Origin of the sequence: Flavobacterium sp. SH_e (genome assembly GCF_025717045.1) — a bacterium.
Lineage (GTDB): Bacteria > Bacteroidota > Bacteroidia > Flavobacteriales > Flavobacteriaceae > Flavobacterium.
This window is the reverse complement of the sequence record NZ_JAOVZN010000006.1, coordinates 749728-947371: the sequence shown is the minus strand read 5'-3', so window position 1 is coordinate 947371 and position 197644 is coordinate 749728. Positions and strand designations below refer to the sequence as shown.

At 33.5% G+C, this 197644-nt stretch carries 159 protein-coding genes and 3 riboswitches (1 of these 162 cut by a window edge); of the genes, 68 read left to right on the top strand and 91 right to left on the bottom strand.

Annotated features, from left to right (window positions below):
* Positions 1-259: 259 nt before the first annotated feature.
* Together OD917_RS14960 and OD917_RS14955 are read left to right on the top strand one after the other, a co-directional pair.
* On the top strand, positions 260-3541 hold the full coding sequence (locus OD917_RS14960) for a DUF2723 domain-containing protein (protein ID WP_263524233.1): 3282 nt from the start codon (positions 260-262) through the stop codon (positions 3539-3541).
* Positions 3542-3639: 98 nt separating this feature from the next.
* Positions 3640-4281 carry a polysaccharide deacetylase family protein gene (locus tag OD917_RS14955; RefSeq protein WP_263524232.1) on the top strand — a complete coding sequence of 214 codons (642 nt, stop codon included), beginning with the start codon at positions 3640-3642 and terminating at the stop codon, positions 4279-4281.
* Between the two features lie 25 nt (positions 4282-4306).
* Here OD917_RS14955 and OD917_RS14950 read toward each other — a convergent pair whose 3' ends face one another.
* From OD917_RS14950 to OD917_RS14925, 6 genes are all read right to left on the bottom strand, one after another.
* Positions 4307-4609, bottom strand: a complete 303-nt coding sequence (locus tag OD917_RS14950) for a thioredoxin family protein (RefSeq protein WP_008466807.1) — start codon at positions 4607-4609, stop codon at positions 4307-4309.
* Between the two features lie 73 nt (positions 4610-4682).
* Positions 4683-5918: a metallophosphoesterase gene (locus OD917_RS14945; RefSeq protein ID WP_263524231.1), complete on the bottom strand. Its 1236-nt coding sequence runs from the start codon at positions 5916-5918 to the stop codon at positions 4683-4685.
* Between the two features lie 167 nt (positions 5919-6085).
* Positions 6086-6277 carry a hypothetical protein gene (locus OD917_RS14940; protein WP_263524230.1) on the bottom strand — a complete coding sequence of 64 codons (192 nt, stop codon included), beginning with the start codon at positions 6275-6277 and terminating at the stop codon, positions 6086-6088.
* Between the two features lie 104 nt (positions 6278-6381).
* A complete protein-coding gene (locus tag OD917_RS14935) occupies positions 6382-7710 on the bottom strand; it encodes a sensor histidine kinase (RefSeq protein WP_263524229.1) in 1329 nt (442 codons plus the stop codon).
* A gap of 10 nt (positions 7711-7720) precedes the next feature.
* On the bottom strand, positions 7721-8395 hold the full coding sequence (locus OD917_RS14930; protein ID WP_263524228.1) for a response regulator transcription factor: 675 nt from the start codon (positions 8393-8395) through the stop codon (positions 7721-7723).
* 181 nt (positions 8396-8576) lie between these two features.
* Complete coding sequence (locus tag OD917_RS14925; protein ID WP_263524227.1) at positions 8577-8777, bottom strand: hypothetical protein; 201 nt, start codon at positions 8775-8777, stop codon at positions 8577-8579.
* 190 nt (positions 8778-8967) lie between these two features.
* Here OD917_RS14925 and polA point away from each other — a divergent pair, with 190 nt between their 5' ends.
* Entirely contained in the window at positions 8968-11820 is a 2853-nt protein-coding gene (polA, locus tag OD917_RS14920; RefSeq protein WP_263524226.1) for a DNA polymerase I, read from the top strand.
* Positions 11821-12052: 232 nt separating this feature from the next.
* Here the strand turns inward: polA and OD917_RS14915 are convergent, their stop codons facing one another.
* A complete protein-coding gene (locus OD917_RS14915; protein ID WP_263524225.1) occupies positions 12053-13078 on the bottom strand; it encodes a LacI family DNA-binding transcriptional regulator in 1026 nt (341 codons plus the stop codon).
* Between the two features lie 209 nt (positions 13079-13287).
* On the opposite strand from OD917_RS14915, the gene OD917_RS14910 reads away from it, so the two are divergent.
* The 6 genes from OD917_RS14910 to tsf all read left to right on the top strand — a co-directional run bounded on the left by OD917_RS14910 (position 13288) and on the right by tsf (position 17952).
* Entirely contained in the window at positions 13288-14034 is a 747-nt protein-coding gene (locus tag OD917_RS14910) for a ferritin-like domain-containing protein (protein ID WP_263524224.1), read from the top strand.
* A 26-nt stretch (positions 14035-14060) separates the two neighbouring features.
* Positions 14061-14873 carry a ferritin-like domain-containing protein gene (locus tag OD917_RS14905; RefSeq protein ID WP_263524223.1) on the top strand — a complete coding sequence of 271 codons (813 nt, stop codon included), beginning with the start codon at positions 14061-14063 and terminating at the stop codon, positions 14871-14873.
* Positions 14874-15066: 193 nt separating this feature from the next.
* Positions 15067-15522, top strand: a complete 456-nt coding sequence (gene rplM, locus OD917_RS14900; RefSeq protein ID WP_095927953.1) for a 50S ribosomal protein L13 — start codon at positions 15067-15069, stop codon at positions 15520-15522.
* The gene (rpsI, locus tag OD917_RS14895) at positions 15522-15908 is read left to right on the top strand and encodes a 30S ribosomal protein S9 (protein WP_008466792.1); all 387 of its coding nucleotides are present in this window, start codon (positions 15522-15524) and stop codon (positions 15906-15908) included. Before rplM ends, rpsI begins: the two co-directional genes overlap by 1 nt.
* Before the next feature lie 176 nt (positions 15909-16084).
* A complete protein-coding gene (gene rpsB, locus OD917_RS14890; protein ID WP_095927954.1) occupies positions 16085-16849 on the top strand; it encodes a 30S ribosomal protein S2 in 765 nt (254 codons plus the stop codon).
* A 140-nt stretch (positions 16850-16989) separates the two neighbouring features.
* Positions 16990-17952, top strand: coding sequence for a translation elongation factor Ts (gene tsf, locus OD917_RS14885; RefSeq protein ID WP_263524222.1), 963 nt, complete (start codon positions 16990-16992; stop codon positions 17950-17952).
* 70 nt (positions 17953-18022) lie between these two features.
* On the opposite strand, the gene OD917_RS14880 is transcribed toward tsf, so the two are convergent.
* Entirely contained in the window at positions 18023-20086 is a 2064-nt protein-coding gene (locus OD917_RS14880; RefSeq protein ID WP_263524221.1) for a M3 family metallopeptidase, read from the bottom strand.
* Positions 20087-20256: 170 nt separating this feature from the next.
* Here OD917_RS14880 and OD917_RS14875 point away from each other — a divergent pair, with 170 nt between their 5' ends.
* The 12 genes from OD917_RS14875 to OD917_RS14820 all read left to right on the top strand — a co-directional run bounded on the left by OD917_RS14875 (position 20257) and on the right by OD917_RS14820 (position 30050).
* Complete coding sequence (locus OD917_RS14875) at positions 20257-20919, top strand: queuosine precursor transporter (protein WP_111288033.1); 663 nt, start codon at positions 20257-20259, stop codon at positions 20917-20919.
* A gap of 14 nt (positions 20920-20933) precedes the next feature.
* A complete protein-coding gene (locus OD917_RS14870; RefSeq protein ID WP_263524220.1) occupies positions 20934-21611 on the top strand; it encodes a hypothetical protein in 678 nt (225 codons plus the stop codon).
* 164 nt (positions 21612-21775) lie between these two features.
* A complete protein-coding gene (locus OD917_RS14865; protein ID WP_263524219.1) occupies positions 21776-22210 on the top strand; it encodes a lipocalin family protein in 435 nt (144 codons plus the stop codon).
* A 74-nt stretch (positions 22211-22284) separates the two neighbouring features.
* Complete coding sequence (locus OD917_RS14860; protein ID WP_263524218.1) at positions 22285-22848, top strand: DNA-3-methyladenine glycosylase I; 564 nt, start codon at positions 22285-22287, stop codon at positions 22846-22848.
* 85 nt (positions 22849-22933) lie between these two features.
* Positions 22934-23031: riboswitch (TPP riboswitch) on the top strand.
* A gap of 65 nt (positions 23032-23096) precedes the next feature.
* A complete protein-coding gene (thiS, locus tag OD917_RS14855) occupies positions 23097-23303 on the top strand; it encodes a sulfur carrier protein ThiS (protein ID WP_263524217.1) in 207 nt (68 codons plus the stop codon).
* Between the two features lie 93 nt (positions 23304-23396).
* A complete protein-coding gene (gene thiC, locus OD917_RS14850; protein ID WP_263524216.1) occupies positions 23397-25220 on the top strand; it encodes a phosphomethylpyrimidine synthase ThiC in 1824 nt (607 codons plus the stop codon).
* Positions 25221-25251: 31 nt separating this feature from the next.
* A complete protein-coding gene (locus OD917_RS14845; RefSeq protein ID WP_263524215.1) occupies positions 25252-25860 on the top strand; it encodes a thiamine phosphate synthase in 609 nt (202 codons plus the stop codon).
* The gene (locus OD917_RS14840; RefSeq protein WP_263524214.1) at positions 25818-26564 is read left to right on the top strand and encodes a hydroxymethylpyrimidine/phosphomethylpyrimidine kinase; all 747 of its coding nucleotides are present in this window, start codon (positions 25818-25820) and stop codon (positions 26562-26564) included. The genes OD917_RS14845 and OD917_RS14840 overlap by 43 nt, the downstream gene beginning before the upstream one ends.
* A complete protein-coding gene (locus tag OD917_RS14835) occupies positions 26557-27195 on the top strand; it encodes a thiamine phosphate synthase (RefSeq protein ID WP_263524213.1) in 639 nt (212 codons plus the stop codon). The genes OD917_RS14840 and OD917_RS14835 overlap by 8 nt, the downstream gene beginning before the upstream one ends.
* Complete coding sequence (locus OD917_RS14830) at positions 27176-27952, top strand: thiazole synthase (protein ID WP_318013903.1); 777 nt, start codon at positions 27176-27178, stop codon at positions 27950-27952. The genes OD917_RS14835 and OD917_RS14830 overlap by 20 nt, the downstream gene beginning before the upstream one ends.
* Positions 27953-28100: 148 nt before the next feature.
* Positions 28101-29213 carry a 2-iminoacetate synthase ThiH gene (gene thiH, locus OD917_RS14825; protein WP_263524212.1) on the top strand — a complete coding sequence of 371 codons (1113 nt, stop codon included), beginning with the start codon at positions 28101-28103 and terminating at the stop codon, positions 29211-29213.
* A 126-nt stretch (positions 29214-29339) separates the two neighbouring features.
* On the top strand, positions 29340-30050 hold the full coding sequence (locus OD917_RS14820; RefSeq protein WP_263524211.1) for a HesA/MoeB/ThiF family protein: 711 nt from the start codon (positions 29340-29342) through the stop codon (positions 30048-30050).
* Here OD917_RS14820 and OD917_RS14815 read toward each other — a convergent pair.
* From OD917_RS14815 to OD917_RS14800, 4 genes are all read right to left on the bottom strand, one after another.
* Positions 30047-30841 carry an MOSC domain-containing protein gene (locus tag OD917_RS14815; protein ID WP_263524210.1) on the bottom strand — a complete coding sequence of 265 codons (795 nt, stop codon included), beginning with the start codon at positions 30839-30841 and terminating at the stop codon, positions 30047-30049. The genes OD917_RS14820 and OD917_RS14815 overlap by 4 nt on opposite strands.
* 2 nt (positions 30842-30843) lie before the next feature.
* Positions 30844-31482 (bottom strand): leucyl/phenylalanyl-tRNA--protein transferase, encoded by a 639-nt coding sequence (gene aat / locus OD917_RS14810; protein ID WP_263524209.1) that lies wholly within the window; start codon positions 31480-31482, stop codon positions 30844-30846.
* Between the two features lie 124 nt (positions 31483-31606).
* Positions 31607-31978 (bottom strand): DUF3127 domain-containing protein, encoded by a 372-nt coding sequence (locus OD917_RS14805; RefSeq protein WP_111288061.1) that lies wholly within the window; start codon positions 31976-31978, stop codon positions 31607-31609.
* Between the two features lie 33 nt (positions 31979-32011).
* The gene (locus OD917_RS14800; RefSeq protein WP_263524208.1) at positions 32012-32887 is read right to left on the bottom strand and encodes a flavin reductase family protein; all 876 of its coding nucleotides are present in this window, start codon (positions 32885-32887) and stop codon (positions 32012-32014) included.
* Between the two features lie 158 nt (positions 32888-33045).
* On the opposite strand from OD917_RS14800, the gene OD917_RS14795 reads away from it, so the two are divergent.
* Positions 33046-34197: a sensor histidine kinase gene (locus OD917_RS14795; RefSeq protein WP_263524207.1), complete on the top strand. Its 1152-nt coding sequence runs from the start codon at positions 33046-33048 to the stop codon at positions 34195-34197.
* A 56-nt stretch (positions 34198-34253) separates the two neighbouring features.
* Here OD917_RS14795 and OD917_RS14790 read toward each other — a convergent pair whose 3' ends face one another.
* Together OD917_RS14790 and greA are read right to left on the bottom strand one after the other, a co-directional pair.
* Complete coding sequence (locus OD917_RS14790; protein WP_129748510.1) at positions 34254-34643, bottom strand: HIT family protein; 390 nt, start codon at positions 34641-34643, stop codon at positions 34254-34256.
* A 71-nt stretch (positions 34644-34714) separates the two neighbouring features.
* Positions 34715-35191 (bottom strand): transcription elongation factor GreA, encoded by a 477-nt coding sequence (gene greA, locus OD917_RS14785; RefSeq protein ID WP_111288069.1) that lies wholly within the window; start codon positions 35189-35191, stop codon positions 34715-34717.
* 156 nt (positions 35192-35347) lie between these two features.
* On the opposite strand from greA, the gene OD917_RS14780 reads away from it, so the two are divergent.
* Positions 35348-35764 (top strand): Rieske (2Fe-2S) protein, encoded by a 417-nt coding sequence (locus OD917_RS14780; RefSeq protein WP_111288071.1) that lies wholly within the window; start codon positions 35348-35350, stop codon positions 35762-35764.
* Between the two features lie 51 nt (positions 35765-35815).
* Here the strand turns inward: OD917_RS14780 and OD917_RS14775 are convergent, their stop codons facing one another.
* From OD917_RS14775 to OD917_RS14755, 5 genes are all read right to left on the bottom strand, one after another.
* The gene (locus tag OD917_RS14775) at positions 35816-37978 is read right to left on the bottom strand and encodes a TonB-dependent receptor (RefSeq protein ID WP_263524206.1); all 2163 of its coding nucleotides are present in this window, start codon (positions 37976-37978) and stop codon (positions 35816-35818) included.
* A 268-nt stretch (positions 37979-38246) separates the two neighbouring features.
* Positions 38247-38648: an alternative ribosome rescue aminoacyl-tRNA hydrolase ArfB gene (gene arfB, locus OD917_RS14770; RefSeq protein WP_263524205.1), complete on the bottom strand. Its 402-nt coding sequence runs from the start codon at positions 38646-38648 to the stop codon at positions 38247-38249.
* A 1-nt stretch (position 38649) separates the two neighbouring features.
* Positions 38650-40764 carry a DUF4301 family protein gene (locus OD917_RS14765; protein ID WP_263524204.1) on the bottom strand — a complete coding sequence of 705 codons (2115 nt, stop codon included), beginning with the start codon at positions 40762-40764 and terminating at the stop codon, positions 38650-38652.
* Positions 40725-41348, bottom strand: a complete 624-nt coding sequence (gene pnuC / locus OD917_RS14760) for a nicotinamide riboside transporter PnuC (RefSeq protein WP_263524203.1) — start codon at positions 41346-41348, stop codon at positions 40725-40727. The genes OD917_RS14765 and pnuC overlap by 40 nt, the downstream gene beginning before the upstream one ends.
* A gap of 25 nt (positions 41349-41373) precedes the next feature.
* A complete protein-coding gene (locus OD917_RS14755) occupies positions 41374-42102 on the bottom strand; it encodes a geranylgeranylglyceryl/heptaprenylglyceryl phosphate synthase (protein ID WP_263524202.1) in 729 nt (242 codons plus the stop codon).
* 94 nt (positions 42103-42196) lie between these two features.
* Between OD917_RS14755 and OD917_RS14750 the strand changes: the two genes are divergently transcribed.
* The 3 genes from OD917_RS14750 to OD917_RS14740 all read left to right on the top strand — a co-directional run bounded on the left by OD917_RS14750 (position 42197) and on the right by OD917_RS14740 (position 43557).
* Positions 42197-42793 (top strand): Crp/Fnr family transcriptional regulator, encoded by a 597-nt coding sequence (locus tag OD917_RS14750; protein WP_263524201.1) that lies wholly within the window; start codon positions 42197-42199, stop codon positions 42791-42793.
* A gap of 81 nt (positions 42794-42874) precedes the next feature.
* Positions 42875-43162: a hypothetical protein gene (locus OD917_RS14745; protein WP_263524200.1), complete on the top strand. Its 288-nt coding sequence runs from the start codon at positions 42875-42877 to the stop codon at positions 43160-43162.
* On the top strand, positions 43159-43557 hold the full coding sequence (locus tag OD917_RS14740) for a group III truncated hemoglobin (protein ID WP_263524199.1): 399 nt from the start codon (positions 43159-43161) through the stop codon (positions 43555-43557). Before OD917_RS14745 ends, OD917_RS14740 begins: the two co-directional genes overlap by 4 nt.
* Before the next feature lie 47 nt (positions 43558-43604).
* Here the strand turns inward: OD917_RS14740 and OD917_RS14735 are convergent, their stop codons facing one another.
* The gene (locus OD917_RS14735) at positions 43605-44255 is read right to left on the bottom strand and encodes a 4'-phosphopantetheinyl transferase family protein (RefSeq protein ID WP_263524198.1); all 651 of its coding nucleotides are present in this window, start codon (positions 44253-44255) and stop codon (positions 43605-43607) included.
* A 317-nt stretch (positions 44256-44572) separates the two neighbouring features.
* Here OD917_RS14735 and ahcY point away from each other — a divergent pair, with 317 nt between their 5' ends.
* From ahcY to OD917_RS14690, 9 genes are all read left to right on the top strand, one after another.
* The gene (gene ahcY, locus OD917_RS14730) at positions 44573-45889 is read left to right on the top strand and encodes an adenosylhomocysteinase (RefSeq protein WP_091493592.1); all 1317 of its coding nucleotides are present in this window, start codon (positions 44573-44575) and stop codon (positions 45887-45889) included.
* 215 nt (positions 45890-46104) lie between these two features.
* Positions 46105-48423 carry a patatin-like phospholipase family protein gene (locus OD917_RS14725; RefSeq protein ID WP_263524197.1) on the top strand — a complete coding sequence of 773 codons (2319 nt, stop codon included), beginning with the start codon at positions 46105-46107 and terminating at the stop codon, positions 48421-48423.
* 232 nt (positions 48424-48655) lie between these two features.
* Positions 48656-48940: a hypothetical protein gene (locus OD917_RS14720; protein WP_263524196.1), complete on the top strand. Its 285-nt coding sequence runs from the start codon at positions 48656-48658 to the stop codon at positions 48938-48940.
* Between the two features lie 11 nt (positions 48941-48951).
* A complete protein-coding gene (locus tag OD917_RS14715; RefSeq protein WP_263524195.1) occupies positions 48952-50034 on the top strand; it encodes a WG repeat-containing protein in 1083 nt (360 codons plus the stop codon).
* 41 nt (positions 50035-50075) lie between these two features.
* Entirely contained in the window at positions 50076-50408 is a 333-nt protein-coding gene (locus OD917_RS14710) for a DMT family transporter (protein WP_111288101.1), read from the top strand.
* 149 nt (positions 50409-50557) lie between these two features.
* Complete coding sequence (locus OD917_RS14705; RefSeq protein WP_263524194.1) at positions 50558-51400, top strand: bifunctional helix-turn-helix domain-containing protein/methylated-DNA--[protein]-cysteine S-methyltransferase; 843 nt, start codon at positions 50558-50560, stop codon at positions 51398-51400.
* Positions 51401-51479: 79 nt separating this feature from the next.
* Positions 51480-52193 (top strand): 2OG-Fe(II) oxygenase, encoded by a 714-nt coding sequence (locus tag OD917_RS14700; RefSeq protein WP_263524193.1) that lies wholly within the window; start codon positions 51480-51482, stop codon positions 52191-52193.
* 101 nt (positions 52194-52294) lie between these two features.
* On the top strand, positions 52295-52540 hold the full coding sequence (locus OD917_RS14695; RefSeq protein WP_263524192.1) for an Ada metal-binding domain-containing protein: 246 nt from the start codon (positions 52295-52297) through the stop codon (positions 52538-52540).
* The gene (locus tag OD917_RS14690) at positions 52527-53135 is read left to right on the top strand and encodes an alpha-ketoglutarate-dependent dioxygenase AlkB family protein (protein WP_263524191.1); all 609 of its coding nucleotides are present in this window, start codon (positions 52527-52529) and stop codon (positions 53133-53135) included. Before OD917_RS14695 ends, OD917_RS14690 begins: the two co-directional genes overlap by 14 nt.
* 5 nt (positions 53136-53140) lie before the next feature.
* Here OD917_RS14690 and OD917_RS14685 read toward each other — a convergent pair whose 3' ends face one another.
* Positions 53141-53461 (bottom strand): MmcQ/YjbR family DNA-binding protein, encoded by a 321-nt coding sequence (locus tag OD917_RS14685; protein ID WP_263524190.1) that lies wholly within the window; start codon positions 53459-53461, stop codon positions 53141-53143.
* Between the two features lie 25 nt (positions 53462-53486).
* A complete protein-coding gene (locus OD917_RS14680) occupies positions 53487-54242 on the bottom strand; it encodes an NUDIX hydrolase (RefSeq protein WP_263524189.1) in 756 nt (251 codons plus the stop codon).
* 288 nt (positions 54243-54530) lie between these two features.
* Here OD917_RS14680 and OD917_RS14675 point away from each other — a divergent pair, with 288 nt between their 5' ends.
* Together OD917_RS14675 and OD917_RS14670 are read left to right on the top strand one after the other, a co-directional pair.
* A complete protein-coding gene (locus OD917_RS14675; protein WP_111288115.1) occupies positions 54531-54788 on the top strand; it encodes a hypothetical protein in 258 nt (85 codons plus the stop codon).
* A gap of 151 nt (positions 54789-54939) precedes the next feature.
* Positions 54940-56961, top strand: a complete 2022-nt coding sequence (locus OD917_RS14670; RefSeq protein ID WP_263524188.1) for a hypothetical protein — start codon at positions 54940-54942, stop codon at positions 56959-56961.
* Between the two features lie 45 nt (positions 56962-57006).
* Here OD917_RS14670 and OD917_RS14665 read toward each other — a convergent pair whose 3' ends face one another.
* The 13 genes from OD917_RS14665 to OD917_RS14605 form a co-directional block, all read right to left on the bottom strand.
* Positions 57007-59235 carry a glycoside hydrolase family 3 N-terminal domain-containing protein gene (locus OD917_RS14665; RefSeq protein WP_263524187.1) on the bottom strand — a complete coding sequence of 743 codons (2229 nt, stop codon included), beginning with the start codon at positions 59233-59235 and terminating at the stop codon, positions 57007-57009.
* Positions 59236-59247: 12 nt separating this feature from the next.
* The gene (locus tag OD917_RS14660) at positions 59248-60672 is read right to left on the bottom strand and encodes a glycoside hydrolase family 30 protein (RefSeq protein WP_263524186.1); all 1425 of its coding nucleotides are present in this window, start codon (positions 60670-60672) and stop codon (positions 59248-59250) included.
* A 1-nt stretch (position 60673) separates the two neighbouring features.
* A complete protein-coding gene (locus OD917_RS14655) occupies positions 60674-61513 on the bottom strand; it encodes an endonuclease/exonuclease/phosphatase family protein (protein ID WP_263524185.1) in 840 nt (279 codons plus the stop codon).
* A gap of 71 nt (positions 61514-61584) precedes the next feature.
* Positions 61585-62661: a glycoside hydrolase family 16 protein gene (locus tag OD917_RS14650; protein ID WP_263524184.1), complete on the bottom strand. Its 1077-nt coding sequence runs from the start codon at positions 62659-62661 to the stop codon at positions 61585-61587.
* 151 nt (positions 62662-62812) lie between these two features.
* The gene (locus OD917_RS14645; RefSeq protein WP_263524183.1) at positions 62813-64285 is read right to left on the bottom strand and encodes a glycoside hydrolase family 30 protein; all 1473 of its coding nucleotides are present in this window, start codon (positions 64283-64285) and stop codon (positions 62813-62815) included.
* A 26-nt stretch (positions 64286-64311) separates the two neighbouring features.
* Complete coding sequence (locus OD917_RS14640; RefSeq protein ID WP_263524182.1) at positions 64312-65781, bottom strand: glycoside hydrolase family 30 protein; 1470 nt, start codon at positions 65779-65781, stop codon at positions 64312-64314.
* Between the two features lie 92 nt (positions 65782-65873).
* Positions 65874-67328 carry a glycoside hydrolase family 30 protein gene (locus OD917_RS14635; protein ID WP_263524181.1) on the bottom strand — a complete coding sequence of 485 codons (1455 nt, stop codon included), beginning with the start codon at positions 67326-67328 and terminating at the stop codon, positions 65874-65876.
* A 156-nt stretch (positions 67329-67484) separates the two neighbouring features.
* Positions 67485-68369, bottom strand: coding sequence for a hypothetical protein (locus OD917_RS14630; protein WP_263524180.1), 885 nt, complete (start codon positions 68367-68369; stop codon positions 67485-67487).
* Between the two features lie 19 nt (positions 68370-68388).
* On the bottom strand, positions 68389-69897 hold the full coding sequence (locus OD917_RS14625; protein WP_263524179.1) for a RagB/SusD family nutrient uptake outer membrane protein: 1509 nt from the start codon (positions 69895-69897) through the stop codon (positions 68389-68391).
* Positions 69898-69908: 11 nt separating this feature from the next.
* Entirely contained in the window at positions 69909-73031 is a 3123-nt protein-coding gene (locus OD917_RS14620) for a SusC/RagA family TonB-linked outer membrane protein (protein WP_263524178.1), read from the bottom strand.
* A gap of 1163 nt (positions 73032-74194) precedes the next feature.
* The gene (locus OD917_RS14615; protein WP_263524177.1) at positions 74195-74986 is read right to left on the bottom strand and encodes a hypothetical protein; all 792 of its coding nucleotides are present in this window, start codon (positions 74984-74986) and stop codon (positions 74195-74197) included.
* A gap of 27 nt (positions 74987-75013) precedes the next feature.
* Positions 75014-76720 (bottom strand): RagB/SusD family nutrient uptake outer membrane protein, encoded by a 1707-nt coding sequence (locus OD917_RS14610; protein ID WP_263524176.1) that lies wholly within the window; start codon positions 76718-76720, stop codon positions 75014-75016.
* Positions 76721-76736: 16 nt separating this feature from the next.
* Positions 76737-79961: a SusC/RagA family TonB-linked outer membrane protein gene (locus tag OD917_RS14605; protein WP_263524175.1), complete on the bottom strand. Its 3225-nt coding sequence runs from the start codon at positions 79959-79961 to the stop codon at positions 76737-76739.
* 344 nt (positions 79962-80305) lie between these two features.
* Between OD917_RS14605 and OD917_RS14600 the strand changes: the two genes are divergently transcribed.
* The gene (locus OD917_RS14600; protein ID WP_263524174.1) at positions 80306-83185 is read left to right on the top strand and encodes a triple tyrosine motif-containing protein; all 2880 of its coding nucleotides are present in this window, start codon (positions 80306-80308) and stop codon (positions 83183-83185) included.
* A gap of 37 nt (positions 83186-83222) precedes the next feature.
* Here OD917_RS14600 and OD917_RS14595 read toward each other — a convergent pair whose 3' ends face one another.
* Positions 83223-84509: a UDP-N-acetylmuramoyl-tripeptide--D-alanyl-D-alanine ligase gene (locus tag OD917_RS14595; protein WP_263524173.1), complete on the bottom strand. Its 1287-nt coding sequence runs from the start codon at positions 84507-84509 to the stop codon at positions 83223-83225.
* Between the two features lie 117 nt (positions 84510-84626).
* Entirely contained in the window at positions 84627-86312 is a 1686-nt protein-coding gene (gldJ, locus tag OD917_RS14590) for a gliding motility lipoprotein GldJ (RefSeq protein ID WP_263524579.1), read from the bottom strand.
* Positions 86313-86524: 212 nt separating this feature from the next.
* Here gldJ and porU point away from each other — a divergent pair, with 212 nt between their 5' ends.
* From porU to OD917_RS14550, 8 genes are all read left to right on the top strand, one after another.
* Complete coding sequence (gene porU / locus OD917_RS14585) at positions 86525-90361, top strand: type IX secretion system sortase PorU (RefSeq protein ID WP_263524172.1); 3837 nt, start codon at positions 86525-86527, stop codon at positions 90359-90361.
* Between the two features lie 41 nt (positions 90362-90402).
* Complete coding sequence (porV, locus tag OD917_RS14580) at positions 90403-91608, top strand: type IX secretion system outer membrane channel protein PorV (RefSeq protein ID WP_111288151.1); 1206 nt, start codon at positions 90403-90405, stop codon at positions 91606-91608.
* 82 nt (positions 91609-91690) lie between these two features.
* Positions 91691-92173, top strand: coding sequence for a cytidine deaminase (gene cdd, locus OD917_RS14575; protein ID WP_263524171.1), 483 nt, complete (start codon positions 91691-91693; stop codon positions 92171-92173).
* Positions 92174-92332: 159 nt separating this feature from the next.
* Positions 92333-93331 carry a pyruvate dehydrogenase (acetyl-transferring) E1 component subunit alpha gene (gene pdhA / locus OD917_RS14570; RefSeq protein WP_012023629.1) on the top strand — a complete coding sequence of 333 codons (999 nt, stop codon included), beginning with the start codon at positions 92333-92335 and terminating at the stop codon, positions 93329-93331.
* A 4-nt stretch (positions 93332-93335) separates the two neighbouring features.
* Positions 93336-94976, top strand: a complete 1641-nt coding sequence (locus OD917_RS14565) for a pyruvate dehydrogenase complex dihydrolipoamide acetyltransferase (RefSeq protein ID WP_263524170.1) — start codon at positions 93336-93338, stop codon at positions 94974-94976.
* 92 nt (positions 94977-95068) lie between these two features.
* A complete protein-coding gene (locus OD917_RS14560) occupies positions 95069-96916 on the top strand; it encodes a hydrolase/aminopeptidase (RefSeq protein WP_263524169.1) in 1848 nt (615 codons plus the stop codon).
* A 468-nt stretch (positions 96917-97384) separates the two neighbouring features.
* Positions 97385-97915, top strand: a complete 531-nt coding sequence (locus tag OD917_RS14555) for a carboxymuconolactone decarboxylase family protein (protein ID WP_263524168.1) — start codon at positions 97385-97387, stop codon at positions 97913-97915.
* 96 nt (positions 97916-98011) lie between these two features.
* Positions 98012-98890 (top strand): helix-turn-helix domain-containing protein, encoded by an 879-nt coding sequence (locus OD917_RS14550; RefSeq protein ID WP_263524167.1) that lies wholly within the window; start codon positions 98012-98014, stop codon positions 98888-98890.
* On the opposite strand, the gene OD917_RS14545 is transcribed toward OD917_RS14550, so the two are convergent.
* On the bottom strand, positions 98887-100131 hold the full coding sequence (locus OD917_RS14545; RefSeq protein ID WP_263524166.1) for a glycosyltransferase: 1245 nt from the start codon (positions 100129-100131) through the stop codon (positions 98887-98889). The genes OD917_RS14550 and OD917_RS14545 overlap by 4 nt on opposite strands.
* A gap of 113 nt (positions 100132-100244) precedes the next feature.
* Between OD917_RS14545 and OD917_RS14540 the strand changes: the two genes are divergently transcribed.
* A complete protein-coding gene (locus tag OD917_RS14540) occupies positions 100245-100826 on the top strand; it encodes a tRNA-(ms[2]io[6]A)-hydroxylase (protein ID WP_263524165.1) in 582 nt (193 codons plus the stop codon).
* 48 nt (positions 100827-100874) lie between these two features.
* On the top strand, positions 100875-103637 hold the full coding sequence (locus tag OD917_RS14535; RefSeq protein WP_263524164.1) for an AsmA-like C-terminal region-containing protein: 2763 nt from the start codon (positions 100875-100877) through the stop codon (positions 103635-103637).
* Between the two features lie 329 nt (positions 103638-103966).
* Here the strand turns inward: OD917_RS14535 and rpmA are convergent, their stop codons facing one another.
* Both rpmA and rplU read right to left on the bottom strand, forming a co-directional pair.
* A complete protein-coding gene (gene rpmA, locus OD917_RS14530; protein WP_012023622.1) occupies positions 103967-104227 on the bottom strand; it encodes a 50S ribosomal protein L27 in 261 nt (86 codons plus the stop codon).
* 24 nt (positions 104228-104251) lie between these two features.
* Entirely contained in the window at positions 104252-104689 is a 438-nt protein-coding gene (gene rplU / locus OD917_RS14525; RefSeq protein WP_115888224.1) for a 50S ribosomal protein L21, read from the bottom strand.
* Positions 104690-104962: 273 nt separating this feature from the next.
* Between rplU and OD917_RS14520 the strand changes: the two genes are divergently transcribed.
* Together OD917_RS14520 and OD917_RS14515 are read left to right on the top strand one after the other, a co-directional pair.
* Entirely contained in the window at positions 104963-106285 is a 1323-nt protein-coding gene (locus OD917_RS14520) for a M16 family metallopeptidase (RefSeq protein ID WP_263524163.1), read from the top strand.
* Positions 106286-106297: 12 nt separating this feature from the next.
* A complete protein-coding gene (locus tag OD917_RS14515; RefSeq protein ID WP_263524162.1) occupies positions 106298-108346 on the top strand; it encodes a M16 family metallopeptidase in 2049 nt (682 codons plus the stop codon).
* 282 nt (positions 108347-108628) lie between these two features.
* Here OD917_RS14515 and OD917_RS14510 read toward each other — a convergent pair whose 3' ends face one another.
* The gene (locus tag OD917_RS14510) at positions 108629-109495 is read right to left on the bottom strand and encodes a DMT family transporter (protein WP_263524161.1); all 867 of its coding nucleotides are present in this window, start codon (positions 109493-109495) and stop codon (positions 108629-108631) included.
* Positions 109496-109597: 102 nt separating this feature from the next.
* Between OD917_RS14510 and OD917_RS14505 the strand changes: the two genes are divergently transcribed.
* Complete coding sequence (locus OD917_RS14505; protein WP_263524160.1) at positions 109598-109975, top strand: heavy-metal-associated domain-containing protein; 378 nt, start codon at positions 109598-109600, stop codon at positions 109973-109975.
* Positions 109976-110022: 47 nt separating this feature from the next.
* Here the strand turns inward: OD917_RS14505 and gldD are convergent, their stop codons facing one another.
* The 4 genes from gldD to mutY are packed head-to-tail and all read right to left on the bottom strand — an operon-like array spanning position 110023 to position 113429.
* Positions 110023-110583, bottom strand: coding sequence for a gliding motility lipoprotein GldD (gene gldD / locus OD917_RS14500; protein WP_066032864.1), 561 nt, complete (start codon positions 110581-110583; stop codon positions 110023-110025).
* Position 110584: 1 nt separating this feature from the next.
* Positions 110585-111880 (bottom strand): gliding motility-associated protein GldE, encoded by a 1296-nt coding sequence (locus OD917_RS14495; protein WP_263524159.1) that lies wholly within the window; start codon positions 111878-111880, stop codon positions 110585-110587.
* Between the two features lie 25 nt (positions 111881-111905).
* Positions 111906-112346 carry a single-stranded DNA-binding protein gene (locus OD917_RS14490; protein WP_111288178.1) on the bottom strand — a complete coding sequence of 147 codons (441 nt, stop codon included), beginning with the start codon at positions 112344-112346 and terminating at the stop codon, positions 111906-111908.
* A 36-nt stretch (positions 112347-112382) separates the two neighbouring features.
* Positions 112383-113429 carry an A/G-specific adenine glycosylase gene (mutY, locus tag OD917_RS14485; RefSeq protein WP_263524158.1) on the bottom strand — a complete coding sequence of 349 codons (1047 nt, stop codon included), beginning with the start codon at positions 113427-113429 and terminating at the stop codon, positions 112383-112385.
* A 140-nt stretch (positions 113430-113569) separates the two neighbouring features.
* Here mutY and OD917_RS14480 point away from each other — a divergent pair, with 140 nt between their 5' ends.
* Together OD917_RS14480 and OD917_RS14475 are read left to right on the top strand one after the other, a co-directional pair.
* Entirely contained in the window at positions 113570-113860 is a 291-nt protein-coding gene (locus OD917_RS14480) for an HU family DNA-binding protein (protein WP_007805026.1), read from the top strand.
* A 385-nt stretch (positions 113861-114245) separates the two neighbouring features.
* On the top strand, positions 114246-115790 hold the full coding sequence (locus OD917_RS14475; RefSeq protein WP_035645529.1) for a ribonuclease E/G: 1545 nt from the start codon (positions 114246-114248) through the stop codon (positions 115788-115790).
* Between the two features lie 149 nt (positions 115791-115939).
* Here OD917_RS14475 and pbpC read toward each other — a convergent pair whose 3' ends face one another.
* From pbpC to OD917_RS14455, 4 genes are all read right to left on the bottom strand, one after another.
* On the bottom strand, positions 115940-118315 hold the full coding sequence (gene pbpC / locus OD917_RS14470) for a penicillin-binding protein 1C (RefSeq protein WP_263524157.1): 2376 nt from the start codon (positions 118313-118315) through the stop codon (positions 115940-115942).
* A 154-nt stretch (positions 118316-118469) separates the two neighbouring features.
* A complete protein-coding gene (locus OD917_RS14465) occupies positions 118470-124157 on the bottom strand; it encodes an alpha-2-macroglobulin family protein (RefSeq protein WP_263524156.1) in 5688 nt (1895 codons plus the stop codon).
* Between the two features lie 174 nt (positions 124158-124331).
* Complete coding sequence (locus OD917_RS14460; RefSeq protein ID WP_263524155.1) at positions 124332-124964, bottom strand: hypothetical protein; 633 nt, start codon at positions 124962-124964, stop codon at positions 124332-124334.
* A 12-nt stretch (positions 124965-124976) separates the two neighbouring features.
* Entirely contained in the window at positions 124977-125420 is a 444-nt protein-coding gene (locus tag OD917_RS14455; RefSeq protein ID WP_263524154.1) for a nucleoside deaminase, read from the bottom strand.
* Positions 125421-125481: 61 nt separating this feature from the next.
* Between OD917_RS14455 and OD917_RS14450 the strand changes: the two genes are divergently transcribed.
* The 5 genes from OD917_RS14450 (at position 125482) to OD917_RS14430 (ending at position 130657) form a co-directional block, all read left to right on the top strand.
* Positions 125482-126294, top strand: a complete 813-nt coding sequence (locus tag OD917_RS14450; protein WP_263524153.1) for an energy transducer TonB — start codon at positions 125482-125484, stop codon at positions 126292-126294.
* Positions 126294-126935, top strand: a complete 642-nt coding sequence (locus OD917_RS14445; RefSeq protein WP_263524152.1) for a hypothetical protein — start codon at positions 126294-126296, stop codon at positions 126933-126935. Before OD917_RS14450 ends, OD917_RS14445 begins: the two co-directional genes overlap by 1 nt.
* A gap of 93 nt (positions 126936-127028) precedes the next feature.
* A complete protein-coding gene (locus tag OD917_RS14440; protein WP_263524151.1) occupies positions 127029-127799 on the top strand; it encodes a hypothetical protein in 771 nt (256 codons plus the stop codon).
* Between the two features lie 37 nt (positions 127800-127836).
* The gene (locus OD917_RS14435; RefSeq protein WP_263524150.1) at positions 127837-129624 is read left to right on the top strand and encodes a 1-deoxy-D-xylulose-5-phosphate synthase; all 1788 of its coding nucleotides are present in this window, start codon (positions 127837-127839) and stop codon (positions 129622-129624) included.
* A gap of 31 nt (positions 129625-129655) precedes the next feature.
* Positions 129656-130657 carry a DUF3078 domain-containing protein gene (locus tag OD917_RS14430; RefSeq protein ID WP_111288198.1) on the top strand — a complete coding sequence of 334 codons (1002 nt, stop codon included), beginning with the start codon at positions 129656-129658 and terminating at the stop codon, positions 130655-130657.
* 66 nt (positions 130658-130723) lie between these two features.
* Here the strand turns inward: OD917_RS14430 and OD917_RS14425 are convergent, their stop codons facing one another.
* From OD917_RS14425 to OD917_RS14415, 3 genes are all read right to left on the bottom strand, one after another.
* A complete protein-coding gene (locus OD917_RS14425; protein WP_263524149.1) occupies positions 130724-132070 on the bottom strand; it encodes a deoxyguanosinetriphosphate triphosphohydrolase in 1347 nt (448 codons plus the stop codon).
* 97 nt (positions 132071-132167) lie between these two features.
* Positions 132168-132443, bottom strand: coding sequence for an Lrp/AsnC ligand binding domain-containing protein (locus tag OD917_RS14420; RefSeq protein WP_263524148.1), 276 nt, complete (start codon positions 132441-132443; stop codon positions 132168-132170).
* A 70-nt stretch (positions 132444-132513) separates the two neighbouring features.
* Complete coding sequence (locus OD917_RS14415) at positions 132514-133095, bottom strand: porin family protein (protein ID WP_263524147.1); 582 nt, start codon at positions 133093-133095, stop codon at positions 132514-132516.
* 148 nt (positions 133096-133243) lie between these two features.
* Here OD917_RS14415 and gldA point away from each other — a divergent pair, with 148 nt between their 5' ends.
* Both gldA and OD917_RS14405 read left to right on the top strand, forming a co-directional pair.
* Positions 133244-134140, top strand: a complete 897-nt coding sequence (gene gldA / locus OD917_RS14410) for a gliding motility-associated ABC transporter ATP-binding subunit GldA (RefSeq protein ID WP_263524146.1) — start codon at positions 133244-133246, stop codon at positions 134138-134140.
* Positions 134141-134523: 383 nt separating this feature from the next.
* Positions 134524-136644, top strand: coding sequence for a TonB-dependent receptor domain-containing protein (locus OD917_RS14405; protein ID WP_263524145.1), 2121 nt, complete (start codon positions 134524-134526; stop codon positions 136642-136644).
* A 216-nt stretch (positions 136645-136860) separates the two neighbouring features.
* On the opposite strand, the gene OD917_RS14400 is transcribed toward OD917_RS14405, so the two are convergent.
* The 22 genes from OD917_RS14400 to OD917_RS14295 all read right to left on the bottom strand — a co-directional run bounded on the left by OD917_RS14400 (position 136861) and on the right by OD917_RS14295 (position 164870).
* Positions 136861-138015 carry a PepSY-associated TM helix domain-containing protein gene (locus OD917_RS14400; protein ID WP_263524144.1) on the bottom strand — a complete coding sequence of 385 codons (1155 nt, stop codon included), beginning with the start codon at positions 138013-138015 and terminating at the stop codon, positions 136861-136863.
* Between the two features lie 104 nt (positions 138016-138119).
* Positions 138120-139346 carry a DUF4374 domain-containing protein gene (locus OD917_RS14395; protein ID WP_263524143.1) on the bottom strand — a complete coding sequence of 409 codons (1227 nt, stop codon included), beginning with the start codon at positions 139344-139346 and terminating at the stop codon, positions 138120-138122.
* Positions 139347-139372: 26 nt separating this feature from the next.
* The gene (locus OD917_RS14390) at positions 139373-141739 is read right to left on the bottom strand and encodes a TonB-dependent receptor (RefSeq protein WP_263524142.1); all 2367 of its coding nucleotides are present in this window, start codon (positions 141737-141739) and stop codon (positions 139373-139375) included.
* Positions 141740-142036: 297 nt separating this feature from the next.
* Positions 142037-143440 (bottom strand): pyridoxal phosphate-dependent decarboxylase family protein, encoded by a 1404-nt coding sequence (locus OD917_RS14385; RefSeq protein ID WP_263524141.1) that lies wholly within the window; start codon positions 143438-143440, stop codon positions 142037-142039.
* Between the two features lie 75 nt (positions 143441-143515).
* Positions 143516-146584 (bottom strand): T9SS type B sorting domain-containing protein, encoded by a 3069-nt coding sequence (locus OD917_RS14380; protein ID WP_263524140.1) that lies wholly within the window; start codon positions 146582-146584, stop codon positions 143516-143518.
* 133 nt (positions 146585-146717) lie between these two features.
* Positions 146718-147941, bottom strand: a complete 1224-nt coding sequence (locus OD917_RS14375) for a dicarboxylate/amino acid:cation symporter (RefSeq protein WP_263524139.1) — start codon at positions 147939-147941, stop codon at positions 146718-146720.
* Between the two features lie 78 nt (positions 147942-148019).
* Positions 148020-148733, bottom strand: coding sequence for a class I SAM-dependent methyltransferase (locus OD917_RS14370; RefSeq protein ID WP_263524138.1), 714 nt, complete (start codon positions 148731-148733; stop codon positions 148020-148022).
* Positions 148734-148864: 131 nt separating this feature from the next.
* Positions 148865-149821, bottom strand: coding sequence for a methylenetetrahydrofolate reductase [NAD(P)H] (gene metF, locus OD917_RS14365; RefSeq protein ID WP_263524137.1), 957 nt, complete (start codon positions 149819-149821; stop codon positions 148865-148867).
* 68 nt (positions 149822-149889) lie between these two features.
* A complete protein-coding gene (locus OD917_RS14360) occupies positions 149890-150246 on the bottom strand; it encodes a four helix bundle protein (protein WP_263524136.1) in 357 nt (118 codons plus the stop codon).
* 82 nt (positions 150247-150328) lie between these two features.
* The gene (gene metH, locus OD917_RS14355) at positions 150329-153004 is read right to left on the bottom strand and encodes a methionine synthase (RefSeq protein ID WP_263524135.1); all 2676 of its coding nucleotides are present in this window, start codon (positions 153002-153004) and stop codon (positions 150329-150331) included.
* Between the two features lie 236 nt (positions 153005-153240).
* Positions 153241-153669 carry a hypothetical protein gene (locus OD917_RS14350; RefSeq protein WP_263524134.1) on the bottom strand — a complete coding sequence of 143 codons (429 nt, stop codon included), beginning with the start codon at positions 153667-153669 and terminating at the stop codon, positions 153241-153243.
* A 41-nt stretch (positions 153670-153710) separates the two neighbouring features.
* Positions 153711-154715 carry a homocysteine S-methyltransferase family protein gene (locus OD917_RS14345; protein ID WP_263524133.1) on the bottom strand — a complete coding sequence of 335 codons (1005 nt, stop codon included), beginning with the start codon at positions 154713-154715 and terminating at the stop codon, positions 153711-153713.
* Positions 154716-155047: 332 nt separating this feature from the next.
* Positions 155048-155163: riboswitch (SAM riboswitch) on the bottom strand.
* Positions 155164-155269: 106 nt separating this feature from the next.
* Entirely contained in the window at positions 155270-155563 is a 294-nt protein-coding gene (locus OD917_RS14340) for a type II toxin-antitoxin system RelE/ParE family toxin (RefSeq protein ID WP_263524132.1), read from the bottom strand.
* A complete protein-coding gene (locus OD917_RS14335; protein ID WP_263524131.1) occupies positions 155554-155781 on the bottom strand; it encodes a hypothetical protein in 228 nt (75 codons plus the stop codon). The genes OD917_RS14340 and OD917_RS14335 overlap by 10 nt, the downstream gene beginning before the upstream one ends.
* 151 nt (positions 155782-155932) lie before the next feature.
* On the bottom strand, positions 155933-156985 hold the full coding sequence (locus tag OD917_RS14330; protein ID WP_201998789.1) for an NAD(P)/FAD-dependent oxidoreductase: 1053 nt from the start codon (positions 156983-156985) through the stop codon (positions 155933-155935).
* 97 nt (positions 156986-157082) lie between these two features.
* Positions 157083-157664 (bottom strand): bifunctional precorrin-2 dehydrogenase/sirohydrochlorin ferrochelatase, encoded by a 582-nt coding sequence (locus tag OD917_RS14325; protein WP_263524130.1) that lies wholly within the window; start codon positions 157662-157664, stop codon positions 157083-157085.
* A 183-nt stretch (positions 157665-157847) separates the two neighbouring features.
* Entirely contained in the window at positions 157848-158621 is a 774-nt protein-coding gene (gene cobA, locus OD917_RS14320; protein ID WP_263524129.1) for a uroporphyrinogen-III C-methyltransferase, read from the bottom strand.
* A complete protein-coding gene (locus OD917_RS14315; protein ID WP_263524128.1) occupies positions 158614-160704 on the bottom strand; it encodes a HEPN domain-containing protein in 2091 nt (696 codons plus the stop codon). Before OD917_RS14315 ends, cobA begins: the two co-directional genes overlap by 8 nt.
* Positions 160705-160787: 83 nt before the next feature.
* Positions 160788-162032 carry a sulfate adenylyltransferase subunit 1 gene (locus OD917_RS14310; protein WP_263524127.1) on the bottom strand — a complete coding sequence of 415 codons (1245 nt, stop codon included), beginning with the start codon at positions 162030-162032 and terminating at the stop codon, positions 160788-160790.
* Positions 162033-162181: 149 nt separating this feature from the next.
* Positions 162182-163081 carry a sulfate adenylyltransferase subunit CysD gene (cysD, locus tag OD917_RS14305; protein WP_008466601.1) on the bottom strand — a complete coding sequence of 300 codons (900 nt, stop codon included), beginning with the start codon at positions 163079-163081 and terminating at the stop codon, positions 162182-162184.
* Positions 163082-163230: 149 nt separating this feature from the next.
* On the bottom strand, positions 163231-163941 hold the full coding sequence (locus OD917_RS14300; RefSeq protein WP_263524126.1) for a phosphoadenylyl-sulfate reductase: 711 nt from the start codon (positions 163939-163941) through the stop codon (positions 163231-163233).
* A gap of 26 nt (positions 163942-163967) precedes the next feature.
* Positions 163968-164870, bottom strand: coding sequence for a sulfite exporter TauE/SafE family protein (locus OD917_RS14295; protein WP_129746172.1), 903 nt, complete (start codon positions 164868-164870; stop codon positions 163968-163970).
* 311 nt (positions 164871-165181) lie between these two features.
* Here OD917_RS14295 and OD917_RS14290 point away from each other — a divergent pair, with 311 nt between their 5' ends.
* A complete protein-coding gene (locus OD917_RS14290) occupies positions 165182-165964 on the top strand; it encodes a sulfite exporter TauE/SafE family protein (RefSeq protein WP_263524125.1) in 783 nt (260 codons plus the stop codon).
* A gap of 78 nt (positions 165965-166042) precedes the next feature.
* On the opposite strand, the gene OD917_RS14285 is transcribed toward OD917_RS14290, so the two are convergent.
* The 9 genes from OD917_RS14285 to OD917_RS14245 form a co-directional block, all read right to left on the bottom strand.
* The gene (locus OD917_RS14285) at positions 166043-166453 is read right to left on the bottom strand and encodes an RrF2 family transcriptional regulator (protein WP_008466594.1); all 411 of its coding nucleotides are present in this window, start codon (positions 166451-166453) and stop codon (positions 166043-166045) included.
* Positions 166454-166712: 259 nt separating this feature from the next.
* Entirely contained in the window at positions 166713-167885 is a 1173-nt protein-coding gene (locus OD917_RS14280; protein WP_263524124.1) for a trans-sulfuration enzyme family protein, read from the bottom strand.
* Between the two features lie 112 nt (positions 167886-167997).
* Positions 167998-168423, bottom strand: coding sequence for an OsmC family protein (locus OD917_RS14275; RefSeq protein ID WP_129746168.1), 426 nt, complete (start codon positions 168421-168423; stop codon positions 167998-168000).
* A 199-nt stretch (positions 168424-168622) separates the two neighbouring features.
* Complete coding sequence (thrA, locus tag OD917_RS14270) at positions 168623-171037, bottom strand: bifunctional aspartate kinase/homoserine dehydrogenase I (RefSeq protein WP_263524123.1); 2415 nt, start codon at positions 171035-171037, stop codon at positions 168623-168625.
* 2 nt (positions 171038-171039) lie between these two features.
* Positions 171040-172023 (bottom strand): alpha/beta fold hydrolase, encoded by a 984-nt coding sequence (locus OD917_RS14265; protein WP_263524122.1) that lies wholly within the window; start codon positions 172021-172023, stop codon positions 171040-171042.
* 78 nt (positions 172024-172101) lie between these two features.
* A riboswitch (SAM riboswitch) is annotated at positions 172102-172209 on the bottom strand.
* A gap of 190 nt (positions 172210-172399) precedes the next feature.
* Positions 172400-172603 (bottom strand): hypothetical protein, encoded by a 204-nt coding sequence (locus OD917_RS14260; protein ID WP_111288260.1) that lies wholly within the window; start codon positions 172601-172603, stop codon positions 172400-172402.
* Between the two features lie 641 nt (positions 172604-173244).
* Positions 173245-174333 carry an aspartate kinase gene (locus tag OD917_RS14255; RefSeq protein WP_263524121.1) on the bottom strand — a complete coding sequence of 363 codons (1089 nt, stop codon included), beginning with the start codon at positions 174331-174333 and terminating at the stop codon, positions 173245-173247.
* A 145-nt stretch (positions 174334-174478) separates the two neighbouring features.
* Positions 174479-175783 (bottom strand): O-acetylhomoserine aminocarboxypropyltransferase/cysteine synthase family protein, encoded by a 1305-nt coding sequence (locus OD917_RS14250; RefSeq protein WP_263524120.1) that lies wholly within the window; start codon positions 175781-175783, stop codon positions 174479-174481.
* A gap of 76 nt (positions 175784-175859) precedes the next feature.
* Positions 175860-176045 (bottom strand): hypothetical protein, encoded by a 186-nt coding sequence (locus OD917_RS14245; protein ID WP_263524119.1) that lies wholly within the window; start codon positions 176043-176045, stop codon positions 175860-175862.
* Positions 176046-176824: 779 nt separating this feature from the next.
* Here OD917_RS14245 and metK point away from each other — a divergent pair.
* Positions 176825-178075 (top strand): methionine adenosyltransferase, encoded by a 1251-nt coding sequence (gene metK / locus OD917_RS14240; RefSeq protein ID WP_263524118.1) that lies wholly within the window; start codon positions 176825-176827, stop codon positions 178073-178075.
* Positions 178076-178193: 118 nt separating this feature from the next.
* Here the strand turns inward: metK and OD917_RS14235 are convergent, their stop codons facing one another.
* The 3 genes from OD917_RS14235 to OD917_RS14225 form a co-directional block, all read right to left on the bottom strand.
* Positions 178194-180446 carry a hypothetical protein gene (locus tag OD917_RS14235; RefSeq protein ID WP_263524116.1) on the bottom strand — a complete coding sequence of 751 codons (2253 nt, stop codon included), beginning with the start codon at positions 180444-180446 and terminating at the stop codon, positions 178194-178196.
* A gap of 92 nt (positions 180447-180538) precedes the next feature.
* Positions 180539-183226 carry a carboxypeptidase-like regulatory domain-containing protein gene (locus OD917_RS14230; protein WP_263524115.1) on the bottom strand — a complete coding sequence of 896 codons (2688 nt, stop codon included), beginning with the start codon at positions 183224-183226 and terminating at the stop codon, positions 180539-180541.
* A gap of 36 nt (positions 183227-183262) precedes the next feature.
* Positions 183263-184168 carry a GLPGLI family protein gene (locus OD917_RS14225; protein ID WP_263524114.1) on the bottom strand — a complete coding sequence of 302 codons (906 nt, stop codon included), beginning with the start codon at positions 184166-184168 and terminating at the stop codon, positions 183263-183265.
* Between the two features lie 225 nt (positions 184169-184393).
* Between OD917_RS14225 and OD917_RS14220 the strand changes: the two genes are divergently transcribed.
* Together OD917_RS14220 and OD917_RS14215 are read left to right on the top strand one after the other, a co-directional pair.
* Complete coding sequence (locus OD917_RS14220) at positions 184394-185197, top strand: hypothetical protein (RefSeq protein ID WP_318013902.1); 804 nt, start codon at positions 184394-184396, stop codon at positions 185195-185197.
* Entirely contained in the window at positions 185197-185811 is a 615-nt protein-coding gene (locus OD917_RS14215) for a deoxynucleoside kinase (RefSeq protein ID WP_129746158.1), read from the top strand. Before OD917_RS14220 ends, OD917_RS14215 begins: the two co-directional genes overlap by 1 nt.
* A 184-nt stretch (positions 185812-185995) precedes the next feature.
* On the opposite strand, the gene OD917_RS14210 is transcribed toward OD917_RS14215, so the two are convergent.
* From OD917_RS14210 to OD917_RS14190, 5 genes are all read right to left on the bottom strand, one after another.
* Positions 185996-188515, bottom strand: a complete 2520-nt coding sequence (locus OD917_RS14210; RefSeq protein WP_263524111.1) for a sodium-translocating pyrophosphatase — start codon at positions 188513-188515, stop codon at positions 185996-185998.
* 112 nt (positions 188516-188627) lie between these two features.
* Entirely contained in the window at positions 188628-189158 is a 531-nt protein-coding gene (locus tag OD917_RS14205) for an inorganic diphosphatase (RefSeq protein ID WP_111288276.1), read from the bottom strand.
* A 111-nt stretch (positions 189159-189269) separates the two neighbouring features.
* Positions 189270-189869 (bottom strand): DNA-3-methyladenine glycosylase family protein, encoded by a 600-nt coding sequence (locus tag OD917_RS14200; RefSeq protein WP_263524110.1) that lies wholly within the window; start codon positions 189867-189869, stop codon positions 189270-189272.
* Positions 189870-190084: 215 nt separating this feature from the next.
* Positions 190085-192586 carry a DUF5686 and carboxypeptidase-like regulatory domain-containing protein gene (locus OD917_RS14195; RefSeq protein WP_263524109.1) on the bottom strand — a complete coding sequence of 834 codons (2502 nt, stop codon included), beginning with the start codon at positions 192584-192586 and terminating at the stop codon, positions 190085-190087.
* 70 nt (positions 192587-192656) lie between these two features.
* Complete coding sequence (locus tag OD917_RS14190) at positions 192657-193634, bottom strand: pyruvate dehydrogenase complex E1 component subunit beta (protein ID WP_008466560.1); 978 nt, start codon at positions 193632-193634, stop codon at positions 192657-192659.
* 503 nt (positions 193635-194137) lie between these two features.
* Between OD917_RS14190 and OD917_RS14185 the strand changes: the two genes are divergently transcribed.
* The 4 genes from OD917_RS14185 to OD917_RS14170 form a co-directional block, all read left to right on the top strand.
* Positions 194138-194884 (top strand): electron transfer flavoprotein subunit beta/FixA family protein, encoded by a 747-nt coding sequence (locus OD917_RS14185; protein ID WP_263524108.1) that lies wholly within the window; start codon positions 194138-194140, stop codon positions 194882-194884.
* Positions 194885-195012: 128 nt separating this feature from the next.
* Complete coding sequence (locus tag OD917_RS14180; protein ID WP_263524107.1) at positions 195013-195981, top strand: electron transfer flavoprotein subunit alpha/FixB family protein; 969 nt, start codon at positions 195013-195015, stop codon at positions 195979-195981.
* Positions 195982-196145: 164 nt separating this feature from the next.
* Entirely contained in the window at positions 196146-196769 is a 624-nt protein-coding gene (locus OD917_RS14175; protein WP_008466556.1) for a bifunctional nuclease family protein, read from the top strand.
* 78 nt (positions 196770-196847) lie between these two features.
* A protein-coding gene (locus tag OD917_RS14170) for a thymidylate synthase (RefSeq protein WP_263524106.1) crosses the window boundary here: on the top strand, positions 196848-197644 show its 5' portion. 55 nt of this gene lie beyond the right edge of the window; the window shows 797 of its 852 coding nt (coding positions 1-797); its start codon is at positions 196848-196850; its stop codon lies beyond the right edge, outside the window.

Genomic DNA, 197644 nt, shown 5'->3' with positions numbered 1-197644 from the left:
TACACCATAGACCAGCAGTGCTATTAGCGAGTGCAAATTTAAGTCTTTATTTAGTTTATCCAAACTTTTTGAGCAAAAAAATTCATTTTTTTTGGTTTTTCTCTGTTTAAAACCTGCATCAACAATAGAAGTTCCTCATAAACAATACATTGCTATTTCCTGATAGTTTTATAGAATTTTTTGTTAATGCTCGTTTCTTTACATAAAAAAACATTTTCTTTGTAGGATAGAAAAACATTCAAATTTTTAACACCTAAATATGGCACAATTCAATTTCAATAAATGGAATACAATTATTGGTTGGTTTGCATTTGCAATCGCTTTAATAACTTACACTTTAACTGTTGAACCTACAATGAGCTTTTGGGATTGCGGAGAATATATTGCTACCGCAGCCAAACTTGAAGTAGGTCACCCGCCGGGAGCTCCGCTTTTCCAAATGATGGGTGCATTTTTTGCCATGTTTGCAATAGACGCACAACATGTAGCTGTAATGGTTAACATGATGTCTGTTTTCTCTAGCGCATTTACTATATTATTTCTGTTCTGGTCTTCGTCTATGATTTTAAAAAAGATTGTAGCTCGTTTTGCTGAAATTGACCAAAACAATTCAATTGTTATTTTAGGAAGCTCTTTTGTTGGGGCTTTAGCTTATACATTTTCTGATAGTTTTTGGTTTAATGCTGTTGAAGCAGAGGTTTATGCAATGGCTTCTTTATTAATTGCATTACTTTTTTGGCTTGGTTTGCGTTGGGAACAAGATATGGACAAACCAAAAGGAAATAAATGGCTTTTAATCATTTCGTTGGTTGTTGGTCTTTCGTTTGGAGTTCACTTTATGGCTCTTTTAACTATTCCATCTATTGGATTTTTATACTATTTCAAACACTACGAAAAAGTTACAATCAAAAATTTCCTTATTGCTAATGTAGTTGTTATTGGAATCCTTTTATTTATTTTCAAATTACTTCTTCCATTAACTATGGCATTTTTCGGAAAAACCGAAATCTTCATGGTAAACAGCATGGGGCTTCCTTTTAACTCAGGAACTATTTTTGTCGCATTATTATTTATTGCTTTTTTCTATTTTGGATTAAAATACACTAAACAAAAAGGATTGATATTTTACAACACTATAATATTATGTATTTTATTCATTCTAATTGGTTTCTCTACTTGGTTAATGCTTCCTGTACGTGCAAATGCAAATACAGTTATTAACGAAAACAAACCTTCTGATGCTACTGAGGTTTTAGCGTACTATAATCGTGAACAATATGGTGTGAATCCTTTATTTTATGGCCCTCAATACACAGAACTTTTCTCTGGTCTTGATGCTAAAACACCTTATTTAGACAAAAAACCAAACTACGAAAGAGATTATAAAACAGGTAAATATATCATTACCAATAATTACAAAAATGCAGAACAAAATTCTGACGACAATCAGAAAGCAGTTCTACCAAGAATGTGGAGTACAGAAACAGCTCACATTCAAAACTACATCAATTTTACAAATCCTCCGAAATTCAGAATCAATCCTAATTATGATTATGATGAAGATTTGGCAAAATACGGAATCGACGCCAGCCAATTAAGCGAAGACGAATACAATAAAGCTACAGCTCAGTTGCGTAATGAAGTTGAAAAAACAGTTTCTGAATTTAGAAAAGCTTATGCGCAAAAACAAATTGACAATGAAGGCTATATTAAATTCTTAAGAAGCTATGGTGACTACTTAATTATCGAAAAACCAACTACAGTAGACAATTTCAGTTTTATGTTTGAGTATCAATTTGGATACATGTACTGGAGATATTTAATGTGGAATTTTGTTGGACGCCAAAATGATGTTCAAGGTAAATACGATAATTTAGATGGAAACTGGATCAGTGGTATTAAACCTTTAGATTCAATTCATTTAGGTTCTCAAGACAATTTACCATCAGATGTATTAAATAATAAGGGAAGAAATGTTTATTATTTCCTTCCATTTATTTTAGGTTTAATTGGTATCATGTACCATGCAAACAAAGATTTAAAAAGTTTTTATGTTCTTTTGGCTTTATTCTTATTTACAGGAATCGCATTAAAAATATACTTAAACGAAAGACCTTTCGAACCTCGTGAAAGAGATTATGCACTTGTAGGATCGTTCTATGTCTTTGCTATCTGGATAGGATTTGGGGTTTATTCACTTTATGAAAGTTTCCAGAAATATCTGGCACCTAAAATTGCTGGACCAGTTATCATTGCAGGGAGTTTATTAGCCGCTCCAATTTTAATGGCTTCACAAAACTGGGATGATCACGATAGATCTGGAAGATATACTGCAGTTGCAATGGCAAAAGCATATTTAAGTTCTTGTGACAAAGATGCTATTTTATTTACCATTGGAGATAATGATACTTTCCCACTTTGGTATGCACAGGAAATTGAACACTTTAGAACCGATGTTAAAATCGTGAATACAAGTTTATTTATGACAGACTGGTACATCGATCAAATGAAAGCTAAGTCTTATGAATCTAATCCGTTGCCTATTTCTTTTGTACATAGCCAATATGTAGGAGACAACTTGGATTACACTGCTTACATTCAGAAAATTGACACTCGCTGGAACATTAAAGATTTTATCGATTTCATCAAAAACCCTAAATCAACTGTTGGTTTACAAAATGGACAAACTATTCATTTCTACCCAACAAACAAGATTAGAGTGAATGTAGACAAAAACACTATTATCCAGAATAAAGTAGTTAATCCGAAATATTACGATTCTATTGTTCCTTACTTAGATATTGACATTAAAGGAAGCGCATTATACAAAAACCGTTTAATGATGCTTGATATCTTAGCAAATAACAATTGGAAAAGACCAATTTACTTTAGTGGTGGTGCTTTTGATGATGAAGATTATTTATGGTTAAAAGATTATCTGCAACTAGACGGAATGGTATACAAATTAGTTCCAGTAAAAAATACTCCTTCTAAAGATGGCGGACCATTAGACATGGGACAAATTGATGCAGATAAAATGTATGATATTGTAATGAAATGGGATTGGGGTAACAGCGAAAGCGAAAAAATTTATCATGATCCAGAAACAAGAAGAAACAGTATTACATACCGCACTAATCTTTCTAGATTAATGAACCAACTTATTGAAGAAGGTAAAATTGACAAAGCTAAAAACGTAATTAATTTAGCAATGACAAAAATGCCTTTAGACAAATTTGGATATTATTCTTTAGTTGAAGCTTTTGCTGATGGTTATTACAAAGTTGGAGAAACTGCTAAAGCGCAAGATCTTCTAAACAAACTAGTTCAAAAATATAAAGAGAACTTAAACTATTACAGCACATTGACTCCATCTGACCAAACTGATTTAGCAGTAGATATTATTACAGATATTGAACGTTATAGAAGTTTATTACACGTAATGGATGCAAATAAAGACACTGCTTTTTACAATAAACACAAGACAACATTCAACACTTATGTAAATGTTTTTGAGCGTTTTGGACGTGAAAAAGAATAGATAATATACAAAAATCTTAACAATTAAAAAAATGCAGCGCTGTTTGATAAATAGCGCTGCATTTTTTAATTTTATACTATAATACAATTACATTCAAGATGAGTTTCTATTGGGTAAAAACTAATTCATTTATTAAAAAGGTATTCTCTAAATATTGCTGGGACATTCCCAACAATGAAAAGAAAATATACTTGACTTTTGATGACGGCCCTACTCCAGAAATAACAGATTGGGTTTTATCTGAATTGAAAAAATTTGATGCAAAAGCCACTTTCTTCTGCATTGGAAAAAACATTAAAGCCAACTTGACTCTTTTCGAAAAATTAATTACCGAAGGTCATTCAATTGGAAACCACACCATGAATCATGTAAATGGATGGAAAAGCCACACGAATGAATATATTGAAAATGTAAAAAACTGCGCAGATATTTTAGACGAGCAGGAAAAAGCTCCACATCATTTATTATTTCGTCCTCCTTATGGAAAAATCAAAAAAGCACAATCTAAAATTCTTAGAAAATTAGGCTATAAAATTGTAATGTGGGATGTTTTAAGTGCAGATTTTGACCAAAGTATAACTCCTGAAAAATGTCTTGAAAACGTAACAAAAAATGTTAAATCAGGAAGTGTAATTGTTTTTCATGACAGTATTAAAGCTTCTCCAAATTTAAGATTTGCTTTGCCTAGAACACTGCATTTTTTAAAAGAAAATGGATATAAATTTGACATTATTCACTAAATAACATCAACAAAAGAGAAGTTATTTAGACGTTAAATTGTTCTTGAACAATTCCTATTATAGTATTCGCATCAAGCTCTCCAGATTGTCTCCAGATCATTTGTCCTTCTTTATAAATCATTAAAGTTGGTAATCCTTTTATGCGAAGTGCTTCTGCCAGTTCCTGATTTTTATCTACATCTATTTTGATTACCTTAGCTTTATCACCAAGCGCAGCAGCTACATCCTTAATAACAGGATGCATAGAAACTGAAGATTCATTCCAATCTGTGTAAAAGTCAATTAACACTGGAACTTGAGCATTTATTAATTCTCCAAATTTTGACATAAAACCAAAAATTTAAGTTTTTTAAATCTCTTAAAAGAAATAAATATTATACAAATGTAGCATTTTTAACGAATTAAGCGACATTACCGCCCTTTTTTAGTTCAATTACTGTTATTTCAGGCATAATTCCAACTCGTCCCGGATAAGCATGAAAACCAAATCCACGGTTAACATAAACGTATCTTCCGACGTTTTCGTACAATCCAGCCCATTGTTTATAAATATATTGTGCTAAACTCCATTTAAAATATCCCGGAATTTCGATTCCGAACTGCATACCGTGCGTATGTCCTGCAAATGTCAAATGAAAGTTCTTTGGATGATCTTTAATTTCTGCTTCCCAATGACTTGGATCGTGGCTCATTAAAACTTTAAAATCGTCTTGATGAACATTTTCAGAAGCTTTATTTAAATCTCCTGCTTTTTTAAAATTCACTCCCCAGTTTTCTACACCAATCAAAGCAATTTTATCATCGCCTTTTTGAATATAAGTATGTTCATTCAGCATTAATTTAAAACCAATTTGGCCATACAAATTTTTAATTGCCTTAAAATTTTCGTCTTTTTCTTTCTCAGAAGGCCAAGTCACATATTCGCCATAATCATGATTTCCTAAAACTGCAAACTTCCCATATTTATAATCTTTAATACGACTAAAAGTTTCCAGCCAAGGATGCATTTCTTTAGCATGTGTATTTACAATATCTCCCGTAAACAAAATCAAATCTGCTTCTTGCGCATTGATTAAATCAATAGCATAATTGATTTTCTCTGGATTATCAAAACTTCCGCTATGAACATCCGAAATTTGTGTGATTTTAAAACCATCAAAAGCATCTGGAAGGTCTGGAAAAAATATGGTTTGTTTGATTACTTTAAAATTATATTTTCCTTCAAAAATTCCATAAATAATAGAAAGAAACGGGATTGCAGCCAAACCTAATGCTAACTGACTTACAAACTTTCGTCTATCGGGCATCATTTCCTTTCGAGGAGTATTATAAATAAAATAATTTAAGATACTTGCTCCTATTCTAAAAATATCTTCGCCAAACATTATTAGCGTAAGCACAATTTTAGGCACATACACCGTCAGCATCAAACCTGTAGTAAACATAAATTGCCTAGTCTGACCAACAGAACGGTCTACCTGAGAAAAAGAATATATAATAAAGATTAAAACCAGTAAGCTTATAACTTGATAACCAATCAAAACCCAACGTGTTTTGATTAAAGTTCGAAAAGCTTGATAGGAATAGAACTCAATAAATAATAAAAGAGCACAAAGAATTATAAAGCGAAAGATCATTTAATTTGTAGTTTTAAACAAAGTAACAAAGAATGAGAATTCTATTTCTTTTTATTATAAAAAATTTAACTCTAAAAAATAAAAAAGCTGAAAGAATGGCTTCTTCCAGCTTTAACCTACCAACCTTTAAAACTATTTAATCTTACGACTTAAAAGTGTCGCTTATATTATTTTGCTTTTTCAGCTTCTGGTTTTGCAGTTTCTGCTTTTTTCTCACCTTTAGCTTTTTTGTTTGTTTTTTTATCATGTTTAGGAGCTTTCGCTTCTTTTGTTTGAGTTGTTTGCGCTGGAGTTGTTTGCGCGTTTACCATTGAGAACGTTCCTAAAACTGCTACTGCTAAAATTGCTAATTTTTTCATGACTTTTAAATTTTTATGATTGTTATTTCATTATTTATAAATCAAAGATATAATCGCTAAATGAAGACAAAATGAAGATAAAGTCCTACAAGAAATTTTAACTTTTAATTAGCTTTTTCAAACAATAAGGTAAAAGTGGTTCCTTCATTTAAAACTGATTTTACTTTTATTTGAATGTGATGAAAAGAAGCTATGCTTTGTGCAATGGCGAGTCCTAATCCCTGCCCTTCCTGATCTGAACTGATTCTGGCAAAACGGCTAAATATTTTTTCAGTCTGTGATTCATCCATTCCTATTCCTGAATCTTTTACTGAAATAAAATAATGCTCATTAACAGAACCGTCTTCTACTATAATATTTCCGCCAGATTTATTGTACTTGATGGCGTTTGTAGCTAAATTATATAAGAGAATATGAATTAAAGTTTTATTCCCAGTAAAGGCAAAGCCGTTTTGCATTTTATTTTCGAAGTGAATTTCTTTATCGTCAATTCGATCTTGAAGATCTTCATACAAATCTGAAATTATTTCGCGAAGATCAATTTCTTCATTCGCTTCATATTGATTATTATCAATTCTAGAAATTAAGAGAAGATTATTGATGATTTTTTTTAGCATATCTAATGTCTTTAGCGAACCTGCAATTTTATCAACCGCATTGTCATCTAAAGATTCATTCTGCAATAAGTTTTCAAGTTTGTTTTTGAGCAATGCAATTGGCGTAAGAAGTTCGTGCGAAACATTCGAAATAAACTGTTTTTCTTTTTTAAAAACTTCAGCAATTCGATCCATCATTTGATTCAGAACAAAATCCAGTTCTCTAAAATCTCTCGAAGCTGCTTTTATCGGAGTATGATCAAATGTTTCTGGTTCGTTTACACGCCGTATTTTGGTATCAATAATTTTGTAAAACGGCTTTAAAAGATATTCTATATAAAACGTATCGGCCAGAAAAGTAATAAATAGAATGATCACAAAAACTATTATAATAAAGAGTTTAATTACAAAAGTCAAATCGTTAACCTCGCTCAAACTACTACCAATTTCAAGCTGATAGTCTTGACCTTCGTACACAAAATGATGCTGTAAAATTCGATATTCGTTTTCTTCTCCTTCTATTTTACGGTATTCATTACTGAAAGTTGTTTTCTTCTGATGTAATTGCATCGGAACGCGAGAAAGTACTAAAAACTCACTGTGAAGAGTTGAAAACTCCGAAAAAGTTTCTGTTGAATCATCGGGATTTTCTATGAAATCATTTATTTCTTCCTGATTTAAATGCTCTATAAATTTCTTCTTTTTCTCTAAAAGACTGTTATTAATATGATGATAGACTACATTTTCTACCAAAATAGGGAGCATTAGCCATAAAACCAAAATGACCAACAATCTTGTCATGGCATTAAAAATGGCTAATTGATGTTTTATTTTCACAAGAATCGATTTATTCGTTTATACGATAACCAACATTTCGAACAGTTTCAAACCAATCTATTGCTGCATGTTTATCTAATTTCTTTCTGAGATTTCGAACATGAACATCAATAAAATTAGAATCTGAATTTACCTCTAAAATATCTCCCCAAATATGTTCAGTTAACTGAAGACGAGTAATAACACGATTTTTATTCAGAACCAGATATTGAAAAATATCGAATTCCTTTTTGGTAAGACTAATTGGCTGATCATTAAAACTCACTTTATAATCCTGAAGTTGTAAAACAAAATCATGAATCGTAAGATTATTTAAAGTAAAACCGTGTATTCTTCGAATTACAGCAAACAATCTCGCACTTAGTTCTGTCAAAGCAAAAGGTTTAGTCAAATAATCGTCGGCGCCAAGATGAAGTCCGTTGATTCTATCATCCAGTTCTCCTCTAGCCGTTAAAACAATAACCGCCATTTTTGATTTTGTTTTTCTAACAGTCTGCAACACTTCAAAACCATCTCCATCTGGAAGTCCCAGATCCAACAGCATGGCATCATAATCATTACTATTAAACTCTTCTAAAGCATCGCTGCAAGTATGCGTAATCTTGCAGATATACCCTGCATTACACAAAAAATCATAAACTTCTACGGCAAGTTCCCGATTATCTTCTACAATCAAAACATTCATAAACAAGGTGTTTAAGCACAATTAAAATTAATCATTTAAAAAGAAGAAAAAACAGCATTGTCAAAACATTAACGAAAAAAGCTGACAAATTTCTTTATCAGCTTTTACCACCGGCATTCTTCATAATTATCCTTCCTGTTTTGTTTCCTTACAAACTTTTGAAAACAAAACAAAAACAATATTATTTTTTCACTTCTGCTTTTGGGGTTTCTGTTTTTGCAGTTTCACTTTTTGCTGCTTTTTTCTCAGATTTGTGTTTTTTAGGATGTTTTGTTGCTTTTACTTCTTTAGCTGGAGCTTCTTTTCCTGTTTTTGCTGGAAAAGCTTGAACCATTGCACTTGTTCCTAAAACTGCTACTAGTACCATTAATAAATTTCTCATGATTTCTAAGATTTAATAATTAATAACCTTTTAATTTATACCTCAAAATTATCCTCACAACATGAAGAAAAAATGAAGAAATCGTGCATAATGAATATTTTAACGAGACATTAACTATTCGGATAATTTTCGAGAAGCAAATCGTTTTTTAAAACCCAATTGTTTATTTTTACAGACTAATATTTTTTATATGTCAACTCAAAAACGCCTTTTTCTTCTAGATGCTTACGCACTAATTTTTCGTGGTTATTATGCTTTTATAAAAAACCCGAGAATCAACTCAAAAGGAATGGACACATCTGCAATTATGGGTTTTATGAACTCACTTTTGGATGTTATTAAAAGAGAAAAACCAGATCATTTAGCCGTTGCTTTTGACAAAGGAGGAAGTCACGTAAGAACCGAAATGTTCGTAGAATATAAAGCCAATCGTGATGCAACGCCCGAGGCTATTAAAATTGCCGTTCCTTATATTCAGGAATTATTGCGAGCAATGCATATTCCTATTATTGAAATCGAAGGCTGTGAAGCCGATGATTTAATTGGAACAATTGCCAAACAAGCAGAAAAACAAAATTATCAGGTTTTTATGGTAACGCCAGATAAAGATTTCGCGCAATTGGTTTCTGAAAATATATTTATGTATAAACCTGCTCGAATGGGTAACGGAATAGAAATTTGGGGAATTCCTGAAGTTTTGGCAAAATTTGAAATTGAAAGACCAGACCAAGTAATTGATTTTCTTGGAATGATGGGTGACGCTGTGGATAATATTCCTGGATTGCCTGGAGTTGGTGAAGTGACTGCGAAAAAATTCCTGAAAGAATTTGGTACAATGGAAAACCTTTTAGAAAACACACATTTACTGAAAGGAAAAATGAAGGAAAACATCGAAGCTAATAAAGAGAAAGGTATTTTATCTAAAAAACTGGCAACGATTATTTGCGATTGTGATGTTGTTTTTAATGAAGACGACTACGAACTTTCGCGTCCTGATATCGAAAAAACAGATGCTATTTTTCAAGAATTGGAATTTAGAAGAATGGCAGAACAGTTTGATAACTTATTTAAAGTTGGAGGCGGGAATGAATTAGCAAATACTGCTCCGGCTGCTGATCCTAAATTATATAAAAAACCACAACCTAAAAACGAAGACCAATTTGATCTTTTTGGAGGCGGAGGAACTACTCTTGATGATAGTGCCGAAGCTGCAAGAAATTCATTTTATAATACTTTAGAAAATACTGAGCATTCTTATCAAACCATTCAAGGTGATTTAGGAATTAAATTGCTTTTGCAGAATTTAGAAAAGCAAACTGCGGTTTGTTTTGACACAGAAACGACTGGAATTGATGCTTTGCATGCAGAATTGGTCGGAATGTCTTTTGCTTACGAAAAAGGAAAAGCGTTCTATGTTCCGTTTCCAGAAAGCAGAGAAGAGGCTCAAACTTTAGTCAATAAATTTGTTCCGTTTTTTGAAAATGAAAACATTGAGAAAATTGGACAAAACTTAAAATACGATTTAAAAATCCTTTCTAATTATGGTGTAACTGTAAAAGGAAAACTTTTTGACACCATGATTGCACATTATCTGATCAATCCAGATATGCGTCATAATATGGATATTTTAGCAGAAACGTATTTAAAATATTCGCCAAAATCTATTGAAACTTTAATTGGTAAAAAAGGGAAAAACCAGCTTAATATGCGTGATGTTCCTTTGGAAGATATTAAAGAATACGCTGCTGAAGATGCCGATATTACTTTACAATTAAAAGAAATCTTCACTACTGAATTAGATAAAACAGAAACTAAAAAGCTATTTGATGAAATTGAAATTCCATTAGTAAGCGTTTTGGCCGACATGGAAACAGAAGGTATTCGTTTAGATGTTGATTTCTTAAAAGGAATGTCTTCTGAAATGGATGTCGAAATCAAATCTTTGGAACAAAAAATTTACGAAACGGCTGGCGAAAAATTCAATTTAGCTTCGCCAAAACAATTAGGAGATATTTTATTTGACAAACTTAAAATTGGCGGAGCAAAACAAAAGAAGACTAAAACAGGTCAATATGCTACTGGCGAAGAAGTTTTGACTTATTTGGCAAATGACAATCCGATTGTAAAAGATATTTTAGATTGGCGTCAAATGGTAAAACTACAAAGTACTTATATTTTGGCTTTACCAGAACAAGTTGACAAAAAGACTTTACGTGTTCATACTGATTATATGCAGACTGTTGCTGCAACGGGACGTTTAAGTTCTAATAATCCGAACTTACAGAACATTCCAATTCGTACTGAAAGAGGACGTCAGATTCGTAAAGCATTTGTTGCTCGCGATGAAAACTACACTCTAATCTCTGCCGATTACTCGCAAATTGAGTTACGAATTATTGCGGCGTTAAGCGGTGAAGAAAATATGATTGCAGCATTCCAAAATGGAGAAGACATTCACAGAGCTACTGCAGCAAAAGTTTTTAATGTTTCTTTAGAGGAGGTTTCTCGCGAGCAAAGAAGCAACGCTAAAACAGTAAATTTTGGAATTATATACGGTGTTTCTGCTTTTGGATTGAGCAATCAGACTTCGTTATCAAGAAGCGAAAGTGCCGCTTTGATTGATGCTTATTATAAAACATATCCACGTCTTAAATCTTATATTTCAGAACAAGTTGAATTTGCTCGTGAAAAAGGTTATGTACAAACTATTTTAGGGCGTCGTCGTTATTTAAAAGATATTAATTCTGCAAATGCTGTTGTAAGAAGCGCTGCCGAACGAAATGCTGTAAATGCTCCAATTCAAGGAAGCGCCGCCGATGTGATTAAAATCGCGATGATCAATATTCATAAAAAACTTCGTGACGAAAACTGGAAATCTAAAATGTTGCTGCAAGTACATGATGAGCTTGTGTTCGATGTTCACAATGATGAACTCGAAAAAATCCAGCCAATGATTAAACACGAAATGGAAAATGCGTTTAAAATGTCGGTTCCTTTAGAAGTTGAATTAGGAATGGGTAAAGATTGGTTAGAAGCGCATTAATTTTATTTTAGATTGCAGATTGTTGATTTTAGATTTCTAAATAAAAAGTCAACAATCAACTCAATCTTGTCATTTCGACAAAGGAGAAATCACACTAGAAAGTCCACAATCAAAATCGCCAATGTTTGTCGAATCCCGACTGTGATTTCTCCTTCGTCGAAATGATATAAATTACGTATAATAAAAAAGGACTGTTCTTTGGAACAGTCCTTTTTTAATTTCATCTTTAGTTTTATTTTTTTCGAGTTGATTCTCTTTCTTTCAATTTTGTTTTGATGACGATTGTTTCGTATTCAGAAATTGTTCCTTCTGGCTCTTCCAATCTTTCGATTAATCTTTTTGCAGCAACTTCTCCAATTTCAACCCCATGCTGACTTACAGTAGTCAGACTTGGCGATAAACGTCTTGAAGCTAAAATTCCGTCAGCAAAACCAATAATCGAAATATCCTCTGGAACTCTGTAACCTTTTTTCAAACTTACTCTTAATGCCGCAACTGAATCATTTTCATCCAAAGCAAAAATTCCGTCAATTTTGTGGTCAAAAATCCCTTCGATTTTAGCTTTCATGTCTTCTTCAGAATCGGTACGAAGAATAATTTTTTCGTTAACTGGAATCTTATTGTCTTTTAAAGCTTTCAAATATCCTTCTGTTCTTAATCTTCCAACACTTATATTATCTACAGAAGAAATCAACGCAATATTTTTACATCCTAAATCAATTAAATGTTGTGTAGAGTTTAAAGCTGAATCAAAATCATCAACAACAACTTTATCACAATCTACTTCATCAGCAATACGATCGAACATTACAATTGGAGTTCCATCGTTTATAATTTCTGAAAAGTGATTGTAATCCTGAAGTTTTTGTGCCTCCTGAGAAACAGAAAGAATAAATCCATCAATTGTTCCGTTGCTCAACATTTCTAATGTATGAACTTCTTTCTCTAAAGATTCATTCGAAATACATGTAATTACATTATATCCTTTTTTATCGGCAACTTTCTCGATACCGCTAAAAACCTTAGCAAAAAAAGAGTTTAATATATTAGGTATAATTACACCTATCGTTTTTGTCTTACGATTCTTTAAATTCAGACCAATAACATTCGGCTTATAATTTTTGAGTTTTGCATACTCTTTAATCTTCACCTTCGTTTGCTCACTAATTTCCGGACTGTCATTCAGAGCTTTAGATACTGTTGACACCGAAACTCCTAGTTCTTTCGCAATTTGTTTTAGAGTTGCTTTAGCTTTCATCTATAAAAGTTTATGTAATTAATACAAATATAGTAGAATTACCGAAAATACAACAAAAAACAACTAGCTGTCTTTCAAATTATACCATTTATTCGAAATAATATCAAAAAAGCAGATTTTTCTGAAACCGCATCTCCTAAAATTTCGTTAATAATTAAATACCAAACAACTAATGGCCAATGTTGTTAACCTATTAAAAAAACTTGATTATGAAAAACGAAGTTAAAATTCATGAAGTTGACCCTTCACTGAATAGCAGAAGGAGCTTTCTTAAGCTCAGTGGACTAACATTAGTGACCACAGGTTTGGTTCTAGCTGGCTGCAGCGACAATGATAACGATGATAATATGCAAGACACTTCTCTGCCGGGAATTAAAAATGGTGTCTTCGATTTAGGTTCTGGAGATTTTGGAGTATTAACGTATGCCTATGCCCTGGAACAACTAGAAGCCGATTTTTATACAAAAGTCGTTAATGCCAGTAGCTTTACTACTGCATTTAGCAGTCTTGAACAAGAAGTTTTAACCGATTTGTACCATCACGAAGTGGTACATAGAGATTTTTTTAAAGCTGCTTTAAATGGAGCACTGCCCGATCCGAGTTCACAACTGCTTCCTACTTTAGCCTTTAATTATGGTTCCCTAAACTTTAACAGCCGTACTGAAGTTTTAGCTACTGCAAAAGCATTAGAAGATACTGGAGTCGCTGCTTATAATGGAGCAGGTAAATTAATTAAAACAGCGGACTACCTGTTATTAGCTGGAAAAATTGTTTCTGTTGAAGCCAGACATGCCTCTGCAATAAGAAGCTTAATTAATCCGAATTCTAAAGATTTTGCTGGAGATGATATTGTAAATATGTCAACAGGTTTAGATGATGCAAAAGACCCATCTAAAATACTGCCAATTGCTGCCAATTTTATTACTACAAAATTCACAGCTAAATACTTGCCTTAATCTTTAACCGCTAAAACTTAGAAATTATGAACATTTTAAAATTTATAGAATCCTTTACTGATGATAATTTGATGAATAGTACTGGTTCTCGAAGAGACAGTTTTTCAAAGTTTGGGAATATTGGAAAAAATTTAGCTTTCGCTTCCATCCCTTTTGGATTATCTGCACTTGCTAACAAAGCTTTCGCACAAGACATTACAGCAACACCTGCAACTCCAATTGGAGCTTTACAATTTGCTTTGACCTTAGAATATCTTGAAAATGAGTTTTACGCGATGGCATTAGATTCTGGCGTAATTCCAGCTTCTGAAAATGGTGGTCGTGATTTAAAGGTATTTCAACAGATTGCGGCACATGAATCTGATCATGTAAAATTTTTAATTGCAGGCTTAGGCGGTACAGCAAGTGCTAACTTTGTTCCTAAACCCACTTTTGACTTTACTGTTGGCGGTGCTTTTGATCCTTTTGGAGATTACCCGACCTTTTTAGCACTAGCACAAGCTTTCGAGGATACGGGAGTTAGAGCCTATAAAGGACAGGCCGCCAATTTAATTACTACACCAGATTTATTGACCGCAGCACTACAGATTCATTCTGTTGAAGCTCGTCATGCATCTGAAGTTAGAAGACTGCGAGGTTTAAAAGGATGGATTTCTAATTCCGAAAGAGGTGCAGGAATGCCAGCAGCAACACAAGCTGTTTACGATGGCGAAGGTGTAACAATACAGGCAGGATTTAATACTGCAACTGCTTTTGGTGCAGCGGCAGGCTCCGAAGCTTATGATGAGCCACTTACAACACAGCAAGTGGTCGATATCGCTAATATATTTATCGTATAGTCACTTTTTTTCTAAATATTTAACCGTCTTCACTTTATTGTGGAGACGGTTTTTTTATTCATCAATTAATTAAAAAACATAACCCCTGATTTTCAGCAGATAAAATATTCTTTCAGGTATTTGGTTTTAAAATAATTAATTGTACTTTTGCATCCCCTTTATTGGGGATGGAATGTTTAATTAAAATAATATTATGGACGCATTAAGCTACAAAACAGTTTCAGCTAGCAAAGCCACTGTAACTAAAGAGTGGATTGTTGTTGACGCTGAAGGTCATAACTTAGGACGTCTTGCTTCTAAAGTTGCAATGATCTTAAGAGGTAAGTACAAGCCAAGTTACACACCGCACGTTGACTGTGGAGATAACGTAATTGTTATCAACTCAGAGAAAATTAACCTTACAGGTACAAAATTGAATGACAAAATTTACATGCGTCATACAGGTTACCCAGGAGGACAAAGAACTTTAACTGCTAAAGTATTGCAAGCTAAAAACCCTGCATTATTAGTAGAAAAAGCTGTAAAAGGTATGTTACCTAAAAACAAATTAGGAGCTGAACTTTTTAGAAATCTAAATGTTGTTGTAGGATCTGAGCACACTCACGGAGCTCAAAAACCTAGAACTGTTAACCTAAATGATCTTAAGTAATGGGAGTTATTCACAAAATCGGTAGAAGAAAAACCGCTGTTGCACGTGTATACGTTTCTGAAGGAACTGGAAACATCACTGTAAACAAAAAAGAATTCGCAACTTACTTTCCAACTGCAACTTTACAATACAAAGTTTTACAACCGCTTTCTATGACAGAAAACGCTAGTAACTTTGACGTAAAAGTAAACGTTTACGGAGGTGGTACAACTGGTCAGGCAGAAGCTGTAAGAATGGCATTAGCACGCGTAATGTGTGAAGTTAACGCTGAAAACAGAGCTATCCTTAAACCAGAAGGTTTATTAACAAGAGACCCAAGAATGGTTGAACGTAAGAAATTCGGTCAGAAGAAAGCTCGTAAGAGATTCCAATTCTCTAAACGTTAATATTACCTGTCTTGTTCAGATGGGACAAGACATTATCAATTATTTATTGAAATTAAAAAACACAGTTATTGTTGCTCTCCTATCGAGGTAGGATATAGTTTAGCATCTAAATGTATAAAGCCAGAGAAATCGCCATTTATACATTGCTAATCAACAGAACGTAAACTAGTACAAAAATGGCAAACAAAATAGAAGTAAAAGAATTACTAGAAGCAGGTGTTCACTTCGGACACATGACTAGAAAATGGGATCCAAACATGGCTCCTTACATTTATATGGAGCGTAATGGTATTCACATTATCAATCTATATAAAACTGCAGCTAAAATTGAAGAGGCTAACGAAGCTTTGAAAAAAATCGCTGCATCAGGTAGAAAAATCTTATTCGTAGCTACCAAAAAACAAGCAAAAGACATCGTTGCTGATAAAGCAAAAGCAGCAAACATGCCTTACATCACTGAAAGATGGCCAGGTGGTATGTTGACTAACTTCGTAACTATCAGAAAGGCAGTTAAAAAAATGTCTTCTATCGATAAAATGAAGAAAGATGGTACTTTCAACACACTTTCTAAAAAAGAACGTTTACAAGTTGATCGTCTACGTGCTAAATTAGAGAAAAACTTAGGTTCAATTGCTGATATGTCTAGACTACCTGCAGCATTGTTCGTAGTAGATATCAAAGCTGAACACATCGCAATAAAAGAAGCTCAAAAATTAAACATTCCAGTTTTCGCAATGGTTGATACGAATTCTGACCCAAGAGAGGTTGATTACGTGATTCCTGCAAATGATGACGCTTCTAAATCAATTGACAAAATTTTATCTTTAGTAACTACTGCAGTAATCGAAGGTCTTTCTGACAGAGGTGCTGAAAAAGAAGTTGAAGCTGCTGAAGAAGCTCCTGCTGTTGAAGCTGAAGCTGCTCCTGCAACTGAAGAATAAATCAAAATTTAAATTCCAAATTTTAAATTCCAAAATCCAACCAGAATTAAAAACGTTATGTTGATAATTTATTAAAATTGGAGTTTGGGATTTAAAAGCTGGAATTTTTTACTTTTAAACACATTAAAACTTAAAATATTATGGCAACAATTACTGCTGCAGACGTAAATAAATTAAGACAATCTACAGGTGCCGGAATGATGGACTGTAAAAAAGCTTTAGTTGAAGCTGAAGGGGATTTCGATAAAGCGATCCAAATTCTTAGAGAAAAAGGACAAAAAGTTGCTGCTAACCGTTCTGACCGTGAGTCTTCTGAAGGAGCTGCTGTTTCTTTTATCAATGCAGACAACACTAAAGGAGCTATCATCACTTTAAACTGCGAAACTGACTTCGTAGGTAAAAATGAAGCTTTCGTAACTTTAGCTAAAGATTTAGTTGAAAGAGCTATCAACTTCTCTACTAAAGAAGAATTATTAGCTTCTGATTTCAACGGAATTACTGTTGCTGAAAAATTAATCGAGCAAACTGGTGTTATCGGTGAAAAAATCGAAATCGGTGGTTTCGAAATTTTAGAAGGTGCTTTCGTTGGATCTTATGTTCACGTTAACAAAATTGCTGCTTTAACAGCAATTTCTGCTCCAGTTGCTAACGCTGAAGCTTTAACAAAAGACATCTCTATGCAAGTTGCTTCTATGGGAGCTGATACTTTATCTTACAAAGATTTTGATCCTGCTTTCGTTGAATCTGAACTTGCTGCTCGTATTGCTGTAATTGAAAAAGACAATGAAGAAGCAAAACGTTTAGGAAAAACTTTAAAAAATGTTCCTAAATACATCTCTTTCTCTCAATTAACTCCTGAAGTTATCAAACAAGCAGAAGAAGATGCTAAAGCTGAATTAAAAGCTGAAGGTAAACCAGAGCAAATCTGGGACAAAATTCTTCCAGGAAAAGTTCAACGTTTCATTTCTGACAACACTACTTTAGATCAAGAAAAAGCTTTACTTGATCAAAACTTCATTAAAGATGATAGTAAAAAAGTTGGTGATTACGTAAAAGGATTCAATGTTGAAATTACAGGTTTCAAAAGAGTTACTTTAGGTTAATATATTATTTTTTCAATATTAAAAAGCCCGAATATTTATGTATTCGGGCTTTTTTTATTTTCATATAAAACTAACTTTCAACTGGAAAATTTCTTGCTCGCATCAATGCATCTGATTTTGGAGCTTGCCCTCTGAAATTCTCGTACATTTCTTCATTATCAATCGTATTTCCAACGCTTAAAACTGCTTTGTAAAGACGTTCAGAAACTTTCTTGTCAAAAGGTCCGTTTCCTTCTAGAAAAGCTTCGTAAGCATCTGCATTAATGACATCTGCCCATAAATAACTGTAATAACCTGCCGCATATCCATCACTTGAAAAAATATGGGCGAATTGCGGAATTCTATGCCTCATTACAATTTCAGCAGGCATATTAATTTCATTTAAAATTTTATCTTCAAATGCATCTGGATCAACTGTTTCTGTTGTTAAATGTAATTTCATATCAACAAAAGAACTTGAAATCGTTTCTACTGTTGCAAAACCTTCATTAAAATTAGCCGCCTTCCCTATTCTTTCAACTAAAGACTGAGATAAAGGTTCATTCGTTTTATAATGAAGCGCAAATTTATTTAGAACTTCTGGAACAGCCAGCCAATGTTCTAAAAGCTGAGATGGAAATTCAACATAATCTCTTGCAACTGAAGTCCCAGAAAGACTTGGATATGTCACATTTGAACATAATCCATGAAGTGCATGACCGAATTCATGAAACAAAGTAGTTGCATCATCCCATGAAATTAAAACTGGCTCCTTACTATTTCCTTTAATAAAATTACAGTTATTCGATACAATTGGAAGCGTTTTTCCATTTATTTTCTGCTGATCCCTGTGTGAATTCATCCACGCACCTGAACGTTTACCAACACGCGCATATGGATCGAAATACCACAATCCTATTGGTTCTCCAGTAGTTCTGTTATTTACTTCCCAAACACGAACATCGGCATGATAAACCGGAACATCAAATAGTTGTTTAAATCCTAAATCAAACAATTCTCCAGCTGTCCAGAACATTCCTTCGCGCAAATTCTCTAATTGCAGATATTGTTTTATTTCATTTTGATCTAAATCATATTGTGCTTTTCTGACTTTTTCTGCATAAAATCGGTAATCCCAAGGCTGGATTTTAAAGTTTCCACCTTCTCGATCAACCATTTCCTGCATTGCCGAAACATCATTTTTTACTTTTTCAACCGCAGGCTTCCAAACAGACTCCATTAACTCTAATGTTTTCTGAGGATCTTTTGCCATTTTATTTGACAAACTCCATTGAGCAAAATTATCAAAGCCTAATATTTTTGCCTTTTCCGCTCTCAATTTTAGAATGGATACCAATGTTTCATTTGTATCATTTTCATTCTTATTATCGCCTCTTTTTACAAAAATTTCAAAAGCTTTTTCTCTTAAATTTCTTCTGTTTGAGAAAGTCAAAAATGGCTCTATTGAAGATCTCGTATTTCCAATACATCCTAAAATATTGAGATTTCTTTCTTTTGCTTCAGCAATAGCTGCATTCTTAAATTCTTCCGGAAGACCATCAAAATCAGCTTCTGTTTCTAATTTTATGTACTGATCGTTTTCTTCAGCCAACAATTTTTGACTAAATGATGTAAAAAGCGTTGCCAGTTCTTGATTAATCTTCGCAACTTTCTCTTTTTCCTGTTCGTTTAATTCCGCTCCTTCTCTAACAAAATCAGTATAATAAAGCCAAAGCAAACGCTGTTGTTCTTTGTCTAAATCCTTCTTTCCCTCTGATTTATACAAAGATTCAATTCTCGAAAACAACCTTCCGTTTTGATATAATTTATCGTTTATCTCAGCCAATTTTGGCGACATTTCTGTATCAACTACATTAAATTCGGGAGTACTGAGATTCGATCTATAAATACCGTAAATAGCATGAATTCGATCCAATTTCTCCCCAGAAAGTTCCAAAGCCTTAATTGTATTATCGAAAGTAGGTGCTTCAGGATTATTTGCAATTGCGTCTATTTCATCTAATTTTTCCTTAATAGCAAATTCTATTGCTAGCTTAAAATCTGAAACTTTATATGAGTTAAAATCTGGAACTCCACCATAAGGTCCTGACCAATCTTTTAACAATGGATTATCTAAATTTGATTCTGTTTTCATAATAAATGCATTAATTATTTCTGTTCAATTATTCCAAAAAATAACGTCAGAATCCCAAAATTAACCAATCAAGAGCAAACTTCAAATTCGGCTCTATTATAAAAACAGATCAGCTTCAAAAATTTAAAAAGAAATAGCTTATTTTTGAAATATCAATATCCAAAATAAAAATGTTTAAGACTCGAAAAGAAATTGTTTTTGTAATTTTAGCAGGAATATTTATAACCAATGCCGTTGTTGCTGAGTTAATTGGAGGAAAGCTAATTCAAATTGGGCCCTTTGTAATGAGTATAGGAATTTTACCTTGGCCAATTGTGTTTCTAACTACCGATTTGATTAATGATCATTTTGGTGAAAAAGGGGTAAAAAAACTTTCTTTTATAACAGCCTGTTTAATTGCATATGCCTTTTTAATTTTATTTATGGCAATGACAATTCCTGCAGCAAAAGGAATTAGTCCTGTAAATGATCAACAGTTTCAAGCAGTTTTTGGACAGAGTATGTGGATTATTTTTGGAAGCCTTATTGCCTTTATGGCTTCGCAACTCATTGATGTTTGGATATTCTGGTTTTTTAAAAACAGAACAGGCGAAAAGAAAATATGGCTAAGAGCAACAGGTTCTACAGTAATTTCACAATTATTTGATTCATTTATTGTATTAGGAATTGCTTTTTGGCTTCCTGGAAAAATTGATTTTGACACCTTTATATCTTCTGGATTAATAGGATATACATTTAAACTGGCAATTGCAATCTTATTAACGCCTGCAATTTATTTAGGGCATCATTTGATTAAAAAATATTTAGACGAAGATCATTCTAAAAAAGAATAAAAATATTTGGGATCATGAAAAAACTTAGCTTAATTATTTTATTATCAATTACCTATTTGTTTTTCAGTTGTGGCAATGAAGAAAAAAAACAGCCTAAAAAAGAAATTCAGTCAATGAATAAACTTAAGCCTGCTGCTGTAAAAATAAACCCCAAAATCTCATCAAAAAATATTACTGCTCCAAAAGAAATTAAGAGTAAAAAACGGATTGATAAAAGAGAAATTTTTGCAGTTAAAAATGATCTCGAAATCAAAACTCCGATTCAACATACTGCACCTAAAACTGTAAATCCTTCAAACGTAAAAAAAGAAGTTAACGACAAACTAATGAGTTTTGTTAATCTTCGAAAAATATTAGAGAAATGCAAAATGGGTCAAACCATGACTCAAAAACAGCTTACAGAAAACTTTGAAATTCCAGAAGAAGCCGTTAAACTAGTAAAAAGTGTAACAAAAACAGCAGAAAATGAATTGGCCGTGAAATGGCAATCAACATGGTTTGTTGAAAAAGTATCCGACGCAGAACTTGAAGACGGCAAAATGAAAGTAGTCTTTAAGGCCAATAAAATGTATACTTCTGGAAATGCTATTGGCATTAAATACAATAGAAAAGTCTATAATAACTTAGTAATAATTGGTCGTTCAGCTTATATTCCAAGTGTAAAAGGTTACAGTTGGCAAATTGGAAGGTAATGAAAGAAAAGCTGTACCAAATTAAATTTGAAATGCCTGCCTGATAATCAGTAAATTATAAATTAATGTTAAAAAATTACGAAAAAACTTATTTTAACCGTTAGTTTTTCTCAAAAAAGATTCTATTTTTGTTAACGACATTTAACAAATAAAATCCACCAAAAATGAAAAAACTAAGTATTCTTTTCGTGTCAGTATTGACATTAGGTTTAACAGCTGTATCTTGTAGTAGTGATGACGATAACAAGAACGCATCAATTGAAGGAAAATGGGAAGTTACTCACCAAGGAGTAATTATTAACGGTCAAGAAGTTTTACAGCCTTATGATAATGAAGGAGGTTGCGAAATCCCATCAATGACCTTTACTAGCGATGCAAAATTCGTAGACGTTACGTCAGAATTTTGGGATTCAGAATGTAGCACTTATACTGAAGACGGTACTTGGAAAAAAGATGGAAACACTTTAACTCTTAAATATAGCGATGAAGAGGTTAAAGTTGATATCTTAGAATTAAGCGGTAGCACATTAAAAGTAAAATCTACATACACAGAAGAAGGCGTAACATTAAGTGCTGTTTCTGTATTTAAGAAAAAATAATTAAGTAAATTTGAAATTTACCCAAAACCTCAAACTAATAGTTTGAGGTTTTTTTATACATTTAAAATAAAAAAATGGAACCAATAAGATGTGGCTGGTGTAATTCCAGTGATTTATACAAAAAATATCATGATGAAGAATGGGGCGTTCCAGTTTATGACGACCCTACATTATTCGAGTTTTTAATTTTGGAAACTTTTCAGGCTGGTTTAAGCTGGATTACAATTTTAAATAAAAGAGAAAACTTCAGAGCTGCTTTTGATTATTTCGATTATAAAAAAATTGCTAATTATTCTGAAGATAAAATCGAAGAGTTAATGCAGAACACTGGAATTATTCGAAACAAATTAAAAATTAAAGCTGCTGTTTCTAATGCTCAAGCTTTTATGAAAGTTCAAGAAGAATTTGGAACTTTCTCTGATTATATTTGGAAATATACCGATAGAAAACCGATTGTAAACAATCTAAAAAATTCAAAAGATGCTCCTGCTACTACTCCACTTTCAGATGAAATCAGCAAAGATTTAAAAAAAAGAGGATTTAAATTTGTCGGTTCCACAGTTATTTACGCACATATGCAGGCCACCGGAATGGTCAATGATCATGTGGAAGATTGCTTTACGCGAAGGGAAAAATAGTCTCAGTTTTCAGTCAAAGTTCTCAGTTTTTTTGAATCTGAAACTTGAAACATAAAACTTTTAAACAAAAATTACATATATTTGCTTCACACTTTAGGGGTGTCTACAAACTTGTAGGCTGAGATTTTACCCTCTGAACCTGATCTAGTTCATACTAGCGTAGGGAAAAGTAAGATGACTTCTGCGCGCATTTTTATGCGTTCTTGTAGCCATTCCTAAGGTGTATCTATACACTAAACTAAAAAGGAATGGAACTTAAAATCAATCAACAAACCAAAATTTTCAATGCTGAAACGCTAAGCGTTCAATCATTGCTCGATCTCGAAATTCCGCACAAACAAAACGGAATCGCCGTTGCTGTTAACAATACTGTTGTTCCAAAAAACAAATGGAACGAATTCTTCGTACAAGAAACTGACGATATTTTAATTATTTCTGCTACACAAGGAGGATAGAACTTAAATTCCAAATTACCATTCATTTGTAGACGCACTGCAGTAAGTCTCTACAGTATAATTCATAACTTATAACTCATAACTTCTTTTCCTATGACAAACGAAGAACAAATATCCAGAACCCCGTTTCCAAATTCTAAGAAAGTATATATCGATGGAGAAATTCATCCGATAAAAGTTGCAATGCGCGAAATTGCTTTGAGCGATACCAAACTTTCTAATGGCGGAATTGAAAAAAATCCACCTGTAACCGTTTACGATACTTCTGGGCCTTACACAGATCCAAATGTAGAAATTGATATTAGAAAAGGATTACCACGCTTACGCGAAAACTGGATTCTTGACCGAAATGATGTTGAAATTCTAGAAGAAATCACATCAGATTATGGACAAAGCCGCTTAAAAGATGAAAGTCTGAATCATCTTCGATTTGAATATTTACATCAGCCAAAACGTGCTAAGAAAGGCGCGAATGTAACACAACTATATTATGCCAAACAAGGAATCATTACTCCAGAAATGGAATATATTGCGATTCGTGAAAACCAACGTATCGAACTTTTAAACGAACAAACTAAAGCAATGCAATGTCAGCACGGCGGAAATAGCTTTGGAGCAAATACTCCAAAAAGCAAAATTACACCTGAATTTGTTCGTTCTGAAGTTGCCTGCGGAAGAGCTATTATTCCAAACAACATCAATCACCCAGAAAGCGAACCAATGATTGTTGGACGTAATTTTTTAGTAAAAATCAATGCCAATATTGGAAATAGCGCTGTGACTTCAAGCATTGAAGAAGAAGTTGAAAAAGCCGTTTGGGCTTGCCGTTGGGGAGCTGATACGATTATGGATTTATCCACAGGAAAAAACATTCACGAAACAAGAGAATGGATTATTCGAAATTCACCTGTTCCAATTGGGACTGTTCCAATTTATCAAGCTCTTGAAAAAGTAAAAGGAATTGCTGAAGATTTAACTTGGGAAGTTTTCCGCGATACCTTGATTGAGCAAGCTGAACAAGGGGTTTCGTATTTTACGATTCACGCTGGAGTTTTGCTTCGTTATATTCATTTAACTGCCAATCGCGTTACTGGAATTGTTTCGCGAGGCGGGTCTATCATGGCAAAATGGTGTTTATTTCATCATAAAGAAAACTTCTTATACACTCATTTTGAGGAAATCTGCGAAATCATGAAACAATATGATGTGGCTTTTTCTCTTGGAGATGGTTTGCGTCCAGGTTCGATTGCAGATGCGAATGATGCTGCGCAGTTTGCCGAATTAGAAACTTTGGGCGAATTGACAAAAATTGCATGGAAACATGATGTTCAGGTTTTCATTGAGGGCCCAGGACACGTACCAATGCATATGATTAAAGAAAACATGGACAAACAATTGGAACATTGCCATGAAGCTCCATTTTATACTTTAGGACCTTTAACTACTGATATTGCGCCAGGTTACGATCATATCACTTCGGCAATAGGCGCAGCTATGATTGGCTGGTATGGATGCGCGATGTTATGCTATGTTACGCCAAAAGAGCACTTAGGTTTGCCAAATAAAAAAGACGTCAAAGACGGCGTAATCACCTATAAGATTTCTGCTCACGCTGCCGACTTGGCAAAAGGTCATCCAGGGGCGCAGTATCGCGATAACGCGTTGAGTAAAGCAAGATTTGAATTCCGTTGGGAAGATCAGTTTAATTTGGCTTTAGACCCAGATACAGCAAGAGAATTCCATGATGAAACACTTCCTGCTGATGGCGCGAAAGTAGCACATTTCTGTTCAATGTGCGGACCAAAATTCTGTTCTATGAAAATATCTCAAGAAATTAGAGATGTCGCTGCCGCTGAAAAAGGAATGCAGGAGAAATCAGAGGAATTTATTGAACAAGGGAAAGAGATTTATATTTAGAATTTTAGAAAATAGAATACAGAGAAAAGATATGATAGTAATCTCTAACTCTTTTGTTGTTGACAATGAAATCAAGATACTTCATTCTCTATTTGATGAAGGATTGTCTTTGCTTCATATTCGCAAACCTGATTTTTCTGAATTGGAAATGGCGCAATTTATTCATCAGATCAAATTGGAATTTCATGATAATTTGGTTTTGCATAGTCATCATCATTTAGCAAAAGATTTTGGCATTAACAGATTGCATTTTTCTGAAAAAGAAAGAAAAAGACTGAATGATTTTCCTGAAAGGTTTTTAAAACCTTGTAGGTCTAAATCAACGTCAACACATTCAATTGAAGATTTTAATTCTCTTGAAAATTTTGATTATGCATTTTTAAGTCCAGTCTTCAAAAGTATTTCTAAAGAAAATTATTATCCTGAAAAAGATCTTTTTGAAAAAATAAAATCACGAAAAAATCAACAGACAAAAATGGTTGCTTTGGGCGGAATTGATTCTGAAAACATTCAAAAAATCTTAGAAAAAGGTTTTGATGATACTGCACTTTTGGGAACTATTTGGAAAAATAAAAATCCATTAAAACAATTTAAATTATGTCAAAAGATCGCCCTTATGTACTCACAATCGCAGGTTTAGATCCTTCTGGAGGTGCAGGAATTTTGGCTGATATCAAAACATTTGAACAGCACAAAGTTTGTGGTTTTGCAATTTCGACAGCAAATACCATTCAGACTGAAAATCAGTTTCATGAAATTCAGTGGACTGATTTGGGGTTTGTAATTCGTTCGATCGAAACTTTGTTTTTAAATTATAAAATCAGCGTTGTGAAAATTGGAATTGCATCTTCTTTACATGATTTAAACCGAATTGTTTCGACGATAAAGTTGCTTTCTCCTTTAACCAAAATTGTTTGGGATCCTGTTTTGAAATCGACTACAAAATTTGAATTTATGAATATTGAAGATCATTTACATATAGATTTAAATAAAATATTGTCGAAAATCGATTTGATAACACCAAATTCTCATGAAGCCGAAATTCTATTTCCTGATTTTGCTTCTAATGAAAATAAATTTTCAACGAGCATTTTATTAAAAGGTGGCCATAACGAAAAAGCCTTGGGAAAAGATCTTTTATTTCTAAAAAATGAAGTCTTAGAATTGCTTCCATCAGAAAAAAACTGTTTTAAGAAACATGGCTCAGGCTGTGTGCTTTCTTCTGCAATTGCTTCGAATTTAGCTTTAAATCAGACACTAAAAGAAGCCTGTAAAAATGCTAAAATTTATATCGAAAATTACTTGAGTTCAACACCAACTTTAATCGGATATCATTATGTATAGCAAACTTCAATATATCTCGCAGGGCGAAACTATCGAAAAACAATTGTATAATATTCATCAGGCGCTTGACGCAGGATGCAATTGGATACAAATGCGTTTTAAAAACCAAGCACAAAAAGATGCTTTCACTTTAGCGGAAGCGGTAAAACCTTTATGTGAAAAGTACGCAGCCAATTTTATTGTAAACGACAATTTGCAACTTACTAAAGAAATAGATGCTGACGGCGTTCACCTAGGTTTAACCGATACTAAAATCGATGAAGCTAGAGCTTTTTTAGGCGCTTCAAAAGTAATCGGAGGAACTGCTAATACTTTTGAAGACATTCAAAATCACGTTAAAAATGGATGTAATTATATCGGATTAGGTCCTTTTCGCTTTACTGCCACAAAAGAAAAATTAAGTCCGATTTTGGGATTATCGGGCTATTTTGACATACTTCAAAAACTGAAAAAAAATAAAATCGAAATTCCAGTTTATGCTATAGGAGGCATCACTTTAAGAGATGTAAGTCCGTTAATGGAAACTGGAATTTTCGGAATTGCCGTTTCTGGAATCATTACTGAAAGTGATGAAAAGGAAAAATTAATTCAACAACTAAACGAAAAATTATATGCAAACATCATTGTTTAATATAGGAGACAAAACCTTTAATTCCCGTTTGTTTCTTGGAACAGGAAAGTTTGGTTCAAATGAAGAAATGGAAAGCGCCATTTTAGCTTCAGAAAGCGAATTGGTTACTGTAGCACTAAAACGCATTGATCTGGAAACCGATACTGATGCTATTTTATCGCATTTAAAACATCCAAATATCAATTTATTACCGAATACATCTGGAGCAAGAAATGCTAAAGAAGCTGTATTTGCAGCACAATTAGCTCGCGAAGCTTTAGATACAAACTGGGTAAAATTAGAAATTCATCCCGATCCGAAATATTTAATGCCAGATCCAATTGAAACTTTAAAAGCAACTGAGGAATTGGCAAAACTTGGTTTCATTGTGCTTCCGTACATTCACGCTGATCCTGTTTTATGCAAACATTTGGAGAGTGCTGGAACTTCGGCTGTTATGCCTTTGGGTTCGCCAATTGGAAGCAATAAAGGTCTAAAAACAATCGATTTTTTAGAAATTATTATCGAACAAAGTACTGTTCCTGTAATTGTTGATGCGGGAATTGGAGCGCCTTCTGATGCTGCAAAAGCAATGGAAATTGGTGCGGATGCCGTTTTAGTGAATACCGCGATAGCTGTAGCAGGAAATCCGAAATTAATGGCCGAAGCTTTTAAGGAAGCGGTAATTGCGGGAAGAAAAGCTTTTGAAGCTAGAATTGGTTCTCAGCAAAATTATGCTGTCGCTTCTAGCCCATTGACTTCTTTTTTGTATGATTAATTTTAAACGCAAAGTTCGCAAGGTTTTTTCGCAAAGCACGCTAAGCTTGGCAAACTTTTAAAGCAAAAAAAGAACTCAAAGCTTAGCGAACTTTGTGCATCCTTAGCGCGCTTTGCGTTAAAAACTTTTGCAGTAAAACTAAACTCACATGAATACTTTCAAATCTATTTTCGAGCAATATAATTGGGATGAAATCCAGTCCAGAATATATAAAACCACATCAAAAGATGTCGAAAGAACATTGGCTAAAACCAAATACAATCTCGATGATTTTTTGATTTTGATTTCTCCAATCGCTCAGAATTATTTAGAACAAATGGCACAAAAATGCAATGAAATTACCAAAAAACGTTTCGGAAAAACGATTCAAATGTATGCGCCACTCTATTTGAGCAACGAATGCCAAAACATTTGCACCTATTGCGGATTTAGTTTAGACAATAAAATCAAAAGAAAAACCCTTTCTGATGCTGAAATAAAACTCGAAGTTGAAGCTTTAAAAAAAACAGGTTTTGATCATGTTTTATTGGTTACAGGTGAAGCAAATTATACTGTAAATATTAATTATTTTCTAAATGCTATTAATTTAATCAAAGAAGATTTTTCGATTATTTCTGTTGAAGTTCAGCCACTATCTACAGAAGATTATGAGCGTTTGCACGAAGCTGGTGTTTATTCTGTTTTGGTTTATCAGGAAACGTATCATCAGGAAGTTTACAAAAAATACCATACAAAAGGTAAGAAATCAAATTTTGATTATCGATTGGAAACTCCAGATCGAATTGGAACTGCGGGAATTCATAAAATTGGTTTAGGGGTTTTATTAGGTTTGGAAGATTGGCGAACTGATAGTTTCTTCAATGCTCTGCATTTAGATTATCTTCAAAAGAAATACTGGCAGACAAAATATTCGGTTTCCTTTCCCCGCCTGCGTCCAGCCGAAGGAATTATTGAACCGAATTTCATTATGGATGATAAAGATTTGACTCAATTAATCTGCGCTTACAGATTGTGGAATGAAGATTTGGAAATTTCGATTTCAACTCGCGAAAATGAAAAATTTAGAAACAACATTATTCCAATTGGCGTTACGAGTATGAGCGCAGGTTCGAAGACAAATCCTGGCGGTTATATTGTTGATCCGCAATCCTTGGAACAATTTGAAATCAGCGACGAACGTTCCGCGGAAGAAATTTCTAAAATCATAAAAAATGCAGGCTATGAACCTGTTTGGAAAGACTGGGACAAAGCTTATAGTTGAAATATTTCAAGTTTCAGGTTTCAGGTTTCAAGTTTTAGGTTTGAATACTTTACATTTTACAATTTACAATTCACAATTTACAATTCACAATTTACAATTCACAATTTACAATTCACAATTAAAAAAATGAGCATTATACAAGAATTTCTGCGTTATAACAGACAGACCATTCTTCCTGAAATTGGCGATGAAGGCCAGGAAAAATTAAAAAAAGCAAAAGTTTTAGTAATTGGAGCTGGCGGTTTAGGTTGTCCAATTTTACAATATATCGCAACGGCTGGAGTTGGTTTTATCGGAATTATGGACTTTGATACGATTGAAATTCACAATCTTCACAGACAGATTTTATACACTGAAAATAAAATTGGTCAGCAAAAAGCTATTGTGGCAAAAGAAGTGGTTTCTAAACTAAATCCGTTAATTGAAACTGTTGCGATTAATGAAAAATTAACCACTGCAAATGCATCAAAAATCATTCAGCAATATGATCTTGTCGTGGATGGTTCTGATAATTTTTCTACTCGTTATTTGGTGAATGATACTTGCGTTGAATTGAAAAAGCCTCTGGTTTATGGAAGCATTTTAAAATTTGAAGGACAAATTGCCGTTTTCAATCATAACGGAAGTAAAAACCTTCGCGATTTGTTTCCAGAAATGCCAAATCCAAAGGATGTTCCGAATTGTAATTTGAACGGAGTTCTAGGGACTTTACCTGGAATCATTGGAAATATGATGGCACATGAAACATTAAAATTGATTCTCGAATTACCAACTTTAAATAATGAATTAATAATCTTTAATACTTTGAACTGGAACTTTACAAAGTTGAATTTCTAAAAAACAACCTCATCACCAACGCTAATAATACCAGAATTTAGACTCACAATATTGGTTCCGAATAAAACCGAATTGTCTACATTTCTGTATTTACTTAACGTTTTTAGAGGTTCTTTTTTCAAACGCCCATTTTCCGGATCATTGTTCACCATAACACACCTTCCGCATGGTTTTATGTTTTTAAACTGAACATCACCTATTGCAAAAGTCTTAAAATCGTCTTCTTCATGAGGGCTTTCTGTACTTACTACAAGGTTTGGACGAAATCTTTTTATGGTGATTTTTTCATCCAATTTATCATTCAAAAAGTCTAAACTTTTGGATCCAATTAATAAATACGGATAACCATCTGCCAGACTCACATTGAAGGTTTCTTTCAATCTGGAGCTTTCGTGTTTACGAGCTCCATTTTTTAGTATTTTGACCAATTTACATTCAAATCCCAAATGTTTACTAAACCATTTTGAAGTTTCTTGGTTTACCTCAACAACTTCGCTCTTATCATCCCAAACATTTACTTTAATTGTATTTTCTAAAGACTCATCAATAGAAAATTCATGTTTTTGATCTTGAAAAGTAATACCAATTTTTCCATCTAAAATCTGTGGATAAAATTGACTCATGATTCGATGTTCTCTTTGCGTAAGCATTTGATTTTCTGCATCAATCAGCATCCAACGACGATCGTTTTCAAACCCCATTTCTTCCGCTTTTGCAGATTGAAGACTGATTCCTGCCAAGCTTTTAATTGGATAGATATAAATTTCTGTTACGCTATAAACTGCACTCATTTTTACTTAGTTTTTAAAATGGACATAAATTCTTCACGATCGATTTCCCGACATCCTAAACTTTCTAAATGCGGATTATAAACCTGACAATCTAACAACTTATAATTTTCTTTCTTCAAATATAAGGCTAAAGCAATAAAAGCTGTTTTTGAGGCATTTGAAACTTTAGAAAACATACTTTCTCCGCAAAAAACATCTCCCAAATCAATTCCATATAAACCTCCTACGAGCACATCATCCTGCCAAACCTCAACCGATTTTGCGACTCCCTCTTCATTTAATTTACAATACGCCTCGATCATTTCATCTGAAATCCAAGTTCCGTTTTGCCCTTCACGTTTTATCTGCTGGCAGTTCGAAATTACTTCTCTGAAATTTTTATTATAGGTTACTTTAAAGATTTTCTTATTGAGAATCTTTTTCATGCTTTTGGATATCACCAATTCATCAAAAAATAAAACCATTCGAGGATCTGGCGCCCACCAAAGAATTGGCTCCCCTTCATTAAACCAAGGAAAAATACCACTTTTGTAAGCCAACAGTAAACGCTCTGTACTCAGATCGCCTCCAATTGCCAAAACGCCTTCTTCATCGGCTTCTGTAACAGGCGGAAAAAATAAATCTTTGAATAAATAATACATTCTTAAAAATAATCAATTTTTAAATTCCAATGAAATTGAAATCTCAATACAAAAAATTCCAAACTCCAAATTCATGCGAATGAATTGGAATTTGGAATTTAAAATTTTAGAATTTAAACCTTTTTTAGAACGGTAAATCGTCTGGTTCGTCTTCGTTTACGTTTGTTGCTGGAGCAAAAGTTTCCGCTGTTGGCATTGGTGGTGCTTGTGTAGAACCTTCTGCAGCTAATCTTTCGATTCTCCAACCTTGAATACTATTGAAATATCTAGTTTCTCCTTGCGGATTAACCCATTCTCTTCCTCTTAAATTGATAGAAACTTTTACTGCATCTCCTTGTTTATAGCTACTCAATAAATCGCATTTATCTTGTGTAAATTCGATTAAAATATGTTGTGGATACTGCTCCTCAGTAGTAACAACTAACTCTCTTTTTTTGAATGAGGCACTAACTTGCTGCTCTGGGTTAACCACTTTTACTTTTCCTGTAACTTCCATCTTCGTCTATATTAATTATTGTTTCTATTTCTTTTATTTCTTAGCTAAAAGCACTTTCCAAGCCGATTCTACATCGCCGTTATCCAAATATTTTTTGGCCTCTAAGTGTACTTTTTTCTGATCGTCGGAGCTTAAAACTCCTTTGACTGCGAAATTTTCTTTCACAAATATAATAACTTCTTCAATTGTAGGCAAGGCTTCTACATTTCCTAATTTGCCTAAATCATTTCCATCAAAAACATCGCTTTCTTTTACAAAATTTGGTATTGCATCTACTCCTACTCCCAGTGTTGTTAAGGGTTTTGCAACTTCAAAAAGACCTTGATTTGATCTTGAATACCAGTTATTTCCAAGTCTTGAAACCAAATCAATTTTATGCTGATCGATCGCTCCGTTTTCATCTAAAATAGATTCGTGAATATGAATTTTCACCACTTCGCACAAAATCAAATTTCCAGCTCCGCCTTCTGTTCCTAACGGAATAATCTGCGTAATCTTGCATTCAAATTGAACTGGAGATTCTTTTACACGATATGGTTTTACTAAATCTGACGGAATTTGAGTTAATCCTGCTTTGATGAATTCGTTTACGCCATCTCCATATTCTGTGCTTGCCAATGAAGTCTGCTGAACTAAATCATAATTTACAACATTAATTACGACTTCCTTAGTTGCCTCAGCATTTATTAAAGTATGTTTGATAGTATTATCTCGAACACGTCTTGATGGTGAAAAAACCAAAATAGGCGGATTGGCACTGAACACATTAAAGAAACTAAACGGAGATAAATTCGGAACCCCTTTTTCGCTTATTGTACTTGCAAACGCAATAGGTCTTGGACCAATTGAACTCTGCAAATAGCCTTGCAATTTAGCCGTCGGAATCTCTTTTGGATTAATGCTGATCATACTTTTATATTTAAACAAATCTCACTTTTGCTGTTACAAAAGTATTGAAATCGTTTAATTAGAAGAAATAGTTTTATAGATAAAACGAAAAATCTTTCCGCATTCGCAAAATATAAAATGTGTATATTTCGTTATCTTTATACCACAAAATAATTGATATGTCTTTTTCTGAAAGAACAAACACAACCCGCTGGATTATTATATCGGTTTGCTTTATAATCATTTCGCTAATCCTTTGGAACACTTATACTTTCTTCCAAATATTTAAAAACGAGGAACGTTTAAAAATGAACCTCTTTGTAAATGCTCAAATTACACTAGTTAATGCAAACGAAAATACTGATGTAGAACTACCTCTTCAGATTTTCAGTAACAATACTTCAATTCCTGGAATTATAATGCTTTATGACAAAGTAGTGAGCGCCGTAAATGTTCCTGATGAAGTTCTTAATGACAAGAAAAAAAGAATCGATTTTTTAAATAAATTAAAAAGTGAAAACGAACCTATTACTTTTGAATATGCTCCAGGAAAATATCAAACCTTATATTACGGTAATTCAGCGTTATTAAATAAACTTAAATATTACCCAATTGCCTTACTTCTCATTATCTTTTTATGTATTGCTTTAATCTATAACTTTTACAAAAGCACTAAAATGGCAACCCAAAATAAGCTTTGGGCAGGAATGGCAAAAGAAACGGCACATCAAATAGGAACGCCATTGTCTTCTTTAATTGGCTGGGTTGAGATACTTAAAACAGAAAATATTGATCAATCTATTAGTACTGAAATTGAAAAAGACATAGAACGTCTGCAAACTATTACGGATCGTTTTTCTAAAATTGGTTCAATTCCTGTTTTAGAACTTCATGATATTGTTGAAGAAACAAAAACCGCATACGAATACTTGCAATCACGATTTTCTAAACAAGTTGCTTTTTCGTTTAAAGCTCCAAACGAACCTATTTTAGGCATGATCAATCCTATTTTACATAGCTGGACTATCGAAAATCTAGTCAAAAATGCAATTGATGCCATGAAAGGAAAAGGAACTTTAGACCTTAAGATTGAACAAGATAGTCATAACGTAAAGATAAATGTAAAAGATTCGGGAACAGGAATTTCTAAAAAACAATTTAAAACTATTTTCGAACCTGGGTTTACGACTAAAAAACGCGGTTGGGGACTTGGACTTTCTTTAACTAAAAGAATTGTTGAAGAATATCACAACGGAAAAATTAAAGTTTTACATTCTGAAATTGGAAAAGGAACTACTTTTCAAATTTCATTAAATAAAAAAGTGCAGTAAAATTTATTACTGCACTTTTGTTATCTGTTTTGTCTGACCTAGCGAAGTCGAAGTCTTTACAAATTCGATTGAATATCTTTTGCTAAAGCTTCAAATTCTTCTTTTGAAAGAGAAACTTTATCAATAAAACGCATTTCGTCCATATGGTTTAACGGAATCAAATGCACGTGTGCATGAGGCACCTCAAGCCCAACAACTGCAATTCCGATTCTTTTGCATGGAACTGTCTTTTCTAAAGCTGCAGCTACTTTTTTAGAAAACTTCATTAAGCCTAAATACAGTTCTTCATCCATATCAAAAATCTTATCGATTTCTTGTTTAGGAATACAAAGTGTGTGTCCTTTTGCATTTGGATTTACATCTAAAAATGCCAAATAGTTTTCGTCTTCAGCAATTTTATAAGCTGGAATTTCTCCGTTTACTATTTTAGTGAATATTGATGCCATTGTTTTTTTGGGTTAATCGTGTAACTGTTTATTTGTTTAACCGATTTAACGATTAAACGGTTAAACTAAAATTAGTCTCTTGAAATTTCAAGAATTTCGAATTTTAAAACTCCGTTTGGAACTGTAATTTCAGCTACTTCTCCAACAGATTTCCCTAGCAAACCTTTTCCAATAGGAGAAGTTACAGAGATTTTTCCTGTTTTTAAATCTGCTTCACTTTCAGCAACAAGCGTATATTTCATCTCCATTCCGTTGCTTTGGTTTTTAATTTTTACATTCGATAAAACTAAAACTTTAGAAACATCTAGTTGAGATTCGTCAATTAATCTTGCGTTTGCGTATACTTCTTCTAGTTTAGAAATTCTCATTTCTAATAAACCCTGTGCTTCTTTTGCTGCATCATATTCTGCATTTTCAGACAAATCGCCTTTATCTCTCGCGTCTGCAATATCTTGAGATGCCTTTGGACGCATTACACTTTTAAGGTGCTCCAACTCATCTTTTAATTTTTTTAATCCTTCAGCTGTATAATAAGATACTTTACTCATAACTTCATCGTTTATATAAATACAAAAAATCCCATCGCGACGGGATTTTCTTACCACAAATATACTATAATTTTTAATAGTACATAATTATATGTTAATCATATAGATTTCAAATCTAAATAATTATTTTTGTTTTAACTAATTCCTATTAAAATAATGAAAAAAATCTGGTTCTTTATCGCATTTACCGCTGTTTTGTTCTCTTGCAGTGAAAACAACAGAAGCAATAATAATCCTTATATTCCTAATTATCCCGTAAACGCATATCTTGATGCCAATTTGCCAACATATAACAAATTGCTGTATCCTAGTAATCCCGTTTATGTTGCCAATTATGGCGCAAAAGGAATTATAGTAATGAAAACTGGTGAAGGAACTTTTACTGCTTTTGATGCAGCTTGCCCAAATCAAGCGCTTACATCTTGTACGGCCATGACAATTGACGGAATTTACGCTGTTTGTCCTTGCGATAAAACTCAATACAACTTATTTACAGGACTTGGAGGAAAAGAATATCCGATGAAACAATATCGCGTCGAAGCTTCTGGAACTGTAGTTCACGTTTATAATTAAATAAAAAAGCCTGAAAGTAAATTTTCAGGCTTTTTTTATAATCCAACTTAATTAGAATTTCAAATTCAAACCAACTAAGAAATTTGTCCCAGCTTGCGGGTAATAGTAAGGATAAATATCCCACATGTATCCATTTGAAACATATTTTTTATCGAAGATATTATTAACCATTCCAGTTATGGTAATCGATTTAAAAATTGATTTTGTTTTTATTTCGTAAGAAGCATTAAAATCATTTACAAAATAATCTGCCAATTTTGCTGATGGAAGTTCGATATTGTTCATGAACTGTTCTCCAACGTATTTTTGCAATAATGAAAGATATAATCCTTCAATTGGCTTAAATACAATAACGTTTCCTGCAATAACTTCTGGAGAATAAGCAATTTTAGTTGTTCCGTAATATTCTCCATCTACAGCTAAATCAACATTTTTGTTGCTGCTTAAAGTAAAGTTCGGTCTTAAAGTGAATTTATCAGAAAGTGCAATTGTTGCATCAACTTCTAAGCCTAAACGGTAGCTTTTCTCCGTATTTGCACGAATCGGATTTCCAACATCATCCAATCTTCCAGTTAAAATCAATTGGTCTTTGTATGCCATGTAATATACATTCGAATTCAATTGAAATTTTTCAGAATTGAATCTCCATCCTAATTCAAAATCATTCAATTTCTCTGGTTTTACATTTCCTCCTTCATAATCAGTTCTGTTAGGTTCACGATTTGCTCGTGCATAAGAAAAATACAAAGTGCTTTTTTGACTGATTTCGTAATTCAAACCCGCTTTCGGATTAAAGAAGTTGAAATTATCATCAACTAAACCTGTTTCTGCACTATTAGCTTTATATTTTACATTTCTGTATTGCAAATCGCCATATAAACTTAACTTTTCTGTTAATTGATAATTTGCTTTCGCGAAAATGTTCCCATCTGTTTTTGTAGAAAAATCATCGTAATAATGATCTCCAAGTTCAGATTGAGAAGCATATCTTGCCCAGATTACTTTTCCGAAATGATCACCTTCATATTTGTTCCAGCCTCCGCCCAAAATAACGTTTAGCTTTTCTGTGACATATTTAGCAGAGAAAGTAGTTCCGTAAAAGTCATTATCTAACCATTTTTGGCGTACTAAATCTGTCGTTGTTACACTTCCAACTGGATCCAGATTATATTCAGCCATATCTGCATCTTCCTTGTAATTTTCGTAATAACCTTTTCCTTTTGTATAATGAAGTGCAAAGTTTGTGCTCCATTTATCAGAAATAGATTCGCTCCAATGTAATTGATAATGATCTTGTTTGTAATTATCGGTTTCATTATCATAAAAACGAACATTTCCTGCTTCATCTGTATACATACCTGCCGAATTGAAAGTACGATTTGTGCTTAAAGTTTCACCATCAATTCCGTTCCAGGATTGATACGTTTTTTCGGTTCCGCCAAAAACTAAAGCTTTAATCAAAGTTGTTTTGCCAACATAAGTTCCCTGCAAGAAATATGATTTTAAATCTGAACTTGCGCGATCAATATATCCTTGTGATTTTATTGCCGATAAACGTCCTGCAATTTCAAAATGATCATTCAACAAACCTGTGCTGAATTTTACCGTATTTTTTATTGTATTGAATGATCCAGCAGAGCTTGAAATTTCGCCAGTTGCTTTATTAGCATAACTGTCAGTTAGCATATTTAAGCTCGCACCAAAAGCACCTGCGCCATTTGTAGATGTTCCAACTCCGCGTTGCAATTGAAGACTTTCTACAGAAGAAGCAAAATCGGGCATATTAACCCAAAATGTTCCCTGACTTTCTGCATCATTGTACGGAATTCCATTTATCGTTACGTTTACACGTGTAGCATCACTTCCACGAACTCGAATTCCAGTGTAACCAACACCGTTACCAGCATCTGAAGTCGTTACAACCGAAGGAAGATAGTTCATTAGAACAGGAATATCCTGACCTAAATTTCTATACTTAATTTCTTTTTTATCCATATTACTAAAACTCACCGGAGTCTTAGAAGTAACACGAACTGCAGAAACCAAAACCTCATCTAGAGAATTTACTTTTGTAGAATCTTGCTGTTGTGCAAAAGAGAATAGAGAATAGAATAAAGAAAATAGAATAAAGAAAATAGATTTGGTTCTCTTAAGATTTTCAACCTCTGAACCTTTGTACCTCTGTGCCTTAGCACCTAAAAAAAAAGTTTTCATTCGTAAAGAATTACGAATAAAAGGGGGAATTATTCTTTTGTTAAATTAATAAATGTGTTTCACGACAAGATAAAGTGTGCACGCTCGATATTGTCGTTTTTTCCCTTAGCAACATTACTCGCTCAGGTTCTTTGGGTATGATCTCAGCTCGTTATTTAGAGCACCCCTTTGAGACAATGCAAATATAAAAAAGTATTAAGATAAATGTATTAAGTATTAAGATTTTTCATTTTTGGATTTATTAATACTTAATTCTGCAGTCTTAATGCTAAAAATCGGGTCTTCTTCTTGATTGCTTCAAATCAGAAATATTCTTTTTGTCTTTAATTCTCTTTTTAATTACCGCTTTTGGAACTTTTGTCGCTTTTCTAACTTTCGGAACGTACAAACCTTTTTTAATAATTTCAAGAAATCGTTTTGTTACAATTTCTTTATTTTTAAGCTGGCTCCTATCTTCATCGCAATTTAAAATCAAGATATTTTCAGAAGTTAATCTTGCTGCTATATTTTGTTGCAAAAGGAATTTTTCTTCATCAGATAAAGCTTGAGAAGTATTCAAATCAAAATTCAGAACTACTTTTGACGAAACTTTATTTACGTTTTGCCCACCCGAACCACTGCTTCGAACAGCTTTAAAATTTAATTCTGATATGATTTTTTCTATATCCATTTTATTGTGGCTGATGCGCTGCTTTTAGCAAATCGTTTACTGTTTTTACGGGATTAAAAGTAATCAGAGGAACAGCAACAAAAACCGTTAGCCAATTTGCCATTGAACCATTCCATAAACCTGGTAATTCATAATTTTTAACCGCTTTTCCATCAACACTTTTCTCTACAATGAAACCTGTATTTTGATCTACAAATTGAAGTAAATTAAATTTTTCGTTTTTGTAGTTTTTTATACCGCAAACCAAATCTACCGGATTAAAATGTGTTGATTCGGCTAAAATGGTCTGTTGTTTTTTATTAGTTAAATCTACTTGAGAAGTTTCAACAATTTGAAGAGAGATTACGCCTTTATCATTCATGACCCAAAACGGACCGCCGCCAGGCTCTCCTTCATTTTTCACCATTCCGCAAACACGGATTGGTCTATTTAAAATCTCTTTGATCTTGTATATCTTATTTTCAAAAGTAAATTTATTGAAATCATTACCCATCTCAATGTTTAATTTTTCTTTTAAAAATAAAACAATTTCTTCTACATGATTTTCTTTAATTTCATTCTGATCGATTGCTTTCAAATAAGAAAAAACTTTTTGCTGCATTTCTACCAAAACGCCTGCCAAAGCTTTTTTATACAATGTAGTTTGTTCAATATGATTCTGAATTACATTATCAATGTTTTTTATAAAAATTACATCGGCATCAAGATTATTTAAATTTTCAATTAAAGCTCCATGTCCGCCTGGTCTAAAAATTAAATTATCATTTTTATCTTTTACCAATTTGTTGTTCTCATCAATAGTAATAGAGTCAGTGCTTTTACTTTGATACGAATACCCAATATTAATTTTTACGCCAGACGGTTCTTCAATTTTTTCTATAACCTCATCAACTCCTTTATAAAATAAGTTTTGGTGAATTTCTGATACAGTAAAATGCAAATTAGAAACCTTTTCTGAAGTAGCATAATGAATACATTCATTTAAATGTTCTTCAATTGGATTGGCAATATGCGTTTTATATTGGTGAAAAGGCAAAACAGCCTTAGGTTTATTTGCCGAATTATAATAATCTGGCGACAGCAATAATTTTATAAAATAATAATTTTTATAATCTCTATCTAAAGACTCAAAATCAGGATAAATTTCTCTTAATTTTTTATCGACTGCTGTGAAAAAAGGAAACTTCTCCATACCAACAATAAAAATGGCAAGTTCTTTATCATTTATTCTATTAATATACGCATTTATTGTTTCTTTTTTAATATCAAAATCATTCAAAAAAGCTGTTAAGAATTTGTACATTCTTGTCGCAGCACCAGAAGCTGGAACAAACTTTTTAATCTTTAATTTTTCTTTTTGATTATCAAAAAAAGAAGCTTTTTCTTGGAAATCGGCTTCAGATAAACTTAAAATTCCATTTCCAATTGTTGCAGGACTTACAAGATTACTCTTTGCTATTCCGTTATCAAAAATTTCAAGCTGTTTTAAAATATTTTCAAAAGGAATTCCTCTTTCATAGATTTGAATAAAATCGGAAGACGAAAAACCTTTTTCTTTCGCAATAGTCAAATTATTAACAATAGTAATTGCTTTTTCCAAACGTGTCTCCTTATCTCCTGATAATGTTATGAAGGGCTTTTTGGTGTCGATTAAAGTTTGTTTGAAAACAGAAAATACAGTTTCTCTTCCGTTTGGAGTATCACGAATATCATCTTTCTCCCAAGGAACATCAATATCTGTTAAAAAGACCAAATCATATTCGTGATTCAATGCCGCTTCGTTTAAAAGCGGATCGCAAAAACCATAATATATTTCAGAAAATACTTTTGTTACCATTAGATTAGTATCACAAAACAGATATTTTTTTGCCTTTTTTAATCTTTCATTTTCTAATGCAGTCTGACCGTAAGCAATAGGCATCATGTCATCAGCTACACAAATATGCTTATTTTCCTCCCATTTTTCTTGCAGATAATCGCGTGCAAATTCAGGAACCCATTCGGTTTCATAGTAATCTGCAAGTTGTTTTGCTAAGGTTGTTTTACCTGTACTTTCAGGTCCAAACAAAGCAATTTTTATGATGGTTGTTTTTTGCTGTCTAAGATCTTTCTCCATTCTAAATAAGCTGAAATAGCCAAAATTGTAAAAATTATATACTGAAGTGACAACATCCCTAAACCACGATAAGCGTAGAGAGGCACAACAATAATATCACCAATAATCCAAAGTGTCCAGTTTTCTATTTTTTTTCTGGCCATGTACCACATTCCTGCGAAAAATATTCCAGACGAAATCATGTCAACATAATTGTCGTGATGAATTTCATAACCAAAATATTTATAAATGCCGAAAACTACAAAAACCGTGACAATAAACAGTAAGATTCCGATTATTTTTTCATTAAAGGTTGTACGAGTTATCGGCAGATTGTCTTCAGTCGTTCCTCCTTTTGCCCAAACATACCAACCATAAATACTCATAATTGAAAAATAGGCATTGATAATCATGTCTCCCATATAACCTGCTACGTAAAGCAAATAAACCGATATTGCCGTAGCAATTAATCCTGTTGGGTAAACCCAAATATTTTCTTTTTTAGCAAACCATACACTCAAAATTCCACAAACAAAGACTAAAAACTCCAAAGCGATATGCCATAATGGAGCATTCTTATAACTTTCTAGAAAAAAATCTATCATGGAAATGTTTTTTGATTAGTGGCATTTATGATTCAAAAAAATGACTGTTGTTTTCAAAAGCTGTTCCAATAACAACTAAATCTGCTCCAGCATTATAAGCTTTTTGAATTCCTTGCAAATCTACAATTCCTCCACCAACAATAATAGGAATTTCAATATTCTGCGCAATTAACTCAATCATTTCTGTTGGAACGGGTTGTTTTGCACCACTTCCCGCTTCTAAATAAATCAATTGATTTCCTAACATTTCTCCTGCGAGCGCAGTTGCTAAAACCAAATCAAGATTTTCACGGCTTAATGGCTTTGTTTTGCTAACACGAGCAACAGCCGTTTCGTTACCGCTTTCTATTAAAATATATCCTGTAGAAATTACTTCGAGATTGGTTTTCTTAAGAATTGGAGCTGCTTGAACTTGATATTCAATCAGATAATCTGGATTTCTTCCTGATAATAAAGAAAGAAACAAAATACCGTCAGCTTTTGAAGAAATTTGCGAAGGATCTCCTGGAAACAAAATAACGGGCAAATTTGTTTTTTGTTTTAACTCCAATATTAATTCTTCTAAAATATTGTTTTGAACAATACTTCCTCCAACAAAAATATGAGTAGCAGGCGACTGATTAATTTTTTCGATTAAATGATCTAAATTTTCCATTACAATTTTATCTGGATCCAAAAGTACTGCCAGCAGTTTCTGACCATTACTTTTAGCCTCTAAAATTTGTTGTCGAATAGTGAGTATTTGTTCTTGCATCTTGGGTGTAAAAGTAAAAGTTTTTTAATGGAGAAGAACTATTTTGAATGAATTATATTTGCCTAATGTCTTTTGATAACGCAAATAATACATTATGATTACAATTGAATTACTACAGAAATACGGCGTAACCAAAAAATCTTTTGATCGAAACGATATTATTTTTGAAGAAGGGAATCTTCCTTTAAACTATTATCAGATCATTTCTGGTGAAATCAAAATGAGTAATTATAATGACGACGGACGCGAATTTATTCAAGGTATATTTTATAAAGGACAATCTTTTGGTGAACCTCCTCTATTTTTAAATCAAAAATATCCTGCGAATGCCATTGCTGTTGAAAATGCTGAAATCTTCATTCTTCCAAAAGAAAACTTCATGAAGCTTTTAGAAGAAAATCCAAAAGTGAGTATTCAAATAATTGAAAATCTAGCGCAGAGATTGTATTATAAATCAGTTATGGCTGCCGAAATTTCGACACACGAACCCGAACATCGCGTTTTAAAACTCATCGATCACGGAATTGCTTATTTTAATTTTCAAAAAGACGAAAACGGTTATCTTATTAATTTTACAAGACAGCAAATTGGAGATTTGACTGGTTTACGTGTAGAAACGGTCATTAGAGCTATAAAAGCATTGGAGAAAAAAGGCGAATTGAAGATTATTAATCGAAAAGTATACAGATAAAAAAGTTCTCGTTTTATGATTTTAATCATAAAATGTAGTTGTATTGTGGGCGTATCTTTGTCATATAAAAATCTGAATATCATGACACTATACCAAACAACATTCGACATTTTCAATAGAAATTATATGGGTTCTGCTGCAATGGCAGTAATTGGACAAAGCTGTTTAGGAGGCGCTGCGGCTATGTATGTCTTAGCTAACGGAACTTCTATCCCACAAATGATTCAACTAGCAATTATAGTTTTGGCTTGTGTTTTCGCAAATACTTCTATATTGGCACAAATGAAACACAAAGTAGTTTTCAATCTTATTATGCTAAGCGCAACTTTAAGTTTGTTTTTTATACTTTTAAATAGTTTGATTCTATGAAAAAACAAATAGAAAATAGAACTGATGTTTCTTTTTTAGTACATCAATTTTATACTAAAATAAGAGCCGATCGAGAAATCGGCTTTTATTTTAATGAAATGATAACCGACTGGGATTTGCACCTCGAAAAACTAACTGATTTTTGGGAGACAAATCTATTTGGCGTTCGTAAATATAAAGGCAATCCACATGCGGTACACAATGAAGTTGACGCACATTTTGACGAAAAAATCACTATAACCGAATTCGGAATCTGGCTTAATCATTGGTTCCAAACTATTGACGAACATTTTGAAGGAGAAAACGCCGAAACATTAAAAAGACGTGCCAGAAAAATGAGTACTTTTTTGTATATGAGTATGTTCCAACACAGACAAAAAGAAAGTGAAGTTTAAATATCTAAATCTTGGAATTTGGAATTTGGAATTTTTAAATTGAAATTTTATTTCTCAAAAGCATAAACCAAAGTAAACTTACCCTCAAAATTATCTGATTCAATTTCCTGATAATGTACATTAAAGTCCTTTATCAGATCATCAAAATGAAGACTTGCCTGCGTTTGGGTTTCATCTAAAGAAAAGTTGCTCACATTGATATGATCTTTAAAACTTATACCTTTTTCATTTCTAATTTTAAAGATTGCTTCTTTGGCTCCCCAGATAACGGTAAGTTTTTTTATATATTCTTCTGTAGTTGATGGATCTAAATAATCGCACTCATAATCTGTGAATTTATCAGCAATTCTCTGAATTTTTTCACGTTGCAATTCCATATCAATTCCTACTTTTTCGTGGCTTATAATTATTGCTGCAAAATGATAAGAATGCGTAATTGAAATATGATTATGACAATCAAAATACGGTTTCCCAAATTCGTCATAATGTAAATCTTTATCCGTAAATCCCATTTCCTGAATTAGCATACGAACGCTCAAAAAAGCGCGCTGATGCATCTGCGATTTCATTCCGTCCAATCTCTTCTGCGTTTTTTCTTTCAACACGACTTTGCTCAATAATTCTTCGAGAGATTCTGTAATTTCCCAAATTAAGATTTTAGTCGTTTCATCAAATTGTATGGTCTGAAATAGAGGCATTTCTTTTTAATTATAAATTGTAAATGGTTAATTATAAATTATTGGTGGTAAATTTTAAACCATATAAGTCATTTAAGAAAATATAACTGTTGGCTTAAAGAATGCATTAGTAAATATAAGCATTTCGCGACAAAGGTAATAGTTTCAGAATCTTTTTTAAATGAACTTACATCACTTATGTGGTTAAAAACAATTTTTAAAGTAACATTCTAAAGATTAAGAAATTAAAGATTTCACAAATCTCACAGAAATTAGTAAAAATAAAAAGGTATTCCGTAAATTTGCAAAAAATTTACAATTATACAAATATAATATAAATGAGTACTACAACTACGCCTTATGTGGCTTATAAAGTAAAAGACATTTCTCTAGCGGCTTGGGGAAGAAAAGAAATTGAACTAGCTGAAGCTGAAATGCCAGGTTTAATGGCACTTCGCGCTGAATATAAAGACGAACAACCATTAAAAGGTGCTCGTATTGCTGGATGTTTGCACATGACGATTCAAACTGCTGTTTTAATCGAAACTTTAATTGCTCTTGGTGCAGAAGTTACTTGGTCTTCTTGTAACATTTTCTCTACTCAAGATCAGGCTGCTGCTGCTATTGCTGCTGCTGGAATCTCTGTTTATGCTTGGAAAGGTCTTGACGAAGAGTCATTTGACTGGTGTATTGAGCAAACTTTATTCTTTGGTGAAGACAGAAAACCATTGAACATGATTCTTGATGACGGTGGAGATTTAACTAACATGGTTATTGACCGTTACCCAGAATTAGTTCCTGGAATTAAAGGTCTTTCTGAAGAAACTACAACTGGTGTTCACAGACTTTACGAAAGAGTAAAAGCTGGAACTTTGCCAATGCCTGCAATCAACATTAACGACTCTGTTACTAAATCTAAATTTGATAACAAATACGGATGTAAAGAATCTGCTGTTGATGCTGTACGTCGTGCAACTGACTTAATGTTGGCTGGAAAAAGAGTTGTAGTTTGCGGATATGGTGACGTCGGAAAAGGAACTGCTGCTTCTTTCAGAGGTGCTGGTTCTATTGTAACTGTTACTGAAATCGATCCAATTTGTGCTTTACAAGCTGCAATGGACGGTTATGAAGTTAAAAAATTAAACACTGTAATTGCTAATGCTGATATCATCATTACAACTACAGGAAACAAAGATATCGTTCTTGGAGAGCACTTCGAGCAAATGAAAGACAAAACTGTTGTTTGTAACATTGGTCACTTCGATAACGAAATTGATATGGCTTGGTTAAACAAAAACCACGGTGCATCTAAAATCGAAATCAAACCTCAGGTTGACAAATACAACATCAACGGAAAAGATATCATTATCTTGGCTGAAGGTCGTTTAGTAAACCTTGGTTGTGCTACAGGTCACCCAAGTTTTGTAATGAGTAACTCATTTACAAACCAGACTTTAGCTCAAATCGAATTGTGGAACAACAGCGCAGCTTACAAAAATGAAGTTTACATGTTACCAAAACATTTAGATGAAAAAGTTGCTGCTTTACACCTAGCTAAATTAGGTGTTGAACTTGAAGTTCTTAGAGAAGATCAAGCTGCTTATATTGGTGTTGAAGTTCAAGGTCCATTTAAACCAGAATACTACAGATACTAAATAAATTTAGATTGAAGATTTCTGTCCCGAAGCCTCGGGATTAGATTTCTTCTATTACATATTCAAACCCGACAGATTTTTAAAACCTGTCGGGTTTTCTGTTTTTATGTTTCAAGCGAAACATTTTTATCAAAAAATTGTACGTTTATAAATATCTGCTTACTTTTAATAACTAGAATAAGAACCTATTTCTCAAATACTTAAACAGTACGCACTTGAAAAAAACATCTTATTTACTCGTCTTCTTTTTTTTATTGTGTCTTCCACAGCTTATTTTTTCTCAGGAAAAAAAGCCTAAAGTCGTATTGGTCTTAAGCGGTGGTGGCGCAAAAGGAATTGCGCATATTCCTCTTTTACAGAAACTAGATTCTTTGCATATTGTTCCAGACCTTATTGTTGGAAACAGTATGGGAAGCATTATTGGCGGTTTGTATGCAATGGGATATTCTGGTGATAGTATAGAAAAAATCACTAAAGATATTTATTGGGATAAACTCTTAGGCGGAGGCCAATCATTACGAGCTGTAAGTGCCGAAGAAAAAAGAGAATTTCAAAGATATCTAGTCGGAATTGGTATTAAAGACGGAAAACTTAATAGTATTGGTTCTCTCTTAAACGATCAAAATCTAAGAGAATACCTTTCTGAATTAACCTTTCCTGTATATAATGTTAAAGATTTTGACAGTCTTCCGATACCTTTTAGAGCAATGGCCACTGATCTCGCTGAAGGTAAAGAAGTCATTTTAAGCAAAGGTAGTTTGGCTTACGCCATGAGAGCCAGCATGTCTTTGCCTGCCATTTTCAAACCAATGCCTTATGAAAAATCAGTATTGGTAGATGGCGGGGTATTAAATAATTTCCCCACCGATGTTGCCAAACAAATGGGCGCTGACATTATTATTGGCAGTGACGTGGGTGGCGGAATGGAGCCAGTTGATAAGCTGAATAATATTATGACCGTATTAATGCAAACCAGCATGTTTCCGAGTAATATTAAGAATCCTGCAAACCGCGATTTATGCACCATATTAGTTGATCACCTGCCCAATCTCCGTTTCTCAACAGCCGATTTTGCAGATAGTAACGAAATCTACAAAGATGGAAAAATAGCAACAAATCAAAATCTTCCAGCTTTAATTGCGCTATCCGAAAAACTAAAAGCATTTCCGCAACGAACACACAAATTGCCCGATATGCCCAAAGAATTTGTTCTTGACACTATCGTTTATAAAAAAATAAGCCCTGAGAATATGCCATTGGTCGTTGGAAGAGCCAATCTTAAAACCCATGTAACATATACCACCAAAGATTTAATAGCTGGAATTAATCGAGCAATGGGGACGAATCTTTTTGAAGAGATTACATATAGTTATTTTATTAAAGATAAGGACAAACTCGGAATTACATTATTTGGATTTGAACGCGCTAAAAACCAACTCAATACCTCGATTCATTATGATACTTATAGAGGGGTTGGAATTATTTTTAATTACACTGGAAGAAACGTCTTGGCAGATGCTTCCCGCCTTTTAATAACTGCTGATATTGCTGAACAGCCAAAAGCAAGAATCAATTACCAGAAAAATTTTGGAGGCCATAGAGAATGGTGGTGGGCATCTGAAGCTTATGGTGCTTTGCTGAGACAGGAAATTTATATTAACGGTAAAGCTTCAGATAATATACTTTATAATACTCTAGAAATCAACAATGAGATAAACAGGAATCTGAATTCTCTGAAAAGCTATTTAGGTTTTGGACTAAACTATCATTACACTAATTTAAAACCAAAATATGATAGAGAATACAATCCGAACTCAATTTCATTAACCAATTACAACTTTAATAACATCGAATTCAACATGCATTATTCTTATAATGATATGGATAAAGTTTTCTTTGCTACAAACGGAACAATCATAAAATCAAATATAGCTAGATCATTTCTTACCAATATTAATTCCTCATATTCTGACCCAGATATAACAAGCATCTCTGGCTCAACAAATGGCTACACAAAATTTGGTTTTAGTTTTGAAAAGAGGCTCTCCCTAAAAAAGAAAATTACAGGAATAGTAGGATTCGATTCTTATTTTATTTTTCAAGACAAACTCAAACATAATGATATTCCGTTTTCAGATTTTGGTTACGCATCAAAATATTTCATAGGTGGCATCATACCAAGCTCAGGCAGTTATCGTTTTTCTTTTGCTGGACTGCATGAAGACGAACTCAATGTTACGCAATATATGGGCCTTAAAATTGGGTCTCAAGTAAATATTACCGGAAAAATTTATGTGACACCTCATTTCAATATCGCAACCGTTGGTTTTAATACTTTTAACGATTATATAGATCATGCCTTTAGCCCAAAAGGAAACTGGGATGATAATTTTGAACCTAGTCTAGTAATCTCTGGAGGCGCAGCAATTTCCTATCAGTCCATTCTAGGCCCGATTCATTTTGACACTTCTTGGATAAATAACATAGACAAAGTAAGATTATTTTTCAGCGTAGGACTATCACTCAATCCGTGAGAGAAACAATTAAATCTAAAATCTCAATTCAGAAATCTAAAATAATCTGGGCGTGCCATAATTTAAGAAAAGGCCTTTTCTTAAATTATGTCGGGCTATCCGCGCTACTTCGGTAGCCAGCTCCTATCCCTCACGCTCACGTAAATCAAGAACGATTTAAATTAACAAGACATTTACAGTTTTTTTAGTTTATAGCTTTAAATTTGGACTTAAAGCTATTTAAATTCAAAAAATGATCGAAAAAATTTCCTGTGACATTCACGGCTCAAAAGAAATGTCTTTTACCTGCATTCATATCGCAACTGCAATAGATTCAAAAAATCAAGTTGGATTTTTCTATTCAGAAGCCGAGGAAGATCTTCCACAAATTGCTTGGTGTGGTTCCTGCGAGCAATATCTTTTGGACAATGGAGAAGAATGGACAGAAACTTTTCAATCTCTCGCCGATTTCAAAATGCTATGTTCCGATTGTTTTGAAGAATCAAAAAACAACGAAGCTGAAGTTCATCTTAGATAAATTCATTTCGCATGAAAAAGATTATTGCATTTTTTATATTCGCCCTTTTTACTTGCTCGGTATTCGCCCAAAGCAATGACATTTGGACTTCATTCTCAAATAAAGACAGCACACTTACGGGATTTAAAGACAAAAACGGAGTAGTCAAAATAGAACCAAAATTTACTGGCTTTACAATCGCACAAAAATTCGAAAACATAATGGCTGTTTCTGAAGAAGAAAACGGAAAATGGAAAAGTTATTATTTAACCAAAAAAGGAAAAATAGTCGGTCGAGACAGTTTATACAGTTTTGATAATAGCCCCGATTGCGAAAATGAAGGCTTTATAAGATTTAGAGATTCTAAAACAGATAAAATGGGAGTATTTAATGCCGAAGGAAAAATTGCAATTCCAGCAGAGTACAGCTCCATCACCAAAGTAAGAAACGGAATGACTATTGTTTTAAAAGATGCAATAAGAACAAAAATTGACGATGAACATTTTACTTGGACTGGCGGAAAAGAATTCCTAATTGACATCAATAACAAAATCCTTGTTGAAAATTTCGCTTATAGCGACGATTTAAATTTTTATTCTATAGAAAAATCGAAAGAACCAAGTAAAGACAAAACAAGAGATAGTTTTCTTGGCGTCGATGGACAATATTACTCGTTCATTAATTATAACAAAGAATTTAAGTATTGGCTAGAAATCAATTTACTTAAAGACTTGTCTAAAACAAATTTAGAAAAGCATGCTTTCGAAAAAATCATCTATTGGAAAGAACCAGACGGTTGGATCAACTCGCCTAAAACTAAATTTATCAGTCAGAATTATACTTATATAAAACTAAAACTTCAAGAACTTAAAAATCCCAAAACAGATTATTTTATTTCTTCTGACGGATTAAACCAATTTATTTTTGAAACAGGCGAATACGATGTTTACTTCAACAATTGCAGAGAATCTAAAGATTGGATGTACCCAACAATGGATGTTATAATCAATCCAAAAAACAACACCGATCGCGGGCAAGATCACTTTGAGTTTCTACGAACAGAAAACGGATATCAATTGATTAGTGTTTCTTCGAGAAAAGATAATCTTAAATAATTCTTTCCGCTTTAAAGTCTAACTTTGTAAAAAAGTGAATTATGAAGAATTTTCTATTTTTATTTCTCGCTATAATATTCGAAATCATTGCAACCTCAGCATTAAAAAAATCTGAAGAATTCACCAAATTGCTTCCAAGTATTATTACCATTATTGGCTATTGTGGTGCTTTTTATTGTTTGAGTTTTGCTATTAGAACCATTCCGGTTGGTTTTGCTTATGCAATTTGGTCTGGTGTAGGCATTGTTTTAATCACTATTATTGGCGCTATTTTCTTCAAAGAAATTCCAGATTTACCAGCAATTATTGGTCTTGCCTTAATTGTAATTGGCGTTATTGTAATTAATGTTTTTTCTAAGACTGTGGCACATTAGAATTGAAGTTTCAGGTTTCAGGTTTCAAGTTATGCTGTAACGTGAAACCTGAAACTTGAAACTAAAACAACAAAAAAGCATTTCCGCAAGTTTCGGATTTTATAACTTTAGAAACCAATCGATATTTGTATTATAAAAATGGAAAGAAGATGAACACACAGGAAACCATAAATTATAATCGTATCGCTGAAGCTATAGATTATATCAAAGCTAATTTTAAAGAGCAACCCAATCTGGATGAAGTTGCAGAAAAAGTACATTTGAGTCCGTTTCACTTTCAACGACTTTTTAGCGAATGGGCGGGAACGAGTCCGAAGAAGTTTTTACAATACACAAGTATCGAACACGCCAAAAAGTTACTTAAAGAAAATCAAGCAACAATTTCTGAGACCGCTTTTGAAACTGGACTTTCAGGAACCAGCCGACTTCATGATTTATTTGTAAATATCGAAGGAATGACACCTGCCGAATATAAAAACGGAGGAAAAAATCTTGAGATCAATTACAGTTTTGCCGAAAGTCCATTTGGAAATATTATTGTTGCGTCTACTCAAAAAGGCGTTTGTTTTATGGCTTTCGCCGAAGATGAAATCACTGGATTTATTGCTTTGAAAGATAAATTCCCGAATGCTCAATTTTCGAAAAAACTGGATTTATCTCAGCAAAATGCACTATTTATTTTCCAAAATGACTGGAGCAAATTATCTGAAATTAAACTTCATTTAAAAGGAACCGATTTTCAATTGAAAGTTTGGGAAACTTTACTGAAAATCCCAATGGGACAGCTTTCTACTTACGGAACAATTGCAAATCAAATTCAAAAACCAAATGCTTCTCGCGCCGTCGGAACTGCAATTGGAAGTAATCCTGTTGCGTTTCTTATTCCTTGTCATCGCGTAATTCAGTCTTCAGGAGTTTTTGGCGGTTACATGTGGGGAAATACTAGAAAAACAGCCATTATTGGTTGGGAAGGTGCGCAAGTAAATCCATAAAGAGTTAAAATCCCAATTTAAAAATTCCAAATTCCAATGATTCTTCATCAATGGAAACTTTAGTACATCTCAAATTCTTATGCAAAATATACAATCAAAAATTGCTTCTCAAGACTGGGAAAGCATCACCGAATCTATGCACGAAAATGGATTCGCCATTATTCCAAAAGTGCTTAATAATGAACAATGCGAAGATTTAAAATTCGATTATGATAATCCATCTACATACCGAAAAACAGTTGTTATGGAACGTTATCGATTTGGTTTAGGCGAATACAAATATTTCAATTATCCGCTTCCCGATTTAATTCAAAATATTCGAACTTCAATTTATCCGAAACTCGCTCCGATTGCCAATTCTTGGATGAAAGCTCTCAATATTAATACTGTTTTTCCAAAAACGCATTCAGAATTATTAAAACAATGCCACGACAATAATCAGTTGAAAGCAACGGTTTTGATTTTAAAATATGGAAAAAGCGGATTCAATACTTTGCATCAAGACTTATATGGAGATATATATTTTCCTATTCAAATTGTGCTTTTTCTAAATGAACCAGATGAGGATTTTACTGGAGGTGAATTTGTGTTGACTCAACAAACTCCAAGAGCACAATCTAAAGCGATTGTTTTGAAACCCAGAAAAGGAGATATTCTAGTTTTTACAACCCATTTTAAACCCGTAAAAGGTACAAAAGGATATTATCGTGTGAATATGAAACACGGTGTTAGTGAAGTTCATTCTGGTGAACGTTTTACATTGGGAATTATTTTTCACGATGCCCTTTCATGAATATTTTTCCGCCACAAATTCACGAATTATTTTTAAAATCTGTGCGTGTAAAATTAGTTTAATTCGTGAATTCGTGGCGGAAAAATTAACGTAAAACGAATATGATCAAACACAATAAAATTTCAGATTCAGATCTTCGTAGTAAAATTAAAAATGCGGAAATTTGTTTCGGTGGCAACCAAAAATTAAAAATCTACGGAACGCTTAAATGTTCTTCGGGAAAAAGAATGAAAAAAGAAAATCGGGTTTTCTTTTTATCTGAAAATGATGCTAAACAAAATGGTTTCAGACCTTGCGGACATTGTATGAGATCGGAATATCAAAAATGGAAAAATGGACTTATTTAATCCTCAAAAAGACGAAAATACAAATCTGCTTCCGAAAGATGGAACGGTAAATTATTATGGAAAATGCTTCTCCAGACAAGAAGCCGATTTCTATCGCGATATTTTATTAAATACAATTGAATGGAAAAATGACGAAGCTGTGATCTTCGGAAAATTAATTTTAACCAAACGAAAAGTAGCTTGGTACGGCGATCAAGAATTTGAATATACGTATTCGAATACAACCAAAAAAGCGTTGCCTTGGACTCCTGAACTTTTAAAATTAAAGAAAATCATTGAAGAAAAAACGGGAGAAACTTTCAATTCTTGTCTTTTGAATTTATATCATACGGGCGAAGAAGGAATGGCGTGGCATAGCGATGCAGAAAAGGATTTGAAGAAAAATGGAGCAATTGGATCGGTAAGTTTTGGTGCCGAACGTAAATTCGCCTTCAAACATAAAGAAACGAAAGAAACCGTTTCCATGATTTTGGAACATGGAAGTTTATTGGTTATGAAAGATGAAACACAAACGCATTGGCTGCATCGATTACCTCCAACAAAAACAACTCAAAAACCTCGAGTAAATTTGACTTTTAGAACTATTGTGAGATAATAATTTTACTTCTTTTTGGGAGCGACATTTTCATACGAACGTATTAAAGCGTCTTCAAACATTTCGGGTCTTGCTCTTGAAAGTTCGACAATTGTCCAGCCTTGTTTTCCCCATTTATTTGGAACTTCATAGAAAATTTTTTCGCTTGACGAACAAAAAACCGATTGATCTATTTCGTTTAACTTCAAAACGGCACGATTATTTTTTTCGTCAAAAGTTGCAAAAATCTTCTTTTTTATTCGAAAGGAAGTTTTCTCAAAATGAGGTTCTTCGGCTGCATCTGGAAATGACATTGCTAATTTTCTAAATTCTTCAATTGAAACCATAATCGTCATTTTTAAAGATTACTTTTTACCAACCTTGATTCAGTCCATTTTTGAGCACCTCATCGTATTTTTCTTTATCAAAAGAATACAAATTTGGAGCTTTGTGCGCTACGTTGCTTTTCTTTTCGTCAAGTTTGGTAAGAATTCCGATATTAGTGATTTTACGTAAAAAATTTCTACGGTCTAATTTTTTGTCCAAAATTGTTTCGTATAATTTCTGCAATTCCGGAATTGTAAATTTCTCTGGTAATAAATTGTAACCTATTGGCATTAAATTCAATTCGGTTCGTAAAGTATCCAATGCTTTATCCAAAATTTCTCTGTGATCTAAAATAAGTTCTGGCACTTCTTTATGATCAATCCATTCTACTATTTCATATCTACCTATTGGATTTGGAAGAATTTTTGAAAAATCTACCAAAGCATAATATCCAATCGTTACAAAACGGCGCATAAGCCATTTCCCTTTTGCTTCTTCAATTTGTAGGTATTCCAATATTTTTTTATCAAAATGCTGTTTGTTACGATCTACTTTTCCAAAGGTGGCAAATTGTCTTAAAAAAACTCCATCAACACCAGTTCTGCTATTCAATACCGTAATCGCGGCTGTATCTATATCTTGATCCACAGGAATAAAACCACCGGGCAAGGACCATTTATTGGCACGTTCTACTTTGATTAATAAAACTTTGAGCTGATTATCATGAAAGCCAAAAATGACGCAATCTATAGAAAGTCCAGGCTGGTAATTTTCGTTATTATCTATAATGTCTTTTAACATTGAATACGGTATAAATACTTTCTTTTAATAACTCTGCAATTTACTTCATTTTTACAAATCTGAAGCATTTTTGAAAAAATAGGGATCAAATTTTCATTCAAAACAAAAGTGTGTAAATCACAATTTTAACTTAAATTTAAAGTTCAAATTTAAAAAAAATAATTACATTGCGTCATAATAACACATTAACGATTCGGATTGTTAAATTCTAATCGAAATCCAGAAGAAACACTGCTATAAATCTTGTTTTTTCTTCAAAATAAATATTGAAAGTTAAACGTAGAAGTTATGAATGCCAATCCGTTAAAAAGTATCAACAAAAAAATTAGAACCAAAATCTGGTCTTCATTCGGGTTTGTTTCTAAAACATATCTTTTAGAAGCTTCTTTAAAATATAGCGAAGAACAGGAAAGGATTTTCAATGAAATGATTGTTGATACCGATGTAAAAAATAAAAAGGCAAAACAAGAAGCTTTTGAAAAAGCATTGTATGCTTCATACAAAGGAATTGGTGCTATGGATTTTGTAAATACTGTTTTAAAATAAATACCTTACACATTTTTAGTAATTTATAATGCCTGCCTCACTTCGGTGAGGTTTTTTTATTATAAATTTTACACTTGCATGAAAGAAAATGATTATTTATTAGTTATTTTAGCCATTCCAAAAGTAAGAATATACACCTATAGAAAGAATCATGGAAAATATCATTGAATCAGAAAGTTACAAAATTCAGAAACCAGAAAACTGGGCCCCTACAATTAATGATGATCAGCTTATTGAATACATAAAAGAGTCGGATTTTTCAAATAAGCAGGTTGATGAAGGACGCGATTTCTGTTACTTTTTAGATAAAATCTACTACACAAGCGATACTGAAAATAGCGAATATGCTTGTGTCGCTTATACTCTAAACGAACCTGCAAATCTTGAAAGCGCCTCAGTAAGAGATGTTGTTGTAGAAGAAAACGAGACTTATGTTATACATAGAATCAGTGTTTTGAGAGACGGCGTTTTGATTGATAAAATTCCAGATACTAAAATAAAGGTTTTAGATAGCGAAAATCAAAGTGAAGGTGGTATTTTAAGCAGCAATAAAAAAGTAAATATTACCATTAAGGATTTACGTCTTTATGATGTTTTAATTACAGAAGATTCACGAACAAAGGTTTTTACTGATCGTGATTTTATGCGAAAAGAGTTTCTTAAGTATGTATACGTAACGCCAAGCACTTACTGGGCTTATGGAAGTTACAAGTTTTCTTTTATCAACGATAGAAAGGAAGCGATTGTATACAAAAAGACATTTTTTAGAGATGAAGAAGGAAATGTTTTAGAACCAGAATTGAATTTCTTGAGAAAAGGTGAACAATTTGTAATTGAAAAAGAAAATTACATTAACTCTTTTGATATAAACAGAGAAATTGCTCCTTTCATTGATTTTGCAACAGATCGTAACTGGATTGATTTATCTAATTACATTTCTCCTCTTTACGAAGAAATATACAGTAAATCATCTTTAACCGAATTTGCTCCAAAACTTGTAGAAAAGTTGGATGCAATTGCAGATCAAGACGAAAAATTACAATTTGCAATTGATTACGTGCAGAACCATGTTTACTATATATATAATGCAGATGAAATGAACGGCCACAAGCCACAAGAGCCATCCGTAACTTATGAAAATAAACAGGGAGACTGTAAAGCAAAATCGGTTTTACTAAAAGTTGTTTTAGATTATATTAATGTTGATTCTTCTGTAGTTTTGGTTAACTTCAATTCGGATCATTATATTAAATATTACCTTCCATCGTTATTGACTTTTAATCACGTTATTGTAAAAATCAATTACAAAGATGAAACCTATTTTGTTGATGCTACTTCAAGAGATGAATTTGGGTTATTAGAAAACCGTGGTTACATTTATTTTATGCATTATCTGGAAGTAAAACCAAATCAGGAATTGCAGATTAAAAAGCCTTATAAATTTCCTTACTACGGAATAAATGAAAAAGTAGATTTTAGCGCTCAAAATAATTTAGGTCAGCTAAAATTGGTTACTACTTACAAAGGAAATCGTGCCAATTATATGCGTAAGTATTTTAAAAACACGAATAAAAGAGAAATCATTGACAGCTGGAATAATTTCTTGTTTTATACCTCAAATTATTCAAATGATAGAAATGGAACCGATATTAGAACTATTTTCAAAGATGCGTCGATTGAAATTGTAAGCGATGATAAAAAGCTGAATGAGTTTACGATTATGTACAACACTTCAATTGAAAATCCATATTTTACTGATGCTGAGAAAAACCGTTTTTTAATGTATTTTGATCGAAATGTAGTCAAAAATGCTGCACGCGATTTTATGCATAATGACCTTTCTTTCTGGCATAATTTTGATAACGAAAAATATGAAATCAACTTATCGACAGATCAAAAAATAGATACTCAGGAGAAATATACTATTCAGGAAAGTACTATTACGAATCCTTATTTTGATTATACAAGCCGCAAAAAAGTAACCAAAAATGGCGCTTCTATATATGTCGATTATAAACCGTTGATCAATTTAGAAATTCCAAGTGAAGATTTTGAAGATTTTAGAAATGCACACCACGAAGTTGCCGATAGTAATTTTGGAATTGGAATTGACATTATAGAAGAAGGTTTACTGAATATGCTGAAATACAGTTTCAAGAAACGTCTTAAATAAATTTGACATAAAAAAAAGCGGGATTTTAAAATCCCGCTTTTTTATTCAATTTACTAATTCAAAATCAGATCTTAATTTGATATCTGCTGATGAAGTTCCAATCATTACTTCGAAATCTCCTGGTTCAGTACCCCATTCTAATTTATTATTGTAGAAAGAAAGTTTCTCTTTGTCAATTGTAAATTCGATTGTTTTTGATTCTCCTGCATTTAATTTCACTTTTTGGAAATCTTTCAATTCTAAAACTGGTCTTACAACAGATCCAAATTTATCTTTCAAGTACAACTGAACTACTTCATCTCCAGCTATTTTTCCAGTGTTTTTTAATTGGAAAGAAACTTTAATTGTTTCGTTGCTTTTTATTTTTGTTGAAGATAATTTCAAACCTGAATAATCAAATGTTGTATAACTTAATCCGTATCCAAAAGGAAATTTTGGAGAGTTTTTCAAGTCGATATAAGCTGAAACATAGTTTGTTGCGTTTTCATCTTTAGCCGGTCTTCCTGTGCTGAAGTGATTGTAATAAATTGGAATTTGTCCTACTTCTCTTGGGAAAGTCATTGGTAATTTTCCAGACGGATTGTAATCTCCAAATAATACGTTTGCAATTGCATTTCCTGCTTCTGTTCCTAACCACCAAGTGTATAAAATTGCTGGAACATTGTCTGCTGTCCAATTGAAAACCAAAGGTCTTCCTGCATTAATTAAAACTACAACTGGTTTTCCTGTTGCTTGAATTGCTTTTACTAAGTCTTCCTGAACACCTGGCAAATGAAGATCACTACGGCTTTTTGCTTCACCACTCATATCGCGTCTTTCACCAATACTCAAAATAACAACGTCTGCTTGTTTTGCTGTTGCAACTGCTTCTGCAAAACCATCTTTATTTGTTCCTTCTATTTCACATCCTTTTGCGTACAATAATTTAGTGTTTTTACCCACTTTATTTTGTAAACCGTCCCATTGTGAAACAATCCATTTATTGTAATCAACTTCTGGAAGTTCTACAGACCAGAATCCCATGTTTTCTTTGTATTCTTTTACCATTGGACCAATAAAAGCAATCGTTTTTACGCTTTTTGAAATCGGTAAAGTCTTGTTTTCATTCTTTAATAAAACGATACTTTTTTGCGCTACTTCAAGAGCTGCTTTTCTATGCTCTGGATTGCTTAATGCTTTTTCAGCACGTTTTTCATCCGAATATCTGTAAGGATCATCAAATAAACCTAATTCAAATTTCTTGCGAAGAATACGTCTAACTGCATCATCAACTAAATCTATAGAAACTCTGCCTTCTTTTACTAACTCTGCTAAATTCTTACGGTATGCATTACTTTCCATATCCATATCGCTTCCTGCAGTAATTGCTGAATATGCCGCTTCTTTAAGATCTTTAGAATAACCGTGTGCTACCATTTCCCCAATTGATCCCCAGTCTGAAACTACAAAACCTTGAAAGTTCCATTTTCCTTTTAAGATATCTCTTTGTAAATGTGCATTTCCTGTTGCTGGAATTCCGTTAATATCATTGAATGAATTCATGAATGTTGCTGCACCAGCATCTAAAGCGGCTTTAAATGGAGGCAGATACGTTTCCAAAAGCATTCTTTCGCTCATATCTACTGAGTTATAATCTCTTCCGCCAACTCCTGCTCCATAAGCTGCAAAGTGTTTTACGCAGGCCATAACTGAGTTTAAATCTCCCAATTTATTTCCTTGAAAACCTTTTACTCTTGCATAAGCAATTTTAGAACCTAAATAAGTATCTTCTCCAGCGCCTTCCATTACACGTCCCCAACGTGGATCACGACCAATATCAACCATTGGCGCAAATGTCCAGTGAATACCACTTGCCGAAGCTTCAGTAGCTGCAACTCTCGCTGCTAATTCGATTGCTTCTAAATCCCAGCTCGCTGCTTCTGCTAACGGAAGCGGAAAAGTCGTTTTGTAACCATGAATAACATCTTGGCCAAATAGCAATGGTATTTTAAGTCTTGACTGCATCGCCAATTCTTGGTATCCTCTTGTATATTTTGTTCCAATAACATTAAGCATCGAACCAATTAAACCTGCTTTTATTTCAGCTTGTTTATTTGGGTTTATAGTAATTGGACCAGTTGCTTGATTATCGCCAGTATATTGATTTAACTGACCGATTTTTTCTTCAATTGTCATTTTTTTCAACAGATCATCGACTTTCTGATCTATTGTCTGCTGTTGCGCCGACGCAAAAAGCGATAGCATAAACAGCGTAATTGTGGTTACTTTTTTCATAAGTTTAAATTTTTACCAAACGTAAGTTGCAACTGCACCTGCGTTTAGTGAGGTTGAAGTTTGTTTTTGGTTGTATTTAATATTAAAAGTTTCTGTTGAAGTTCCATCATTTTCTACAATTAGAACAATTTGTCCTAACGGAGTTTTGAAAGAAACATTGTATAGATTTCCTACAATATTGCTTCCGATTCTTACAGAGCCTTCTGGAACAAATTTAGAAGCGTGTCCGATAATATAATATCCTACTTCTCGTTTGATGTTTTGATTTTGATCAATCATCAAGGCTCCTTTACAAGTTGAACATCCTCCTGGTGTGAAAGGTTTGTAAAACTCATCATTTGCTAATCCCCAAGAAAGTGCATTTTTACTCCAGTTACGCATTGAACCAATTACTACATTTTTCACACTCCATTTCAAGTCAGTTTCAAAATTAGTTCCTGTTCCTGTGTATTGTTCGGTAAAATACAAATCTTTATTTGGAAAAGCATTATGAACTGTTGATAACGCACTAATATCTCCTTCATATAAGTGAAAAGCTGATCCAGTAACAAATGGATTTGCTTTTGGATCCCTTAAAATCGTCAAAGGATATTCAGGTTTGTTACAGTTATGATCGTAAACAATAATTTTGGTTTTGATTCCTGCTTTCGCGAAAGCGGGACCTAAATGATTTCCGATAAAATCTGCTTGCTGTTCTGCCAACATTAACAAACTAGGATTGTTTCCTGGATGTAAAGGTTCGTTTTGCGGCGTAATTGCATCAATTACAATTCCGTGCGATTTCATTGCTTGAATGTATTTCACAAAATATTCAGCATAAACTTGGTAATATTTTGGCTGTAAACTTCCGCCTTTTGAACTTCCGTTGTCTTTCATCCAAACTGGAGGCGACCATGGAGAACCCATTATTTTAATTTTAGGATTTATAGCTAAAATCTCTTTTAAAACCGGAATTACATCGTCTAAATCTGGTCCAAGATTGAAATGTTCCAATTTTAAATCGGTTTGTCCTTCTGGCATATCATCATACGAAAAAACTTTTTCATTCAAATCAGATGCTCCAATACTTATTCTTAAATAACTTAAACCAATTGCATCATTTTTTCTAGAAAACAATTCCTGAAGTAAAGCTTCTCTTTTTAGTTTATCTAGTTTTTTAATGGCTTGAGCACTTCCTCCTGTTAATGAAAATCCGAAACCTTCAATAGTTTGGAATTTTTCTGAAGGATTTACTTCAATAGTTTGATTTGAATTTGTTTCTGAAGTAAAAACTAACTCAGGCTGTTGTTTAAGTTTAGAAGTTTCATCTGTTGTGGTAATCCAAGATGCTACTTTTCCTGTATTTTTTGAAGCATTTGTTGAAGATCCGCAGTTGAATTGCATTGCAATAAGAGGCAATAAAACTAGGATTTGAAGTTTTTTGTTGATGTTTTTCATTTTAATCTATTTCTATTAAAACAGGCAAATGATCTGATGGATATTTTAAATCTTTAGAATCACTTAACACTGCATGTTTTTGTATGTTCAGTCCACTATTTTTTGATATAAAAATGTAGTCTAATAATAATGTTACGGGTTCATTGTGTTTGAAATCGTTGAAAGTTCCTGAAGGTCCAAAAGGTTTTTCTTTTGAAACATCTTTGGTATCATCCATTACTTTTTTGATTTCAGCAATTTGAGCTGTATTTGGTTCTGAGTTAAAATCACCCATTAAAAAAGCAGGATAATTTTTAGTGTTTAATTCTTTCATTTTAGAAAGAGCAAGCTGAACACCTTTCATTCTTGCTTCTTCACCCATGTGATCCAAATGCAAGTTGAAAACCCAAAATGATTTTTTAGTTTTTAAATCTTTAAAAAGTCCGTATGTACAAACTCTGTTGCAAGCCGCATCCCAACCTCTTGAAACTACATTTGGTGTTTCTGAAAGCCAAAAAGTATTGGATTGTTCTACTTTAAAACGATCTTTTTTATAATAAATCGTACAAGCCTCGCCAGTTCCATTTTCTTCTCTTCCAATTCCAAATCTATTATAATTGGTTTGCGCCGCTGCAATATCTAAAACTTGATTTGGCGTTGCTTCCTGCACACCGAAAATATCTGGACTATAAAATTGTATTTGAGAATTAAAATAATCCTTTCGGTTTGGCCAAGCATTTTCTCCATCTGAAGCAACATCCAGACGGATATTGTAAGTCATGATTTTTAAATTCTGACCAAAAAATGAGTTTGAAGCCAAAAGCAGCATTACTGCTAAAACAAGTTTGTTTATCTTTTTCATGTTTAAAAATTTTAATCTGTAAAGCTAGTATTTCCGTGGCTTTACAGATTAAAAACTATTTAAAACTTATGTTAATTATACACTCTTACGTAGTCCACTTCGTAAGTTGCTCTTGTAAAGTTTGGATCGACTGCTCCTCCAAAATTTCCTCCCATTGCAAAATTCAGAATAACGAAGAATTTTTCATTGAAGGGAGTTGTACTTGAGTTTTTATAAGTATAGAATAAGTTATCATCTACATAAAATTTGATGTTTTCTGCACTCCACTCGGCTGCATAAATATGAAACTCTGTTGCCGAATTTGTAGCTACTGTTGTCTTCGTATCTGGCGTGTTTCCTGAACGTCCTGGAGAATGCAATGAAGAATGAATTACATCTGGGTTGTTTCCAACAGATTCTAAAATATCTATTTCTCCACATGCTGGCCAGCCCACAGTATCAATATTATCGCCCAAAAGCCAGAAAGCAGGCCATGTTCCGCCACCAACAGGTAATTTTGCACGAACTTCTGCTCTTCCATATTTGAATGAGAATTTGCCTTTTGTCAGCATTCTTGTAGAAGTGTATTTACTTCCCATATAGTCTTCTTTGATTGCCGTAATTTTCAAAAGACCACCTTCAATTTTTACATTTTCAGAACGTGTTGTGTAATATTCTAGTTCGTTGTTTCCCCAGCCGTCGCCAGTTCCTGTATTGTATCCCCATTTTGAAGTATCTGGTGCTCCATCAACATTAAACTCGTCTGACCAGATTAACTTTCTTGCTACAAAAATATTTACAGAAGTTGATTTGCTTACATATTTTAGTCCGTTATAAGCCGAAACAATGATAGGATATGTTGCAGTTCCAGATGCTGTAAATTCATAAGTTAAATTTCCATCTGTAAGTTCCTTAAGCTCATTATTAATCAACACTTTATATGATGTCGCGTTAGTGGCACTGATTGTTAATTTTACTTTCCCACTTCCGTCTCCATTTGGATTTTCTGCTGTTTTACCTACAACATCAACTAGAACAGAAAGATTTGTTGGCGCAGTAATTACTGGCGTGTCATCTCCTGAGTCGCTATTGCTGCTGCAAGATTGAAATGCAAACAGTAAGATTAGTGTAAAAATACCCGCTCTATTTATAAGATTAATCATTTTCATGGTTATTAAAATTTAAGTGGTTTCAGTTAATAAATTGAGTATCAATATAGATATTTTTTATTTTACTTTTTGCTTTTGTTAATAACAAAGTCAAGAATCAATGAATTCATCAAATCGAATAAAATATCTTTTTAATGTCAATTTTATGCAATTATTTCCAAGTATAAGTTCCAACTGACCCCGCTTCTAACGAAGTTGTAGCCCATTTTCCGTTGAATTTAATATTGAAAGTTTCTGTCGCAGATCCATCATTTTCAACAATCAAAACTTTAGATCCCGAAGGCGTTACAAAAGCTACATTTTGCAAATTCCCTCCAGAATTGCTATCAATTCTCACCGAACCAGCAGGAACAAATTTTGAAGCGTGAGCAATAATATAATACGCAACATTACGCTGATAACTATCACTAGATGTAATTGTTATAGCTCCTTTACACATTGTACAACCTCCATCTGTGTGAGGTCCAAAATTCGCATTGTTTGCTACATTCCATTCTAATGCATTTTTACTGTAGTTTCGCATTGATCCAATGATAACATTTCGAAGATGCCATTTTAAATCGCCATCAAAACTACCTTCTGAAGAAGTCCATTGTTCTGTAAAATATACATTTTTAGCTGGATAAGAATTATACACATTCGTTAAAGCACTAATGTCTCCTGCATACAAATGAAAAGCTGATCCGTCAACAAATGGAAATGCATCTGCGTCTGCTAAAATTGCTTTTGGATAATTTGGATTATCGCAATTGTGATCGTAAGCAATAATTTTTACGCTTAGATTTGCCGTTTTAAATGCAGGCCCTAAACTATTTTTAATAAAACTTGCCTGATCTACTGCAGACATATACATACTTGGATTATTGCCGTCATGCAAAGGTTCGTTTTGAGGCGTTATGGCATCAATTGTAATTCCTTCGGCTTTCATTTGCTGAATGTATTTTACAAAATATTTAGCGTAAACATCATAATATTCTGTTTTAAGTTTTCCTCCTTTAAAACTAGCAACATCTTTCATCCAAACTGGAGCTGACCAAGGAGTTGCCAAGATTAAAATCTTAGGATTAATTGCTAAAATTTCTTTTAGCATGGTAATTAGATTTCTATCTTTCTCTAAACTAAATTTAGCCAGATTCAAATCGGTTTCACCTGCTGCAAGATCATCATATGTAAAAGGTTCAGCATTTAAATCTGATGCTCCAATACTGATTCTGATGTAACTTACTCCTATTGAATTTTCACCAGTACCAAATAATTCTTGTAAAAGAGCACTTCTTCTTGTAGTATTTAATTGATTTATTACATCAACACTTCCACCTGTTAAAGTATATCCGAAACCATCAATTGTCTGATATTTTTGAGATGCATTCACTTCAATATTAGCATAAGCATTTGCTGTTGTGCCAAAGCCCAATGTTCCTCCTTGTTTTACCAATAAAACACTCTGATTGCCTTTTGTTAGCCAGAAATCGACATCGTTTGTAACTACCACAGGTGGGTTTACAACAGGTGGATCTACCGGAGGGTTTTCTACTGGATCATTTGAAGAAGAGCATTTTACTTGAGCCAACACGGCTGCCATAAAGAAAAATGCTTTTATAGTATTTTTTAAATTAAATTTCATTTTTGTGGTTTTTAGTTAGTTGACAATTAGTATACAATAGTTTGTATAGCGTGTGCTGGAATTGTAATAGTTGTTTTTGCCGTTTGATTTTCTAAAGAATAGACAATCTCTTTTTCTGATTGATTCATTACGATAGTAATCAATTGTCCGTCAGAGTTTTTAAAAGAAGTACTTAATAACGATTTGTCACTTATTGTTTCCAGTACTCTTTTGGCATTTGGTCTAATGAATTTTGAGAAATGTCCAATATAATAATACATTGGAGTGTAAATTAATTCATCTTTAGTTGTATCAGCATGGATTGGTGCAAAGCAGAAATTACCAACATGGTTTGGCCCTCCATTTTGATCTAAAAGAATATTCCAGTCTGTCCAACCTACAGTTCCATTATTAAAATCATGAATCATATTGGTTCCATAACGTTCTGCATTTCCCCAGAATTGATATTTTGAAGCATCAAATTTTTCAATACACCCTTCTGTAAAAAGCAGATTTTTATTTGGAAATGCTTCATGAACTTTAGCTACAGATTCGAATTGTGGCGGACCTCCATTCCAGGTTTCATACCAGTGAAATCCAATTCCCCATGCATATTTAGAAACTTCTGGATCTGAAAAAACAAGATTTGCTCTTGTAGTCAGCATATCACCACGATTGTGATCCCAAATAATTACATTTTTAGATCCTAATCCTTCTTTTTCTAAAGTTGGTCCTAGATGATTCTTAAGAAAATCTCTTTCAGCCTCAGGCGTATAAATACAAGATTCCCAGCTTTGTCTTGCCATTGGCTCGTTCTGCACTGTTAATCCCCAAATAGGAATTCCTTCTTTTTCGTAGGCTTTTATGAATTTGGCGTAATACAATGCCCAAGATGGAGCAAATTCAGGCAATAAAACGCCGCCGTGCAAAATATCGTTGTTGTCTTTCATGAAAGCTGGGGGACTCCACGGACTAACAAACAACGTCAGTTTTCCGCCGGCTGTTTTAATTGCTTTTTTGATTAAAGGAATTCTATATTTTCGATCGTGATCAATGTTAAAAGTCTTTAAGTCTTTGTCTCCTTCTACAATATAAGTATAACTATCACTGCTGAAATCACAACTGTGAATGTTTGTTCTAGCTAAAGTATAACCAATACCTTTGTTTTTATCGTAATAAGCATTTAAGAATTCATGCTGTTTTTTAGGAGATAATTTTGCAAAAACTTCAGCGCTAGCATCTGTAATTGCGCCTCCGATTCCAAGAAAAGTTTGGTCCGTTTTATCAGTATTTACAATGATTGATACTGTTGATATCTTTTGTCGTGTAGTGTTGTTTGAAATTAAATCATTTGATAATGATAATTTCCAATTTGTATTTTCGGCAGTAGTAAAAACCTTTATTTTATTATTTTTTTGCGAAGAGGCATTGCTTTTTTGAGCTGTTATTTTTGAGGTAAAACAGCTTAATTGCATTAGTATAAAGGCTGATAGAATTATTTGAGTCGTAACTTTCATGTTGTTTTAAAAAATAGTTTTTAAATTAAAAAATAAGAGAAGACTAATATGGATGATTCAAATTAGTCCTCTTCTTATCTTACTACAAAATATTAATAAACAAGCGTTTGTATAGCTCTCGGTGGAATTTTCACTTCCGCTTTTTCAGCTCCAATAATCAAATTATAGGTAAGTTCATTTCCTGATTGATTCATAACAATAGTTGCCATAGTTCCATCAGCATTTAGGAAAGAAGTACTTAATAAAGCGCTTCTGCTTACCGCAGTGCTCACTCTTACTGCATTTAAATGAATAAATTTAGAAAAGTGTCCAATGTAATAATATGAAGGTGTATAAATTAGCTCACCTGTTGTCGTGTCTGCATGAATTGGCGCAAAGCAGAAATTTCCAACATGGTTTGGCCCTCCATTTTGATCCAATAGAATATTCCAATCTGTCCAAGCAACCGTTCCGTTATTGAAATCGTGTATCATATTGATTCCGTAGCGTTCTGCATTACCCCAAAATTGATATTTTGATGCATCAAATTTTTCGATACAGCCTTCTGTGAACATCAGTTTTTTGTCTGGATAAGCTTCATTAACTTTCGCTACGTTATCAAACATTGGCGCACCTCCTGACCAAGTTTCGTACCAGTGAAATCCCATTCCCCAAACATATTTTGATGCTTCTGGATCTGAGTAAATTACATTTGCACGGTAGTTCATTAAATCACGATTGTGATCCCAAACGACGATTTTTTTGTCTCCCAGTTTTTCTTTTTTCAAAGTTGGCCCTAGATAATTTTTAATGAAATCTCTTTCGGCTTCAGCTGTATAGACACAAGATTCCCAAGTTTGTATCGCCATTGGTTCATTTTGAGTTGAAGTTCCCCAAATTGGAATTCCTTCTTTTTCATAGGCTTTAATAAACTTCACGTAGAAATTTGCCCAAGTCTGATAGTATTCAGGAAGTAAAGTTCCTCCCTTCAAAACATTTTTATTACTTTTCATGAAAGCATTTGGAGACCAAGGCGCAACATAAGTTGTAAGCTTTCCTCCAGCTTTCTGAATGGCTTGCTTTATTAAAGGAATACGATATTGTCTATCATGATCAATAGAAAAAGTCTTCAGATCTTTGTCGCCTTCTTCGATATAAGAATAACTTCCACTGCTAAAATCAGAACTTTGAATTGTTGTTCTTAGCAAAGAATAGCCAATACCTTTTTGTTGATCGTAGTAAGCATTTAAAAACTCTGCCTGTTTTTCTTTTGAAAGTTTAGCAAATATTTCGGCGCTCGCATCTGTAATAGCTCCGCCAATTCCCATAAAAGTTTGAAACTTTTTTGAAGGTTCTACAAAAACAGAAGTTTCTGTTTCTAATGGCTGTTTTGCCGCAGAAAAAGTCAAATTATCTGTAGTTGTTAATCTTAACTTCGTATTTTCTGCAGTAGTATAAACGGTGATTTTTTTACCGCTGGTTGTAAATTCTTTTTTTGTTTTTGGCTGTTGTGCAAAAGCTGCAGCGGAAAACAAAAGGCATAAAATTTTTAGACTATTTTTTTTCATTTGCTTCCAATTATTATCGTTTTTTTAATTGAAGTTTTGGAGAAATCTAAAACTGATTTTTTCTATTATCTTTTAAAGAATTTAAAAAATAGCCCATACTCATATTGATTATGGGCTATTTACAACCAAACTTAAACTTAAACTTAACTTAACTTTTTATTTTCCTCGGAACTCAACTTTTGTAACTGTGATTCCATCTTTTGTAAAATTGTTACCACCAGAACGGATAAGTAGATAGATTTTTCCTGTTTCTGTGAATTTAACCACATTTGAAACTGTTCCTGTTTTGTCGTTTTTAACACATCCAACTACAGAAAGCATTCCTGAGAATCCTGATTTCGCACAACCATCCCAAGTACTTAATCCCATAACTTTATTGTCTTTGTATTCAACTCCAGATTGTGGAACTGATTTACCAGCGTAAACTTCAAACCAAGTTTCATCAGAACCACTAGTAGAAGAAACTTTCATATCTATTGTATATTCTTTGTCTTTTACAACATCAATTGCTTGATAGATTCCTTCTTGTGCCCATCCTCCTGGAGAGTGGATAGTTGCACTATTATTAGCAAATGACCAAAATGCCGCTCCTGTAGCACTAAGATTTAACACTGTCCATTTTGCTTGATCTTCGGCAGTTGCAAAAGTACCACCTTGCACTAAATTTCCTTTTAATGGATCTGATGTAGCAACTACAACATCTTGTGATGCAGTAGCCGTAGCACCTCCTGTCCCAATTGCTGTATGTACAATTGTGTAAGTTCCTGCATCCGGTAAAGAAATTTCTTCTTCCATTTTACCTGCATAAGTACCAGCTCCTGTATCCCATAATGATTTTGAAACTCCTTTTGGTTGAGCCACTAACTTATAGGTATTTACTTTTCCTTCAACAGGTGTAACTGTAAAAGAAGCATCGACATTATCATCAGTTAATCCATTATTAACAAAGGAATCTTCAGGCTGACAGCTAGTTAAACTTAATACTGCTGCCATAAAAAACAATGCTAAAAAACCTTGTCTTTTTATTAAATTTATTTTCATATGATATTGTATTAACTAATTAGTAATTAGGATTTTGAACTAACTGAGTATTCTCTAAGTCTTTTTGTGGAATTGGCCAAACTTCATTTTTACCAGCAACAAATCCGCTACTAGCAAGAACAGTTGCAGCTTTTCCAGTTCTAACTAAGTCGAACCAACGGTGTCCTTCACCAGCCAATTCTAATCTTCTTTCATTAGCAATTGCATCTAATGAAACTGGCACAGAAGCCAATCCTACTCTAGCTCTTACTGCATCTAATAAAGCTTGCGCCCTAGCTCCAGTTCCTCCTAATGCTTCTGCTTCCATTAAATAAGTATCTGCTAGACGAATTGCATAAGTATCTTGTTTGTAATTTAAAGCTGTTGCTCCTCCGCCATCAGATGTATCTGAGTTTAAAGGCATAAATTTCTTTAAGAAATATCCTGTATCCTGATCACCTGGTGCATACTTTGCTTTATCTGCTGCAACCAGAGCACGCAGATCAAAAATTGTAGATTCGAAACGCGGATCTCCTTTTAAGGCATCATATAAACTTTGAGTTACCGGATTAAAACTCCATCCTGAGATATAATCTGCTAATGTTAAATCTTTTCTTTCATATCCTCTTGGACCAACCATGATATTTACAGAGTTTCCTTCGTCAGCTCCACCGCCCCAGAATCCCCAATCGGCATTACTTTTATCTGTATGCATGATTTCGATAATAGCTTCTGAGTTAAATTTGTTACTTATTACCCATAAATCTGAGAATTTAGTCAACAACTTGTAACCATACATGCTAGTTCCTCCAGGCGTACCATTTACATCTGCAAATTCAGCAGCTGCTAATGAGTTTTTACCTTCGTACAAATAAACTTTACCTAATAGTGCTTGCACTGCTCCTTTTGAAAGACGACCACCTTCTGTTGGAACATCAACTTTACTAGGAAGTACTGCTTTTGCTTCTATTAAGTCTTTTTCTATCTGTGCATAAATTTCTTCTGGAGCAACTTGAGTAACTTTATACCCTTCCGCTGGCGAAATTGGAGTCAGAATTAAAGGTAAGTTTTTAAATGTTCTTACTAATTCGAAATAGAAATATCCCCTCAAAGCTTTTGCTTCCGCTGCAAAACGTGCTTTTTTAGCATCAGACATATCTACATCTGGTAATTTTACCAATAGAATGTTTGCTCTAGCAATTCCTTGAAAAAAATCACCCCAATAACTTCTTGGCATATTTATTTTGTCCAATTTATAGTTATCAAAAGCGTGTATACCAGCACCATCACCAGGTCCACCACCTCCAGCGTAGAAATCATCTGAACCAGCATTTAGCATAGTAATCATGTTTTCAAAACCTTTAGATTGTTTACCCATAATATCATAAACAGCAACCAGCGCAGAAAAAGCTTCTGATTCATCTTTATAATAATTATCTACTAACGGAAGCCCTTTTGGCTCAACTGTTAAAAAATCTTCACCACAAGAAGAGCCTAGAAGTAACAATCCAGCGGCGATGAATGAATATCTTATATTTTTAATTTTCATGATTCTTAATTTTAAAATTGTAAATTAACCCCTACCATTACAGTTCTAGCTTGTGGATAATATCCTTTATCGATACCAAAAACTCCTCCTCCAATCTCAGGATCATATCCAGAGTATTTTGTAAATGTTAATAAATTTTCTCCAGTCAAATAAAGTCTTGTTTTTGAAAGACCTGCTTTTGAAACAACATCACTTGGAAGGTTATAACCAATTTGAATTGTTTTGATTCTCCAGTAATCACCATCTTCTAAATAGAAATCTGATGGGTTTGAGAAGTTTTTATTGTCATCAACAGTTGATAAAATTGGGTATGAATTAGTTGATCCTTCACCTGTCCAACGACCTAAAGCAGAAGTTTGGTAGTTAGCATCTGTAATATCTAGACGACGTAATCCTTGGAAAATTTTGTTTCCAATTGCTCCTTGAGTAAAGATTAACAAATCAAAGTTTTTATAATCTAAATTAACTGTGAAACCGTATGTGTATTTTGGAAGTGGGCTTCCGATGAAAGTTTTATCATCATCTGAAATTTTTCCATCTCCATTAAGATCTTGCCATCTGAAATCTCCAGGTCTTGCTCCTGGTTGGATTAAACCGCCTGAAGCATTTGTGTAAGCATTAATTTCTGCTTGATTTTGAAAAATTCCTTGTGTTTTATATCCATAAAAAGAGTTGTAAGATTGTCCTACTTGAGTTCTTGTTACTGCGCCCATATTTTGGAAAGAAGCATCTCCAGAAATGAACTGGATATCTTTTCCTAAATTAGTTACTTCATTTTCTAGATAAGAAATATTTCCGCTTAAGCTTAGACCAACTTTACCAATTTTTTTACGGTAAGAAAGTTCTAGATCAACCCCTTTGTTTTGCATATCAGCAATGTTTGCAGAAGGTCTACCAGTACTACCAACGTGACCAGGCAAGTCAATATCCTGTAAAATACCTGTAGATTTTTTAATATAAAAATCTGTCGTTAATGATAAGTCATTGAAGAAAGTAATATCAAAAGCAACGTTTGCTTGGCTAGTTTCTTCCCATTTCAAATCTGGATTCGCAGGTGCATTTGGACTATTACCAACAACTACTGAACCTTGATTGCCAATAGTATAATTTCTTCCTGAACCAATAGTTGCTAAGTATTTGAAATCTCCAATAGCATCACTACCTGTAATTCCATATCCACCTCTAAACTTTAATTGCGTTACTACCTTATTTTCTGGCCAGAAGTTTTCTTTAGTTGGTACCCATCCTAATGAGAATGAAGGGAAAGTTCCATATTTGTAATTTTGACCAAAACGAGAAGAACCATCACGACGTACAATACCTGTAAATAAATATTTCTCTTTGTAATCATAATTCGCTCTTGCAAATAATGAAGTTACTTTATGCTCATAACCATTGTAAGCTGAAGCAGTAATATCGTCCTGTGGATGATCGTTCGGGAAAGTTGCATCATCAAAATTAGTGTACGGAATATTAAAATAAGTTACTGTAGATCCAGATGTGATATTATCTACATAAGCTCCTTGTCCTACTAAAACTGAAAAGTTATGATCGGCAATTTGCTTTGCATATGAAACCGTATTTTCAATGTTCCATCCAAAACCTTTATTATTATTTCTACTCAAATTATTTTTTGCATTAATAGTAGAAGAGTTAAAATAATATTGTGGAGTAAAACTTTCTGAGCCCCAATATGACAATTTACCCCCTAATGTAGTTCTAAATTTTAAACCTTTAATTGCTTCTATTTCTAAGTAAGCATTACCTACAAAATTATCTGACCAACCATAATTACCTAATCTAGTTTGAATGTATGCTAAAGGGTTACTCATTTCCTGAACTACCTTTTGAGAAATTCCATAAGGATTTCCATTTGGATCTCTTAAAACATAATCCAGAGTATATGGCGATTGATTTGCAACAGCTGGATCAGTAACAATAGCCGGTGTAATTGGATCTAAATTGATTGCTGAGCTTAAAGGCCCACCATATTCGTTGTTGGTATTTCCGATTCCAACATTTTTCTCGTGAGAATATCCTAAAGTCTGTCCAAAAGTTAAACCTTTTACAATTTTGTGTGTTGAGTTTAAACGGATGTTTTTTCTATTGTAGTTAGAAATTGGAGTAGCTACAATACCTTCTTGATCCAATAAACCAAAAGAAACATAGAACGTAGAAACATCATTCCCTCCAGATAAACTTAACTCATGACCTGTTCTTTGGGCATTATTGTTAAAAATCTCTTTTTGCCAATCTGTTCCCGCTCCATAAGAAGAAACATTTTTGTATGGAAGATCGTAAGGTTTAGTAGTATCTGTATAACCATTTGCATATCTTTCATTCATTATAGTTGCGTACTCAGTAGCATTTAACAAATCAAGTTTTCTTGCTGCTGCAGAAAATCCAGTGTACCCATTATAGTTTACACTCATTTTTCCAGATTTACCTTTTTTAGTTGTGATAAGGATAACCCCAGCTGCTGCTCTAGCACCATAGATCGCTTGAGACGCTGCATCTTTTAAAACCTCCATAGAAGCAATATCTGACTGATTCAAATAACCAATTCCTCCTGAGTCAACAATTACACCGTCAACAACCCATAAAGGCTCATTGTTACCAAAAGAAGTAATACCCCTTACTCGTATTGTAGAAGAAGATCCAGGTTGTCCTGCATTTGCTGCGATAGTAACCCCAGAAACTCTACCTTGAAGAGATTGTTCTACTCTTGTTATTGGTAGATCTTCTAAATCTGATGCTTTTACACTAGAAATTGCTCCAGTTACAACAGATTTCTTTTGAGTACCGTATCCAACAACTACAACCTCATTTAAAGATTGTGATTCTGGTTTTAATTGAATTGAGATTTTTGTTCTGCCATTTACAGCTTCAGTTACTGTAGTATAACCAATGAATGTAACTGTTAAAGTTCCATTTGATGGCACTTGTATTTGAAATTTCCCGTCAAAGTCTGACGCTGTCGATTTCGTAGTACCTTTTAATAAAACAGTTGCGCCTGGAACAGGCATTCCACTTTCATCATTTATTATTCCATTTACTGTGACATCCTGAGCCACAGCTATAACCGAGAATAACAGAGATGAAATACAAAAAACAAGTAATTTTGTTAATTTCATTTTTCTAAAAATTTTGGTTAATTAATTAGTAATTTGATGCAATACTAAAACTAAATTTTCATTTTTGGTAGTTATAAATCATTACAAAAACACATCAAATTAAAATTTTTAATATTATAAAAACACATCAAATTTTACATAAATAATTGATTTTTAAATAAATAAAAAAACAAATAGTAGTACTAAAGAAAAGTTAATTTTAAAAATAAACACTACATTAAATAAAACAGAGTCTGTCTTGTTAAATAATTTTCAAACTACAACGTGGTAGTAACTAAAAATGCTCATAAATACTTATTTTTTAAACAATTACAACAAAGAGACTCTAAAGATTTGTAAGAATAGAAAAATAAAGAATATGATATTTTTCCGTTACTTTTTTTACATTATCAATAATTTTTTTATATAAATAAAAACTTACATTTTAGGATTGTGTAAGTTTTAACCTATAAAAAACAAAAAAATCAAAGAGATTGAATTGATAAAAACAGAGAAAAAGCTGAATTTTGCGCAAAAAATGCCTAAAAATTGGCAAGGAGTTTAAAAATGATTTTTTTATGTCTAAAAAGAAGTTTAATTAATCATTATCATGCAGTTATTTTTTTATTGCACTGATTAAATAGATGAGCTATCAAATAATAAATCTTAGAGCTGATCTGCTTGCTAGAGGTCGCAAAAAATAAGGATAGTCATTTAATCTAATTTATTATAAGAGTAAGCTCTTTCTAATACTTCGATAAAAAAAAACAAAATAGCTTTTTCTTGAAATATAGGCTAGAATTTAGCTTTTATAAAGCCTTAAAGCAATAAATAAACTTGGTCAATGTTAATATCATAGCGCCTTTAATAATTGATTTAAAGACTCATACAAGCCTTGAAATACATCAATTACCACAATTAAATCTTATTTGATTAAAAGAAACCCAAAGAGTTAAAATATCATTTGCGCATGAAAACAGTCTAATACCGAGAAAAGTCACTATTTAAGCAAAAAAAATAGCCCGTAATCGAAATTACGGGCTACCCAGGCAATAAACTTAACTTAAACTAACCATAGTTTAAATCTTCTATACAATTCATTCATTAATGAACTATATAATGTTTGAAAATTCGAAAAAGGAATTTTTTAATCTTCCTTTTTCGAAAATAACTAACATGAAATATTATTCTTCAGGTTTGAAAACAAATGTCCAACCTGTTCCATATGTTTCACTATTACTTAAATAAAGAATCATTTTGTCTTCTTCAAGACTTACGATAGTATAAACACCATCAGCATTTCCTGCAGCTGAACCTAACATTTTTGAATTTATGATAGTCAACTGTTTATTTTTGATATCCAGTTTAAAGCTTCCTTTTGTCGGTGTAGCACTTGCTGTTTCATAATGGTTGTAATTTGCTGCTCCATCTAGATCAAAATGCATTTTTCCAAGTGCATCACTTGGAGCACAACAATCTCCAGCATTCCACCAAGCTGTCATAGCACTTTCAGCACTTCCATTTGGAGACATAAACCACCAGAATCTTCCAGAACCTTGCGTACCATCAAAAACCCACGTTTTACCAGCTGCCGTATTAGTTCCAACTAAATCATACCAGTCTTGCTCTAAAGGAGTATCTAACTGATCAATTTGAACATCAATCGTCTTAGTAAAAAATTCAGCACCTAGAGTTCCGACAAAAGTAAATGTCGCTTTCCCTGGAATAGGATAAACAAACGTTACTTCATTTGTTAGCGCTTTATCTAAACCATAATCCCAATATCCAGTCACGCCTGGAGTTGTCATATTAAGAGTGATCTTATTTCCACCTGGCGTACTTTGAGTAGCTACTAATTCAACTCCAGCAACGTCAGTAGAATTCGTTAAATGCTGTTCATCTACTATTGGGTCACATGCTGAAAAAGTCAACGTAAAAAGAGCCAAAAGAAGATATAATATTTTATTGATTTTCATATTTATCTATATTAATATTGTTAAATTTTACCACCCTGGATTTTGTGTATAAACTCCATTTGATAGTCTAAGTTCTGTTTCAGGCATAGAAACCAAACCTTTAGTCTCTGGTCTATATTTTACGCTGTAATTTGCTGCAGTACCTGAATTTCTAACTGGAATCGTACTATTGTATGCATTATCAACGTCTCCCCAACGAATTAAATCAAACCAGTGCAATCCTTCGAAAGCAAATTCATGCAAACGCTCTGCTTTAATGTTTTCAAGTGAATATCCAACTGGGTCCAGTTTTGCTCTTGCTCTAACTGCATTTAATCCTGCTGCTGTTTTAGTAATCTCAGAATGCATCAATAATACATCTGCGTAACGCATAAAGATAAAATCTTGCGCATGCATTAATTGCATATCAGTATTAGACCAGTTGTACAATTGAACAAACATTCCGACAGTAGTTCCACCTGCATTAGGGTATTGTAGAGAAATATATTTTTTATTGAAATATCCTGTCTCATGATCTCCTTTATCTTGGGCGTAACCAGCTGTTCCTTGATCTGCTTTACCTACTTCAAGTATAGAACCTCTTTTTCTTGGGTCACGTTCTTCCCAATTACTGTATAAACTTGGATTTACTGTACACCAGCCCCATCCTTCTCCAAATGGCACTAATGAATTACCACGTAATGCAGAGAACAGACATAATCTATTAGTATAAATATTACCATTTGTCCAAGACCAATCTCCAAAAGAGAATCTTTGAACGAACATTGTCTCGAAATTTCCAGTTCCAAATGTTGGGTTAATACCATCTTGTCCAACCCATGATAAACCTTCAGTTGCAGCCCATGGTAAAACATTATTTCCAGAAGCTTTATTAACATAAGAGTAAGGCCAAAGGTTTCTAAAATCAGGTACAAGAGCATGACCACTATTAGTCATACAGTCAGTTAAATAACTTGCTACTTGTGTTGCATTCAAAGACCCTCCTTCTGCCAAAGGCAATTCCTCAGTAGCTTGTTTTTCCATATTTGTCATATAACCTGTGTAAAACAAAAATACACGTCCTAAATAAGCTTCTGCTACCCATTTATTAGCATGACCGTATCTAGATGTTGGAATACTTGTAAAAGGAGTTGCTGGCATTGTCTCGATCGCCTTTTTTAAATCTGAAGCAATCTGTGCAAATGTTTCAGTGTAAGTATTTCTTGGGCCATCTTTTTTCCCATCAATAGTTATGATTAATGGAACTCCTCCAAAAAACTTAGCTAATCTGAAGTAGAAAAATGCTCTCATAAAATAAGCCTCTCCAATTGCTTGTTGCTTAAATTGATCAGCTTCAGCAGGAGTATTAAAATAAGTGCTAAAATCTGCAAGAGGCGTTTTCTCTATAATTGCATTTGTTCTCGCAATACCTCTATAAGATTGAACCCACATATCTAAATAGGTATCATCTACAGGATCTTCAAAATTATCAACCCATTTAGCTGTTTTATCATCAGGACCTCCTCCTCCTAACATCATATTATCCATAAGATTGGCTGCAATCTGTTCCTCACTATGCACATTATTTGTATAAATAGCATTGTAAACTCCAGCAGTTGCTTCTTCAATATCTTGAGGTGTCTTGTAAAAATTCTCTAAACTCTTCTCTGTCAAATTATCAGTATCAAGATAATCATCACAGCTCGCTACAATAAATACAGCCGAAATCGCTACTAAATATTTTATTTTTTTCATTGTAATTGTATTTATATTAAAAATCAGCACTTAAACCAAACATCACCGTTCTAGCTTGTGGATACAAACCTAAATCAATTCCTGAAGCCCATGGAGCATTTGTATTATCTCCTGACCAACGAACTTCTGGATCCATACCATCATATTTAGTAAATGTATATAGGTTATTTACTGCAACATAAAATTTAAGATTTGAGATGAACTTGAAATCTTTAAATATTTCGTTGAAATTATAACCTAACGTTAAGTTGTTTATTCTCAAATAATCTGCATTTTGCATATAAATATCTGATACGTAATTGCTGTTTCTGTTTGAAGTGGCACTTAATCTAGGCATTTTAGTAGATGTACCTTCTCCATGCCAACGATCAAAAACATCAGAAGTATAATTTTGAGCAGGACTATCTGCAAAAGATCTATATGACTGCATAACTTGCATACCAAATTTACCAGCCATAGTAGTGTTCAAGTAAACATTTTTGTATTCAAAATTTAACTGAATACCTAATTCAAAATCTGGATTTGGATTTCCTAAGTAAACTTTATCGCTTTCGTCGATAACACCGTCATTATTTTGGTCAACAAAACGAACATCTCCAGGACGTTGATCGCTAAAATAAGGTTGCCCGTTTGGACCAACATATTCATTAACTTCTTGTTGATTTTGTAAAATTCCTGCCGTTTTAAAGCCGTAGAAATAACCTAATGGGAAACCTACCTGACCTCTTGAAATTTCTCCAGTTCCTTGAGACAATACGTTAGAAGGACCATGTAATATTCCGTCAGCATTTGCAATTCTAGTAACTTTATTTTTATTGAATGCACCGCTTACAGTAGCTCCATATTTAAAGCCTCCAATTTTATCATTCCAATTTACAGAAAACTCAAAACCTTTGTTTTCGATATCTCCACCATTAAAATAAGGAGGTGCGGCACCGTCTGTTCCTCTTCCTGCTGCTAGAACTAACCAGTCTTTAGTGGTTTTATTATACCAATCTAAAGTCACATTTAATCTTGAATCAAAGAAACTTGCATCAAGACCGAAATCTAATTGCTCTGATGTTTCCCAAGTTAAATCTGGGTTGGTAACTCTAGCTGGATAAGCTGTAGTTCCAGAAACTGGTTTTGTATCTCCAAAAAAGTATCCTGGAAAAACATACGCAATATTTGAAGAGTAATAAAAGTTAGGAATATCTTGGTTACCATTTTGCCCCCAGCTTCCTCTCAATTTTAATGAATTGAGCCATTTTGAAGAGCTATCCATAAAATCTTCTTTTGTAACTACCCAACCAGCAGAAACAGAAGGGAAATAACCCCATCTTTTTCCTTCAGCGAAGTTAGAAGAACCATCGGCACGTATTGTACCTGAAAGAAGATATTTTTCTTTATAATCGTATTGTGCTCTAGCAAAATAAGACATAATACCACCTCCACCAGCTGAAGTGTCCATTCCATTAGTTCCAATATCATTAATTGTTTTTGGAGCTGTGTTGTTTAAGTAAGCATATTGTGGATCTTCACCAAATGTTAAGTTGTTTCTAGAACCACTAACATTGTTGTTCACCAAATATTGAATTAACTCAGTTCCTGCAACAGCAGAAATGTTATGATTCCCAAATTGTTTTTTATAAGAAACTGTATTTGTCCAAGTTGAATTAGCTCCAATATAAGAATACTGAGACGCACCATTGATATAATCTTGATAAAGAACACCCAAATTATATGTTGGGTTCATAGATCTACCATATCCAAACCAAGAATCAATACCATAAACTGTTCTAAATTTCAAATCTTTAACTGGTTCAATTTCTAAGAAAGCATTTCCTGTAATTCTATTATCTTTTGGATAGTTATAATTACTTCTATAAAACATTACTGCTAAAGGATTTGTTTGTCCTGTAGAAATACCATCTAAAGTTGGAGTAAAACCAAATTTATCAATATTTCTGTCAATTGAAGTCTGCCAATAAGCTGGCTGTAAAGGATTTGCAGTTAATGCATTATGCAAATCATTTCCATAAATATTACCATTAGAAACTCCTCTATTTTGAGAATTAGTGTAAGTAACATTTTCTCCGACAGTAATGATGCTATGGCTATCGTTCTTTTTAAGAACCATTTGAGTATTTAATCTGGCTGTAAGTCTTTTAAAACCTGCATCTACTAAATCTCCACCAATAATACCATCTTGCTCAAAGTAAGAAACTCCAAAAGCGTAAGTTATATCTTCGCTACCTCCAGTAATGTTAAGAGAGTGATTCATGATTGGAGCATCTTTTTTACTCATTTCATTAATCCAATTTGTCCCCGTCCATCCATTTTGTAATTTCTGCCAAATTTCATTTCCTAATTGAGTACCAGCGCCAGGAAATTGAGTGTTTAACCATGAATTATTAGTCAAAAGTTTTTGCCAATCTTGACGAGGCAATCCATCATTTACTCTTCCCTCATCAATAATGTACATATACTCTTGCGCATTCAAAGGATCTAAGTTTTTATAGATATTTTGAATACCAAAATAACTGTCATAACTAATTCTTGCAGCTCTTCCTTTTTTACCTTTTACTGTCGTAACCAATACAACTCCATTAGCCGCTCTCGATCCATAAATAGCTGCAGAAGCCGCATCTTTCAATATGTCAATAGATTCAATATCTGAAGGGCTCAAATAATCAATATTACCAACAGAAATACCATCAACAATGTACAACGGATTTGAGTTACCATTCGTACCCAATCCACGAATAGTTACCTTAGTACCAGCCCCAGGCGAACCATTTGTTCTTGTAATACTAATACCGGGAGCAATACCTTGAAGTGCCTCCATAGCAGATCCTGTATTTAACTCCTTAATCGTTTCTCCTTTAAGATTTGTTGAAGCACCAGTAATGAGACCTTTTTTCTGAGTACCATAACCTACTACAACAACTTCATTCAAGTTTTGAGATGTTGCAGTAAGAAGCACATTCATCTTTGTCCTTCCATTAATAGCCTCATTTAGTGTGTTAAAACCAACGAAACTAATAACTAAGACCCCATTTGAAGGAGCACTAATCTGAAATTTCCCATCAAAGTCAGATGCAGTAGCTTTATTCGTTCCTTTTACTAAAACCGTCGCTCCTGGGACGGGTAATCCACTTTCATCATTTATGGTTCCATTTACTGTCACATCCTGAGCAAATGCAACAGCTGAAAACAGCAAAGACGAAACACAAAAAATAAGTAATTTTGTCAATTTCATTTTTCTAAAAATTTTGGTTAATTAATTAGTAATTTAATGCAATTATAATGTTAAATTTTAATAATGTGAGATTAAAATTCCCTACAAAAACACTTCAAACTAAAACTTAACACACTACAAAAACACAACATTTTTTTTTTAATTAATTAATTTACTGTATTTTAGCTTTGATAATATTTTGTTATAAAAATGTTAATTAAAAAAAACGTATATTACATTAGATTAACAACAACTATTACGTTGTAAATTAAAAATAATTTAAAAAATAAGATTTATTCCGATTGATAAATCAACAATTTAAACTCAATTTAAAGCATTTCTAATAAAAATACATTTAAAATTTTATGAAATTCATAGTTAGAGCTTTTGCATTTATTTTACTATTTTTCATACAAAATGCAAGTTTTTCGCAGGTAAAAAACATTGGAATTCCAGATATTAAAAACTATAAAAGATCAGAATATAAAGGTGGAACTCAAAACTGGAGTATTGATCAAGATAAAAACGGAAATATATACTTTGCAAACAATAGTGGTTTGATCCAATTTGATGGTTCAAACTGGCATAAATACTCTTTACCGAACAAATCAGAGATTAGAAGTTTAAAAATTGATGCTTTAGGAAGGATATTTGTCGGTGGAAATAACGAATTCGGGTATTTTAAAAATGATGAAAAAGGAATATTAAAATACCATTCTTTATATAATTTATTGAGTCCAATAGACAAAGAAAACATAAATCTAATCTGGAGAATCCATATTTTTAAAGGAGAAGTAATCTTTCAATCTTTTAGCAAAGTATTTTTTCTAAAAAATGAAAAAGTTACTACACTAACAGCTCCACACAAGTTTCAATTTTCGTTTTTAGTAAACAATCGTCTTTATTTTCAAGACAAAACCCTAGGTGTTCTAGAATATAAAAACAGAAAACTAACTGCTATACCAGAAACTACTTTTTTCAATGATAAAGAAATATGGTCTCTTTTTCCTCTATCAAACAATCGAGTTTTGTATGCAACTCTGGAAAAAGGGTTGTTTGTCGCAGAAAATGGCATTATTAAGCCGTGGGCGACAGAAGCCAATGAGTTTATCAAGAAAAACACTTCTTTAGGAGGTTCGATTATTAAAAACAAATTCATAATCCTTAACTCCGTATTAGATGGAGCTATTATCTGTGATTTAAACGGAAAAATTATCCAACATTTAAACAGACAAAAAGGTATTCAGAATAATACAATATTAGCCTCATTTGTAGACAATAAAAATAATATATGGCTGGGACTTGACAATGGAATTACTTTCATAAACGAAAATTCGCCTTTTTCTTATTTTGATTATAGCTATAATATAGGAACAGTTTACGCTTCAACAACCCACAATGGAAATCTTTATGTAGCCACAAACCAAGGATTATTTTATCATCCTTGGGGAGCATCATTTAAAGATAGTCCGTTTATGAGAGTAGAAGGAACAATCTCTCAAGTTTGGAATATTCAAGTTTTAAATAATGTATTAATATGTGCTAGCAATAGTGGAGCATTGATTATAGAAAACAATAGGGTTTCTAAAATATTAGATACAAGAGGATATTTCGGATTTAAAAAAATACCAGATCATGAAAACTATATAATAGGTGAAAGCTATAATGGATTTTCAGTTTTCAAAAAATCTGCTTCTGGATATGATTATTTGCATCAAGTAAAAGGATTTGATGAAACTACCAATAATTTTTCTGTAGAAATAGATGAAAATTATTTATGGTTAAAGAAAAATCCGTTTTTATATCAGGTAAAACTGTCTGAAGATTTACAGCGCTTTGATTTTATTAAAAAACACATCAACATATCAGACAAATATAAAGGCATTAACAGCTTGCAAAACATCAATGGTAAAGTGTATATTCAAGCACAAAATCACTTTTTCAGATATTCAGTTGAACAGGAAGCTTTTTTTGAAGATAAAAAAATAACAAAACTGTTTAATGGAATTCCAACCATTAATACATTAATTGAAGATCCTTCAGGAAACTTGTGGTATGTTTTTAATGAGTCTTTAGGAGTATTAGTAAAAAACAGAAACGGAAGTTACACAAAAAAACAGTCAATATTTTCTAATTTAACTGGAAATTTGGTAAACAACTATATTTCTGTAAATACAATTGACCCTCAAAATATTTTTATTGGATTAACAGATCGTTTAGCACACTACAACTCAACAATACCAAACACTTTTATGACGAAACCAAAAGCTTTTATTGAAAGCTTTTCGTATCCAGAAGACACTATCTTGACAGGCAATTTAGCTCACAAACTAGAGTCTTATAGCATACCATACAAATACAATCGTGTGAAATTTACTTTCGCATCTCCAACATACGAAAACCAGGAAAATGTAATGTATTCTTATAAGCTAGAACCTTTTGAAGAAAATTGGCGCGGATGGTCATCGACAGCAATGAAGGAATACACCAACCTGAGGGAAGGAAATTATGTGATGAAACTAAAAGTAAGAAACAGTTATGGCATAGAGTCAGATATCAGTGAAGTTGAATTTACGGTCTCTCCACCGTGGTACAGACACTTCTTAGCTTATTTATTCTACATTATACTTATTCTCCTTGGTGCCTATCTAATTTCTGTTAGAGTCAAGCTTAAAATTAGAAAAAACAGATATTATGAAACCATTGAGCAAAGAAGGTTGTATCTTGAAAAGGAATCAAAAATCAGACACGAACAACACGATTTAGAGAAAGAAATTGAAAAGCTAAAAAATGACAAGCTTCAAATCAAGATCTTAGCAAAAGATAAAGAACTAGTAAACAATTCATTACAGGTTGTAAAAAAGAATAAAGTTTTAAATGGAATCATCCATAAACTGAAAGATATTGACACCAATATTTTAGACGAAACTACTAAATCTGAATTTAGCAAATTGCACAAAAGCATTGTTAAGGAAGTAAATACAGACAAGAGCTGGAAGGATTTGGAGAAACACATTAAAAACGTTCACTTTGAATTCTTAAAACGTTTAAAAGGACAATATCCTACTATTTCTCCTAGAGAATTAGATTTGTCAACTTATTTATTAATGAATATGTCGACAAAAGAAATAGCCGAAATCATGAATATTTCGACTGGAGGAGTTGAATTAGCACGTTACCGTCTTAGAAAGAAATTAGGGTTAAATAAAAAGGAAAACCTAATCGGATTTTTAATGAGTATTTAAAAAAGAAAGCCATTCAGTATTTGAATGGCTTTCTTTTTTATGATATATATTCTAAAGTTCGCTCTAAGGCCATGCCCCGTGAACCTTTTATCAGAATAGTATTTGAATCAAAATTATATGTTTTTAAGAATTCTGCAAAAGCATCAAACGTCTCGAAAAACTTTATATTTTCACCTGAAACAGAGTTAGCATAAAACGATTTCCCGATTAAGTAACAAATAGATTGACTTTGATTAACTAATGAATCAACTATTACTTTATGCTCATACAAACTTTCATCTCCTAATTCGAACATATCGCCAAGAATCATAATTTTATTCTTCTTATCCAATTGTAGGAAATTAGTAATCGCCACAGCCATACTACTCGGATTAGCATTATAAGCATCTAAAATGATCTCATTAGAACCTTTTTGCATCATCTGAGATCTATTGTTCGCTGGAATATAATTCTCAATAGCAGCTTTTATATCACTTTCTTTTACCTCAAAATACTTTCCAATCGCAGTTGCCGCATTAATATTATTAGCATTGTAAAGCCCAATTAAATGAGATTCAATTGTAAAATTATTATAATCAATAGCTACAAATGGATTTGCAGTAATAGTCTGAATATTTAAGTCCGCGTTTTCTTTTTTTACACCAAAAGTGAATCCTTTAATCCCCTTTGATTTCTCAATCTGAATTGGATCTTCAAGATTTACAAAAACTGTTTTCTTTTTTGCAGCAAGATATTGGTACATTTCACTTTTCCCTGCAATAACTCCCTCAACACCGCCAAAACCTTCTAAATGAGCTTTTCCAAAGTTGGTAATATATCCAAAATCTGGTTGCGCAATCTCACACAAAAATTGGATTTCCTTTTGATGATTTGCTCCCATTTCTACAATTCCAATTTCTGTTTCCTTGCTAAAAGAAAGTAGCGTTAATGGAACGCCAATATGATTGTTTAAGTTACCAATTGTCGCTTTTGTTTTAAACTTTTTAGACAATACAACATTAATCAATTCTTTTGTTGTCGTTTTTCCATTACTTCCCGTTAAGGCAACTATTGGAAGCCCTAAATAAGCCCTGTGAAACTTTGCTAACTCCTGAAGCGTTTGCAAGCTGTTTTCTACTAAAACAGTTCTTTCATCAATAAAATAAGATTCATTGTCTATAACAACAAATAAAGCTCCTAAATCTAAAGCTTCTTTAGCAAATGTGTTTGCATCAAAATTCTCTCCTTTAATAGCAAAAAACATTGAATTCTTCTCAATTTTTCTTGTATCAATAGAAAGAGAAGTGCACTGTAAAAACAAGTTATGAATGTCTTGAATATTCATTTATAATTTTTTTAATAGATCATAAAAGTAGAAAAAAAACAATAAAAAAATTCCAAATTCCAGACTGAATATTCAGCTTTTGGAATTTGGAATTTTTGATATTAGAATTCCTAAATTTTAGTTTCTAGGAGATTTTCTCTTTTCAGATTTTGAACCTACTCTAGACATTGCACATCTGAAACCAATGTAATCAGTTGCCATATCTTGAGGGAAGTATCTTCTTTGAGCTGGGTCTAGCCAATAAGCTCTATCTCTCCAAGAACCTCCTTTGTAAACTCTTACTTTATCATCAATTAAAGTCGTACGTTTACTTGAGTTATCATATTTTCTGATCATTTTTCCTAAACTATCAGTAGTGATATTGTGTTTAGGAGAGTTATACATTGCCTGATCTGCTTTAGGTCCAGACTCTGAATCACCAAAATCAAAATATCTTGAAGATTGTTTGTCACCATCTCTATAGTTGATGTTGTCACTTGTACTGAAATTTGTTCTCAAGTATGTTTCCTGCTCATCAACTGGAACTTGAGCAATTTCACCTGGAAGATTTCTTGCGATAACTTTACCATTACTTAAAGTATCATACTTAATAGTAGCAGTTGTAACAATTTCGATTTTACCGTCTTTACCAATTTTGTTTTTAGCATATTGGTTTCCTCTATAGTAGTTGAAATCATTTGCTTCATTATCAATAATTGGTCTGTAAACGTCAGCTACCCATTCTGCAACGTTTCCTGCCATATCATAAAGACCGAAATCGTTTGGAGCATAACTTTTAACTTCATTTGTAATATCAGCTCCGTCATCAGACCAACCTGCAATTCCACCGTAATCACCGTTTCCTTGTTTAAAGTTAGCCAATTGATCACCTCTATTTTTACGTTTGTTAGAACGTGTATAATCTCCAGACCAAGGATATTTCTTTTGACCTTTGTAGATGTTATATTCTCTTTGCCCAACGTCAGCTGCTGCTGCATATTCCCATTCTGCTTCAGTAGGAAGTCTATACTCAGGCAAAATAACTCCAGAAGAACGTTGTGCATATACGTTTTTTTCTTCAGGAACTACACCATCTTTTCCAGCTTTTGGTCGCTTTCCACCTGGATTTTTCTTTAATACAATCTCTTCGCTTCCACCACGTGAAGTACTTGGAGACATTAAATATCCTTCTGTATTAAATGCATTCTCAGCATTAACGTCGTTTGTTTTAGCACCTTTTTGAAGATATCCGTTTTTCTCTAAAACAGCCTCGTTTACACGGTCTGTTCTCCATTTACTAAATTCAACTGCTTGAATCCAGTTAACACCAACTACAGGATAGTTAGCATAAGACGGATGTCTTAAATAGTTATTAGTCATCGTTTCGTTGTATCCTAAACGATTTCTCCAAACAAGAGTATCTGGCGATGCTCCTTCGTAAATATTTTTGTAATTTTCTTCTGTTGGCGGGAAAACCTTTTTCAACCACTCTAGGTATTCTAGGTACATACCATTCGTAACTTCGGTTTCATCCATATAGAATGATTGAACGTGCTGTTGAGTTGGTGTGTTATTCCAATCGTGCATAACATCATCCTGTACTTTACCCATAGTAAACGTACCTCCTTCAACAAAAACTAAACCAGGACCAGCCTGTTGTTTTTTACCTGCATTTCTAGCAGCAGTTCCATTCTGACTATCTACATCCCAACCAGTTGCTCGTGAAGCATGGCTCGAACTCGATTTTTTGCTACAACTAGCCGTGCCCAACATCAATACCATTGACATCATTAACTGCAAGACTACAATTTTGTTTACTTTCATACTCATTCTTAGGTGATAAATTTAGGTGCTGCAATATAATAATTAACATTTAATTAGCAACATCTGTTCTAATAATTTTATTTCACTGTTTTTTACCAGAAAATAACCTTTAGTTACGAACGCAAAAATATACTTTTTATTATTTACTGTAACATGAAATAATATATTTTTACTTAGAAAATATTTTTAAATTAAAACCCTATTTTTAAGTGATGAAACAAGTCCTATTTACATACCTTTTTTTGCTCCCAATTATCTCATTCTCCCAGATAAATGGGAGCTTTACGATCAATTGGCAAGAAAAAAAAGAGATGAATTATGGAGACCAAAAATTCATCATTCCGTATTTTTCTGGCAACGGTTTTCGCTTTGATGCTTCGAAAAAGAGCATCAACTTGATGATAAATCTCAATCAAAATGTCTCTGGAAACTCCAATTCAATACAAATTTCGAACGTACAGTATGAGCAAATTTCAGTAGCCGATCTTGGCGATTTAAGTCAAAACAACATCCCCAACAAGCCCAACGAAGCTCTCAAAACAGCATCTTCAAGAGGAAATCAGCAAACTTTTTTACTGCTTTCGCCTATCATAAAGGAAGGAAACAGCTTTAAAAGGATAAAATCTTTTACCTATTCATCAAATAATTCAACAGCTAAAAGCAGCAGTTCTTCTGTCTATCAAAAAACTAAAGTTATATCAAATTCAGTTTTATCTTCTGGTGATTGGTATCGTTTTTATGTTGAAAAGTCAGGTGTTTATAAAATTTCGAAGTCATTTTTGCAAAGTCTTGGATTTGACCCTTCTAAAGTCGATCCGAGAAGAATAAAGATATACGGAAATGGCGGAAGAATGCTTCCTTTAGCTAATAACGTTTATTATCCTGAAGATTTAACAGAAAATGCAATTTTAATTTCTGGCGAAAGCGACGGCGTATTTAATAATGATGATTATATTCTTTTTTATGCCGAAGGAGTGGAGAATTGGAATAGTGAAAGCCAAACCAATATAAATCTTTATGCTACAAAGTCATATTATTATGTAACAACCACTGGAGGCGACGGAAAGCGTATTTCTAACTTAAATCAGCCAACAGGAACAACAACTTTAGAGCTCAACACGTTTGATGACTATCAATCACACGAAACTGATCTCACAAACATTGCTCATTTAGGAAGACAATGGCTTGGAGAATCTTTTGATATTAATCAAGAACAGGAATTTTCATTTAGCTTTCCAAACCTAGACGCTTCAGTTCCAGTTAAAATCGAAGTAAATGCCGCATCTGCAGCTTATACGCCTACCTCTTTTACTGTTTCTGCAAACGGACAAAATGTTGGCGCTATTAATTTTAATGCCTTAACAACAACTTCTGACACTAAATATTACAACGGAAAACTGCCTTCAAACACTACTTTTGCAGGAACTGACAATATCAAAATAAAACTTACCTATAATAATAACGGTGTTCCTGGCTCAAAAGGCTACTTAGATTATATTAATTTAACAGCCAAGCGAAAACTTCTAGGAACAGGAAAACAATTTGCATTTCAATATAACGATGCTGGATCTGTGGCGGGAATCGCAAATTACACCATCGGAAATGCATCTGCAATTACGCAAATTTGGGATATTACAGACCTATATAATATATATAATGTAGAAAATGCAAATCAAGCAAGTTTTAGCTTTAAAGCTACTTTAGGAGAAATCAGAAAATATATAGCAATCGATCCTTCAGATTACTACACTCCTTCGAAAGAAAGCCAGTCCAAAATTGCTAATCAGAATTTAAAAGGAACACTTTTAAAAAACAGTCAAAACAGCTTTCAGGATGTCGATTATGCCATAATAACTCCTAAATCTTTATATTCTCAGGCCGAAAAACTTGCAGCTTTTCACCGCACAAATTCTAGTTTAAACGTTAAAGTAATTACACTCGAAAATATCTACGAAGAATTTTCTTCTGGAAAACAAGATATCGCCGCAATTCGAAATTGCGTTAAATACATTTACGACAATGCTTCTTCTTCTGATAAAAGAATCAAATATGTTAATTTATTCGGAGATGCTTCCTTCGATTATAAAGATCGAATTTCCAACAATACTAATATCGTTCCTGTTTATCATTCCTTAAACAGTAATACCGTTGGAGAATCTTCTTTTGCATCTGATGATTTTTTCGGTTTAATGGATGCTGATGAAGGAAATATAATTTCGTTTTTTGGCGGAATTGACATTGCTGTTGGCCGAATGTTAGTTTCAGACAATGCGCAAGCAAGCGAAATGGTAAATAAGGTTTTAGAATATCATGATGCTAAATCGTATGGGAACTGGCGTAATAATTTTGTTTTAATAAGCGATGACGCTGATCAAGCTTCTGACGTAACGTTACAATCGCGCCAAAATACTTTAGCAGATCTTATTGCTGTTGAAAAACCGTTTTTTAATATTGACAAAATATTTTTAGATGCTTATACGCAAGAAGCATCAGCGGGAGGGTCTCGATATCCTAAAGCCAGAACAGATATTTTTGAAGCTTTTGAAAAAGGCGCTTTAGTCTTTAATTATTTAGGCCATGGAGGTGAAGATGGTTTAGCCAGCGAAAGAATTTGGGAGAAATCGGATGGACAAAATTTAAACAACCAATATAAATATCCTTTATTCATTACCATAACCTGCGAGTTTTCAAGATTTGATGATCCAACAAGACCTACCGCTGGAGAATATACTTTTTGGAATCCAACAGGAGGCGCAATTTCAATGCTTACAACCATTCGCGCTATCGGGCAATTTAATGCTGAAAATTTTAATGACAGTCTTAGCAAAAACTTATTATCCTATGGTTCGAATCAATATAATACGATTGCCGAAACACTTAGAATTTCAAAAAATGAAAACCCAAGTTCTTCAAGCAACGTAATTTTTTACATTGGAGACCCAGCTTTGATGTTAGCGATTCCAAAACCGCGAATTAATTTAACGAAAGTAAACGATATTGTGATTTCGGAAGCAATTCCAGATTTAAAATCTCTTTCGAAAATTAAAATATCTGGAGAAATCACAGACGAAAATAATACTCTTTTAAGCAATTATAATGGAGAATTAGCCACTGCTATTTTCGACAAAATGATTACATCTTCTACCTTAAATAATGATGGATATAGTCCTGCAATGCAATTTAAAACTCTTGGAGAAACGATTTTTAGAGGAAATGCATCAGTTACCAACGGACAATTTGAATTTAGTTTTGTAGTTCCTAGAGACATTAGAGTTCCTGTTGACAATGGAAGAATAAGCTTTTATTCGAAAAAAAGTGACGCTTTGGAAAACCAAACAGGCTACAATAATATCATAAAAATTGGAGGAATTAACGAAAATGCACCCGAGGACAATATAAGTCCGAAAGTTAAGTTATATATGAACGATGAAACTTTTGTATCTGGAGGGATTACAAACGAATCTCCATTTCTTTTAGCCTTCTTAGAAGACGAAAACGGAATTAATACAGCAAGTGGAATCGGGCATGATATTGTAGCTATTCTAGATGGCGATGTAAGTAATCCTTATATATTGAACGATTATTATCAGACAAAATTAGATGATTACACCAATGGAAATTTACGCTTCCCGTTTAGAAATTTAGCCCCGGGGCTGCATACGATAAGTTTTACCGCTTGGGATGTTTACAACAATCCGGTAACAAGCGAGATTCAATTTACTGTTGTAGGAGACGATTCATTAACATTATCACACGTTCTTAATTATCCAAATCCTTTTTCTACTTATACTCAGTTTTGGTTTTCGCACAATAAGCCTTACGAACCATTAGATGTACAAGTACAAGTAATGACAATTACAGGAAAAGTAGTTTGGACAAAGAATCAGACGATTACAACAGAAGGTTTTTTATCTAGAGATATAACATGGGATGGAAAAGATGATTTTGGAGACAGAATCGGAAAAGGAGTATATATTTACAAACTCACGGTAAAATCAAATTTAACAAATAAAAAAGCAGAAAAATACGAAAAGCTTGTCATCCTATAATATTATCTATATTTGCACCACCAAAAACATTAGTCCCATAAATGAAAAAACTATCACTTTTATTAATTTGCATTTTTAGCGTCTACAGTTCAAGGGCTCAGGAATCAAGGCCAATTGTTACTGGAGTACCTTTTTTACTAGTAGCAGCAGATGCTAGAGCAGCAGGTTTAGCAGACCAAGGAGTCGCAACCTCTGCCGACGTTTTCTCACAACAATGGAATCCTGCAAAATATGCATTTTCTGAAGATGCACAAGGGCTTTCTATTAGTTACACACCTTATTTAACAGATCTTGCCAATGACATTTCTTTAGGGCAATTGACCTATTACAACAAAATCAACGAGCGAAGTGCTTTTGCCGGAAGTTTCCGTTATTTTGGTTTTGGAGGAATTGAGTTGAGATACACTGGAGACCCAAATGAGGCAGTAAGAGAAGTAAACCCGAATGAATTTGCTTTAGACGGATCATATTCACTTAAACTAAGTGAAGAGTTTTCTATGGCAGTTGCCGCACGTTTCATTAACTCTAATTTAAAAGTCGCTTCTGAAGAAGTGGATGCAACATCTGCACATTCTTTTGCAGTTGATGTTGCTGCTTTTTATCAATCTGAAGAAATCGCTTACCAAGATTTCAATGGTCGATGGAGAGCGGGTGTTAACTTCCAGAACATGGGACCAAAAATTAGTTATGACAACGATGATTTAAGTTCAAACTTCCTTCCTGCCAACTTAAGATTAGGAGGAGGATTTGATTTTATTTTTGATGATTACAACAAACTTACTTTAAGCGCTGAGCTTACTAAACTTTTAGTTCCTACTCCGCCAGGTGTTGGAACGCCTGTAGATGCAAATGGTGACGGAGATTATGATGATCCAGAAGACATCACTCAAACTGAAGCTACACAAGCGGGCTATAACAAGTACAATGATATTGGCTGGTTTGAAGGAATGTTTAAATCATTTGGCGATGCACCAGGCGGATTTAAAGAAGAAATGAAAGAAGTAACCTATAGTGTTGCCGCAGAATATATGTATCAAGATGCATTTGCGATGCGTTTAGGTTATTATCACGAGAGTCCAGAAAAAGGTGCCAAACAGTTTTTCTCTTTAGGAGCAGGATTTAAATACAACATCATGAAAATAGATGTTTCATATTTATTCTCAGCATCTAAAATAAAAAACCCTTTAGAAAATACACTTCGTTTCTCTTTAACGTTTAACTTTGGAGACAAATACGAAACTTACTAAAGAGAAAAAATTAAAATAAAAACAATTCAATCCAAATTCCTGCATTTTTTAGGAATTTGGATTTTTTTTCCCTTAAAAACAGATGAAAGAAATCAATATAACAACATCATTTACAATATTTGATACTATAAATGAACTTCCGAGTGAAATTCAAGACTTAATGAATCAAGCTATAGAAGTTAGAAAAAAAGCTTATGCACCATATTCTAAGTTTAAAGTTGGAGCCGCTTTGCTTTTAGATAACGGAAAAATCATTTTGGGTTCAAACCAAGAAAATGCCGCTTATCCGTCTGGACTTTGTGCCGAACGAACTGCAATTTTTTATGCAGGAAGTGCCTATCCGGAAGCTAAAATTTTAAAAATGGCAATTACGGCAGCTTCAGACACAAATCAGACTACAGCTCCTATTCCGCCTTGCGGATCTTGCCGACAATCAATAGCAGAATATGAGATAAAACAAGACACTCCGATAGAAATCTATTTTATGGGCGAAATAGGTGAGGTTTACAAATCATCATCCTTAAAAAATTTGCTTCCATTGATGTTTGATAAAAAGTTCTTGTAAAAAAAAGCCAAAAAGTATCGTTTTAATTTTAGTTCTTAAATGTAATGTCTTATTTTTGCATCCCGACCTTTCGGGCGCAAATTTGTGGGAGGAAACTATTTTGCGTTACAGGCACAATAATCGATAACACAAACAACTTTAGCAAAAGAAAGAATTCAGATGAAAGAAGTTACAAAAGAGGTATATTTAAAGTGGTATGAAGACATGCTACTTTGGAGAAAGTTTGAAGACAAACTTGCAGCGTTATACATCCAACAAAAAGTTAGAGGTTTTCTACACTTATATAATGGTCAAGAAGCTGTATTAGCAGGTGCATTGCACGCTATGGATTTGACCAAAGATAAAATGATTACTGCTTACAGAAATCACGTTCAACCAATTGGTATGGGAGTTGATCCTAGAAACGTAATGGCAGAACTTTTAGGAAAAGCAACAGGAACTTCTAAAGGTATGGGAGGTTCTATGCACATTTTCTCTAAAGAACACGGTTTTTACGGAGGACACGGAATCGTAGGTGCTCAAATTCCTGTGGGAGCTGGTATTGCTTTCGCAGATAAATATTTTAACACTGGTGGTGTTACCATGACTTACTTTGGTGACGGTGCTGCTAGACAAGGTTCTCTTCACGAAGCTTTCAACATGGCTATGTTATGGAAACTTCCAGTTGTATTTATCGTTGAAAACAATGGTTATGCAATGGGAACTTCTGTAGAAAGAACTGCAAACCACACTGACATCTGGAAATTAGGTTTAGGTTACGAAATGCCTTGCGGACCTGTTGACGGAATGAACCCTGTAAAAGTTGCTGAAGCAATGCACGAAGCTATTGAAAGAGCGCGTCGCGGAGACGGACCAACTTTCCTTGAAATGAAAACGTACCGTTACAGAGGACACTCTATGTCTGATGCACAATTATACCGTTCTAAAGAAGAGGTTGAAGAGTACAAAAAAATCGACCCAATTACACAAGTTCTTGATGTAATCTTGGATCAAAAATATGCTACAGCTGAAGAAATTGAAGTAATTGACCAAAGAGTTAAAGACTTAGTTGAAGAGTGTGCGAAATTCGCTGAAGAATCTCCATACCCAGACTTACAACAATTATACGATGTAGTATACGCACAAGAAGACTATCCATTTACACCTCATAAATTATAATATCATGGCGATTAAAGTAACAATGCCTCGTTTGAGCGATACTATGACTGAAGGAACGGTAGCAACTTGGCTTAAAAAAGTAGGCGACAAAGTAAGCGAAGGTGATATCTTAGCTGAAATTGAAACAGACAAAGCAACAATGGAGTTCGAATCTTTTAACGAAGGAACTCTTTTACATATCGGAATTCAAGCTGGAGAAACTGCTCCTGTTGACAGCTTATTAGCCATCATTGGTAAAGAAGGAGAAGATATTTCTGCTCTTTTAGCTGGTGGTGATGCTCCTGCTGCCGAAGCTCCAAAAGCGGATGCTCCTGCTGCTGAAGCAAAAACTGAAACTGCTGCTCCTGCAAAAGCTGCAGCTGAATTACCAAAAGGTGTTATAGTAGTAACTATGCCACGTTTAAGTGATACAATGACTGAAGGTACAGTAGCAACTTGGTTGAAAAAAGTTGGCGATACAGTAGCTGAAGGAGATATTTTAGCAGAAATTGAAACAGACAAAGCGACTATGGAGTTTGAGTCTTTCAATGCTGGAACATTATTATACATCGGAATTCAAGAAGGAAACACTGCACCTGTTGACAGCTTATTAGCTATCATCGGACCTGCAGGAACTGACATTTCTGGAGTTGCAGATAACTTTACTGCTGGAGGCGCTGCACCCGCAAGTGCTCCTGCTGCAGAAGAAAAAGCTGCTCCTACTGCTGAAAAAGCACCAGAAGCTGCTGCTGAAACTTCAAATGGAGGAAGAATTTTAGCCTCTCCATTGGCTAAAAAAATCGCTTCTGACAAAGGAATTCAATTAAGCCAAGTTAAAGGATCTGGAGAAAATGGACGTATCGTGAAAAGCGATATCGAAAACTTTACTCCATCTGCTCAGGCACAAACTGCTGCTTCAGCACCTGTTGCTAAACAAGAAGCGTCTGCTCCTACTGCACCAAAAGTATTCGTTCCTGCTGGTGAAGTTTACACAGAAGAGATCAAAAATTCTCAAATGCGTAAAATCATTGCAAAACGTCTTTCTGAGTCTTTATTCACTGCGCCTCACTACAACTTAGTGATCGAAGTAAGCATGGACGAAGCTATGCAAGCTAGAGCTGCTATCAATAGCGTTCCAGATACAAAAGTATCTTTCAACGATATGGTAATCAAAGCTTGTGCTTTAGCATTGAAAAAACACCCAAAAATCAACTCTACTTGGAAAGAAGATGCTATCATCATCAACCACCACGTAAACATTGGTGTTGCTGTAGCTGTTGAAGACGGATTAGTTGTTCCTGTATTGAAATTTACTGACGCTATGAGTTTATCTCAAATTGGCGGTTCAGTAAGAGATCTTGCTGGAAGAGCTAAAAACAAAAAATTAGGACCACAAGAAATGGAAGGAAGTACTTTCACAGTATCTAACCTTGGTATGTTTGGTATCACTGAATTCAATTCAATTATCAACCAGCCAAACTCTGCAATCCTTTCTGTAGGTGCAATTGTTGAGAAACCAGTAGTTAAAAACGGTCAAATTGTAGTTGGAAACACAATGATGCTATCATTAGCTTGCGACCACAGAACAATTGACGGTGCAACTGGAGCTCAGTTCTTACAAACATTAAAACAATACATCGAAAGCCCAGTTACAATGTTGGCGTAATTAGTTGTTAATTTTATAATTAAATCCCGTTTTGTTTATTCAAAGCGGGATTTTTTGTTTAATTTTCATCCTCAAATTCAAAACCACATAAAATGAAGAAACTAATTCTTGTCGCTTTATTTCTTACCGCAATTGCCTGTCAGAAAAAAGAGCAAACAGAAAAAACAGCAGCCGTTACAGACGAACACAGTTATTCCAAACCAGAACTTGCTGTTGCAAAACATCTTGACCTTGATATTAAAGTTGATTTTGACACACAGACTATTTCAGGAAAGGCTTCTTGGTTAATTGACAATATCAGTAAAGGAAATGAAATTATTTTCGACGAAAACACTTTAAATATTACAAAAGTAACTTTAGGTGATGACGAAAAAGAAACCATTTTTGAACTTGGGAAAGACACGGAATTTCACGGAAAACCGCTTCATATAACAATTGAACCAAACACAACTAAGGTAAACATTTACTACAGCACAACCAAAGATGCTGTTGCTTTACAATGGCTAAAACCAGAACAAACAGCAGACAAAAAGAAACCTTTCTTGTTCTCTCAAGGAGAAAGCGTTTGGTCTCGCACTTGGATTCCTTGTCAAGATTCTCCTGGAATTCGTTTTACTTATAATGCAAAAGTTACGGTTCCTAAAGATTTATTAGCAGTTATGAGCGCTGTAAACCCACAAAAGAAAAATGATACTGGGGTTTATACTTTTAAGCAAGACAAAGCGATTCCTTCTTATTTAATGGCAATTGCAGTTGGAGATATTGAATTTCAAGCAATTGATAACAGAACTGGAGTTTATGCAGAACCATCAATGCTGAAAAGATCAGCTTATGAATTTGCTGAATTAGGCAAAATGGTAAATGCTGCCGAAAAATTATACGGCCCATACCGTTGGGGACGTTATGATGTTTTGGTTTTACCTCCAAGTTTTCCTTACGGAGGAATGGAAAACCCAAACCTAACTTTCTTAACTCCAGGCGTAATTGCTGGAGATCGTTCTTTAACTAGTTTATTGGCACACGAATTAGGCCACAGTTGGAGTGGAAACTTAGTTACCAATGCAACTTGGGATGATATTTGGTTAAATGAAGGCTTTACCACTTATGTTGAACACAGAATTGGAGAAGCAATCTTTGGCAAAAAAGAATTTGAAATGCAAAACGTTATCACAAACAAAGAATTAACTGATAATGTTGCAGAATATGGCGATACAAATCCAGACACAAGATTAAAAGTTAGTTTGACTGGAAGAAATCCTGACGACGGAATCAGCCAAATTCCTTATGTGAAAGGATATGCCTTTTTAAGAGTAATTGAAAATGCGGTTGGACGCGATAAGTTCGATCCGTTTATTAAGAATTATTTCGATTCGCATGCTTTTAAATCAATCACAACAGAAGATTTCGTTAAATATTTGAATGAGAATTTAATTAAAGGCGATAAAGCTTTAGCAGACAAAATCCAATTAGACAACTGGATTTACAAACCTGGAATTCCATCAAACATTCTTCCGGTTAGTTCAGCGGAATTTGATGCCATTGATGCGATTCAAAAAAGCTGGAGAGAAACTGGCGTTGTAGGTTTAAGCAAAAAAATTATTACTACTGCTGAAAAACAGCATTTTATTGATCATTTGCCAGCTGATATTACAGCGAAAGAAATGGAAGCGATAGATAAAGAATTTAACTTTACAAAAGGCGGAAACTTCATTATCAAGCGTCAATGGTTTGTTCAGGCAATTCGTCATCAATATAAAGTGGCAGATCCTGCAATTGAGCAGTTTTTAATTGGAATCAGCAGAACGGGATCTGTAATGATGCTTTATAAAGAAATGGTTAAAACTCCAGAAGGAAAAGTTTGGGCGAAGCAGATTTTTGATAAAGCAAAATCTGGTTATCATGCTACAACGATTCAAGCTGTTGAAGGGGTTTTGAAATAGGCTTTTTCAAGAATATAAGTTTAAAAGAGTCTGTTCCTTAGGAACAGACTCTTTTTTTTACGCCTTGTTTGTCATTTCGACGAAGGAGAAATCTTCACGAGAAGCTCGACAAAGATTGGATTTTCGTTACGGAGTTACTTGCGAAGATTTCTCCTTCGTCGAAATGACAAGATTGCGTGAATTGTTTGCAGAATTTCTAGTGCGATTTCTCGTTCCTCGAAATGACAAACTATACGAAAAACAATCTTATAAAAACGAGTGCCCTAGCCCCGATAGAAGTGGAAATCCTTTTGTGCCGGGGTTCGGCACAAAAGATTGGAACGGATAGCGGGAAATAGCTCCTAAAAAAACATCAGGGAAAATTATCCATCACATAGCGTACATTCTCCATGTTCTAAAATCTGCAATCGTTGCAACTTTGTAATGTCAAAAGACAACAACAAATAACAACTTTAAAAATTAAATAAGATGGCACGATTAACAGCTTTAAACCCAGAAGAAGTAACAGGAAAAACTAAAGATTTATTCAACGCAGTTCAGGCAAAATTAGGCGTTGTACCAAACATGATGAGAACAATGGGAAATTCTCCTGCAGTTCTTGAAGGATATTTGAATTTAAGCGGTGCTTTGAGCCACGGAAAATTAAGTGCGAAAACTGGTGAATTAATTGCTTTGACAGTTTCTGAGAGCAATTCTTGTGATTACTGTTTGGCAGCACACACTTTTATTGGAGAAAAATTAGTTAAAGCAGATCCAGCAGTTTTAAAAGCAGCAAGAACAGGAAATTCTGATGACGCAAAAACAGAAGCGATTTTACAATTGGCTAAAACATTAATCAGCAAAGCTGGTTTAGTAAACGACGAAGATGTAAACAAAGCTAAAAATGCAGGCGTTTCTGATGCTGAAATTGCAGAAACTATTGGTCACGTAGCTTTAAACGTTTTAACAAACTACTTTAACAATGTAGCAAATACTGAGATTGATTTTCCAGCGGTTTAATCAAAAAACACTCTTTTACTATAACAAAAAACAATTTATAAAGATAGCTTCGGATTTATTTCATGGCTATCTTTATTTTTTCAAAAACAGCACTTTATGAGTTCTCAAAATATTTCCACTTTGATAAATCCGCAAACTGGTAATTTGGCTTTCAAAATCCTTTCGTTTGAGGACAATATTCATTTTGATCATTTACAGCGCAATAATTATTACTCTTTAATTTGGGTAACAAAAGGAAAAGGCAAAGTAAAAGCTGATTTTGCAGAACATCAATTTGAAGAAAACTCACTTCTCGCCTTTTCTCCGTATCAGCCTTTTATGCTTTGTGTAAATAAGCCAATTGAAGGAATCGCGATTCATTTTCATCCTGATTTTTATTGCATTCATATGCATCAAAAAGAGGTTTCGTGCAATGGCGTTTTATTCAATAATATTTATCAGCCACCATATGTTCAGGTTACCGAACAAGCTTCACAGACTTTCAAGATGGTAATTGAACAAATGAAAGCTGAAATTCAAAATGCAGAATTGGCACAATATGAATTGCTTATTTCGTACTTAAAAATCTTTTTAATTACGGCTTCAAGATTAAAAACAGATCAATTGGAAGAAATGAAATCGGTTCCAGATTCAAAAGAACCTATTATTCTTCAAAACTTAAAAGATGCGATTGAACTGAATTTCAAAACCAAACATTCTGCAGGAAATTATGCTGATTTATTGAATATTTCACCAAAAGCATTAGCCAAAATATCTAAGAATTATTTCAACAAAACCTTAACTGATTTAATCTCGGAAAGAATCATTATTGAAGCCAAAAGAGAGCTTTATTTAACAAACAAAACGGTAAAAGAAATTGCGTACGAATTAGGATATGACGACGAACATTATTTTAGCCGTTTCTTTAAAACTAATGCTGATGTTTCGCCTCAAATTTATCGCGAAACTGTGGGATTTGGAAAAATGTCAAACTAATTTTTATTCTTCGCTTCAATCCATTTTGACATGTACATTGTGCTTTTGTATGAATGATGCTGAAGCAGATTTCCCATAAAATTATGTAATCGATGATTTTCAGAATCAGCTAAAAGTGAATTTACCAATGAAATCAATTTATCTGAATAATTTTTTTTTTGATAACATTTATTAATAATTGCAATTCCATTTTTTTGAGATTCTTTCCAAAGATTTTCGTCTTGATAAAGCGCAATTGCTTTCTTGGCAAACTCTTTTGGATTATCTTCAATAAAACCATTCCAAGGTAAATTTTCATGCATTGCTTCAGAACCTATTGAAGTTGTTACGCTTGGTGTTCCACATTGCATTGCTTCTAATAACTTTCCTTTTAAACCAGCTCCAAAACGAATTGGCCCTAGAACGATTCTCGCTCTTTTCACAATTTCATTTGCATCTTCTGCCCTTCCCATAATATAAAATCCATTTTTAGGCTGATGCAATTGCAATACTTTTTGCGAAGGATATGCACCATAAACTTCTAAAATAGCTTCTGGAAAATCTTTTTTTATAGAAGGCCAAATCGCTTCTTTTAAATATTGAACGGTATTCCAATTTGGTTCATGAAGAAAATTTCCGATAAAAACAAAATGCTGTCTTTCCTCAAAAGAAGGTAATTTTAGAAGTTCTTCTTCTTTCATTTCATCAACCAAAAACGGAAGATAAAAAAGTAGATCTTCATTAACTCTGAAAACGTCTTTTAAGATATTCATCTCAAAATCAGAAATAATCAGTGACAAATCACATCTTAAAATACTGGCAATTTCTCTTTTCGCAACTTCTTCAGATAATAAATCTTCTATTTCAAAAGCCCGGTTTTCTTTAAAAGCTCTTTGCCTGGCCGTTCTCAAACAATGCAAATCTTCTGTATCCAAAACTCTAATTGCGTTTGGGCATTTTTCAATTACACGCCATCCAAACTGTTCTTCAATCATAAAACGGTCAAACAAAACAACGTCAGGATTCAATTCTAAAACAAAATCATCAAAACTAGAAGAATTAAGTTCGATGCTTTTTTTTGTAACTCCAAATTCAGGCAAATCAACCATAAAATCACTGTCTTGAGCGGCACTAGCAAAAGTAATTTCGAATCCGTTTGCGGCAAAAATCGAAATTAATTGCATCATTCTTCCACCAGCCGCAGAAGAATTTGGTTCTGGCCAGACAAACCCAATAATTAAAAGTTTTTTAATCTGATTCATTGTATTTTTTTTGAACATACAAAATAATGATTTTTTCCGCTTAATCCCTCGATATTTATGGATTTTTGGTCATAAAAAAACACTAATTTTGCAAAACTAAATTCTGGAAAATTATGTTGGGATTAAAATTAGCAACAGACCCTCGTTGGGTAAATATTGTTGAATCGAATATCGAAGAAATTTTAACTGATCACGCATGGTGTGAACAAAAAGCAGCTTCAAATGCTATTAGCATCGTGACGTATAATTCTGAATTAGAGGAATTAGTAACCGACATGCTTGTAATCGCTCGAGAAGAATTGGAGCATTTGCAAATGGTTCATGATGTAATTAAAAAACGTGGACTTACTTTAGGTCGCGAAAGAAAAGATCATTACGTAAATGAACTTTTTAAATTTATGAAAAAAGACGGCAGTCGCAGAGACGCTCTTTGCGACAGATTATTGTTTTCTGCAATGATCGAAGCAAGAAGCTGTGAGCGTTTTAAAGTGCTTTCAGAAAATATTAAAGACGAAGAATTAGCAAAATTCTACCGTGATTTAATGATTTCTGAAGCTGGTCATTATACTACATTTTTAGGATTTGCCAGAAAGTACCAAGACAACATTGACATCGACAAGCGTTGGAAGGAATGGATTGATTATGAAGCTTCTATAATTACCAATTATGGTAAAAAAGAAACCGTTCACGGGTAAATTACGTTCTTTTTTTCTCTATTTTTATATCTAAATCCACCATTCACTATGCAGAAAAGTAAATCCAGATCAATCGTATTTAAAATTGCGAAGTATTTCGGAATAACTTTCGCGGTTATTATAGGGTTATTATTTTTAACACCTATCATCTTTGAAGATCAAATTAAAGAACAAATCAAGAAAACAGCCAATGAAAGATTGAGTGCAGAATTGAATTATTCTGACGTTTCGGTTTCGTTTTTCCGTCATTTCCCGTCGCTTACTTTGACCTTAGACGATTTAAGTCTAAACGGTTCAGCTCCATACAAAAACGAGAAGTTCATCACTGCTAAAGAGGTTTCTTTCGGAATAAATGTCGCGAGTTTGATTTTCAGTAAATCAGTAAAAATTGATCAGATTTATTTATCAGATTCTTTCATAAATGTAAAAGTGAATCCAGAAGGAGAAGCAAATTACAACATTTACAAATCGCAAAAACAAGCGGCTAAATCAAATGACAGCTCTGATACTGCTTTAAAATTAGAACGAATTGAGATTTTAAATAGTAAAATTATTTACGATGATAAATCAACAAAAGTTCATTTTGACGCTTTTGGATTTAATTATTTAGGAAAAGGAGATTTAAATAAAGCCGTTTTTGATTTATACTCAAAAGCTAAAATCGAAAAACTCAATATTGTTTACGAAGACGAACCTTATTTAATGAATAAAAAGGTTGATGCTGACTTAATTACTAAAGTAAACATTAACTCGCTATCATTCTTTTTCCAGCAAAACAACCTTAAAATCAATCAGCTTTTAGTCGATTTTAAAGGAAAGTTTGATATTTTGAAAGATGGTTACAACATGGATTTTGTTATTAAATCTGACAATAGCGACCTATATGATGTATTTACCGCATTTCCACCAAAATATATTACTTGGCTTTCTCAAACTGAATTAAAAGGAAAAACCGACCTTCTTTTTACTTTGAAAGGAAAATATATTACGTCACAAAATATTGCGCCAGACTTGAATCTGGATGTAAAAATAACTGACGGATTTGTGAATTATAACAAAAGTGCATTTCCTGTTTCTAATCTGAATTTAGATATAAAAACAACAGTTCCTTCTCTAAATCCAGATTTAGTTATTATTGATGCTAAAAACCTGTCTTTAAACATTAATCAGGATTATTTAAAATCGAAGTTCTTCATTAAAGGAATAAATACACCAGATATTAATGCTGATTTTAAAGCGAAAATCGATCTTGAAAAATTAACCAAAGCGCTCGGAATTCCTGATATCGAATTAAAAGGAGCTTTGGCAGGAGATTTAAAAGCAAACGGAATATTTGACCAGAAAAACAAGCGTTTTCCTGTTACAAATGGTACCGTTAATTTAGAAAATGGATATTTAAAAACACAATATTACCCAAATCCAATTACTAACATTACGATTAAATCGAAAATTCAAAACCAAAAAGGAACATTCGAAGATTTAAAAGTAAGTTTAAAACCAACACAATTTACCTTTGAAGGAAAACCTGTTTTTGTACAAGCTGATTTAAGCAATTTTGACGATTTAAATTATGATGTAAAAGCAAAAGGAGAACTAGACGTTAATAAAATCTATAAAGTTTTCTCTCAAAAAGGTCTTGATTTAGATGGCTTTATAAAAGCAGATCTGTCTTTAAAAGGAAAACAAAGCGATGCTGAAAAAGGAAATTACAGCAAACTAAATAATAAAGGAACTCTTGAATTGAGAAATATTGGAATTGCTTCTGAATATCTTCCGAAAAAATTCATCATTAAAGAAGGTATTTTCAAAATTAATCAGGACAAAATGTCGTTCAATAATTTCTTGGCCGCTTATGGGCAGTCTGATTTTAAAATGAATGGCTATCTGCGAAATGTGTTCAATTACGTCACAACAAATACAGGCGTTTTAAGAGGTTCTTTTAAAGTTACTTCGCGATATATTAATGTTGATGAATTTATGTCAACCGTAGATCCAAATACATCTGTAACACAGAGTTCTACTTCGAAAACAGAAGTAAAACAATCAGAAAACACACAGACAGGCGTTATTATAATTCCAAGCAATTTAGATTTACAATTATTGGCAAATGCGCAAAAAGTGAATTTTGACAAATTGAATCTGGAAAATGCAACTGGAAATTTAGCTATGAAAAAGGGTAAATTAACAATGCAGAATACTGGCTTCAATTTAATTGGCTGCAATGTTTCTATGAATGCTAATTATCAAGCTGTGACACCACAAAAAGCTAATTTTGATTATGCTATAAAAGCAACAGATTTTGATATTAAACGTGCATATAACGAGATCGAAGTGTTCAGAAAAATGGCAAGCGCCGCAGAAAAAGCACAAGGAATCGTTTCTTTGGATTATCAATTAAAAGGTCGCTTGAACGGAAACATGGAACCTGTTTACCCTTCACTTGTTGGAGGCGGAACTCTTTCTGTAAAAGATGTAAAAGTTCGCGGTTTAAAAATGTTTAATGCTGTAAGCAAACAGACCAATTCTGAAAGCATGAAAAACCCAGACGTTTCTAAAGTTGATATCAAAACTACTATTAAGAACAATATCATGACTGTAGAACGCTTTAAATTTAAGTTTGCAGGCTTTAGACCAAGAATTGAGGGAACAACAAGCTTGGACGGAAAAATGAATTTAAAAATGCGTTTAGGATTGCCACCTTTGGGTATTTTCGGAATTCCGCTTACAGTTACAGGAACTCAGGATAATCCGAAAGTAAAAGTAGGAAGAAAAACAGAAGATTTAGAAGAAACTAAGGATACTGAAGATTAAAATTTAATTCCAAATTTTAGAAATTCCAAATTCTAAACTAGATCTCAACATATCAACCTTTGTCAAAGTTTTAAACTTTGACAAAGGTTTTTTTTTGCGATTCAGTTTTCACAATCTTTAGTCATTCCAAGGAACAATCGTACTAACAAAAGATCACTAATTTGATTTAGCGAGTGAGGTTGCTTCATTCCTCGCAAAGACCAATGTCAAAATATTAGTGCAATTTCTCCTTACTTCTAAATGACAATAGCAGCTTACTTTAAAACTAACAAAAACAAAAAACCCGTTCATTTCTGAACGGGTTTTTTATAAAAAGTAATCTTAGATTATTAAGCCTCGAAAGGGATAATAGATACATAAGATTTGTTATCTCTTTTCTTTTGGAACTTAACAACTCCAGCTACTCTTGCGTGTAGTGTGTGATCTTTACTAATGTAAACATTTTCACCTGGATTGTGTTTTGAACCTCTTTGTCTAACGATGATGTTCCCAGCAATAGCAGCTTGTCCACCATAAATCTTAACGCCTAGACGTTTTGATTCTGATTCTCTACCATTCTTCGAACTACCGACACCTTTCTTGTGAGCCATGACGTATGAGTTTAAATATTGTTATTATTCTTTAGTAGCTTCTTTTTTAGCTTTTGGAGCTGCTTTTTTAGCTTTTGGAGCTTCTACTTCTTCAGTAGCCACTTCTTCTGCTACAACCGCTTTTTTAGCTGCTGCTTTTTTAGTTCCTCCTGCTGCAGTAATACCTTCAATTACAATTTGTGTAAGATATTGTCTGTGACCATTTCTTTTTTTGTATCCTTTTCTTCTTTTCTTTTTGAAAACGATAACTTTATCACCTTTTAAGTGTTGTAACACTTTAGCTTCTACTGAAGCACCTTCTATAGCTGGGGCGCCTAAAGTTACATTTCCGTTGTCATCTAATAAAAGAACTTTGTCAAAAGAAACTTTTGAACCTTCTTCGTTAGCTAAACGGTGAACATAAACCTTTAAGTCTTTGCTTACTTTAAATTGTTGCCCTGCTATCTCTACGATTGCATACATATCAAATTGATTTATTGAATTTTAAGGTTGCAAATATACAACTAATAATTTACTATGCAACCTATGGAAGCAAAAATATTTTTGCACAAAAAAACCTTGTTTTTCAAGCAGTTCCACGCAAGAAACGGAATTAATTTAAAGTAAAAGATTGTTAAAATAGCAGTTATTTAAAAACAAATCTGCAATTCCTAACTAAAAAAAACTATTTTTGATGTAACTAAAATCAATTCTTGTTTACCTACTCTTGTTTGGTATATAAAATTATTAATCTTTATGAAAAAATCAATAATGATGTTAAGTGCTGCATTAATGCTCGGCGGAGTGGCTCATGCTCAAAAAGTAGCTTTTGAAGAATACAATTTAGATAATGGCCTACACGTCATTTTACACAATGATTCTTCTGCTCCAGTTGTTATCACTTCTGTAATGTATCATGTAGGATCTAAAGACGAGCGTCCAGACAGAACTGGATTTGCACACTTTTTTGAGCATTTATTATTTGAAGGAACGCAAAACATTAAACGTGGCGAATGGATGAAAATCGTTACTGCAAATGGTGGAGTTAACAACGCAAATACATCTGATGACCGAACTTATTATTATGAAGTTTTTCCTTCTAATAGTTTAGAGCTTGGTTTATGGATGGAATCTGAGAGATTAATGCATCCTATTATCAATAAAATTGGTGTTGATACTCAAAATGAAGTGGTAAAAGAAGAAAAGAGAATGCGTTATGATAATCAGCCATACGGAAATATTCTTCCAGAGGTTAAAAAGAACATGTTCAAAAACCATCCTTACAGATGGACTACTATTGGTTCTATGAAAGATTTGGATGCTGCAACTCTTGAGGAATTCCAAGCTTTTAATAAAAAATTCTACACTCCTAACAATGCTGTTTTGGTTGTTGCAGGAGATTTTGATAAAGCTAAAACAAAAGAATGGATTCAGAAATATTTTGGACCGATTCCACGAGGCGAAGAAGTTAAGAAACAAACTTATGTAGAAGATCCAATTACACAGCCAATTAAAGCAACATACGAGGATCCAAACATTCAAATTCCAATGATTGTGGCTTCTTACAGAACACCTTCAATGAAAACAAGAGATGCAAGAGTTTTAGATTTAATTTCTTCTTATTTAAGTGACGGAAAAAGCTCTAAACTTTACAAAAAAATAGTTGATGACAAAAAAATGGCGTTGCAAATTGGCGCAGTAGGATTTAGTCAGGAAGATTACGGAATGTACATTCTGTATGGTTTGCCAATGGCTCCAAACACAACAGCAGACATCTTAAAAGAAATGGATGAAGAGATTGTAAAAATCCAAACTGATCTTATTTCTGAAAAAGATTATGAAAAATTACAAAACAAATTCGATAATAATTACGTGAATGCAAATGCAAGTGTAGAAGGAATTGCAGAAAATCTAGCTTCATATTATCTTCTTTATGGCGATGTGAATTTAATTAATACCGAAATTGACATTTACCATTCTATTACAAGAGAAGAAATTAGAGAAGTTGCCAAGAAGTATTTAAACCCAAATCAGCGTTTAATTTTAGATTATATTCCTACCGCTAAATCTCAAAACTAAGAATATCGAATCATGAAAAACATATATACTTTTTTAATCCTTATTTTCCTAACTGGAATTATGCAAGCACAAGATCGTCCACAACCCAAACCAGGAAATGCCCCAGTAGTCAACATCAAAAAACCGCAGACTTTCGTTTTATCAAACGGAATGAAGGTTTTAGTTGTTGAAAACCACAAATTGCCTAGAGTGAGTTTTACGCTTACTTTAGACAATGCGCCGTTTACTGAAGGTAACAAAAAAGGTATTGACGAGTTAACCAGCAGCTTAATTGGAAACGGAACTAAAAAAACGACTAAAGAAGCCTTTAACGAAGAAATTGATTTCTACGGAGCTAATATCAACTTTACTTCTCAAGGTGCATACGCAAGTGCTTTGACTAAATATTCTGGTCGTGTTTTAGAACTTTTGGCAGAAGGTGCTTTACAGCCAAATTTCACTCAAACTGAATTTGATAAAGAAAAAGCAAAACTTTTAGAAGGGCTTAAAGCCGATGAAAAAAGCGTTCCTGCTATTTCTAACCGAGTTGTTGATGTTTTAGCTTTTGGAAAAAATCATCCTAATGGCGAATATCTTTCTGAAGAAACTGTAAAAAATGTTACGCTTGCAGATGTTCAAAACAATTACAACACTTATTTCGTTCCAGAAAATGCTTATTTAGTTGTTATTGGAGATATTAAATTTAAAGAGACAAAAACTGCTGTAGAGAAATTATTTAGCGGATGGAAAAAACAAGCCGCACCAAAAAGCAATTACCCGGATCCGGTAAATGTTTCTAATTTACAAATTGATTTTGTAGATGTTCCAAATGCAGTTCAGTCTGAAATCTCATTAGTCAATACTGTTAATTTAAGAATGAGCGATCCAGATTTCTTTCCTGCGGTTATTGCAAATCAAATTTTAGGAGGCGATTTCAACAGTTACTTGAATATGAATCTGCGCGAACAGCATGCTTGGACTTATGGCGCGAATTCAAGCATTGGAAGCGGAAAATATGTAACCAAATTTAAAGCATCTTCTGCCGTAAGAAATACAGTCACAGACAGTGCGGTGGTTCAGTTTGTAAAAGAAATTAAACGAATTCGTACAGAAAGAGTTGATCCTGAAGTTTTAAGAAATGTAAAAGCAGGATATATTGGGAGATTTGTAATGCAGGTTGAAAAACCACAAGCTGTTGCACGTTATGCTTTAAACATCGAAACAGAGAAACTTCCTGCTGATTTCTACGAAAAATACATTCAAACCATTAATAATGTTACTGCTGATGATATTTATCGTGTAGCTAACAAGTATTTCTTATTGGACAATATGCGTATTGTAATTGTTGGAAAAGGAACTGATGTAATTTCAAGTTTAGAAAAATTACAAATTCCGATTTCATATTTTGATAAATACGGAAATCCTGTTGAAAAACCTTCAACTAAAAAAGAAGCACCAAAAGATATTACTGCTAAAACAGTTTTCGAAAATTACATTAAAGCAATTGGAGGAGAAAAAGCCGTTACAGCAGTAAAAACGCTTTATATGAATGGTTCTACAACTATTCCTCAAGCTCCTACTCCATTGACGTTTACTTCAAAATTAGATTCGAAAGGAAAAATGATGGTTTCACTTTCTATGGGAACCATGAATTTAATGAAACAAGTAGTTAACGAAAAAGGCGCTTACGTTGAACAGCAAGGACAAAGAAAAAATCTTGAAGGAGAAGATCTTGCCGAAATGAAAGCAAACGCAGCTCCTTTTGAAGAATTACAGCTTGTAAAAAGAACCGACTTAAAAGTAGAAGGAATTGAACCTATAAACGGAAATGATGCTTACGTAATTAAAGACGGTAAAACCAAATATTTCTACGACGTGAAATCAGGCTTAAAAACTGCCGAATCTAAAGTTCGAGAACAAGGCGGAAAATCAGTAGAACAAATCACTAATTTTAATGACTATAAAGAAGTAAAAGGTGTAAAAGTCCCTTTTAATTTAGTTCAAAATGTTGGTTTCGAATTGGACATTAAAATGTCTGATGTCAAAATAAATGAAGGAGTTACTGAGAAAGATTTTCTGTAAAAGGCGCAAAGTTGCAAAGGCGCAAAGAGACAAAGGTCTTTGTTTGAGTCTTTAAAAATAAAATTCTTGAGAGCTTTGTCAAAGTTTAAAACTTTGACAAAGCTTTTTTTATTCGCAATTGTTTGTCTGCTCAAAGATCCAAAACTTTTTAAAAGTTTTTTTTGTCAGGCTGAGCGAAGTCGAAGCCCCGTTCCAATTGGCGCATCCCTTCGACTCCTCTCAGGGTGACAAATGTATCAAATTACATTTTTACCTCTTACAAGCAACATTTCACAATTAAAATCACTTTTTCGCCGACAAATAAACGCCTATCAAAATAATAAACGCCCCGACAGATTGAATTGGCGTCAGAAATTCATTATCTAATAATCCCCAAAAAAAAGCAACAATCGGAATTAAATACGTTACTGACGTTGCAAATACTGGCGATGACATCTGAATCAGTTTAAAGAAAAGAATATTAGCAATTCCAGTTCCTAAAACTCCTAGAATAACCACAAAAAGTATCGAATGCTGTGTTTCTACAAAATGTATTTTTTGGGTAATATCGGTTGTACTTAAGATAATTAACGCTGGTAAAAATAAAACTGCAAAATTTCCTGTTGTAATACTAACCGAATTTAAATCATGCAAATATTTCTTAATCAAATTCACATTGATTGCATAACTAAGCGTTGCAATTACAACCAACAAAACATACAGATAATTCTGCGTTCCGTTAGAAGAATCTCCGCTTAAAACCAAAAGCAAACAGCCTACAAGTCCAACAAAAACACCTAAAACTTGTCGTTTTTGAAACTGAATTCCAAAAGCTACAATTCCTAAAACTAAAGTATTTAAAGGCGTTAGCGAATTTAAAATCGCCACAATCGAACTATTTACCTGAGTTTCGGCAATGGCAAAAAGATACGCTGGCATAAAAGTCCCAAAAAGCGAAGTTATTGCAACATATTTCCATTGGCGTTTGGAAATTTTTTTCAAACTATTAAAACCAAAAATCAACAGAAAAAGCGCAGCAAAAATAATTCGAAAAGAACCTACTTGAATAGCTGTCAAACCAATTAATCCCTTTTTTATTAAAATAAAAGAACTTCCCCAAATAAGAGAGAGAATAGTTAAGTAAACCCACTTTAGCTGTTTTGTTTCCATAAATTGTATTTTAATGCAAATTTGTAATTATTTTACGAACTAAGCATTCTCTTTTTATTAATTTTGCAAGAATTTAATTCGCAATTTTTAAATTTATATATAATGAAAATTTCAAAAATCTTAATCGCCGCAACAATCGCTAGTTTAGCATTTGTTGGCTGTAAAAAAGCAGAAGACAAAAGTCTTGAAGTTGTAAATGCAGAAAAAAGTGCTCCAAAAGAACACAAACCAATCGCTACTGAAAACCTTCAGACTGCAAGTTTTACGATTGACGGTATGACTTGCGCTGTTGGTTGCGCAAAAACTATCGAAGAAGAATTAGCAAACCTTGACGGAGTTGACAAAGCAACGGTTGATTTTGATAAAAAAACGGCAACAGTAAGCTTTGATAAAACAATCCAAAACTCAGAATCTCTAACAAAAGTAGTCCAAGAAACTGGCGACGGAAAAACATATAAAGTTTCGAATTTTAAGTCTTAAATTCGAAATATAAAACTAAAAAGGCGTTCAAATTTGAACGCCTTTTTTTATTTCCATTTTAATGTTTCCATCAAACGCTGCATATCATTTTTAACATAACTCGCCGCTGGCATAATTGAGTCAAAGTTTGGTTTTGCATAAAAGTACATCGAACCAATTAAAAAGTGTTTTGTGCTATCAGTAACGTAAAACTGAGAATTTGTCGCTGCGTTTCCGTCTACTTGATAAAACATTCCATAAACCTTTTTCTGCGGATTTAAATACGGCTGTTCCAGAATATCATCGGCCTTAATAACGTGCTCATAAGTGAGTTTTTGAGCGTCACGTAGTAATTTATCAATATTGCCGTTTACTGGCTTGTACGTCAAATAAATGGTCGCTTTCATCTTTGGATAGGTAATGGCGAAACCGCATTCTTTTTCGCCTTTTATAATCGCATCCTCATTCATTTGAAAAGTGAACGGACAAGTGTTTTCAAAATTCACATATTTTGCTTCTGGATAATCTAATCGCAGGAAACTAGCTGGTTTTGGCAGAACATCATTTTTACAGCTTATAACCGTTAGCGCAAGCAAAATTGCTGTTATTGAAAGTATTTTATTAAGCATTTTAATTTATGGTTACTTTTATTTGTTTTACACGTTTTTTGTCTACTGTTTCTACAGTGAAAATACAGTTTTCAAAAGGCACTTTTTGATCTTTTTTCGGAAAATTACCCAAAATTTCCAGAATAAATCCCGCCAATGTTTCGGCTTCTCCTTTATGGACTTCAAAAACATCTTCGTCAACATCTACAATTCTGTAGAAATCTTTCAGATTTATTTTTCCTTCAAAAAGAAAATTATTTTCATCAATTTGCGAGAAGTTCAGATTTTCATCATCAAATTCATCACTAATATCCCCTACAATTTCCTCGATAACATCTTCTAAAGAAACCAATCCAGAAGTTCCGCCATATTCATCAACGACGATTGCAAGGTGGCTTTTTAAACTCTGAAAATCCTTCAATAGATTATCTAGTTTTTTATTCTCTGGAACAAAGAACGCTTCTCTAATCAAAGAAGTCCAGTCAAATTCTTCTTTGTCAATATGAGGCAATAAATCTTTTACAAAAAGCACGCCTTCAATCTGGTCAATATTATCGCGGTAAATCGGAATTCTTGAAAATCCTGTTTCAATTATCTTAGGATAAATTTCTGCGAATGTCTCTGATATTTCCAATGCAAAAATATCAATTCTCGGACTCATTACCTGCTTTGTATCGGTATTTCCAAAAGATACAATTCCTTCTAGAATTTTTTGTTCTTCGGTCGAAGTCCCTTCCGAATCTGTAAGCTCCAATGCCTGAGAAAGTTGATTAACCGAAAAATTACTTTTTTGCTTTCCTAATTTGTTTTGAAAATATATGGTAACGGCACGCATTGGCAAACTGATCGGAGTAAGTACTTTATCTAAAAATGCTAGCGGATAAGCGACATGTTTGGCAAATCGAACGCTATTTCTGCTTGCATAAATCTTAGGAAGCACTTCGCCAAATAATAAAATGAGAAAAGTAACCAGAATTACTTCGAGTGTAAATTTAAAAGCAGGCGAACCTACATTTGCAAAAATATTCTGCCCTATATAAGCAAATAGAATTACTACTCCTATATTAAAGAAATTATTTGCAACCAATAAAGTTGCTAAAAGCTTTTTAGGCTTATCTAATAAATTTGAAATAATTTTCCCTTTTGCGGGATTATCGTTTAAAGAATTGTCGATATCCTGCTGTGATAAAGAAAAAAGAGCAACTTCAGCACCAGAAACGATTGCTGAAAGAAATAACAAAATAAATATTCCGACGAAACCAATAATTAAATTAGCGTCAAGATTGGTAGAAAAAAGTAAACTGGGCTCTGGGTCCAAATTGTATAAAATTAGTTAAACATCTTTAGAAAGGCAGATCATTAATCGGAAGCCCTTCATTAGCAGCATCAAAGTTAGTGTTTTTTGCTGACTCTGTATCCTGATTTTGTCTCGTATGCGCAGTTTCTTTTTTGGTAGTTAAAAAAGTAAATTCAGTAACCTGAATTTCGGTAGTATATTTTGTCGTTCCATCTTCTGCCTGCCACTGGCGCGATTTGATTCTTCCTTCTACATAAATTTTATCTCCTTTAGAAAGATATTTTTCACAAATTTCTGCGGCTTTATTACGCACAACCAAATTATGCCATTCTGTAGAAGTAATTTTTTCATTGGTCGTTTTATTGATATACACTTCGTTGGTTGCCAGCTGAAAACGTCCGATGCAGTTCCCTCCATCAAAATAATGCATCTTCACATCATCGCCCAAATGGCCAATAAGCATCACTTTATTTAATGTTCCGTTCATAGTTTTTGGTAGTATTTCTCCCAAAGATACATTTTTTTAGCAATTTATTTCCTGCTTTTCTATAAAATTATAAATCACAATTGGAAATGGAAAAGTTTTTAATTTTTCAGTATCTACTCCATTTTCAATTTTCTCTTTCACTTTAATTTTCCAAAATTGTATATGCAGATGCTGATGTGAAAGTTTGTGCACAACAGTGCATTCGGCACAATCTTCTATACCTATAATAGTATAGGAGGGAAAAATTTCTTCATTTGCTTTTTTCGAAACTACATCAAAATCTACAATTGATTGCGTTTCTAAAAGTGGAAATTCATATAAATTATGCCAAATTCCCTTTTCGCTTCTTTTTCGAATTAGAGTATTTCCTTCAACATCTTCCAAAATAAGATAATTAAAATAACGATTGGTTATTTTTACTTTTTTAGATTTCACAGGAAGCTGATTGACCTTTCCTTTTTGCAATGCTAAACAACTGCTATTAAAGTCACAATTAGAACAATTGGGGCTTTTAGGAACGCATTGCAACGCCCCAAATTCCATAATAGCCTGATTAAAAATTGCAGGATTGTCTTTAGGCATTAATTCTTGTGCCAATGCAGCAAACTCTTTTTTTGTCGCAGGAAGCCCAATATCCGATTCAATATCAAAATAACGAGACAATACCCGAAACACATTTCCGTCTACCACAGGAACTGATTCATTATACGAAAAAGACGCAATTGCTGCCGCTGTGTATTCGCCAACACCTTTTAGTTTTAAAAGTTCTTTATAAGAATCAGGAAAAACACCATTTAAATCGTTACTTATATATTGAGCCGTTTTATGAAGATTTCGGGCGCGTGAATAATATCCCAAACCCTGCCAAAGTTTCAAAACCTTCTCTTCAGGAGCATCTGCCAAATCTTTTACTGTAGGAAATTCTTTAGTAAATGAAAAAAAATATGGCATTCCTTGTGCAACTCGAGTCTGCTGAAGCATAATTTCTGAGAGCCAAATTTGGTACGGATTGACCGTTTTTCGCCACGGTAAGTCACGCTTGTTCTGTAAATACCATTTTATCAATATGTTATGAAAATCCATTGCAAAATACTTAGATTGCAAAAGTAAATGTTTATGTAATTAAAATTTAACGAATTAGCTTGATTAATTATTTTTTTAATTCCTATATTTGCAAACTCAAAAAAATAGTACACCATTTATAAAATAAAATAGGAAAGAAAATGACGAAAGCAGATATCGTAGCGAAGATTTCAGAGAAACTAGGTCTTGAAAAAGGAGACGTTCAAGCAACAGTAGAAACTTTTATGGAAGAAGTTAAGACTTCTTTAGAAACTGGAGACAATGTATACCTTAGAGGTTTTGGTAGTTTTATCGTTAAAACTAGAGCTGAAAAAACTGGAAGAAACATTTCTAAAAACACTACTATTAAAATTCCAGCACACAACATTCCTGCGTTTAAACCTGCAAAAGTTTTTGTAGAAGGAGTTAAAACAAACAACGAAGCAAAATAATATTAATTAACATAAATCTGACACGATATGCCAAGTGGTAAAAAAAGAAAGAGACATAAGGTAGCTACTCACAAACGTAAGAAAAGAGCGAGAGCTAACCGCCACAAAAAGAAAAAGTAGTTTTAAACTACTTTTTTCTTTTTAAACGTTCATTGAAATTGAAAATTAGTATTCAGTCATCAGTTTTTAGTGTTCAGTCCACTGATTACTTAGAACTGCAAACTGCCAGCTAGTTTTCTCCGGGTTAATACCTGTTAAAAATATTGTTTAATCCATCTGTAGATAAGATTTTAGATTTTAGATTTCAGATTTTAGATTTTCTTTTAAATCTATATCTCTTATTTCTAATTTCTATTTTCTGAAAAAACAGATAAAAATTTACAGTGTGAATAAAGAATTAATCATTAGATCTAGTTCTGAAGCCGTAGATTTTGCCTTATTAAAAGATGGAAAACTAATTGAATTACACAAAGAAGAAGAAAAAAGCAACTTTCAGGTTGGCGATATTTTTATTGCCAAAATCAGAAAACCAGTTGCTGGACTTAATGCTGCTTTTGTGAATGTAGGCTTTGAAAAAGACGCCTTTTTACATTATCACGATTTGGGTCCAAATCTAGCTTCTCAGCTGAAATTCATAAAACTTGTAAGCGCAGGTAAAATAAAAGATTTCTCCCTAAAAACCTTTCAGTTTGAAAAAGAGATTGACAAAGATGGCATCATTACTGATATTTTAAGTGCCAATCAATCTGTCTTAGTTCAAGTAGTTAAAGAACCTATATCGACCAAAGGTCCAAGAATAAGTGCTGAGCTTTCTCTTGCTGGAAGATTTATCGTTCTAGTTCCTTTTTCTGATCGTGTTTCTATTTCTCAAAAAATAGAAGACAAAAAAGAAAAGGATCGTCTAAAAAAACTTGTTCTATCGATCAAACCTAAAGGATTTGGTGTTATTGTTCGTACAGTAGCCGAAGGCAAAAACGTAGCCGAATTAGAAAAAGATTTGCAGAACCTGCTTGGCAGATGGTCTGCAATGTGTAAAAAATTACCAACTGCTCATCATCCATCAAAAGTATTAGGAGAGCTTAATAGAGCTTCTTCAATATTAAGAGATGTATTCAATGATACCTTCAGCGGTATTCAAATAGATGATGAAGAGTTGTACCATCAAACGAAGGAATATCTGCAAGAAATTGCACCTTCGAAACAATCAATTGTCAAGTTTTATCAATCAAATGATACTCCGATTTTTGAGAAATATAATATAGAGAGACAAATCAAAACTTCTTTTGGCAGAACTGTTTCCATGAGTAAAGGTGCCTATCTTATCATAGAACATACCGAAGCTCTTCACGTTATAGACGTAAACAGCGGAAACCGTTCTAACAAGGCGACCAACCAAGAAGATACAGCCATGGAAGTAAATATGATTGCCGCAGCAGAAATCGCAAGACAATTACGTCTTCGAGATATGGGTGGAATAATCGTAGTTGATTTTATCGATATGTCTAATCCAGAAAATAGGAAAGTTTTGTTCGACTTCTTGCGAGAAGAAATGAGCGACGATAAAGCAAAGCATAAAATATTACCGCCAAGTAAATTTGGACTTGTTCAGATTACAAGACAGCGCGTAAGACCAGAAGTTAATATTAAAACCAGAGAGGAAGATCCAAATAAAGTTAATGGCGAAATTGAAGCGCCAATACTAATAATTGACAAGATCACTTCTGATTTAGAAAGACTTTTAAAAACCCACAATAAAGTTGTGCTAAACACACACCCGTTTGTGGCTGCATACCTCAGCAAAGGTTTTCCATCATTACGTTCAAAATGGTTTTTTGAACATAAGAAATGGGTGAAAATCATACCTCGTGACGCTTACACGTACTTAGAATACCATTTCTATGATAAAAAAGGAAATGTTATTTCAGAATAAAAAACAAAAACCGCCTTTCGAAAGATTGGCGGTTTTTTTATGCATTATATCTAAAGAAGTTTCGATTGTCACCCTGAGCGAAGTCGAAGAGCACTCCAATTGACACTCGTGGGCTTCGACTTCGTTCAGCCTGACAAAAAGTTTGAAATTTATTCCCTAATAATCTCTATTTTACGTCTAATTTCATTTCCTGAGGCATCTACAACTGTAATATAATGTATGCCTGTTGTAGGTGTAATTGGTAATTCATGAAAGGTTTTTGTTGTTGCTTTATACACATTATCAACATACCAAAACAATTCTTTATCCCTTTCAGAATAAGCTACTTTTAAAATTACAGGTTGAACATTGCTGTTAAAATCCTTAGTTAAGTAGATTTTACTGTTTGCTTTTGGGTAAATAAAATCCATTGTTGTGGCTTGTATTCCTTCGCAACCTTCTTTAAACGGCGGTAACGGCAAATATTCAATATGCTGACTTTTATAATACCATGCCATTACAGGGGGTAAAACAAACCAATTTTTTGTCACAATATTATCTACGCTTTCGCAACTGCTATTAACCTGAAATTGTTCTGCTTTGTCTAAATGAATGGTTTTATGATACGGGCAAACTTTAGTCGATTTACCTTTTTTAGTAACCCATTGTTTAATTTTAGGACAATTGTCTTTTGCCAAATAACCGCTTAAACGACAAACTTCAACTTCGGCTAAATCATTGTACGGAGTATCAAACCATCTTTGTCTCGGCAATAAATTAAAAACGTCAAATAAAATTGGTGCTGCGCTGGCAACTCCTGTTAAAGTTGGTCTTCCTTCTCCTGTTGCATTTCCAACCCAAATTCCGACAACATATCTTGAATTGGTTCCAATTGCCCAAGCATCACGATTTCCGAAACTGGTTCCGGTTTTCCATGCGATTTTTAATGAACTGTCATAGAACTTCCAAGCTTCATCTCCTTCGGGCCTATTAACCTCTTCCATTGCGTTATACGTTAACCAAATTGATCCAGCGCCCAGAATATTCTTTTGATTGGTTTCTGAGCCAAAATCGGGCTTAAAATCATTTTTGTAATTCAGCTCTGTAAATTCATTTGTTCTGTATTGACTTTTATTTTTAGTATAATAATTTAACGTTGAAGATAAATTGGCATACGTTCGGCATAAATCCCATAAATTACTTTCTGCACCACCTAAAATAAGTGATAAACCATAATGGTCAGGAGTTTTATTTATATTCTTCAATTTGAATTTTTGCAATTCTTCATAAAATTTATTGACTGTAAATTCCTGAAGCATTAAAACCGCTGGAATATTTAACGATCGCGATAAGGCTCTATGCGCTGGAACAGCACCGTCAAAAGTTAGATTAAAATTCTGAGGAGTATATCCAGAAATCTGCGTTGGAATATCGGCAATTAAAGTATTTGGTAACAATTCACCATCATCAAGCATTGCACTATACAAAAGTGGTTTCAAAATACTTCCTGTACTTCTTGGAGCATCAATAATATCAACATCTTTTTGATGATCTGCATCTGCTGGAGAATTTCCAACGTAACTCATTACATTTCTACTCTGAACATCAATAACCAAAATGGCCAGATTATACACTTCATTCTGTTTGTATTGATTGTAATAATATCTAGCGATTTGATTTATTCTATTCTGTAAGGCATTATCAATCGTGGTTTTTACTCTTGTTCCTTCTTCATTTTTTGCCACTCTTTGCAATAAATGTGGTGCAATTTGAGGCAGATCATAAGGTTTTTGAGGCAATGGCTCTTCTATAGAAAGTTCATACGTCTGTTTGTCTATTATGCCTTCTTGATGTAATTTTAACAAAAGTCGATTACGTTTGTTTAATAGTTTTATTTGGTTTTTCCCCGGATAAATCAAACTAGGTGCATTCGGTAAAACAGCCAAAACTGCATTTTCGGCCCAAGATAATTGATTGGACTGCACCCCAAAATAACGCCACGAAGCCATTTCTAATCCCACAACGTTACCTCCAAATGGTGCGTGCGCAGCATACATTTCGAGAATTTCATTTTTAGAATATCCTAATTCTAATCTTGTTGCGAGAATTATTTCGATTATTTTCTCAAAATAGGTTCTGTTTTTTCCTTTTCGGGATAATCGAATAACTTGTTGTGTTAAAGTACTTCCTCCTCGAACTACTTTTCCTACTTTTCTATTCTGCTTAAAAGCATTAATCATCGCACCAGGATTGAAACCAGGATGTTTGTAGAAATACTCATCTTCAAAATACACAATGCACTTCTTGAATTTATCTGGAACGCTATCTTGCGCAGGAAAACGCCATTGTCCATCAGTAGCAATTTTAGCTCCAAGAAGTTCTCCTTCTTTGCTTTCAATAACTGTGGAATAGGGTTCTTTGAATAAAGTTCGAGGTATCGAAAAATAGTAAATCAGCAAGAGCAGAAATGCAATTGCTGATTTTATTTTGTTTCTTTTTATCCATTCTATAATGCGTTGAAGAAACGCTTTTAATTTATTTTTCAAAATTATGTTGTTGTTTTGTATCCTAACAGGTTTCCAAAACCTGTTAGGTATTCTTTATCCTTTCCTAAAAGAAAAAATAAAAACTTCTTCACTATATCTATAAAATACCTAACAGGTTTTGGAAACCTGTTAGGATACGTGTACTATATAAATTTTACTTCACAACCTCAACCCAGAATCCTTTTGTTCTCGCTAAGAACGTATTATCATACATCGCTTCGCATTGCAATCCAGGTAAATAATAATTTCCTAAATATGATGCGTTTAGTAGGATTCTGAAAACTTTGGTTTCTCTGGCTTTCATTCCGAAATAGAAATTCGTTCTGTCATCACGAATATCAATATAATCTGCAATATTATTTACAGCGTCTCCATAATCTGTGAAGCGAGTATTTACAATTTCGAATCCTGAAGGCAGAATTTGTGATAACGCCACGTTTTGAACACTTTCTCCTCTTTGGTTTTTAATCGTAACCTCTGCAACAAATTCAGTTCCCTGATTAATTCTTGAAACATTAATTACACTTCCTTTTCTGTTTTTGAAAACAATAGAAGCAGTAACATCGCTTTGAACTGCATTTTCTTGTCCGATTGGCAGAATTCCTGTGTTTAACACGCGAACATAAACCGTATTAGCTTTGTTGTTTTTTAACGTAATACTGTTTGTGCCAGAAGCAACACACAAACTGCGATCTGCAACCGATTTACCTGTGTTGATTGTCTCGCCCTTTCCGTTTTTACTAAACTGAATATTGATTCCTTTCGGACCATTACTCATCGCAAATTTCGACATTGCATATAAACAGTAAGCCGTTGTTTGCGTACTCATCCATTGATTCGCTGACATTTCTTTAGCTAATTTTGTCGCAGTAACAAATGCTTTTTGTTTTTGATCTAAAAGAAGCATTGTTTCTAAAGCCATCGCTCTGTTCCTTTCACTTGAACCGTAATAGTAATAGCTGTATCCATCAGAACTCCCGTCGATACTCGTTTTTAAGAACAAACTCTGTCCAGCTGATTTCTGACCTGCTAAAACATAAGCCGCAGCCAAACGAAGCATACTTTCGTTTGAAATACCTTTTGTTTCACGCAATCTGTTCATTGACGATAAATCGGCATTTCCTGCTAAAGCCAACGTGTATAAACGATATGCCTGCGCTAAGTCATTTCCGTATTTCGGTTCAAATCGCCATTGTTTTGCTTCTTTCTGCTGATACGAAAGCCATTTTGATTTGAAGTTTATTGGCAGTACATATCCTTTTTTCTCCGCTTCAATCAAGAAATGTCCTGCATAAGAAGTTCCCCAATCGTCTGCAATTGCATTTCCTTGCCAGTAAGGCATTCCGCCATTTGATAATTGGAAATTTCCTAATCTTTGAATTCCTGCTGCAATATTTTTTTGAATTAAATCTTTACGTTTAGCATCAATATCTGCAACATCTCCCAAATACAATTGTGGGAAAACAGATGAAGTAGTCTGTTCTACACATCCATGCGGGTATTGAATCAAGAATTGTAATCTTCCATTCAAGTTCATAGACGGCATAGACGAAACTTCCAGTCTTGCCTTGTTGCTTCCAGCGATTCCAAACGTTTTCCAAGAAATTGTTTTAGTGCTATTTGGCGTTAAAACAACGTCTGTAAAAGTACTCGTAACTGGATTTGGATTCGTCATATCGATTTCAACATCATAAGTTGATTTCTCGCTCCCTGATGTTGCGATTACCTGAACTTTTGCAATTCCTGTTGCAGAACCTACAACTAAATTAAAATACGCCATTTTCTCATCTGGTTGTGCAAAATTTAGTTTTTGAACCGCACTTCCTGCTACTTTCAATCCGTTGCTTGTTTTTACCTGAATCGTTACGTTTTTAATTTTATTCTCAGTTGTAAAAACCGTTACAGGCAATGTCACTTTTTCTGATGGTGAAATCTTTCTTGGCAAAGAAGCCAAAACCATCAACGGACTCTTAACTTGTGTTGCTTTTTCAGCGCTTCCGTAAGCGCTTGTATTTGCATCTCCCGCTACAACCATTGTTCGAACAGAACCAATGTATTTTGGAAGTTTTAACTCATGTGATTTTGTTTCTCCTTTTCCTAATTTAAATGGTCCGTAGTATAATACAACAGGTTTAAAACGATTAGCTTTTTTAGCTTTTCCTCCACCTAAATCCTGGTCACCACCAATACTGAAAATCTGGTTTATTTTTCCGCCGTAAGCGCCAATTACATCATCATAAATATCCCAAGTTTTCACTCCTAAAGCTTCACGAACATAGAAACTATCCCATGCATTTGGGGTTTTAAAACGAGTTAAATCCAAAAGACCTTCATCGACAACAGCAATGGTATACGTCATTTCTTTCCCTAATTTCTCACCCACTTTTACCGTAAACGGCTGTTCTGGCCTTAATACGTCCGGCATATTTAAAGTTGGTGCCAAAATCGTGTTTTTATCAACTACTTCAATCGGAACGATTCCGTACATACGAATCGGCGAATCATTTTTGGTCGAAGCATGAGGCTGTAACAATGTAATATTGAAATAAACGTTTGGCGCCATTGCTCCCGTAATTGGAACCTCAACTTTTGTTTCTCCTTTTTTGGTTTCTGCCCAAATAGTCTGCACTACTCTTGAACCGTTTTCTACAGAAATTAAAGCGCGACCGCCTTCACTTGAAGGGAAAGATATCTGTGCTTTTTCTCCAACTGCATAATTCTTTTTATCAGTAGAAAATACCAACATATTAGCGGTTGAAGCATCTCTGTTTCGTGTTTTTCCAGACCAAATTGGCCAGTCGATATTTACAGTTAAAGAAGTCGCATGACCATCTTCTTGATCGGCAACACGAATTAAATAACGTCCCCATTCTTCATCTGTCAAAGCAAATTGAAAACTTCCTTTTCCGCTAGAATCTGTATTGATTACAAATGTTTTGTACGAAGTCGTTGCATTCGACGAATTGTAATTTGATAAATTATCGCTCGAAGAATCCCACCACCATCTCCAGTCTACTTTGTAAACTCTTACTTCTAGATTACGAACTGATTTTGGTCTTCCGTTTTCATCAACCGTTACAACATCAAAACGATTGTTTGTTCTCGTTTCAAGCATGCTGTATTTGTTCAGTTCGGGCGTTTTAACTCCAACGTAAGTTTTGTACGGAGAATAAGTCATTGACATCACATCTGTACTAAAATCTCCTCCTTCTTCATACACTTTTGTAATGAATGATGCACGCAACATTCCAGGCGCCTGACCTTGCAATCTTGGCTGAATGTTTACCGATGCTTTTCCGTTTTCGTTTAATTTTCCAGAGAAAACATTAATTTCTTCTGTACTGAATTGACGCGCTAAGTCATCAAAAGTATATTTTTCATAACCTTTAAAAGTGGTTGTCTGCTGAGAGAATTTAGCTTGCATTTCTACATTCAAATTCTTAGCAATTGCACCATGAAGCCAAGTTACTTCAAGATTATCCGTATTTGGATATGAAGTAGAAAGTGTTTTTCTACTAAATGTATTTTTGATTTTTAAACGATTCGGTTTAATTGTTTCAATCTTAATGCTCTTATAGAATTTAGCACCACCAACACTTACCATTGCTTCCCAGTTTCCTGTAGGCGCATCTTGATTTGTTCGAAATGCAATAGCATAATGATTCAGCTCATTGGTTTTTTGAACCGTCTGATAAACTGTTTTTCCGTTCGGGTCATTTAATCTGAATTTAATTGGATGTGATTTCGGAAGTTTATTTGCAGCATCATTCAAAATAAATGATAAATACAAAATATCTCCTGGACGCCAAACACCTCTTTCTCCATAAATAAATCCTTTTAGGCCTTTTTGTAAAGTCTCACCCGCAACATCAAAATTACTTACCGATAACGAAAGTCCATCATCAAGTTTCACATAAGTCGACTGATCTCCTAAAGTAACAATCGCAAAATAAGCGAATTTATCCAATTGGAAAGATGCAATACCTTCGCTGCTTGTTGCTTCTGTTGCAATTTTTTGCTGTTGGAAATTATACAAATCAACTCTTGCATTAGAAACCGGTTCTGTTGTAACTATATTATTTACAGCAAATAAATACGATTTATTTTCTCCTCTTTTAGCAATAACTCCTAAATCTGAAGCTAAAATATTGGTTGCGATTCTTGCATTATAATAGTAAGAACCTGTGCAAGGATCCTGACTCTCTCTCCAGTCGTAATCATCATAATAGTAATAATCGTCGTAAGAGTTTCCGCTGTAATTGACATCGTTTTCATCAACTTCTTCTTCCTCAGCTTCATCTTCGCTATTATCTGATGTTTCGCATTTATAAAGCGAGTATTTCTTTTTATAAACAAATTCAACTCTATAAATCGCTCCAGGTTCTGGCTTGATAATTTTAGATAAATCTAACGCATACGTATTCCATTTTGCCAGATTTACGAGTGTACTTTCTCTTAAATTCAGTGTCGTTTTGGCAATTGGCTGCGCTACTTTTTTAAGATTTTGTCCACCGTTTAATTCGTTGTATTGAAGAAATTGCAGAATATTGTTTTTGTAAATCTTATAGACTTTTACATCCACAGCACTAAGATTTACGGCTTCGAAATTCAGTTTTAAATTATTTGAACTTGGCAGAATTGTTCCATTTTTAATAAAACGAACGTTTGGTTTTATCTGATCAAAAGAAATTTTTTCACTATAATTATTTTCTAGTTTCTTACCATACTGGCTTTCTATTCCTTGAAAAACTTCCAACAATAATTCACCAGTCACAACTTGTTCTGGTTCTTCGTCTGGAACATATTCAACGGCTTCTTCTATAACCGCGGCAGCTGAATCTACTGCAACTGCGGCTGAATCAACCACAACGGCTGCCGAATCTGCAGCAACAGCAATAGGTTCTTCTGCAACTACTGTTACAGTCTTTTCTTTTTTAGGCGCATTTTGATTGCTAAAGTACACTTTAAGTAAATTCCCTTGTGTAGAAAATTTCAGGTTGTTGGTATTTTGAATCGAAACCAATCCAGCAAAATCCTGATCTTTTTCTAATGGTTCAGAGAAATTAATTAAAACCTGCTGATTGTTTCCGTCTGGAACTTCAACTTTTATAACTTTAAATTCATTGATGCTCGTAATTGGAAAATCAATTTGTCCTTTCTGGTCAATATCAAAATCATTTCCATCATAAATAATTTCAAGATTGGAAGCTTCAGAAAAACGTTGAATGCTGTCAATTATAAAATGAAATTCCTTGCCTGAAGCAGGGCCTTTATCAAACTTTATTTTAAGATCATTTCCTTTTTGTTTGGCTTGAACTAATTTTATAGCCGTTTCAAGATCAATATTATCTGCTGTTTTAAGGGTGCAGTTCAAATATTGGTATTCTTTACTGTATGATTGAATATCAGCCGTATTTATGGCAAAATCCTGTTTAACCGTTTTAACTGTAAAGTTAAATTTAGAAAGTTCCTTTTCTTTTTCTTTCGGAATGGCGGTTAGTTTATCTAAGTTTAAAGTAACTTGATATTCTGTTCCTGCTTCTAATTTTTTCTCTGGAATAAAAGCTAAAGTATTTGTTGAAAGTGCTATAACTTTTCCGTGAACATTAGGCGAAATATCAAACAAATCATCGTCTAATTCTTGATTGGGTTTCCAATCATTTTTATTAAATGCCAAAACCACACGAATATCAGAATCCACAGAAACGATTCCGCCCGTAAAACTGGTAATGTAATCTTTGAATAGCGAAAAATCCGAATTGAAATCTGCAGCTGATTTGCGACCGCAGGATTGAAAAATAAAAAACACAAAAAATACGAGAAATAGTCCTTTTGCTTTCACTTTTGTTTAGAGTTAAATGGTTAACAAACTAGAAATTTAACACGAATTACCGTTAAAGCCATAACAGCAAAATGAGATTTAAATTATGTTAAAAGTAAAATATTTTTCGAACTATTTAAGAAGAAATTTCTTTACATTGATTATTTAACTTTTGTTGAAGTTTAATCATTGCTCTCAAAGCTCAGAACCTAATTTTGACAAAACTTTATCCATTTCTAAAAAATGATTTTCTTTGTTTGATGAATAAAAAATTTGATCGTTACTCATCACTATAATTACATCATCATCATGATGTCCATAGAAATTAATTCCTTCCGTCCACTGTTTAAAAGAAACTCCTTTATTTGTATAATTTTCATCAATAAATTTTAAGGCTTTATCATCTATTTCATAAAAACATTCAGCAGTATATTTTAAAGCAAAACCAGCCTGAAGAAATGCCATTGCAGTAAAGAAATCGGTTAAGGTTTCTGTTTCCAAATTCCATTCCTTTTCATCATAACTCATGTAAACGGACGGATTGGATTTTGACAAATCATCTTTATGAATTCCCCAAACGCAAGCTTTTTGATTTTCAGAATAAAATATTAGATAATCATCATTTTTATAATATTGAAAACGCTCTGGTATAATTAATAAATCTTGTGTATGATTTAAATTTTGGATTTTCCCTAATTCAGTATAATAATCCACAAACACCTCAGGAAGCTGTCCGAAAATATCTTTTACAACCTGAATTTCATCATTTGTAAAACCATTTGATTCTGTGATATGGAATAGTTTTCTTATTGTTGAAAAATCTGTCATGTTACATTGGAATTATTTACGTCTTTCCAGAAAAAATCGTTTCATCAAATCTGCCGCTTCATTAGCCATTACACCAGAAACAACAGTCGTTTTCGGATGCAATTTTGTCCCCATATTTAAAAATCCGCGTTGTTCGTCGCGTGCGCCAAAAACAATTTTAGAAATCTGACTCCAATACAACGCACCTGCACACATTTGGCAAGGTTCAAGGGTTACGTAAAGTGTACAGTCTTTTAAATATTTTCCGCCCAGAAAATTAGCTGCCGCGGTGATTGATTGCATCTCTGCGTGAGCCGTGACATCATTTAACAATTCGGTCAAATTATGACTTCTTGCGATTACTTTATCGGCTACAACTACAACAGCTCCAACAGGAATTTCGCCTTTTAAATAGGCTTCTTCAGCTTCCTGCAAAGCTTTTTTCATAAAATATTCGTCTGTAAAAGGATTTTCCATATCTGCAAAAGTAAAACTTTACTCAATATTTTTATTACATTTAAACTTTGATATTTGAATTATGGAAAGAAATTACAAAATCAGCATTTCTAGACCATGCCATGAAAATTGGGATGAAATGACTTCAAATGGAAATGGCCGTTTTTGTATGAGCTGTTCTAAAACTGTTGTTGATTTTGCCTCGATGCTTCCTGAAGAAATTCAGCAATACATTATTAAAAATCAAGGCAGTAAAATTTGTGGCCGATTTAAAAAATCTCAACTTGATTCGATAACAATTCAAATTCCCAATAAGGTTCTTTACACACAAACGCATTTCCATAAAATGTTTTTACTGGCTTTGTTTATTGCAATGGGAACTTCTTTGTTTAGCTGTGCAGATAAAGAAGGAAATAAGAAAAAAATTGAGAAAATTGAAATTGTTGACAATGTCTCTCAAAGTCAAGATAAAGATGTTTCCTCTTGCTATGGCCATCAAATTGAATCTAAAAAAGAAAAAAGAAAAATACCGAAAGAAAGAGTCACAATGGGAATGGTAACTCTTTCCAAACCTATTGAATATTACAGTTTTAAATATAGTATTATATATAATGCGGTTGATTTGGATATTTTACCTGCACCAAAAGACGGAATGAAAAAATTCTATTCTTACTTTGCAAAAAATTATACTGCTTCAAAAAAAGGAGAAATGTCAGTCTTATTTGTAGTAGAAAGAGACGGCACTCTAACTAATTTTAAAGTAACTAAAAATGCATCATCAGAAAATGAAACAGCAGTTATTAAAGTTTTAGAATCTGGTCCGAAATGGATTCCTGGAAAAACAAACAATCGAGATGTTCGATCAACTTTCATTTTGCCAATTATATTTAAATAATGGAAATAAACCATAAAATAACTGCTCAGACAAAGCGATACAAATTGCTTTTAGCATTGTATGCAGTTATAGGAACAGCATTTTTGTTTGGCTGCCAAAACAAAGAGGATAAAAAAGAAAGAATCGAGAATATTGAAGCTGTCACAGATACTTCGATAACAAAATCTGTTACTTTAGATAAAACAGCAATCGACACAAAAAAATCAGACCAAACTGCACCTTCATTATCTAAAGCTGAGCAAATTGAATTTAAAAAAGCGACACCAATATTACAAGAAAAAGTTGCAGAAGATAAAACGTCAAAATCTGAAAAGACAAAAAAAGATGATGCTCCGTTAACTGTAAAAGCTCCTTTGAATTCTAACGCAGAATTTCCTGGCGGAATAGAACAATTTCATAACTTTTTTATGAAAGAATATAAAAAACCAGAAGACGTAAGTTATTGGAAACTTAATTTTACACTTGCATTTGCAGTAGAAAAAAATGGTACAATTTCATTTCTTGAATGTTCACCAGCAGTTGAAGAACCTTTAGAAAAAGAAATTATCAGAGTTTTAAGTTTGTGTCCAAAATGGCAACCCGGCGAATCGAACGGAAAAAAAATCAGGATGCAATATTCTGTGCCTATCATTTTAAAATAACAGTCTAATTTGCGTATATTTTTTAAAATTAACACTTAAAAAAGAAAGAATAATCTTATATTTTATAACTTGCGTTTTTAATTATGCAAAAGTATGAAATCAGATTATAAAGTGAGAATTTCCAAACCATGCAATGAAGATTGGAATAAAATGACACCCAATGAAAAAGGGAGATTTTGCGCAGTATGCAATACAACTGTAATTGACTTCACCAATAAATTACCTTCTGAGATTCAACAATTTTATATTCAAAATGAAAATCAGAAAATCTGCGGAAGGTTCAGGAAATCGCAAACTGAGTTGGTGGACATTCGAATTCCAAGCAACATCTTATTTTCTCAAAATCAATATCATAAAATATTCTTACTGGCTTTATTTATAGCTATGGGAACTTCTTTATTTAGTTGTTCAGATAGTAACGGAAACAAACATAAAATTGATTCCATTACAATTGATAAAGAGGAAAAAACAAAAAGGGAGAGAGAGCTCAATCAGTTAGTAAGACAATTGCGTAATAACAATCATAGAGGAACAACGATGGGACCACCTCCTCCTTTAAAATACGAAACTAAACCTAGCCCTAAAAAGAAAATAAAAAATGAATCTCTAACAATTAATATAGATACCACTCAAACAGATTCTAAAAAAAATGAAACAAACTCAGTAAAAATTGGTAATGAACCAGTAACAATGGGACTAATGCCTATCAATGTTAATTACAGATTGGAAGAAGAATTACTGATATCTAAAGACAGTATTATTAAAGTGATTGAAAATCGAATGATAAATATTCCTGCTAAAGAACTCAAAGGAGAACAAATTCTTACTACACCCAATACTCAATTAAAACTTGAAAAACAATAATTAAATTTAAAACCGTAAATTTGCTTTTTACCTTACAATGAAAAGCGATTTACTTTCAAACATATACAATCCAGCCGATTTACGTCTTTTAAAAGAAGAACAGCTTACTCAGGTTGCTCGAGAATTACGTCAATTTATTATTGAGGTCGTTTCTGTAAAAGAAGGGCATTTGGGCGCAAGTTTAGGCGTTGTAGAGCTTACAATTGCTTTGCATTATGTTTTTAATACGCCCGAAGATTTATTGGTTTGGGATGTTGGACATCAGGCTTACGGGCACAAAATTCTGACCGAAAGAAGAGAAAATTTTCATACTAACAGACAAATTGGAGGTCTTTCTGGTTTTCCTAAAAGAAGCGAAAGTGTTTACGATACTTTTGGCGTTGGGCATTCTTCTACTTCTATTTCAGCGGCACTCGGAATGGCGATTGCGTCAAAATTAAAAGGTGATTTTGATAAAGAACATATTGCTGTTATCGGCGATGCTTCAATTGCCAGCGGAATGGCGTTTGAAGGTTTAAATCACGCTGGAGTTACCGATGCTAATATTTTGGTCGTCTTGAATGATAATGCAATCGGAATTGATCCAAGTGTTGGCGCTTTAAAACAATATCTTACTTCAGTTAAAAACGGAAAAAATCCGCGACAAAATAATATCATTAAATCGTTGAATTTTGATTATACTGGTCCAATTGACGGTCATGATCTTCCGAAATTAATCAAAGAATTAAATCGTTTAAAAAAGATTAAAGGCCCGAAATTCCTTCATATTGTAACTACAAAAGGAAAAGGCTTACTTCAGGCCGAAGAGAATCAGGTGAAATATCATGCGCCTGGAAAATTTGACGCTTCGACTGGAGAAATTCATTTAAAATCGGAAGAAAATCTTCCTCCAAAATATCAAGATGTTTTTGGTTTAACTATACTAGATTTAGCCAAAAAAAATGAAAAAATAATTGGGATCACGCCAGCAATGCCATCTGGAAGTTCATTAAAATTTATGATGGATGAATTACCCGATCGTGCCTTTGATGTTGGAATTGCCGAACAGCACGCCGTAACGCTGGCTGCAGGAATGGCAACCCAAGGAATGATTGTCTATTGCAATATTTATTCGACTTTTTTACAGCGTGCATACGACCAAGTGATTCATGATGTTGCTTTGCAAAACTTACCTGTTATTTTTTGTCTTGACAGAGCTGGTTTAGTTGGCGAAGATGGAGCAACACATCATGGCATTTTTGATATTGCATATCTACGTTCAATTCCGAATATGACAATTTATGCTCCGTTAAACGAAATTGAGCTACAAAACATTTTATATACAGTTCAATTAGGAATAAATCATCCAATTGCAATTCGATATCCAAGAGGCCGCGGAGTCCTGCCAAATTGGGAAGTAGAAAATTTCGGACATTATGAAAAAATTAATTTCGGTAAAGCAAAATGCCTGAAAGATGGTACGAAAATTGCTGTTCTGTCGGCCGGAACAATTGGAAATAATGTTATAGAAGCCTTAAAAGAATCCATAAATTCGGATGAGATTGCCCACTATAACTTTAGTTTTATTAAACCAATAGATATCAACACATTAAACACTGTTTTTACAACTTTCGAAAGTATTATTACAATCGAAGATGGAGTTAAAAATGGTGGTTTTGGAAGTGCAGTTTTAGAGTTTGCAGCATCAAATAATTTCAAAAATAACATTGAAATTCTGGGTGTTCCAGACGAATTTATTGAGCATGGAGCAGTAAATCAACTGCAACAATTGTGTAAAATTGACGTTAAAAGTTTGATAAATCTTTTTTCTAACGGTTCAAAATAATTATTTTGCGACACCAAAAACAAATTACCTAATGAAATTATTGCGTTCTACCCTTTTGCTGTTATTGCTTCTGTGTACTTCTAATAACTTTGCCCAGATCATTCAAACTACTTTAAGCCCAAATCAAGCACCTAAACCGCCTTCTAACTGGACACAAAAAAATCAGCTTGGGTTTGACATTTCCGAAATTGCATTTGTAAATTGGAGTGCCGGGGGAACAAGTTCTATTTCAGGTTTATTTAAAGGCGAATTTTCGAGAACTTATACCAAGAAAAATCATAAGTGGGTAAACGAGCTTATCGTAAAATATGGTTTAAATAAACAAGACGGAATCGAATTAAGAAAAACAGATGATGCTTTCCAATTTAACTCTACTTACGGTTTTAGAAAAGATTCCACTTCAAACTGGTATTACTCTTCAAAATTAAACTTCAACACACAGTTTACAGACGGTTATAATTATCCTAATAGAGATGTTGCTATTTCTAAGCCTTTTGCACCAGCATACGTCTTTCTGGGAGCTGGAGCTGAGAACTCAAACAAGGAAAAAAATAGAACGTTTTACTTCTCTCCAATTACGTTAAAAACTACTTTAGTATTAGATCAATATCTTGCAAATCAAGGTTCTTTCGGGGTTAAGAAGGCGGTTTATGAAACAGATCCGCTAGATCCAAATAACCAGATTTTAATTGAAGAAGGTCAGAAAGTAAAAGCCGAATTTGGTATTCTTTTTACTGGATATATGAGAAGCGAAATCTACAAAAACGTTTTTTACGAAAACAGGCTGAGCTTATATACCGATTATTTGAATAAATTCGGAAATGTCGATATCGATTATGACACCAAATTAGACCTTGTTGTTAACGCTTATGTAAAAGCAAATATTGGAGTTCATTTAATTTATGATGATGATATTAAAACGAAAAAAGATGTTGTAGACCCAACAACTGGAACTACAACTCAGGTTAACGACGGACCGCGAATGCAGTTAAGACAGGTTCTTGGCGTAGGTCTAGTTTACGCTTTTCAATAAACAAATCAATTATAAAAAAACACCCCATAAATAGTTTTATGGGGTGTTTTTTATTTTGCATCAAAATTAATTCTTTTTACGTCCTTGAATCATCTCATATAATTCCAAAGCATTTCCGTCAGTTAAAAGCGAAACATAATGACAGATATGCAATAAACGTTCGTATAAATTGGTTTTGTCTAAATGATGTTTTTCGGGCAACATTTTCAAAATCAATTTATCGTAGTTTGAAGCTGTTCCTTCAAATTTATTATTGAACGCTGTAATAAACTTATCCAATAGTGTTTGAATGATCTGATAACCCACAATCTCTTTCTCAATTACTTCATGGCTCTGATAGATTTTTTCAACACTAAGTTTGATAATATCATTCATTTGAGCTTTGTATTTGCTTTTATCTGTTAAAGCATAAGGAAAATTTCCTGCCAAAATTGCTTCTTCATTTTCTATAAAAACATCTACAGCATCATTAATTAAAGAACCAATTGCAAGTGCGCGCAAATAACTAATTCTATCTTCTTTAGTTTCTAATGTTTTATATTTTGCAACGCCAATATTATCTTTTACTAATTTAATTAGATATTCTAAAGCATAATCTTCAGAAACCAAACCTAAATTAATTCCGTCTTCGAAGTCTATAATTGTGTAACAAATATCATCTGCTGCTTCCACTAAATATGCCAATGGATGTCTTTCAAAACCGATATCTTCACCAGATTTATTGGCAATCATTCCCATATCTTTAGCTACTTCTTCAAAGAATAATTTATCTGATTGAAAGAATCCGTATTTTTTATCTGCAATATTATTCGTTGGCTTTTTCGGAAGGCTTTCTTTAGGATATTTCATAAAAGCACCCAAAGTTGCGTAAGAAATACGGAGTCCGCCTTCAATTCCTGGGCGGCTTCCTGTAAGAACCGAAAATCCGTTGGCGTTTCCTTCAAAATCAATTAAATCTTGCCATTGTTTATCAGTCAGCTGATTTCTGTATTTCTGTCCGTTTCCAATAGAAAAATATTCTCCAATCGCTTTTTCTCCAGAATGCCCAAATGGAGGATTCCCAATATCATGCGCCAATGAAGCTGCAGCTACAATGGCTCCAAAATCGTTCATATGATAACCGTGAACTTCTTTCAAATAGGGATATTTCTCGATAATCTTTTTCCCTACCAAACGTCCAAGCGAACGCCCAACAACCGAAACTTCCAAACTGTGGGTTAATCGCGTGTGAACGAAATCTGTTTTAGAAAGCGGAATAACTTGTGTCTTATCTTGTAAACTTCTAAAAGCGGAAGAAAATATAATTCGGTCATAATCGACCTCAAAACCTAAACGAGTATCATCTTGTTCTACACGTAATCTTTTGCTTGTATCTCCTTGACGTCTTAATGATAAAAGTTGTTCCCAGTTCATTTGATTTTAGATTGTTGATTAAAGATTTTAGATTGTTGATCTAAATTGATAATTTAAGATTTCAAAAATACGTTTTATTTTATGATTTTCTTCTGCTTTAAAATTCTAAAACCGTACTGTGTTTAATCTCTCCCATTACAAAAATACTGTTCGTATTACCTATGTTTTCTATGGTTGATAATTTATTCATTACAAAATCCTGATAAATAGCCATATCTTGCACCAAAATCTTTAGCATGAAATCGTAATCACCAGCAATGTTATAACATTCTATAATTTCTGGAAGTGCTACGATATCTTTCACAAAATTGCTTCCACCATTTTTAGCATGTTCTTTTAAACGGACGTTGCAAAAAACAGCTTTAGTTTTCATAAGACCTTTATCTAATAAAAAAAGCGCTCCAAATGGAGCGCTTTCTGAAATTGAATATAAAAACTTAAGATTAGAAGTTTTTAGAAATTCCAATGTTAACTGTTTTTCCGAAGTTGAAGAAGAAAGAGTTAACATCTGGTCCGTTATTGTCATAACTTAAAGTTTCGTATCCTAAACCACCGATGCTGAAGTTTAATCCGAAGCTGTTTTTCATGTTAATGAAAAGAGCTGGAGTAATACCAACATACATACCGTCTGCTTTATATTTTGCATAAGCATTTCCAGGACCGTAAACTTTTGTTTTTGCGTTTTGGAAACCTGCACCCATATCAGCATAAACTGCGAAAGTTTGGCTTAATGGCACAGCGTAACGTGCGAATGCACCAAATTTGAACCCATTGTCTTTAGTTTCAACAGATCCAGTATTATCTTTTGCAGAGTTCACTGTAAATTCACCTCCAATAGTCCAGTTATCATTAAATTGGTAACCTACTTTAGGAGAGAAGCTAAATTCATTGGTTTTTACTTCAGAAGAAGAATAATCAGTAGTTTCAGAAGTGAATCCGATGTTTCCACCTACTAAGATTGTACCTTTTTGTGCGCTTGCAAAACTGCAGATAGCTAAAGCAGCTATCACTAACATTTTTTTCATTTGGGATTTATTTTTAAAATTTATGTTTCCTTTAACAACAACAGTGCCGTGAATCGGAAACTTTATATTTTTTTTAAGAAATACTTTAGATGCCAAAATGTAGCAATCGAGGTTATTTCTCGTTACTTTTGTAACAAATAAAAATTCTATGTCGATAGTAGTAAACAACATATCAAAAAGTTACGGAACACAAAAAGCATTAAATTCAATTTCATTTTCAATTGAGAAGGGCGAAATTGTCGGATTTTTAGGACCAAACGGAGCTGGAAAATCTACTTTAATGAAAATTTTGACCACATATTTATTGGCAGATGAAGGCTCAGCCCTTGTAAACAGCCACGATGTCATGACGGAGCCAAAATCTGTTCAACGTTCGATCGGATATTTACCAGAGCATAATCCGTTGTATTTGGATTTGTATGTTCGTGAGTATTTGGCATTTAATGCCGATGTTTATAACGTGCCAAAATCAAGAATTGAAGAAGTAATTCAACTGACAGGACTGACACCAGAGAGCCATAAAAAGATCGGTCAGCTTTCTAAAGGATACCGTCAGCGTGTTGGTTTGGCAAATGCTTTACTTCACGATCCAGAAGTTTTAATTTTGGATGAACCAACTACAGGTCTGGATCCTAATCAGTTAATGGAAATTCGTAATGTGATTAAAAATGCAGGAAAAAATAAAACTGTTTTTTTATCGACACATATCATGCAAGAAGTTGAAGCAATTTGCGATCGTGTCATAATTATTGACAAAGGACAGATTGTTGCAGACAATAAATTAGACCATTTAGTAACGGCAGATAAAGAGCAAGTTATTGAAGTTGAGTTTGATTACAAAGTAGAAGAACAGCTTTTAGCCAAACTAGAAAATATTTCTTCGTACGTAAATACTCATGACATGACATGGGAGCTCACTTTTGTGACTGACAAAGATATGCGTCCAGCTATTTTTGATTTTGCTAATGCGAATGGTTTAAAAACTCTTCAGCTGAATCAAAAAAATAAAAACCTTGAGGCTGTTTTTAGAGAAATTACTAAATAAGTTTTCAGTCGCAGTCACGGTTTTCAGTTAGAAAAGCGGTTTGTTTTTAAATAAAACAAACCGCTTTTCAATTTTATTTCTTCTTCTTTCTTCTACAAATCAGCAAATTAAAGCTTTTTCTGAAAAATTAATTTCTATTTTTATTTAGACTTATTATAAATAGTTATATATTTGGCAAATCAAACTTTAAATGCCAAGGTATGTTACGTACACTCCACACTCTTAAAAAAATTATTTCTATTGTTTCAAATCAAGCATTAAATCTTCAAAAAGTGTTTTCAGACAAATTAGAAAAAATTGTACTGCAATAAATTCTGATTTAAAAAAATTACAAAGATTACATTTCTAAATCTAGGTTTAGAATAGGCCAAATTTAAAACAACATGAAAAAAATTATAACCTCTCTTATGCTTGCTTTTTCGGTATATGATGGATATTCTCAAACAGAAAAAGAAACTGATAGTATTGTAGAAACAACGATAACAGCTCTAGATGAAATAGTGATCTCTAAAAAGAAAGTTTTATATACTCAAAAATCTGACCGCCTTGTTTTTAATGTTGAAAACAGCATCGTTTCTGAAGGCGGAACTGCTCTTGATGTTTTATCACGCGCACCTGGCGTTGTGGTTTCACAAGACGGCGATTTATCTATTCGCGGACAGCAAGGTGTTGCCGTTATGATAAACGGAAAACTGACACAGCTTTCTCAGAAAGAATTAGCTAATTATTTAAAAGCTACTACTTCATCAAATATTAAACAAATCGAAGTTATTACAAATCCTTCATCTAAATATGATGCGGCTGGAAAAGCTGGAATTATTAATATTATTTTGAAAAAGCCAAATGCTTCTGGTTTAAAAGGAACTGCTTTTGCCAGTTATGGAAGAGGACGAAAAAACAGAACAAATTCTGGCTTTAATTTAAATTATAATAAAGATAAATGGGGCGTTTTCGGAAATTACAGTTATACTTTCCGTGGCGAAGAAGAGCACAAAGGATTCAATCAAATTCAATATACCGATTTGACTCGTCAGCAGATTGCTTCTACCAATCATCAAACTTCTATTACCGATGAACCTTTAACTTCGAACAATTTTAAAATTGGAACTCAATACGAAGTTTCTCCTAAAACGAATTTAGAAGTTTATGTTGATGCTAAAATCGGACGCTATGAAAATATGGCTGATGGAACAAATACGGTTTTTAATACCTCAAATCAGCCAACATTTGATGCTTTGACTTATAATGACAGCAAAGAAAAATGGAATGATTATACTTATGCATTTTCTGGCACACATAAATTTAATGAGGAAGGAAAAAATATGAATTTTGATTTTGAATACGAAACTTCAAAGTTTAGATCAAAACAATTTCAGAGTGCAGATAATACCGTAAACGCAACCGTTGTAAATGATCGCCGCGGATATATTCCTTCTCAATTGAAAGTTTTTACAGGAAAAGTCGATTTTGTGAATCCGTTTAAGGAAAAACAATCTATGGAATGGGGTTTTAAAGCCAGCATTAAAAACAATGATAATCCTTCTGTTTATGAATATTATGAAAATAATGAATGGTTGATTGATTTTAATTCGACCAATCATTTTGAATATAACGAACAGATTTATGCCGCTTACGCGAATTATAAACATCAGTTAGAAAAACTGAATATTCAAGTTGGTTTAAGAAGTGAATATACGGCAATCAACATTGATCAGAAGACTTTGAATGAAGAACACAAGGACGATTATTTGAAATGGTTTCCGAGTCTTTCTTTAAAATATGAATTCACAAATAACCATTCTGCGCATGCTTCTTACAGCAAAAGAATTAATAGACCAAGTCAGTTCGATTTGAATCCGTTTCGTTTTTATGATGATTCATTCAATTATTCGCAGGGAAATCCAAATTTGATTCCAGAGATTACGCATGCAATGGAAATTGGTTATGCTTGGAAAAGTAGTTTTATGGCTTCTGTTTATTTCAATAGCACCAAAGATGTTTTCACGGAAGTGTACAATTATAATCCAGACACGAATACAACGGTTACAACTCAAATAAATGTTGACAAATCATATAATTATGGAATCAACATTACCAATACATCAGAATTAAATAAATGGTGGTCTGTGAATACATTATTCAATGTTTTTGAAAATAAATTCATGGGAGATGTATTGAACAGCAATACTATTGATCCGATAATGACTTTAAATGTTAGTGTTCAAAATTCATTCACTATTACAGATACATGGAAAGCTGAAGGAAATGCACAATATCAATCAAAATCGAATCTTGGAGTTTACCAAAGAGATGGTTTCTTTGATTTTAGTATTGGAATTTCTAAACAAGTTTTAGCTAAAAAAGGAAATATCAAATTGAATTTTACTGATGTTTTCAATACCAATAATTTCTACATTAAGTCTGTAGTTGCGCAAACGAGTATCGACAAAAGATATGATCTCGACAATCGTATTGCGACAATTGCATTTACATACCGAATTTAAATTTCGTTCTTTAAATACCTTGTTTTTGTTTTTTTTGTGTTAGTTAAGAGCCTGTTCCTTCAAACAGGCTCTTCTATATTTAGTTCATTTTAGATTTCAGATTGTAAATTGTAGATTTGTATTGTGGATTTGAAATTTGTGGTTGTAGAAGCACAAAAAAGCCTTTCTAAAGTTCATACCCTTTAAAAAAACTTTAAGACTTAATTATTAAAACGTTTAGTTTTTCTTCGTTTTTTTCTTTCTTCCCCACCAAATATAAAAACCTGTAATTGGTAAACTAGCGCAGATTAAACTTGCTGTAAAATAGATAATTTTAGTTGTTAATCCGCCAATTGCTCCAACGTGAAGACTGTAATTAGAACGGCTCATCCAATCGTGGAATTTCTCTTCTCCTATATATTTCTTTGAATTTGGAAGCATTTCTAATGTTTTCTGATCGAAGTACAAATCTCTCCAATTTCCGTTGTGCATATCGGTACAAGCATAAAAACTCTCTTTTGGTTCGTCTGGAAAATGGATAATTACAGCTTCTTTATTTTCTTTTGCAATTTCCTTTCGAACTTTATCAAAAATAAGATCTGCAGAAGTTAACATATCATATTTAGGTTTTGAAAGAGTATCTGGTTTAATTTCTGCAACAACTTCTTTCTTTTCCTTTTCATTGGCAAAACCTCCCGTTATCCAATACGTACTTTCGCGTACCCAATGAAAACTCATAATTAAACCTGTCAATGCAATTAAAAATGCTAAAAGAAGCGTATAGAATCCTAAAACATTATGCAGGTCATAATTTAATCTTTTGAAACGTGCGTTCCATTTGATCTTAAAACTACTGTTAATTGTGGTTTTGTTCCATTTTTTTGGAAACCAAAGAATGATTCCGCTGATTAATAGAAAAAAGAAAATCAAAGTCGCCCAAGAAGTAATAGTTGTTCCAAGTTCTTTGCCGAGCCATAAATAGCGGTGACCTTCATCAATTTCATGGAAAAAATCTTCGTGATCAACCATTCCAGTTATTTTTCCGTTATAAGGATTTACATAAATCAAAGAATCCGATTCAATATCTACTTTTATTGTTTTATCTAAACCATTATACCATACACCGTGAATTTCTTTATTTGGTAGCGCATTTTTAACTGAGGCGTAAATTTTTGAAGGCTTTAATACTTCGTCTGGACTTTGAGCTTCTACTTTTAACCAAGGCGAAGTCAGTTCTTTTATTTCGTGTTCAAAAACCAAAATACAGCCTGTAATTCCCATTATAAAAACCACAATTCCAGATGCAAGTCCGAGCCATAAGTGAAGCCAGGCATTTACTTTGCTGAGACCTGATTTTTCTTTTGATTTTGTTTTTGGTGATTGTTTGTTCATTATTATTAAAAGTTTATAAACATAACAAAACCATATAATCACTGCCTTTAGAACAATGATTATATGGTGTTTTTGATAGAAAAATTAAATTTTAATCTTTCTTATTATTGTTTTTTCAATTTAGTGATTGCAGGTAAGTTTACACCTCCAGTAATTACAGCTCCTTTTACAGCTACACCTGTGTTAACATCAATTTGGTAAACACGCCCTTCATCATTTGTTACAAAACTTTTGTAGATTTTTCCATTTTCTGTGAAAGCACTTCCAAACCCATAGTAGTTATCTCCAGCGTGATCTGGTAAGTTAGTAACTTGTGTAATTGATTTTGTGCTTAAATCTAAAATAGCACATTTAAATGCAAATGTTCCATAGTTTAAGAAACTCCAGTTTCCTTGGTCAGCATCAATTGAAGCAGGAATATAGTTAATTAATACTTTCTCTCCTCCAACAGGATATGCAGATACCACTCTTCCGCTAAGAGAACTTGCCTCGATATCAAAGAAATAAGAAGAATCAAATTCTGATTGTCCTTTTTTGATTCTTAGAATTCCTGAGTGTCCAGTTGTTGCAGCATAACCTGCCGTACGAGAGTTTGAAGAGAATGTATAGATGTCACCAGATTCTGTTTGTACCATACCTGTATTTGTATAGTATTGTCCAATTGTAGTTGTACGAGAATCTGTAATAGTTTTTACATACGTTAAAGACGGATAGTCGTAAACTTTTACAACCGCAGCTCCATTATAAAGTTTCCAAGCTGCATCACGCTCAAATGTAGATACGAAAAGTTTGTCTCCAGATACGTTTACACTAGTTGGCCATAAAAAGTGTCCGTTAGAGATTGCAAAATCATCATATTTACGGTTTGTAATACTAGCAGTTGCAGGATCGTAAATAATTAACTCATTTTGAGTTGAACTAGCGTCCCAAGGAGAATTAACTAAAACTAATTTATCGTCATCTGTAGTTCCGTAAGCATAAGTATCTCCTGTAAAAACATTTTTGCTTGTTGTTAAAATACCATCAGAATTAAGGTAATATCCAACAGATCCTTCGCTTTCGCCAGAAAGAGCAAAAAATGTATTAGCTACTGGAACACCAGCGCTAGCTGCCTGCTCAATACCTTTTCCAACCATGTTAATATCTCCAGTCATAATTTCGTCTAGAGACTCAAACTGCCAGATGTATGTATCCCAATCATTTGTTTGGTAAGCCAATACATAACTTACATCAGCTGGATTTTCTACTGGTGCAGCATCATCACTGCTACATGAAAATGTAGCGGCTGAAAGTATGAATAACGCTAAAAGTGTTTTAGTTCTTGTTATCATCGTTTTAAAATTTAAGAATTATTTATTTAGTTTATAAAGTATCTGAACTTAACTGTAAATGATCTTCCTGGCTTTTGTACCATGAAGTAGTCATATACTTTTTTGTCGGTAATATTGTTGCATTCTAAACCTACATTATATCTTCCTTTTCCAAAAACATAAGCGGTAGCTATACTTTGTGTAAATTGTTCAGGGATAGTTCTTCTCGTACTTGGATCACCATTTTTTGTTGATTTTAGGTAATACTCTCCAATGTAATTTGCGAATAAATTAAAACTTAGATTATCTCCAGAAGTTCTAATATTTTTAAAATTGAAACCTAAATTGGCATTACCATAAAAAATTGGAATATTCTCAATTTGAGTCCCTTTGTAGTCATTTTTGATATTTGTCCAAGGCGGATCAAAATCTCCTTGGTTAAGTGATTTTTGGTATGTTGCATTTATTTCGAAAGTCAACCAGTTTTTGTATCCATAATTGAATGCACCATCAAAACCTGTAACTCTCACATCGGCTAAGTTTGAGTATATAGCCAATGCTCCTTCTGGTTTACTTCTAATAAAGTTTTTCGCATTTCTATAAATGAAGTTTCCTTGAAAGCCAAATGAATTTATAGCATAAGATTGCTTAAAGATAAATCCTGCATTGAAATTGTCGCTTTCTTCTGGAACCAATTCGATTGCTGGTAAGATTGTAAGACCATCTCCTAACATTTCTTCAGCAGTTGGAAGACGAAAAGCGTGTTCGTAAGATACTTTTAATTGAATTTCACTAGTCAAAAAATAAGCTAATGCTGTTCCATAACCCCAATCGTTAAATGAACTATTTATGACCGTATATTCTTTTTCATCAGCATAATCATCTACAACATCAATCATTCTGCTATTTAAAAAGTATTTTTTACCAAATGCGATAACAGATAATTTTCGATCAAAAGCAGCTAAGTTGTACGATAATCCTAAAATATTTTTATTCAAAGTTGGCGAACCTGGTTTAGGCGCATCTGCTCTGTATTCTTCTTCTTCGTTACGTTTTAAATTATTAACAGAATAGTTAAATGCTAAATATTGTTTGTCATTCAAATCATATTTGAAATTAGTATTGGCCTGAAATGATTTATCATCAAAAACATAAATAGTTTTTTCACGATTTATCTCTCCGCTATTACTTAATACATTGTAAGTACGGCTTCCATCCCATTTATACCTATAAGAAGAAGTATCTACAGATCGGCTGTTAACAATATTATATGAAGCAATTAAATTTAAAGATAAATCTTTAGTAAAAAGACCTGCTTTTCTATATTTAAGAGTAGGAACGAATGCTTTACTATCTTTAAAAGCATCACCAACAACATTTTGCATAGTTGCTCCTGTCTGTATTTCTTTTTTGTTACCAGAAACCATCATTCCTAAAACCAGATAATCAGCGTATTTCTTGTCTTTTACTCCGACTTCTCCAATAATTGCTCCCGATTTATAGCCATCATGAAAATGCTTGTAGGCTTGTACTGGGCCAAAATTTCCATTTGCATCGGCTACACTAACATCAACTTTATAGCTATTATCAGAATAATTTCCAAAAGCATTAATGTTTGCTACAAAGCCTTTTTTACCACTAAATCGTGTATTGATTGCTAATTTATGTGTGTTGAAAGAACCAATACTGTAAGAAGCATCAACATAACGTTTTACCGATTGATTTGTAATGATATTTATTGCACCTCCCAAAGCATCACTTCCTAATTCCACAGGAACGACTCCTTTATAAACTTCAATACGCTCTGCCAAGTTAACAGGTATATTATTCAGTGTAAAAGAAGATCCGTAATTATCAATTGGAATACCATCCATGAAAAATTTAACTTGATTTCCTGAGAATCCGTTTAAAGAAAAATTAAAATCAGAACCCATCCCTCCTGTTTCTCTAACACGAACCCCTGTAGTTCTATTTAATACCTGATTTAAATCTGCAGAAGTATTTTGAACAATTTTTAAGTCAACAGCAGTAATATTAAAAGGCTGTTCTCTAACACGCTCAACTTTAGTTTTACTTTTAATTTGAACTTCGTCCAAAGCTGCCATATCTTCCTCAATTGTAATGTTTGGTGCAGTTTGGTTAGATTGTAAATTGATTTTTGTTTGTTTCGACTTGTAGCCTACATAATTAACCATTAAAGTATAATTACCTGGCTCGGCAGTAATTTCATATTCTCCGTTTGCATTAGTCAATGCTGCGTAGTTTGTTCCTTTTAATGCCACAGAAACACCTTCTGTTGGCTGGCCGTTATCAGCGAAAATTACTCCGTTTAAAACTACCTTACCTTTTTGCGAAAAACCTTGAATTGAAGAAAGGAGAATCAGCATCAAGATTACAATTCTTTTAATTTGCATTTTAAAAAATGAGTTTGGAATTTAATTGCCCCAAAAATAAATTCTAAAACCTCTTTATGCAAATTGTTTTTAATTATTCTAAATAAGCATTATTATTAACGATAAAAATTTGATATCTTCAAAAAAAGAAAGATTTCTTAAGATTAAATTAAGATTAGATTAAATTTTACTTAAAAATTAATTTTAAAGATTCTAAATAAGGAAAAGCATTTTATTAAAAAACTTACAAAAAAATTAAAAAAAAGTCCCGTTTCGGTTGAAAACAGGACTTCGTTTATAAATATGCAAACCGCTCTATTAGAACTCTGAGACTACATCTCGCATTTCTTGGATTACAATTTTAACATCATTTTCTGTTGTTCTCCAATTAACAAAAGAAGCTCTAATTCCTTTTCGGTTTTCATAAAAAGTTGGCGTCATAAATACCTTTCCTCTGTCATTGAGTTTGGTTAAAAATTGAGCAACATTATTTTGATTTTCATCTCCTTTTAACGTAAAACAAACATTATTTAAACGAATTGGAGCCAAAAGCTCGAAGTTCCCATCTTCAATAAGTGCATTCCCAAAATGAAGTGCCAGAGATGCACTTTTTTCAACAATATCACAAAATCCTTCTTTGCCATAAGCTGTCAAAGAAAACCAAACTGGCAAAGCTCTCAAACGACGCGAATTTTCTGGTAGAACGTTTAAATAATTAAAATTCTCTAACGGGTTTCCTAAATAAGGAGCATTTGAATTTTGAAATGTCTCAATCTGAAGGTTTATATGTTCTTTTTTAATTAAATAAAAAGCACTTTCATAAGGAACATTAAGCCATTTATGACAATCAATTGTGACACTATCAGCGCCTTCCCATCCTTCTACCAAATGTTTGTACTTATCTGAAACCGCTGCAAAACCTCCAAAAGCAGCATCAATATGCCACCAGAATTTATATTTTTCTTTCAACTTTGAAATAGCTTCAAAATCATCAAAATCTGCAGTATTTACAGTTCCTGCACTCGAAATTAGAATAAATGGTTTTCCGTTTAATTTCTTAATATTTTCTTCTAAATCGACAATATCAATAGCCTCACGATTGCCTTCTATTGTTTTGACAGTGGTGTAATTCTGACTTCCAATTCCTAACATTGACAATGCTTTTATTGAAGAAGAATGAGGAGTCGCTGTTAATATATTGATGGTTTCCGAAATTCCGTTTTTAGCAAAATCTTTTTCAAGCTGTTTTCCAAACCATTGTCTAGCAACACCCAAACAAGTAAAATTTGACATTGTCGCACCAGTAACAAAACCGCCTAAAAAGGTATCTGGCAATCCTAACAATTGCAATAATAAATGAATAGTTTCAAATTCTATTAAAGCCGAATTTCCGCCTTGAGAAGTCGTAGCCTGTGTATTTTGATCGTAAACAGAAGCTAGCCAATCACCTGCAATAGAAGCTGGTGTAGAGCCGCCAGTTACAAATCCCCAATAACGCGCTCCTGGCGAAGAAACCAATAAAGGTTCTAATCTTTTTTTAAATTCTTCTAAAGCTCCTAACGAACCTAATCCAAGTTCGTTCAATTCTTTTTTAGGATCAATGGAATAATTATTTGTAGTTGGAATATTTTCGAGATTATTTAAAAAATTAATTCCGTGTTGTTTTGTGGTATGCAGGATATTTTCAAAATCGTTTAGATCGTGCTGTAGTATCGAATTCATTTTTCTATAATTAGATAAATTTTTCATCTAAATTAAGGAATAATTGTTTTTCCATTTATAGCTAAATAAAACTTTTTAGCGTTTTAAAGTGAAGTGCCCTTTGTAAATTTTTCCGTTAGCTCTCTTTACAACAAACCAATAATCAGTTGCTGGTAATTCTCTTCCGTTCAATTTTCCGTCCCAATTGGTATAAGCGTTCAATTCTTTTATGAATTTGCCGTATCTATCAAATATTTTAGTATTGATTTCAGGTTCTGTTTCTGAGAATTTTATTCCCCAAGTATCGTTGTAACCATCTTCATTTGGAGTAAAGAACTTTGGATAATTCAATAAAAACACTTCCTGATTTACCGTTCCGCAGCCGTTTTTATCTCGCACATATACGATATAATCTCCAGTCGCCAATCCAGAAAAAATATTACTGTCTTGATAAGTATTTCCGTCAATCGAATATTCATAATCACCTAGACTTGCATCTGTTAATTCGACTACAATAACATTATCTGTATCTGTCCAATCTTTCACAGCAAGATTTTGAATAGTAGCACTATTGGAAAGTTTAACCTGAAAATCTTTTGTAGATGAACAAATTACATCTCCATGATTTTGTGTTACTGTAACCGAATAGGCTCCAGCTTCTGTAATTGTAATTGATTCTGCAGAAGCTCCAGTCGACCATAAATAGCTATCGAAACCAGAACCTGCATGAACCTCAACGTCTTTATTTTGGCATAACGAAACAATATCTGAAATTGGAATCACGGGCACATTTACTAAAGTTAAATTCAATTCGGCAATTTGATAACACTTATCATTAGAATCAATTCGAACATAAATTAAAGTTGTACCCGCTGATAAATTATAATTTGTAGCATCAGTAATTTGATTTGCTGCAATTTGATCTTCTGCTGCAGCTAATGTTGTATAATAAGTGAACGTACAAGAGCTACATCCTGCAATTTGACTATTATAATTTGTGATATCAATGATTTCTGATCCGTCATTTAATTCGTCACAAACATTCGCCGAAACATTACTAAACAATAAAGAAGGGGCAACTATGGAAACCGAAACTGCCAGACGGCTTACACTTTCACAGCCATTAATAGTCTGAGAAGCATAATAAGTTGCCCCATTCATTAAACTTGTTGTTGATGATAAAATCGTTCCATTTGATGCGTTATCGTACCAAACCACATTGTTTCCCACTGCTGTTAAATTTGCTATTGTAGACTTTTGAGTAGTACAAAAATCTTGTTGTGCATCACCTGTTGGTGCTGGAGTGCTTTGAATAGTGATAGCTACTGGAATTCTTTCGCTTTCGCAGACAGCAATTGTTTGTGATGCGTAATATGTTTTACTTTCTAAAAGGGTAGAATTTGGCAACAGATTCCCATTTGCTGGAGCATCATACCATTTAATATTTTGTCCAGTCACATTCACATCATTTAAAGTTGCATTTTGCTGCTCACAAAAAAGTTGCGGACTTACAGCTGTAACCAGAGGTTCTTGATTAACGTAAGCTTTTATTTCAACTTCATTTGGCACCAAAGAAACGCAACCTAAATAATTCTTAATAAGGACTTTATAATTTCCTGGAACCAAATTATTTTTGGAATTTGAAACTTGCCATGTTACTCCGTTATCAAAACTATATGCTGTTGCAGCATCAGAAATGGTAATTGTTCCTGTTGCCAATATACAATCTGGCTGTACAACCGAAACTGTCGGCGTTGGCGGATAGCCCGGCGGAACTAAAATAGAAACTAAAACTGCTGTAGTTTCACAATTAGAACTATTTCTAGTTTTAATCCAATAATCTCCAGCTTCTAATCCTGACTTTGTATCACTCGTTGACCAAGTTGTACCATTATCAAAACTATATTCATAATCACTGCTCGTTATTGTAATTGTTCCCAAAGGATTAGAACAAATAACAGGCTGAATAACCGAAAAAGTTGGAGTAGCACTAGATGAAGCGACAGAATTTATATGTGCAATTACTGGAGTTGAGGAACAGCCTGTATTTAATTTTGATGTAACACTATAATCACCACCTACAAGTCCAGAAAATATTCCTGAATTTTGATAATTTGTTCCATCAATACTATAAGTTGTATTGGCAGCTGTGGCAATAGTAATAGTTCCAGTCGGCACATCGCACGTTGGCTGCACTATCGTGAAAGTTGGGGCAGTGGAACTTTCATTGACTTTAAAGCTAATCGTATTCGACACGACCCTACAAGTAGCCGATGAAATATTACTGCTTTGTGCTACCGCCATGCGATATAAATAAGTGCCTGCTGTAGAATTAGGTACAAAAGTATAAGTTAGTGCATTTGCACCAGAAATATCACTCCAAGTTATTCCATTATCACTGCTAACCTGCCACTGGTAAGCAGGATTTGAATATCCTGAAGAAACCGTTCCCGTAAGTGTATAACTTTGCGTATCTCCCTGACAAATCGTTAGATTCGTATTAGTATTGTTTTGTATTGCCGAAGTAACTGTTGGCCCACAGGCGCGAAAAGTAATATCATCTAAAGCAATATCATTTCCAGGAGCAGCACCAGCTTTATTATTTCGCATTCTAATGACAACCGTCGAAATTCCGGTTGGAGTTGTAAAATAAAAGCCATATTGTTTCCACACAGCGCTTGAACTAAGTCCGATATCTCCAGTGTTGTAAGTTCCTAGAATAGTTCCAGAAGTCGATTCTATCGTAAATGTAATATTTGGCGGACTTGTATCGTTTGATCGCAATAAGTTCATAATCCACGCTGCGAACTCGTAAGTAGTATCTGGGCAAAGGCCTGTTACAGTATTCTTATAAAAGTAATCTGTTGTAGAAAGGCTCGCATTCACAACCATCATATAACCTCCACCTGTATGGTCTGTTGTAGTCCACCAAGTTCCTGGTGTGTTGGTTGTTTTTTCTATTGTATAAGAACCATCGTTCGGAAAATCTGCTGTTGTCCAAGTATAACTTGTAATACCTGTTCCTAATGCCGTTCCGTGCGAAGAAGTGCCTGTTCCAAAATCAATTTTGACAACAGCATCGCCTAAACTTCCAGTGCACAACTGAGCGTGCACATGGAAGCAGACAATAAATAAAAATACAACAAAAATAGTTTTACCTTTCAAAACAAATTAATTACTCAGTAAAACTACTGTTTAATAAGCCATTAAATCAATGTTTTAGACTAATCAACAGAAAATCTCGATATATATAAAATTATTATCTACCAGTCATTTTAAAGCACTTTTTGAACTAATGTTACCATTTCGTTTTTTCGGAGAATCTAGAAACCACCATAGAAGCAATCACATCTCCATTGGCATTTAATAAAGTAGCAATTGGGTCAACGAGAGTTCCTAAAATCATGGCAACGGGCAAAGCTTGTTCCATTGGAAAACCATAAACAGTAATGGCTAAAACTTCTCCAATATAACCTCCATTCGGAATTCCACCTTCTACAATTGAAACAATTATGGTAATCCCTAATGCCAAAAGAATAGTTGAAGGTTCTGTGAAATCCTTTCCAAACATGGCAAATAGAAAAGTAATTTTTAGGATGGATGACATACTTGAACCGTCTTTATGCAAAGGCGCACCAAGCGGAATTACCAAATTTCGAACATGGGCTGGAATTCCCATTTTTTGTGCTGCATCCAAATTGGCAGGAATTGTTGCAATACTGCTGCAAGTTCCAACTGCGGTTAAAGAAGGCGTAATGTTATTGCTCCAAAAAACTTTAAAAGCTCGTTTTCCGCCAGCAACAAATGCATATAAACTAAAGAACGTAAAGAAATAGAAAACACAAGCAGCATAATAAACTGCCATCGGTTTTGCATAAACTCCCAGCAATTGCGGTCCGAAAACACCAACCTGATAAGCAAAATAAGCTCCCAAACCAATTGGTGCAAATTTCATAATGATGTTCAAAAGCTGTTTCATTACCTCATTTCCTGAATCTAGAAAACTCTTAAAAGCACTTCCTTTTTCACCCGATTGTAATGTTGCAAAACCCACTAAAAAAGAAAAAATAATTAAAGCCAGCATACTTTTTCGGGACAATAATTCGAAAAAATCATTTGCCGTAAGCAGCTTTGCTATTTGATCTCCTGCTGATCCCGATGCTACTTCTTCAAACGGAACTTTCGCTATCGCTATATCTTCATGAATTGGAAAAAGATAAACGGCACAAATCATGACAATTGCTGAAATCAAAATGGTAGCAAGAAAAACTAACAACATTATAACAAAGAGCTTTCCAAGCTTTTCTGTTCTCTCCAGATTAGCAATTGAAGAACCTATTGTAAAAAATATAAGTGGAATTATCGCTGTGAAAAGTAAATTTAGAAAAATATCGCCAAGAGGTTTTATAATCAAAACATCTTCTCCGAAAACCAATCCAAAAATGCTTCCTATTATAATTCCGCCAAGAAGTAAAAAGATACTGCTATAACTTTGTAGAAAATTGATTTTTTTGACTTCCATTTATTTGTAAAAAAGTATTAGAGACTTGAATTAAATTTAAATAAAAAAAGAGTATTAGTTTTAATACTCTTTCTTTTATTATTTTTCCAAAACAATTGTAGTAAAAGCCCTGTCGACCAATTCACCAGTTTTGCTTTTTACTTTTTCGATCTGCGTTTCGGTGTAAACAATTTTAAAAGCCGTTTTCTCAATTAATTTCTGAGCTTTTTCATTGCTATAAAGCTCAAATTCGAATTGAGTGAATGGCAATGTTTTCATAAAATCTTCTTCGGCAAATGTTAAACATAAATTTCCATTTGGTTTTAAAACTCTATAAATTTCCAAGAGTAATTCTTCAGGTCTCTGCCAAAAATAAATCGTATTTACGGTAAATATTTTATCGAATAATCCATCTTCAAACGGAATCGTATTTCCGTCATAAAGTGAAAAGAAAGCCTGTTTTTGAGAAACAAAATTTCGATTGATCTGTCGCGCTTCCTGAAACATCAGTTCCGACATTTCCAGTCCGTAGTATTTTAGTTTTTCCGCTTGTTCAAATAGAAATTCAACATGCCCTGCGTTTCCGTGGCCTAGTTCCAGAATTCTATTTTCCTTTGAAATATTTAGATTTTGAATGGAATGCTTGGTCATATTGATGTTTGTTTCGTTCATCATATTTCCCATTTCAATTCCTTTTTCTCCCAATGGATGCTTTAATTGAGAAGCAATTGCTTGTAATTCTTCATTTTTCATGGCGTGAAAATTTAAAACTTCTAAATTAAACAAAATTCTCCAATCTAAATTCTTTAGCATTTTTGTCATTTCGACGAAGGAGAAATCACACTAGAAATTCCACAAAATGTATTTCCAATCTTCGCAGATATTCGATTGTGATTTCTCCTTCGTCGAAATGACAAACTTGAGTTTATATCTAATAGAATTCTTTAAAAAACCTGACTAGCAATCTGACGAATATTCTCAGATTTACCCATCGAATAATAGTGTAAAAACGGAACTCCGGCAGCTTTTAATTCTAATGACTGTTGAACCGCCCATTCGATGCCGACTTGTTTGATTTCAGCGTTATTTTTGCATTTATCTACTGCATCGATTAAATCTTCTGGCAAATCAATTCGAAAAATCTGCGGTAAAACTTGTAAATGTCTTTGAACAGCGATTGGTTTAATTCCAGGAATAATCGGAATTGTGATACCCATTTCTCTTGCTTTTTCTACAAAAGCAAAATATTTCGCATTGTCAAAAAACATTTGTGTTACTACGTAATCTGCTCCTGCATCTACTTTTTCTTTTAATCTTTTTAAATCTGATTGTAAAGAAGGTGATTCTAAGTGTTTTTCAGGATAGCCAGCAACTCCAATACAAAAATCTGCTCTGTTATCGGTATCAATCACTTCGTGAAGGTATTGCCCGCAGTTTAAATCTTTAATTTGTTTAACCAAATCAATTGCGTAATGATTCCCTCCCGCTTTAGGCGTAAAAGACTGCTCATCTTTCATAGCATCTCCACGAAGCGCCATTACGTTGTTGATTCCTAAATAATGACAGTCAACCAAGACGTATTCAGTTTCTTCTTTGGTAAAACCACCGCAAAGCAAATGTGGAACCGTATCTACATTGTATTTGTGTTTTATAGAAGCGCAAATTCCAAGCGTTCCCGGACGCATACGAGTTAGTTTTTTATCTAAAAGTCCGTTGCCTTTATCAATATAAATGTACTCTTCACGTGAAGTAGTTACATCAATAAACGGCGGATTAAACTCCATTAACGGATCAATATTATCGTACAATTCCTGAATGCTTTTCCCCTTTTGAGGCGGAATAATTTCAAATGAGAATAATGTTTTTCCTTTGGCGTTTTCTATATGTTCTGTTACTTTCATTTTTTTTAGTTGATAGTTTTTGGTTGATGGTTGATGGTTCTTATCGAACTCAACAATTACAACTTCAACTATATTAATTTTTTATAGTAGTTAATAAAACCGTTTAATAACTTTTTACAAGTTTGAATCTGCGTTAACACAATATCAAATGTATTCGCATCAATGTATTTTTGATCTAATGCTAAATAAAATTGTGTTTCTAATTCATATAATGAGCCTCTTGAAATATGAAGAAAGTGTATTGTCTCTTTTGATGTTTGACGCCCACAAACTTCTGCTATATTTGAAGGAATTGAGATTGCCGCTCTTCTCATCTGATTTGTCAATCCAAATAATTCTTCCTTTGGAAACAGTTTAGAAGAATCATACAATAAATTCACTAACTTTCTTGCTTCAACCCAAACCTCCAATTTACTGTATTCCATTTTAGTTGTTCGCTAATAGTTGTTGGTTGATGGCACTTTGAGTTCAAATCTATCAACCAAAAACCAACAACCATCAACCAAATTAATCTGCTATATTAGGGTTTAACCATTTCATTGCGTAATCAAGCGGTACATTTCGGCGTTTGGCGTAATCTGTAACCTGATCTTCTTTTATTTTTCCGAGTCCGAAATAGCGGCTTTTTGGGTTTCCGAAATAGTATCCTGAAACCGATGAAGCCGGCCACATCGCCATGCTTTCTGTTAATTTTACTCCTATTTGTTTTTCAACATCTAAAAGCTTCCAGATTGTTGGTTTTTCCAAGTGATCTGGACAAGCCGGATAACCTGGAGCCGGACGAATTCCTTTATAAGTTTCTTTGATCAATTCTTCGTTGGTTAAAGATTCCTCTGAATCGTAACCCCAGAAATCTTTACGAACTCTCTCGTGAAGATATTCGGCGAAAGCCTCAGCAAAACGATCCGCAAGCGCTTTCACCATAATTGAATTATAGTCGTCTAAATTCTTTTCATATTCAGCAGCCCATTCATCTACACCAAAACCGGTTGTTACACAGAAAGCTCCCATATAATCTTCGATTCCACTGTCTTTTGGCAGAATAAAATCGGCTAAAGCAATGTTTGGAGCACCTTTTGTTTTTTGCGATTGCTGACGAAGCGTTAAGAATTTCTCTAATACTTTTCCGTTTTCATCACGCAATTCGATATCGTCATCATCCACTTGATTTGCAGGGAAAATTCCGTAAATACCTTTTGCTTTTAATTTTTTCTCTGCTAAAATCACTTTCAGCATTGCCTGAGCGTCATTAAAAACAGAAGTCGCTTCTTTACCCACAACCTCATCCGTTAAAATTGCCGGATATTTTCCGTACAATTCCCAAGTCTGGAAAAATGGTGTCCAGTCGATATACGGAACCAAAACATCCAATTCTACTTCAATCGTTTGTGCGCCGATTACTTTTGGTTTAACTGGAGTATATTCACTCCAATCCAATGGCAATTTGTTTTTACGGGCATCTTCAATTGTTAGGAAATTTTTATCTCTCGAACGGTTTAAGAATGTTTCTCTAAACGAATCGTATTCTGCACGAATATCTGCCGCATATATTTTTCTATTATGATCCAACAGATTTCCGGCAACCGTCACCGCTCTCGAAGCATCGTTTACGTGAATTACCGTTTCTCTGTACTGAGGTGCAATTTTCACAGCTGTATGCGCGCGCGAAGTGGTTGCTCCACCAATCATAATTGGGATTTTAATATCCTGCTTGTCTAATTCTTTAGCCAAATAAACCATTTCGTCTAGCGAAGGCGTGATTAGTCCGCTTAGACCGATAATATCCACTTCGTGCTCAATTGCCGCTGCAATAATTTTTTCTGGTGCAACCATTACACCAAGATCCACAATCTCATAATTATTACAAGCCAAAACAACCGAAACGATGTTTTTTCCAATATCATGAACGTCGCCTTTTACGGTTGCCATCAAGATTTTTCCGTTGCCTTGTTTGTCTCCGGCTTGTTTGCTGGCTTCAATAAAAGGCAATAAATAAGCCACAGCCTTTTTCATTACACGAGCCGATTTTACAACCTGTGGCAAGAACATTTTTCCGCTTCCGAATAAGTCTCCAACTACATTCATTCCGGCCATTAAGTTGATCTCAATAACTTCAATTGGTTTTGTTGCTGCTAAACGAGCTTCTTCAACATCTTCTTCAATAAAAGCATCAATTCCTTTTACCAATGAATGTGTAATACGTTCCTGAACAGTTCCAAAACGCCATTCTTGAACCGTTTTTTCATCGCTTTTTGCTTCACCTTTTACGCTTTCAGCAAAATCTAAAAGTCTTTCGGTAGCATCGTCGCGTCTGTCTAGAATTACGTCTTCAACGTATTCTAATAAATCTTTCGGAATATCATCGTAAATCGTAAGCATTTCCGGGTTTACGATTCCCATCGTCATTCCGTTTTTAATCGCGTGGTATAAAAACACCGAGTGCATTGCTTCACGAACCGTATCGTTTCCTCTAAAAGAGAACGAAACGTTACTCACTCCACCACTGATATGTGCATGGGGAAGATTTTCACGAACCCATTTTGTACCTCTAAAAAAGTCCAAAGCGTTCAATCTATGTTCTTCCATTCCCGTTGCAACTGGGAAAATATTCAAATCGAAAATAATATCCTGAGGAGGGAATCCTACTTTGTTCACCAAAATATCATACGAACGCGCACAAATTTCCACACGACGATCGTAATTATCGGCCTGACCAACTTCGTCAAAAGCCATTACAATAGCAGCTGCACCATAACGTTTGATTAATTTAGCGTGGTGAATAAATGCTTCTTCTCCTTCTTTTAACGAAATCGAGTTTACGACGCTTTTTCCTTGTACTACTTTTAGACCTGCTTCGATAATTTCCCATTTCGAACTGTCAATCATAATCGGCACTCTCGAAATGTCTGGTTCTGCAGCAATTAAATTCAAAAATTTAGTCATTGCCGTAACACCATCAAGCATTCCTTCATCCATATTAATATCGATGATCTGTGCTCCTCCTTCTACCTGCTGCCTTGCAATATCAAGTGCCTCGTCATATTTCTCTTCCTTGATTAATCTTAGGAATTTTCTTGAACCTGTTACATTTGTACGCTCTCCAACGTTCACGAAAACACTTTCCGGCGTAATAATTAACGGTTCTAATCCCGATAATACAAGGTCTCTTCTTTTTTCTGTCATTTCTTTTTAAAGTTACTGAGATTCTAAGATGCTTAGATTCTGAGTTTTTTTATTCTATATTTTTTAGGTTTTTAAACCTGTAATCTTTTTAATAATTTGGGCGTGTCCCTCCGGGCCGGGCTATCCGTTACAAGTCCTCGCACTTCCTTCGTCAGGCTGTGGGCTTTTCACTTCTATCCCTCACGCAAACTCGGTTTCATAAGACGTTTATGTTTACCGAATTTTTCAATTTTATATTATATTTTTCGTTCCTGTTGAACTTTTGTTTTATCAAAACCTACTAAATTTGAAATTGCTCTAAAAGTTGCCATTTCAAAACTTTTCCTATGCGAATCAACTACATGATGAGAACCTCCAACAATTCTAAATTTGAAAGATTTTTTACTATCGTAAACTATAGTTTTTATCGTTGTAACAATTACATCTAAATATTCTATTGGAATTTCATCATCTGCAACTTCCCAACTAAATGTTTTAGCTCCACCCCAATTTCTCTTATTTTCTACAATAATTTTCACTTCACCATATTTGCAATATCCAGAACTTTGTTGCTTTATTTTCCCTTCGCAATAATAAGATTCCTCAGAAAACTCAAAATCCGCAAAAGCTTGAATTAATTCTTCGTATGAAGAATCTAGAACAACTTTATGTAGCAGAAATTCCATACTTAATTTTATAAAAATTATTTTTAAAATTTACCAAATCATTACGATAAAACCGGCGCCACTCTCGGCTTATAATCCTTCGCAACCTCAGCCATTAATCGAATATGATCTGGAGTTGTTCCGCAACAACCTCCTATGATATTAATTAAATTGTCTTCTAAATATTCTTTAATGAATGCTTGAGTTTGTTCTGGTGTTTCATCGTACTGTCCGAAAGCATTTGGCAATCCTGCGTTTGGATGTGCCGAAACATTAAAGCTCGTATTATGTGCTAATGTTTTCAAATACGGTTTCAACAAATCGGCTCCAAGAGCGCAATTGAATCCTACACTTAATAAAGGAATATGCGAAACTGAAATCAAAAATGCTTCAACAGTTTGTCCAGAAAGTGTTCTTCCAGATGCATCCGTAATTGTTCCTGAAACCATGATTGGAATATCAAGATTACGTTCTTCTTTTACTTCTTCGATTGCAAAAAGTGCTGCTTTTGCATTTAAAGTATCGAAAATCGTTTCTACCAAAAGTAAATCGCAACCTCCGTCCATTAACGCTTCTACTTGTTCTTTGTAAGCAATTCGTAAATCATCAAAAGTAACAGCTCTGTAACCTGGATCGTTTACATCTGGCGACATACTTGCCGTTCTGTTTGTCGGCCCGATTGAACCCGCTACGAAACGTGGTTTTTCCGGATTTTTTGCGGTAAACTCATCGGCAACCTCGCGTGCAAGTTTTGCCGATTCGTAGTTTAACTCGTAAACCAAATCTTCCATATAATAATCAGCCATACCGATTGTCGTTCCTGAGAAGGTATTGGTTTCTACGATGTCAGCACCTGCTTCAAAATAAGCGGCATGTACATCGCGAATTGCTTGTGGTTGTGTTAGGGATAGTAAATCGTTGTTTCCTTTTAATGGATGCGGAAAATCTTTGAAACGCTCTCCTCTGAAATCTTCCTCAGAGAAATTATAGCGCTGCAACATTGTTCCCATTGCTCCATCAAGGATTAGGATATTTTTTTTTATTGCTTCTTGAATTGTAATTGCCATATTGTTTTGCCGCAAAGACGCTAAGGCGCCAAGCTTTTTTTATTTTTAATTTTGAAAGCTTTATTTAAACCCGACAGGTTTTTAAAACCTGTCGGGTTTAACCTTCGAATATTTTTTTCACTTTAATTCCAAAAACTCACTATTGCTGTCTCATTAGCCCCGATTGAAGTGGAAATCCTTTTGCCTTTTTTTTAGAAAAGCAAAAGATTACAACGAAAAGCGGGAACTATTGACTGCAAAAATGCACCAATGATTCGCTCCTGATACAGCATCTGTTTCAGTAAATATTATATGTTATCGAGAAAAGTTTTGAGAAATACGAGTATGTATTTGTGTTATCTATCTTTAATACTTGAAAATTAGTAAAAAGTAGAATTTAGCACCTTCTTTATGGTAAAGGGTTGCTAAGGTTTCATCGGGTCTATCCCTCCGCCTTTCGTGATAACTGACAATAATTTTAAGAACAGTGCAAAGGTATGAAATGGCAATTCGATTTGCAAATGTTTTTTTTAAGGTGCTGAGGGACTAAGATGCTAAGGTTCTAAGTTTATAACTTAGTGTTTAGGCTTTTGTTTGGTTCCTCTAAAATTGATAATTGTAATGCTATCCGATTCTTTGTCAATACTGTAAACCAAATAATTGTTTTTATCTACAATTGCTTTATACAGTGACTTATTTTTTTCGGATTTCGGGAATTGTTCTGGATTGAGATTGATTTGATTTATTACTTGTTGAATTTTATTTTCTAAGTTTAAAATCTCCTTTTTTGTCCATTTTGCTTCAAGATAATCAACAACTTTATTAAATCCTTTTACAGCTTGTTTGGTCCATATAAATTTTAATGCCATTTAGAAAATCTTTTCATAACATCTTCGTGACTTACAACTTCTCCCTTTTCAGCTTGGTCGAGTCCAATTTGAATTTCGGCTTTTTCTGATTCTGATAATTCATCAAACCAATCATTTTGATTTGCTTTCAAAACCAATTCGAGTTTTTCTAAAACACGCTCATCTTCTACCTTTACCAACTCTTGAATAAATTGATATTTTCTAGCCTCTAGATTCATGATTACTAAAATTTATAATTACAAAGATACGGTTTTTTAAGGTTCTGAGATGCTAAGATGCTAAGGGACTAAGCTAAAAAAAGCCCAAACTTAAAGTTTGAGCTTTCTATATAAAAATCTTAGAGTCTTAGTATCTCAGAATCTTAGCAACTTAAACTATCGCCTTCACAACCGCTTTTGGCGCTTCTTTACGAGTTCCGTCGAAACCATCTACACCAGAAACTGTTGTATATTTCAATACATATTTTTTACCTGGGTTGATGATTGAATACGCAGCCTGACACATTAAAGTTGCTTCGTGGAAACCGCAAAGGATCAACTTTAATTTTCCTGGATATGTGTTTACGTCTCCAATAGCGAAGATTCCCGGAATATTTGTCTGGTAATCTAATGCATTGTTTACTTTAATAGCATTTTTCTCGATTTCTAATCCCCAGTCTCCAATTGGACCTAATTTTGGTGTTAATCCGAAAAGTGGAATGAAATAGTCACATTCGATTTTACGGTGTGCGCCGTTTTCTTCGATATCTAATGATTCAACATGCTCAGCACCGTTGATTCCAACTACTTCTGCTGGAGTGATTAATTTGATTTTTCCAGCTGATTTTAATTCCTGTACTTTTTCTACTGAATCTAAAGCTCCTCTGAATTCGTTTCTTCTGTGGATTAAAGTCACTTCTGAAGCTACGTTTGCTAAGAAAATTGACCAGTCTAATGCTGAATCTCCTCCTCCTGCAATAACAACTCTTTTGTCTCTGAATTTCTCAGGATTTTTGATGAAGTATTTCACTCCTTTATCTTCATAAAACTCGATATCTTCAATAAGTGGTTTACGAGGCTCAAAACTTCCTAAACCTCCAGCGATTGCGATAACCGGTGCGTGGAATTTAGTTCCTTTGTTTGAGGTTACAATGAAAGTTCCGTCTTCTTGCTTTTCAACTGTTTCAGCACGTTCTCCTAAAGTAAATCCTGGCTCAAATTGTTTGATTTGCTCCATTAATCCGTCAACTAAATCTCCGGCTAGAACTTCTGGGAATCCAGGAATATCATAGATTGGTTTTTTTGGATATAACTCTGATAGTTGTCCTCCTGGTTGTGGAAGCGCATCTAAAATGTGGCATTTTAATTTTAACAATCCTGCCTCAAATACGGCAAATAAACCTGTTGGGCCTGCTCCAATTATAAGTATATCTGTTTTAATCATTATGTTGTTGTTTATAATCATTCTTAATAACGCAAAGAAACGAATAAATCCTTGTACTTTCAATGATTTTTATCATTAATTTCTTTCCGAAACCTTTTTACTCTTTATTTTTTAATGAAGAGGTAATCTCGTTCATTCTTTTAACCTTTTCTTCAAAATTGCCTTTAAGTGTTTTTCGGTATTCATTCAGGTTCTCAACCATTTGATTGATATCTTCTGGAATCACTTCTTCGAAAAACTCACGCAATCTCTTTGCTGTTGTTGGTGATTTTCCGTTGGTTGAAATGGCAATTTTGACATTTCCTTTTGTTACGATTCCACCTAAATAATAATCACATAAATCTGGTGTATCGGCGATATTACAAATCAAATAGCGTTTTCTCGCTAAATCGTAAACCTTTTTATTTACTTTCAAATCGTCTGTACAGGCAATTACCATGTGACGCTTTTTGAGCATTTTCTTTTTAAACTTCGATCTTGTTAATGTTATCGAAGGATGTTTTTCGGCCAAAATTTTTATTTCTAAATGAAATTCTTTTGCCACTACCTCAACATTCGCATTCGGACTTGACTTGAGCAAGAAAGAAAGCTTTTCCAGACCTACATTTCCACCGCCTACAATTAATACATTTAAATTGTGAAGCTTTAGAAATATTGGATATAATTCGTTTTGTTCCATTTTAATTTAATTTCATCTAAACAAAATTATACCTTTTTGCTCTTAAATCTACCTTTTAAAAATTAAGAGCTTTTCTTAATTTTCTCCTTACCATTAAGTTATTAAGGAAGATTAAGCATCGCTTTATTAACTTCATGCTCTTAATGGTAAAATTATAACGAATAGAATTCGATGATTTATATTTTATCTTGCGATTTCTTTTGATAGAAATTCTTCGTAAAAGCCTTTTAATTTGTTGCTTTCTCGGACAACTTCGCCTAAAACAATAATCGCTGGTGAACCTAATTCTTTTTGTTTTACAACTTCTAAAATCGAATCTACAGTTCCAACTCCCACTTTTTCTTCTGTCGTTGTTCCGTTTTGGATGATTGCAACGGGTAAATTTCCTTTATCTTCTTTCTGAAACAAATCAATAATTTGAGGCAATTTGTGCATTCCCATCAAAATTACAACAGTAGCTGATGATTGTGCTGCTAGAGCTACATCTGCAGATAATTTTCTATCAGATGTTGTTCCCGTAATTGCCCAAAAGCTTTCTGAAACTCCTCTTTTTGTTATCGAAATTCCCTGACTTGCAGGCACCGCAACTACTGATGAAATTCCTGGAACTACGATTGTTTCTATTCCGAAACTTTCTGCAAAATCAACTTCTTCACCGCCTCTTCCAAAAATAAATGGGTCTCCACCTTTTAATCTTACTACATTTCCGTAAGTCAAAGCATTATCTACAATCAACTGATTGATTTGATCTTGCGTGTAAGCATGATTTCCGATTCTTTTTCCAACAAAAATTCGGATGGCATTTTTTGGCGCATAGTCCAGAATTTCTTCGTTGGCCAAAGCGTCGTATAAAACCACATTTGCTTCAGCCAATGCTTTTACAGCTTTCAGCGTCAGTAAATCAGGATCACCTGGACCTGCACCGACTAAAGTTATTTTGGGTTTTATATTATGCATTTGCTAATTCCTGTGCTCTGAAAGTTTCGATTTTATCAAAGAAAACTGTTGCTTGTGCAATGTAATCTTTAGCGAAAGCTTCAGATGGTTCATTTTTATTGATTTGGTAAACCAAGTCTTTAAAAGTTGAATTCAATTTAATTTTACTAGTTTCGATGAAAACAGTATCAAACAAATCAACTATACCTGCGTGGTGATTTGTTTTTTGGTTTTCTGCCAATAACAATGCTTTTGCACCATTTACAAATCCAGCGTAAGCATGATAAATCGCATCTGACCATTTTTTCTCGTCGAAAGATTCCTGAGCCAAAATCAGTTTCTCTTTAGCTTCAAACAATAATGTTGCGACTAAATCGATCACAACTCCAGCACATTCTCCAACTCCAACTGCTTTTACGTAATTGTCTGCGTTACCCCAATCCACGAAATCAGCTTCTGTTAAATTGGTTACATCTGCGAAAGGTTTTAAGATTTCGTAGAAATACTTTTCTCCTTTTGTATCATAATAATCAAGGAATTTTTGTCCGCTTCCGTTAGCATCAAAATCATTTAAAATGGTACGCAAAGCATCCGGACCTCTACGGCTTGGCACTTTGATTACTTTATCAGCAAAACGTCCTGCTCCGTTTCCTAATCTTCCTCCACCCAATAAAACTTGTAAAGCCGGAGCTACTAATTTTCCTGAGTTGATAGACATTCCCTGGAATCCAATTGCAGACATATTGTGTTGTCCGCAAGCATTCATACAACCTGAAATTTTAATTTCGATTTCGCGGTTGTTTAAATACTGAGGATATTCGGCGCTTAAAACTCTTTCTAATTCTTCTGCAATACCGGTACTACTTGCAATCCCCAAGTTGCAAGTATCAGTACCCGGACATGCCGTAATATCTCCAACTGAATTATATCCTAATTGAACAAAGTCAAGTTTGGCTAATTCTTGATAAAAGAAAGGAAGGTTCTCTTCTTTTATGTGACGTATTACAATATTTTGACGCAATGAAAAACGTAATTCATTTGCTCCGTAATTCTTGATCAAATCGGCTAATAATCGTGCTTTATCAGTATAAAAATCTCCTAATAAAACTTTGATTCCGATAGCATAATAACCGTCTTGTTTCTGTTTGATTACATTCGATTTTTTCCACGCTTCATACGCTTCTGTATCTTCGATTGTAACTTGCGGAACTTCTAATAATGGTTCTGTAATTGGACCATCAAAAGCGGTTGTATCAATTTCGTATGTTTCAAAAGCGATGGCTTTTTTCTCTTTTTCAACCAAATCAAGAAAAACATCTTTCCCCATTTCTTTGATTAAGAATTTCATACGCGCTTTCATTCTTTTTGCACGTTCTCCGTATCTATCGAAAATACGAATGATTCCTTCTGCTGTTGGAATGATTTCGTTTACCGGAACAAATTCCGAAAGCAATTCAGCGTGCGCTGGCTGAGATCCTAAACCTCCTCCAAACATGATTTTGAAACCTTTTTGTCCGTCTTTAATTTTCGGAATAAATCCTAAATCGTGTAAATAACTCAAAGCCGTATCTTCATCTGAAGATGAGAACGAAATTTTGAATTTACGTCCCATTTCCTGACAAATTGGGTTTCTTAACAAATATTGAAAAAGTCCGTGTGCATAAGGCGAAACATCAAATGGTTCGTTTACGTCAACTCCGGCCAATTCGCTTCCTGTAATATTTCTTACTGTGTTTCCACAAGCTTCACGAAGCGTGATATCGTCTTTAGCCAAATCTGCCCAAAGTTCTGGCGTTCTGTCTAAACTCACATAGTGAATTTGGATATCCTGACGTGTTGTAATATGCAAACGTCCTGTAGAATATTTGTCTGAAACTTGTGTGATACGCACCAATTGCTCACTGGTTACTTTTCCATAAGGCAATTTGATACGAATCATCTGAACGCCTTCCTGACGCTGACCGTAGATTCCACGTGCTAAACGAAGGCTACGAAAACGCTCATCATCAATTTTTCCTCCACGGAATAAGTGAATCTTTTTTTCTAATTCGATAATCTCCTTCTGAACTACCGGATTTTCTATTTCTGTTCTAAAACTTTCCATTTTTCTTTAGTTGTTGGTTGTCAGTTGTTGGTTGTTGGTTTTGCTGGTAGAATAACTATCAACCAAAAACCATCAACTATCAACTAGCGAATGAATCCTACTCCTGCTGTTGTGTTTGTTGCTGTATCAATTAAGATGAAAGCTCCGTTTGATTTGTTTTCGTTGTATGAATCAAAATATAACGGCTTGCTTAATTTGATCGTTACTTCTCCAATTTCGTTAATTGCCAATTGTGAAGCTTCTGTCGTTCCAGAGTAATCTGTTGCAATTGTATTTTTGATGCTTTCTACTTTTGCTAAAACTCTGTTGGTATTGTGTTGTACCAAATATTTAGTTCCTGCAACCAGTTTTTTACTGTCCATCCAGCAAACTGTTGTGGTAATATCTTTTTCAATTTTTGGAAGTTCGCTTGATTTTACAATCATATCACCTCTCGTTACATTGATATCATTTTCTAATTCGATTGTAATTGAAGAACCTGCTGTCGCTTCATCAAATGTTTTATCGAAAAAGTGAATTTTAGATACTTTTGATTCTGTTAAAGAAGGAAGAACCGTTACGGCATCTCCAACTTTAATAGAGTTTCCGTATAATTTTCCTGCGTAACCTCTAAAATCGTGGTATTCTTCAGTTTTTGGACGAATAACTGTCTGAACTGGAAAACGTGCTTTTCCTGCTTCGTAAACATCATGAGAATGCAATCCTTCTAAATGTTCTAAAACAGTTTGTCCTTCGTACCAAGGCATGTTCTCCGATTTGTCCACAACGTTTCCACCATTGATTGCACTTAACGGAATATAACTTACATTTTGCTCTTTGAAAGTACTTTTTGCATTTAAAGCTTCGAAATCAGCTTTGATTTTATTGAAAACTTCTTCTGAGTAATCTACTAGATCCATTTTGTTGATGGCAACGATTACTTCTTTTACTCTCAATAAATTATTGATGAAAAAGTGACGGTAAGTCTGCTCAATAACGCCTTTTCTAGCATCAATCAAAATAATAGAAACCTGAGAAGTCGAAGCTCCCGTAACCATGTTTCTTGTATATTCTACGTGCCCTGGAGTATCGGCGATAATATAACTTTTCTTTGCAGTCGAAAAATAAATATGCGCAACGTCAATCGTGATTCCTTGCTCTCTTTCTGCTACTAATCCGTCAGTTGCCAAAGAAAAATCAAGATAATCGTATCCTTTTTGTCTACTGCTTTTTTCGATTGCTTCTATTTTATCAGTTGTCAATGATTTTGTATCATACAATAATCTTCCGATCAAAGTACTTTTTCCGTCATCTACACTTCCTGCTGTTGCTATTTTTAAAACGTCCATTCTTTTTTATGTTGTTGGTTGTTGGTTTATGGTTGTTGGTTTTTCTAAAACATCAACTAAAACCATCAAAATATTTAATCTGCTTTTTTATGTTATTGTTGTAATTATTGAAGTTTTCAGCTATCAACTAAAAACTATCAACCAACAACTTAAAAGTATCCTTGTTGTTTTCTTTTCTCCATCGCCGCCTCAGAACGTTTGTCATCAATTCTGGCTCCTCTTTCAGAAATGGTTGATGATCTGATTTCTCCAACTACTTCTTCGATTGTTGCTGCGTAAGATTCAACTGCTGCTGTACAGCTCATATCTCCAACGGTTCTGAAGCGAACAATTCTTTCTTCGATTTGTTCGTCTTCTTCTTGGTACACAAAAGGAGAATGCGACCAGATTAAACCGTCTCTCAAAAAAACTTTTCTTTTATGTGAGAAATAGATTGACGGGATCTCGATTTTTTCTTTCTCGATATAACTCCAAACATCTAATTCTGTCCAGTTTGAAATTGGGAAAACACGAACGTTTTGACCATTTTCAATTTTTCCATTCAAAATATCAAACAACTCAGGTCTTTGATTTTTTTCGTCCCATTGTCCGAAATCATCACGAACAGAGAAAATACGTTCTTTAGCTCTTGCTTTTTCTTCATCACGACGCGCACCACCAATACAAGCATCAAACTTAAATTCTTCAATTGCATCTAAAAGTGTTGTAGTCTGTAAGCTGTTTCTACTAGAATATTTTCCAGTTTCTTCAACTACTTTTCCTTCATCAATAGCATCCTGAACATTACGAACGATCAACTCTAAACCTAATTCTTCTACCAATTTATCTCTGAAAGCGATTGTCTCAGGAAAATTGTGTCCCGTATCAACGTGTAAAAGAGGAAACGGAATCTTAGCAGGAAAAAATGCTTTTTGCGCCAAACGCACTAATGTGATAGAATCTTTTCCTCCTGAGAAAAGTAAAACCGGTTTGTCAAACTGTGAAATTACTTCTCTGAAAATGTATATCGCTTCACTCTCTAAAGCGTTTGTTTTTAATACTGAACTCATTGTTTTTTTGTTTGATATTTTGTTGTGAAAATTTTGTTTCAGGTTTAAAGTTTCAAGTTGCCTGATCTAAAAATCTCCACTCTTTATTCTATAATCTATTTTCTATTCTCTAAAAAAGTCTTGCCTCTTTCTTCTTGCTTCTAAAAAGTCTACTCTTTCTTAGCGCTATGCAACCCACACTCTTTATGGCTTGATTCCCACCACCATCTTCCGGCTCTGATGTCTTCTCCAGGGAAAATCGCTCTTGTGCAAGGCGCGCATCCAATACTTACGAAACCTTGTTTGTGTAAAGCATTTTGCGGAACATTATTTTCTGACAAATACGTTTCAACTTCTTCTAAAGTCCATTTTAGTAACGGATTGAATTTTATGATTTCGAAACCTCCATCATATTCAAACAAACTTAAATCTTGCCTGTTTTCTGATTGTTCGGCTCTTAAACCTGTAATCCAAACTGAGTTTCCTGCCAAAGCTTTTCTCAACGGAACCACTTTTCGAATAAAACAGCATTCTTTTCTATTTTCAACCGAATCATAAAAGCTGTTTGGTCCTTTTTCCTGTAACAGTTTTTCTACTGATGCCGCTTCTGGAAAATAAACCTCGATTGGTCTTTTGTATTTTTTTAATGTTTTATGAAAAACATCATACGTTTCCTGAAATAATCTCCCTGTGTCTAAAGTAAACACCTTAATATCAGTATTACTTTTTGCAATAAAATCGGTAATTACCTGATCTTCCTGCCCAAAAGAAGTCGAAAAAATCACTTTTCCCGGAAATTCTTTTGCTAAAAAAACTAAGGTTTCGTCAAGCGAAAAAGCTGCAGTTTTCTCTAATAATTCTTGTACAATAATCGCACTCATAAATCTCTCCTTTCTAAAATTATCTTTTACAATAATTTAGATAATGTTTTTAAACTCAATATTATAATTAGAATCCCAACAGCAATCATCATTGGTTTTCTTTTAATTCTAGTTACTAAAAATGCTGCAATTGGCGCTGCGATAACCCCTCCAGCAATTAATCCGATAATGACCTGCCAACCGTGAATACCTCCAAAAAGCATGAATGTAATTCCACTTGCAAATGAAATTGCAAACTCAGCAGCATTAACAGAACCAATTGTATATTTCGGGTTTCTTCCTCTTCCTAATAATGTTGAAGTTACGATTGGCCCCCAGCCTCCACCACCTACTGAATCCATAAAACCACCAAAAACAGCTAAAACACCTAATTTTTTAGTTTTCTTTTTTTCAACATTTTTCTTCAACGCTTTTTTGATAATAATCGAAGCCAAAACAATCATGTAAACTGCAATAAAAGGCTTAATAACATCACCGTCAATTACATCAGACAATAAATAAGCTCCTGTAATAGAACCTAAAACTCCCGGAATTAATAAATGCTTTACCAATTTTTTATTGATGTTTCCAAAACGATGATGAGAAAGCGCCGACGCTCCCGTTGTAAACATTTCTGAAACGTGAACAGCTGTACTGCTCACAACTGGCGGAACTCCATACGCTAATAAAAAAGACGTTGAAGTGGCTCCATACCCCATTCCTAAAGCACCATCTACTAATTGAGCAAAAACACCAATTAAGAAGAATGCTAAAAGATTTTCATCAAATCCTTGAACAAAACCATTCCACGAAAATTCAGCGTGATGATTATAAATTAGTGTAGCTACTAAACCTAACAACAAAAGTACAGGTATCACAACCCATAAATTTTCCTTTGACAAAGCATTAGACTTTACCGTTGTGTTGTTTAACTTAAGTTCATTTTCCATGTTTTAAGAATTTGTTTTTGCTCTTAAAAATCCATTACCCTATCGGCTTAGTAGATTACTTTGCAAATGTACTACATATTTTGAAATATCAAAACAATATATTTACTTTTTTACAATAGCTATTCTACTCTAAACCAACATAAAAGACATTTAAAGAACGATTAGTAAATTAATTTAACAAATTATGCACTGCTCCTTAAAATCTTAACAGCACAGCCTAATTTTGTGATTTGTAAAAATACACATTTAATCTCTACCAAATCTATAGGATAATTGTAAAAATGTTATTATTTTAGCGCCAAATTTTTTTTATGGATTTTCAGATTGGTCTTGTCATTGCAGGTTTAGTAGTTGGGTTTATTGTTGGGTTAACTGGTGTAGGAGGCGGTTCTTTGATGACGCCAATTTTATTATACTTTAATATTCCGCCAACAACTGCAGTAGGAACCGATTTATTATATGCTGCATTTACTAAAGCTGGAGGTGTATTTGTGCACAACAAAAAAGGAAACATCAACTGGAAAATTACGGGCTGGCTTACTCTTGGTAGTGTACCCGCTTCTTTATTGACTTTATGGATTTTAAACAGCATCAAAACTGATATTGAAACCATCAATAGCGTTATTAAATACAGTTTAGGCTGGGCATTATTATTTACTTCTGTTGCTATTATATTCAAAAAAAGGCTTTTGAAATTTTCTCAGAAACATGCTGGTGATAAATTCCACAGCGAAAGCACTACTCAAAATATGCTGACTATTGGAATTGGAGTTTTATTGGGAGCTACCGTAACATTGACTTCTATCGGAGCTGGAGCTTTAGGAACTGTAACTTTATTTTTCCTTTATCCATTACTGCCAACACCAAGATTAGTGGGAACTGAAATTGCCCATGCTGTTCCTTTAACTTTAGTTGCTGGAATCGGACATGCTTCGATGGGAAATTTAGACATTGGCTTATTAGGACAATTGTTAATGGGATCACTTCCTGGAATATATTGTGGAAGTATGTTAAGCGGAAAAGTGCCCGATCAGTTTCTTAGAAATGCGATTGCAGTAATGCTTTTCCTAGCTGGATACAAATTGATATTTTAGTATTGAAAACATATAAAAAACAGAAAGACCAATTCATTATTTTTTGAATTGGTCTTTTTTATTTGATTTAAAGCATTTCTAAAACGCAATATCTGCCAAAGAATTGCTTTCTAATATTTTAAGTGTATTATCTCTAACCTCTGTCATTAAACGTCTTGCAGCACAAGTAGATTCATCATCGCAATCATCACATCTTTCGTAGAAATTATGACTGGCGCAAGGCAATAATGCAATTGGCCCTTCAAGAATACGGTAAACTTTTGCCATACTAATATCTTTCGGGTCTTTTATTAAGTAATAACCGCCACCTTTTCCTTTTTTAGCACCAAGGAAACCCGAATTTCTTAACAGCAGTAAAATACTTTCTAAAAATTTTATCGAAATGTGTTCGCTTTTCGCAATTTCGGCAATCTGTACTGGTTCATTATTTTCGCGTCTTGCTAAATAAGTCAAAGCTTTGATTCCGTATTTTGTCTTTTTTGAAAGCATGTTTATGTTTTAGATTACAGGTTTTCAAGAGTTAATTGATTGCTGCAAATTATTAAACAACAAAAATATGCTTTTTGTTCGAACTATCACAAAAGAATAAAGTTAAATTCTACTAATTCTATCAGATTACTTCGTTAATTACTTTTCATTCAAGCAAAAATAGGCTTTTTATGAAATCACAAATCAAAAAAGACGATTTTCAATAGTAAAACATTACTATCAAAAATCGCCTTATTAAATCGAAAATTGAAATATATAATTAAGCTAATGCTTGTTTCAAATCTGCAATTACATCTTCAACAGTTTCCAAACCTACAGAAACACGTACTAAACCTTGCGTGATTCCCACTGCCAATTGATCTTCTTCAGATAATTTGCTGTGCGTTGTAGATGCTGGATGCGTAACAATGGTTCTTGTATCTCCAATATTAGCTGACAATGAACAAAGTTGAATTGCGTTCAAGAATTTTCTTCCTGCTTCGATTCCGCCTTTAATTTCAAATGCGATGATGTTTCCACCAGCTTTCATTTGCTTTTTAGCAATTTCGTATTGCGGATGCGATTTCAAAAACGGATATTTTACGCTGTTTACGTTTGGATGGCTTTCTAAAAATTCAGCAACTTTTAATGCATTTTCGCAATGTCTGTCTACACGAACCGCTAAAGTTTCTAAACTTTTTGAAAGAACCCAAGCATTAAATGGCGACAAAGCTGGTCCTGTATTTCTTGAAAACAAATAAATCTGTCTGATCAAATCTGCATTTCCAACAGTAACTCCACCTAAAACTCTACCTTGTCCGTCGATTAATTTAGTTGCTGAATGAATCACCAAATGCGCTCCAAATTTAATTGGCTGCTGTAAATATGGCGTTGCAAAACAGTTATCGATGATCAAAATCAGATTGTGTTTTTTAGCAATATTTCCTAACAATTCTAAGTCGATTACATCAACTCCAGGATTTGTTGGAGATTCGGCGTATAAAATTTTTGTGTTTGGTTTAATGAAACTCTCGATTGTCTCAGGCTTATTGATTTCGAAATAAGAAGTTTCGATATTCCATTTTGGAAAATAAGTCATAAACAAAGCGTGAGTAGAACCAAAAACACTGCTCGCAGAAACAATATGATCTCCAGAGTTTAACAAAGCGGCAAAAGTAGAATATACTGCTGCCATTCCAGTTGCGAAAGCATAACCAGAATCAGCCCCCTCCATTTTGCAGATCTTGTCTACAAACTCTGATGTGTTTGGATTGCTAAAACGGCTGTAAATATTTCTTTCTTTTTCTTCGGTAAAAGAAGCTCTCATATCTTCAGCATCTTCAAAAACGAAGCTTGATGAAAGGTACAAAGGCACCGAGTGTTCTAAATATTGCGATCTATCTAATTGTGTTCTGATGGCTTGTGTTTCAAAACCAAATTCTTCTGTATTCATTGTGTTGTTTTGTTTTTTTGTTTCAGGTTTCAAGTTTCAAGTTGTTACTGAACTTAAAATTCAAACCATTTAGAGAAATTATCTAATTCTCTAATTAACTCATTTTCTAATTTTACAAAGCTTCGTTATTCAAGACAACTTTGTAGCTAATTGTTGCAGTCGGTTCAACCGTTTTGGCTACTGAACAATATTTCTCAAAAGAAAGCTGCGCTGCTTTTTTTGCTTTTTCCGGGTTGATTTCTCCTTCTAAATAGAAAACCACATCGATTTCTTTAAAAGGTTTTGCTTCTTCGATTTGAACTCTCGTTCCTTCAACCTCAGCATTAAAAGAAGTGATTTCCTGACGCTGTTTTTTTAAGATTGAAATCATATCAATTGCACTACATCCTGCAACACCCATTAATACTAATTCCATTGGACTTGCACCTAAATCGCTTCCGCCAAACTCGGCTCTGCTGTCAACGTCAACTACGTGTCCGCGTTCATTTTTTACTTTGAAATGAAATGCGTCATTTACTCTGTTTAAAGTTACTTTCATTGTGTTGTTATTTTTTTGTTTCTTAATTCAATTTTCGCAATCTTGTCATTTCGACTGAAAGGAGAAATCGCACTAGTTTGTCGACAAAGATTGAAGCTTTTCTTTACGGAGTTTCGCGTGCGATTTCTCCTTCGTCGAAATGACAAACTAGGCTTATATATCTAAAATCTACAGTCTAAAATCTGCAATCTAAAATCGTTTACCCTTTATCAGACAATCTCAAAATATCTCCGAAAACTCCTCTCGCCGTTACTGCAGAACCTGCACCAGCTCCTTGAATAACGATTGGACGATCTCCGTAAGATTCTGTATAAATTTCGAAGAAAGAATCAGAACCTTTTAATCCTCCTAATGCAGTATCTTTGGGCACTGAAACCAATTTAACTTCTAGATTTCCTTTATCATTTTGCAAATCTCCAGACAATTCACCAATATATCTCAAAACGTGATTTGGCTGTTGATCTGCTTTTATTTTCTCGTAAATTGGGTCGAATTCTTTTAATTTCGTTAAGAAATCAGAAACGTTTCCTTCTCTTAAATGTTCCGGAATTAGGTTCTGAATTGAGATTTCTTCGAATTCATTTTGCAAATCTAATTCTCTAGCTAAAATTAATAATTTTCTTCCAACATCATTTCCGCATAAATCCTCACGCGGATCTGGTTCTGTATATCCATTATCAATTGCTTCCTGCAAAATTTCGCTGAAAGGCGCATCTTTCGCAGAGAAATTATTGAATAAATAACTTAATGTTCCAGAGAAAACTCCTTTTATTTTTGTGATATTTTCTCCTGAAAGGTGCAATAATTTAATAGTATCAATTAACGGTAAACCTGCACCAACGTTAGTTTCGTATAAATAATTCTTTTGGTTTTCTGCCAAAGCTTTTCTCAATTCTTTGTAAAAACCATAAGTCAAAGTATTAGCCACTTTATTAGAAGAAATCAAATCGAAACTGCTTTCTACAAGCGGAATATAATTTTCAACAAAAGTCGCACTTGCAGTATTGTCAATCGCAATTAAGTTTTCTAAATGATGTTCATTAGCGTAAGCAATAATATCTTTAATTGTATACGCTTCGCCTTTAGTTTCAATATCGTTTTTCCAGTTGCTATTAACACCGTATTTGTTTAAAAGCAATTTTTTAGAATTCGCTATAGCGAAAACATTCAGCTTAATGTCTTTACGCTTTTCAATTGCAGCAGCCGATTCTAAAATCTGATTGATTAAAGTTCCCCCAACTAATCCGTGACCGAAAATTGCAATGTTGATTTTTTTAGAAACTCCAAAAATCTCTCCGTGAATAACGTTTAGCGCTTTGTTTAATTCCTCTTTTTTAACAACCAAACTCACGTTTTTACCTGTTACGGTGTTGTTAAACAAAATCGGAACAATTTTATTTTTAATTAAAGCAGTGTAAGGTTTATGGAAAGTGCTCAAATCCTGTCCAATAATCGAAATTACCGATACATTGTCTGTTACCGTAATTTGGTTTACGTCTTTAGAATAAAAGTCATTTTCAAACTCTTTCTCCAATTCAACCATCGCAAGTGTAGCTTTTTCAGTAGCAACAACCAATCCGATTCCTCTTTCTGAAGAACCTTGAGAAATGATACTTACACTAATATTATGATCGCCCATTACTTTAAAAATTCTGGCATCAACTCCAGCTTTTCCAAGCAATCCGCGCCCTTCAAGATTTACAAGAGATACATTTTCTAAAACAGAAAGTGTTTTAATTCCTTCTTTAGAAGAATCTGAAGTAATTAATGTCCCGCGATTTTCGTGGTTGAAAGTATTTAAAATTCGTAACGGAATATTCTTTTCTAACAAAGGAATAATCGTCTTAGCATGAAGAATTGTTGCTCCAAAATTTGCTAGCTCATTTGCTTCATTAAACGATAAATATTCGATTTTTTTAGCATCTGCAACCAAATCTGGATTTGCCGTATAAATTCCGTCTACGTGCGTAAAGTTTTGTAATTCTTCGGCATTTAAATAATTTGCGATTAACGAAGCGGTATAGTTACTGCCATTTCTACCTAAAGTAGTTGTGTCGTTGTTGTTATTAGATCCAATGAAACCTGTAACTATATTAACCGTTTCGCCGTTATGTTCTTTAAAATAATTTACTACGTTTTTCTTAGAAAGCTGTTCTAATGGCTGTGCATCGCCAAATTTAGAATCAGTTTTCAGCAAATCTCTTGTATCTACAAAATTGGCTGGAATTCCTTTTTCTAATAAAATAGCTGTCAATAATTTAGCCGAAAGCAATTCGCCTTTAGACAAAATCTGATCTTTGATTTTTTTGCTATAATCGCCAATTAAGCTTACGCCTTCAAAAAGTTTATCTAACACATTAAATTCTTCAGACAAATCAACTTGTGGATAATCTGATATTTGATATTTTTTGAAGTTTTCCAATAATTCTTTGTAACTGCCGTTTTTAGCAGCAATACTTAAGATAAATTCTAATTCGTCTGTAGCATTTCCGCGTGCAGAAACGACAACAGCAATTTTTTCACCTTGATTTACTTTATCTGAAATGATTGAAACAACTTTATTAAGTCCTTCTCCGTTTGCTAATGATTTACCTCCAAATTTTAATACTTTCATTTTTATTTCTTTATTGTTTCTGCCTTAAAAATGTCGGCAAGTAAATGATCTAATTGTTTGTACTCGATTAAAAAAGCGTCATGTCCGTGAACCGAATCAATTTCGCTGTAGAAAACATTGTCTTTAAACTTCTTCAATTCTTCATAAGTTTCTACGTTTTCTTTTGCCGTAAAAAACAAATCTGAATTGATTCCGATAATATGAATTGAAGCTTTTGTTTTGGACAATAAGTTTTCAAAACTTTCACTATTTCTAGTAATATCAATTGTTTTAAGCAACTGATTCATTAATTTATAAGAAGATAACTGGAATCTTTTCTGCAATTTTTTTCCGTGATGCGCCAGCCAGCTTTCGATATTAAAAATCAAAAGATCTTGATTAATGGTTCGCTGGAATTTTTCTTTAAATGATTCTGGCGAACGATAACAAAGCATGGCATGGATTCTGGCGTCTTCGATTGGTTTTGAAGAATTATTCAGAATCTGCTCTTGCAGAAAACAGTTTGCAATAAGCCAGTCTGTCGATTTCCAGTCGCTTGCAATCGGAATAAGATTTTCTGTGATATTTGGCGCCAAAGCTAAAATTTCCCAAGCAATTCCGCCACCAACAGAACCACCTATAACCGCAAAAAGCTTTTCAATATTTAAAGTTCTTAAACCTTTAATAAAGATTCTAGCAATATCTCTGGCTGTAAAATCAAGATAATTTTCGATTAAGAAAGAATCGCTTCCATTTCCTGGAATATCAAAAGCCAAAATGGTATATACATTAGTATCGATGGTTTTACCTTCTCCAATTAAATCATTCCACCAGCCGTTTTCGCCCGTCACCTGCGCATTTCCAGTTAAAGCATGATTAACCAAAACAATAGGCGCACTGTGCAGCGGTTGTCCTGCAAGCGTAAAATTTAACGGTATAGAATGATAAGTTACACCACTTTCTGTGATGAAATCTTGAATTATAATGGGATTTGGTATATTTTCCAATTTCAAATCTGTTGTATTATTGATTTGTATATGGAAATATTAGAAAGAAAAAACTAGGTTTAACTAGAAAAAATCTTGTTGTTATCTTTCCACGTTTGGCGTGGTAGAATGTAGCACCTTCTTCGTTTTACCGAAGGGTTGCTAAGGCTTCATCGGGTCTAATCCCTCGTCCTTTCTTTATAACATTTCAATATTTGTTTGAACTTAACGAGTGCAAATTAACTACTATTTTCTTTAACAAACAAATTTTATCTAAAAGTGTTTGTTAAATTTCTGAGACTTACTTTAGCAAAAACTATTATACGCAAAAATTTACCGAACATAAATGCCCAGTAAAATTATGCAGGTTTTAACCTAATTTATGTCGCTTTTCTGTTTAGATGAAAAGCGTTTCATTCTCTTTTGAATACATTAAAAACAATAAAGAATTTGGCACTTTTTTTACAGTACTTTTATCTTCTTCTGTAATTCCGAATCTAGGGTGAGCCAATTCGTTTGTTGGCGGCGGCGGATTATTTTTTCTTGTCCTTCTGTTTTTCAAGTTTGAAATTTTTTCTGCTAAGTAGTTCAATGTGCTCATGATATTAAGTTTTAGTTCAGTTTGCGTTTTATAATCTTTATTTCTCTTTTATATTTGTGTTAAGCCCTTTTCGGGAATAAAAAAACCCTTTTGGATTTTTAGATACCAAAAGGGTTTAAGTTTTTAAACTCATTTATACTTTTAGTATCGACAGACGTGTACGCAAATAAGCGCGACAGCAAACATCTTGTTCATCTGTAAGGATTTATTCATCTGTGATTTATATTGTAATTTTAAATTCTGCATTTGTGTTAAATTAAAAAGCCTCCCAAATATTTTATGGGAGGCTTTTACTATATATTGTTTTCTTACAATTTATTAAGCAATAGACAACCCAGCCTCAGTAATAACCGAAATGGCGCAAAACATTTTGTTGACTTTTAAGTTCATTTGATTTCTAGTAGTTTTTGGGTATAACAAATATGCAAATATTTTTTTTATTACACAAATGAAATTCAAGAATTTAATTACAAAATTCGTTAAAAATGTGTTTTTTCACGGCAAAAATCGCCTTACAAACACATTTGTAGGATAAATAAGAGTAAAAAATACAGAAATACGCATTTTTCGCTTCTAAAACTTCCTTTAACAAATTAGTTTATCAAAGAACATTGGTTATTTTTTCTGTTTTTTAAGAAAATTTAAGACCAAATAGCCTCTTTATTTCTGATTCTTTCGGCAATTTTTAGAATATCGGTTATAATTCCTCTCGAAATTGCTTGTTTGCATGCTGGTGCGCTCTGAATTACAATAGGAACATTTGCGTAAGATTTCGTAAAAATTTCAAAAATAGTATCCGAACCTTTCAATTGACCGATTGGAGAATCTGTTGGTTCAGAAATTAATTTGACTTCAAGAGTTCCTTTTTCGACATCAAATTCGCCAACAAATCTCAAAACATGATTTTCTGCCTGCGTGATTTTAGCTATTTTAAAAGACTTATCGACTTCATCTTTATTCAAGATGCCATTTTTCTCCAAATGCTGTTCTGTTATAAACGGTTTGATTTTAATGTCTGAAAGCTCAAAATCTTTTCCTATTTCTCTCGCTAATATCAAAAGTTTTCTTGCGGTATCATTTCCAGATAAATCTTCTTTGAACGTCGATTTCATCAAACCTAAAAGACTCGCATCTTTTAAAACCGATGAAAACGAAACATCTTCAGAGGAAAATCGATTAAAGACATAACTTAAATTATCTGAAAAAACACCTCGAATTTTAGTGATTTTTTCTCCCGAATAATACAAATCTCTTAAAGTTTGTAAAACTGGAATTCCAGTATCAACCGAAGTTTCATACAGAAACTCTTTGTCATACTTTTTAAGATTTGCTCTTAGTTCTTTATACAAGTCAATCGGAAGCGTGTTGGCTTTCTTATTTACCGCTACAATATTAAATCCGTTTTGAATTAATGTATTGTAGTGTTTTACGAGTTCGTCGCTGGCTGTTGCATCAACGGCAATTAGATTTTCAAATTCATTTTCTTGGGCAAACTCGACAATATCTTGTACTTTAAAAGGAACTGCCAGTTGTCTGAAATTGGTTTCCCAAGAATACCCAACGCCTTCTTTCTCAAAAAAAGCAACCGTCGAATTGGTAATAATTGGAAAATGAAAATCAACATTTTTACTTTCAAGAAAAAATTCCTGACTTTCAATAATCTGATTAATCAAAGTGCTTCCGATATTTCCAATTCCGAAAAGGATAATGTTTATTTTAAGCTTCGACATAATTTCTAACATTTTAGTTTTTAACCACAATTAAGATGCACTGCAGTGCGCCTCTACATGGCTTAATTTATAAAGATGCTTTTCACAAAAAATTACCTTTAGCACAATGGCTAAAGGCAATCTTTCAAACAAAAAACAAAAAAACCTAATTTTTATTGATGCTGTATTGAGAAAGTTTAACGCTCTCAAAAACAGCTTCCAGATCAGCAATTAAATCCTCAATATCTTCAATTCCCACAGACAGACGAACCAAATCTTTAGAAACTCCTGTTTCTATTTGCTCTTCATCTGTCAATTGCTGATGCGTTGTACTTGCCGGATGAATAATTAATGATTTTGTATCACCAATATTTGCCAACAGAGAAAATAATTTAGTCTCATCTACTACTTTTTTAGCAGCATCAAAACCTCCTTTTAATCCAAAAGTGATAATTCCGCTTTGGCCTTGCGGTAAATATTCTTTAGCCAAATCGTGATATTTGCTTGATTTTAAACCTGGGTAATTTACCCAAACTACCTCATCTTGTTTTTCTAACCATTCAGCTAGAGCCAAAGCATTTTCGCTATGTTTCTTGATTCGGATTGGTAGCGTTTCTAGCCCTTGAATGATCTGGAAAGCATTAAATGGACTCAATGCAGAACCAAAATCACGTAAACCTTCAATTCGAGCTTTTGCAATAAAAGCCGCATTCCCTAAAGCTTCGTGATATACTAATCCGTGGTATCCTGCAGATGGCTCAGTAAATTCAGGGAATTTTCCGTTAGACCAATCAAAGTTTCCAGCATCAATGATAACGCCTCCTAATGAAGTTCCGTTTCCAGCAATATATTTAGTTAAGGAGTGAATTACAATATCGGCACCATATTTAATTGGGTTCAATAAATAAGGTGTCGCAACTGTATTATCTACTATAAATGGCACTTTGAATGCTTTGGCTTCCGCCGAAATTCCTTTTAAGTCCAATATATCTAATTTTGGATTTCCAAGAGATTCAACAAAAAATGCTCTTGTATTTTCTTTTGCTGCTTTGGTAAAGTTTTCAGGTTTTGAAGGATCAACAAATGTAGTTGTGATTCCTAATCTTGGTAAAGTAACTTTTAAAAGATTATAAGTTCCTCCATATAAACTGTTTGAAGCAACAATATGATCTCCTGCTTTAAGCAAAGTCAATAAAGTTGTTGAAATTGCCGATGCTCCAGAAGCCGTAACTACAGCTCCAATTCCGCCTTCGAGCGCAGCTAAACGCTGTTCCAAAACATCGTTTGTTGGGTTATTTAATCTTGTGTAAATAAATCCAGCTTCAGCAAGACCAAATAAATTGGCAGCGTGATCTGCGTTATTAAATACGTATGATGATGTCTGATAAATAGGTACAGCTCTTGTTCCTGCATTTTTAGTAACATCGTGTCCTGCATGTAGTGCGTTTGTTGCAAATTTTTGTGTACTCATGATTTCCTAGTTTTTTAAATATTGTTAATACTATTATATATTGTAATTGATTTTTGAAATTTTATAATTTGAAGTTTTAAGCAAAGAATTCTTCCACTTCTTCTTCAAGTTCATACAACTGGAACAGTAAAGATTTTTGCTTTACATTCTGTTCTTTTTCTATTCTTGTTGTTTCTCTTGTTACTTCTTCTGATGTATGATTGTTTTGTTGAGAATCGTTTCTCAATAAATATTCTACTGCAATTGAATTTAATGTTCTCATGATTTTAATTTTAAATGTGTTGAAACAAAAAAGCCCTTTCGGATGGCGACCAAAAGGGCTTATAGCTTAACTATAACAAAGATTCTACTCTTTCACTTTTGGCAACAGCAATGAGGGATGCACATTTGCATCATTTTACAACACATCATATTTCTTTTTGCTATTGTTTTCATGTTTTAAAATTATCTTGTTTTAAACTCGACTATTTCTATAGAGTAAAAGTAGTAATATTTATTTAACCACCAAATTAAAATTGAAATTTTCTTATATTTTTTTCTAAACCTTTTATTTAGACCATAAAAAAACCTCTGCTATTTGGCAGAGGTTCTACATATATAGTATTTGAAAAATAACTACAATAGTGTCTCTGCGGATAATTCCGGCATCTTACAAGACATCATATTGCAAACTGTAAATTTCATTTTTTTCTTTTCTTTTAACGTGGCAAAGTTGCGAACTATTTTTTGATCGGCCAAACAAAAACTTAAATAATTTCTATTACCCTATCAATTTAGTATGTTTGTGTTAAATTTATGCGTTTAAAAATAAAAAAAGTTGAACTTTAATTTGCAAATCAAAATGGTTTCATACCTTTGCACCCGAAACAGAGGAAAAATTTGAACTGATTGCAACCTCTTCATAATGAAATGATTTCGTTATGAATGCTGAAAAATTCATTTCAGTAGTAAAAAATGCTAAAGCAGGAACTCTCCTTTAGCCCTTTTTAGCAATTACTTTTTCCCGCTTAATTTTAATTAAAACATTATTTTTACATTATTATGGCTTATTTATTTACGTCAGAATCTGTTAGTGAAGGGCATCCAGACAAAGTTGCAGATCAAATTTCGGATGCATTAATTGACAACTTTTTGGCATTTGATGCTGATTCTAAAGTAGCTTGCGAAACACTAGTTACAACTGGTCAAGTTATTTTAGCAGGTGAAGTAAAATCGAATACTTATCTTGATGTTCAGCAAATTGCAAGAGAAGTAATCCGTAAAATCGGATATACTAAAAGTGAGTATATGTTTGAAGCGAATTCATGTGGAATTCTTTCAGCTATTCACGAGCAGTCTACAGACATTAACCAAGGTGTTGACAGAGCTAAGCCAGAAGAGCAAGGTGCAGGTGACCAAGGAATGATGTTTGGTTATGCTACAAACGAAACTGAAAACTACATGCCATTGGCATTAGATTTATCTCATAAATTATTACAAGAATTAGCAATTTTAAGACGTGAAAATAAAGAAATCACGTATTTACGTCCAGATGCTAAATCTCAAGTAACTTTAGAATACAGCGACGATAACAAACCAACTCGTATCGATGCGATTGTTATCTCAACTCAACACGATGATTTTGATGAAGAGGCTGCAATGTTAGCTAAAATCAAAAAAGATATTGTTGAAATCTTGATTCCAAGAATTATCGCTAAAAACCCAGAGCACGCTCATTTATTTAACAATAAAATCAACTACCATATTAACCCAACAGGAAAATTCGTTATTGGAGGACCTCACGGAGATACTGGTTTAACAGGAAGAAAAATTATCGTTGATACTTACGGTGGGAAAGGTGCTCACGGTGGTGGTGCATTCTCTGGAAAAGATCCAAGCAAAGTAGATAGAAGTGCTGCTTATGCAACGCGTCATATCGCTAAAAACTTAGTTGCTGCTGGTGTTGCTGACGAAATCTTAGTTCAGGTTTCTTACGCAATTGGAGTTGCAGAGCCAATGGGAATTTTCATTGAAACTTATGGAACTTCTAAAGTTAACTTAACAAACGGTGAAATCGCTAAAAAAGTAGAAGCTATCTTCGATATGCGTCCTTACTTTATCGAACAACGTTTAAAATTAAGAAACCCAATTTATAGCGAAACTGCTGCTTACGGACATATGGGACGTAAACCAGAAACTGTAACTAAAACTTTCTCTGCTCCAGGAGGAAACCAAAAAACAGTTACTGTTGAATTGTTTACATGGGAAAAACTTGATTTTGTTGACCAAGTAAAAGCTGCATTTGGATTGTAATTCGATCTGAATCTTAAATATTAAAAAGGCTGTCTAAAATTTTAGACAGCCTTTTTTGCTTTTAGCTAATTGAATTAAACCCAACAGTTTTTAAAAACCTGTTGGGTTTCTTACTTGTTTAATACGTTCCGTTTTGCATTTTAGTCAACACTTCTTTCATTTGGTTTGCCGTTTCTCCTTCTACAGTATCATTCAAATATTTTACTGCCAAAGTTTGTGTTTCAATCGCTTTTTGCTTTTGTCCGTCTTTATAATACAATTGAGCCAAAGTATCTAAATAATAAGGATTGTTTTTGGTTACAACCAAACTATATTCGGACCATTTAATAGCATCTTTAGTAAAGTTTGAATTCTGATCATTCTCTACAACTGTCCAAGCTGCATTATTGCAAAGATTTGAATGATAATCTTTAAACGAATTCCATCCATCATAAGAATAACTAGAGCTTGAATCTAATCCTGAAAAGATTGCATCTAATTTTTCAATTGGACTTGTTCCTGCCAAAGTTGAATCAAAATAAGTATTAAACTCTTTTAAGAAAGTTGTATTAGAACCGTCATTCTCTTGAAGTTGTGCCAAATAATAAAAATAATTTCTATATACATCAAAATTTCCTTTTCCTGAAGTGATAATTCTTTTATAAAGCGAGTTCACTTTATCTCTATTTATTTCGCCAGAAGCTCCATCTTGAGAAAGATAAAGGTTTTGCTGTAAGGCATCTGAAACTTCAGAAATTGGATTTCCAATACTATGAGTCTCTCCTGTTTTAGTATTAAAACCAGAGCGAGTATTTTCAATTTCATCTGAATGTTTTAATACATAATCGATTGCTAAGAAATCTGTATCATTCAAAATTCTGTCTGCACTGAAAAGCTGTTTTGTAAACCCTTGATTTTTGATTTCTTTCAAAATCGTTTCAACCAAATACATATCTACATTTTTATCTTTCTGATGCGCCTCAATTAATTTTTTCCATGATTGAGCTACTTCTTTTTGGTTTAAAGATGTTTTAGTCACTACAAATTCAGATGAATTTGAATCACTTAAAGTAGATTCTCCTTCATAATCGTAAGAAGATTCTAGTAAAGCGGCCTTATTAAAAGCTGCAACCAAATCGGCATCAGATGCTTTTTTATTCTTTAAAACATTATTTATCGAAAGGAAAGCGTTTGCTCTCTGAAGTCTTCTATAGAAATCTCCATAATAGCTAAATTGATATTGCTGAGCTGTCAAATCTGATTTTGCGACAGCAAGCTGATTGCCTTCTCCGTTTAAAATAATGATGCTTGGATCGCTAGTAATTTTATTGTTTTTAAGCCATTTTTTATCATCGGCTCCAGCCAAATAATAATTGTAGATATCATATTGAGCATTATAAGAATCATACATATTATATCCCGTTTGGGTTTCTTGCTCTTTTACAAAAGCATCAAAACCTTCTTTGGCTGTTTTATTCTTACTGTCTACAACAACAACCAAAAATTTATTACTAGCCGATTTTGTAGATTCTATTGCCTTTTTTAGATTGTCTTCGACCTTTAATTTAAAATCGTATTTATTGTATGTCGATGAAGCATTTGTTACATCTATAGCGGCGGCCTCTACAACAGCAGCGGCACTGTCTACTATAGTTCCATAATCTTCTGTGTAAGTATCTTTTCCTGGATAAGTCCAATTGGTAAGAATTTGACTTTCAAGAGGAAGAACTTTCGGCGTTTTCTTAACTTGCTGCGAATCTTTTTCATTGACAAATACTAGCGGATTTAATCCTGATTTCTCTGATATTCTCAGTTCATTAGTATGGTTATCATAGAATCCTGCAATTTGTAAATCGCCTAAAACTGCCAATTCATAATTGATCGCTATTTCTGAAACATCTTTTGGTAAAGCGTATTTATTAACATTGCTCTTTCCACCATATTCCTCATAAACTAAATATAAAAAGTCTGCTTTCTCAATTTCAAAATCCAAATCGACTTTACTCCATTCTGGATCAACTTTACTTTTGATGTCTGAAACTCTTTGATATTTAACTTCTTCATTTCCTTTTTGAGTTCCAATAAAGAAAGAATAATAAGCTGGATCTTTGAATATTACTTTTATGTTTTTAGCTTTTTTGTCGACTTTGAAAGAAAGGTCAAAACTGGTTTCTGCCGTCGCATTTTTAATAAACAGCAAAGAATCTCCTTTTACCTCATAACCGCCTGAATAAAAAACCAATTCGTATTTATTATCATCTAACAAATTTAATTTGATTTTTTGACCTTTATTAGTCGATAAATAGGTTCCTTTTTCAATGTTTTTGGTTTGTGAAAAAGAAATAAAGATTCCGGAAAACAACAGTAATAAACTCCAAATAAAATTGCGCATAATTAAAATTTTGGTTGTTAATAGTAGAAGCGCAAAGATATCTGATTCTTTTGGAATAAAACATCAAAAACTAAAATCTTGTAATCAAATTACTATAAATTATATTTCATAGAAAATATGATGTAACGTGGTTGAACGGTATATTGAGAAACTCGCGTTGAGAATTGAGAAAAACTATCATCGTTTAGATAAGTCGTATTCAATAAATTGGTCGCCGAAACTTTATATTCCCACTTGCTGTTTTTCTTTTGATAAACCAAACTCGCACTTAAGAAATCATATTCGTTGTCAACCGTTTTGTCTCCATTATAATAATGATAGAATTCGTATTCTGAAACAAATGAGAAACTATCTAAGAAATAATAATCTAATCTTGCAAATGGCTTATCTGTATAAAAAGTTGAACCGCTGTATTTGTTAATCAAAAGGTTGTATCCAAATTCTATATTTGGAAGATTCTTATAATTTGTCGACGCTTTCACGGTGTAACTTTGGCTAAAACTTTCTGTAGTAGATAATTGGTTGTTTTGAATATTGTTGAATTTCGACCAATTAAAACTAGCATTTGCAGAAGCTTTATAATTCTTTAAAAACGAGCGACCGTAATTTCCCATTCCAGTAAAAGTTTCATCTGCTAAATTAGAATTATAAGGAACTGAGGATTGATTAATTCCGTCAAAATTAGCTTTTGTTTTAATTGCATCTACTTTTCTTGTATAAGTTGCATTGGCAAAAATGTTCTCAAAATTGAACATATTATATTTAAAATAACGAAGCGAATGGACTTGCGAAGTTGCATTTTCTAAGAAACGATTTCCGCGGAACAAACTGCTGTAATCTGACAAAACATAGCCTGCAGCCAATTGATTAATATCGGTAAAATCATTCGTTAGAGAGAAATTATATGTCAAAGTTTCTGATTTTTTGATTTGGTATAAAGCAAAGAAATCTGGCAATACTTTGGTAAAACTTTGAGAATAATCACTTCCTAATTGTCCATTTGTCATTTGATAGGTATGCAAACTAACACCTGGCGTAAATGTAAATTTCCCTGTTAGAATTTTATAATGAAAACCTAGAAAAGCATCATTAAAACGATAATCGACATCGTTATTATTTTCAGCCTCATTTAAGTCGTTTTTATCTCCATTATCTAACATTTGGAAAATGTGAGAATTAAAGTTTTGATACGAATAAGTATTTCCTAACGTAACATTAAAATTGCTTTTTGGTGTTACCATATAATAGTAATCCAATTTCGTATCTAATTTATTGGTTTTTACAAAACGGTCCTGATTCAAATCGTTTCGGTTTTGTCCCGTAATATATCCTGACAAATCAAAAGGTTGCGATCTTAAGTTGGCATTATAAAAAGGGTTTTCGTCTTGATACAAATGCTGCATTTCAAAAGCAAAAATATTTTTATCGCTTTGCGTATAATACAAACTTAAATTCTGATTGATAGAAGTTGGATCTTGTTTCTTTTCAGTTAAAATGGTTTCAACCGCAGAAACATTATCTACAACCGATTCACGAAGTAAATCTGTATCTTCATTCTGCTTTGACAATTTGGTCAAGATATCATAATCAAACTGAAATTTATCATTTGGTTTATAGGTTGAACTCAATTTAAAAAGTCCCAAATTATTCTTTTGATGTGTCATTTCATCACGTTTCTGCTGATCTCCAGAATCTAAAATCGTCGTTTGAGATTTCGTTTCTAAATCTGTTTTCGAAGTCGAAAGAATTCCAAAACCACTAATATTCCAAGCTTTATTAATAGAATAAGCAAAATTTGTAGCCCCAAATTTAGTTTCAATTTCTTTCGCACGATTATTTCTCAATAATGAAATTCCTAAATCATTTGAAGAAACATTAAAACTGCTTCCTCCTTTTTTCATCATATTTTTGAATCCGCCTGTGAACTTAAAATAATCTTGTGCTGTAAGTGGCAGTTCTCCAATATTATTAAAATTGGTAATTAAATTAATACTGTATTTTGGACTGTAATAGAATAATTTGGGGTTAATGATATAACGGCTGTCCAATTCTGCAACACCAATTCCTGCGGTAACATCTCCAAACCAAAAGTTCTTTTTTCCTTCTTTTAATTTGATATTCATTGCTACATTATCTTGATCGTTTTCAAGACCTTTAAGTGCGCTTACTTCATTGTAATTTCGTAAAACCTGAACTTTATCAATTGCATCTGCTGGAATGTTTTTAACGCCTAATTTGGTATCTCCGTCAAAAAAATCTTTTCCTTCAACCATCAATTTACTGACTTTTTTTCCTTCAACTTCAATTTCACCATCGGCATTTACCTCAACCCCAGGCAATTTTTTCAAAACATCTTCAAGCTTTTTTTCTGTTCCCGATTTAAAAGAATCTGCATTGTAAACAATGGTGTCTCCTTTTATAGAAACTGGCATTTCGCGAACAATTTCTACACCTTCCAATTCGATTCCAGAACCATCCAAAACAATATTCTGAGTCATATTTTCAGACTTTGTCGATACTGCAATTTCTTTAGATTTCATTCCCAAATAACTCACTTTAATGGTATACGCCGTATTAGGTTTTAAAGTCAGCTGAAACTTCCCTTTGTCGTTGGTAATTCCATATGAATCCATTGCTTTTGTGCCATTATTAATAGCCATAATATTGGCCATTTCTAATGGATTTTTCTGCTCATCTTGAATGAAACCATCAAAACGAACACTTTGCGCAAAAGAAAAAGAAGTGATCAAAAAGGCGATGAAGAAATATAATTTGTTCATTAAAAAAATGCTTAGAATAAATAATTAAGTTTAGGATTATCTTCCTGGAGGAGGTGGAGGTCCACCCGCGCGACCACGGTTCATCTCTCTAAATTCTTCCATTTTTTTAATTACTGTTTCGTCGTATTCTTTTTGAGAAATTACTTTTCCTTTTTTAGATGGTTTTATTTCCACTTTATCTTTCGCATTCAAAACAATTTTTGAACATAAGATTGTCGTCGTTCCATCATTGATTTCTAAAATTAAACCTGGAAGTCCCCAATAGTTCTCTGGACCTTGATTTATAGGGATTTCAGGTGTATACCAAGCTGTAACTACAATTTCTTTAGGAATTTCGAAGTTATCAGCAAAATTCGTTTTAGTATCTCCCGAAGTCTTTTTAGTTTCCTCTTTTTTAGCTTCATCCTTCTTATCATCATTGTTTTTAGGTCTGAAGTTTCTAAAATCAGTTTTGCTGGCTTCTTTAACAGCTGTTGCTTTATAACAGTTGTACCCTCCAATTTGTTTGGTTTCTTGTTCTAATTTCCAATTTAATTTTGGGAGAGAATCAACAACAAGGAATTCTTTTCCCATGAATTCTTTATCAACGGTATATGTTTTTGTTTTTACATCTTTATAAAAAGTACCTCCGCCTCCAGTAAGCGAACCAAACATCATACGGAAGCCGCCTTGCTGTTGACCAGGTGCTTCTAGTTTTTCTTCTTCTTTATAAATAGATGCCGATTTATCGAAGTTTAGAATGAATGTTTTTTCGAGCATTTTTTTCATACGCTCTTCCATATTCTTCTGCATTTCTGGTGTAATGTCCCTGTTTCCGCGCATTCCTTCAAACTTTGGCGCTTGTGTTTTTGACTCGTAAACAGCCATTCCTTGAAAATCTTTTTGAGCTTGAATTTGTGTTGCAACAAGCATCAAAGTCATATATAAAAATATTTTTTTCATTTTATTTTCTTTAAAGTGAGTAAATCCGATAAAACTTACATTCAAATGTATTATTTATTTTAAAATCCAAAAAACTAAATATATTAACGGTATCAAGGAATAGATAGAACCGCTTATTTTTTAGACTATTAGAATTTAAAAAGGTTTAAGGGCCCATTTTGAAATTCTAACAAGAGTTTTTTGTAATTTGGTACTCTTGTAAATCAATTTCTAATGTGTAAAACGGTGCAAAAAACTTTATTCTGCTTATTTCTTTTCTGCACTTTTCAGGCGCTTTCAGCTCAGGATTTGAGCATAAATCCAACTTTAATTTCACAGTATAAAAATACTTCAGATGCGTTTTTAGGATATGATACTTTTGGATATTCCTACCAAATCACAAACAACGTTTTTAGTAAAATTAAAGGGAAAGAAATCTTCGAATATAAGAATGTTTCTTTGGGAAAAATTACAAAAGTTGATCTTCAGAATCCGTTAAAAATTGTGCTATTTTATGAGGATTTCAATAGTGTGGTTTTATTGGATAACCAATTAAATAAAATGACCGAAATTAACTTTTCGCAGAATGCAACTCCAATTGTGGTAAGTGCAATCGGAATGTCGACGCAAAATCAATTATGGATTTACAATACTCTAAATCAGCAAATTGGTCTTTTTGATTATTTAAAAAACGAATACAAAACGGTCTCAATTCCGCTGACAGAAACCATGCAATATTATCAAACTGATTTTAATACTTTTTATTGGATTGATAAGAAAAACAACTGGTACTCTTGTGATATTTTCGGAAAGATAACTTCCTTAGGCAAAATAGCTGATTTTGACAAAATTGAAATAATAAGTCCTAACCAATATGTTTTCAGTAAAGATAATTTGTTGTTTTTTAAAGGTTTTAATAAATCAAATCCAGATGTAATTTCTGAGATTAAAATTTCAGAAAAAACCTTTGACAATTTTTATTACAAAGACCAAATTTTATCTATTTTTACAGCTACAGATATATCAAATTATAAAATCGTAACACCGTAATGCACATAGCAATAGCAGGAAACATAGGCGCAGGAAAAACCACTCTGACCAAATTATTAGCAAAACACTTCAAATGGGAACCTCATTATGAAGATGTAGTTGATAATCCCTATTTGGATGATTTCTATCATCAAATGGAGCGTTGGTCGTTTAATCTTCAGATTTATTTCCTAAACAGCCGTTTCCGTCAAGTGCAGCAAATTCGCGAAAGCGGAAAAAAAATCATTCAGGATAGAACGATTTACGAAGATGCTCATATTTTTGCTCCTAACTTATATGCAATGGGTTTAATGACAAGTCGTGATTTTGAGAATTACACGTCTTTGTTTGAATTAATGGAATCTTTGGTAAAAGCTCCAGATTTATTGATTTATTTGAGAAGTTCTATTCCGAATCTTGTTGGTCAAATCCACAAGCGTGGGCGTGAATATGAAAACTCTATTTCTATCGATTATTTAAGCCGTTTGAACGAAAGATACGAAGCTTGGATCCAGACTTATACTAAAGGAAAACTTTTAATTATTGATGTTGACAATATCAATTTCGTTGACAATCCAGAAGATTTAGGAGATATAATTAATAGAATTGATGCTGAATTGAACGGATTGTTCTAAGATTAGAATCTCGATTTATACAAAATAAAAATGCCTCTAAAATTATTTAGAGGCATTTTCTTTTATTATCCTAAAAGGTTTTGGAAACCTGTTAGGTATTTTTTAGTTATCCATTTTTTCATTCTAATTGAAATTTCAAGTGGATACCTAACAGGCTTTGAAAACCTGTTAGGATAGATCGTAATTATTTCGCAGCTTCAACTTTTGCTAAAACTTCTTCTTCAGTTCCTTCAAAAACTTCGGTTGTTGTTTTTCCGTCTACTGTTTTGGTAACAGTTCCCGTAGTTTTTCCGTTGATATTTTTAACTTCAACACGAACTGATTGACTTTCTGTATGAGAGTATTTTCCGTTTGCATCAAAATGAGCAAGACATTTAGCAGTTTCTTCTTCAGAACAACCTTTTTCTTTACACATTTTAATGCATTCTTCTTTTGTCATTCCAGACATATCGCCGCATTTAGACATTCCTACATGCATTTCAGTTTTAGCACAGCAAGAAGCTTTTCCAGCAATATCTGACGGAGCATGGCCCTCACCCAAAATTGGAGCAATTACCAATCCAATCAAACAAGTTAATTTGATTAAAATATTCATTGAAGGCCCAGAAGTATCCTTAAACGGATCTCCAACTGTATCTCCTGTTACCGCTGCTTTGTGCGCATCAGAACCTTTATAAGTCATTTCGCCATTAATCATAACTCCTGCTTCGAAAGATTTTTTAGCATTGTCCCAAGCTCCTCCTGCATTGTTTTGAAAAACTGCCCAAAGCACCCCAGAAACGGTAACTCCAGCCATATATCCTCCTAACATTTCAGCAATTAATTGATTATTGTCTGAGTAAACTAATTTTCCTAAAAGAACAATCAAGATTGGAAAACCAATTGTTAAAACTCCTGGAAGCATCATTTCGCGTAAAGCGGCTTTTGTAGAAATCTCAACACATTTTCCGTATTCTGGTTTTCCTGTTCCTTCCATAATTCCAGCAATTTCTTTGAACTGGCGACGAACTTCGTAAACCATATCCATTGCCGCTTTCCCAACAGAATTCATTGCTAAAGCAGAGAAAACCACCGGAATCATTCCACCGACAAATAACATCGCTAAAACTGGCGCTTTAAAAATATTGATTCCGTCAATTCCTGTAAACGTTACATAAGCTGCAAATAAGGCTAATGAAGTTAAGGCTGCAGAAGCAATCGCAAATCCTTTTCCTGTTGCCGCTGTTGTATTTCCTACTGAATCTAGAATATCGGTTCTTGTACGAACTTCTTTTGGCAATTCGCTCATTTCGGCGATTCCACCAGCGTTATCAGAAATTGGCCCAAAAGCATCGATTGCTAATTGCATAGCCGTTGTAGCCATCATTGCCGAAGCTGCTAGCGCCACTCCATAAAATCCTGCCAAAACATAAGAAATCCAAATTGCGATGGCAAACAATAATACGGTTGGGAAAGTAGAAATCATTCCTGTTGCCAAACCTGCAATTACGTTTGTTCCTGCTCCTGTAGAAGATTTCTGAACAATTGCCAAAACTGGTTTTGTTCCTAATCCTGTATAATATTCCGTTACTGATGAAATAGCTCCACCAACAACTAATCCGACTAAAGTGGCATAGAAAACACGCATTGATGAAATCGCTTTGGAACCTTCTCCAAAGAATGTCATTTGCATCGTTTCTGGAAGCATGTGTTGTACTAAAAAGAAACAAGCCACAGCTGTTAAAACAATAGAAACCCAGTTTCCTATATTTAATGCTTTCTGCACTTGTGCTTCTTTAGCATTATCATCTGAGATCTTTACTAATAATGTTCCGATAATCGAAAACAAGATTCCGAAACCGGCAATTGCCATTGGAAGCAAAATTGGTCCAATTCCGCCAAAAGCATCATTTATGCTTCCGCCCATATCTTTTATCACATAGTTTCCAAGAACCATTGCGGCTAAAACAGTTGCCACATAAGATCCAAATAAATCGGCTCCCATACCCGCAACGTCTCCAACATTGTCTCCTACGTTGTCTGCAATTGTTGCTGGATTACGAGGATCATCTTCCGGAATTCCTGCCTCAACTTTACCAACTAAATCGGCTCCAACATCGGCTGCTTTTGTATAGATTCCACCACCAACTCTGGCAAATAAAGCGATAGATTCGGCTCCTAATGAAAATCCAGCAAGAGTTTCTAAAACAACCGTCATTGTATCGGTGTCTTTCCAAACTCCTCCAGAAAACAAATGAAAGAAAATGATAAAAAATGATGTTAATCCTAAAACAGCTAAACCTGCTACACCTAACCCCATTACAGTTCCTCCGCCAAAAGAAACTTTTAAAGCTTGCGGAAGACTCGTACGAGCTGCTTGAGTAGTTCTAACGTTTGTTTTAGTCGCTATTTTCATTCCCATATTTCCTGCTAAAGCAGAGAAAAATGCACCAAAAATAAATGCTATTACGATTAATAAATGTGTTTTTACTCCTGGAATAAAAGTGATTCCTGCCAAAGCTAAACTGGCAATAATTACAAAAACGGTTAATAATTTGTATTCGGCTTTTAGAAAGGCTAAGGCTCCTTCGTAGATGTAATCTGAAATCTCTTTCATCTTACCGTCTCCAGCGTCTTGTTTTAAAACCCAAGTCCTTTTTATTCCCATGAAAAGTAATCCTAAAACTGCCATAATAATAGGCAGGTAAATCATAAATGCATTCATAATATTTTATTGGTTTTGGTTAATAGTCAACAATCTAACTGAACGAATTTAAACAAAAAAGCAATACTCCTGACGGCAGTATTGCTTTTTTTATAATAGAATAAGGTTAAAATTATTTAATGCTAAATAATCCAGCCGGTTTATTTTCAATGTCATCAAAACGTTTTGTACACTCAGCGATGATATCATAAGCTTCTTTTACGTCTCCCCATCCTTCTACGTCTACTTTTTTGTTTTCAAGATCTTTGTAAACTTGGAAAAAGTGCTCGATTTCTTTTACTAAGTGTGGGTTGATATCAGAAAGGTCATTTAATGAATTCCAGATTGGATCTGAAACTGGTACACAAATAATTTTTTCGTCTGGTCCTTTATCATCTGCCATGTGGAATACGCCAATTGGCTTCACTTCCATAACACATCCAGGGAAAGTTGGCTCGTTTACCAAAACTAATACGTCAAGAGGATCACCATCTAAAGCTAAAGTTTCTGGAATAAATCCATAATCAGCTGGGTACATCATTGAAGAGAATAACATTCTATCGAAACGCATTCTTTTAATTTCAAAATCGTACTCGTATTTATTTCTGCTTCCTCTTGGTATTTCGATTAATACATCGAAAGTCGTTAATTTGTCTGCGGTCATTTTCGTTTTTTATTATTTCTATAATTTCGGTTGCAAAAATAACTAAAGAATCTAGTTTTACAATAAAAAACAAGGTTAAATTATCCGCATTAGAGTTTAAAAAACAAGCATTTAATAGCTAATTGTTCGATTTCTTTTTTTCAAGTAATAATGCCAGAACAAATACGTCGCATAAGAACGATATGGACTCCATTGTTCGGCATGAATTTCCATTTCCTGTTTATCGTGAATATTCAGCAATTCTTTTATGGTATTAATTACTGCAATATCACCAAGCGGAATCAAATCAGGCTCTTCCAGACAAAACATTAAATAAATATCGATGGTCCAGTTTCCAATTCCTTTTAATTTAATTAATTCTTCACGAACTTGTTTTGCAGGTTTTGACGCTAACCCTTCAATATCTAATTCTTTATTTAAAACCGCTTCCGCCAAAATTTTAATGTATTTTGTTTTCTGACGGCTGACTCCAAGGCTTCTAAATTCTTCATCAGAAAGAATAGCCATGTTTTCAGGATCACAAGTTGCAAAAGCTTTTATTTTTAAGAATGTAGCTTTCGCCGAATCTATAGAAACCTGCTGCTCAAGAATTAATAAAACCAAAGTTTCAAAACCTGGAGGACGTCTAGGGATTGGTGGCAATCCATACTTTTCTATTATTTCTAGAAATATTGGATTTTTAGAGGAAAGGAAATCTATGGCTTCTTGCATGATTATAGTTTTCGAAAGTAAATCAAATTTAAGAAAAATGGAGTTAGTTCTCGCAAAGTCGCCAAGTCGCTAAGTTTTTTTTATCTCTCGCAGATTAAGCAGATTAAGCAGATAAAGATCTGATCTCGAATCTCAATGATTATCAAAAGCTAGAAACAAAAAAATCGCAAAGATTTAAAACCTTTGCGACTTTGTAACTTTGAGCCTTTGCATCTTTAAAAATAAAATCCGAACGATCCTTTTACTGCAAATTTATGAGCATCTGGCATATCTAGATAATTTCCTCTCCAAGAGAAATCAATTCTAAAAACTTTAAATATATTTCCAATTCCTGCATGATATTCATAATACACTTTTTCTGGAGCATTATAAGGTAATCCCGAAGCATTAATAGCGCGGTTTGCATCAGAGATTGTTCCGTGAACCGCTCTTACTCCAACAAATTCTCTCCAATTCAGTTTTCTCATAAAAGGAACTCTTGCGAATAATCTTCCTCCAAAATCGTGATTCCACTGCAGAGTAGTATACTGATCCGTAACGAATTCGTAGAAATTCAAGTTACTGAATGTGTTTTCGATCGTAAAATAAGTCTGGTTCCCCGGAATTACACTCATCAAACCTAACGGAATCGTACCAAATGTTTTTCCTGTTTCCAGAATAATATTCGATCGTCCTAAAGGTCCAATAATAATAGGCTGTTTGTAAAAAACCTGGATTTTTTCGTAAGCAAAATCGCTATCAAAAACACCTTTTAAACCATAACTAAAGTTCACAAAGAAATGACTAAAAGGACTATCAACTAAATCACGCTCAACTCCATAACCAATTGTTTTACGATTTGGCATATACTCAAACTGAATATTGGCTTCTGATTGTTTAACTGCACTTTGAATAACTCCAGCTGGATTTTCAGGAGTTGGCAAAGTCGTATAATAATCTAAACTAAATGTTTTTGATGCCGATTCTAGTGTTCGATATGAGAAACCTGCTTGAACTATGAAGTTCTTTTTAGCCTCCATTTCGACAGAAATATTACTCAAATTGATATTGGTTAATTTTCCATTACTTCCTGTTGTAAATAAGGCAGAAGATGCAAAACTTCGTCCTAAAACGTCATTTGTAGTGGTTAAACTCGCACCTATTTGCTCAATGTCACGCCTATTTCCTCCAGAAATAATAACTCGGTTTTTCTTATCAACCATCCATTTTCCCGAAACTCCGTATTTGAATTTATTATCATCAAATCCATAAGCAGTATAAGCTTGAATACGCCAAGGGTCATTTGGTCCAAAATAGGTTCTTCCACCAACTCTTAGCCTTATACCTTCGACTTCATTATATCCAAAAGTGGAGAAAATTGGTCCGTAATCAAAATTTTTAAATTCGACGTAACCGCTTCCTAAAATCGAGACGAGATTATACAATTGCTTGAATCGCTTGACTGTTTGCAATGTATCAAGCATTTTATAAATTCCCTGTTCGTCTTTATTTAATTTTTCAAAACGATTTTCTTCCCAGAATTCGGGCGGTCGATCGTAAACAGCGTTGTCTATAAAATTGACTTCTTCTTTATAAAACTTCTCTGGTTTTTGAATATTGAATTTATGGTTACGATATAAAGTTGTCCTTTTTCCATAAACTCCTTTTGATTTTTCTTTCTTGTTTAAAGCAAAATCAGACATCATATAATCACGAGTCAAAAGAAAAACAGAATCGTTTTCAACCTCAAATTCCTGTTCTATGTAAATATCTTTTACCCAGTTAATATTGGCACTTTTTGTAACACCCATATTAATTTTCTTAATTGCAAAAGTGGTATCATTAACCCAAAAGTCTCCTTTAAAAGTTAATTCATTTTTACGTCTTGGATAAAAAACAATATTATAACACCATTTTTTATCTACAAAAGTACTGTCTTTTAATACATAGTTGTAAACATCAATCCCTGTTCGCGAAAGCGGACTAGTAAAACTTTTATCAAAAAACTTAAGGTGATTATCATAAATGTTGTAGTCTGAATAAAGGTCTTTTACGAAAGATAAAATCTGCTGGTTTCCGTTAAAACCAGACATTTTATTTCCTGTTATATTTTCTTTTACTTTCTTTAATTTATTATCTCCGTAAACATCATAAACCGATTCGTTGATGAAAATTGGCAGATAGGTTTTTCCCGTAACATCAGAAGTATCAACATGATTAAAGATAAATTCCATACCCTTAAAAAGTTTGTTTTTCATGAATGCACTATCAATAGTATTCATGTCAAACTCTACTTTTTCGTACTTCTGCATTTGGTATTGATTGAATTGATACAATCCGTTTTTACGTTTTCTTGCCCAAATTTTTCTCAAAATATCCAATGCTGGATTATTCTTCTTTGAAGTTTTCCCTGTGTAAATTACAACTTCGTTTAGTGCTTCGGCTTCGCCTAAAACAATTTTAAAATTATAATTTACTGCTTTTTCTAAGGGAATTTCTTTATCTGAAAATCCTGCAGAAGAAACTATAAGTGCTGTATAAGTATTTGGTGATTCCAAATAAAAACGCCCATCTTCATTAGAAACGATTCCTATATTAGAACCTTTAAATACTACATTTGCAAAAGGTATTGGCTGATTAGACTTGTCCAAAACAATTCCACTCACTTTCGTTTGTGCAGTAGCAATAGTCGCAAATGCGAATACAAAAAATAGGCTGAGTAAAATTATTCTTTTCATTGTCTGGGCAAAAAAAAACTTCATCAATTAACTATGAATGATGAAGTTTTGTGAGTATTTTAAATGTGTATTATTTGTATAATACTTTTTTAACTGCTTTTACTACATCACCAGCATTTGGCAACCAGTCTTTAAGCAATACTGGAGAATACGGTGCAGGAGTATCTGCAGTTGTAATACGCTGAATTGGCGCATCAAGGAAATCAAACGCTTGTTCTTGTACGATATAAGAAATTTCAGAAGAAAGGCTGGCAACTGGCCAAGCTTCTTCAAGAATTACTAAACGATTTGTTTTTTTAACCGATTTTAAGATCGCATCTTTATCCATTGGACGAACTGTTCTTAAATCGATAATCTCACAAGAGATTCCTTCTTTTGCTAATTCATCAGCAGCGATAAAAGCTTCTTTGATGATTTTACCAAAAGAAACGATAGTTACATCAGTCCCTTCACGTTTAACATCAGCAACACCAAGTGGAATTGTATATTCTCCGTCTGGCACTTCACCTTTGTCACCGTACATTTGCTCAGACTCCATGAAAATTACTGGATCGTTATCACGAATTGCAGATTTTAAAAGTCCTTTTGCATCATAAGGAGTTGAAGGAACAACAACTTTAAGACCTGGAGTATTAGCAAACCAGTTTTCTAAAGCTTGTGAGTGAGTGGCTCCTAATTGACCAGCAGAAGCTGTTGGTCCGCGGAAAACGATAGGCACATTAAATTGTCCTCCTGTCATTTGACGCATTTTAGCAGCGTTATTTATAATTTGATCAATACCAACTAAACAGAAGTTGAATGTCATATATTCTACAATAGGACGGTTTCCGTTCATTGCAGAACCTACTGCAATTCCTGAAAAACCAAGCTCAGCAATTGGAGTATCAATTACTCTTTTTTCACCAAACTCAGCAAGCATTCCTTTTGAAGCTTTGTAAGCTCCATTGTATTCTGCAACCTCTTCTCCCATTAAATATATGGATTCATCGCGACGCATTTCTTCGCTCATCGCTTCACAAATGGCCTCTCTAAATTGTATTGTTCTCATATTTTATATTGTATGTTGAATTTTCTGAAGAGCAAAAATAAATATTTTAAATAACTTAAAAGCAAAAATTGAATTTAAAATCGCATGAACTTCTATCTGTTCTCAGGTTTTAACTTTTTAATCTTTATTGTGACATTAACGAAATCGTTTTAATAGACGCTAAAACCACATTTATTTTATTAAAATATTTTTTAGACAAACTTGAATCTATTTGTTTAATTCTTATTTCTTCTAAAATTCATTCATCAGAACGGAAAAATCCAAAATTTAGTATTTATAAGACAAAAAATAGCTTGTTAACAACCTTACCTATATTGTAAAATTACTAACAATCAGACAAAAGGAGTGCTTATTTGTTTTTAAATCCCGATGAAAACCATTCAAAACCAAGCAATCTGCGAAATCGTAATAGTTTTAAAAAAATATTATGCATGCATAGTATAATTATTCCAAATTAAATTCTAAATTTGTAAAAGCATATTATAAATTCAAAATATATACTTATGAAAATACTAGTTTGCATCAGCCATGTGCCTGATACTACTTCAAAAATTAACTTTACCAATGGTGATTCAGAATTTGACACTAATGGCGTACAATATGTAATTAACCCTAACGATGAATTTGGACTTACACGTGCAATCTGGTTCCAAGAACAACAAGGTGCAACTGTAACTGTAGTAAATGTCGGAGGTCCTGATACTGAACCAACTTTACGTAAAGCTTTAGCAATTGGTGCTAACGAAGCAATTCGTGTAAACGCAAATCCAACTGACGGATTCTTCGTTGCAAAACAATTGGCAGAAGTAATTAAAAATGGTGGATACGATTTAGTAATTGCTGGAAAAGAATCTTTAGATTATAATGGCGGAATGGTTCCTGGAATGATTGCTGGTATTTTAGGCTCAAACTTCTTAAATTCTTGTACAGGTTTAACTGTTGAAGGAAACAACGTAAAAGCGATTCGTGAAATCGACGGTGGAAAAGAAACTGTAAGCACTACCCTTCCATTAATCATTGGAGCTCAAAAAGGTCTTGTTGAAGAAAAAGATTTACGTATCCCAAACATGAGAGGTATTATGACTGCAAGAACTAAAGCGCTTACTATTCTTGAGCCAGTTGATGCTGCTGTAAATACAAAAGCGGTGAAATTTGAAAAACCAGCTCCAAAATCGGCAGTAAAATTAGTTTCTGCAGATAATTTAGATGAGTTAATCAATTTATTACACAACGAGGCTAAAGTGATTTAAGATATTTTATTGATGAATTAAGATTAACGATTTTTGATTGCAGATTTAAAATCAAAAAATTAGTTAATCTAAAATCGTTAATCACAAATCTAAAATCGTTAATCACAAATCTAAAATCTAAAATTATTATGTCAATATTAATATATGCAGAATCTGCAGAAGGAAAATTTAAAAAAGTTGCTTTCGAATTAGCTTCTTATGCTAAAAAAGTAGCTGAATCATTAGGAACAACCGTTACAGCTTTAACTGTAAACATCAGCGATGTTAGCGAATTAGGCAAATACGGAGTAGATAAAGTTTTAAAAGTAAGCAATGATAAATTAGCTGGTTTTAATGCAAAAGCTTACGCTGATGTTATCAAACAAGCTGCTGAAAAAGAAGGAACAAAAGTAGTATTGCTTTCTTCTACAACAGATAGTATTTATCTTTCACCACTTGTCGCAGTAGCTTTAGAAGCTGGTTTCGCATCAAATGTTGTAGGATTACCAGTTAGCACTTCTCCATTCCAAGTAAAAAGAAACGCTTTCTCAAACAAAGCTTTCAATATCACTCAAATCGATACAGATGTAAAAGTTCTTGGCTTAGCTAAAAACTCTTACGGTCTTTTTGAAAGCGCAGGAGCCGCTGCTGCAGAAGATTTCAATCCAACAATTGGAGACAATGATTTTGGTGTAAAAGTAGAATCTGTAGAAAAAGTATCTGGAAAAGTTTCTATCGCTGACGCAGATATCGTAGTTTCAGGCGGACGTGGACTGAAAGGTCCTGAAAACTGGGGGTTAATTGAAGATTTAGCTGCTGTTCTTGGAGCTGCAACTGCATGTTCTAAACCCGTTTCAGATTTAGGATGGAGACCTCACAGCGAGCACGTTGGACAAACAGGAAAACCAGTTGCAACAAACTTATATATTGCAGTAGGAATTTCTGGAGCTATCCAGCATATAGCAGGTATCAACTCATCTAAAGTAAAAGTAGTGATCAATAATGACCCAGAAGCTCCTTTCTTTAAAGTGGCTGATTATGGTATAGTTGGAGATGCTTTTGAAATTATACCACAATTAACAGAGAAATTAAAAGCTTTCAAAGCTCAGCATTCTTAATTTAAAATTCTCTCTAAAAATATAGCTGCCTAAAAACAAGATAATCGTATCTTTGTTTTAAGGCAGCTTTTTTGTTCCATATTTTTTGATTAAAATTGCACCTTTATTTTCCAATCAAAAAAAGTATTAAAATGCGGTGCTAAGTGCCCGTTTTACAAACATATATGAGTCTAGTAAAATTATCCATAAAAGGAATTTCATACAGTCAAACTCAAAATGGCGCTTATGCCTTAATTTTGAACGAAGTCGATGGCGAAAGAAAATTACCTATTGTAATTGGTGCTTTTGAAGCGCAATCAATCGCTATTGCCTTAGAAAAAGAAATAAAACCACCACGCCCTTTAACTCACGATTTATTCAAAAATTTCGCCGAAAGATTTGATATTGTGGTAAAGCAAGTCATTATACACAAACTTGTTGACGGTGTTTTTTACTCTAGCTTAATTTGCGAAAGAGATAAAATTGAAGAAATTATCGATGCTAGAACTTCTGATGCAATTGCACTTGCATTGAGATTCAACGCTCCAATTTTTACCTATAAAAACATTTTGGACAAAGCAGGTATTTATTTAAAATCAAATACTGCAGAAACAGATTCTGGTGCTCAAGAAATTGATGACGTTCTTTCAAATCCCGAAACTTTTGGACATGAAGAAGAGAGCAATCAATCTGGAGACGTTTATGCAAAACATTCTTTACAAGAATTAAACGAACTTTTAGATCAAGCCGTTTCTCAGGAAGATTACGAAAAAGCTGCAAAAATTAGAGACGAAATCTCTAGAAGATAAATGTATATGTTTAATCGTTGATTTGTTTATTCGTTAAATCGATTAAACAGTTACAACGAATAACCGAATAAACAAAACATGAAACAATACTTAGATTTAGTAAAACACGTTTTAGAAAACGGCAATCAAAAAGGAGACCGAACTGGAACAGGAACAAAAAGTGTTTTTGGCTACCAAATGCGTTTTGATTTAAGTGAAGGTTTCCCAATGGTTACGACCAAAAAATTACATTTAAAATCGATTATTTACGAATTGCTTTGGTTCTTAAAAGGCGATACAAATATAAAATACCTTCAAGAAAACGGAGTAAAAATCTGGGATGAATGGGCTGATTCTAATGGCGATTTAGGGCCAGTTTATGGACATCAATGGCGTAATTGGAACAGTGAAGAAATTGATCAGATTTCTGAATTAATCAAAGAATTAAAGACAAACCCAAATAGTAGAAGAATGCTGGTTTCTGCATGGAACCCTTCGGTTTTGCCAGATACTAAAAAATCTTTTGAAGAAAATGTGGCCAATAACAAAGCAGCATTGCCTCCATGTCATGCCTTTTTTCAGTTTTATGTGGCAAGTCCAGATCTTGAAAAAGGAGAAACTAAAGGAAAATTATCTTGCCAATTGTATCAGCGAAGTGCAGATATCTTCTTAGGAGTTCCTTTTAACATTGCTTCTTATTCATTGTTAACTATGATGATTGCACAAGTATGCGACTTAGAGCCTGGCGATTTTATTCACACTTTTGGTGATGCACACATTTACAACAATCATTTTGAGCAACTAGAGTTACAACTTTCAAGAGAACCAAAACCATTACCAAAAATGATTTTAAATCCAGAGATTAAAAACATTTTTGATTTTGATTATGGTGATTT

Excerpts from the sequence above, each read along its gene's own strand:
- OD917_RS14805 (WP_111288061.1), bottom strand. The coding sequence starts at position 31,978 with ATGGAAGTTACAGGAAAAGTAAAAGTGGTTAACCCAGAGCAGCAAGTT.
- OD917_RS14685 (WP_263524190.1), bottom strand. The coding sequence starts at position 53,461 with ATGGTTTCAATTGAAGAATTTAGAAAATTAGCAATGTCATTTCCAGAT.
- rpsI (WP_008466792.1), top strand. The coding sequence starts at position 15,522 with ATGGGAGTTATTCACAAAATCGGTAGAAGAAAAACCGCTGTTGCACGT.
- OD917_RS14515 (WP_263524162.1), top strand. The coding sequence starts at position 106,298 with ATGAAAAACATATATACTTTTTTAATCCTTATTTTCCTAACTGGAATT.
- OD917_RS14645 (WP_263524183.1), bottom strand. The coding sequence starts at position 64,285 with ATGAAATTTAATTTAAAAAATACTATAAAAGCATTTTTCTTTATGGCA.
- OD917_RS14205 (WP_111288276.1), bottom strand. The coding sequence starts at position 189,158 with ATGACCGCAGACAAATTAACGACTTTCGATGTATTAATCGAAATACCA.
- OD917_RS14550 (WP_263524167.1), top strand. The coding sequence starts at position 98,012 with ATGAGTTCTCAAAATATTTCCACTTTGATAAATCCGCAAACTGGTAAT.
- OD917_RS14420 (WP_263524148.1), bottom strand. The coding sequence starts at position 132,443 with ATGAAAACTAAAGCTGTTTTTTGCAACGTCCGTTTAAAAGAACATGCT.
- OD917_RS14800 (WP_263524208.1), bottom strand. The coding sequence starts at position 32,887 with ATGATCAGCATTAATCCAAAAGAGATTCCGACGGCTAAATTGCAAGGC.
- OD917_RS14520 (WP_263524163.1), top strand. The coding sequence starts at position 104,963 with ATGAAAAAATCAATAATGATGTTAAGTGCTGCATTAATGCTCGGCGGA.
- metF (WP_263524137.1), bottom strand. The coding sequence starts at position 149,821 with ATGAAAGTAACAGAACATATAGAAAACGCCAAAGGAAAAACATTATTC.
- OD917_RS14615 (WP_263524177.1), bottom strand. The coding sequence starts at position 74,986 with ATGAAAATCAATAAAATATTATATCTTCTTTTGGCTCTTTTTACGTTG.
- OD917_RS14740 (WP_263524199.1), top strand. The coding sequence starts at position 43,159 with ATGAAAAAACAAATAGAAAATAGAACTGATGTTTCTTTTTTAGTACAT.
- OD917_RS14865 (WP_263524219.1), top strand. The coding sequence starts at position 21,776 with ATGAAAAAACTAAGTATTCTTTTCGTGTCAGTATTGACATTAGGTTTA.
- OD917_RS14335 (WP_263524131.1), bottom strand. The coding sequence starts at position 155,781 with ATGAATCTAGAGGCTAGAAAATATCAATTTATTCAAGAGTTGGTAAAG.
- OD917_RS14775 (WP_263524206.1), bottom strand. The coding sequence starts at position 37,978 with ATGAAAACTTTTTTTTTAGGTGCTAAGGCACAGAGGTACAAAGGTTCA.
- metH (WP_263524135.1), bottom strand. The coding sequence starts at position 153,004 with ATGACAGAAAAAAGAAGAGACCTTGTATTATCGGGATTAGAACCGTTA.
- OD917_RS14235 (WP_263524116.1), bottom strand. The coding sequence starts at position 180,446 with ATGCGCAATTTTATTTGGAGTTTATTACTGTTGTTTTCCGGAATCTTT.
- OD917_RS14180 (WP_263524107.1), top strand. The coding sequence starts at position 195,013 with ATGTCAATATTAATATATGCAGAATCTGCAGAAGGAAAATTTAAAAAA.
- OD917_RS14190 (WP_008466560.1), bottom strand. The coding sequence starts at position 193,634 with ATGAGAACAATACAATTTAGAGAGGCCATTTGTGAAGCGATGAGCGAA.
- OD917_RS14960 (WP_263524233.1), top strand. The coding sequence starts at position 260 with ATGGCACAATTCAATTTCAATAAATGGAATACAATTATTGGTTGGTTT.
- OD917_RS14540 (WP_263524165.1), top strand. The coding sequence starts at position 100,245 with ATGTTGGGATTAAAATTAGCAACAGACCCTCGTTGGGTAAATATTGTT.
- rplU (WP_115888224.1), bottom strand. The coding sequence starts at position 104,689 with ATGTATGCAATCGTAGAGATAGCAGGGCAACAATTTAAAGTAAGCAAA.
- OD917_RS14840 (WP_263524214.1), top strand. The coding sequence starts at position 25,818 with ATGTCAAAAGATCGCCCTTATGTACTCACAATCGCAGGTTTAGATCCT.
- OD917_RS14280 (WP_263524124.1), bottom strand. The coding sequence starts at position 167,885 with ATGAATACAGAAGAATTTGGTTTTGAAACACAAGCCATCAGAACACAA.
- OD917_RS14625 (WP_263524179.1), bottom strand. The coding sequence starts at position 69,897 with ATGAAAATTAAAAATATAAGATATTCATTCATCGCCGCTGGATTGTTA.
- OD917_RS14300 (WP_263524126.1), bottom strand. The coding sequence starts at position 163,941 with ATGAGTGCGATTATTGTACAAGAATTATTAGAGAAAACTGCAGCTTTT.
- OD917_RS14430 (WP_111288198.1), top strand. The coding sequence starts at position 129,656 with ATGAAATTATTGCGTTCTACCCTTTTGCTGTTATTGCTTCTGTGTACT.
- polA (WP_263524226.1), top strand. The coding sequence starts at position 8,968 with ATGTCAACTCAAAAACGCCTTTTTCTTCTAGATGCTTACGCACTAATT.
- pdhA (WP_012023629.1), top strand. The coding sequence starts at position 92,333 with ATGAAAGAAGTTACAAAAGAGGTATATTTAAAGTGGTATGAAGACATG.
- OD917_RS14545 (WP_263524166.1), bottom strand. The coding sequence starts at position 100,131 with ATGAATCAGATTAAAAAACTTTTAATTATTGGGTTTGTCTGGCCAGAA.
- OD917_RS14200 (WP_263524110.1), bottom strand. The coding sequence starts at position 189,869 with ATGCAAGAAGCCATAGATTTCCTTTCCTCTAAAAATCCAATATTTCTA.
- OD917_RS14440 (WP_263524151.1), top strand. The coding sequence starts at position 127,029 with ATGAAATCAGATTATAAAGTGAGAATTTCCAAACCATGCAATGAAGAT.
- OD917_RS14945 (WP_263524231.1), bottom strand. The coding sequence starts at position 5,918 with ATGATCTTTCGCTTTATAATTCTTTGTGCTCTTTTATTATTTATTGAG.
- cdd (WP_263524171.1), top strand. The coding sequence starts at position 91,691 with ATGAAAGAAATCAATATAACAACATCATTTACAATATTTGATACTATA.
- OD917_RS14600 (WP_263524174.1), top strand. The coding sequence starts at position 80,306 with ATGAAATTCATAGTTAGAGCTTTTGCATTTATTTTACTATTTTTCATA.
- OD917_RS14715 (WP_263524195.1), top strand. The coding sequence starts at position 48,952 with ATGAAAAAGATTATTGCATTTTTTATATTCGCCCTTTTTACTTGCTCG.
- OD917_RS14325 (WP_263524130.1), bottom strand. The coding sequence starts at position 157,664 with ATGGAACAAAACGAATTATATCCAATATTTCTAAAGCTTCACAATTTA.
- OD917_RS14345 (WP_263524133.1), bottom strand. The coding sequence starts at position 154,715 with ATGGCAATTACAATTCAAGAAGCAATAAAAAAAAATATCCTAATCCTT.
- OD917_RS14830 (WP_318013903.1), top strand. The coding sequence starts at position 27,176 with ATGCAAACATCATTGTTTAATATAGGAGACAAAACCTTTAATTCCCGT.
- OD917_RS14720 (WP_263524196.1), top strand. The coding sequence starts at position 48,656 with ATGATCGAAAAAATTTCCTGTGACATTCACGGCTCAAAAGAAATGTCT.
- OD917_RS14650 (WP_263524184.1), bottom strand. The coding sequence starts at position 62,661 with ATGAAAATGATTAATCTTATAAATAGAGCGGGTATTTTTACACTAATC.
- OD917_RS14390 (WP_263524142.1), bottom strand. The coding sequence starts at position 141,739 with ATGCAAATTAAAAGAATTGTAATCTTGATGCTGATTCTCCTTTCTTCA.
- OD917_RS14860 (WP_263524218.1), top strand. The coding sequence starts at position 22,285 with ATGGAACCAATAAGATGTGGCTGGTGTAATTCCAGTGATTTATACAAA.
- OD917_RS14330 (WP_201998789.1), bottom strand. The coding sequence starts at position 156,985 with ATGATTAAAACAGATATACTTATAATTGGAGCAGGCCCAACAGGTTTA.
- OD917_RS14835 (WP_263524213.1), top strand. The coding sequence starts at position 26,557 with ATGTATAGCAAACTTCAATATATCTCGCAGGGCGAAACTATCGAAAAA.
- metK (WP_263524118.1), top strand. The coding sequence starts at position 176,825 with ATGGCTTATTTATTTACGTCAGAATCTGTTAGTGAAGGGCATCCAGAC.
- OD917_RS14735 (WP_263524198.1), bottom strand. The coding sequence starts at position 44,255 with ATGCCTCTATTTCAGACCATACAATTTGATGAAACGACTAAAATCTTA.
- thiS (WP_263524217.1), top strand. The coding sequence starts at position 23,097 with ATGGAACTTAAAATCAATCAACAAACCAAAATTTTCAATGCTGAAACG.
- thiH (WP_263524212.1), top strand. The coding sequence starts at position 28,101 with ATGAATACTTTCAAATCTATTTTCGAGCAATATAATTGGGATGAAATC.
- OD917_RS14620 (WP_263524178.1), bottom strand. The coding sequence starts at position 73,031 with ATGAAATTAACAAAATTACTTGTTTTTTGTATTTCATCTCTGTTATTC.
- OD917_RS14175 (WP_008466556.1), top strand. The coding sequence starts at position 196,146 with ATGAGTCTAGTAAAATTATCCATAAAAGGAATTTCATACAGTCAAACT.
- OD917_RS14640 (WP_263524182.1), bottom strand. The coding sequence starts at position 65,781 with ATGAAAGTTACGACTCAAATAATTCTATCAGCCTTTATACTAATGCAA.
- OD917_RS14565 (WP_263524170.1), top strand. The coding sequence starts at position 93,336 with ATGGCGATTAAAGTAACAATGCCTCGTTTGAGCGATACTATGACTGAA.
- OD917_RS14755 (WP_263524202.1), bottom strand. The coding sequence starts at position 42,102 with ATGCAAGAACAAATACTCACTATTCGACAACAAATTTTAGAGGCTAAA.
- OD917_RS14285 (WP_008466594.1), bottom strand. The coding sequence starts at position 166,453 with ATGCTTTCAAAAAAGACAAAATACGGAATCAAAGCTTTGACTTATTTA.
- OD917_RS14395 (WP_263524143.1), bottom strand. The coding sequence starts at position 139,346 with ATGATAACAAGAACTAAAACACTTTTAGCGTTATTCATACTTTCAGCC.
- OD917_RS14560 (WP_263524169.1), top strand. The coding sequence starts at position 95,069 with ATGAAGAAACTAATTCTTGTCGCTTTATTTCTTACCGCAATTGCCTGT.
- OD917_RS14510 (WP_263524161.1), bottom strand. The coding sequence starts at position 109,495 with ATGGAAACAAAACAGCTAAAGTGGGTTTACTTAACTATTCTCTCTCTT.
- OD917_RS14660 (WP_263524186.1), bottom strand. The coding sequence starts at position 60,672 with ATGAAAAACATCAACAAAAAACTTCAAATCCTAGTTTTATTGCCTCTT.
- cysD (WP_008466601.1), bottom strand. The coding sequence starts at position 163,081 with ATGAGTTCAGTATTAAAAACAAACGCTTTAGAGAGTGAAGCGATATAC.
- pnuC (WP_263524203.1), bottom strand. The coding sequence starts at position 41,348 with ATGATAGATTTTTTTCTAGAAAGTTATAAGAATGCTCCATTATGGCAT.
- OD917_RS14700 (WP_263524193.1), top strand. The coding sequence starts at position 51,480 with ATGCAAAATATACAATCAAAAATTGCTTCTCAAGACTGGGAAAGCATC.
- OD917_RS14370 (WP_263524138.1), bottom strand. The coding sequence starts at position 148,733 with ATGCTAAAGAATTTAGATTGGAGAATTTTGTTTAATTTAGAAGTTTTA.
- OD917_RS14455 (WP_263524154.1), bottom strand. The coding sequence starts at position 125,420 with ATGGAAAATCCTTTTACAGACGAATATTTTATGAAAAAAGCTTTGCAG.
- OD917_RS14505 (WP_263524160.1), top strand. The coding sequence starts at position 109,598 with ATGAAAATTTCAAAAATCTTAATCGCCGCAACAATCGCTAGTTTAGCA.
- OD917_RS14605 (WP_263524175.1), bottom strand. The coding sequence starts at position 79,961 with ATGAAATTGACAAAATTACTTATTTTTTGTGTTTCGTCTTTGCTGTTT.
- OD917_RS14690 (WP_263524191.1), top strand. The coding sequence starts at position 52,527 with ATGGACTTATTTAATCCTCAAAAAGACGAAAATACAAATCTGCTTCCG.
- OD917_RS14670 (WP_263524188.1), top strand. The coding sequence starts at position 54,940 with ATGGAAAATATCATTGAATCAGAAAGTTACAAAATTCAGAAACCAGAA.
- OD917_RS14185 (WP_263524108.1), top strand. The coding sequence starts at position 194,138 with ATGAAAATACTAGTTTGCATCAGCCATGTGCCTGATACTACTTCAAAA.
- OD917_RS14950 (WP_008466807.1), bottom strand. The coding sequence starts at position 4,609 with ATGTCAAAATTTGGAGAATTAATAAATGCTCAAGTTCCAGTGTTAATT.
- thrA (WP_263524123.1), bottom strand. The coding sequence starts at position 171,037 with ATGAAAGTATTAAAATTTGGAGGTAAATCATTAGCAAACGGAGAAGGA.
- rpmA (WP_012023622.1), bottom strand. The coding sequence starts at position 104,227 with ATGGCTCACAAGAAAGGTGTCGGTAGTTCGAAGAATGGTAGAGAATCA.
- OD917_RS14765 (WP_263524204.1), bottom strand. The coding sequence starts at position 40,764 with ATGGAGAAAGATCTTAGACAGCAAAAAACAACCATCATAAAAATTGCT.
- gldA (WP_263524146.1), top strand. The coding sequence starts at position 133,244 with ATGTCGATAGTAGTAAACAACATATCAAAAAGTTACGGAACACAAAAA.
- gldJ (WP_263524579.1), bottom strand. The coding sequence starts at position 86,312 with ATGAAAGTAAACAAAATTGTAGTCTTGCAGTTAATGATGTCAATGGTA.
- aat (WP_263524209.1), bottom strand. The coding sequence starts at position 31,482 with ATGTATTATTTATTCAAAGATTTATTTTTTCCGCCTGTTACAGAAGCC.
- OD917_RS14705 (WP_263524194.1), top strand. The coding sequence starts at position 50,558 with ATGAACACACAGGAAACCATAAATTATAATCGTATCGCTGAAGCTATA.
- OD917_RS14910 (WP_263524224.1), top strand. The coding sequence starts at position 13,288 with ATGAAAAACGAAGTTAAAATTCATGAAGTTGACCCTTCACTGAATAGC.
- thiC (WP_263524216.1), top strand. The coding sequence starts at position 23,397 with ATGACAAACGAAGAACAAATATCCAGAACCCCGTTTCCAAATTCTAAG.
- OD917_RS14290 (WP_263524125.1), top strand. The coding sequence starts at position 165,182 with ATGGATTTTCAGATTGGTCTTGTCATTGCAGGTTTAGTAGTTGGGTTT.
- OD917_RS14820 (WP_263524211.1), top strand. The coding sequence starts at position 29,340 with ATGAGCATTATACAAGAATTTCTGCGTTATAACAGACAGACCATTCTT.
- OD917_RS14555 (WP_263524168.1), top strand. The coding sequence starts at position 97,385 with ATGGCACGATTAACAGCTTTAAACCCAGAAGAAGTAACAGGAAAAACT.
- OD917_RS14250 (WP_263524120.1), bottom strand. The coding sequence starts at position 175,783 with ATGAGTACACAAAAATTTGCAACAAACGCACTACATGCAGGACACGAT.
- OD917_RS14405 (WP_263524145.1), top strand. The coding sequence starts at position 134,524 with ATGAAAAAAATTATAACCTCTCTTATGCTTGCTTTTTCGGTATATGAT.
- gldD (WP_066032864.1), bottom strand. The coding sequence starts at position 110,583 with ATGCTTAATAAAATACTTTCAATAACAGCAATTTTGCTTGCGCTAACG.
- OD917_RS14905 (WP_263524223.1), top strand. The coding sequence starts at position 14,061 with ATGAACATTTTAAAATTTATAGAATCCTTTACTGATGATAATTTGATG.
- cobA (WP_263524129.1), bottom strand. The coding sequence starts at position 158,621 with ATGCATAATATAAAACCCAAAATAACTTTAGTCGGTGCAGGTCCAGGT.
- OD917_RS14255 (WP_263524121.1), bottom strand. The coding sequence starts at position 174,333 with ATGTCGAAGCTTAAAATAAACATTATCCTTTTCGGAATTGGAAATATC.
- OD917_RS14535 (WP_263524164.1), top strand. The coding sequence starts at position 100,875 with ATGCAGAAAAGTAAATCCAGATCAATCGTATTTAAAATTGCGAAGTAT.
- OD917_RS14260 (WP_111288260.1), bottom strand. The coding sequence starts at position 172,603 with ATGAGCACATTGAACTACTTAGCAGAAAAAATTTCAAACTTGAAAAAC.
- OD917_RS14870 (WP_263524220.1), top strand. The coding sequence starts at position 20,934 with ATGAAAAAACTTAGCTTAATTATTTTATTATCAATTACCTATTTGTTT.
- arfB (WP_263524205.1), bottom strand. The coding sequence starts at position 38,648 with ATGGATATAGAAAAAATCATATCAGAATTAAATTTTAAAGCTGTTCGA.
- OD917_RS14275 (WP_129746168.1), bottom strand. The coding sequence starts at position 168,423 with ATGAAAGTAACTTTAAACAGAGTAAATGACGCATTTCATTTCAAAGTA.
- OD917_RS14815 (WP_263524210.1), bottom strand. The coding sequence starts at position 30,841 with ATGAGTGCAGTTTATAGCGTAACAGAAATTTATATCTATCCAATTAAA.
- OD917_RS14340 (WP_263524132.1), bottom strand. The coding sequence starts at position 155,563 with ATGGCATTAAAATTTATATGGACCAAACAAGCTGTAAAAGGATTTAAT.
- OD917_RS14710 (WP_111288101.1), top strand. The coding sequence starts at position 50,076 with ATGAAGAATTTTCTATTTTTATTTCTCGCTATAATATTCGAAATCATT.
- OD917_RS14635 (WP_263524181.1), bottom strand. The coding sequence starts at position 67,328 with ATGAAAAAAAATAGTCTAAAAATTTTATGCCTTTTGTTTTCCGCTGCA.
- OD917_RS14630 (WP_263524180.1), bottom strand. The coding sequence starts at position 68,369 with ATGAAAATAAATTTAATAAAAAGACAAGGTTTTTTAGCATTGTTTTTT.
- OD917_RS14360 (WP_263524136.1), bottom strand. The coding sequence starts at position 150,246 with ATGGAATACAGTAAATTGGAGGTTTGGGTTGAAGCAAGAAAGTTAGTG.
- OD917_RS14480 (WP_007805026.1), top strand. The coding sequence starts at position 113,570 with ATGACGAAAGCAGATATCGTAGCGAAGATTTCAGAGAAACTAGGTCTT.
- OD917_RS14610 (WP_263524176.1), bottom strand. The coding sequence starts at position 76,720 with ATGAAAAAAATAAAATATTTAGTAGCGATTTCGGCTGTATTTATTGTA.
- OD917_RS14595 (WP_263524173.1), bottom strand. The coding sequence starts at position 84,509 with ATGAATATTCAAGACATTCATAACTTGTTTTTACAGTGCACTTCTCTT.
- OD917_RS14385 (WP_263524141.1), bottom strand. The coding sequence starts at position 143,440 with ATGAATTCGATACTACAGCACGATCTAAACGATTTTGAAAATATCCTG.
- OD917_RS14210 (WP_263524111.1), bottom strand. The coding sequence starts at position 188,515 with ATGAATGCATTTATGATTTACCTGCCTATTATTATGGCAGTTTTAGGA.
- OD917_RS14875 (WP_111288033.1), top strand. The coding sequence starts at position 20,257 with ATGTTTAAGACTCGAAAAGAAATTGTTTTTGTAATTTTAGCAGGAATA.
- OD917_RS14310 (WP_263524127.1), bottom strand. The coding sequence starts at position 162,032 with ATGGACGTTTTAAAAATAGCAACAGCAGGAAGTGTAGATGACGGAAAA.
- OD917_RS14915 (WP_263524225.1), bottom strand. The coding sequence starts at position 13,078 with ATGAAAGCTAAAGCAACTCTAAAACAAATTGCGAAAGAACTAGGAGTT.
- OD917_RS14940 (WP_263524230.1), bottom strand. The coding sequence starts at position 6,277 with ATGAAAAAATTAGCAATTTTAGCAGTAGCAGTTTTAGGAACGTTCTCA.
- OD917_RS14195 (WP_263524109.1), bottom strand. The coding sequence starts at position 192,586 with ATGAAAAGAATAATTTTACTCAGCCTATTTTTTGTATTCGCATTTGCG.
- OD917_RS14225 (WP_263524114.1), bottom strand. The coding sequence starts at position 184,168 with ATGAAAAAAATATTTTTATATATGACTTTGATGCTTGTTGCAACACAA.
- rpsB (WP_095927954.1), top strand. The coding sequence starts at position 16,085 with ATGGCAAACAAAATAGAAGTAAAAGAATTACTAGAAGCAGGTGTTCAC.
- OD917_RS14745 (WP_263524200.1), top strand. The coding sequence starts at position 42,875 with ATGACACTATACCAAACAACATTCGACATTTTCAATAGAAATTATATG.
- OD917_RS14415 (WP_263524147.1), bottom strand. The coding sequence starts at position 133,095 with ATGAAAAAAATGTTAGTGATAGCTGCTTTAGCTATCTGCAGTTTTGCA.
- OD917_RS14925 (WP_263524227.1), bottom strand. The coding sequence starts at position 8,777 with ATGAGAAATTTATTAATGGTACTAGTAGCAGTTTTAGGAACAAGTGCA.
- OD917_RS14215 (WP_129746158.1), top strand. The coding sequence starts at position 185,197 with ATGCACATAGCAATAGCAGGAAACATAGGCGCAGGAAAAACCACTCTG.
- tsf (WP_263524222.1), top strand. The coding sequence starts at position 16,990 with ATGGCAACAATTACTGCTGCAGACGTAAATAAATTAAGACAATCTACA.
- OD917_RS14750 (WP_263524201.1), top strand. The coding sequence starts at position 42,197 with ATGATTACAATTGAATTACTACAGAAATACGGCGTAACCAAAAAATCT.
- OD917_RS14780 (WP_111288071.1), top strand. The coding sequence starts at position 35,348 with ATGAAAAAAATCTGGTTCTTTATCGCATTTACCGCTGTTTTGTTCTCT.
- rplM (WP_095927953.1), top strand. The coding sequence starts at position 15,067 with ATGGACGCATTAAGCTACAAAACAGTTTCAGCTAGCAAAGCCACTGTA.
- OD917_RS14665 (WP_263524187.1), bottom strand. The coding sequence starts at position 59,235 with ATGAAAAAAGTAACCACAATTACGCTGTTTATGCTATCGCTTTTTGCG.
- porU (WP_263524172.1), top strand. The coding sequence starts at position 86,525 with ATGAAACAAGTCCTATTTACATACCTTTTTTTGCTCCCAATTATCTCA.
- OD917_RS14880 (WP_263524221.1), bottom strand. The coding sequence starts at position 20,086 with ATGAAAACAGAATCAAATTTAGATAATCCATTGTTAAAAGATTGGTCA.
- OD917_RS14795 (WP_263524207.1), top strand. The coding sequence starts at position 33,046 with ATGTCTTTTTCTGAAAGAACAAACACAACCCGCTGGATTATTATATCG.
- OD917_RS14790 (WP_129748510.1), bottom strand. The coding sequence starts at position 34,643 with ATGGCATCAATATTCACTAAAATAGTAAACGGAGAAATTCCAGCTTAT.
- mutY (WP_263524158.1), bottom strand. The coding sequence starts at position 113,429 with ATGGATTTTCATAACATATTGATAAAATGGTATTTACAGAACAAGCGT.
- porV (WP_111288151.1), top strand. The coding sequence starts at position 90,403 with ATGAAAAAACTATCACTTTTATTAATTTGCATTTTTAGCGTCTACAGT.
- OD917_RS14295 (WP_129746172.1), bottom strand. The coding sequence starts at position 164,870 with ATGGAAAATGAACTTAAGTTAAACAACACAACGGTAAAGTCTAATGCT.
- OD917_RS14230 (WP_263524115.1), bottom strand. The coding sequence starts at position 183,226 with ATGAACAAATTATATTTCTTCATCGCCTTTTTGATCACTTCTTTTTCT.
- OD917_RS14315 (WP_263524128.1), bottom strand. The coding sequence starts at position 160,704 with ATGGAAAGTTTTAGAACAGAAATAGAAAATCCGGTAGTTCAGAAGGAG.
- OD917_RS14400 (WP_263524144.1), bottom strand. The coding sequence starts at position 138,015 with ATGAACAAACAATCACCAAAAACAAAATCAAAAGAAAAATCAGGTCTC.
- OD917_RS14435 (WP_263524150.1), top strand. The coding sequence starts at position 127,837 with ATGAAAAGCGATTTACTTTCAAACATATACAATCCAGCCGATTTACGT.
- OD917_RS14695 (WP_263524192.1), top strand. The coding sequence starts at position 52,295 with ATGATCAAACACAATAAAATTTCAGATTCAGATCTTCGTAGTAAAATT.
- OD917_RS14375 (WP_263524139.1), bottom strand. The coding sequence starts at position 147,941 with ATGGAAGTCAAAAAAATCAATTTTCTACAAAGTTATAGCAGTATCTTT.
- ahcY (WP_091493592.1), top strand. The coding sequence starts at position 44,573 with ATGAGTACTACAACTACGCCTTATGTGGCTTATAAAGTAAAAGACATT.
- OD917_RS14955 (WP_263524232.1), top strand. The coding sequence starts at position 3,640 with ATGAGTTTCTATTGGGTAAAAACTAATTCATTTATTAAAAAGGTATTC.
- OD917_RS14680 (WP_263524189.1), bottom strand. The coding sequence starts at position 54,242 with ATGTTAAAAGACATTATAGATAATAACGAAAATTACCAGCCTGGACTT.
- OD917_RS14445 (WP_263524152.1), top strand. The coding sequence starts at position 126,294 with ATGGAAATAAACCATAAAATAACTGCTCAGACAAAGCGATACAAATTG.
- OD917_RS14245 (WP_263524119.1), bottom strand. The coding sequence starts at position 176,045 with ATGAGAACATTAAATTCAATTGCAGTAGAATATTTATTGAGAAACGAT.
- OD917_RS14350 (WP_263524134.1), bottom strand. The coding sequence starts at position 153,669 with ATGGAATTTCTGCTACATAAAGTTGTTCTAGATTCTTCATACGAAGAA.
- OD917_RS14450 (WP_263524153.1), top strand. The coding sequence starts at position 125,482 with ATGGAAAGAAATTACAAAATCAGCATTTCTAGACCATGCCATGAAAAT.
- greA (WP_111288069.1), bottom strand. The coding sequence starts at position 35,191 with ATGAGTAAAGTATCTTATTATACAGCTGAAGGATTAAAAAAATTAAAA.
- OD917_RS14490 (WP_111288178.1), bottom strand. The coding sequence starts at position 112,346 with ATGAACGGAACATTAAATAAAGTGATGCTTATTGGCCATTTGGGCGAT.
- OD917_RS14930 (WP_263524228.1), bottom strand. The coding sequence starts at position 8,395 with ATGAATGTTTTGATTGTAGAAGATAATCGGGAACTTGCCGTAGAAGTT.
- OD917_RS14460 (WP_263524155.1), bottom strand. The coding sequence starts at position 124,964 with ATGACAGATTTTTCAACAATAAGAAAACTATTCCATATCACAGAATCA.
- OD917_RS14845 (WP_263524215.1), top strand. The coding sequence starts at position 25,252 with ATGATAGTAATCTCTAACTCTTTTGTTGTTGACAATGAAATCAAGATA.
- OD917_RS14425 (WP_263524149.1), bottom strand. The coding sequence starts at position 132,070 with ATGAACTGGGAACAACTTTTATCATTAAGACGTCAAGGAGATACAAGC.
- OD917_RS14655 (WP_263524185.1), bottom strand. The coding sequence starts at position 61,513 with ATGAAAAAGATAAACAAACTTGTTTTAGCAGTAATGCTGCTTTTGGCT.
- OD917_RS14675 (WP_111288115.1), top strand. The coding sequence starts at position 54,531 with ATGAATGCCAATCCGTTAAAAAGTATCAACAAAAAAATTAGAACCAAA.